The 230686-nt window shown below is 38.7% G+C and carries 205 protein-coding genes, 1 tRNA gene and 1 rRNA gene (1 of these 207 cut by a window edge); 107 read left to right on the forward strand and 100 right to left on the reverse strand.

The window, feature by feature from the left end:
- Positions 1-44: 44 nt before the first annotated feature.
- Positions 45-614, reverse strand: coding sequence for an OmpA family outer membrane lipoprotein Loa22 (gene loa22 / locus CH352_RS00005; RefSeq protein ID WP_100707988.1), 570 nt, complete (start codon positions 612-614; stop codon positions 45-47).
- A 137-nt stretch (positions 615-751) separates the two neighbouring features.
- On the opposite strand from loa22, the gene CH352_RS00010 reads away from it, so the two are divergent.
- The gene (locus CH352_RS00010) at positions 752-1690 is read left to right on the forward strand and encodes an RluA family pseudouridine synthase (RefSeq protein WP_100707989.1); all 939 of its coding nucleotides are present in this window, start codon (positions 752-754) and stop codon (positions 1688-1690) included.
- A 45-nt stretch (positions 1691-1735) separates the two neighbouring features.
- On the opposite strand, the gene CH352_RS00015 is transcribed toward CH352_RS00010, so the two are convergent.
- The gene (locus CH352_RS00015) at positions 1736-2299 is read right to left on the reverse strand and encodes a hypothetical protein (protein WP_100707990.1); all 564 of its coding nucleotides are present in this window, start codon (positions 2297-2299) and stop codon (positions 1736-1738) included.
- Between the two features lie 143 nt (positions 2300-2442).
- Between CH352_RS00015 and CH352_RS00020 the strand changes: the two genes are divergently transcribed.
- Both CH352_RS00020 and CH352_RS00025 read left to right on the forward strand, forming a co-directional pair.
- A complete protein-coding gene (locus CH352_RS00020; RefSeq protein ID WP_100707991.1) occupies positions 2443-2784 on the forward strand; it encodes a YkvA family protein in 342 nt (113 codons plus the stop codon).
- A gap of 12 nt (positions 2785-2796) precedes the next feature.
- Positions 2797-3612, forward strand: coding sequence for an inositol monophosphatase family protein (locus tag CH352_RS00025; protein ID WP_100707992.1), 816 nt, complete (start codon positions 2797-2799; stop codon positions 3610-3612).
- A gap of 17 nt (positions 3613-3629) precedes the next feature.
- Here CH352_RS00025 and CH352_RS00030 read toward each other — a convergent pair whose 3' ends face one another.
- Genes CH352_RS00030 through CH352_RS00045 form a run of 4 tightly spaced genes read right to left on the reverse strand, consistent with a single transcriptional unit; the run spans position 3630 to position 8080 of the window.
- Positions 3630-4925: a glycosyltransferase family 4 protein gene (locus tag CH352_RS00030; RefSeq protein ID WP_100707993.1), complete on the reverse strand. Its 1296-nt coding sequence runs from the start codon at positions 4923-4925 to the stop codon at positions 3630-3632.
- Positions 4909-5982 (reverse strand): glycosyltransferase family 4 protein, encoded by a 1074-nt coding sequence (locus tag CH352_RS00035; RefSeq protein WP_100707994.1) that lies wholly within the window; start codon positions 5980-5982, stop codon positions 4909-4911. The genes CH352_RS00030 and CH352_RS00035 overlap by 17 nt, the downstream gene beginning before the upstream one ends.
- On the reverse strand, positions 5979-7079 hold the full coding sequence (locus CH352_RS00040) for a glycosyltransferase (protein WP_100707995.1): 1101 nt from the start codon (positions 7077-7079) through the stop codon (positions 5979-5981). Before CH352_RS00040 ends, CH352_RS00035 begins: the two co-directional genes overlap by 4 nt.
- Positions 7076-8080, reverse strand: a complete 1005-nt coding sequence (locus CH352_RS00045; protein WP_100707996.1) for an LIC_10202 family protein — start codon at positions 8078-8080, stop codon at positions 7076-7078. The genes CH352_RS00040 and CH352_RS00045 overlap by 4 nt, the downstream gene beginning before the upstream one ends.
- Positions 8081-8160: 80 nt before the next feature.
- Here CH352_RS00045 and CH352_RS00050 point away from each other — a divergent pair, with 80 nt between their 5' ends.
- Complete coding sequence (locus tag CH352_RS00050) at positions 8161-9105, forward strand: GDP-mannose 4,6-dehydratase (protein WP_100707997.1); 945 nt, start codon at positions 8161-8163, stop codon at positions 9103-9105.
- On the opposite strand, the gene CH352_RS00055 is transcribed toward CH352_RS00050, so the two are convergent.
- Positions 9102-9764, reverse strand: a complete 663-nt coding sequence (locus CH352_RS00055; RefSeq protein ID WP_243396454.1) for a SanA/YdcF family protein — start codon at positions 9762-9764, stop codon at positions 9102-9104. The genes CH352_RS00050 and CH352_RS00055 overlap by 4 nt on opposite strands.
- 248 nt (positions 9765-10012) lie before the next feature.
- Between CH352_RS00055 and CH352_RS00060 the strand changes: the two genes are divergently transcribed.
- The 16 genes from CH352_RS00060 to CH352_RS00135 all read left to right on the forward strand — a co-directional run bounded on the left by CH352_RS00060 (position 10013) and on the right by CH352_RS00135 (position 25518).
- Positions 10013-10591: a Spy/CpxP family protein refolding chaperone gene (locus tag CH352_RS00060; RefSeq protein WP_100707999.1), complete on the forward strand. Its 579-nt coding sequence runs from the start codon at positions 10013-10015 to the stop codon at positions 10589-10591.
- Between the two features lie 10 nt (positions 10592-10601).
- On the forward strand, positions 10602-11138 hold the full coding sequence (locus tag CH352_RS00065) for an RNA polymerase sigma factor (protein WP_100708000.1): 537 nt from the start codon (positions 10602-10604) through the stop codon (positions 11136-11138).
- Entirely contained in the window at positions 11128-11511 is a 384-nt protein-coding gene (locus CH352_RS00070) for a hypothetical protein (RefSeq protein WP_100708001.1), read from the forward strand. The genes CH352_RS00065 and CH352_RS00070 overlap by 11 nt, the downstream gene beginning before the upstream one ends.
- A gap of 118 nt (positions 11512-11629) precedes the next feature.
- The gene (locus CH352_RS00075; protein WP_100708002.1) at positions 11630-13000 is read left to right on the forward strand and encodes a cytochrome P450; all 1371 of its coding nucleotides are present in this window, start codon (positions 11630-11632) and stop codon (positions 12998-13000) included.
- A 47-nt stretch (positions 13001-13047) separates the two neighbouring features.
- Entirely contained in the window at positions 13048-14025 is a 978-nt protein-coding gene (locus CH352_RS00080; protein WP_100708003.1) for a M23 family metallopeptidase, read from the forward strand.
- 16 nt (positions 14026-14041) lie between these two features.
- On the forward strand, positions 14042-16129 hold the full coding sequence (gene ligA, locus CH352_RS00085) for an NAD-dependent DNA ligase LigA (protein WP_100708004.1): 2088 nt from the start codon (positions 14042-14044) through the stop codon (positions 16127-16129).
- A gap of 114 nt (positions 16130-16243) precedes the next feature.
- The gene (locus CH352_RS19230; RefSeq protein WP_100708005.1) at positions 16244-16432 is read left to right on the forward strand and encodes a cysteine-rich CWC family protein; all 189 of its coding nucleotides are present in this window, start codon (positions 16244-16246) and stop codon (positions 16430-16432) included.
- 192 nt (positions 16433-16624) lie between these two features.
- Complete coding sequence (locus tag CH352_RS00095) at positions 16625-18517, forward strand: AMP-dependent synthetase/ligase (protein WP_100708006.1); 1893 nt, start codon at positions 16625-16627, stop codon at positions 18515-18517.
- 20 nt (positions 18518-18537) lie between these two features.
- Positions 18538-20154 (forward strand): acyl-CoA dehydrogenase family protein, encoded by a 1617-nt coding sequence (locus tag CH352_RS00100; RefSeq protein ID WP_100708007.1) that lies wholly within the window; start codon positions 18538-18540, stop codon positions 20152-20154.
- 26 nt (positions 20155-20180) lie between these two features.
- The gene (locus CH352_RS00105; RefSeq protein ID WP_100708008.1) at positions 20181-20612 is read left to right on the forward strand and encodes a MaoC family dehydratase; all 432 of its coding nucleotides are present in this window, start codon (positions 20181-20183) and stop codon (positions 20610-20612) included.
- A gap of 18 nt (positions 20613-20630) precedes the next feature.
- A complete protein-coding gene (locus tag CH352_RS00110) occupies positions 20631-22172 on the forward strand; it encodes a thiolase C-terminal domain-containing protein (protein WP_100708009.1) in 1542 nt (513 codons plus the stop codon).
- Positions 22173-22502: 330 nt separating this feature from the next.
- Complete coding sequence (locus tag CH352_RS00115) at positions 22503-22823, forward strand: hypothetical protein (RefSeq protein WP_100708128.1); 321 nt, start codon at positions 22503-22505, stop codon at positions 22821-22823.
- A gap of 60 nt (positions 22824-22883) precedes the next feature.
- Positions 22884-23129, forward strand: a complete 246-nt coding sequence (locus CH352_RS00120; RefSeq protein ID WP_100708010.1) for a hypothetical protein — start codon at positions 22884-22886, stop codon at positions 23127-23129.
- A 352-nt stretch (positions 23130-23481) separates the two neighbouring features.
- Positions 23482-23736 carry a hypothetical protein gene (locus CH352_RS00125; RefSeq protein WP_100708011.1) on the forward strand — a complete coding sequence of 85 codons (255 nt, stop codon included), beginning with the start codon at positions 23482-23484 and terminating at the stop codon, positions 23734-23736.
- A complete protein-coding gene (locus CH352_RS00130) occupies positions 23733-24851 on the forward strand; it encodes a suppressor of fused domain protein (RefSeq protein ID WP_100708012.1) in 1119 nt (372 codons plus the stop codon). The genes CH352_RS00125 and CH352_RS00130 overlap by 4 nt, the downstream gene beginning before the upstream one ends.
- 16 nt (positions 24852-24867) lie before the next feature.
- Positions 24868-25518 (forward strand): hypothetical protein, encoded by a 651-nt coding sequence (locus CH352_RS00135; protein WP_100708013.1) that lies wholly within the window; start codon positions 24868-24870, stop codon positions 25516-25518.
- A 417-nt stretch (positions 25519-25935) separates the two neighbouring features.
- On the opposite strand, the gene CH352_RS00140 is transcribed toward CH352_RS00135, so the two are convergent.
- The 12 genes from CH352_RS00140 to CH352_RS00200 form a co-directional block, all read right to left on the reverse strand.
- On the reverse strand, positions 25936-28290 hold the full coding sequence (locus CH352_RS00140) for a PP2C family protein-serine/threonine phosphatase (protein ID WP_100708014.1): 2355 nt from the start codon (positions 28288-28290) through the stop codon (positions 25936-25938).
- The gene (locus tag CH352_RS00145) at positions 28287-29537 is read right to left on the reverse strand and encodes a hypothetical protein (protein WP_100708015.1); all 1251 of its coding nucleotides are present in this window, start codon (positions 29535-29537) and stop codon (positions 28287-28289) included. Before CH352_RS00145 ends, CH352_RS00140 begins: the two co-directional genes overlap by 4 nt.
- A gap of 31 nt (positions 29538-29568) precedes the next feature.
- Positions 29569-30720: a bifunctional glutamate N-acetyltransferase/amino-acid acetyltransferase ArgJ gene (gene argJ / locus CH352_RS00150; protein ID WP_100708016.1), complete on the reverse strand. Its 1152-nt coding sequence runs from the start codon at positions 30718-30720 to the stop codon at positions 29569-29571.
- Between the two features lie 72 nt (positions 30721-30792).
- Positions 30793-32124 carry a HAMP domain-containing sensor histidine kinase gene (locus CH352_RS00155; RefSeq protein ID WP_100733498.1) on the reverse strand — a complete coding sequence of 444 codons (1332 nt, stop codon included), beginning with the start codon at positions 32122-32124 and terminating at the stop codon, positions 30793-30795.
- Between the two features lie 49 nt (positions 32125-32173).
- Positions 32174-32878: a response regulator gene (locus CH352_RS00160; RefSeq protein WP_008590830.1), complete on the reverse strand. Its 705-nt coding sequence runs from the start codon at positions 32876-32878 to the stop codon at positions 32174-32176.
- Between the two features lie 239 nt (positions 32879-33117).
- Positions 33118-33531 carry a hypothetical protein gene (locus tag CH352_RS00170; RefSeq protein ID WP_100708019.1) on the reverse strand — a complete coding sequence of 138 codons (414 nt, stop codon included), beginning with the start codon at positions 33529-33531 and terminating at the stop codon, positions 33118-33120.
- On the reverse strand, positions 33528-33896 hold the full coding sequence (locus CH352_RS00175; protein WP_100708020.1) for a hypothetical protein: 369 nt from the start codon (positions 33894-33896) through the stop codon (positions 33528-33530). The genes CH352_RS00170 and CH352_RS00175 overlap by 4 nt, the downstream gene beginning before the upstream one ends.
- The gene (locus CH352_RS00180) at positions 33877-34464 is read right to left on the reverse strand and encodes an RNA polymerase sigma factor (protein ID WP_100708021.1); all 588 of its coding nucleotides are present in this window, start codon (positions 34462-34464) and stop codon (positions 33877-33879) included. Before CH352_RS00180 ends, CH352_RS00175 begins: the two co-directional genes overlap by 20 nt.
- Before the next feature lie 51 nt (positions 34465-34515).
- Entirely contained in the window at positions 34516-34908 is a 393-nt protein-coding gene (locus CH352_RS00185; protein WP_100708022.1) for a hypothetical protein, read from the reverse strand.
- Complete coding sequence (locus tag CH352_RS18960; protein WP_086448547.1) at positions 34905-35081, reverse strand: LIMLP_16695 family PerRB-regulated protein; 177 nt, start codon at positions 35079-35081, stop codon at positions 34905-34907. The genes CH352_RS00185 and CH352_RS18960 overlap by 4 nt, the downstream gene beginning before the upstream one ends.
- A gap of 240 nt (positions 35082-35321) precedes the next feature.
- Positions 35322-35966 (reverse strand): NUDIX hydrolase, encoded by a 645-nt coding sequence (locus tag CH352_RS00195; RefSeq protein WP_100708024.1) that lies wholly within the window; start codon positions 35964-35966, stop codon positions 35322-35324.
- Positions 35959-37128: a ribonuclease D gene (locus tag CH352_RS00200; protein ID WP_100708025.1), complete on the reverse strand. Its 1170-nt coding sequence runs from the start codon at positions 37126-37128 to the stop codon at positions 35959-35961. The genes CH352_RS00195 and CH352_RS00200 overlap by 8 nt, the downstream gene beginning before the upstream one ends.
- Before the next feature lie 40 nt (positions 37129-37168).
- Between CH352_RS00200 and purF the strand changes: the two genes are divergently transcribed.
- The gene (gene purF, locus CH352_RS00205) at positions 37169-38635 is read left to right on the forward strand and encodes an amidophosphoribosyltransferase (protein WP_100708026.1); all 1467 of its coding nucleotides are present in this window, start codon (positions 37169-37171) and stop codon (positions 38633-38635) included.
- Positions 38636-38667: 32 nt separating this feature from the next.
- Here purF and CH352_RS00210 read toward each other — a convergent pair whose 3' ends face one another.
- Both CH352_RS00210 and CH352_RS00215 read right to left on the reverse strand, forming a co-directional pair.
- On the reverse strand, positions 38668-39696 hold the full coding sequence (locus CH352_RS00210; RefSeq protein ID WP_207766720.1) for a hypothetical protein: 1029 nt from the start codon (positions 39694-39696) through the stop codon (positions 38668-38670).
- The gene (locus CH352_RS00215) at positions 39656-40129 is read right to left on the reverse strand and encodes an LIC13259/LIC11441 family protein (protein ID WP_100708028.1); all 474 of its coding nucleotides are present in this window, start codon (positions 40127-40129) and stop codon (positions 39656-39658) included. The genes CH352_RS00210 and CH352_RS00215 overlap by 41 nt, the downstream gene beginning before the upstream one ends.
- Before the next feature lie 162 nt (positions 40130-40291).
- Between CH352_RS00215 and CH352_RS00220 the strand changes: the two genes are divergently transcribed.
- The 10 genes from CH352_RS00220 to CH352_RS00265 are packed head-to-tail and all read left to right on the forward strand — an operon-like array spanning position 40292 to position 52160.
- The gene (locus CH352_RS00220; RefSeq protein ID WP_100708029.1) at positions 40292-40612 is read left to right on the forward strand and encodes a (2Fe-2S) ferredoxin domain-containing protein; all 321 of its coding nucleotides are present in this window, start codon (positions 40292-40294) and stop codon (positions 40610-40612) included.
- A 12-nt stretch (positions 40613-40624) separates the two neighbouring features.
- On the forward strand, positions 40625-41653 hold the full coding sequence (locus CH352_RS00225; RefSeq protein WP_100708030.1) for a zinc-binding dehydrogenase: 1029 nt from the start codon (positions 40625-40627) through the stop codon (positions 41651-41653).
- Between the two features lie 26 nt (positions 41654-41679).
- The gene (locus CH352_RS00230) at positions 41680-42225 is read left to right on the forward strand and encodes an LEA/WHy family protein (protein WP_243396446.1); all 546 of its coding nucleotides are present in this window, start codon (positions 41680-41682) and stop codon (positions 42223-42225) included.
- Entirely contained in the window at positions 42215-42544 is a 330-nt protein-coding gene (locus CH352_RS00235; RefSeq protein ID WP_100708032.1) for an LIC13255 family lipoprotein, read from the forward strand. The genes CH352_RS00230 and CH352_RS00235 overlap by 11 nt, the downstream gene beginning before the upstream one ends.
- Positions 42544-43035: a hypothetical protein gene (locus CH352_RS00240; RefSeq protein WP_100708033.1), complete on the forward strand. Its 492-nt coding sequence runs from the start codon at positions 42544-42546 to the stop codon at positions 43033-43035. Before CH352_RS00235 ends, CH352_RS00240 begins: the two co-directional genes overlap by 1 nt.
- A gap of 3 nt (positions 43036-43038) precedes the next feature.
- Positions 43039-43980 carry a DUF1175 family protein gene (locus CH352_RS00245; RefSeq protein ID WP_100708034.1) on the forward strand — a complete coding sequence of 314 codons (942 nt, stop codon included), beginning with the start codon at positions 43039-43041 and terminating at the stop codon, positions 43978-43980.
- Positions 43981-43990: 10 nt separating this feature from the next.
- The gene (locus CH352_RS00250; protein WP_100708035.1) at positions 43991-48610 is read left to right on the forward strand and encodes an alpha-2-macroglobulin family protein; all 4620 of its coding nucleotides are present in this window, start codon (positions 43991-43993) and stop codon (positions 48608-48610) included.
- Positions 48588-49259, forward strand: a complete 672-nt coding sequence (locus CH352_RS00255; protein ID WP_100708036.1) for a YfaP family protein — start codon at positions 48588-48590, stop codon at positions 49257-49259. The genes CH352_RS00250 and CH352_RS00255 overlap by 23 nt, the downstream gene beginning before the upstream one ends.
- Positions 49260-49264: 5 nt before the next feature.
- Entirely contained in the window at positions 49265-50359 is a 1095-nt protein-coding gene (locus CH352_RS00260; RefSeq protein ID WP_100708037.1) for a penicillin-binding transpeptidase domain-containing protein, read from the forward strand.
- A gap of 1 nt (position 50360) precedes the next feature.
- Positions 50361-52160, forward strand: coding sequence for a hypothetical protein (locus tag CH352_RS00265; RefSeq protein WP_100708038.1), 1800 nt, complete (start codon positions 50361-50363; stop codon positions 52158-52160).
- On the opposite strand, the gene CH352_RS00270 is transcribed toward CH352_RS00265, so the two are convergent.
- From CH352_RS00270 to murA, 4 genes are read right to left on the reverse strand one after another with little or no spacing between them, the layout of a single operon-like run.
- Positions 52157-52876 carry a hypothetical protein gene (locus CH352_RS00270; protein WP_100708039.1) on the reverse strand — a complete coding sequence of 240 codons (720 nt, stop codon included), beginning with the start codon at positions 52874-52876 and terminating at the stop codon, positions 52157-52159. The genes CH352_RS00265 and CH352_RS00270 overlap by 4 nt on opposite strands.
- The gene (locus tag CH352_RS00275) at positions 52873-54054 is read right to left on the reverse strand and encodes a SpoIID/LytB domain-containing protein (RefSeq protein ID WP_100708040.1); all 1182 of its coding nucleotides are present in this window, start codon (positions 54052-54054) and stop codon (positions 52873-52875) included. The genes CH352_RS00270 and CH352_RS00275 overlap by 4 nt, the downstream gene beginning before the upstream one ends.
- The gene (locus CH352_RS00280; protein WP_100708041.1) at positions 54051-54704 is read right to left on the reverse strand and encodes a 4Fe-4S dicluster domain-containing protein; all 654 of its coding nucleotides are present in this window, start codon (positions 54702-54704) and stop codon (positions 54051-54053) included. Before CH352_RS00280 ends, CH352_RS00275 begins: the two co-directional genes overlap by 4 nt.
- Positions 54701-55999: a UDP-N-acetylglucosamine 1-carboxyvinyltransferase gene (gene murA / locus CH352_RS00285; protein WP_100708042.1), complete on the reverse strand. Its 1299-nt coding sequence runs from the start codon at positions 55997-55999 to the stop codon at positions 54701-54703. The genes CH352_RS00280 and murA overlap by 4 nt, the downstream gene beginning before the upstream one ends.
- 113 nt (positions 56000-56112) lie before the next feature.
- On the opposite strand from murA, the gene CH352_RS00290 reads away from it, so the two are divergent.
- Positions 56113-57894 carry an apolipoprotein N-acyltransferase gene (locus CH352_RS00290; RefSeq protein ID WP_100708043.1) on the forward strand — a complete coding sequence of 594 codons (1782 nt, stop codon included), beginning with the start codon at positions 56113-56115 and terminating at the stop codon, positions 57892-57894.
- Here CH352_RS00290 and CH352_RS00295 read toward each other — a convergent pair.
- Both CH352_RS00295 and CH352_RS00300 read right to left on the reverse strand, forming a co-directional pair.
- Entirely contained in the window at positions 57891-59042 is a 1152-nt protein-coding gene (locus CH352_RS00295; protein WP_100708044.1) for a hypothetical protein, read from the reverse strand. The genes CH352_RS00290 and CH352_RS00295 overlap by 4 nt on opposite strands.
- A gap of 51 nt (positions 59043-59093) precedes the next feature.
- A complete protein-coding gene (locus CH352_RS00300) occupies positions 59094-59528 on the reverse strand; it encodes an LIC_13246 family protein (RefSeq protein ID WP_100708045.1) in 435 nt (144 codons plus the stop codon).
- A gap of 283 nt (positions 59529-59811) precedes the next feature.
- Between CH352_RS00300 and CH352_RS00305 the strand changes: the two genes are divergently transcribed.
- From CH352_RS00305 to CH352_RS00330, 6 genes are all read left to right on the forward strand, one after another.
- Positions 59812-60345 carry an RNA polymerase sigma factor gene (locus tag CH352_RS00305; RefSeq protein WP_100708046.1) on the forward strand — a complete coding sequence of 178 codons (534 nt, stop codon included), beginning with the start codon at positions 59812-59814 and terminating at the stop codon, positions 60343-60345.
- 16 nt (positions 60346-60361) lie between these two features.
- Positions 60362-60694 carry a hypothetical protein gene (locus CH352_RS00310; protein WP_100708047.1) on the forward strand — a complete coding sequence of 111 codons (333 nt, stop codon included), beginning with the start codon at positions 60362-60364 and terminating at the stop codon, positions 60692-60694.
- Between the two features lie 10 nt (positions 60695-60704).
- Entirely contained in the window at positions 60705-61058 is a 354-nt protein-coding gene (locus tag CH352_RS00315; RefSeq protein WP_243396447.1) for a VOC family protein, read from the forward strand.
- Between the two features lie 134 nt (positions 61059-61192).
- Positions 61193-61768 carry a hypothetical protein gene (locus CH352_RS00320; RefSeq protein ID WP_100708129.1) on the forward strand — a complete coding sequence of 192 codons (576 nt, stop codon included), beginning with the start codon at positions 61193-61195 and terminating at the stop codon, positions 61766-61768.
- Between the two features lie 68 nt (positions 61769-61836).
- Positions 61837-63033, forward strand: coding sequence for an NADP-dependent isocitrate dehydrogenase (locus tag CH352_RS00325; RefSeq protein WP_100708049.1), 1197 nt, complete (start codon positions 61837-61839; stop codon positions 63031-63033).
- Between the two features lie 21 nt (positions 63034-63054).
- Positions 63055-63687, forward strand: coding sequence for a hypothetical protein (locus CH352_RS00330; RefSeq protein WP_100708130.1), 633 nt, complete (start codon positions 63055-63057; stop codon positions 63685-63687).
- Positions 63688-63691: 4 nt separating this feature from the next.
- On the opposite strand, the gene CH352_RS00335 is transcribed toward CH352_RS00330, so the two are convergent.
- Together CH352_RS00335 and mazG are read right to left on the reverse strand one after the other, a co-directional pair.
- On the reverse strand, positions 63692-64483 hold the full coding sequence (locus tag CH352_RS00335; protein WP_100708131.1) for a response regulator: 792 nt from the start codon (positions 64481-64483) through the stop codon (positions 63692-63694).
- A 107-nt stretch (positions 64484-64590) separates the two neighbouring features.
- Positions 64591-65772, reverse strand: a complete 1182-nt coding sequence (mazG, locus tag CH352_RS00340; protein WP_100708050.1) for a nucleoside triphosphate pyrophosphohydrolase — start codon at positions 65770-65772, stop codon at positions 64591-64593.
- A gap of 171 nt (positions 65773-65943) precedes the next feature.
- Here mazG and CH352_RS00345 point away from each other — a divergent pair, with 171 nt between their 5' ends.
- Positions 65944-66462, forward strand: coding sequence for a DUF6580 family putative transport protein (locus tag CH352_RS00345; protein ID WP_100708132.1), 519 nt, complete (start codon positions 65944-65946; stop codon positions 66460-66462).
- A 55-nt stretch (positions 66463-66517) separates the two neighbouring features.
- On the opposite strand, the gene CH352_RS00350 is transcribed toward CH352_RS00345, so the two are convergent.
- Entirely contained in the window at positions 66518-67771 is a 1254-nt protein-coding gene (locus CH352_RS00350) for an LA_2444/LA_4059 family outer membrane protein (protein ID WP_100708051.1), read from the reverse strand.
- Between the two features lie 135 nt (positions 67772-67906).
- Here CH352_RS00350 and CH352_RS00355 point away from each other — a divergent pair, with 135 nt between their 5' ends.
- Together CH352_RS00355 and CH352_RS00360 are read left to right on the forward strand one after the other, a co-directional pair.
- A complete protein-coding gene (locus tag CH352_RS00355) occupies positions 67907-68158 on the forward strand; it encodes a cation transporter dimerization domain-containing protein (RefSeq protein WP_100708052.1) in 252 nt (83 codons plus the stop codon).
- Between the two features lie 69 nt (positions 68159-68227).
- Positions 68228-68788 carry an LOG family protein gene (locus CH352_RS00360; RefSeq protein ID WP_207766723.1) on the forward strand — a complete coding sequence of 187 codons (561 nt, stop codon included), beginning with the start codon at positions 68228-68230 and terminating at the stop codon, positions 68786-68788.
- On the opposite strand, the gene CH352_RS00365 is transcribed toward CH352_RS00360, so the two are convergent.
- The 5 genes from CH352_RS00365 to CH352_RS00385 all read right to left on the reverse strand — a co-directional run bounded on the left by CH352_RS00365 (position 68789) and on the right by CH352_RS00385 (position 72843).
- The gene (locus tag CH352_RS00365) at positions 68789-69886 is read right to left on the reverse strand and encodes an ankyrin repeat domain-containing protein (protein ID WP_100708054.1); all 1098 of its coding nucleotides are present in this window, start codon (positions 69884-69886) and stop codon (positions 68789-68791) included.
- Complete coding sequence (locus CH352_RS00370; protein WP_100708055.1) at positions 69856-70878, reverse strand: AEC family transporter; 1023 nt, start codon at positions 70876-70878, stop codon at positions 69856-69858. Before CH352_RS00370 ends, CH352_RS00365 begins: the two co-directional genes overlap by 31 nt.
- 34 nt (positions 70879-70912) lie before the next feature.
- On the reverse strand, positions 70913-72100 hold the full coding sequence (locus CH352_RS00375) for a M23 family metallopeptidase (protein WP_207766722.1): 1188 nt from the start codon (positions 72098-72100) through the stop codon (positions 70913-70915).
- Positions 72101-72133: 33 nt separating this feature from the next.
- Positions 72134-72205, reverse strand: a tRNA-Thr gene (locus CH352_RS00380).
- 5 nt (positions 72206-72210) lie between these two features.
- A complete protein-coding gene (locus CH352_RS00385) occupies positions 72211-72843 on the reverse strand; it encodes a DUF2889 domain-containing protein (protein WP_100708056.1) in 633 nt (210 codons plus the stop codon).
- A gap of 116 nt (positions 72844-72959) precedes the next feature.
- Here CH352_RS00385 and CH352_RS00390 point away from each other — a divergent pair, with 116 nt between their 5' ends.
- On the forward strand, positions 72960-73757 hold the full coding sequence (locus tag CH352_RS00390; RefSeq protein WP_100708057.1) for an SDR family oxidoreductase: 798 nt from the start codon (positions 72960-72962) through the stop codon (positions 73755-73757).
- Here CH352_RS00390 and CH352_RS00395 read toward each other — a convergent pair.
- Complete coding sequence (locus tag CH352_RS00395; protein WP_100708058.1) at positions 73754-75070, reverse strand: formylglycine-generating enzyme family protein; 1317 nt, start codon at positions 75068-75070, stop codon at positions 73754-73756. The genes CH352_RS00390 and CH352_RS00395 overlap by 4 nt on opposite strands.
- A gap of 95 nt (positions 75071-75165) precedes the next feature.
- On the reverse strand, positions 75166-77760 hold the full coding sequence (locus CH352_RS00400; protein ID WP_100708059.1) for a response regulator: 2595 nt from the start codon (positions 77758-77760) through the stop codon (positions 75166-75168).
- Between the two features lie 224 nt (positions 77761-77984).
- Here CH352_RS00400 and CH352_RS00410 point away from each other — a divergent pair, with 224 nt between their 5' ends.
- The 5 genes from CH352_RS00410 to CH352_RS00430 all read left to right on the forward strand — a co-directional run bounded on the left by CH352_RS00410 (position 77985) and on the right by CH352_RS00430 (position 85878).
- Positions 77985-78689, forward strand: coding sequence for a 7-carboxy-7-deazaguanine synthase QueE (locus CH352_RS00410; RefSeq protein ID WP_100708061.1), 705 nt, complete (start codon positions 77985-77987; stop codon positions 78687-78689).
- Between the two features lie 2 nt (positions 78690-78691).
- On the forward strand, positions 78692-81529 hold the full coding sequence (locus tag CH352_RS00415; RefSeq protein ID WP_100708134.1) for a DEAD/DEAH box helicase: 2838 nt from the start codon (positions 78692-78694) through the stop codon (positions 81527-81529).
- A gap of 120 nt (positions 81530-81649) precedes the next feature.
- Positions 81650-84055 (forward strand): phenylalanine--tRNA ligase subunit beta, encoded by a 2406-nt coding sequence (gene pheT / locus CH352_RS00420; RefSeq protein ID WP_100708062.1) that lies wholly within the window; start codon positions 81650-81652, stop codon positions 84053-84055.
- A 3-nt stretch (positions 84056-84058) separates the two neighbouring features.
- Complete coding sequence (locus tag CH352_RS00425; protein ID WP_100708063.1) at positions 84059-84616, forward strand: gamma carbonic anhydrase family protein; 558 nt, start codon at positions 84059-84061, stop codon at positions 84614-84616.
- Between the two features lie 122 nt (positions 84617-84738).
- Positions 84739-85878, forward strand: a complete 1140-nt coding sequence (locus CH352_RS00430; RefSeq protein ID WP_100708064.1) for a bacteriohemerythrin — start codon at positions 84739-84741, stop codon at positions 85876-85878.
- Between the two features lie 17 nt (positions 85879-85895).
- On the opposite strand, the gene CH352_RS00435 is transcribed toward CH352_RS00430, so the two are convergent.
- The 3 genes from CH352_RS00435 to CH352_RS00445 all read right to left on the reverse strand — a co-directional run bounded on the left by CH352_RS00435 (position 85896) and on the right by CH352_RS00445 (position 88508).
- On the reverse strand, positions 85896-86528 hold the full coding sequence (locus CH352_RS00435) for an LIC_13215 family putative lipoprotein (protein ID WP_100708065.1): 633 nt from the start codon (positions 86526-86528) through the stop codon (positions 85896-85898).
- Between the two features lie 115 nt (positions 86529-86643).
- Positions 86644-87228 (reverse strand): cytochrome C oxidase subunit IV family protein, encoded by a 585-nt coding sequence (locus tag CH352_RS00440; RefSeq protein WP_100708066.1) that lies wholly within the window; start codon positions 87226-87228, stop codon positions 86644-86646.
- Positions 87229-87323: 95 nt separating this feature from the next.
- Complete coding sequence (locus tag CH352_RS00445; protein ID WP_100708067.1) at positions 87324-88508, reverse strand: hypothetical protein; 1185 nt, start codon at positions 88506-88508, stop codon at positions 87324-87326.
- Between the two features lie 84 nt (positions 88509-88592).
- Between CH352_RS00445 and CH352_RS00450 the strand changes: the two genes are divergently transcribed.
- The 3 genes from CH352_RS00450 (at position 88593) to CH352_RS00460 (ending at position 90928) form a co-directional block, all read left to right on the forward strand.
- Positions 88593-89387 (forward strand): LIC13212 family protein, encoded by a 795-nt coding sequence (locus CH352_RS00450; RefSeq protein WP_100708068.1) that lies wholly within the window; start codon positions 88593-88595, stop codon positions 89385-89387.
- Positions 89388-89659: 272 nt separating this feature from the next.
- Entirely contained in the window at positions 89660-90217 is a 558-nt protein-coding gene (locus tag CH352_RS00455) for a hypothetical protein (protein ID WP_100708069.1), read from the forward strand.
- A 138-nt stretch (positions 90218-90355) separates the two neighbouring features.
- A complete protein-coding gene (locus CH352_RS00460; RefSeq protein WP_100708070.1) occupies positions 90356-90928 on the forward strand; it encodes a hypothetical protein in 573 nt (190 codons plus the stop codon).
- Here the strand turns inward: CH352_RS00460 and CH352_RS00465 are convergent, their stop codons facing one another.
- Together CH352_RS00465 and CH352_RS00470 are read right to left on the reverse strand one after the other, a co-directional pair.
- Positions 90929-91159, reverse strand: a complete 231-nt coding sequence (locus CH352_RS00465) for a hypothetical protein (RefSeq protein WP_100708071.1) — start codon at positions 91157-91159, stop codon at positions 90929-90931.
- A gap of 58 nt (positions 91160-91217) precedes the next feature.
- A complete protein-coding gene (locus CH352_RS00470; RefSeq protein ID WP_100708072.1) occupies positions 91218-92570 on the reverse strand; it encodes an MFS transporter in 1353 nt (450 codons plus the stop codon).
- A gap of 180 nt (positions 92571-92750) precedes the next feature.
- Between CH352_RS00470 and CH352_RS00475 the strand changes: the two genes are divergently transcribed.
- The 5 genes from CH352_RS00475 to CH352_RS00495 all read left to right on the forward strand — a co-directional run bounded on the left by CH352_RS00475 (position 92751) and on the right by CH352_RS00495 (position 95689).
- Complete coding sequence (locus CH352_RS00475) at positions 92751-92978, forward strand: (2Fe-2S)-binding protein (protein ID WP_008589782.1); 228 nt, start codon at positions 92751-92753, stop codon at positions 92976-92978.
- Complete coding sequence (locus CH352_RS00480; protein ID WP_100708073.1) at positions 92975-93643, forward strand: RibD family protein; 669 nt, start codon at positions 92975-92977, stop codon at positions 93641-93643. The genes CH352_RS00475 and CH352_RS00480 overlap by 4 nt, the downstream gene beginning before the upstream one ends.
- Positions 93640-94284 (forward strand): biosynthetic peptidoglycan transglycosylase, encoded by a 645-nt coding sequence (locus tag CH352_RS00485; protein ID WP_100708074.1) that lies wholly within the window; start codon positions 93640-93642, stop codon positions 94282-94284. The genes CH352_RS00480 and CH352_RS00485 overlap by 4 nt, the downstream gene beginning before the upstream one ends.
- A 120-nt stretch (positions 94285-94404) precedes the next feature.
- Positions 94405-94521: ribosomal RNA gene (gene rrf, locus CH352_RS00490) — 5S ribosomal RNA — on the forward strand.
- Between the two features lie 619 nt (positions 94522-95140).
- Positions 95141-95689: a hypothetical protein gene (locus tag CH352_RS00495; RefSeq protein ID WP_100708075.1), complete on the forward strand. Its 549-nt coding sequence runs from the start codon at positions 95141-95143 to the stop codon at positions 95687-95689.
- 84 nt (positions 95690-95773) lie between these two features.
- Here the strand turns inward: CH352_RS00495 and gcvP are convergent, their stop codons facing one another.
- The 4 genes from gcvP to CH352_RS00515 form a co-directional block, all read right to left on the reverse strand.
- Complete coding sequence (gene gcvP, locus CH352_RS00500) at positions 95774-98650, reverse strand: aminomethyl-transferring glycine dehydrogenase (protein WP_100708076.1); 2877 nt, start codon at positions 98648-98650, stop codon at positions 95774-95776.
- 9 nt (positions 98651-98659) lie between these two features.
- Positions 98660-99052, reverse strand: a complete 393-nt coding sequence (gcvH, locus tag CH352_RS00505) for a glycine cleavage system protein GcvH (protein ID WP_100708077.1) — start codon at positions 99050-99052, stop codon at positions 98660-98662.
- Between the two features lie 15 nt (positions 99053-99067).
- Complete coding sequence (gcvT, locus tag CH352_RS00510) at positions 99068-100180, reverse strand: glycine cleavage system aminomethyltransferase GcvT (protein WP_100708078.1); 1113 nt, start codon at positions 100178-100180, stop codon at positions 99068-99070.
- 171 nt (positions 100181-100351) lie between these two features.
- Positions 100352-100819, reverse strand: coding sequence for a YiiD C-terminal domain-containing protein (locus tag CH352_RS00515; RefSeq protein ID WP_100708079.1), 468 nt, complete (start codon positions 100817-100819; stop codon positions 100352-100354).
- 193 nt (positions 100820-101012) lie between these two features.
- Here CH352_RS00515 and CH352_RS00520 point away from each other — a divergent pair, with 193 nt between their 5' ends.
- The 7 genes from CH352_RS00520 to CH352_RS00550 all read left to right on the forward strand — a co-directional run bounded on the left by CH352_RS00520 (position 101013) and on the right by CH352_RS00550 (position 108731).
- On the forward strand, positions 101013-103037 hold the full coding sequence (locus tag CH352_RS00520) for a neutral/alkaline non-lysosomal ceramidase N-terminal domain-containing protein (protein ID WP_100708080.1): 2025 nt from the start codon (positions 101013-101015) through the stop codon (positions 103035-103037).
- A gap of 221 nt (positions 103038-103258) precedes the next feature.
- On the forward strand, positions 103259-103771 hold the full coding sequence (locus CH352_RS00525; protein ID WP_100708081.1) for a GlcG/HbpS family heme-binding protein: 513 nt from the start codon (positions 103259-103261) through the stop codon (positions 103769-103771).
- Positions 103772-103826: 55 nt separating this feature from the next.
- Positions 103827-105050, forward strand: coding sequence for a hypothetical protein (locus CH352_RS00530; RefSeq protein WP_100708082.1), 1224 nt, complete (start codon positions 103827-103829; stop codon positions 105048-105050).
- 81 nt (positions 105051-105131) lie between these two features.
- Positions 105132-105917 carry a dienelactone hydrolase family protein gene (locus tag CH352_RS00535; protein ID WP_100708083.1) on the forward strand — a complete coding sequence of 262 codons (786 nt, stop codon included), beginning with the start codon at positions 105132-105134 and terminating at the stop codon, positions 105915-105917.
- A gap of 87 nt (positions 105918-106004) precedes the next feature.
- Entirely contained in the window at positions 106005-107033 is a 1029-nt protein-coding gene (locus tag CH352_RS00540) for a zinc-binding dehydrogenase (protein ID WP_100708084.1), read from the forward strand.
- Positions 107030-107968 (forward strand): polyprenyl synthetase family protein, encoded by a 939-nt coding sequence (locus tag CH352_RS00545; protein ID WP_100708085.1) that lies wholly within the window; start codon positions 107030-107032, stop codon positions 107966-107968. Before CH352_RS00540 ends, CH352_RS00545 begins: the two co-directional genes overlap by 4 nt.
- Entirely contained in the window at positions 107949-108731 is a 783-nt protein-coding gene (locus CH352_RS00550; RefSeq protein ID WP_100708086.1) for a TlyA family RNA methyltransferase, read from the forward strand. The genes CH352_RS00545 and CH352_RS00550 overlap by 20 nt, the downstream gene beginning before the upstream one ends.
- Position 108732: 1 nt before the next feature.
- On the opposite strand, the gene CH352_RS00555 is transcribed toward CH352_RS00550, so the two are convergent.
- A complete protein-coding gene (locus CH352_RS00555; protein ID WP_100708087.1) occupies positions 108733-110310 on the reverse strand; it encodes a flavin-containing monooxygenase in 1578 nt (525 codons plus the stop codon).
- Positions 110311-110605: 295 nt separating this feature from the next.
- Here CH352_RS00555 and CH352_RS00560 point away from each other — a divergent pair, with 295 nt between their 5' ends.
- Positions 110606-111040, forward strand: coding sequence for an LA_3696 family protein (locus CH352_RS00560; RefSeq protein ID WP_100708088.1), 435 nt, complete (start codon positions 110606-110608; stop codon positions 111038-111040).
- A gap of 82 nt (positions 111041-111122) precedes the next feature.
- Here CH352_RS00560 and fcpA read toward each other — a convergent pair whose 3' ends face one another.
- Positions 111123-112034: a flagellar coiling protein FcpA gene (fcpA, locus tag CH352_RS00565; protein ID WP_008589523.1), complete on the reverse strand. Its 912-nt coding sequence runs from the start codon at positions 112032-112034 to the stop codon at positions 111123-111125.
- Positions 112035-112385: 351 nt separating this feature from the next.
- On the opposite strand from fcpA, the gene zapE reads away from it, so the two are divergent.
- From zapE to CH352_RS00585, 4 genes are all read left to right on the forward strand, one after another.
- Positions 112386-113246 carry an AFG1/ZapE family ATPase gene (zapE, locus tag CH352_RS00570; protein ID WP_100708089.1) on the forward strand — a complete coding sequence of 287 codons (861 nt, stop codon included), beginning with the start codon at positions 112386-112388 and terminating at the stop codon, positions 113244-113246.
- Complete coding sequence (gene folK, locus CH352_RS00575; protein WP_100708090.1) at positions 113246-113698, forward strand: 2-amino-4-hydroxy-6-hydroxymethyldihydropteridine diphosphokinase; 453 nt, start codon at positions 113246-113248, stop codon at positions 113696-113698. The genes zapE and folK overlap by 1 nt, the downstream gene beginning before the upstream one ends.
- A gap of 1 nt (position 113699) precedes the next feature.
- Positions 113700-114500: a 3-methyl-2-oxobutanoate hydroxymethyltransferase gene (gene panB / locus CH352_RS00580; RefSeq protein WP_100708091.1), complete on the forward strand. Its 801-nt coding sequence runs from the start codon at positions 113700-113702 to the stop codon at positions 114498-114500.
- A gap of 103 nt (positions 114501-114603) precedes the next feature.
- Entirely contained in the window at positions 114604-115746 is a 1143-nt protein-coding gene (locus CH352_RS00585) for an N-acetylneuraminate synthase family protein (RefSeq protein WP_100708092.1), read from the forward strand.
- Between the two features lie 16 nt (positions 115747-115762).
- Here CH352_RS00585 and CH352_RS00590 read toward each other — a convergent pair whose 3' ends face one another.
- A complete protein-coding gene (locus tag CH352_RS00590; protein ID WP_100708093.1) occupies positions 115763-116110 on the reverse strand; it encodes an Hpt domain-containing protein in 348 nt (115 codons plus the stop codon).
- A 153-nt stretch (positions 116111-116263) separates the two neighbouring features.
- On the opposite strand from CH352_RS00590, the gene lpxA reads away from it, so the two are divergent.
- The gene (gene lpxA, locus CH352_RS00595) at positions 116264-117043 is read left to right on the forward strand and encodes an acyl-ACP--UDP-N-acetylglucosamine O-acyltransferase (RefSeq protein ID WP_100708094.1); all 780 of its coding nucleotides are present in this window, start codon (positions 116264-116266) and stop codon (positions 117041-117043) included.
- 48 nt (positions 117044-117091) lie between these two features.
- Here lpxA and CH352_RS00600 read toward each other — a convergent pair whose 3' ends face one another.
- Positions 117092-117856 carry a M15 family metallopeptidase gene (locus tag CH352_RS00600; RefSeq protein ID WP_100708095.1) on the reverse strand — a complete coding sequence of 255 codons (765 nt, stop codon included), beginning with the start codon at positions 117854-117856 and terminating at the stop codon, positions 117092-117094.
- 214 nt (positions 117857-118070) lie between these two features.
- Here CH352_RS00600 and CH352_RS00605 point away from each other — a divergent pair, with 214 nt between their 5' ends.
- Positions 118071-118409, forward strand: a complete 339-nt coding sequence (locus CH352_RS00605) for a TIGR04452 family lipoprotein (RefSeq protein WP_086448542.1) — start codon at positions 118071-118073, stop codon at positions 118407-118409.
- A gap of 65 nt (positions 118410-118474) precedes the next feature.
- Here CH352_RS00605 and recG read toward each other — a convergent pair whose 3' ends face one another.
- From recG to CH352_RS00630, 5 genes are all read right to left on the reverse strand, one after another.
- Positions 118475-120592 (reverse strand): ATP-dependent DNA helicase RecG, encoded by a 2118-nt coding sequence (gene recG / locus CH352_RS00610; protein WP_100708096.1) that lies wholly within the window; start codon positions 120590-120592, stop codon positions 118475-118477.
- Positions 120573-120968, reverse strand: a complete 396-nt coding sequence (locus CH352_RS00615) for a hypothetical protein (RefSeq protein WP_100708097.1) — start codon at positions 120966-120968, stop codon at positions 120573-120575. Before CH352_RS00615 ends, recG begins: the two co-directional genes overlap by 20 nt.
- Complete coding sequence (locus tag CH352_RS00620; RefSeq protein WP_100708098.1) at positions 120965-121642, reverse strand: hypothetical protein; 678 nt, start codon at positions 121640-121642, stop codon at positions 120965-120967. Before CH352_RS00620 ends, CH352_RS00615 begins: the two co-directional genes overlap by 4 nt.
- A gap of 4 nt (positions 121643-121646) precedes the next feature.
- The gene (locus CH352_RS00625; protein WP_100708099.1) at positions 121647-122645 is read right to left on the reverse strand and encodes a metallophosphoesterase family protein; all 999 of its coding nucleotides are present in this window, start codon (positions 122643-122645) and stop codon (positions 121647-121649) included.
- 93 nt (positions 122646-122738) lie between these two features.
- Entirely contained in the window at positions 122739-123431 is a 693-nt protein-coding gene (locus tag CH352_RS00630) for a hypothetical protein (protein WP_100708100.1), read from the reverse strand.
- Between the two features lie 168 nt (positions 123432-123599).
- On the opposite strand from CH352_RS00630, the gene CH352_RS00635 reads away from it, so the two are divergent.
- The 5 genes from CH352_RS00635 to CH352_RS00655 all read left to right on the forward strand — a co-directional run bounded on the left by CH352_RS00635 (position 123600) and on the right by CH352_RS00655 (position 130088).
- A complete protein-coding gene (locus CH352_RS00635; protein ID WP_100708101.1) occupies positions 123600-124601 on the forward strand; it encodes an NAD(P)H-dependent glycerol-3-phosphate dehydrogenase in 1002 nt (333 codons plus the stop codon).
- Positions 124602-124627: 26 nt separating this feature from the next.
- Positions 124628-127276, forward strand: a complete 2649-nt coding sequence (locus tag CH352_RS00640; RefSeq protein WP_100708102.1) for a tetratricopeptide repeat protein — start codon at positions 124628-124630, stop codon at positions 127274-127276.
- A gap of 208 nt (positions 127277-127484) precedes the next feature.
- Positions 127485-128813 (forward strand): hemolysin family protein, encoded by a 1329-nt coding sequence (locus CH352_RS00645; RefSeq protein WP_100708103.1) that lies wholly within the window; start codon positions 127485-127487, stop codon positions 128811-128813.
- Between the two features lie 36 nt (positions 128814-128849).
- Positions 128850-129389, forward strand: a complete 540-nt coding sequence (locus CH352_RS00650; RefSeq protein ID WP_100708104.1) for a phosphopantothenoylcysteine decarboxylase — start codon at positions 128850-128852, stop codon at positions 129387-129389.
- Positions 129390-129404: 15 nt separating this feature from the next.
- Positions 129405-130088: a phosphopantothenoylcysteine decarboxylase domain-containing protein gene (locus CH352_RS00655; RefSeq protein WP_100708105.1), complete on the forward strand. Its 684-nt coding sequence runs from the start codon at positions 129405-129407 to the stop codon at positions 130086-130088.
- A 2-nt stretch (positions 130089-130090) separates the two neighbouring features.
- Here CH352_RS00655 and CH352_RS00660 read toward each other — a convergent pair whose 3' ends face one another.
- Genes CH352_RS00660 through CH352_RS00670 form a run of 3 tightly spaced genes read right to left on the reverse strand, consistent with a single transcriptional unit; the run spans position 130091 to position 132101 of the window.
- A complete protein-coding gene (locus CH352_RS00660; RefSeq protein WP_008589531.1) occupies positions 130091-130462 on the reverse strand; it encodes an STAS domain-containing protein in 372 nt (123 codons plus the stop codon).
- A 16-nt stretch (positions 130463-130478) separates the two neighbouring features.
- The gene (locus CH352_RS00665; RefSeq protein WP_100708106.1) at positions 130479-130808 is read right to left on the reverse strand and encodes a hypothetical protein; all 330 of its coding nucleotides are present in this window, start codon (positions 130806-130808) and stop codon (positions 130479-130481) included.
- A gap of 3 nt (positions 130809-130811) precedes the next feature.
- Positions 130812-132101, reverse strand: a complete 1290-nt coding sequence (locus tag CH352_RS00670; RefSeq protein WP_100708107.1) for a homoserine dehydrogenase — start codon at positions 132099-132101, stop codon at positions 130812-130814.
- Between the two features lie 203 nt (positions 132102-132304).
- Between CH352_RS00670 and CH352_RS00675 the strand changes: the two genes are divergently transcribed.
- From CH352_RS00675 to CH352_RS00685, 3 genes are read left to right on the forward strand one after another with little or no spacing between them, the layout of a single operon-like run.
- The gene (locus tag CH352_RS00675) at positions 132305-132892 is read left to right on the forward strand and encodes an LIC_10572 family protein (RefSeq protein WP_100708108.1); all 588 of its coding nucleotides are present in this window, start codon (positions 132305-132307) and stop codon (positions 132890-132892) included.
- Positions 132893-132906: 14 nt separating this feature from the next.
- Positions 132907-135063, forward strand: a complete 2157-nt coding sequence (locus CH352_RS00680) for a tetratricopeptide repeat protein (RefSeq protein WP_100708109.1) — start codon at positions 132907-132909, stop codon at positions 135061-135063.
- Between the two features lie 14 nt (positions 135064-135077).
- Entirely contained in the window at positions 135078-136346 is a 1269-nt protein-coding gene (locus CH352_RS00685; RefSeq protein WP_100708110.1) for an amidohydrolase family protein, read from the forward strand.
- Here CH352_RS00685 and CH352_RS00690 read toward each other — a convergent pair.
- Positions 136318-136854, reverse strand: coding sequence for a methylated-DNA--[protein]-cysteine S-methyltransferase (locus CH352_RS00690; protein WP_100708135.1), 537 nt, complete (start codon positions 136852-136854; stop codon positions 136318-136320). The genes CH352_RS00685 and CH352_RS00690 overlap by 29 nt on opposite strands.
- Positions 136855-137053: 199 nt before the next feature.
- Here CH352_RS00690 and CH352_RS00695 point away from each other — a divergent pair, with 199 nt between their 5' ends.
- Positions 137054-138064, forward strand: a complete 1011-nt coding sequence (locus CH352_RS00695; RefSeq protein ID WP_100708111.1) for an LLM class flavin-dependent oxidoreductase — start codon at positions 137054-137056, stop codon at positions 138062-138064.
- 69 nt (positions 138065-138133) lie between these two features.
- Here the strand turns inward: CH352_RS00695 and CH352_RS00700 are convergent, their stop codons facing one another.
- The 3 genes from CH352_RS00700 to CH352_RS00710 form a co-directional block, all read right to left on the reverse strand.
- Positions 138134-139315, reverse strand: coding sequence for an acetyl-CoA C-acetyltransferase (locus tag CH352_RS00700; protein WP_100708112.1), 1182 nt, complete (start codon positions 139313-139315; stop codon positions 138134-138136).
- 94 nt (positions 139316-139409) lie between these two features.
- The gene (locus CH352_RS00705; RefSeq protein ID WP_100708113.1) at positions 139410-141437 is read right to left on the reverse strand and encodes a neutral/alkaline non-lysosomal ceramidase N-terminal domain-containing protein; all 2028 of its coding nucleotides are present in this window, start codon (positions 141435-141437) and stop codon (positions 139410-139412) included.
- A 57-nt stretch (positions 141438-141494) separates the two neighbouring features.
- Positions 141495-142247, reverse strand: coding sequence for an acetoacetate decarboxylase family protein (locus CH352_RS00710; protein WP_100708114.1), 753 nt, complete (start codon positions 142245-142247; stop codon positions 141495-141497).
- 160 nt (positions 142248-142407) lie between these two features.
- On the opposite strand from CH352_RS00710, the gene CH352_RS00715 reads away from it, so the two are divergent.
- Positions 142408-143028, forward strand: coding sequence for a TetR/AcrR family transcriptional regulator (locus CH352_RS00715; RefSeq protein ID WP_100708115.1), 621 nt, complete (start codon positions 142408-142410; stop codon positions 143026-143028).
- Positions 143025-143945, forward strand: a complete 921-nt coding sequence (locus CH352_RS00720) for an alpha/beta fold hydrolase (RefSeq protein WP_100708116.1) — start codon at positions 143025-143027, stop codon at positions 143943-143945. Before CH352_RS00715 ends, CH352_RS00720 begins: the two co-directional genes overlap by 4 nt.
- Positions 143946-143956: 11 nt before the next feature.
- Here CH352_RS00720 and CH352_RS00725 read toward each other — a convergent pair whose 3' ends face one another.
- From CH352_RS00725 to CH352_RS18965, 3 genes are all read right to left on the reverse strand, one after another.
- Positions 143957-144292, reverse strand: a complete 336-nt coding sequence (locus CH352_RS00725) for a rhodanese-like domain-containing protein (RefSeq protein ID WP_100708117.1) — start codon at positions 144290-144292, stop codon at positions 143957-143959.
- Positions 144293-144313: 21 nt separating this feature from the next.
- The gene (locus CH352_RS00730; RefSeq protein ID WP_100708118.1) at positions 144314-146254 is read right to left on the reverse strand and encodes an ABC-F family ATP-binding cassette domain-containing protein; all 1941 of its coding nucleotides are present in this window, start codon (positions 146252-146254) and stop codon (positions 144314-144316) included.
- A 69-nt stretch (positions 146255-146323) separates the two neighbouring features.
- Entirely contained in the window at positions 146324-146488 is a 165-nt protein-coding gene (locus tag CH352_RS18965; protein WP_165780203.1) for a hypothetical protein, read from the reverse strand.
- Between the two features lie 148 nt (positions 146489-146636).
- On the opposite strand from CH352_RS18965, the gene CH352_RS00735 reads away from it, so the two are divergent.
- Positions 146637-147083, forward strand: coding sequence for a DoxX family protein (locus CH352_RS00735; RefSeq protein ID WP_100708136.1), 447 nt, complete (start codon positions 146637-146639; stop codon positions 147081-147083).
- Positions 147084-147148: 65 nt separating this feature from the next.
- Here CH352_RS00735 and CH352_RS00740 read toward each other — a convergent pair whose 3' ends face one another.
- Both CH352_RS00740 and CH352_RS00745 read right to left on the reverse strand, forming a co-directional pair.
- Positions 147149-148204, reverse strand: coding sequence for a FecR family protein (locus CH352_RS00740; RefSeq protein ID WP_100708119.1), 1056 nt, complete (start codon positions 148202-148204; stop codon positions 147149-147151).
- 160 nt (positions 148205-148364) lie between these two features.
- Positions 148365-148919, reverse strand: a complete 555-nt coding sequence (locus CH352_RS00745; RefSeq protein ID WP_423789722.1) for an RNA polymerase sigma factor — start codon at positions 148917-148919, stop codon at positions 148365-148367.
- Between the two features lie 140 nt (positions 148920-149059).
- Here CH352_RS00745 and CH352_RS00750 point away from each other — a divergent pair, with 140 nt between their 5' ends.
- Positions 149060-149863 (forward strand): LA_0442/LA_0875 N-terminal domain-containing protein, encoded by an 804-nt coding sequence (locus tag CH352_RS00750; protein WP_100708120.1) that lies wholly within the window; start codon positions 149060-149062, stop codon positions 149861-149863.
- 113 nt (positions 149864-149976) lie between these two features.
- Here the strand turns inward: CH352_RS00750 and CH352_RS00755 are convergent, their stop codons facing one another.
- The 5 genes from CH352_RS00755 to CH352_RS00775 all read right to left on the reverse strand — a co-directional run bounded on the left by CH352_RS00755 (position 149977) and on the right by CH352_RS00775 (position 157456).
- Positions 149977-151629, reverse strand: coding sequence for a hypothetical protein (locus CH352_RS00755; protein ID WP_100708121.1), 1653 nt, complete (start codon positions 151627-151629; stop codon positions 149977-149979).
- 300 nt (positions 151630-151929) lie between these two features.
- Positions 151930-153063 carry a hypothetical protein gene (locus CH352_RS00760; RefSeq protein ID WP_100708122.1) on the reverse strand — a complete coding sequence of 378 codons (1134 nt, stop codon included), beginning with the start codon at positions 153061-153063 and terminating at the stop codon, positions 151930-151932.
- A gap of 88 nt (positions 153064-153151) precedes the next feature.
- On the reverse strand, positions 153152-154168 hold the full coding sequence (locus CH352_RS00765) for a DUF1554 domain-containing protein (protein WP_100708123.1): 1017 nt from the start codon (positions 154166-154168) through the stop codon (positions 153152-153154).
- A 67-nt stretch (positions 154169-154235) separates the two neighbouring features.
- Positions 154236-155291, reverse strand: coding sequence for a hypothetical protein (locus tag CH352_RS00770; RefSeq protein ID WP_125169487.1), 1056 nt, complete (start codon positions 155289-155291; stop codon positions 154236-154238).
- Between the two features lie 140 nt (positions 155292-155431).
- Entirely contained in the window at positions 155432-157456 is a 2025-nt protein-coding gene (locus CH352_RS00775; protein ID WP_100708125.1) for a hypothetical protein, read from the reverse strand.
- A gap of 242 nt (positions 157457-157698) precedes the next feature.
- Between CH352_RS00775 and gpmI the strand changes: the two genes are divergently transcribed.
- Positions 157699-159339, forward strand: coding sequence for a 2,3-bisphosphoglycerate-independent phosphoglycerate mutase (gene gpmI / locus CH352_RS00780; protein WP_100708126.1), 1641 nt, complete (start codon positions 157699-157701; stop codon positions 159337-159339).
- A 2-nt stretch (positions 159340-159341) separates the two neighbouring features.
- Here gpmI and CH352_RS00785 read toward each other — a convergent pair whose 3' ends face one another.
- Together CH352_RS00785 and CH352_RS00790 are read right to left on the reverse strand one after the other, a co-directional pair.
- Positions 159342-160880: an Lcl C-terminal domain-containing protein gene (locus tag CH352_RS00785; RefSeq protein WP_100708127.1), complete on the reverse strand. Its 1539-nt coding sequence runs from the start codon at positions 160878-160880 to the stop codon at positions 159342-159344.
- A gap of 145 nt (positions 160881-161025) precedes the next feature.
- Positions 161026-161484: a TetR family transcriptional regulator C-terminal domain-containing protein gene (locus CH352_RS00790; protein ID WP_244283355.1), complete on the reverse strand. Its 459-nt coding sequence runs from the start codon at positions 161482-161484 to the stop codon at positions 161026-161028.
- Between CH352_RS00790 and CH352_RS19215 the strand changes: the two genes are divergently transcribed.
- The 3 genes from CH352_RS19215 to CH352_RS00805 are packed head-to-tail and all read left to right on the forward strand — an operon-like array spanning position 161471 to position 164212.
- Positions 161471-163225, forward strand: a complete 1755-nt coding sequence (locus CH352_RS19215; protein ID WP_100733499.1) for a transposase — start codon at positions 161471-161473, stop codon at positions 163223-163225. The genes CH352_RS00790 and CH352_RS19215 overlap by 14 nt on opposite strands.
- Positions 163225-163521, forward strand: coding sequence for a hypothetical protein (locus tag CH352_RS00800; protein WP_100708296.1), 297 nt, complete (start codon positions 163225-163227; stop codon positions 163519-163521). Before CH352_RS19215 ends, CH352_RS00800 begins: the two co-directional genes overlap by 1 nt.
- A complete protein-coding gene (locus CH352_RS00805; RefSeq protein ID WP_100708295.1) occupies positions 163490-164212 on the forward strand; it encodes a hypothetical protein in 723 nt (240 codons plus the stop codon). Before CH352_RS00800 ends, CH352_RS00805 begins: the two co-directional genes overlap by 32 nt.
- 225 nt (positions 164213-164437) lie before the next feature.
- Here the strand turns inward: CH352_RS00805 and CH352_RS00810 are convergent, their stop codons facing one another.
- From CH352_RS00810 to CH352_RS00840, 7 genes are all read right to left on the reverse strand, one after another.
- A complete protein-coding gene (locus CH352_RS00810; RefSeq protein WP_100708294.1) occupies positions 164438-165076 on the reverse strand; it encodes a hypothetical protein in 639 nt (212 codons plus the stop codon).
- 57 nt (positions 165077-165133) lie between these two features.
- Entirely contained in the window at positions 165134-172303 is a 7170-nt protein-coding gene (locus CH352_RS00815) for an RHS repeat-associated core domain-containing protein (protein WP_100733500.1), read from the reverse strand.
- A 615-nt stretch (positions 172304-172918) separates the two neighbouring features.
- Positions 172919-173827 (reverse strand): reverse transcriptase family protein, encoded by a 909-nt coding sequence (locus tag CH352_RS00820; protein ID WP_100708232.1) that lies wholly within the window; start codon positions 173825-173827, stop codon positions 172919-172921.
- A gap of 84 nt (positions 173828-173911) precedes the next feature.
- Positions 173912-174625, reverse strand: coding sequence for a hypothetical protein (locus CH352_RS00825; protein WP_100708233.1), 714 nt, complete (start codon positions 174623-174625; stop codon positions 173912-173914).
- A 2-nt stretch (positions 174626-174627) separates the two neighbouring features.
- Positions 174628-175422, reverse strand: coding sequence for a hypothetical protein (locus CH352_RS19075; protein WP_207766725.1), 795 nt, complete (start codon positions 175420-175422; stop codon positions 174628-174630).
- 53 nt (positions 175423-175475) lie between these two features.
- Positions 175476-176513: an SIR2 family protein gene (locus CH352_RS00835; protein ID WP_100708234.1), complete on the reverse strand. Its 1038-nt coding sequence runs from the start codon at positions 176511-176513 to the stop codon at positions 175476-175478.
- A gap of 127 nt (positions 176514-176640) precedes the next feature.
- On the reverse strand, positions 176641-180324 hold the full coding sequence (locus CH352_RS00840; protein WP_100708235.1) for an NACHT domain-containing protein: 3684 nt from the start codon (positions 180322-180324) through the stop codon (positions 176641-176643).
- 244 nt (positions 180325-180568) lie between these two features.
- Here CH352_RS00840 and CH352_RS00845 point away from each other — a divergent pair, with 244 nt between their 5' ends.
- A complete protein-coding gene (locus CH352_RS00845; protein WP_100708236.1) occupies positions 180569-181228 on the forward strand; it encodes a tyrosine-type recombinase/integrase in 660 nt (219 codons plus the stop codon).
- Positions 181229-181246: 18 nt separating this feature from the next.
- Positions 181247-181672, forward strand: coding sequence for an LIC_13246 family protein (locus tag CH352_RS00850; protein WP_100708237.1), 426 nt, complete (start codon positions 181247-181249; stop codon positions 181670-181672).
- A 96-nt stretch (positions 181673-181768) separates the two neighbouring features.
- On the opposite strand, the gene CH352_RS00855 is transcribed toward CH352_RS00850, so the two are convergent.
- The 6 genes from CH352_RS00855 to CH352_RS00880 all read right to left on the reverse strand — a co-directional run bounded on the left by CH352_RS00855 (position 181769) and on the right by CH352_RS00880 (position 188506).
- Entirely contained in the window at positions 181769-182191 is a 423-nt protein-coding gene (locus CH352_RS00855) for a hypothetical protein (RefSeq protein WP_100708238.1), read from the reverse strand.
- 135 nt (positions 182192-182326) lie between these two features.
- Complete coding sequence (locus CH352_RS00860; RefSeq protein WP_100708239.1) at positions 182327-182629, reverse strand: hypothetical protein; 303 nt, start codon at positions 182627-182629, stop codon at positions 182327-182329.
- Positions 182629-184419 carry a DUF4209 domain-containing protein gene (locus tag CH352_RS00865; protein WP_100708240.1) on the reverse strand — a complete coding sequence of 597 codons (1791 nt, stop codon included), beginning with the start codon at positions 184417-184419 and terminating at the stop codon, positions 182629-182631. Before CH352_RS00865 ends, CH352_RS00860 begins: the two co-directional genes overlap by 1 nt.
- Positions 184420-184464: 45 nt before the next feature.
- Positions 184465-185721, reverse strand: a complete 1257-nt coding sequence (locus tag CH352_RS00870) for a hypothetical protein (RefSeq protein WP_100708241.1) — start codon at positions 185719-185721, stop codon at positions 184465-184467.
- Between the two features lie 136 nt (positions 185722-185857).
- Entirely contained in the window at positions 185858-186529 is a 672-nt protein-coding gene (locus CH352_RS00875; protein ID WP_100708242.1) for a hypothetical protein, read from the reverse strand.
- A 555-nt stretch (positions 186530-187084) separates the two neighbouring features.
- Positions 187085-188506, reverse strand: coding sequence for a reverse transcriptase domain-containing protein (locus CH352_RS00880; protein ID WP_100708243.1), 1422 nt, complete (start codon positions 188504-188506; stop codon positions 187085-187087).
- Between the two features lie 411 nt (positions 188507-188917).
- On the opposite strand from CH352_RS00880, the gene CH352_RS00885 reads away from it, so the two are divergent.
- Complete coding sequence (locus CH352_RS00885; RefSeq protein WP_100708244.1) at positions 188918-189547, forward strand: hypothetical protein; 630 nt, start codon at positions 188918-188920, stop codon at positions 189545-189547.
- Positions 189548-189621: 74 nt separating this feature from the next.
- Here CH352_RS00885 and CH352_RS00890 read toward each other — a convergent pair whose 3' ends face one another.
- Positions 189622-190140, reverse strand: a complete 519-nt coding sequence (locus CH352_RS00890; protein ID WP_100708245.1) for a hypothetical protein — start codon at positions 190138-190140, stop codon at positions 189622-189624.
- A gap of 187 nt (positions 190141-190327) precedes the next feature.
- Between CH352_RS00890 and CH352_RS00895 the strand changes: the two genes are divergently transcribed.
- From CH352_RS00895 to CH352_RS00905, 3 genes are read left to right on the forward strand one after another with little or no spacing between them, the layout of a single operon-like run.
- A complete protein-coding gene (locus tag CH352_RS00895; protein ID WP_100708246.1) occupies positions 190328-191041 on the forward strand; it encodes an SOS response-associated peptidase in 714 nt (237 codons plus the stop codon).
- Positions 191042-191082: 41 nt separating this feature from the next.
- Positions 191083-191502: a LexA family protein gene (locus CH352_RS00900; RefSeq protein ID WP_100708247.1), complete on the forward strand. Its 420-nt coding sequence runs from the start codon at positions 191083-191085 to the stop codon at positions 191500-191502.
- Positions 191483-192781: a Y-family DNA polymerase gene (locus CH352_RS00905; protein WP_100708248.1), complete on the forward strand. Its 1299-nt coding sequence runs from the start codon at positions 191483-191485 to the stop codon at positions 192779-192781. The genes CH352_RS00900 and CH352_RS00905 overlap by 20 nt, the downstream gene beginning before the upstream one ends.
- 4 nt (positions 192782-192785) lie before the next feature.
- Here CH352_RS00905 and CH352_RS00910 read toward each other — a convergent pair whose 3' ends face one another.
- The 3 genes from CH352_RS00910 to CH352_RS00925 form a co-directional block, all read right to left on the reverse strand.
- On the reverse strand, positions 192786-193247 hold the full coding sequence (locus CH352_RS00910; protein WP_100708249.1) for a hypothetical protein: 462 nt from the start codon (positions 193245-193247) through the stop codon (positions 192786-192788).
- Positions 193248-193268: 21 nt separating this feature from the next.
- Positions 193269-193823: a hypothetical protein gene (locus CH352_RS00915; protein WP_100708250.1), complete on the reverse strand. Its 555-nt coding sequence runs from the start codon at positions 193821-193823 to the stop codon at positions 193269-193271.
- A gap of 236 nt (positions 193824-194059) precedes the next feature.
- The gene (locus CH352_RS00925) at positions 194060-195055 is read right to left on the reverse strand and encodes a hypothetical protein (protein ID WP_100708252.1); all 996 of its coding nucleotides are present in this window, start codon (positions 195053-195055) and stop codon (positions 194060-194062) included.
- Between the two features lie 169 nt (positions 195056-195224).
- Between CH352_RS00925 and CH352_RS00930 the strand changes: the two genes are divergently transcribed.
- A complete protein-coding gene (locus CH352_RS00930; protein WP_100708253.1) occupies positions 195225-195644 on the forward strand; it encodes a helix-turn-helix transcriptional regulator in 420 nt (139 codons plus the stop codon).
- Here CH352_RS00930 and CH352_RS00935 read toward each other — a convergent pair.
- Positions 195641-196180, reverse strand: a complete 540-nt coding sequence (locus CH352_RS00935; protein WP_100708254.1) for a hypothetical protein — start codon at positions 196178-196180, stop codon at positions 195641-195643. The two genes, CH352_RS00930 and CH352_RS00935, sit on opposite strands and share 4 nt — an antisense overlap.
- A 141-nt stretch (positions 196181-196321) precedes the next feature.
- Here CH352_RS00935 and CH352_RS00940 point away from each other — a divergent pair, with 141 nt between their 5' ends.
- The 4 genes from CH352_RS00940 to CH352_RS00955 all read left to right on the forward strand — a co-directional run bounded on the left by CH352_RS00940 (position 196322) and on the right by CH352_RS00955 (position 199820).
- A complete protein-coding gene (locus CH352_RS00940) occupies positions 196322-197509 on the forward strand; it encodes a hypothetical protein (RefSeq protein WP_100708255.1) in 1188 nt (395 codons plus the stop codon).
- Complete coding sequence (locus CH352_RS00945; RefSeq protein WP_100708256.1) at positions 197497-197832, forward strand: STAS-like domain-containing protein; 336 nt, start codon at positions 197497-197499, stop codon at positions 197830-197832. Before CH352_RS00940 ends, CH352_RS00945 begins: the two co-directional genes overlap by 13 nt.
- The gene (locus CH352_RS00950; RefSeq protein WP_100708257.1) at positions 197829-198380 is read left to right on the forward strand and encodes a hypothetical protein; all 552 of its coding nucleotides are present in this window, start codon (positions 197829-197831) and stop codon (positions 198378-198380) included. Before CH352_RS00945 ends, CH352_RS00950 begins: the two co-directional genes overlap by 4 nt.
- A 120-nt stretch (positions 198381-198500) precedes the next feature.
- Complete coding sequence (locus CH352_RS00955) at positions 198501-199820, forward strand: transposase (RefSeq protein ID WP_100733501.1); 1320 nt, start codon at positions 198501-198503, stop codon at positions 199818-199820.
- Here CH352_RS00955 and CH352_RS00960 read toward each other — a convergent pair.
- Complete coding sequence (locus CH352_RS00960) at positions 199716-200111, reverse strand: TetR/AcrR family transcriptional regulator (RefSeq protein ID WP_244283356.1); 396 nt, start codon at positions 200109-200111, stop codon at positions 199716-199718. The genes CH352_RS00955 and CH352_RS00960 overlap by 105 nt on opposite strands.
- A 520-nt stretch (positions 200112-200631) precedes the next feature.
- On the opposite strand from CH352_RS00960, the gene CH352_RS19110 reads away from it, so the two are divergent.
- On the forward strand, positions 200632-201165 hold the full coding sequence (locus CH352_RS19110; protein ID WP_243396303.1) for a hypothetical protein: 534 nt from the start codon (positions 200632-200634) through the stop codon (positions 201163-201165).
- Between the two features lie 27 nt (positions 201166-201192).
- Here CH352_RS19110 and CH352_RS00970 read toward each other — a convergent pair whose 3' ends face one another.
- The 3 genes from CH352_RS00970 to murB form a co-directional block, all read right to left on the reverse strand.
- Positions 201193-202104: a histidine kinase N-terminal 7TM domain-containing protein gene (locus CH352_RS00970; RefSeq protein ID WP_100706572.1), complete on the reverse strand. Its 912-nt coding sequence runs from the start codon at positions 202102-202104 to the stop codon at positions 201193-201195.
- Between the two features lie 179 nt (positions 202105-202283).
- On the reverse strand, positions 202284-202865 hold the full coding sequence (locus CH352_RS00975; protein WP_100706571.1) for a TetR/AcrR family transcriptional regulator: 582 nt from the start codon (positions 202863-202865) through the stop codon (positions 202284-202286).
- A gap of 15 nt (positions 202866-202880) precedes the next feature.
- Positions 202881-203834 carry a UDP-N-acetylmuramate dehydrogenase gene (gene murB, locus CH352_RS00980; protein ID WP_100706613.1) on the reverse strand — a complete coding sequence of 318 codons (954 nt, stop codon included), beginning with the start codon at positions 203832-203834 and terminating at the stop codon, positions 202881-202883.
- Between the two features lie 112 nt (positions 203835-203946).
- On the opposite strand from murB, the gene CH352_RS19200 reads away from it, so the two are divergent.
- Positions 203947-204072, forward strand: a complete 126-nt coding sequence (locus CH352_RS19200) for a hypothetical protein (RefSeq protein ID WP_279305031.1) — start codon at positions 203947-203949, stop codon at positions 204070-204072.
- Between the two features lie 32 nt (positions 204073-204104).
- On the opposite strand, the gene hflX is transcribed toward CH352_RS19200, so the two are convergent.
- On the reverse strand, positions 204105-205775 hold the full coding sequence (gene hflX, locus CH352_RS00985) for a GTPase HflX (RefSeq protein ID WP_341476371.1): 1671 nt from the start codon (positions 205773-205775) through the stop codon (positions 204105-204107).
- Between the two features lie 336 nt (positions 205776-206111).
- Here hflX and CH352_RS00990 point away from each other — a divergent pair, with 336 nt between their 5' ends.
- The 7 genes from CH352_RS00990 to CH352_RS01020 all read left to right on the forward strand — a co-directional run bounded on the left by CH352_RS00990 (position 206112) and on the right by CH352_RS01020 (position 213755).
- Positions 206112-207425 carry a HEAT repeat domain-containing protein gene (locus CH352_RS00990; RefSeq protein ID WP_243396302.1) on the forward strand — a complete coding sequence of 438 codons (1314 nt, stop codon included), beginning with the start codon at positions 206112-206114 and terminating at the stop codon, positions 207423-207425.
- Positions 207426-207443: 18 nt separating this feature from the next.
- Positions 207444-208223 carry an inositol monophosphatase family protein gene (locus CH352_RS00995; RefSeq protein WP_100706569.1) on the forward strand — a complete coding sequence of 260 codons (780 nt, stop codon included), beginning with the start codon at positions 207444-207446 and terminating at the stop codon, positions 208221-208223.
- A 15-nt stretch (positions 208224-208238) separates the two neighbouring features.
- Positions 208239-208940 (forward strand): MgtC/SapB family protein, encoded by a 702-nt coding sequence (locus CH352_RS01000; RefSeq protein ID WP_100706568.1) that lies wholly within the window; start codon positions 208239-208241, stop codon positions 208938-208940.
- A gap of 138 nt (positions 208941-209078) precedes the next feature.
- Complete coding sequence (locus CH352_RS01005; protein ID WP_100706567.1) at positions 209079-210002, forward strand: hypothetical protein; 924 nt, start codon at positions 209079-209081, stop codon at positions 210000-210002.
- Entirely contained in the window at positions 210003-210344 is a 342-nt protein-coding gene (locus CH352_RS01010; protein WP_086447289.1) for an STAS domain-containing protein, read from the forward strand.
- Between the two features lie 8 nt (positions 210345-210352).
- Positions 210353-210772, forward strand: a complete 420-nt coding sequence (locus tag CH352_RS01015) for an ATP-binding protein (protein WP_100706611.1) — start codon at positions 210353-210355, stop codon at positions 210770-210772.
- A 4-nt stretch (positions 210773-210776) separates the two neighbouring features.
- Positions 210777-213755 (forward strand): PP2C family protein-serine/threonine phosphatase, encoded by a 2979-nt coding sequence (locus tag CH352_RS01020; RefSeq protein ID WP_100706566.1) that lies wholly within the window; start codon positions 210777-210779, stop codon positions 213753-213755.
- 105 nt (positions 213756-213860) lie between these two features.
- Here CH352_RS01020 and CH352_RS01025 read toward each other — a convergent pair whose 3' ends face one another.
- From CH352_RS01025 to CH352_RS01035, 3 genes are read right to left on the reverse strand one after another with little or no spacing between them, the layout of a single operon-like run.
- Positions 213861-219761: a carboxyl transferase domain-containing protein gene (locus CH352_RS01025; RefSeq protein ID WP_100706565.1), complete on the reverse strand. Its 5901-nt coding sequence runs from the start codon at positions 219759-219761 to the stop codon at positions 213861-213863.
- 10 nt (positions 219762-219771) lie between these two features.
- Positions 219772-220218: a holo-ACP synthase gene (locus tag CH352_RS01030; protein ID WP_100706564.1), complete on the reverse strand. Its 447-nt coding sequence runs from the start codon at positions 220216-220218 to the stop codon at positions 219772-219774.
- On the reverse strand, positions 220215-230123 hold the full coding sequence (locus CH352_RS01035) for a type I polyketide synthase (protein WP_100706563.1): 9909 nt from the start codon (positions 230121-230123) through the stop codon (positions 220215-220217). Before CH352_RS01035 ends, CH352_RS01030 begins: the two co-directional genes overlap by 4 nt.
- Before the next feature lie 372 nt (positions 230124-230495).
- On the opposite strand from CH352_RS01035, the gene CH352_RS01040 reads away from it, so the two are divergent.
- Positions 230496-230686, forward strand: the start of a protein-coding gene (locus CH352_RS01040) for a carbon-nitrogen hydrolase family protein (RefSeq protein WP_100706562.1). 940 nt of this gene lie beyond the right edge of the window; only the first 191 of its 1131 coding nucleotides appear in the window; it begins with the start codon at positions 230496-230498; its stop codon lies off the right edge, out of view.

A 230686-nucleotide genomic window follows, 5' to 3' on the forward strand; every position in this document is an offset into this window, starting at 1 on the left:
GTGTTTTCACACTGCCTTTTTAATTCGGATCGAAACCCTACAGATTATTGTTGCGGAGTTGCTTGAACAAACTTGAAGGTTACTCTACGGTTTTTAGGATCTTTTGCATCCAATCCGGAAACTGGAGAAGAAGAACCTAAACTCTTAGTAACGATACGATTTGCAGGAATTCCTTGTTTAACTAAGGATTGTTTAACCGCTTTTGCACGAATTTCTCCGTAGAAAACGTTTCCTTTTTTATCGCCTTCTGCTTCTTCAGGTCCTACTTGGTCGGTGTGACCAGTGATCTCTAATGCCCAAGAATCAGGAAGTTTAGAAATTCCATCTTTAAGAACGGAAATATTAACTTTTGCCCACTCGCTGAAATCTCCCGCGCTAACATCAGCTTTTTTGTAGCTGAATCCTGGGCGAGTGATCCCGTCTGGATAGCGGAAGTCTTTAATTTGATTATTGATAGCGTCTGCAGGAGAGTCTACGTTGACGTTACGTGATGCTGCGGAATTTTGTTCTCCAGGCTCAGGAGCCGCTTGGTCTTTGTTGTCTGCAGAAGAGCAAAGAGCTAAGGAAAAAACCGTTGCACCGATGAGCAGGATATTGAGAATTTTTTTTACCATGTTGTATTCCTTCCTTGATTAGGGTAGGGGTTTATTTCGATGAATTTATCCAAAATATACCTATTCTCGCAAAATGGGAAATCTTTTTTAGACCTCTGTGCGAAAGGGATGCTTATATATTTCTTAGGAGAACTATTATGAATCTGGAACTTCATGCCGAAGTTAACGCCGACTCTGAGGGATCCAGACTCGATCGTTTTTTAAAGGATTATCTGGGAGATGAGATCTCTAGAGCTTCCATTCAACATTGGATCGATTCAGGTTGGGTAAAAGATGGGTCTGGAAAAATAATCCTGAAATCATCCTACAAGGTAGCTCCGGGAGAAAACTTCCATATATCAGTTCCTCCTAAACCTCCATTGAATTTAAGTCCAGTAAAAATGGAGCTAGAAGTTCTAAAAGAAACTCCGCAGTATCTGATCATTCGTAAACCTGCAGGCATCGCATCACATAGCGGTCCTGGAGATAGATCTGCTACTTTGGTTAACGGACTTCTCTACAAATTTAAGGAGCTTTCGAGTATAGGAGGAGAATCAAGGCCGGGTATCGTTCATCGTTTGGATAAACCGACGGAAGGGATCATGATCGTAGCTAAGAACGATCATGCACATGCAAAACTTTCAGAGTTGTTTAGAAGAAGGAACATTACTAAGAAATATCTTGCCTGGGTCCAAGGGACACTTCCGGAAGGAGAAGGCACGATAGACAAACCCATCGGAAGACATCCAATTGAAAGGCTGAAGATGACTGTGACTCCTAAAGGTAGGGCCTCAGTCACTCATTATAGGATCTTAAAAACTGCAGTTTCCAAGAACGGTAGAAAGTTCTCTTTGATCGAAGCTGACTTAGAAACAGGAAGGACCCATCAAATTCGGGTCCATTTTCAGAGCTTAAGATGTCCTGTTGTTGGGGACCTTCTTTATTCCAGAAACGCCGCACTCTTTGAGAACTATGGACTTTTACTTCTTTCGTATTGGTTGGAATTCAAGGATCCTTTCACAGGAGAAGAAGTACAGATCGTTCTGGAACCTCCCCAAAGATTCGAAAATTTCGAAAATAATCTGGAGAATTTTTAATCCAAAGGCCTTTTGTGATAAAAGGTCTTTGGATTAAAAGATAGTTTATTGGAAAGAAACGGAAATTTTTCCATCGGCAACATAGCCGGCTTTTCGTAACTCTTGAAGATATGCGACTTCGTTTTTTAGATCGATGGTTATATCCAATTTTCCGGTCCCTTTTTCAGTTGCGGCTTGGAATCTAAACTCGTATTCACCCGGATCTAATTTAGCTTTCAGTCCGCTATAATCGAAGTCTTCATTAAAATATAAAATGATCTCTTTACGTGCAGCAGATAGCTCCGGTCTAAAAACTCCTGCTTGTTTTGCATTAGACCAAGAAGAGTATTTTCCTTCAGGATTCGAAGTTTGTTTTGCATATAGAACGACCCTGAATTTTTTACCGTTCGCTTCTTGAGGACCTACAGGATCTGCCAAACAAAGTAGGGCCCACATTTCTCCTGAAAAATTCCATTTGGAGACCTCTGCAGGTAAAGCAGAGTCCCTTGAAATTTCTTTATCAAAAAAATAAACCGTTCCTTTTTTCTTTCCTTCACAAAGATCCTTTGCCCAAGTTCCGGACGCCGCAAATAGAAGCGCTAAAACGGCTGCAATTCGAAAGAGTTTCATTCAAAGCTCCTGATTTAATTTACTAAGTCTAACGGTGGGACGAAATTTTAGATTAAATGCTACTTTTTTCAATATAAAATTGAGGAAATTTTTTGCGGGATAGTCCTAAGTTATATATTGGATACTTATACTTACTGAAGTTTATGGAAGAAGATAAGATAGAGAAGATCAAACAAGGTTTTTGGCCTAAAGTGAAGAAGGTCGCAGGAAAGGTTCCTTTTCTTGCGGATGCGATCGCTTTGTATTATGCGATGTTGGATCCTTCTACTCCCCTGAAAGCAAAACTTACGATTGCGGGCGCACTTGCTTATTTTCTTACACCTTTTGATGCAATCCCGGATATTTTATTTGGAGCAGGTTATATAGACGATGCGGGTGTAGTCGCTGCGGTTTTAGCGGCCGCCTCCATGTATGTAAAAGACGAACATAAGAAGAAGGCAGCGGATTTTTTAGATTCCAATCCTGAGGGTAACCTGGAGAATTGAAAAACATCTCCAATGAGCTATCAAAACGAAATCAAGATCAGATACCAACATTTCCTCAACTTCGTCCCAACTATCTCGGAGTTCCTGACAAAAACTCACGAAAGAGAAGATCTACAAATTTCTTTTAAAGGAAATATAGAATCGGACTTAATTACGATCGCAGACAAAGGTTCGGAAGAACTGATTGTTTCCGAGATTAGAAAGGCATTCCCTAACGATCATATCTTAGGGGAAGAAGGAAGCAACTATGAAGGAAATTCTCAGTTCAAATGGATTATCGATCCTTTGGATGGAACTGTAAATTATTCTCATCGCATTCCTCTCTATTGCTGCTGTATCGGATTAGAAGATATAGAAAATAGATCTGCAGTGATGGGTATCGTTCCAATGCCTGCATTAGGGCACGTATATCATGCAATGTTGGGAGAAGGTGCCTTCAAAGATAAGGCTCCAATCAAAGTCACTCAAACAAAAGAGATCAAAAAAGCGCTCTTATGCACCGGTTTTCCTTATGATAGAGAAGAGAGAATTGAACAACTCATGTTCAATCTGAAAAAATTTATCTTAAGATCCAGAGGGGTTAGAAGAACCGGATCCGCAGGTTTAGATATTTGCTGGGTAGCCGAAGGTAAGTTCGATGCATTCTGGGAAGAAGATCTGAAACCTTGGGATATGACTGCTGCGGCAGCTATTCTTCAGGAAGCCGGCGGAAAGTTGAGTACTTATGCGAATAATACGTTTCATCCGTATGTGACTAGCTTGATTGCGTCTAACGGAGTATTGCACGAAAAAATGGTCGAGACATTACAGGAATATTTAGATATATGAGTTGGGTATTAACAGGACTATTCTGAGTATCTTCTTCTGATACATCTCTCTACTATATGGGCGATCTTTTTTTCCACGATGTCCGGATTGAAGTTCGCCTGAACATATTTTTTACCATTAAGCCCCATTTCTTCCCTTTCTCTACTATGATTTACTAAATAATCCGCGACTGCGCAAAAGCTATCTAGATCGGAGTAATATAAACCGCCATTACTTCTCAAGCAATGTCCTCTTAGAACGTCTGATCTTCCGTTTACTAACACTGCTTTTTTGCGGATCCAAGCTTCCATAATAATAATGGAAAAACTTTCCATAGGGGAAGGATTGATTAGTATATCCGAAGAACGGATGACCTCATCCTTTGCTTCTTCACTTACGAAACCTAAAGGAGATACATGAGGAAATTTTGATATTCTTTGTAGAAGTTTGGAATCTCCTCTTCCTGCTAGAAGTAATTTGTCATTCCGGCCGCTTCTTTTCTGCCACTCGGAAAAGTATTGGGCCATTTCCAACACACCTTTTCCTTCGTCTATCCTTCCCACGTACAGGAACTGAAATGAATCCTGCGGGTTTTTTCTTTCGGAAATTTTTTTCTCAGTTTCTTCCGGGATCGCTAAATGCATTCCGATTACGTTTCCAAGACTTGGTTCGTATCCGTACAATTTATGAAAGAGTGCTTTTTCTTCCGGAGTATTGAAACAATAGGCTGAGTCGTCTTTGAAAAGATTAGAATATACGGATAATTTTGCAGGAGGTTCATCGTGTAATGTTGGAATTACGACAGACTTTTTTGCGACTAATGGAAGCCCGTAAACCATAGGATAATACAAATAAGAAACGAATACAAATACGTCGTAGTCTCTTTCGTTTGTCTCTATGTATTGGATAAGGTCAGGGCAATATGGACCTTGCATATCTACCCAGATCCTTTCCTTTTCTTCTTGGGATCCGATACTTTTTCCGGATTCGGAGTTTCTAAACAGTTTATCTGAAAATTTATTAAACTTGGAGATATTCCTTTCTTTATCTACAGAGAATCTTAAAACTCTGATCCGATTTCCCGGCTCGGGTTCTATCCATTCTCTACTTACCTTCTTCTCCAAATCTTTTCCAAGAAGTACAGGCTCTAGATCTTTTATCGGAACCTGGTTTTTCCATGTGATATAATCCAAGGAGCGGCTTGCGAGAACTGTCACTTCATAAAATTTGGATAATATTAGAGTATATTGATAGATAAGTTTTTCGGAACCACCTGAAATATGATCCGAAAAAATAGGAGTAACGACTGCTAATCTTCTACGAGAGTCTAGCAAGGACAGGCCTCAATACTGTTTCAGCGTTGATCTGAGAGAAGGAAGATAAGCGTCTTTGTTGGGTCTCAAGGATTAAATCTTTCCAGTTTCGATCCGTCACCATTTTGTGGGCAAGTTCCACGATTATATCCATTCTCTTTTCTTTGAATAAGATCCCTGCACCGGAAAGAGTTTCTCCTACTGCGCCACCGTCGAATGCAAGGATTGGAATATTATGCACCATTGCTTCCAATAATGGAACACAAAATCCTTCGTGCTCGCTCATAGAAAGGAAAAGATCACAGTTTAGATACATTGATTTTAATTCTTCATCGGATAAAAAATCAGTGATGATCACATTCTTTCTCAATTTATAAAAATCGAGCATACGTTCTAGTTCTTCTCTGTATAGATACAATTCTTTGGAGCTGAATCCTACCATAAAAAGTTGGAACTCAGGACCGTAAGCTTTTAGATAATGGAATGCGAATCGGATCAGGTCATCCTGTTTTTTATTCGGAGCAATTCTTCCTACAAATAAGAAGCGAGGAATATTGGGTCGATTCTTAGGAAAATTTTCCTTAAGAGTTTGTCTTCCTTGAGGAAGTTGATAAGTGATTGGAAGAACGTCGACATTTTCGAAACCTAGATCCAAAAGTTCCGATTTATTATATTCTGATACCGCGAAAACCTTATCGAATTTGTTTCTTAAAGATTCTAACTCTTCTCTTCCTTTGCGGAGAAGGTAAGTAAGTTTCAGATCGTATTTTTCGAAAAAATGGCCCGGTGTTACATTGTGATATATTAGAATTTTGGAATTCTTTGGTTTTAGTATACTTTCCAGCACGTCCGAATGGATCGAGTGATGATATACTAGTATATCTTTACTATTGGAAGAATATGCCTTGTACTTTTTTACGAAGGAATCCGTTCCGGGACCGGTATTCTCCGCATAAATTTCGGAAGAATATCCTATTTTCTTGAAAACAGATTTTAAGGAATTCATTTCGTTAGAAATTGCATCTCCCAAATTAAAGCCGGCGGCAAATTGATGAACTCCTCGTCTTTTGAAGATCATGAGGCCGCCGCTTCTTTAAATGTGAATATCTGTTTTAAAACTCTTCCGTAAGGCATGGAATCGTAATCCATACAAACTTCTCTCCTTTTGGAAGAAGCATGAGGACCATCTACAGGACGAGGAGAAGATTGTGATTCTAATATAAAATGGATCCATTCCGCTAATTTTTCTAGACTGCTTAGATCTTTTTTTCGGAAGAGATATCCTGCGTCTTTTAATGTTTCCGGAACAGCGGTGCAGGCATATGCAAAAACTGGAATATCGTAACTCAATGCTTCCACAAGAGGGATCCCGAAACCTTCATGTTCGCTCATGCTGATATAAGCGTCCATATCTTCCCAAAATCTTGGAAGCTCGGAGTCTTGGACCCCCATTCTGAATTGAACGTTTCCTCCGATGCCGAGTTCTCTTGCCATCTGTTTTAGGTTGGTAAAATAATCTTCGAAAATACTAGGAACATTTCCTATGAGTAAGATCCTATATTTGGGTTCTATTCTTTTCAGAAAATAAGAGAGAAAAAGAATATCTTCTATCTTTTTGCTTGGGACCAATCTTCCCACATAACCAAGAGTGTAGCCGTTTTTGCGATTTCGTTTTTCTCCCTTCCATCCGTATTTTCTTACGATTGGAAGAACGCTTGAGTTTACTATATTCAGATCTTCCAGATTGGAAGCGCTATATCTGGAACTAGGAATAAAACGTTCTGTATACCTTTTTAGTTTATGTAATTCTAATATGGATTTTTTATAATCCATTTCGAAACTTCTAAATATATCCTGAGAAACAAATGGCTTAAAAAACTTAGGAGGAGTGATATTCTGATAACGAACGAATTTTTTACCTGGAAAAGAAAGGAACGAATCTATAGGATAACCGGATCCACCATATTCTAAAATATGCATTGAATTAGAAGATAGATTATTTTCGCTACGGAGTTCTTCCGTTTGTAAGGTTTTGATAGAGCCATCGCTCAGATCGGTTTGACAGACGATCTCTGTTTTGATCCCGGAAGAATTTAAAACTTCTCTTAAACCTTTGATATCGTTGCCGATCCCGTCCTTATCCCTAAATTCGGAAATATGGAGATAGGCGTTCATTTTCTGAAACTAAACACCGAGAAGCCGTCTCCGGCCTTGGTATCCACTATATTCTTAAAACCTAATTTTTGTAAGAACTCTCTGAATGCAGACTCACTTATCTGAGTCAAAAGGATCGGTTGAAACGGGGAGACCATTCTGTTAGAATAGTTGGAATATCTGAAGATGAATTCTGTCCCACTGGAAGTTTTAGAAGCCAAGGATTTGAAAAGTTTTTCTAAAACCCAATTCGGCAAAAGACATAGATTTGTATTAGAAATAATTTTAGAAGGGAGAGGAGACTCTGGGAGAACTTCTTCAAAGGATAGAAGAGACACTGAATTTGTGATATGTTCTTTGATGTAAGAATATTGGGACTTATTCCAAGTGACTGCTTTGAATTCTATCTGTGCTTTCAAAAGTTGTTTGAGGAATTTTCCCCATTCAGGATTGATCGCGAGAACTGAATCTCCAGGATTCAGTCTGGAAAGAATAAGAGTTTCACTTTCCTCTAAGGTTTCTTCTTCATAAAGAAACTCATTGGACCAAACGAATTCAGGATTGATCTCTTTTTTGAGAGTATAATTTAGTTCTACAAACTCGTTATAGAATTTCTCGAATTTACGTTTTAATTTTTCATGATCTCCTCTTAAGAGGATCAATTCATTTAAAACACTGTAGAATGCACGAGTTCTGTTTTCAGAAAGTTTTTTATCTAGAAAAGCATATAGCTCGATCAGCTTGATAAACAACCAACGGATCGGGCCGCGGATGTACTTAAATTTCGGATTGGTAAACTTAGGAGGGGATATCCCTTTTTCAAATAAGTGCGCTGTTTCTGCTGCGTCGAATTCTCTGTATCCTTCAGGGGATTGGGGAGAAAATTTCCAACGAGAAAGGCGTTCCAATTCTTCCTTGGAAACGGGTCTTCTCGCAAGCCTGGATTCTATTTCTTCCATGAGCTCGCGGACATTGACCGAGCTGTCCTTGATTTCTATAATATCTGAAGATCTTTCTTCCATGGGCGCCCGGATTTTATTCGATTGTTTTTTTCTTATTCAACAAAACAATCGTATTTTTACTTCGATTTACCTTAACAAACATGAAATACTTGGTCACAGGAGCGGAAGGTTTTGTAGGATCTTATCTGGTCCGAGAACTTACACAAAAATCCGGGTCCGAACTCTTGGGTCTGGGAATGAATCCCAAAAACACAGAGTTTCCTTTTCCTTATAAGGTTTGTGATATTCGAGATATCCAATCACTCCAACAAGTATTCGAGTCCTATTCACCAGATGTATTGTTCCATTTAGCAGGACAAACATTCGTTCCAAGATCAATCGAAAATCCGGAAGAAACTTTGCTCATTAATGTGGCCGGCACATTGAATATTTTAGAATGTTTTAAACGTTCCGGCAAGAAAGTAAAACTAGTATATGTATCTTCTTCAGAGGTATATGGAAATATAAAAGAAGAACAACTTCCAGTTTCAGAGAACCTTCTTCCTAGTCCTGTGAATCCGTATGCTTCTTCTAAGCTTGCAGCAGAAACTTATTGCCTACAATATTCTCGCTCTTATCAAAATATTGAAACTGTGGTCGCAAGACCTTTCAATCATATAGGCATCGGGCAAAATCCGAACTTTGTGGTCCCGAATTTCTGCAAGCAGGTTTTGGAAAATATTTCCAAAAACGTTTCTTCAGAAATTTTAGTAGGAGATTTGACTCCTACTCGTGACTTCTTGCATGTAACCGATGTGGTTAAAGCTTATCTTCTTTTAGCAGATAAAGGAATGAGTGGAGAAGTTTATAATATATGTTCCGGTGCTGAGACTTCGATCTCTCAAGTTTTGCAATGGGTTCTGGAATTTGCGGATTCTAAGTTAGTCTCCAAACAAGATCCTACAAGATTGAGACCAGCGGAAATGAAAAGATCTTTGGGAAATAATTCTAAATTAAAATCTTTAGGATGGACTCCTGGCACTTCAGTAAAGGAAGCCGTTCGAGAAATTTTCGAACATATTCGAAAAACAGAATATTCTTCTTAGATTACTGAGCCTTTCCAGGTTTTAACTCCACTTCCTTCTATCGGAAATGGTTTGCCTAAATATTTTGGCGCGGTGTTTGTAAGATTCATATCGATCCAAGCCAATGTCCTTGCAAAAAATTCTCTGAACCTGCTTGTTGGTCCGCTGATATAGATCCTTCTATCCGATTCATAAGATTGTAGTTCCAATCCTATTTTTTTAGAAATGAATGCAGCTCTGGGCTGATGAAATCTTTGGCTTACAAAGATTGCGTCCTTCACTTGGAAAATTTCTTTTGCCCTTACTAAAGTGTCCAAGGTTCGAAAGCCTGCGTGATCTACGAATACATCCTTTTCGTTCACTCCTCTTTCTAAAACATATAACAGCATCGGCTTCACTTCGTTGTAGTAACTGGTTCCGTTATCGCCTGAAAGAAGAATTTTCCGAACCTTCTCCTGTTTATAAAGTTCTATCGCACAATCTAGACGGTCTTGTAAAACTGGAGAAGGAATTCCTTTGTAGACGGAAGCACCCGGAACGATTGCCACAGTTGCGGGTTTGAGAGAACGATAATTTCCTGCGTGGATGCTTCTATTTTCGTAATCCCATTCGATAGAAAGATCTATGGAAGCGGGGATCCCAATGCAGATTGCAGCGGCGAGCAAAACTGCAAGTCTCATCCTTCCCCTGAAATAGGCTCCGGGAGTTTTCTGGATTTCCTGGTTTTTTAGTCCAAAGTCCATATTACTTTAAGGGAGAATACGCCAAAGAAGCGGTTCTGGAAAAGAAATTTTCCCCATAATTTGGGTTTTATCCCAAATTATGTTCTCTTTAAAGGAGACCGGATTTCTTTTTTTCTAGGACCAAAAATTTAAGTCGATATTTGGAAACATGGCGGCTACCTTGGGGTCTTAGGATACACTAGGTTATGAACCGAGTAAGACTCATGAATCTCCTGAATTCATTCGTCAGAGTTGCTCTGGCCGGTGTGTTCCTCACGCCGGCGTATCTTTTCCCCCAAGATACCAAGACTAGTTTTCATACCGCACGACCTATTCGAACTATCTCCTTTTATCGTAATGAAAGAGCTGCCGGAGTAGTTTTCGGTGACCTAGATTCATTTAAAAATCGTTATATTCTTACAGACACCCAACTCGAACGTATCGCTGAGCTGAACCGGAGATATAAAAACGAGCATGAAAGATGGCTTCGTAGACTTTCTCCGAAACAAGTCGAACTAGAACTGGTATTAATGGATGAAAATCCGGATCTAGTAAAAGTTCGTCTTATTGTTAACGCGATTGCAAGATATACATCCGAAATCCGGATGAATCAAATCGCGCACCGGCTCGCGATCGAAAGGGTTTTAACCTCAGAGCAAAAAAAGAGGGGAAAGGAAAGGGATATAGTTTCCCTACCAGAGGAGCATAGGGAAGCTCCTGGGTTCCCCTTGAATCTGTTTGTTCCCGAGAGAATAATTTTGCCTGTGCCGGGCATCCTGAGATAAGGAAACTAAAATGGACCAAAGAGAATTTGCCGGATTGATAGATAGTACGAAACATATCGTACTATCCGCGATTAAAAAGAATTTATACGAAGAGTTTTACGATACCATCGATGATGTTGTTCAAGAGACTTATATCCGTGCTTATAAAAGTTTAGCTGCCAATAAGTTCAGGGGAGAATCTTCCCACAGTACTTGGTTGTATACTATCGCAAGGAACGAATCTTTGAGAATGAATCAGAAGCGTATGCGCCAGGCAAACCTTGCGATGAAGCTGAAGGAAAAAGCTACTCAAGATTCCATCTTAAACCCAAGAGACGAATATAACGACTCTGGAATGGACATTGAACTGCAAGATCTGATCTCCAATCTTCCTTGGAAATATAAGTCTGTGCTTGCATTAGTTTCCGAAGGATACAAAGAGCAACAGATTGCGCAGAAGTTGGGAATTCCGGAAGGAACAGTTAAATCTCGATCTTTCCGAGGCAAACAAATGTTAAAGAAACTTTTTTTTTCAAGAGACCTAGAGATAATCCGAAATGGAAGATAGAAACAGAGAAAAGTTAGACCAAGAGATTTTCCGTCGTTTAGAAAGTTACGAATGGAGCGATAATATCTCTGCTAAGATCATGAAAAGGCGTAAGATCGCTAGCTTTAAGCGATTTTTCATCTTTTCCTTTAGCGGACTTGTCATTGTAGGTCTCGGTCTATCTTCTTTTTATTTTCAGCCTGAAGGAGAATCCGAGTCGGGAGACTGGCAGGTCTTGATAGAAGAACAGATCGAAGGAACCTTCGAGGAAGCGGAGACTAGTATGCAAACTCCTGATTTGAATCAGGAAGATACTAGTTCTTCTTCTACAGTACCTTCTTCTTCTTTAATGGATATGGATGCGTTGATCGAAACTTCTTTCGAGCGTAGATAGGTTTTTATAAATAAATATAAACTCGGCTTGCTAATATAGCGCTTGTTACATAGGATTGCGGCAAGGATTGGTTGGGTGAAACTAATCCACACGTCCTTCTTGGACTAGGAGTACACTCTTGTTTTCCTTGCATGAACCGACTTCGAGTCGCACCAAAAAAAATAAACCGAATCTTCCTCCTGGAGTTTTCGGGATCCGGGCACTTCCTTACGTTTCCAAATTGGCGAAAGATCCCATTGGATTTTTCCAATTGATGCATTCCAAATTCGGAAATTCAGCGCGATTCGGTTTGAGACAGATTACGTTTCATTTAATTACTCAGCCTGAAGATATCAAAAGAGTCCTTCAAGAGAACAATCAAAACTATCATAAGGGAGTTTTTTATAAGGAACTCGGAAGAATTTTAGGTAAAGGGTTATTGAATAGCGAAGGAGAATTTTGGAAAAAGCAAAGAAAGCTCATCCAACCCTCCTTCCATAAACAAAGGATCTCAGAGTTTGTAGAGATCATGGCCCAGGAAACTCAAAAGACTTCCGAAAGTTGGAAGAAGGTCTCAAGTCTAGACATTTCCAAAGAGATGATGCGACTAACGTTTGCGATCGTGGGCAGGACCTTATTCAGGACCGAAGTAGAAAGTTACGCCGCAAGGATAGAACATTCTTTAAAAATCGCTTTAGAGCTAGTCACTAAACGGATCACTCGTATTTTTCCATTTCCTTTCAGTTGGCCTACCCCTGAAAACTTAAAACTCAAACGTGCGTTAAAGGATATGCATTCCGTAGTTGATGAGTTGATTGCAGAACGTAAAAAAAATCCCTCTAACGATTTGATCTCCATGCTTCTGGAAGTTCGAGACGAGGAAACTGGCGAGACTATGAGTGAAAGTCAGGTAAGAGATGAAGCAATCACACTTCTTCTTGCAGGACATGAAACAACTGCAAACGCATTATCTTGGGGATTTTATCTTTTGTCTAAACATCCTGAGATTTGTGAAAAAGTCAGAGAAGAAGCAAATAGAGTTTTAGGAGATAAGACTCCTACACTGGAAGATGTTCAAAAATTGACATACACTCGCAAAGTATTGGATGAAGTTTTGAGATTGTATCCTCCTGCTTGGGTGATCGAAAGGACTGCAATGGGTCCGGATCAAGTAGGAGGCTATGATGTGGAGACTGGAACCAATATCTCCATTTGCATTTTTAATATTCATCGAAATCCTGATTTTTGGGAAAATCCTGACAAGTTTGATCCGGATCGTTTTGATGAAGAAAGATCTGCGGATAGACCTAAATATGCATATCTTCCTTTTGGAGGGGGGCCAAGGATCTGTATCGGTAATATTTTTGCATTAACGGAAGCTACACTGATACTAGCAATGTTGGTCAAAAACTACAAATTCCAAACGGACCCAAATCATCCTGTCGTTATGGAACCTTTAGTCACATTAAGACCAAAGTATGGAATTTTATTAAATATAGTTTCCACTTGACTTAGGTCTTTCCTGGCCGGAATCCTTCTACCAGAGGGATTTCGACCATGGAAAAGATGATAAAAAAACGCATCGACCAGGTAAAAGAAAAAGGCCACCAAAGGCTGACAGTTCTTTTGATCCCCCATGGATTCGATAAGTCCTTTCACTTCCAAATTTCCATATTCACCATCTTCTTCTTAGTAGGATTATTGTTTGCGATCGTTGGGATCGCAGTTTTAGGAATTGTTCGTTATAATAATACGAGGATCCAGATTAACGCACTTGCTTCCGTATACGGAAAATATTTCGACGAGTATATCGAATACAGTGAAAAGTTAGGAGATATCCGAGACGACTTCGCAAGTCTGAACGAAAACTTACAAGAAGTTCATTCTTTAGTCGATGGGGAGTCGGATGAGTTACTTAAACTTCCGGATGAGTCTGATTCAGAAGATTTAGCTGCTACCGAATTGAAGGTAGAAGAAGCAGTAGATAAGGATCTAATGCTCGGAAGATCTTATCTTTCTGAAATTTATGGATATCGTTCTGTAAAAGTTTCCATGGAGAAGAACAAGGCTCTTGTAGATTCCGTATTTAACTTTTTGGATTCCAGATATGGTATCATGAATTCTCTTCCATTCGGAGAACCATTATTATCTTATAATTTAACTTCTTATTATGGAATGAGAAGGTCGCCTACTTTCGGATATATGGAGTTCCATGACGGAGTCGATATGGCAAATGTTCCAGGGACGGACATTACTGCGACAGGAGATGGAAGAGTTTATCGTGCAATCTACTCCAATAGAGGATATGGAAACCATATAGTGATCGCTCATGCAAACGGATATTACAGTTTGTATGGCCACTGCACTTCTTTAAAAGTAAGAGAAGGTGAATATGTTCATAAAGGACAGAGGATCGCAACCGTGGGAGCCACGGGAAACGTAACCGGTCCTCACCTTCATTATGAAGTATGGATCGGAGAATCGAATCGCACCGATCCTATGGATTATATGAAAGTAGGTTTCGGCCAATATTAATTTTATATAATCGAATATGCCTAAAAAAGCCCCGGCTAAAAAGACCTCCTCTAAAAAAGCGGAGCCAACCGAAGTATCTAAAAAATTTTCCATAGATCTGCCAAAGGATCTAAAGCAAGCTCAAAAAGAAATGCGCTTGCTGGAAGAGCAAATTCGTCATCATCAATATCTTTACTATGTTAAAAATACTCATAAGATATCCGATTATGAGTTTGATCAGTTGTTCAAGAGACTCCAAGCTTTCGAAGAGACATTCCCGAAATTAGCAGATCCTGCCAGTCCTACTTTAAGTGTTGGTTCCGATTTGGACAAAGATTTCGAGAAGTTTACTCATAAACTTCCGGTTCTTTCTTTGGAAAATACATACAACGAAGAAGAGCTCATGGAATGGGTCCGGAAAACGGGGCCGGATGAGCTGTATTCCGTCGAATGGAAAATCGACGGAGCTTCTCTTATGTTATATTATGAAAATGGAATTCTTGTAAACGGTGTGACTAGAGGTACGGGAGGAATAGGGGACGATGTTACCGAGAATATCCGTACCATTCGTTCTATCCCGCTAAGATTATCCGAGGCTGTCTCCATTTATTTAAGAGGAGAAGTCTATATGAATTTCCTCGATTTTGATGAATTTAACGAAGCCGCCGAAGGGAAATACGCGAATCCTCGGAACCTATCCTCTGGGTCATTGAAACAGAAAAATTCCTCAGAAGTAGCAAAACGACCTCTTAGAATATTTACTTACGATGCTTTTTTCCCGGGTTCCAAGATAAAATTCAAGACCCACCAAGAAGTAATGAAGAAGGCGGAAGATCTCAAGTTTCCCCTTCCACCGGATACTAAATTACTGAAAGGCACGGATATACCTGCTGCAATTAAAGACTTTAAGAAGAAAAAAGAAAAAGTCGGATTTCCTACAGACGGATTAGTGATCAAACTAAACGATCTCGTTAAGAGGGAATCCCTAGGTTATACATCTCATTCTCCTCGTTGGGCTCGTGCTTATAAGTTCGATGCTTTAATGAAAGAAAGTAAGATCGTAGGTATCGATTACGCTGTCGGGAGAACAGGGAAGATCACACCAAGAGCACAAATCGAACCGATCAGCTTAGCGGGAACCACAGTTACATTTGCAACATTACATAACCAAGATTATATCGACGAGTTGGGAGTAGGGATCGGTGCTATAGTACGGATTTCCAAAAGAGGGGAGATCATTCCTGCAGTAGAAGAAGTAGTCACCCCGGGAAAGGAAGTTTTTAAGATCCCGCTTCGTTGTCCTTCCTGCGGCACTAAGACGGAAAAGAAACAGGACTCAGTAGATTATTTTTGCCCGAATCCGGAATGCCCTGACCGAGTCAAGAATGGGATCATATTCTATTGTTCTCGCAAACAAATGGATATAGAAGGTCTCGGTGAGAAACAGGTAGAATTTTTATACGATCAAAAGTATATAAAAGATATCGCGGACCTTTATTCTTTAAAGAACTATAAAGAAAAATTAATGGAAGAAGAAGGATATGGAGAGAAAAGCGTATCCATCATCTTGAACGGGATCGAAGAATCTAAGAAGAAGGATTTTAGATTTGTACTTTCTTCTTTGGGGTTGAGAGAAATAGGGCCAAAGGTTGCGGAACTTCTAACAGAAAATGGATATGATACGATCGACTCTATCATCTCAGCAGCTAAAAATCCGGATACCTTGGAAAATGTCTTAGAAATTCCAGGCATAGGACCTTCTACAATAGAAGCAATCCAAGAGAGTTTTACCGATAAACGAATTCTCTCTCTTATTGATCGTTTGAAAAAGGCCGGACTTAGAATGAAAGCCGATCCGATCGAAAAATCGGACAATCAGCCTTTTGCAGGTCAGCGCTGGTGTGTGTCAGGTTCCTTTGAAAATTTCCAGCCTAGAGATAAAGCAATGGATCTGGTTGTTTATTATGGCGGCAAAAAAGTAGGATCTATCTCTTCTAAAACAACTCATCTTTTGGCAGGACCCGGGGCCGGTTCTAAATTGGACAAAGCACAAGAGTTAGGAGTACAAGTTGTCTCTGAGGATGAGTTTTTAAAAATTCTAAAACAAAACGGGATCAAGATTTAAATCTACTAGATCTCTTATAAAATTATACGTCGCGTATAGTTTTATTATCTTCTCTCTTTTTATATTCTGATCGCTAAAGGATTGAAAATTCACCACTTTCATTACTATAGAACTATGATTCAAAGGAAATGTCCTCAATGTTCCAACATTTTAGAATGCGGAGCGGAGCAAGGAACATGTTGGTGTTTCGATATTCAATTAGATCGGGAAGTTTTAAAGAATATAAGAGAGATGTATGATGACTGCTTATGTAAAAATTGTTTAGCTCGTTTTGAAACGAACGTAGTTAATCAAAATAATTGAATAACTGCCGTACAATTAGTGAACGATAGTTCACTATATTTCAGTTTTTTGGATCTAAATAAAAATCGATTGAAGCATAGATCCTTCAACGTAGAGTTTCCGCCGTAAGGAAAATATCCTAGTTTATAAGAGCCTATCCTAATTGGTCCAGGCTCTTGAAGCTGGGAGTATGAGTGTTCTCAGGGGGAGTTTTTGAAAACTGATCAAAAGTATTTTTACGATATGCTGGAAAGGACGGCATCTAAATTTCCGAATAAGGAAAGTTTTTCCCGCAGAACCAAAGATGGAATTAAAGGAAGGACATTTTCAGAGATAAAGTCCTTAACAGATTCTTTAATTGCAGGTCTGATCGAAGAGGGAGTGCAAAAAGACGATAAGATCGTATATCTTTGCGACTCTAGTCAAAACTGGATCATAGCTGACATCGCGATCATATCTGCAGGAGCTGTTTCTGTCCCAAGAGGAACGGACGTAGTGGATGAAGATATATTATATATTGTTAATCATTCCGAAAGCAAATACGCAATTGTCCAAAAAGAAAAAGACAGACAAAGATTGATCAATCTAGGTCCTAAACTTCCGAGTCTGAAAAAAGTTTTTGTGATCGAGGATGATATAGGTGACCTGAAATCTGGAACCGATACTATTCAAAGCCTGATCGAAAAAGGAAAAGCAAATCTTTCTAAAGATCCTGGCATTATTCGCAAAAGACTCCAAGAAAAATCTCCAAACGAACTCGCCACTTTGATCTATACATCCGGGACCACTGGGGCTCCAAAGGGAGTGATGCTTACTCAAACTGGTTGGATATCAGCCGTAGAAAAAGTAATTGGGTTCGTTCAACTGACTTCTGCGGATTCCGGTGTAAGTCTTCTTCCTCCTTGGCACGCGTTCGAAAGAGCGATCGAATATTGTATCTTAGAATTAGGTGCCGGGTTTCTCGTTTCTAATATCAGCAACTTAAAAGAAGATTTGAAGGAATTCCAACCTACATTATTCCCTTCTGTTCCAAGGATCTGGGAATCATTATATAATGGAATTATGAATAAGGTTTCTAAAGAATCCGGTTTAAAGAGAGCAGTATTCAATTTCTGCTTGAAGATCGGAAACCTCTGGGCCGTTCAAAAAGGAGTTCTATTCGGTTACGATTTTAGGATAGAAAAGCCGAATTTTATCGTTTGGACCTTTTCTAAATTATCCTCTTTGGTCCTTCTCACTTTATTATCTCCTCTCAAGTTACTTGCACTTTTGGTTTTCAAACCGATTCACAATGCTCTGGGTGGAAAGCTGAGGGTTTCCGTTTCTGCGGGAAGTGCCCTTCCTTCTGTGGTGGATAAATTTTTATCTTCTATTGGGCTAATCGTTTTGGAAGGATATGGAATGACTGAAACTTCTGCGGTACTTTCCATTCGTAAACCTAAACAACCTTCTCCTGGAACTGTTGGAACTCCTATACAAGGATATGAATGTATTCTGAAAGATGAGCATGGTAAATTAGTTCCCCAAGGTGGAAAAGGAAGTCTTTGGGTGAAGTCCAAACAAGTTCTTATGGGATACTATAAACGTCCTGAGTTGAACGATGTTGTTTTTGATAAAAATGGATTCTTTGATACCGGGGATATCATGCGCTTCAATTATAGAGGAGAATTGGTATTTGCGGGGAGAGCCAAGGATACGATAGTGCTTGCCGGAGGAGAGAACGTGGAGCCTGTTCCCATCGAGGACCAACTTTTAAATTCTCCATACGTTAACCAAGTGATGGTTACCGGTCATGAGGCAAAACATTTGGTAGTTCTGATTGTTCCGGATTTCGAAAGATTGAAGGCAGAGTATCCGGATTTACCTGAGGATGCGAATGTTTGGAATTCTCATCCTAAAGTACGGGAAATCTTTAAGAAAGAAGTTTCAGAAAGAATATCCCGTAAAACAGGATTCAAAGCTTTCGAACTCGTCCCTCAAAATGCGTTCTATGTTATTCCAAGGCCGTTTGATCCGGACAAGGAAATGACTAGAACCTTAAAGATAAAAAGAAACGAAATATTAGAAAGTTTTAAAAAAGAAGTTTCCGATCTAACCAAAAATTAGGATCGAATTGGAGAAAAATTATGTTTTTAAATCCGTATTTAACATCGTCCGATCTGGAATTTTACGAAACCGTAAAGGACTTTGCGAAAGAAAGAGTATTACCTTCCGTAGAAGATCGAGATGAGCATGGTGAATGGGGAGACGATATTTGGAAGGAAATGGGTAATATGGGCTTACTAGGCATTCCTGTTCCGGAAGAATTCGGAGGCCAAGGCGGGACTTGCCTTCAATGTTGTATTGCTCAAGAAGCGTTTAACGCAGGTTCCCTAGACGGAGGATTTGGGCTTTCTTGGGGAGCCCATATGATCATAGGGACTCTTCCTATTCTTTTCCAAGGAACAGAAGCCCAGAAGAAAAAATACCTTCCTAAACTTGCTTCCGGAGAATGGATAGCGGGTCTTGCATTAACAGAACCTGATTCAGGTTCAGATGCAGCTGCAATGAATACATTCGCAACGAAGGTGGATGGAGGTTTTATTCTTAATGGAAGCAAACTATTCATCACCAATGGACCGAACGGACAAGTATTTATAGTGATGGCGAGAACAACGAAGTCCAGAGGACCAATGGGAGTTTCCGCATTCATAGTAGAATCCAATATGAAAGGATTTCATGTAAGTAAAGTCCTTAAGAAGTTAGGACATAACACCTCCATGACCGCCGAACTTTCTTTCCAAGATATGTTTGTGCCTGACGAAAATCTTTTGGGCCCTTTAAATTCTGGTTTCGTTCGTATCGGAAAAGGAACTTTAGAATGGGAGAGAACAGTTTTAGTCGCAGCAGTTCCGGGTGGAATGGAATTCGGATTGGAGCTTTGTTTGGATTACGCTTGGAAGCGTCACCAATTTGGAAAACCGATCTTATCATTCTTCGGCGTGCAAGAGAAGATTGCACGTAATTGGGCTTATCTTTGTGCTTCCAGAAGATTGATCTATTTCGTAGCGAATAAAAAGGACCAAGATCCTACTGCGAGCCTTCCATTCGAAAGTTCTGCATTAAAAGTTTTTGTTACCGAAACTGCGGAAGAGTTAGCAAGCGATGCAGTACAGATCCACGGTGGAATGGGTTATATGAGAGAATGTCATGTAAGCCGCCAATATAGAGACGTAAGACTTGGCACAATCGGTGGGGGAACTACTGAAGTTCAAAAAAGTATTATATCTTCTACCTACAAAGGTTTCGAAAAGTTGATGGATGTACTACAGCAGTCACAGCCGGAAGAAACCAGAACTAAGGCGGAAAAAATCTTAGCTAACACTCCGGAAGAAAAAGTCCTTACTGCAGCAAAAGAACTTTTAAAAGCAGCAGGAGAACATTCCGACAGAAAGAAAAAACAAGCTCTGGAATTCGGATTTGCTGATCTTGCAGTATTCGTTACCACAGTTCAGTTAGGATTCTGGGATACTGCAAATTCTACCTCTGAATATAAATCGGAAGATAGACTTAGAGATCTTAAAATACTTACCTTCTATGCCGGATGTAGATTTTTCAAAAGTGTACATTTCTTGAAAGAACTGGATTCAGAAAAAACTAAAAACCTGATGAGGCTTTTCTCCGAACTTCCTTCTGTGGAAAAAGAAGTGGCTGATTGTGTAGAGTTCCTGAAAAACGGAGTCTTAGGCGCGCAACTCGCTTAATCCGCAAAATATATAAGGAAATCGGAATGTACGAAAGAGGAAAGACTTACGACGAAATACAAATAGGGGATAAAGGAAGTTTCACAAAAACGATTACTGAAACTGATATCTATCTGTTCGCAGGGATTAGTGGAGATTTTAATCCTCTTCATGTGGACGAAGAATATGCAAAGACCACAGCGTTTGGGACAAGGATCGCTCACGGTGGACTTGCTGCTTCTCTATTAGCTCCTGTGCTCGGGATGAAACTTCCCGGGTTAGGAACAGTCGCTTTAGAAACATTAACAAAATTCCGCAAACCTGTGTATCCTGGAGACACGATTACTTGTACAGTAACGGTGAAAGAAAAAATCCCAAGACTGAAAGCTGTCTCTATGAACATAGAGTGGACCAATCAAAAAAAAGAAATCATCGGCAAGGGAGAATGTAAAGTTCTGCCTCCTTCTGCCCAAGCTTAGAAATTTCAGGAGTTATACATGAGTTTTCCCGTTCTATTAGGAGTCGCTGACAGTACGACCAAAGATTTTTCGGAAGAAGAATACAAATCGTGGAGCGGGTCTCAAAAAGTTTTTCAACATTATCAAAAATCCATAACTACACTTTTGGATTTTCTTGGAATGAAAAATGAAACATTGGCTTCTGAGATCACCGACTTTGTAAGTATAGAAGCTGCCTCTTTGGGAAAAGGAGGTTACGGACATACAGTTCGTATCGCTAACGAGCTCGGATATACTGGAATGAAAGCTCATGTGATCGACTTGGGGGGTGCGAGTGTTACTGGAGCAATCGGACAAGCAAGAACCATCTTAGTAGATAATCCCGACGCAGTTGTGCTTGTGGCGGCAGCAGACATTCCTAAATCAGCATTTCGTCAAGTATCCGATCTGAAGATGGTAAACGAAACAGTATGTCATCCTGAATTTGAATTGGATAACGGTGCAACCCTTATCGCAATGTATGGACTCCTGATGAAAAGGATGATGTTTGAAGATGGGATCAGCTTGGATGATCTAAAAGAGATCACTCAAAAATTCAGATCCAATGCGATCGGAAATCCGAGAGCTTTCTATTATGGACAAGAGATCACGGAAAAACAAATGTCTCGTCCTATTTCCGATCCTTATCCTACTCCGATGATCGCTATAGTAACTGATCATGGATTTGCTACTATCTTAGTTTCCGAAAAAAAAGCGGAAGAATGGAAATCCAAGGGCCTGATACGAAAAGATCTGATACCTTTGCATCTAGTCGGAGCTTCTCACACAGCGCACAGTGAATATTTCATTTTGAAAGGTGGATTCGATTCTCCTTCCGGGAATTCCGCCGAAAAACTTTTTGCTCAATCGGGTTACCAAAGAGAAGAAGTGGACTACGCATGGATTTACGATTGTTTCCCCGGACAAGTTATCCAACAATCAGCTCAGTATTTTAAATTGGGCAAAAAAGACGTTGTTAAAGCCCTCAAAACTTCTTCATTAAAACTTTCTAATGGAAAGCAGATCCCAATCAACCAGATGGGTGGAATTCTTAATTATCAAGCTGCAATGTCAATCTCTGCTGCCACTGGGCTTGTGGATATCGCTGTTCAATATGGGTTATATGCACAGGCAGGCGATATAGGAAAAGTCCCAGCACATTCTCCGAAGTTATCACTTTTGGGAGGGAATGGTGGAATAGACAGTATCAATTCGATCGCGTTATTCTCATCGGAACGTCCTTCGAGCGATAGAAAATCCGGAACTCCTAAACTTTCTCCTCTTACTTTAAACAAACCGGGAGCGGATATCGGAGAAGAAGGTGTCGTTTGGTCTTCTACAACCGTTAACATGAATCCAGGCTTCTCTTGGAAGCCTCCTTATTCATTAGCTTTGATCAAGTTGGCAGAAAATCGTTTCGTTCTTGCTAACGTCCATGAGAAGGATGGGACGATCCGAAAGTCCGGGGATGAATTGCAATACGACAGAACTCGGGTAAAGATCGAAAAAGAAGGCCGAAGATGGAAGGCTATACTTTTATAAACCGATCGTTCGTCTTGCAAAACTAAATAGATTTTTTCTAATATTCTTCACAGAAATGTGAAAAAAAATTGATTAGAATTGTTTTAAGAAGAAATACTTTTGCTTTGTTTTTGGAAAAAAATTTCCGAACTTGAAGTACGCTATGATTCCATTCCGTCAGATTTTTTCTCGGAAAGCGAAAGCGGCTTCAGATACGAGTAACCCGAAAACAAGGCAGACAAAATTTCAGTCTAATAACTGAGGTTGCCTAACCCCGGCTGCACGGGATATCTGAAAAGAAAATGCGAGAACCGTTTCCGTGATTTGATCTTTGTGAAGGGGACGATATTCTTGTTTATTACTGCGGAGAACATTCGAACTGGAGAAGTTAGGACCTTTCTTGGAAAAGAAAGGATCTTAGTGCCAGATTCCAAACATACTGAGGTAACTCGTTCCCTTTTTGCACATTGGGAAACGGTAGAAGAGTGTTTGGACTTACGTAAATATTCCAAATTTTTCTATGTCTCTGAATCGGAAGGTAAATGGCAAAGGGGAGAAGAAGTTTTAATCTCCACCGAAAGACCTATTTCAGACAGACCTGGAAGTAAAAGTCTCTCTATGGATCATGTAGATAGTTATAGGGTACTCGGAATTTTTTTAGAAAAGGAATAAAATCCGAGTAGAATACGAATCGGGAGAAGGTAAGGTACGGACCCTAAGCACTCAGTAACAATGGTCCAAAAAAAGAAAAAGAAACCCACACCTAAAAAGAAGGTAGTTAAACGGACAAAATCCTCTTCTGCCGGGGCGAAGAACGTTCATATCCCCAGAGATAATGACGTTAAAATGAGCGAAATGGTGGATTTGGCTGCCGAGATATTCGTTCAAACCTTAGAGATCTCCACCAAAATTCCGGACAGGCTCAGAACCAAACTGATCAAACAACTCAAGGACGCTGCAAAACAAGCGTTATCCTGAACATATTCTACCCTGCATATAGGGATAAATTTTCGATTTTTCAGAAATTTTTTTCCAAAAACCTATCTCGAACGAGGTGGGATTCCGTATTTATGTCCGTCGAAATTAATATGGAAACGATGTTTTTAGCAACAGCCCTTTTCTTGATTCTTTTCGAACAATATAAGGAAAGAAAAACCAGAGAAAAGGTTTTTGTAGAACCTTTACGTAACTTCCTTCACCGTTAACCTACGGTCCAAGTGCCGGGCGAAAGGATGCCCCGGCCTTCGTTTTTCTCGCCTCGTTAATGTTGGAACCGACTTGAATCCTTCCGGATACCAGGGATAATGGCCTTGGGCGGATTTCAACTTCTATGAAGAACAAATTACTCACACCTATCAAAGCGATAGATACCTTCGTTAAATGTAAGAAAGAAGGGGAGCGTATTCCCGTTCTGGTCTGGGACAGCTTAAGGACCTACCAAAAATGGAATCAGGTTGAGTTAACAGGACTTCTAAATGCCAGCGCCTATTTTCCTGATATTCTTTTCGAAAAGGATATGGAGAAGAAGATCCAGCATCGTCTGGACGAATTCAATTCCAGGATAGTGGACATTCCTATTAAATGAATCAAACCGCAGAACCTAATATTTTATACCAAGAAGCAAATCCTTACGGATCCTTAACCGCGTATTTAGAAGACGACGGAAGAACCGTTTATCTTTATTTACAAGCAGAAGAAAGCCCCGACTTTGCGATCAAGTCCGTATGGGTATGTAATCGAATCGACGCACCTAAAGCAAGAACAGATGCAGATCTAAGATCGGGTCTCGCGCCATTCTTAATAGAAGAAGAAGTTACAGATCCTAAGGGGCTACCTGAATTCGATCCTAAAGAGATCCATTTCATTTGGTCAGAAGAAGGAAACGGAGTTTCTTTATTTTATAAAGAGGAACTGATTGCATATCTTCCTCCTTGGTCCGGTATCAAAGGATTTCACGGATATTCTAAGTTTGCAAAAATGGATACGATTACTGCTTATCCATTAGGTAACACCGAATACGGAGTAATCCCAGATCGTATCAACCAAGACAGAAATTTTTGGGAATATAGGTCTACCAAAGGGATTTGGAAGAATATACAAGAATCCAGACTTGCGTATCTAGAATATGTATTTGGTAAACACGATAAGTATTGGTCCGCCGATGGTGGAAAATATCCACAACTAGGAATAGTAAGATTTGCTCCTAAGAATATGCCAGGTGTTTACGTATATTCTACAGTAGGTATGAGCGCACAAAATCTTCCATCTGTCGAACTATACAGAAAAGATTACGAAAACTATGCGAGAATAGAGTTAGTCTGCGCAGTAAAAGTTTCAGACGAAGATAGATCCGAAAGTTGGGTCCCTCACCAAATCGGAGAGATCATTCGTTATCCTTGGGTCATTGGAAAATGGTTTGGTCATGGACATTCTGTCGCGATGAGTAGAAGAGATCCGGAAGCTTTGTACTTAAGTTTTAGCTCTCTTGTTATCAGAGAGATAGGAAAAGAAGAAGGATTCCCTGAATTAACTGATTTGAAGTCTGAAAGAGGAAATCCGATTAAATTTCTAGCATTAATCCCTGTTTCAGAGGAAGAAAGGGTCTTTATAGAAGAAAAAGGTGCTGAAGAGTTCTTTTCTTTATTAGATTCCACTCAATCTAAGTGGATCCATAACTCTGAGAGACAATCCACGATCTGATTGAACAAATTTTTGAATGAATGCTTTTATCTCTAAACAATTTGTGATCCTTTTCGGCTTATTCCTAGCGTTTAACTTTTTAAATGTAAGTTTAAACGCTCAAGATAAGACTTCTGCAGCTGCGATAGAAAAAATTTGGGACAATATATATTCTCAGGACTTCGTCTCCGCTAAAAAACTAGTCCAAAAAGAACTTCAATCATCTAATTCGGAGTCATTGCAGCTTCTTTCTTTGATGGAAATCTGTTTGAATGGTCTAGAAAGATATAAACAAGCGGATGAAAGTCGTAAAAAGATCCTAAGTGTTTGGGAAAAGAACCATAAAAAGGCTTATCTAGAAGAGAATTATCCCTTAAATCTTGCTACTTGGACTAGAATGGCAGTGGTTACACCGAATATTTTAGTATTAGGAGCTGAATATTACCTTCCTTACCCGGTAAATTCTAAGAAAGAAGGCTTCTATTATCATAAATTCACTGCATATAACCGCTATAGCAAGCATGCTATTAAGTTTTTTAAGCTAGAGAACTCTCCTAAAACTGAAAAAGAGTATAGATTATTCGAAATTTCAGAAGAAGGAGAGGCGAAACTAGTTAAAAGCTACGGAAATACACTGCCGGATTTCAGAGATGAGATGAAAGACGTGATGAAATATCTAAATCTTTAAGTGATCACACCTAAAGTGTTGTATTTTTACAACAGTATCCGTTAGAAAATCGGAAAATACTAATAAAGAAGGGCTATAAAATAAAAAACCCGCCTCAAAGAAGCGGGTTTAAGCTTCATTTCTTCCGTATCAAGTACGGAAGAGATGTTGTTGAAGTTAGTTATTTCTTTTTCGCAACTTTCTTCTTAGCAGCTTTTTTCTTAGCTACTTTTTTCTTAGCTGCTTTCTTGACTGCTTTCTTTTTTGCAACCATTGACGTCCTCCATGTATTAGAACTTTATTGCCCTTCATAGAATATGAAAGATCAAGAAAGGTCTTGGATAGTGACATAATTAAGCAATTTACTTTTCATTGTAAAGTATTTTAATTAATTTTAGGAAAAAAATTTTAAGAAGTTGATTTCACACTAAGTGATACTTATTCGGAAACTTCTAGACAAACAAAAGAGATATCATCGCTAGGTTCTTTGTAATTTCTAAACTCTTCTAGCGTTTTTTTGATAAGATCAGCTAGTGATTGAGCATCTTTATCATGATTTAAGGATAATATTCGTAAAAGATTCTCTTCTCCGAAGATTTCTTCGTTATCATCGAACGTTTCAGTCACTCCATCGGTGAACAAAACTAATTTATCACCTGGATTCAAATGAATAGTTAAGATTCTATAATCAGTTGGTAGAACACCTAATACTCTTTGAGTTTCATTTCTAAGTTCTATTCTTCCACCTTTTCGAATACAAATTGGTGGTGTATGACCTGCATTTACGAATGAAAACGCTCCATCACTAGCGTTATATATGCCTGCGATAGAAGTCATGAACTCACTTCCTCTATATCTCTCGATCAAAAACAAATTAATCGCTCTAAAAATATCAGGAAGAGAAGAAGAATTGCCCAATTGACGGCGAATAATTCCTCTTACTGCAGAAACTAGATAGCCTGACCCAAGTCCATGTCCGGATACATCCCCTAAGAACAATAATTGCTTTTTAGGAGAAAGTTTGAGAATATCTAGATAATCTCCTGAAATTCCTACTGCAGGAAGAGTAAAATAGCCTAATCGAACCGATTTTATGGTCTCTAACTCAGGTAAATGAAGAGTTTTATCTAAGACCGCTGCCATATTTAGGTCTCTAACGATCCTTTTTTTCTCTACTTCATCTACTAGTAGAGAGTAGTTGCGGATGAGTAAGGATGCTAATCTAGTACATTCTTTTAAAAATCTAAGCTCACCTAGTGTGAAATTCTTACGATTGATCTTCTCTCCGACCAAGAATACCGCGATCACCTCTTTTCCTTTTTCAAAATTGAATAAAGGATAAGCTAATTGAACTTCCATCTGATTTAAAAATTTAAACACAGACTCTCTAATCCCTAATCCATACGCGAGGTGAGAAGTAATCGTAACTTCAGTATGATCTTCGAAATAGGTCCAAATCTCAGATCCGTAAGGAATTCGGATGAAGTTGAGATTCCTAAGGTCTGTTCCAGAAAATTTATCCGCAGGGATCAATATCTGGAGTTTTTTCACTTCCAAAGCGTCTACAAGCCTGCGTATCAAGCTATTGATCGTAGCTCTCATAGAGATTGGAGCGCCGATCATTACTGATAATTCTTCTAATGCAGTGTGGAGTTTAGGATTATTTCTAAAACTCCAATAATCTATCCACTTATACAATTTATTGTTCAATGAGCCAAGGAAGTAAGCTGCAGCCACTACATAGAATAAATTCCATTCTCTTTGGTGTTTTCCCAAAAATCCGGGATTCCATCTTACAAAAAATTCCAGACCGAATAAATATCCAAAGGTTAAGATCAAGATAGAATAAATAGAAGTTAAGGAAGAGCTAAAAGCAATCTGGACTGGAACTAACGAATAAGTGTAGGTCCCGAATACGATCAGAACAGGAAATAAGATCAGGGCCGCCATCAGATAAGGACGGATCATGAAAAAACTTTTGGTGGATCCTAATTCCGCCATTAAGAATGGAACAATCGTAATTAAGAAGAATGCTAAAACGATGCTTAACTTCTTAGAAACTTCCTGAAAAGTCCCTTTATTCCTGAATGTGTGGAATACCAACTGCAAGATACAAATACCAGCAGAGAATACATTGAAGTACATTCCATTTACGGATAAGAACTGGAATAGATCCGGATTTCCTTTTTGAGAAAGTCCTACGAATCCTGCTACCAAAGAAAAAATTACCTGAGGTGCAAACCATCTGGACGGTATTTCTTTCCCTCTTAATCTAAAGGAAACATCTAAGATCAAAAATCCTGTGAAGTATAAGAAGAAGAAAAATGGAAAAAGGAAATCGTGAAACGCTAATAAGAAGAAGTTAAATAGGAATAAAGAGGATAAGGACCCGAATAATAAGAAAATGTATAAGTCTCTAGTGTAAAAGAAGAACCAAATCGCCACTAAGAAATATAATAAAGATAAAAATATATCAGGTAAGAAATCCTTCAACACTTCGAAAGAGGATCTCATGTCTAAAGAAAGACTTTTGACTACACTTCCTTCTTTTGCAAAAAAATGAAACGAGGATAATCCGTAATCTGCTCCAAGTTTGCGAACGATCTCATATTCGATTAGATCGATCCTCATTCCGACTAGATCAGCATGAGATTCGCTGGACACTGCAATCTTTCCGTTAGGATAAAAGTAAAAAGGAAGTCTCGCTTCTTTGGAATAAGAATTTAATAATCCCGAAAATAGGATCAAACTGAAGAGGATTACTGAAAGAAATACGATCAGGATATTTCTCACGGCTGTATCCCCAAATGTTGGAAAGAAATAATATTGCGATCATTCCAAGTTAAGAAGAGTGCATCTTTGCCCGGAGTTTCTATATTCTCCCAGCCGATGGATGCTAAGTTTCTGTCCGGTTTAGAAGCATCGAACAATTTGAAATTTTTTCCCACGAATCTAAGAGATATCTTACCTGTTTCCTTCTCTACCATTCCTACTGCGAGATCGTATCTTTCAGTCCAAGAGATCTCTTTTAAGTTATCTTCTACTAAAGATTTGATCTGAAGAATATTCTTTAATTCTCCGCTTATTCTAGAAGAATATAAGGTTCCCAATATATAACAAAGAGCTAAAACAGAAACTGCATTTGTTACGCTCAAGCGTAGGAATACGAAATAAAAATCTCCGGAAGGACTTTGGAAAAATTCCAAAAGTTCGCCGGGTTCTCTGGATAATAGATCTATTTTAATATCCCCAACCATAGGAGGTTCCGGAGATTCCAAAAACTTGCGGATCTTGCCCGCATTCTCCAATTCCTTTCTGTATTTTTTATTTTCCGCTATCTGAGAAGATAAGATCTGATTATGGACTGCTAACGCGCATTTTCCCGCTAAGAAACCAAGTTCATGTCTTACATTGTCCTTTGGAATATTAGAAACCGCTAAGAAACCGAAAAGTTTTTCTCTAAACACAAAAGGAAGAATGAAGTTTGCTCTTAAGCTTACGAAATCTTCGTTGATAATTTTATTTTGATCCGGTTCTCCTATCATTGCTCCGGATCTTTTATTCAATATATAAGTAAGAAGCGCTGCTCTAGGGTTGATCCCTTCGAACGTGTTTACTCTTCTTTGTTTTTTGTGGGCGTATGTATATAATTCGTAATGGACCAGATCATTCTTTAAGATCGCTAATTTTCCGAAATTACTATTAGTTAATCTTACTAATTCAGGAAATACGTTTTTGATCAATCCTTCCGAATCGAATCTTCTGTGAGCTAATCTAGAAGAACCAGGGTCATCACTCAGATATTCAGAAACGAATGTAGATTTTAAGAATCCTGAAATTTTTTCTTGAATTGGCAATATTGCAAAAACTCCAAAAACTAAACAAGTTAGGACTGCAATCTCGCTTACGAATTCTATTTCTTTAGGAAGAAGGTAAATACTGAGTTCATATAAACCTAGGACTACGAATACTGAAAGTAATCGTACGGCTACAGTAATAGCCGAAGAGATAAGTCGTAGATCGGAAAAATAGGTCTTCACGTTTCAGGAATTCGATACGGATTCGACAAACTTAGGTTGTGTAGTATGCGTTTTCCTTCACGTAACCTTCGGTCAGGTCGCATCCCCAGAACACCATCTCTTTGTTTCCGGTATTCAATACCACATCGACGAAGATCTCGGAATTCTTTTTTAGATACTCAGATAATTTTTTGAGAGTTTCCGGATCTGCACCTTTGACCGGAAGTCCTCCGAAATAAATTTCCAATGAGTCAAAAGGGATAGGTTCATCGAAAACTTTACCTACTGCCATGACCAGTCTTCCCCAATTCGGGTCCCCGCCGTAAATTGCAGTTTTGATTAGAGGGGAATTCAGGATGGATTTACCTATTTTTCTAGCTTGGGACTCGTCTCTGGATTTTTTGATACGGACTTCGATTAATTTGGTTGCACCTTCTCCATCTCTAGCCACTTCTTTGGCAAGATCAGTACATATTTCTAAAAGTGCTGATTTGAATTCCTTAGGATCGACTGAACCTGCAAGACCATTACTAAGTAAGGCAACAGTATCGGAAGTAGAAGTATCCGAATCTATTGTGATACAATTGAAGCTTAAATCCACGCAGTCTTTTAAGATTGGATAAACTTCTCCTTCTATTTGAGCGTCAGTGAGAATATAGGAAAGCATAGTCGCCATGTTCGGCTCTATCATCCCAGCACCTTTCGCCATACCAAAGATAACAGCTTCTCCGTTAGAAGATTTAATCTTTCTCACGGAAATTTTTCTGCGAGTATCCGTAGTCATGATAGCTTCTGCTACTTCTTCTAGATTGCCCGGTTTTAAATTTGATTTTGCTTGGGCACATGCAGGAAGAATTACCTGCATAGGAAGTGGTACTCCGATCACTCCTGTGGAAGAAGGTAGTACGGAAGTTTCTGCGATACCAAGAGACTTTGCGATCTCGGAACAGATCTGTCTGGAGTTCGAGATCCCTTTTTCTCCAGTAGCAACATTTGAGTTTTTAGAATTGATAACTACCGCTTGCAAAACCCCATCTCGTAAATGTTCTTTTCCTACGATGACTGGCGCGCCTGGAAAATTATTTTTAGTAAATACCGCAGCCGCCTTGCAGGGTTTTTCGGAATAGATCACTCCGAAATCTTTGGTTTTGTCTTTAATACCTATATTTATTCCAAATGAAAAAAAGCCCTTAGGATAATCCATGTTCTAACCTTTATATATAGAATCTCTATATTCGTGTTAGGGCCGTTTTAGGAAAAGCGTATTACTTGGATTTCAAACTTCTGAAATTTCAGAATACACTAACGGAAGGGTTACGGAGAAGATAGTCCCGCCTTCCGGATTATCGAAAACTTTGACAGAGCCGTGATGTAATCTAACAATATGTTTTACGATAGAAAGTCCGAGGCCTGTTCCGCCTTCTTTTCTGGATCTGTTTTTATCCACTCGGAAGAATCTTTCAAAAATTCTTTCCTTATCTTCGTCCTTGATCCCGATCCCCTGGTCTATGACCTGAAAATTTACAGAGTCAGGTTCGACCTTGGCGATCTTCAAAGTGATTGTTTTATCATCTGGAGAATAAGAAGAAGCGTTCGAGATCAAATTTAAGAGCATATGTTCCAAAAGAACCCAATCCGCAGAAATAGTTAGCGGAGAAGGCATATCTATTACAAGTTTTTGTCCTTTTGGAGAAATAACGCCATCCACAGTGAAAGAAAGATTTTCTACTAAAGATTTTAAAGTGAATTCCTCAGGTTGGGCGATTGCACTTTGATTCTCTATTCTGGTGATCGTTAGCATGTCTTCTACGATACGAACCATTCTGTCTGTATTTCGAGAGATCGCGTCTAAGAATCTTTTTTCGTGGCTTTCTTCCAAAAGTTTTAAACGGCCTAACAAGGTTTCCGTATAGCCTTTGATAGAAGTGATAGGTGTTTTTAATTCGTGAGAAGCGTTTTGAACGAACTGTTCTCTTATCAGATAGGATTGTTTTTCTTCTGTGATGTTTCGGATCACACCAATGAACATCAGGATGTTCCCGTTCGTTCTAAGAGGATACATTTTGATGGCGTAAAAATTTTGGCTTAGGTCCAATTCCGTTTTAGGTTCACCCTTTCCGGAAAGATTCCTTTTGATAAAATCGAGCAATCTTGGATCTTTGACGGCGTCTTCTACCTTTCTGGAACCTGAATTAGGTTCGATCAAGGAGCCAGGAATACTTCTGTTCTGGAAAACAATGGAACCTTCCAGATCGACGGAGAATACACCTTCTTTCAAGTTTTGTAATACTGAGTCGAACTTTTCCTTTTCGATGGTCAGATCCACGAATTGGTGTTTCAAACGTCCCGACATCAGATTGATGGAGACTGCAAGATCAGCTAACTCTTGGATCTCAGGAAGACTCAACTCGGAGCCGAAATCCCCGGCGTTGATCTCTCCGGTTTTCATTTCGATCTGGTTGAGTGTTTGGGTTACACTTCTGGCAATGGAGAAGGACATATAAAAAGTCCCGAACATTGCCAGTAGGATGTAAGCGGAGAATAAAAGTATTTTTAGGTCAGGGTTGATCAGGTCCTCTAAAAAGAAGACGATCCCCGCGACAGCCATGAGGAAAACGAGTAGAAGCCAGTTACTTTAGAGTAGTTTCGAAAATAAGCTACGCCTCATTGAATCTGTAACCGATCCCGCGGATGGTTTCCAACCTCTCCTTCTCTTCTCCTAGTTTGTCCCGGAGTCTTTTAATATTAACATCCACAGCGCGATCCGTCACGTAAATATCTTTACCCCAAACTTTATCTAAAAGCTTGTCTCTGGTAAACGCTACGCCTGTATTCGTCATAAACAGATAGAGAATTTTATACTCGATCAATGTAAGATCGATTTCTTCGTTATTGATGAATACTTTATGAGCTTTTGGATTCAGGAAAATTTTGCCGACCGTGATATTTCCTTCTTGGTCTTGCTCATCTTCTCCTTCTCCAGACCTTCTCAATACGGAGCGAACTCTCGCGATGAGTTCTCTTGTCGAGAATGGCTTTCTAACATAATCGTCTGCGCCAAGTTCAAGTCCTAAGACTGCGTCAGTCTCTCCGGATTTTGCGGTAACCATGATGATTGGCAGAGAATATTTTTCTTTGATCCTTTTACAAAGATCCATTCCGCCGATACCTGGGAGCATTAGGTCTAATACTACTAAGTCGGGCAGATTTTTTTCGATCCTAGGAAGCACCTCTAAACCGTTTTGACAGGTGTCTACTTGGTAACCGTTCTCTTCTAAATGAAATTTGATCAGTTCTGCGATATCCTCTTCATCATCTACTACGAGGATTTTTTGGCCTGGGCTGCCGGAAGCATTTTTCATAAATTCGCTGAAGCTCTTTCTCCTACGCCTCGGAGGATTTTTATCGTTAATCGGCGGGTTGGAGGATCCTTGGATTTGGATAGGTTCCATCCCTTCAGATTGTCAGAAAACCGTTACAAAAGGTTTACACAAACATTACAATCGCCGGAAAAAGAATATTCCGAGCTCATTCTTATGACAACCAGTAAACAAAAAGGAATATGTTCCTTTTTGAATTTTAAATTAAACGGAGCTTTCGCTCAGTCTTTGTCCTTAATAATTTCGTTTAACTCGTTGATTAGCTTTCTCTGACGGAAAAGGACATAAAGAACGAATCCAGAAAATAAAGCCAGACCCAAAATATAAACCCAAAGTAAACCTTTTAATCTGCTCTGTTCTTCTTCGATTGCTTTGATTGTAGTGAGGTGTTCGACTAAGAAAAAATAATTATCCGATTGGGCCCAGGATTTTCTGGCTTCTTCCCTGATCTGGGTGATTAGAACATCCGCTTCTTTTTTGCTCATATTTTGGATGAGCGGAAAGACAGAGTCTAACTTCATTTCTAAGAATTCTTTTGCAGTTAATTTGGTCTCAGGCTGTTTCTCTTGCGCGGAGATTTGGTTTCCGAAGGTAAGCAATAAAGATAAGGCGATCCCAAAACTGAAATATTTCATTCGTCGAATCCTAACTTGTTTTTCCATTCCTTGGTATAGGGACTCTTATTTTGCACAAGATAAATCCCTATCAGGACCGTAAAAAGCAGGAACAAAAAGCCGCTAGTTGCTAGAATAGCATGCAAAATCCCCGTTTGGAAGAGAAAGTTCCAATCCGTAAAGAGAAGAACTGTAAGAGGAGAAAATGCCAAGATCAGGATGGTGATCAGAATAAGCCGGATATGCTTCAGATGTACCAAATGAAGCATTACTTTTTTCTTAATTATGGGTGGTACGTTATCATTCAACCTGCCTTCCGGAGGTTTTACAAAAAAATCCAATTGCTCCCGCAACTCGTCGGGAAGTTTATCTTTTTCCGTGCTCATCGTCTTTTTTCAGCCAATCGCGTAAGATTTCTTTCCCTCGAAAAATATAACTCTTTAAAGTGTTCATTTTCAAGTTTAAATTTTCGGAGATATCTTTATAGGACATATTCTCGAAGTAGTGTAACGATATAGGTTTCCGATATAGTTCGGGTAACTTTTCCACCAGGGATCGGATCTTTTCCGTAGTTTCCTTTTCTAATACTTCGGATTCTTGAGATGAGAAATTATCTCCCAACTTTTCGCTGGGCAATGTATCAATAGGGGCATCTATCTCCGGGTGTTCTTTGCGATATCTACGGATGATCTCGTTTCTTGCAATGGAGAATACCCAAGTGGAGAATTTGGATTTTCCTCTAAATGTAGATAACCCTTCGAATGCTTTTAGAAAAACATCCTGGGTAAAGTCCTCTGCCTCTGCTTCATTACGAAATGCTTTTTTTGCCTGGGAATAAACCATTGCCTCGTACTTCAATACGAGTTGCTCGAATGATTCGAAATCTCCGGCTAGAACTTTTTGAATATTGGCCCAATCCTCCGGATCGCATAGGATGGGTTCTTCCGGTTTCATGGGAGTGATAATAAACCTATTATGAAAGGATCGGATTCGGGAAGGACCGATTCACTTCCTAGGAGACCATTTATAATAACAGAGAAGACCTAAGCCGGTGCCGAGAGGGATCAATCCTCCGAGCATTGCTAAAGATTTTCCTAATACAATAATAAAAGTGCCGGAGAGAGCTACACCAACGAAGGTAAGTATTAGCCCTAAGAAGAAGGAATAAAGACGCAGATCGAATTTTTCTTTTTGATAAAGACCTGCTTTGATGATCGCCATTCTTTGACGATACCACCAAAAGAATAGGAAGAATAATAATAACCATCCGAAGATGATCCCCACTATCGGAATGCTATATAGGATTGCTTTGTATTCTCCACCAGGCTGACTTGCTTGGATGGCGAATCTGATCTCATCTAGACTACGAAAGAGGGCTTCCTTTTCTTCTGGAGTCATCTGCTCAGAACCGCCACCTTCAATGAAGAAGTTTCACCTTTTTTAAAGTATGGGATTTTTTGTTCAATGCCAGGTCTGCCAGCGAGAGACTCATACCAGTCCTCTTCTTTCCAGCTTTCTTTTAGATAACTAGTGCGGATGTCTGAATTAAATAGATCCTTAATTTTGCTCATTGGAATGCTCCTATGTAAAATGCCTTTCGAAGTTCGAATACGAACTTTAAAACTCCCGGAAAAGGGTTTTAAATTATGTCGTATATAATTTCGGTCCACTTTTGGAATCCCTGAAGTGGAAAACCTCGTAGGACTACATTTTTTAGAGACGTAATGGTTAGAAGAAAAATTGAAAGGTGCGATAAAAAAATAGAAAGAAAGAAAAATCAAAAACCTTGGATCTTCCGTTTTATGTTGAAACTATTCGGGCTTTTTCACGTCCAAGAAAGGCGCAGAACTCAGGTTAGGAGTTCTTAGAATGGGAGAACGATCAAAGCCTGCATGTTCTCTTAAGAAGTCCACTATGATCCTGGCCGTGGCTCCCCATAAAAGTCCTTCGACGATATCGAAGTAAAATACCTCTAATAAAGGTGAGTCAGGTTTCCTTCTTCTCTTAATACTATAGAAAGGAGCTTCCCAAAGTCTATCTAACTCCAATATGATAATTTTTTCTACTTCTTCCGGATTGAATTCGAACTTAAAATCTCCGGAGTATTTAGCTAAGAAGGGAGTGATGTGAAATCCAGTGTGAGTGAGTTGTCCTCTGTAATTTCCGATCACGGATAGCTCTTTGTCGGGGGCTCCCATCTCTTCTTCCCACTCTCTGAGAGCAGTATGTAATAGATCCTTATCTTCTAGATCTTTGACTCCACCTGGAAATGAGATCTGTCCCGGATGGGAAGCAAGGTTTGGATTTCTTTTTTGAAGAAGAAAACCATCTTGTCCATTCTTTTGGAACACGGGCATGACCACGGAAGAATGTGCAACATCTTCCGGCAAATTTGGTTCTCCTTCCGGTAAAAATGGAAGTTCCTTTTTTAGTTTATCTAATTCTAATCTAATCAAATTTCTTTTTGATCGGGATCAAACCGGACAAGGTAGTCTCGTAAGGTTTGGATTGCATTGCTGCTATAATAGAAGGTCCATAATTTTCCACCTTCCAATTGGAAAAGATCCCTAACTCTTTTAACTCTTCGATAGTCTTAGGATTTCTTTTTGCAATCTCCGCGATATTCTTATTAGACGGCATCAGGTTGTGACCCATTCGGCGAATGGACATGATTGTTTCTCTCCATTGCCTTAATCTTTTAAATCTGTCTGCTTCTTCTCCTGCCAAATCTTCAGTAGATCTTTTGAATAGATCGTTTTTTTGGATCGGAGGCCCACTTGGATTTTTATAAACCTGGTATAAATTTTCGGCGTCTTTTTTGCCTAATATGTCTATGAGCTTATTCAATTCTCCGCGAGACTTGACTAATTCCAAAACTTTGTCGTTGTTCCAAACTCTGAAAGGAGCCTTATTCAGTTTCTTTGCTTTTTCGTCTCGGAATCCTAAAGTATCATGAAGTGCTCTTCTTTCGTCGGACCCTAATTCCAGAACATTGGGGAATTTTTCTAGATTGATGGAAAATCCTTCGAAAGGTTCAGGCTCTTCTTCCGCGATTTTCGCGAACTCTGAAACTGCTTCGTCTAACAATTTACGTTTTCCGAGTTCCTCACTCATTTTAGTCCAAATGGATTCCAGATAAACTGTATCTAGAGCCGCATATTGGAGCTGACTTTTTTCTAGAGGACGCTTTTCCCAGTTGGATTTTTGCTCCTTCTTCGAAAGTTTGACCTTGTGGTAATGTTCCACAAGATACAACAAAGAGTTCTGTTCTAAGTCTAATAAACGAGAGCTGAACATCGTATCTGCGATGTTGATAAACTTGAAACCGAAGTCTCTTTTCAGGGCTTTGATATCGTCCGAAGCGGAATGAAATATTTTTAAGATCCTCGGATTCTCAAATAGAGGTCCTAACCCGGTGAGATCGTCCAAACGAATAGGGTCAAAGATATAATTTTTACCCTTAGAGGATATTTGGATGAGACAAACTTTGGAATAGTAGGTGTAATAACCGCTGGATTCCGTATCAATAGAGAGGCAATCGGATTGAGAGAGAGTAATCAATGCCAACTGTAGGCTTCGAACGTTGTCTACGACAATATAATCGGATTGTATTTGCATCTAAAAGGCGACCTGGGAGACTAGCGTCGGAAGGGGGACCATGAGTTCGATTCCCAATACGTCCAGTCTACGGACCCTAGTCCGAGATGACAAACCAAAAGAAGAATGTGCTATCTTTGGGATTTTTAATTCTCCCGAAGCAGCCAATTTCACTTACCTTGGCCTGTACTCCATGCAGCATAGGGGCCAAGAATCGAGCGGGATCGTTTCCTCCGACGGAGAACATCTCTACCGCTACGCCGGGATGGGACTCGTAGCCAATATTTTTACCGAAGGCAAGATCCGTGAACTAACCGGAAGTTCGGCCATCGGGCATAATCGTTATTCTACCACTGGTGCGAGCTTCTTAAGGAACGCTCAACCTCTCAGAGTTGAGTCCCATTTAGGGCCAATCGCTCTGGCTCATAACGGAAACCTGGTAAATTCCTGGGAAGTTCGTTCCCAATTGGAAAAAGAAGGTTCTATTTTTCAGACCACAATCGATTCAGAAGTCATTGTCCACCTTATGGCGCGTTCCGGAGAGACTGATCTGCTTTCTGCACTTTCATCTGCTCTGAAAAAAGTGAGAGGGGCATATTCTCTTGTAGTTCTCACTAAAAACCAATTGATCGCGGTTCGTGACCCGAACGGTTTCCGTCCTTTGGTTATGGGAAGAAGGGATGACGGATCTATCGTATTCGCGTCCGAGACCTGCGCATTCGATATCACCGACACCACTTACGAAAGAGACGTGGAGCCGGGTGAGATGATCGTTGTGGATAGAACAGGAACCCGTTCCTTCTATCCTTTCCCTCCTGCAAAACCTGCTCTTTGCATTTTCGAATACATTTATTTCGCGAGACCTGATTCCAATATTTTTGGCGAGTCTGTTTATAAAGTCCGTAAGGCACTCGGAAACCAACTCGCACAAGAACTTCCAGTCGAAGCGGATGTTGTGATCCCTGTTCCAGATTCTGCAAATATCGCTGCTCTTGGATATTCGGAAGCTTCCGGAATTCCTTTCCAATCTGGACTGATCCGTTCTCACTATGTGGGTAGGACTTTCATCGAGCCGGATCAAAAGATCCGAGATTTCGGTGCTAAGATCAAATACAACGTAGTGAAGAATGTAGTGGATGGAAAACGTGTTGTGATCGTGGACGATTCCATCATGAGAGGGACCACCAGCCGTAAGATTATTAAGATGATCCGAAACGCAGGCGCTACCGAGATCCACTTAAGAGTTTCCGCTCCTCCTACTGTTTCTCCTTGTTATTATGGGATAGACATTCCGACACATAAAGAATTGATCGCTGCTACTCATACCATCGAAGAGATCCGAAAGTATTTGAGAGTGGACTCCATTGCTTATCTTTCAGTGGATTCTATGCACAAAGCGGTGAGCGAACATAGGGGAGGGGGGTTCTGCAATGCTTGTTTTACCTCGGATTACCCTGTGGAATTCCAAAGCGATATGGGAAATCAAAAGAGTTTATTCAAAGAATACGAGGTAGAAGAAAGGGTCTAAAAGTTTCCGCTGGATTGCGGGGCTTTAGATCTTTATTTCACTCTAAAAACTTGTGGCCTTTTTCCGAAGGTGATAAAGTCGGACTCTTCTCCTTTGATATAAGCGGATAATAGGCTTTTTTCGGAAAAGCCTATATGGTTTTGCTCTTCTAACATCCCTAAAATTTCTAAAGCAGCGTCCTTATCCAAAGTATTCAGATAATTTAATACTTCTTGGTGAGAGTTCTTTTTGTGAGCTTCTTCTATAATTTTTAATACTTCTTCCCTTGCTCTTAATAGGGATTCTTTTCTTTCTACAAGCCCTTCCATTGTGGAAAGTATAATATTGATCTCAGGATCTTCGGAGAATAATTCGAGAAGATGGGGATAGATCGCTGGGAATCGGATCGGGAATTCGTAAAGAGAGTCTTCTAGTCCTCTGTAGAGTTCTATTTCTTCTTCTCTTTTTAAGCCTAAGGATTCTCCAAGCATGAGAAGAGTTTCGATCGGCATCAGTCCTAAAAATCTGGCTGCGAATATATTATCTTTTTTGGTCCTAAGGCAGAATAATATAAATTTGGAAATTCTTTCCGGAGGAAGTCCGTTCCAGAATTGAGCGGCTTTTGAATCTAAAAAATTAGTTTCAGTTCCGAAGACCTTCTTCTCTTTTCTAAGTTTTTGGAATATTTTAAAGTCTTCTTTTACGATCCTATAAAGTAAAGAATCATCCATTTCTAGGATTGTGGACATGACTTGGTCCGGAGAAGAAATAGAAAGAAAGTATCTGACCAGATCGAAACCGATTTCGGATCTTGTGGAAAAGTTTTCTAAGATATCTGCGGGTGCTTGTTGGAATGCAGTGGCTCCAACTGAGAATGAGCTAACTCCTTCTAAAAATTTTTCTAATTTTTCGAAGGCAAAACAAGCTTGTTCACCGGAATCATTCCAATTCGATTCCCTGTAAAAATCCCTACAATTGCCGGGACAGGGTTTGGACTCGGAGACTCCCGCTAGACAGGTTCTTTCTTGTTGTCTTTTATTTTCAGGGAATAAGATCACCGCAATCACGCATATCCGGGGCATATGGATTCAGGATTTTCATACCGAAAAATACCCATGTCTTTTTGACCATTGGACAATAGAAACGGTTTCTTCCAGACTGTAGTCCATGGGTTTTCATACTGCTCGCTAAAATTTCACTAAACTTAGAGTAGGCCTCAAAGGATATTCTTACATCCGAAGATTTTGCCCCTTCCAATACATTCTTCATTTCTAGTGCGGAAGATTCCAAGCCGCCTTTTGCTTCTTCCAAAGAATTTAAGGAGGAAATTAAACCACTTACATCCGGAGAAACACTCTCCGTTGTTAAGAGAAATTGAATTATCTTATCGTTTTCCGACAAAACCTTTTCGAATAGAGGTTTTTCTGTCTCTAACACAGGCTTCTCTTCCTTTTTGCAGAAGGATAAAGAAAGCAATAATGAGGATAATAAAATTAGTATTACGGATCGTTTCATCTTATTCTCCAAATATGAGTAAATACTCGGGAATCGAGCCTCTTAGACCATAAAAAAATCTTTTTTCGGTTCTGGCAACCGTTAGAGCTTCAAACTAATCTCTGAAAAAATGGGTTCAAAGCTTTTGCCTATATAGGAAAATAGGAGGAAAGGCAAGGCCCAATGTATTTTGATAAGCATGTTTTTGTCTGCGAGAATGTCAGAGCAGAAGGAGAAAGGCCTTCTTGCGGTCCGAAAGGATCTCCTCAATTGCTCGCTTATATGAAAAAGAGAATACAAGAGTTAGGATTAAAAGGTAAGATCCGAATCCAAAAATCAGGATGTTTGGATCGTTGTGAGTTGGGTCCTGTGCAGGTTTCTTATCCGAAGGGCCATTGGTTTTCTATCAAAACACAAGAAGATGCAGAAGCATTTATACAAAATCATATACTAGAAAATAAACCGGAAGCGATCCAGCATCTGATGTTAAAGGACGAAGAGTGAGAGGGTAATCAAATGGCAAAAAAATTCGAAATACCAAAATCGTATCTTGCATACGAATTGAAAGAATATAGTAACGAACCTGGAAGAGCCAAGATAGTTGAAAAAGAACTTAAACCTTTAAAGAAGGGAGAGGTTTTACTTAAAGTTCATTCAGGTTCTATTAATCCGTCCGACCTAATGTTCATGAGAGGACTTTACGGAATTAAGAAAAAGCTTCCTGTCGTTCCTGGTTTTGAAGGAAGCGGTTTGGTGATTGCAAGCGGCGGAGGTTGGAGAGCGAATTCTCTAGTAGGTAAACCGGTTGCATGTGTTGCTCCAAATAAAGGCGACGGACCTTATGCAGAATACATGATCACTGATGCATATTCTTGTTTTACTTTAGGAAAAGATGTTAGCCTGGAACAAGGCGCTTGTTTATTCGTAAACCCAATCACCGCTTGGGCATTGCTCGACCAAGTCATCCGAGAAAAACATAAAGCCTACGTTCAGACGGCTGCTGCTTCTGCTTTAGGAAAAATGTTATTAAGACTTTCTAATAAGAAAGGAATTCCTGGAATCCATGTAGTAAGAAGAAAAGAACAGGTAGATCTTCTCAAATCTTTAGGGGCGGAGCATGTATTGGATTCCAGCTCTCCAAATTTCGATAGGGAACTTAGAGTTCTTTCCAATAAACTAAATGCTACTATTATGTTGGATGCGGTTGCAGGAGATATCACTGGAAGAGCATTGGCCGCTATGCCTTACGGAAGTAAATGTGTGGTTTACGGTGCATTATCAGAAGAGCCTATTTCTTATCATGCAGGACTTGGTATTTTTCAGGACAAAAAGATAGAAGGTTACTGGCTTTCTTCTTGGATGCCTCGGCAAAGTCCTTTGAAAATCTGGAAGATTACTTCGGAAATCCGTTCCCTTTTAGGAAAAGAATTTCAAACTCAGATTGCCGCTAAATATCCACTTAAAGAAGCGGATAAAGCAATCCAGGAGTATGCAAATAATATGACCAGAGGAAAAGTTCTTATTTCCAATGGTTGGGAGCTTTGATGGGGATTCCATCCAGTCAGTTTAAAATGTTTCGAATTTTGGTTTTCCTTATAGGAGCTGGTTTCCTTTTCAGCTCCTGTTTGTTGGACTTAAGGGAGAATGTTAAAAAACTACAAGCTTGTAAATTTCGGATCTTAGAAACCAAAACGGAAAGGGTAGAAATTTTGCCTTTTCCACCTTCTCCTAAGATTTCGATGATCTCTAAGCTGGAAATAGAGAACCCGAACGATTCTTCCGTTAAAATTTATAAATTCGATCTTGGAGTGATTACCTCCGGCACAGATGGAAAAGACGCAGAATTAGCTCGGGTAATTTCGGAAGTAGAAACAGAAGTTCCTGCTTTTTCCAAAACCGTTGTTCAACTCAGGATAGAAACAAGCTTTGAAAAGAGAGAGAACCAAGATAAACTATTACTTGGAATTTTAGTAGTCACGAACCTAGTCGCTGGAAAAGATCCGAATTTGAGAATGAAAGGAAGTGTTAGATACAACACCGTTTTAGGAGACGTAGATCTTCCTTTGGATGAAAAAATACGATTATTACCACCTAAGAAGCCGGAGCATGAAATTTAACTCTTTAAGTTTTAGAACTGCCTGTAAAAGCCTAATTCTTATTACGATCTTCCTATCCGGCTTGTTGAATTGTTCCAATGTGGACGATGATTTTTATACATTCGGAGAAGCAGGTACTAAGATCATGGTAGCTTACGCCGCGAAAGACGCAGAATGCGGATCGAGTAGGCAAATTACCTCCTTAGTTCCGGGAAAACAAAGAAAGAAGGACGTTGATAACTGTGTTGCCTCAGTCGCTTTTGAAAAATGTAGCTTTTGGATCCAGGCGGGAGATCCTGTTCCGTTTGCATGCAAGGCGATCGAGTATAGATTGAAGTGATGGGATGGATAGCCAGACATTTTGATTATCTGATTTTTGCTGCGCTGGCTTTGTCCGGCCTTTCCTATCTTTATATACTTCTTACTCGAAATAGAAGACACGATTCTAAATCAGTGGTTCATTATAATATTCCCTCGGATGAACCTGTGAGTTTCGATCCGAATGAAAAACCCAAAAAGAAAGAACCTAAAGTAAATGTTCTAGAAGTTTTCGATTATAACGGGATCAAGATCATGCATGAGAACGGAATGTATACCGTGAATCATGCGGGAGAGATCCAAGTTTACGGTTCTTGGCAAGAACTTCCTTCCAGATACCAGGCAATGGTCAAGGAAATGGACAAATCTTCTATAGGGCAAAAGAAGAAGGGAAACTATTATATGGAAGTCCTAAATGGAACTTACTATGTGATCTTTCCGGATGGCAAAAAGCATAAGTATCCCAAGTTTGAAGATATTCCGGAAAAGATCAGAAAGGCATTGGGTTACTGATCTGTGCGGTTTCGGATTTCTTATCTACTAACATTCTTTCTATTTCAATGTAATTCTTATTTCGAATCCGTTTTGGATCCGACCGAATTAAGAATGCCTGCAGACGGTAAATCAGTTGCTGTTCTAAAAATTTCGAATCCACTCTTGGGTGCAAAAGATCATTTCCTATGGGAAAATATAGATCCTGAATTACTTAAACTTCTCTCGAACGAAAAAAATGAAAGAGAAGACGTCTTACGTGTGCAAGTAGGGAAGGTCCCCGTAAATATTACGATCCGAACTGAAAAAGGCAAAACGGTCCAGATTTCCCTGTTCAGTAGAGATGGGGATTTTGATCAGGATGGATTTCCTGATTCTGCGGAGCTTAGAACAGAATCGGATCGTCAGGCGTTTCGGGAATGGTTTGTAAGGATCTCTTTATCTCAATATTTAAAGGAGAATTCCTCTTGGAACCTGAAGGAAAGGGATTGCAGCGGATTGATCCGTTTCGCATATAAGGAGTCTTTAAAGGCTCATACCCAGGAGTGGCAAACTAGGACAGGGATCTTATTGGATAAAAATTTACCCGATGTCCGGGAATTTAATTACCCGGATATACCCTATATTGGTAAAAATTTATTTCGGACCGGTGAAGGAAAATTCGGAGAATTTGCAGACGCAGAAAGTTTGGAAAAGTTCCATACTTCCTTTGTTTCCAAAGAGCTGGAGTCCGGACGAGCGGGAGATATTCTCTTTTTTAGATCGGATCGTGGAGTCGGAACAAATTTCCATTCTATGATCCTACTTGAGGGAGAAGGCATGAATCCTCAGCTTTTATATCATACAGGTTCGGATCGAGGTATCAAATTGATCCGAGCAAAAGAATTGGAAAGAAGTGTGTTGTTTTCCCCGGAAAAGAATAATCGAAATTTTCTTGGGGTTTATAGATTTCGGATTTTAGAATAGGAATTTCAGAATGAGAACTCGTGTATCGGATCGTAAAAAGATAATATTCTCTTTTCTCGCAATTTTGATCTCTGTATTAGGTTTATTTTATGTGAAACCGAATTTGTTCGGTTCCGCTGCATTTTATCTGGGAACGGATAGAAGTTTCGGTTCTGGTGAAAACGCTTATGTGAATCTGGAGGGGAATGGAACGGTAAATTACGAATTTAGAGTATATAAGATCGCAGATCCTCAAGCGTTCCTGACCAAAAAAGTAAAAGAAAGATTGGTCCAAGAGAATAATGACGGAGCATTCGGAAATCCGATCGCTTTATTTACAAGAACTGTTGATAAATTCAGAAACGATTTCCGCAAAGTCGCCAGAAAAGAATTCAATTCCAAGACAAGGTCCGAGCTTAAAAAAACATTAGGAATTGATTATGAAAAGCCTAATGAAGAAAAGACTCTCGCAATCCCTGCTATTTTGAAAGACCAGGAATTGGTCGCTACATTCTCCGTTCCAACAGTTACTTCTTTTTGGGCATATCGTAGGATCCCTGTTCCGATCCGAGATAATGGTGTTTACCTTGTAGAAGGTGTTTCCGGATCTCAATTGGCTTATACAATTCTGATCAAATCAGGTTTGAATTTTTTAGTTAAACAATCGGATGCAGAGACGTTCGTTTATGTGGGCCGCAAAGATAGTGGAGATCCGGTTTCCGATGTGGATCTCACTCTTTTTAATTTGGAGAGTGGCCAATCATTTCAAACAGGAAAAACAGGTTCTGATGGAACTTATTTTTATAAAGGAAGAAGTCCTGTAAAAGGTTTGGTTCTTGCTCATAAGAATGGAGAATATTCAGTTTCCGATCCTGAATTTTATTCCAGTTCTTTTTACGGAGAAGGTGGGCCAAGAGCTTACATCTATACGGATCGTCCTGTGTATAGACCTGGAGATACTGTTTATTTTAAGGGAATTGTTAGAAACTTCTCTCAAGATGATTATAAAACTATTTCAGGCGCAGGTGTGATCGCAGTTGCAAGCGAGCAGGGAGAAACTTCTATCCCAAGTGTTCCTATCAATATCTCAGGAGACAACGGAACTTTTTCAGGAGAATTTGTAGTCCCTGAATCTGAAAGTACAACTCTTGGAAATTATTCTCTTATATTAAATTTCCATGATAAAACATTCCAAACTGAATTTGCTGTGGAGGCTTATAAAAAACCTACCTTTTTGGTTTCAGTATCCGTTCCTAAATCCAATTATTTACAAAGGGAAGAAGTAAACGCTCTTGTAAAGGCAAGATATTATTACGGCCAACCAGTTGCAGGGCAAGAAGTTGCTTATAGAGTGTTTCGTAGACCTAAATTCGATTATTCTCCTGTTGGAACGATCAACTTTGACGCTTCTTCCGATTATTTGGAACAGTCCGGTCAAAGTGATAAACAAGAATTGGTTTTGGATGGAAAAGGAAAGTTAGATTCTAAAGGGCAATATTCTATCAGCTTCAAACCTGATAAATCGGATGCAGATTCCGTTTATACGGTAATTGCTTCCGTTCAAGCTGAGGATATGACCTTGGATGGATCAGCTTCCTTCTCCGTGAATCGAAGCGCATTCTTTGTTAGGATCTCCAAAGATAATTCAGTCTACGAGCCAGGCAAAGAAGCAAAGTTAACGGTAAGTTTGATTGCTTATGATAAAACTTTGAGTGAAGTAGAACGCCAGAAAATGGTGGGAAACCGAAATGTGGATCTCATACTTTATAATAGAGATATTCAATTTGTAAAAGAAGCAAATCGTTCTAAAATTTCTTCTTTGTCTGTGATGACTTCTGCTTCTGGTGTAGGGACGGCTTCTTTCACAATTCCTAAAAGAGGTCAATTTGTTTTGGTCGCTGAGACCAAAGATCCGAGTGGTAATCTTACTAAGTCAGAGACATTCTTCTGGGCTTCTTCTGTTTCTGATTCCATTGAAATTCCTTTCAAAGATATTACTCTAAAACCAGGTAAGGATATTTATTCTGTAGGAGACACTGCTGAGATCCTTGTTTTAAGTCCTGTTTCCAACGGACATATGATCTTAACTTTAGAAGGAAATCGGATCTTCAAAAAAGAAGTGGTTAAGATGAAAGGGAATGCTTTGAAATACGCGGTCCCGATCACTGCGGAGATGAGCCCGAATTTCACATTATCAGCAGTTCAATTTTCAGGAAATGACGTTTATAAAAGCCAAGTAAGAGTGGTTGCTCCTCCTGAGCAGAAATTTTTGAAAGTGGCCCTGGAACCGGGACGTAAGGTATATCGTCCCGGCGATAAAGCGGAGATCCGCTTGAAAACTACAGGCCTGGGTGGTAATGGAGTTTCTGCAGAAGTTTCTCTCGCAATTGTTGACGAGGCTATTTATCAGATCAAAGAGGAGAAGACCCCGAATATAGGAACATTCTTCTACCATCCAAGAAGGAATAACGTGCAGACTACTTTGGCATCCGCTTATAAGTTTTTCGGTTATTCCGAGAATAAAAGATTAAAATTGGCCTTGGGTAAAAAGGGAGACTCCGTTTATTCTGCAATGAAAAACGAGGACCAGGCCCGAGATCGTTTTAAAGACACAAGTTATTGGAATGCAAAAGTAAAAACAGGACCCGATGGAACTGCAACAGTTAGTTTTAATCTTCCGGATAATTTGACTTCTTGGAGAGTGACTGCGATTGCAATCACTCCTGATACCAAAGTAGGAAGAGGACAAACAAGTTTTGTTACTAAAAAAGACCTGATGATCTTAGGTGGAATGCCTAGATTTATCATAAAAGGAGAAACGCAAAAAGTTTCCGCTACGATTTCGAATCAATCTCCAACCAAACTTCCTATCAAAGTTACGGTAAAAGCAGAAGGCGCAAAAGTTTTAGGAAACTCTGAAACTACGATCAATTTAGAGCCTGGTCAAAACCAATCTCTTCATTTCGATGTGCAAACAGTTGCGGATCCTAAGATCAAATCTGCAAAGATCAGTATTCTTGCTGCAGGTTCCGGCTACCAAGATCTATTAAAAACAGAAATTCCACTCAAGACATGGGGATTACCTAAAACTATTTCGGATAGTTTAGGAATGGAAGAAGGAGAACATTCAGGAGTTCTAAACTTAGAAGCGCCTAAAGAATTAGGAGATCCTCGTTTGGAAGTCCGACTGAGCCCAGCTTCTTTACCTGCTCTAAGACAATCTTTGGATTATCTTGCGGATTATCCTTATGGCTGTGTGGAACAAACTATGAGCAGATTCTATCCTCTTTTATCCGCTCAGAAGGCCGGCTTCATCAATGAAAGACTTAGGAAAGAACTTCCTAAAATGATAGATGTTGGACTAAAAAGAGTGTCGGAACTCCAACGAACAGATGGCGGATTTGGCTGGTTCGAGGGTGGAGTAGAAAGTGATGTTCTAATGTCCGCTTATGTTTATAGAGGTTTGGCGGTTAGTCAGAAAAACGGAGCTAAAGTTTCTGCTCCGGTATTGAATAGAGCAAGAGCCTATCTCTATGATGTTTTAGGAAAAGGAGATCTTACTCCTAATGCAAAAGCGTATATTATATTCTCCTTAAGTGAAGGTGGAAATGTAGAAGATTCTATTGTAGATGGCCTGGTAAAATCTTCTACAAAACTAAATCAATACGGACAGGCGCTTCTTGCATTAACTTTGGCTAATAAAGGAAAGAAGGCAGAAGCTTCTACCTGGTTTAAAAAAGGAGTCGAGAGTAGCGGATTTGGCAAAAAGCCTTTCTTCAAACTTACTTCTTACGGTAAAAATCCTCGTTGGGAAGAAGATAGGATCGAAACGATTTCCGCACTTTTGAGCGCAGGCGTTCGATTAGGAGAAGATAAAGTAATTCTTGCAAATCTTGCTTCTTCCCTTTTATCCAATCGTATTGAATTAGCTTGGAATAATTCGAGAGATACTTCCGCAGCGGTATTGGCATTATCCGAGTTTTTAGTTTCCGTTCGTGAATCCGAAACTCCTGCAAATGTAGAGATTGTATTAAATGGAACCAGCTTAAAAACCGTGACTCTTCCTCCTAAGTCGGAGCAAGGAGAATTGTATAAGATCCCGATCCCTTCTGAGCTGATCCGATCCGGGCCAAATAAGGTAGAAGTGAAGAAGAAGGACGGGCCTGTACTTTATGCAACTGCTTCCCTGTATTACACGGATCGAAGTAAAAAGATACAAGCATACTCCAATGGTATTAAAGTAAAACGAACTTACTATAAGTTGAAAGTGGATTCGAATAATATCACTCCTGTAGAATCTAAAACTTTCCAACCGGGAGATTTGGTAATGGTCGAAGTCTCCGTTCAGAAAGAGGGCGATGCAGATTCATATTACCAAATAGAAGACTCTCTATTACCTGGATTCTCTTTCTTACAAAGAGATGCAGAGTATTATGCAGGCGATCTAAAGATGGAATATTTAAGCCGTCAGATCTATGATGATAGAGCTATCTTCTTTGTTGGAGGTCCTACAAAAGAATTTAAGGTTAGATATTTCATTCGAGCGGAAGTAGGTGGGAAGTATAAGGTAATCCCTGCCAGAGCTTCCTTAATGTATTATTCAGAAGTAACAGGAGCAAGTTCAGACGATGAAATCAACGTGGGTCAATAATTTACTCCTAAGTTTACTTTTACTTTTTGGGTCTGCTTCGTTCGCACAGACGGTAACTATCGATTCTCCTCATGGCGGATTTACCACGGAAAGGATCCAAACTGTTTCCGGCTCAGTTAGTGGAAACTTGGAAAAAGCGACTATCGTAATCAATGGAATCCCGCAGATGATCCGCTTACAGGGTGGAAAATTTTCTTTGAGCACTGTAGTTGCTCCTGGAACAAATCTGATAGAAGTCAAAGCGGGTAACGCAAGCGATCGAGTTTCCTTTTTCGCTGCTGTTCCACCTCGAGATATCAAAGTAGTTTTAACCTGGGACACTGCGACAGATGTGGATCTTTGGGTTTTGGATCCTACCGGGGAAAAATGTTTTTATTCAAATCGCTCTACTAAGTCTGGAGGGAATTTGGATGTGGACATAACAGATGGATATGGTCCGGAAACTTTTACCATGTCCAAGGCACTACCCGGGAATTATTCCATACAAGTGCAGTATTACGGATCTTATGATAAACCGATCACCAGAGTGAATGTATATGTGGTCTTGAATGAAGGAAAACCGAACGAAAAAAGAAAACAATTTCAGTTCGTGATGACCCGTTCCCAACAAGTATACCATATCGCGAATTTTGAGATAGATCCTGACTGATCAGAATGAATTCCAAAATATATTATAAAATCGGAATTTTATCTGCTGCTATCCTTCTTTGCACAGCCGAGGTACAAGCAGCTCCTAAATTTTCCTATTCCTATCTGGATGAAGCCGTAAAAGAATTCGAATCTAAAAATTCATTATCTTCTGTAGTTTTAATGGAGATGGGTTCCGGAAAAGTAGAATACATCTACAGGCCGGAGATGGCTGTTTCGAAAAAACTGCCTCCAGGTTCTTTGGTAAAAACCTTCTCCGCTTTAACTTTATTGAAATACAAAGATAAGTTCGGATTTTCTCCGGAAAAGAAAGTTTTATGCAAAGGAAGATTTTATCCCTCGGAAAATTTAACTCCTACTAAATCTGATCTAAACACTTTACATTTACCTCAAGATGAAAAAGGAAAAGAATACTTAAGATGTTCCTTGGCAAAAGGTCATGGAGAAATGGATCTCAGATCTGCTTTAGTTCAGTCTTGTAATGTATATTTTCTAACGAGTGCTTCTTCCGATCCTGATCTATTCTATTCTAAGCTGTATGAAGATTGGAGTTTAGGAAAATCCACAAAGTCCAGATTGGATTCTTATATTGAACCTTCCGACTCAAATTTTACTTCTATCAGCCTACTTCGCAAAGTAGTTGCTTCTATTGGGGAAGGTGGACTTCTTCTGAGCCCTTTGAAAATTTCGCAATTGTATTCATCAATTTGGAAAGAAGGCCCAAGACTTTCTCCTTATTGGGGAGCAAGTCAAGAGCCAATCAGATCGGAAGAAAATCCTTATTCTGGAAAAGACTTAAGATGGATCTCTTCTGTTCTTTCTGAAGTTCCAAAAACCGGAACATTAAAGGACTTACATATTTCTGAAAAAGGAAACTTAGAAATTCTGGGCGGTAAAACCGGGACCGGAACTAAATTTATGCATAAATATGAAACGCATGGATGGACAGTATTATCTTTTCGTAAAGATCAGAAATCATATGTGCTGACCGTTTTTGTGGAGAATGGCTCCGGGGGAAATCAGGCTAAATCATTAGCTGCGGTTCTTTTGGATAAGATCGATTCTAAAAGTAAAGATTCTGCAATAAAATCGGGTAAATAAAATGAGAACTTGCATCCAAATTTTCAAAACAAAAATACTTCCTAAGATTAAATCTTCTTTCTCAAAAGAATCTTTGGAAAATTTAAAGACCGGATTTAAGGAAAACATATTAAAAGATCCTAAAGTTGGAGTTCCGACCGGCGCAGGAATCGTTTTCCTCGCGATTGGATTTTATCTTTCTTTTAAAGGATATTCCATAGATTCGTCCATAAAAGATCCTGCTCTTCTAATTCCTAAAAAAGCAAGCGTACTTGTAGAAGTATATCGTCCTGAAGAGTTTGTAGAAGATCTTGAAAAAACGAATTTAGGAAGAGAACTTTCCGAAGATGGCACTTTCCAAAAAATCCTAACCTTACCTGAACTCAGAAAGATCAGCTCCGTTCTTTATTTATTAGAAGCAAAAGCAGGAGTCATGACCAAACCATCCAGGCTCGCAGCTTTATTCGATGGACCAGTTGCCGCCGCCACCTTTCCTAAATCTAATTTTTTACTTGTAGGAAAGGCGAGTGCAAGCTCCAAGTTGGGAGTGAGTTTGATCACCGCATTCAAGGGAGAAAAGATAGTAATTAAAGAAACTCCTAAAGAAGAAAAGCCCCAAACACCTCCACAAACAGAAGAAGGATATGATACTCCTACGGGCTCACAGACCACACATTCTGCGGATGATTTTGCAGATCAATTTGCAGCGGGCTCTGAAAAATTCGGAAACTTGGAGGCGTTTAAATACGAATTCGGTTCCGGAAAAATTTTAGCGATCGTATTAGGAGATTTTATTATTCTCACTGATTCAGAAGATCTATTAGAAAAATCTTTAGATCTGGCTTCTTCCGCTAATAATGATTCTTTAGGTAACCAAAGTGGTTTTGATATTCTAAGAAAAGAAGCTTCTAAAAAAGAAAATAAGGTCCTGTTCTATGCTGGAACCGATTCTTTGATCGCACCATTTCTTAAACCTTCATTCGGGAATTCGGGAGCTGCTTTACTTTTAGGTTGGGAAACTGCAAAAAATCTGGAAGGAAAAGTTTATAAGATTGGCGGAGATAAAAACCAAGTAGTTAGTTCCGGTCCTGTTCTTTCGAAGGTCATACCTCGAGAAACGAATTTAGTATTTTATTCGGAAGAATTAAAACCATCCGAAGTTTGGAAATCTTTAGAATCAATAAGCGGAGAATGGGAGGAGTTCGGAGAGGGTTTAAATGCATTCGGCAAAAATGCAGGGATCCATGAACAATACTTCGGTTCTGAAAAAGGGATCGCTCTAAGCTTTAACGGATTAGAATATAAATCCGGAATGGTCTATCCAAGATTTGGGATCTCTTTGCCGGCTTCCGTTCCAGATGATAAACTTTTAAAAGCAATTTTCAAAGTTGGAAATCCTATCAAAGTTTCTTATCAAAATACGAACTTAGAATCTTATCCTCTGAGGAAAGGCGGCTTCTATACTCCTGCTTCTTTGAAAGTGGGAAATTGGAAATACTTAGCCTCCGATAGAAAAAGTGCAGAAGAAACAGTTTCTTCAGGAAATGGAAATCGACCGAACCAAGCGGATCTATTCTCTTCCGGTCCTGCAAAAGAATTAGCGTATTACCCTCATCATTTAGTGGTTCGTGTTCCAGGAATTCTGGAAGATCTCAAAAGTTTCTATTTATACGGAGCGGAAGGTTCTCCCGAATATACCTCCAAAACAATCGATCGAGATGTGCAACCAATCCTGGATAAACTCAAAGTTTTTGAAAGATTAGTGATCTCTTTTGGTTCTGGAAAAGAAGGAGAAGATTGGGGTAAACTAAAGGTTTTTTAATATCTCGACTTTACAAATTGTGAATATATATTTTGGATTTCAGGATTTGGAATTTCTAGGAAGGCTCTAAATCTTGCTTCTCCTTTTGTTTTTAAAAGCCAAGAGCCCCATAGAAAAAGTCTTTGGTATAAGATCTTTTTTTTAGATCCACTTTTTGTGTGGATCTCCTTTATACATTCGTCATCAAATTTTTCCCAACTCCAAGGAAATTTCAAATCTGAAGATATAGGCTTTGGATTTGTAGGATACAAGGACTCACAATAGGATTCCTGCATCCAAAAAGAAGTTTCTGATTTGGATTCCGGTGCTAAAAAATGACAGATCTCATGTTTGATCACTGTATCTAAAATTCCTCTTTTAGCTAGGCTTTCCGGATTCTGAAAAAAGAATTTATTACTTACTGGAGAATAAAATGCGGCTGTGGTTCCTGATTGGCCCGAGTATTTTCTGAATGCTTCTGAGTTTTCTGATACAAAAATTTGGGCGTCCCAGGGAATTCTTCTTTCTAATCTTTCCGATTCGGATCGGGTCTCTGTTAAGAATTTTTCTGCAAAAGTTTCGAGTAACTTTTCAGGATTTTTCTGTTTGTTCCAATCATCTAAAAAGTAAAATTCGAATCCTTCTACTTTTCTTTTTGCTGTTTGGGCATTCGGAGTTTCAAAGAATAATATTATAAAAAGTAAATATATTGCAGATAGGGTAAAAATAGATCTCAAGGGACTTGCCTCAGTTCCGCACCTGGAAAGTAAAATTGAAGTATCTCTTCCGATTTTGCCCCTCTAAATGCCATTTCTCTCGCTCCGTATTGGCAAAGACCGATCCCATGTCCGAATCCTTTTCCTTTAAAATAAAATCCTCGAGCACTTGTTTCTATCTTAAAATCGTTACTCTTGGTTTTATTCCAGCCTAACTTTTTACCGATTTTAGATAAGAATTCGGAGGCTTGGATATTTTTTTTTCCGGAATAATCTTTATATTCTAAAGAAGTGATTCTGGATTCCGAATACTTAGCTTCTAATTCGGTTATCTGCTTTGCTTCCAAACTAGATTCCAATTCTTCTCTCGAAATAAAAGTTTCCCAAGAGATATAGGGGGAATTTTTGCATTGAACTTCTCCTCCGTATGTATCGGGGCCGGATCTATAGTATTGCGGATTTTTAAAATTTTTCCAAAGAACGGAAGGAGAAGATAAATTTCCTCCACAGGTAGAATGAAAGAATGTCTCTAAAATTTTTCCATTTCTGTCTTGTAGAAGTATTTTCTTAGAAGGGGAGAGGAGTATGTTCTCCTTTTTTAATTTTCCTGAAAATTGGAGGCAGTGAGTTAGATCGCAAAGATCGTGTCCTTCTTTAGAATGTCTTCCTATATTTGCAAGTGCATAAGAACGGATCATTGAAGATGCAACGATCAAATATTCCTTCTTCCAGTTTGGATTTGTTTTTTTTTCTTCCTTAGGATAAAATAGATCCCCGAATTCCGAGGTCATTCCAATCAGCACATATTCTTCTAATGGAATAGTAAGTATGAATTTTAGTTTTCCTTTGGAAGAGGTTATTTCCAGATCTCCGGAATATCTTTTAGAGCTGTGATCTTTTGGAACTTCGAGTTCGTATTCTCCTCCTGAAAATAGAATATGTTCAGATTTTGAATTTTTAGCTCCGTCTATAATTCTGATTTTGTCTTCTTCAGCTCGGACCAAAATCGTTTTATCTTTTTCTAAACTATTTTTACCTGAATATTGTATTCTAAAGCCTTTTGCAATGATTCTGACTGTATCCGGGGAATATTTAGACAAAATTCCGATCTTGATCTTATTTGGAATTGGATCCGCAATTAATGAATTAGAGAATAAAAATAGAAAAACCAAACCTGATAGTTTGGAAAGATTACTCATTGTACTTGGATTGCCTTAGGAAATGTAGGACAAGAAGAAACGCATAAACCACAGCCTACACAATCATTCGAAAAACTTGGTTTATTTCCTTTGAATTTGACTACATTAGGAATTGGGCAAGTGATTGCACAAGTCTCGCAAGTTTTCTCTCCAGTTCTTGAATTGATACAATGTTGGAAGAAACCTTTTGCCTTTCCGAATTTTGGAGATTCATTTTTTTTATACGGTAAAAGTGCGCCAGTCTCGCAAGCGGAAATACATGGATAATCTTTGCATAACATGCACGCGTTCAGATTCACATCCATATGAGGAAAATGTTTGCCAGTCTTATCGTCAGGAACTGGAAATAGAACCGAATAGGGGCAAGCGTAGATACAATCACTACAAGCAGTACATTTAGAGAAGAATCGTTTTCCTTTTGTGTCAGCTCCGGGAGGAAATTGTAAATTTCTAAAACCTTTAAATTTACTTTTTACAGTTTTAGGTTTTGGGACCTTGATTTGATTTTTTTTAGGCGAGGACTTTTCCGGTTCTGCTTTTTTTTCTTCCTCTACAGCAGTTTTCCAGGTTTCCGAAATTTCATTAACGCCTTCTTCCATTACGGAAAAAGCTTTTGCTAAGCCTTTCCGGAAGAAGTCTTTTCGGTTCATTCTTCACCTATCCTCTCAATATGAGCACCGAGAGATCTAAGTCGAGTATCTATGTCTTGGAATCCTCTATCTATTTGACCGATATTATGGATATAACTTGTACCTTCTGCACAAAGTGCCGCTATGATCATTGCCATTCCAGCTCTGATATCAGGGCTTGCTACTTTTTGTCCATAAAGACGATTTGGTCCGATCACGATTGCTCTATGCGGATCACAAAGAATAATTTGAGCACCCATCGAGATTATATTATCTACGAAAAATAATCTGGACTCGAACATTTTTTCGTGAATAAGAACAGTCCCTTTACATTGTGTAGCAGTGACTAACGCAACAGAAGTCATATCCGCAGGAAAGCCAGGCCATGGAGAATCATCTATTTTAGGAGTGGCTCCATGATAATCAGGAATGATTTCCATTTTCTGGTCAGAAGGAACTAAGATCCCTCCGTCTTGAGGACGAACTTCTATCCCCAAACGAGAATATACCATGCGGATCATCCGGATATCTTCCAGGTCCACATCTCCGATAAAAATTTCTCCACCGGTTACGGCAGCTAAACTGATAAAACTTCCGATCTCTAAATAGTCGGATCCGATCCTATGAGGTTTGTCCGGAGTTTTTAAGGAGCTTACACCTTCGATCGTGAGAATATTAGAACCAATCCCTGAAATTTTTGCTCCGGCAGAAACTAAAAATTTACAAAGCCTTTGCACATGTGGTTCGCTCGCTGCATGACGCAAAATAGTAATGCCTTCAGAAAGAACCGCTGCCATGACTGCGTTTTCAGTTGCAGTAACGGAAGCCTCGTCCATGAGAAGGTCCGTGCCTCTGAGTCTATCTCCCTTGATTTCGTAACCGTCCGGAAATACTTCGATTTGAGCGCCAAGTGCTTGGAGTGCGAGAAGATGAGTGTCCATTCTTCTTCGCCCAATCTTGTCTCCACCTGGTCTTGGTAAAAACACTCGTCCGGTTTTGGCAAGAATTGGACCAGCGAGTGTAACTGCACCTCTGATCTTGGAACATAGTTCTGCAGGAAGATCCGACTTTAGATCTCCATTATTACGAAATAAAAACGTACCTTCTCCCTTATCTTCTACTTCCATTCCTAAATGGCGTAAGACATCCATGAGCATGAGTACATCTGAGATCTGGGGAATATTTTCGATAATCACTTCGCCAGGAACTAAACAGACAGCGCCTAAAATAGGTAAGGCCTCGTTTTTATTACCTTGGGGCATTACAGTTCCGTGAAGAGGATTTTTACCGATAATTTTGAAGTATGGAGAGCTCATGATTCGACCAGTGTTATTGGTATACTCATGCCTCCTTCTCCTACGGCAAGCACTTCACTGAGACCTAAATAGATTGACTCAAAAGGTTTTTTTTCCGATCAACGTTGGTATCCATGGATTCTTTTTTACATCGTTTTAGAGAGTTTCAAAAAACACTGTTTTTTGACTTCTTCTGTTTTCTCTGGACGGGGGCATTTGCATTCTTAGCCTTCGCTCCTTTTTATCTCAGCCATTTAGTTTGGATCGCACCCTTCGGTCTGTTCTGGATCACTCATAAATATTCCGGAAGATACTGGAGATTAGTAGGTTATGGTTTCCTATTTGGGGTATTCTTCTATGCGATTGCATTCCATTGGATCCATCATATGGCGATGGTCTTTGGGAATTTCCCTTGGGCTGTTGCGTTTATTATTCTTCTCTTAGCGGGAGTTTTATTCGGAGCTAAGTTTCCAATCTTCTTAGTTTCTTATTCTTTTCTTTCAAGAAGAGCCGGTAAACACAGCGTTTGGGTAGCCGGGGTCTGCGGAATGGCAGCGGATATGATCGGTTATCAATTGTTTCCTTGGTACTGGGGAAATCTCGCAGCAGGAAATATCATACTCGCCCAAACTGTGGAGATTACAGGAGTTTACGGACTTTCATTTTTAGTATTCGTAATCTCTTATACACTTTTTGAAACGAATCCATTACATCTTCTTGAGATATTAAAATCCAAAGATAAAAGATCCCATTTTATAAAATTCTGGACCTTACCATTTGCGTTACTTCTTCTTTTTGTGGTCGTTGGTTCCACATTGTATTTGAAATGGAAGAATGTGACTCCAACCAAAACATTAGAAGTCCTCGTGGTCCAGCCGGACGCTCCGATGAGTATTCGTGACGAGAGGGGAAGATCTCCTAGAGAAGTAATCGAAGACCTAATGGATAGAATGGACAAGATGGTGGAGAATGCCGTCCAAAAAGCCGGCAAAAACCCGGACTTGATCGTTCTACCTGAAGCAGGAATTCCTTATTTTTCTGCGAACAGAGAATTGCTAAAGATCAGAATGGGAGATCGTATCTATTGGCCTAGGTTCGATTCCTTAATGGTTTCCTTTGCAAATAGATACAAGGCGACTGTATTTTTTAATGAAATAGATGCAGCTTATAAGATCAAAAGTTCAGGAAGAGAATATCTCCGGTACTTTAATAATAACGTTGTATACGATCCGAATGGTGTTAGAAGGCAAGCTTACCAAAAACAATATTTGGTAATGTTCGGAGAGACAATGCCTTTCGAGTTCATGTATGATCTGAGCCCTCAGACCGGGAGGTTCGATCCGGGAGAATCTTTCGATCTTCTGCATTATTATTCCGATATCCCTAAAGAAAATCCTCAGACTGTTTTGCCGGTTACTTGGGAAAAAACGGAAGGGTTGGATGCCGAATTTGTAAGAAATTATTATTCTCCGACTCATACCGAATTGAAGGACGAGGGTTCGTTTCTTCCTTTGATCTGTTATGAAGTGATCGTTCCGGAATTCGTAAGAAAGTTTAAGGACTCAGGAAATCCTCAGTTCATCGCAAATCTTACCAATGACAAATGGTATGGAACCACTACAGAAAGTGACCAGCATTTCGAGTTAGGAAGATTGAGAGCGATAGAATGGAGAAGATGGCTAGTCCGTTCTACCAACTCAGGGATTTCCGGTTATGTAGACCATCTGGGAAATTTTATAGAAGGTAAATCCACTTCTCTTATGAAAGCGGAAACCAGTTGGCAACAGATCCAAGTGATCGATTCTCCTCCCGGATTTTATATTCTCTATGGAAACCTGATACCTTGGATCATGATCATTCTGACCGCAATATATTACGGAAATCTACTACTCCGTAATAAGAAATCTGAAGCCTAAGGATTGATCAAATAATAGGAAAAAATCCCCCGGAAGTTTTTATCTTTCGGGAGATTTCCTTCCGGTAATTGGGCGCAATCTAATTTGGAATCGGTGATATAATAAAGCTGGTACGGTTTCGTAAAAAACAAACGAACAAAGAATCGAAGTACCGCGGATATATTGGAAAGAACATAAATCTGCCCGACAGTATGCTTTCGAGAGACAGTTAAACTGCAAGAACCGCTCTCATCTAAATAAAACTTCTCTTTGATAGGCAAATGATATCCCGAAAAAGGTTCTGTCTCAGATTCTAAAACTTCAGACTTCAAAACTTTCGCGGAGAATAACATTTTTCCGGAAGGATCTAATGCACTTACAGTTCTGACCTCTTCTCCCGGAAAGTTTTCGTTCCCGATAAAACCGCCTGCGAATAATCTTTCTCCGGCGCCATTGATGGACCGGTATAATTCCCAGCGTCTGCTGTATTTGTACACTTCGTAGTTGGTAAGAAGATGTTCCATTCCACCTCTACCATTTAGCTCCATTCTATTTCCGTTTAATATCAGATATCCTTTTGCAGGAGCGGAAGAGAATGCCATGTCTGCTTGTACGAAACTGTCTTTCTCAGGTAGATGTATTTTTCCTCCGGAAAGGGAAACCGCTTTGGACCAGCCGGTTTTATAGCTAATAACAAGTTCAGCTGAGTCGGTAATCATCTTGATCTCCGGCCCGCCTTCTCCCTTATAAACGGAACTATCATAAATTTCTAATTCTAGATTTCCACTCTCTGCTTTGAGTTCGTCTTTGGAATATTCTCTGGTGGAAAATTGGGTCCCGTTTTGTTTGTCGTAAACTACAAGACTTACTCCGCAGTTTTTGGTTCCAGGGCCTAGGTTACTTACTATGAACGTGGCAAAGATCCAGGTCTGGTCATCCGTAAAGGAATAGTTCCAAGCTTGGAAATAACCTTCCTGAGTATAAGGGTGGAATCCCATTTCGTGTTTGCTAGTTTTTCTGGCCTGGATTTTTGTTTCGTCCGCGGAAAGTTTCCATTCTCCTAAAGCACAAAATAGGACTAAAAAGATCAAAATGGATTTGGAAAGAATGGTTTTAGATCGTTTAAAAGAACAATCGTTCGCCGAAGAATTTTCGGATGTCAAAAACATGGGGATCAATTCCTAACCCTGGTTTTATTCTCCGGCAAGCAATTTTTAAACTTAACTGCAATCCGAATCTATTTTGTCCTCTTCCGATCTGGATGCTGGAACACAGGAGGATTCGAAAATATCGCTAAGACATCTGATCTCATAAGACGGGTGATCCTTTACACCTTTTGCTTTCATTTCGTCCCTTTCCATTCTGATCCCATCTATATGTATCCAAGAATCAGATTCCGATTTTCCCTTAGTTTCGATGCGAGCATAGATCAGATATTCATAATCTCCGAACTTCTTCATAAAAATTTTAGAATATCTAAAATCTGTTCTTACCAATTTTCTTCGGAAGTAACGTAGTTCTTTGGACTGAGAACCTTGTAGAGAATCATAGAATCTATTAATGGAATGTATAATTCCTAAAAAGCCCAATTGATCCGTTTTCAATTTCATCCAACCGAAATGTTCCTCTACTTCTTTGTTTCTCCTAGCCTTCATAAAATCCTCCGGGGAAACGTGTTTTGGCCGAAGGAAATGGCAGAAAAAAATTTAGAATTTGGGAAAAAAATGGGACCTAAGGAATAAACTTACCTTTCTCACATGGGACCTTTGTATCGAACTTCAGGAGTTTTTATGCAGAGCATTTTAAATTCGAATGGGTTCTGGTCCGGAATTTTTCCTTTTTGGATCATTTTTTTTCCGTTTCAAACCAATTCTTATTAAAAAAAATCCAAGGAAAATCCCACTGCTACAACTACCTCTCTAAGGAAAGAGAAACACATTGGGATCCTTGGACACGATATACAGACGGGAAAGAGATAGAATTCTTGCATGGGTTCGTTCCAGGGTTACGGATCCTGAAGAAGCAGAAGATCTTCTTCAGGAATCTTTTTTAACCGCTGTAACTGAACTGGATTCCGCTGGGTCTATCGAATATCTTTTAGCTTATGTGTATGCGGTTCTTCGCAATAAAGTCGGGGACTGGTACAGATTTAAAAAAGCTGGGAAGTATTCTAACTCTCGTTTAGAGCAGGAGTTTTTCTTAGAGGATGCGTTACCGGATAAAGCAGCAGGACCTGAAAAGGAATTTTACAGAAGTCTTGTGCTCCAGGAATTAGCGATCGCTTTAGAAGAGCTACCTGAAGAACAAAAATCCGCGTTTGTGGAAAACGTGTTCGAAGGAAAATCCTTTAGAGAAATTTCGGAAGCCACCGGAATTCCGGAAGGAACTCTCTCAGCACGAAAATCTTACGCTAAGGATTTTTTAGCAAAACGTTTGAAGGACCTTAAGGTTTTCTTTCTGGAAGAGTTTTGAGTTTTGGAGGAAAACCATGCACGGTTCAGGCGAGTTTAGACATAGATTAGGGAAATTTTTTCTGATCATCTTCTTTATGCCGTTGTTCTTCTTCGGTTTGGCTTATGCGGTTTGGCAACTTTGGAACTGGTTGCTTCCTGATATTTTCGGGATTAAGCAGATCAGTTACTGGCAAGCTTTAGGTTTGTTCGTTCTTTCACATATATTGTTTAAAGGCGGACATTGGTTTGGCCCAGGCCACCATCATGGTCATAGAGAAAGAGCACACTGGAAACGTAGGATGAAAGAAAAGATGAGACACAAACTTCAACAGAAGTTAGATCAAATCGATCGCGAATTAAGGGAGTAAAATTATGTTTATGGAAGTAAATCATATCGGTATCACCTCCCGTGATCCGGAAGTAAGTGCGAATTTTTATCGTGAAATTTTCGGTCTCCCCCAAAAGGAGGAGACCGAAAAGGCTGCGAAAGTCCTTGGCATTGGAAAATCGAATATAGCGATCTACGGAGAGAAGGACGATCCTGCTTCTCCTGTATTCGGATCCGGATGTGATTTTGCTATTAGAGTAGATCCGAAAAGTTTCCGTGAGATTGAACAAAGATTATTCTCTCAAAGATTAGAATACGGTGTTCGTAAATCTTCTAAGACACTTTTTCTGAATTTTCACGATCCGGATGGATACTTGGTTGAACTAATGTGCGAAGAAGAATAGATCCAGCCTTCGTAGGACGGTCTTATTCCTTGGGTGCCAAACATTTCCCTATAAGCGGTATATAAGAACGGAATTTGAATCTCAAGATAGAGATTGCCAAAAAAGGCCGAGCAAAAAATGTACTCTTTACCCACATGGAAACGGAATTACTGGGCCTGTTCTGGACGGAAAAGATCAAGCTCAGCCAGTACACTATCCAAACCGTAAAGGATCTAAGCGATTCACAGCTGGATCATACCGACGCGTTGGGCGAAACAATTCGAAGATATTTGAATTCTATAGTCGCTTCCGACTTTTTGTTCCGTCTTTCACTTCCGGTTTCCTTAGGGATCAGTTCCATTCTTCCTATTCCGAGACAAACAGAGTCCGAAGTCGAAAAAGACTTGGTCAAAGTAAGAGATCTATTCGGTTCTCCGGCTCTTCCCAGTAATTTAAAAGATGTAATTGTTAGCTCCGCAGAAGGTCTGTATTTCGAAGGATGTAATCCTTCTCTTCTTCCCACCTTACAACGCTGGAAAAAGATACTTTTGCGTATAGAAAAGTCCATCGTGGGTCTTGATGGAAAAGATCCTTTAAAATATCGTTATTTTTCAGTACTTGGGATCGTTTCCCTTCCGGTCGCCATTAATTATTTCTCCACCCAAAACCTATACTACCTCCGAAGCGGAATCTTGAAAATAAAGGAGAATCCTTCTTTCCCGAAGTCCTGAGTCCTTAGAAGATGGAAAAACCTAAGGTTTAAACCTGCAATCCATCTGACATTCTAAGGAGAATTCCAATGGCTAAAATTAAGGTGAAAACTCCTCTCGTCGAACTCGACGGGGACGAGATGACACGTATAATTTGGAAAGAAATTAAGGATCGTTTCATTCATCCTTATCTTGATATAGAATTAGATTATTATGATCTAGGCGTAGAATACCGCGACAAAACCGACGACAAAGTCACAGTCGATTCTGCTAATGCTATTCTAAAATACGGTGTAGGAGTTAAATGTGCTACCATCACTCCAAACCAAGATCGAGTTGTAGAATACAAACTCAAAAAAGAATGGAAGTCTCCTAACGGGACCATTCGTTCCATTCTGGACGGAACCGTTTTCCGTAAACCGATCATCGTAAATAATATTCCTTCCGGAGTTAGATCCTGGCAAAAACCGATCGTTGTAGGTCGTCACGCATTCGGTGACCTTTACAAAGACACTGAACTTTATATTCCGGAAGCTGGAAAAGTTGAGATCGTTTTCACAACAAAAGACGGAAAAGAAAAAGAAAGAGTTACAATCAACGATTTCGACGGACCTGGTGTTGTTATGGGACAGTTCAACTTGGACAAGTCCATCTATAGCTTCGCAGAAGCTTGTTTCAACTATGCGATCTCCGAAAAGATCAATGTATGGTTTGCAACTAAAGATACCATCTCCAAAAAATACCATGCTCGTTTCCGTGCGATCTTCGAAGAAGTTTCCACTAAAAGAGCAGCAGAACTAAAAGCTGCAGGAATCGAATACTGGTACTATCTAATTGACGACGCGGTTGCTCAGATCGTTAAGAACCCAGGTGGAATGCTTTGGGCTCTAATGAACTATGATGGAGACGTGATGTCCGATATGGTTGCTTCTGGATTCGGATCATTAGGACTAATGACTTCTGTTCTTGTTTCTCCAGACGGAAAATTCGAATATGAAGCTGCTCACGGAACTGTGACTCGTCACTACCGTCAGTATCAAAAAGGAGAAACCACTTCTACCAACTCTGTAGCTTCTATCTTTGCATGGACCGGAGCTCTTGCTAAGAGGGGAGAATTGGATGGGACTCCTGATGTTGTTTCTTTCGCTCAAAAATTGGAGAAGGCGGTAATCGACACGATCCAAGCGGGAGAGATGACCAAGGATTTGGTCCTACTTACTACAACCAAAGGCCCGAAACAATTGGATACCTTCCAGTTTATGGAGGCGATCCAAAAACGCCTTTAGTGGACGATGGGAATCTCATCCTTGAAATCTAAAGACACAAACAGAAGAGGGAGCCATTTGCGGCTCCTTCTTTTTTTCTTCTTGGCCATACCTATTTTCGGCCAAAAACTTAGTCTACCTAAGGATCCAACTCTTCCGAATGAACCAAGTTTGGATGCAAGAGGGGACTCTACTAATTCTTCCAATTCTTCGAATAATCAAAACTCAGGACCAAATGTAAAAGCATTCTTTTGTGATGGCAGAACAATTACTGGAGCTTGGAAAGCTGCGCCTAAGGAATTTTCATTCAAACATACAAGAGAGAATGTACAATATTCAAAAACCTTAAAGTCTGAAGAAGTATCTAGGATTCTTCTTAAGGCCTGGAAGTTGGTCCCAGGTAAACCGAATTCTCAAGGAGTTCCTTATAAAGCGGAACCTTGGGAGATCCACTATAAAACTAAAAATGGAGAAACATTCGAAAGAATAGGAGAGATCAAAAAGGATTTCGGTGAACTCAAGATACAAAACGAATTGGGAGAAGCGAATTTATTTTTCTACTGGATCGATCTATTATTCGAAAACAAAACCTGGTTCTCTAAATTGCCTAAGATAGAAGGCGATATCAGAAGAGAATGTCATCCGGACGTGATCGTTGGGATTGAGTTTCTCTAGTTGTTTATTTCAAAAATTTGCAGATCTCTTGCATATCATATGGTTTAGAAAATAATTCCACACCACTTGGGATCTTGTCCCGAGTAAAAGAAGATTCCTCAGCGGCAGAAGTGATTCCCAATCGAATTTTGGAGAAGGCAGGATTCTTTTGAACGATGCTACAGAGTTCATTCCCGTTCATTCCAGGCATGTACATATCAGTAAAGATCGCCTCGAAATTCTTTGGATTTCCTTCCAAAATTTGGAGAGCATGTTTTCCGGAAATTGCGGTTTGCACTTCTGCGCCTTTCGATTCTAATAATCTTCTGAACAACACCAGGTTTAGTTCAGAATCATCTATGATGAGTACTTTCCTTTTTGCTAAACTAGGGTTTTTCTGAGAAGGCTCCTTTTTCTCTTCGATCAAATCCTTTATGATCTCATCTATCGTAGACTGAAATGAACTTAATTCTTGCGTTTTTTCAATAAAACCGTCTGCGCCTGCGTTATGAGCGATCATTCTATTTTCTTCCGTAAAATCAGAGGTTACGAATATGATCCTGGCTCCTGAAGAAGCGAATTTTTCTTTCTGACCTTTGCTTCTGATTTCTCTGCATAGATCGAATCCGGTTCCTCCTTCTAAATGGATCCCTAAAGTGATTAGATCGAATTTGTTCTCTCTCGAAAGTTGTATTGCTTCTTCCATATGAGATACTTTTTGGACTTCGAATAAGGATGAGGAGAACTCGGAGGAGATAATTTCAAGGATGACCTTGCTCGTATCTACAATTAGTATTTTAAGTTTTTCTGAAGGCAAACCGGCACCTTCCTTGAGGCCGTCTTTGTAGGGTATTTCCTTACTTGCATTCATGTTAATGGAGACGAATGGAACTTTCGATCTAGATTGGAAAAATCGTGTCTTTATTAAGGAAATTTATAATTGTTGATCGATCCTTGGATTGCCTCATAAATATCTTCCTGAGTTTTATAAGAATTTCCAGACAAATCTTCCCAGGTTCCAGGATTCTTTTCGGATAGATTTAGGTAGAAGATTGGTTGCGCTTTTCTGCCCCAAGGATCTGCACTCGGTAATACTGTCATAGATCCGAATGCAGAAAATACTAACGAATACTCGTTTGATTTATAGGAAAAACTATATGTTTTGGGCCAATCTGTTTCAGGATTTTGTTTCCAGATTATAAAAGAAGAAAGTCCACGGATCAGTTCTGATACATTTGCCTGCTTTTCTTCCAATGGATTTTGGGTTCGTTTTTGGATCCCAGTCTTTGCTTGGTTCCAAAGTTCTTCCAGTTCGTCCAGAGGAGTTTCTGAAAATTTACGATCGGATTCTCCAAGTCGTGCTTCTATATATTCTATTCTATGTTTAAACTTTGCATTGGTTCTCGTAAGAGAAGATTCTGCAGAGACACCTAACTTTCTTGCTAGATTGACTATCGTAAAAAGTAGATCACCTAATTCTTCTTCTATCCTGATTTGATTGGAAGAAGGATCTGAAATTCCTCTGATCTCCTCTAGGAATTCCTGCAATTCTTCATTCAGTTTTTCTTCTACACCTTTTATGTCTTCCCAATCGAAACCTGCTTTGGCGGCCTTCTTCTGGAATTTTTCTGCCTTTAATAGAGAAGGGAATGTTTCGGGGACTTCTGATAAAATAGATTTAAGCGTGGAAGTTTTTTGTCTGAGTTGTTTTTCTTTTTCTTTGAATAGATCCCAGTTGGCGACTACTTCATCAGCAGAAGAGATATCTTTTGTTCCCGGATCGAATACATGAGGGTGTCGTAGCACAAGTTTTTCCGCTACGTCCTTTGCCACTTCTTCCAAACCGAATGCACCTCTTTCGGATGCGATTTGAGAATGAAGAACCACTTGGAATAATAGATCTCCCAATTCTTCCTTAGTGTGTTCGTCGTTGCCTTTGAGTATTGCCTCTACTACCTCTTGGGATTCTTCTATTAGATAAGGCACTAGGGTAGAATGTGTCTGCTCTCTATCCCAAGGACAACCTTCCGGACTTCTAAGTTTAGAAGTTATGTCTTGGAGAAATGCCATCGAGTTCGGATAGTCTTTCGGGTCGGGAGCTTTCATTAAGTACTAGGCTTGATTTTCGATTCCGAATTCCCAGCCTTTTTCCCGGAAATGAAGATTGACTGGGGGATTTATCCTCTCATCCTATCCGAAAATCCCTGTTTAAACCTAAGTACTTTTCAATTAAGAGTGCTTATGCTAAAATCGGGTAAAAAGGATACCAGAAAGAACATGTCACTATCTAAAAATTTGGTAGCTTTCGCATTACTCGTACTTGCGGTTCTCAGTCGTTTTCTTCCTCACTTACCGAACTTTACTCCGGTATTGGCGATTTCCATTTTCGGCGGAGTGTATCTCTCTAACCGTTGGTTAGCGATCGCTCTTCCTCTCGGAATTATGCTGATCAGCGACCTGGTGATCGGTCTTCACGATATGATCCCGGTAGTTTACGGGTTATTTGTTGTGTATGCAATCGTAGGAATGAAGATCAAAGATCGTTTAGGCCTTGGATCTCTGGCGATTGCTGGTCTTGCAGGTTCTGTTTCATTCTTCGTGATCACAAACTTTTTCGTTTGGTTGACTTCCGGAATGTATACTTTCAACGCACAAGGATTAGTAGAATGTTATATTGCCGCGATTCCTTTTTTCAAATATAGCTTGCTCGGAGATTTCGCTTATATTTCCGTTCTGTTCGGTTCCTATTATCTATTGGAAAAGAACGGATTTGTTGCTTCTACCCAAGCAGCTTAATTTCCTTTAATTGAAGCGCCGCACTTCAGGCGGCGCTTTCTATTCTTCTATCTTCTTAAATAGTCAAAGTTAAACTTAGATAAATTCCATAGAATTTATCATGTACTTCTTTTTGTAAGGCCGAGCCTGTAGAGATTTGATCTAAAGGTTTGGAAACCTGATTTAGAAATAGTGCATCACCCGGTGCTCCAGGAAAAACATTTCCATTATAATTATAACCGGAAACTTTAGAGATCAATTCCGTATATTGGAATCCTAAAGTATATTTTAACCAACGACTTCTGAGTAAGGAGAGACCAAAATCGATCTCATAACCGGTTCTACTGAGCACGTTTTCTTTTAGTCCGCCTGGAGGAGCAGTGTCTAAAATATAAGGTCCGGTGATCCCGTTCAGAACACCTTGTGTGTTTCTATTATAATGTCCTAATGTTCTGAAATAATCTGCCTTAAAGTGTCCTAATAAGAATGCGTTGAAATTTTTGAAGATCCGAACTCCGATTTGAGGGCCTAAGCCTCCCGCTTTTTCTTCCGATTTTCCGAATCCATAATTCCCAGGAATCACTCCATATTCGCTGGAGATAATATCTAAATTTCTTGCTCCTACTGCGACGCCGATCCTTCCGGTTGCGGTTTGCATATACCAAGCAAAGTTTAAAGAATAATCTAATCTTCTGTATTGAACTGAATGGTATTGGACCGGAGCAAGTGCGGACAATATGGAAGCGGTATCCACAGTTGTATAAGAAGGTCTGATCTTTAGATCTAAATAATTGAATTCTATCCCGAAAGTTTTGGCAGTATTCAAATAAGACAGTTTGATTGGAAATGCAGTCTTAGTATTTCCTTGGGGACTAGAATAACTAGTGATACTGTCATTTAACAAGTTCGGATTTACACCTGCACCTGCAGCAGTAGTTTGCGCGTTTTGATAAGCTCCTGATGCTGATAGGATCGTGTTGTAGTTATTCACTCCAATATTCTTTTGCCTGGCTAAAACCTCGGATTCCCAAGTGGATTGTAATGCTGCAAATTGGATATCAAAGGTAGGTCGGTTATAAGGTTTGGACAATTCTTGATCGTGAAGTTCGTTTCGAACATCAGCTGCTTGTTTTCTCTTTTCTGCGGCTAGTAATGCGAGCCTTCTTCTTTCTGCTTGGACCTGGGATTTGCCGGCTTGGTATTCCAGTTCGTCTGCTTCTTTTTCCAAGGCTTCCGGATCCGGTAATTTGCCCTGAGAATATACTGGGTTGGAAACGAATAGAAAGATGCCAATAAATATGGATGCGGAAAGTTTCAGGAAAGTCTGCAAGGTATGCCTCTAAGTATTTCTCGTAGCTTTGTAAACGGAAAGACTAAGTATCTTGGACGCAAGACTCCAATTCTTTTTTATAGGAAGAATGAAAAAAGGGAGGAAGTATTTTCCTAAAATCGAAAGTTTTGAGGTATGGTTTTCGACTTTTCGGACGAATACAAAGAGACCATCCAAAATATTCTTTCGGAACGGTTCTCCCAAGTTTCTAAAATCTATGAACTAAAGGCCAGATCCAAGGGAGAACGGAAATTTCTTGAGTTCAGATTGGAATTCAATAAGGACATTCATCCTTTAGAATATCCAAAGATCTTGGAATCTTTACTAGACGATCTAAAACAAGAATTCCCTTATACGGAAATTATCATTTATCCAAACCAAAGATAGATCCAAAATCTTTCCTTAGATCTGGTTCTTCTTCCAAATCAGGTTGCCAAACCTAATTCAAAATCGATCCTGACTCAGATGAAACCAGCCATTTGCGTATTCTGCGGTTCCAGACCTGGTAAGGAACCTCGTTATCTCCAAGCCGCAGTATTCTTAGGTCACTTAATGGCCTCAGAAGGAGTAGGGCTGGTGTACGGAGGCGCTACCTCCGGTTTGATGGGAGCGGTTGCCGATTCCGTTTTAGAAAAAGGCGGGTCTGTGATCGGGGTTCTTCCTGAATTCCTTTCCAGTAAAGAAATTGCTCATAAAGAAATTACGGAACTGATATTAGTTCCAACTATGCATGAAAGAAAACTCCTAATGTACGAAAAGTCCATCGCGTTCATTGCATTACCGGGAGGGATCGGAACTTTAGAGGAATTAGTGGAAGTAACTTCTTGGAATCAGCTTGGAGTTCTTTCCAAACCGATCGGAATACTGAATGTAAACGGATTCTTCGATCCTCTTTTACAACAATTGGATCATATGGTAGAGGAAGGTTTCTTGGATTCTCAAACCAGAGAATGGATAGAAGTTAGCGCAGATCCGGAAGAACTTTTCGAAAAGATCATCAAAAGAAGTAGGATCTAATTATTTTCCTTCTTCCGGATTCAGGAATTGTTTAAATATCTGATGGAGTGCAGGACTTTCAGAAGCTTCTGCAAGAGCTAAAGGAGAATTTCCTTCCTTATCCGTAGAATAAGGAGAAGCTCCATTCTTCACTAATAGTTCGATCAGATCTGTTTTTCCGGATTTTACTGCGAGAAGCAATGGAGTGCGGCCGAGCATGTCGCGGACTTCTGCCTCGTAACCATTACTTAGTATTTTTTCCACTGTATCTGTTTTCCCTTCGGAAGAAGCTCTGAACAATAAAGTGATCGTGGCCTTATTGATTACTTTGAGAGTATGATGGAATTTCATTCTGTCAGCTTCTTCTTTGGCTGTTTTACCGCTTAGGTTTCTGGCCAAGGGATCTGCGCCAAGATTTAGTAATCTTTCCAAACACTCTACGCTATCGTATAACGCGGAAAGAAGAAGAGGTGTATTTCCGTCTTGGTCCTTATTCTCCATTAAAGAACGAACTTCTTTGTTCTCTGAGAATAGATCTAATATTTCATAATCATTATGTAATGCTGTGAGATGAAGAATTGTCCGGCCTTCGGAGTTTTTCTTTTTAGGATCTGCACCTTTTGAAACCAGATATTCCGCTATCTCTAAATGGCCCATGTCCACTGCGAGTAGAAGAGGGGAGTAACCTTCTCCATTTCTGGATTCTATATCCGGAGGATGATTTGGTAGATCGAATAGGATCTCTACTAATTCTAATGTTCCGGAACTAATCGCTCTTGTTAATGGAGTATTTCCATCCATGTCCCTGAGTTCAGGATCTGCACCGTAATCCAAAAGTATGGTAGTAAGTTCTGCATTTTCGGATTCCAATGCGAGAAGTAGAGCAGTCTCTCCTCTGGAGCTTGTCTCATTCGGGTCGGAGCCGTATTCTACTAATAGATTTGTGGCTTCTTTATTTCCTTCTTTGATGGCCCAGTACAAAAGTCCGCAGCCGTACGAATCTCTGAGTTCAGGAAATTCTTCTGCGAAACCATCTCTTGTTGCAGCCTCAGATAATAAGGCGCGAAGGGTTCCGTTGTTTCCTGTTTTTACTGCCCGAAAAAGATCGTTCCAGTCCACGCCTGATTCTCCAGGAGGTAATACAATCCCAAGGTCGTTAGAAAAGAAAGCGGTATTCCAATTCCGACTAGGGAAACGGCGAGCCTAGGTGCAAGTCCCCATTCTGCTGCAAGAAGACTTCCTGTAATCATGGGAGCCATTGCGGATTCCAAAACCAGTATCTTAAAGTTTCTGAAAAAATCTGCGCTTACATTCTTCTCTGAATAATGGAAGAATGTTCCGAAACATAGCCAAACCAAGATGGGGCCGATGATAAGTTTAAATATTAAGCCGAATAACAAAGGAATTCTGATCCTAAAAGAATTATCTGATTCTCTTTTGGGATTTTCGGCATTTGGTTCTTCAGAATTGATTCGAATGGTTCCAGGAAGTTGGTATCCGACTGAAAAAAGAGCCAACGGGATCAGCGTGTCTCCAATCCTTGCGATTGCGGATTCAAGTTCCGGAGGAACTGAAATTGGACGAGAGGCCATAGATACCAATAACGCGATAAAGGGAGGGAATGTGAATAATGTCTTCCAAAGTGAGGACTTGGTTTCCGAAGATCGGAGAGCATGCTTTGCTTTGGTTCCTAAATAAGTTCCAGGAATGGCAAGAGTGAGAAATGTTCCGAGTTGGTCTATGATCAAAACCGTAGGAAGTCCCTCTTTTGAATAATAGGATTCTATCAGAGGAATTCCCAGAAAGGAAGTGTTTCCGAGTCCTGCAGAAAGGCAAAGACATACGATCGTGCTTTCTTTCCAGTTCAGTAGTTTTCCAAAAAAGCTGAAAAATAAAAATCCGAATCCGAATAACACCCAAGGCATGGATGCGAATGCTAAGAAGTTCCCATCCAGAGAGGCATGACGCAGCGGTCCGAACTCCATACAAGGAAGGGAAACAGAAATGATAAATGAATTGATAACCTTATGTGAATCGGAAGGAAACTTTCCTTTGGTCCGGATCAGTATCCCGAACAGAAAGCAAAGTCCGATTACTATAAAATTAGACATGGATCGATCCTTTTCACCCGAGATCGAATTTAGGTCAAGGAAGGATTTGCAGGGATCTTTCTCCGATCTCTTTTTCTTCTATATAAAATTTGATCTTATACATTCCTGCGCTTAGAACCGGCTGAATTTCCCAGGCTTCGAAATTGATCCCGCCAGGGATTTTTTCCTGAAAAGTAAAACTTGCCTTTTTAGTTTTTAAGGAGATGAATTCCGCCTTAAAAGTGTAAGGCCCGGATTTATAGATCGGAATGGAAAGATAGAATTTCTTTTTAGTTTGTAGCTTGCCAGGACAAGAAGCCACCTTATCCGGATCTGGAATAGAATGACTGATACAGAATTCTTCTAGATTTGTGATCGGAAAGCCGGGGGGAGCTTTTCCGTCCGGGGTCCAGTAAGCATTTTCCTCGCTTAAATATTCTTTTTCTTCCGATTCTGTTTTGAATAAGGTAGCGAAACTTTTTTTCTTACGATTCTCTTCGGGTTTATATACTTCGAAATGTAGATGAGGTCCTGTGCTGAATCCTGTGTCCCCTGAGAGTCCTATTTTTTGTCCTGCGATTACTTTTTCTCCAGGTTTTACGAATACGCCTTTAGATTTTAAATGTCCATAAATTGCGACTGTTCCATCCGAATGTTCTATCACGATCCGGTTTGCTTTATCTATGAGTTTAGGGTCTCTTCTTCCTTCCGTAAATTTATCTTCTGTTTCTACTACGATCCCGTCTCTGGCTGCTAAAAGTGGAGTTCCTTCCGGAAGAACAAAATCCAGAGAATATGCGCCTCCTCCTTTGTGTTCTTCTCCACTATTATAACCTACTGAGATCCAAGATTTTCCTTCATAAGGAAGAGTGTATACATACGTTTCGTCATGCTTTGCGGATAAGTCTCCGTAATACGCCACTGCCAACACTGCTATGGAAGTAGGAGCTTCCATATTCTCTTTCTTTTTAAAGGTCAGTACCTTCTTCTTTTCCGAATCGTTTAATACGAAAGAGATCGGGCTTTGAGGTTCAGTTTCTATATTAGAACCTTCGATTGAGGTATATACAGTGATATGAGTTCCTGGAATTAGGTTTTTGGCTTGAAGATAAACAGAAGTTTCTTCGTTTTCCGTTTCTATAAAAGAACAGATATTTTTTTTATCACAGTTTTGGGTGATATCTGCAAATATAGGGCAGAACGAAATGGATAAAATAAATGCCGTAAAACTTCGGATCACCATATTATAAGATCGGATTTTTTTGGAAAATAAGACAGCCCGCTGCCGGAATTGAACCGGCGACCTTTTCATTACGAGGGAAATGCTCTACCCCTGAGCTAAGCGGGCAAACTTTAACGATCTCCTCTGGCACTGCGGAATTCTTTTACCATCAAAGATGTGATGCTGTCAAGAGGTTTCACCTGCTGCTTCAATTCGGGAGTTTCATGTCTATCAGAGAAACTATAACAAGAGTTTCGGACACCTTTGTCTTTCATCCACCAATGCCTTCCGATCTCTCTCCTGGATTTAGGATCTAAGTCACCTTGGTACATTCTATACTCGTCCCATTCAGGTGGAAAATTTCTTTCCTTTAAGAAGAATGCGTATGCAGAAGAAAAACTTTGGGCTGCATTTTGTAAAAGTTCGTTTATATGAAGACATCCTATCGTTTTATCCTCAGGGAATTTTCTCATAATTTTATTATAAGAAATATCTTCTCCGATAAGATAGGAATATGTTTTGATCGCGTGAGGACAAGTTTCGTAAGGAACTCGATCTTCCTCTACATCCAAGTCCATAATTTTCATCGTGGCTAAGTTCACTAACATGTACAAAGTCATATCATGATAAGGATCTCTTTGGCTGACTTCTATCAGGCAGCTTGGTGGACTTTCTTCCGGAAACCAATAGTATCTACTCTCGTATCTGCGCTGGAAACCACAGTCTTTATATCTGATCTTTTGTTTTAATTGGGAAAGTGCCATACATTCTCCTGGTTCCTTTTTTTCCCTAAGAGATAGACCTGAAAGGATTTTACAGTGTTTTGATTTGCTTTTTTACCATTCTTACCTATCCTTCTACCTACTTTACGGATTTTGGGATGGCATCGTTTTTTCAGGATAAGGTTTTTTTAGTCACAGGAGCAAGCTCCGGGATAGGTAGGGCTTTGGCTTCAGAGTTGGAGAAGGAAGGTGCCTTTGTAGGAGTGATTGCAAGAAGGAAAGAGGCCCTCAAGGAGTTAAAGCTTTCCGCTTCTCATCCGGATAGAATTTTCGTTTTTCAAGCGGATGTAATGTCCGAATCGGAATTGAAAAAAGTAGTCGAAGAATTTAGAAAAAAATTCAAGAGAGTAGACGGCTTCATTCATAACGCAGGTATTTCTATGAGAGGGACTGCTGCGGAGACGGAAGTGAAAATTTTTAGGTCTATTATGGATACGAATTATTTTCCTTTAGTACTATTGTATCGTCTTCTGGAATCTGATCTTCGCCAAAGTGAAGGACATGTGATCGCGATCTCTTCTATACAAGGAAAGTTTGCAACGCAATTGAGATCCGGGTATGCAGCAAGCAAACATGCGATGCAAGGATTTATGGATAGTATCCGATTGGAAAATGCCAAAACAGGCATCCATGTTATGACTGTATGTCCAGGTTTTGTAAAGACTGAGATTTCGGTAAAAGCGTTAGAAGGGGACGGAACCCCTCACGGAATTATGGACGAAGGACAGAAGAACGGATTAGAACCTGAGTTGGTCGCTAAAAAGATCTTAAAAGGGATCGAGAAAAGAAAAAGAGAAATCATTCCTTCCAAATTGAAGGAAAAATTCGGTTATTTCTTAAGCAGGGTCTCACCTAAAACTTTGGATAAAATTCTAGTAAAGGTAAGGATTTCCTAGTTTTTCACTTCTGTGATGAGCCTGAGACCTGCTTTTCTATCATTCAATAGATTCGGGATGCCTCCGAAGTCTCTTGCATAAGCTTTAGCTTCTTCTTTGGTTCCTGAATATGAACCGCCTCGGATCACTTTCAGATGTTTTCCATATCTTCCGGAGTTCGGTCTATGTCCCGGATAGGGGATATAAGCGGAGCTAGTCCATTCTGCCACGTTGCCGCACATCCCGATCGCGCCATATGGGCTTTGACCTTTGGAAGGAAGTTCAAACACAGAGATAGTTCCTCTGCTTCCACTTTCTCTTGTATTACAAAGTGCTGAATCGAATTCATTTCCGAAAGGATAGTCTTGTGGTTGGGAGATAAATTCGTAACTCTCGTCTTTCAATAATCTCCAGATAAGTCCTGTTCCTCTGGCTGCCTTCTCCCACTGCCATTCGCTTGGGATCTTTTTTCCGGCCCATTTGGAATAAGCTTCCGCTTCTCTATAAGTTAAGTTGGTAACAGGATGATATTCTTTTCCCCTAGGAAAATTCCCATTTTCCCAATGGGGTGGAGGAGGAGTTCCTGTTTCCTTTAAGAATTTATTATATTCTTTATTTGTGACTTCGTATTTGTCTATATAAAAGGAAGAAATTTCCTCGAGGCTGCTTCTGTCCGGAGTTCCGAATTTAGGATTATAGCTATCGTCTCCAGGATCGGAACCTTGTCCGTACAGGAAATATCCCATATGCTCATACAGGATCCTCCCGTTGGATTCGTAGCCTGTATGAACGAGCACCATTTCTTTTCCGTCTTTAGGGTGGAGAATGGTCTTAACTAAATGATTTCGTACTATATCCGTCGCATCAAATTTAGAAGGATCTTGGTAGAATGTTTCTTCTCCGTAAGCTCCTATTAAAAGTCCCACACTGATCAATTTGGCGGGTTTACCTTCCGCTACGGAAAAACTTCCTCTAAGTTCTATGGAAACAGGTTTGGTAAGTTTTCCTACTTTTCCAAATTCTACTTCTATATTCTCTATTTGGAAGGAACCTATTTCTTCCATTTTAGGTTTTCTGAATAAAGGTAAATTCGATTTTTCGCTCAGTATACCTCTGATCTCTTCTTCAGAGCGTTCCGAAAAGTAGGAGTTCCTACCTATTTTGATCTTTGCCTTTCCTTTGTTTCTATAAACGGAAAGAACTTCACCTGTCCAAAGTATTGCCTTTCTCGTGTCGGACGAGGAGGTTTCTTTTTCTTCTTGGCTTGTTCCGGTTTCCGAAAATAGAAAAAGAAAACAGAATGAGATGAATATAATAGCTCTGGTCCTGGACATAGAAGAGTGAGGTTCCTCTAAACTTAAAGATCGGCAGAAACAAGGTTTTTTGGAAGGTTTTTTATGGCCCTGAACACGACCTCACGATCTGTGCTTTAAGCCTTAGACTTAGGAAATAGGGTATTCCCCGCTTTTCTCATCACATGTACCAGCTCTTCGAATACGATCGGTTTGGAGATATAATCGTTCATTCCGGCACGCAAACATAGATCTCTATCCCCTTGCATTGCGGCGGCAGTCATCGCAATGATATAAGGTTGGGATTCCACAGCCCATGTATTTCGGATGACCTGGGTAGCTTGGAGTCCATCCATTTCCGGCATATGAACGTCCATAAAGATCAGATTGATCTTCTTTTCCCTAAGAGCGATTAATGCTTCCTTTCCATTCGGAACGATCAACGGTTCGTATCCTAATTTTTGAATAATTCTTTTGGCAAGAGTTTGGTTGATCTCATTGTCCTCAGCGACCATGATCTTGAAAGGGAACTGAGAACTTAACATTTCTCTTTGGCTAGCTAGATAAGAGGATCTTGTATTTGCTTTTGCCTTAGTTCCGCCCTCCGCTAAAATTTCGGTCACGATCCTTTCTATATCTTTTTTCTTAACCGGCTTACTCAATTCTCCTGCGAATAATTCTCCCGCGACCTCTTTGTCTTTAGGGTCTAGGAAAGAAGAAGATAAAAGTACCAATGGAAAATGAAAATTCCTTTTGCGCATCTCTTGGGCGATCTCTATTCCGGTGTTTCCGGGAAGATTATAATCTAGGATTCCGAGGTCAGGCATGATGTCTAGATCGAGTAGGTTCAATGCTTCTTCTTTTGATTTAGCGGAGAAGGTTATAAGTCCTAAAATCTGCAGTTGATACGCTAAGATCCGCAGGTTGGTAGGATTGTCATCGAGTATAAGAACTTTCTTATTTTCTAATTCTGAGTTTGCCGCTTTTTCTTTTATCTTTGCTTGGTTGCTTCCTTCTACTTGAATATAAAAGGAGAAGGTTGTGCCGATATTTAGTTCACTCTCTACCCAGATGACTCCACCCATCATTTCTATCAAACGAGAAGAAATGGAAAGTCCAAGTCCAGTTCCTCCGTATCTTCTGGTGGATGACGTATCTACTTGGTAAAATGGTTGGAATAGTTCCTTTTGTTTTTCAGCAGGAATTCCGATCCCAGTGTCTCTGATCGCAAATAGGATCGTATATAGATTCCCTTCAAATTTAGAAACTTCTGCGGATAAGAAAATCTCGCCTTTTTCCGTGAATTTTAACGCGTTTCCGATGAGATTGATGAAGATCTGTTTTAGGCGTAGACTATCACATAAGATCCTTTCAGGTACGTTCGGATCCAGATAATAGACCAGATCGATCTGTTTCTGGGCTGCACGAGATCTGAATAGATCCAAAACTTCTTCGATAGTTTCGACGACGGAAAATTCTCTGATTTCCAGAGATAGAGTCCCGGATTCAATTTTAGAATAATCTAAAATATCATTTATGATATTGAGTAGGCTTTCTCCACTTTTTTGAATGATCTCAGCGTATTCTTTTTGTTCAGTATTCAGATTGGAATCGATCAAAAGTTCGGTCATTCCGATCACTCCGTTCATAGGAGTTCGGATCTCATGACTCATCATTGCTAAAAATTCAGACTTGGCACGGTTTGCCTTTTCTGCTTCTTCCTTAGCTTTTTTGAGATCATATTCGTAGTTTTTACGAACGGAAATATCCGTGAATAATCCGCAGACCGAGTAAACTTCTCCTTCTAAGTCTACCAGAGGAACGATCACACAATAGAAAGTTTTTTCTTCATCTGAAACGACTAGATCCAATTCGAAATCCAAAGGACCTTGTTTTTCTAGGGATTTCGCAATAATGGTAGAAATGAATTGGGCCTTCTCGCTTCCGAAAAGATTTTCCAATCCCATGTCCTTTCTTTTGTCTTTACTTTCTAAAAATCGATTTGCGAATACTTGGTTATGGAACAGGGTCCTTCCATCCAGGTCCATCATACAAAATGCTGAAGGTAGATTGTCCAAAATGGAAAGAAGCCTGGACTCACTTTCGATCAATCTATCAGTGATCCTTCTCTTCTCTTTGATATCTTTTCGAACCGCAAGGGAACCGTAACCTACGACTAAAAAAGAAACTATAACTAAAGTAAGTAGTGAATAAGCAACTCTGGTTCCCCTTAAAGAATTGGTTGCATTCCTTTTATTCAGAAGTTTCAGTTCTTCTTCCTGCATATTGTTCAGAAGTTCCGCTATTTCTATCAGTATGATCCCTTTCTTGGATTCGAAAGAGCCTGGCCGTTTTTCTGCGGCCCCAATCAGGTTGGCAATCGCCAGGATCCTCACTTGTTGAATCTGGTTGTCCTTGGTCAGATTTTGTAGGATCTTAATTTCTCTCTTTAAGTCGGAGAATAATGTCTTTGTATTTTCAGACACAACATCTGCAGTATAAGCTTGGGCGATCCCGATCTCCCTCGTGATACTTTTACATTGGTCGATCTCTTCGATGACTGTAAATGTATGTTCTATTAAAACGCCTGAGTCCTTCAGCTTTATCATTCCATACAAACTGATTAAACTTGCGATGATCAATAGTAGGGTAAGAGAGAAAAAACCTATGAGTACTTTCCATTGTAAGAATTGGGATTTTTCTTTGATTTTTTCTAAAAAGGAAAATTTCATGAAGGACGTTCTGGTATTTTCGAAATGTTAGAATGATTTCAAAAAGGCTTCCAAATTTATTACACGTACATAGGTCTTTCAACAAGCTTTTTTCGGGATTTTGATCGCCCCATCTTGACTGGATCGGGCCAAAAATCATTCTGGTATTCTAATAAACGGTTTTTTCTGGATTCTTGCAAAGAAAGCCGGTAAAAATCTTGTACCTTGGAGAGCCATTCCTTAGTATGAAATCCGTCGTTCACGAAATTTATCTCTCTGTTTCTGGAGAAGGAATTTCAACAGGTTTGCCTACAATTTTTGTCCGGTTCGCGGGATGTTCTCTCAGATGTGGAATGGATGGAAATCGCAAACTCTGGTGTGACACTCCGTACGCTCTTTCTCCGAATGCGGGGAAACAAATGGAGTTAGAAGATGTGATCTCTGAGATTGGATCCATTTCTTCTTCTCCTACACAAATACTTCTGACGGGCGGAGAACCATTAGAAAATTCGAATAGGATTTTCAGCCAAACAATGGCGGAAAAATTGAAACAGTCCAGACAAGTTTCGGGGCTTTATACGAGGGTGAGGGTGGAGACAAATGGGGCAGAGCCGATCTCCAATTTGGAAAATATGGTTTTTACCCTGGATTACAAACTCCCCGGCTCAGGAATGGAAAACAAAATGATCACGGAGAATTTAGAATTTGTCCGGGATAGAAACGATAATTTGGATGAGATCAAATTCGTAATTAGAGATAGAAAGGATTTCGATAGAACTTTGGAAGTGATAGACGGTTTTAAATTAAAGGGAAATCTTCTGGCTTCTCCCGTATTCGGTGAGCTTGCTCCCGAAATCCTTGTAGATTGGATGAAAGAAAATAATAGAACGGATCTGCGTCTTTCTTTGCAGACCCATAAATATATTTGGGGAGAAAAAAGGGGAGTTTGATCTTGGACTCTACTTTGCAACTCAGTCTAGATTTCGAATCCGATTCTTCCAGCGGATTCAGGGGGGATTCCTGTTATCTCAAGGACGAACCAGAACTAGGTATTGGAAGGATAGAAAGTTCCGACTCAGGAAAATTCCATATCTATTTTCCATCTTCAGATACTAGAAAAACTGTTTCTGAAAATTCGAACAGACTGAAAATTATAGGTTCTTATCCGACAGCATTTACTGAATCATTTGCAGATCCTGAATTATTGGATCTAAGTCTCCAGGCATTCGAGTTAAAACTCACTCATGCGTATGACAAACTTTCCGCATTGTCCAATTCGAGAACCAGACTTCTTCCTCACCAGATTGAATCTACTTTTGTGGTGGTCAATTCTCTTCGACCTAGATTCATTTTGGCTGACGAGGTGGGGCTTGGCAAAACGATAGAAGCGGCTCTCGTTATGAAAGAGCTGATCTTTCGAAGAGGATACAAAAAGGTTTTGGTTGTCGCGCCTTCTCCGCTTCTTGTTCAATGGAAGCAGGAATTAAAAAATAAATTTAACGAAGACTTTGAGATCGTTAAACGTAGGAACTTCTTGGCTAGCGGAGAGAAGAACTGGAAGAATTTCAAACATGTAATCACTTCCGTAGACTTTATTAAAAATCCAAAATACGCCGAAGAGATCCTAAAAACAAAATGGGACATCGTAGTTTTTGACGAGGCGCATCGTTTAAGAAGGGACTATCATAAAGTTACAAGAGCTTATTTATTTGCTGAGAAGATCGCTAAAAAATGTGAATGTCTACTTCTTCTTACTGCAACGCCTTTTAGAGGAAAATTAGAAGAGCTGTATTATTTGGTTCACTTAGTCGATCCGAATTTGCTCGGACCATATCATACTTTTATAAATGATTATGTTCTCGGAAACAAGAGCGGATTAAAGGAGAAGATCTCCAAGGTTCTTTTAAGAAGAAGAAAAGTAGAAGTAGGTGGATTTACCAAAAGATTCGCCAAAACCGTAAAGATAGAGTTGTCCGATGTAGAGAGACAATTTTACAATGAAACCACTGAGTATGTCCGTAGGGAATATAATCTCGCAATGAGAACCCAAAATAGGGCCATCGGATTCGTGATGATCGTATTCCAAAAATTGTTGGATTCTTCCGTATTTGCACTTCTTTCTGCGTTGTCCAAGCGTAAATTTATGTTGGAGAACAGACTTCATCGTTTGCAAGCAGTCGGTAATAAATTAGAAGAATGGGATCTGGACGAAACAGAAGGTGTGGAAGACTTCGTTTCCGATTTGGACGAATCTGCTCCTTCCGATCTTGCAAATCTTAGAAGAGAGTTATTATCCTTAAATAGATTGATCCTTTTAGGAAAAAAGATCAAAGAAGATCGCAAAAGCCAGAAACTGAAAGAAACAATCGCGAAGCTCAAAAAAGAAGGGCATCCTAAATTTATAATATTCACTCAGTTCAGAAGCACCCAGGATTTTCTAGCCTCTACTTTGTCCGAGTATAAAGTCACATTATTCCATGGATCTTTAAGTGCGGACGCGAAAGAAGATGCTATTTCCGAATTTAGAAAAACTTCCGAAATATTGATCTGTACGGAAGCAGGCGGAGAAGGTCGTAATCTTCAGTTCGCAAACGTTTTATTTAATTATGATTTACCTTGGAGTCCTTTGAAAATTGAACAAAGGATCGGAAGAATTCACAGATTCGGTCAAAAGGATAACGTATTTATTTTTAACTTTGCTTCTAAGGACACAGTTGCAGAGAGGATTTTAGAGGTTCTATCCAATAAGATCAGGCTTTTTGAAGAATCTATCGGAGGTTCCGACGAGTTACTAGGAGCGATCGAAGATGAATTGGATTTTCATTCTAGCTTCATGAGATTTGTTACTGGAAATAAGAAGTTAAAAGAAGTAGAAGAGGAAATTGATCAAAGGATCAAGATCGCCAAAAAAGGTTTCGAAAAACTGGGCTCCTTGGTGACTCCTAAATTATTGGATTTTAATTTAGAAGATTATTATAAAACCACTCTGCAAGAAAGATCTTTCACCAACCAACACTTGGAGTCATTTTTCGTTAGATATGCTAAGAAATATTCAGATCGACTGAACTTTAAACTTAAGACATTAAAACCACAGGTGTATGAATTGGATGGGATCAATTACAAAGGTAAGAAAGCCACATTTAATTCTGAACTTGCTCTTGCAGATGATGGATTGGAATTTTTGGCATTCGGTCATCCTTTGATAGAAGAAGCAGTCCAATCCTTTCTAAGAGATAGATCCGGTTGGAAAGTAGGGTTTTACAGAACATCCGGTAATTTCTTATACTTTGTATTTATAGTAGAATTCAAATTTTCCTTAGACAGAAAAGAATTATTTGTGGTGGAAGTGAACCGACGAAGCGGAAGTTCTAAGTTATTAGAAAATCTGCCCGATACCGTAAGAGAGAACAGATTCAAATCTTCCGAAACAGAATTGCCCGGAGATACCGAAAAATATTTTGTGATGGCATGTGAGACCTTAGAACTCGCGTTAGAAGATAGAAAAAAAGAATTATACGAACAAACAAAAGATCTTTTCCAGAAAGAAGAATATAAGATCAGGAACAGCAACCAAAATACACTCCGCCAATTAGAAGAAAAACTAATGAGGCAAGAGGCTGCCTTCAAATGGGAAGGAAGACCCGAAAAAAAATCCGCGATGAATCGAACTAAAAACGAGATCCAAAAAGTAAAAGAGGATTTTGAGGTAGAATTGAGAAAGGTAAAGGTAGGAAAAGAGATCCACCATCGTTTCGAACTTTTCCAAGCCTATCTTCCAGGTTCAAACTGATCTAAAGGAAGAGTCGCTTCAAACATTCTATATCTCTGTTTTTACTGCTGGACATAGGCTGCCTCTATCCGCTTTTGTTAAACTACTCCGCCAAATATTCGGCCTTAGGAGACAGTTTACGTGAAATTATCCCTGGATTGGATTAACGATTTTACCCCTATTAAGGATGTGTCCCTCGAGGATATCCTGAAAAAAATTGCGGCTTCTATATGTGAAGTAGATGGGGTCGAAGATTATTTTTCTCATTTGGAGAAGGTCGTTTTAGTTAAGATCGAATCCTTAGAAAAACATCCTCAAGCAGACAAACTCCAAGTCGCCCAAGTCTCCGACGGCAAAAATAAGATCCAAATCGTTTCGGGTGCCCCTAATTTAAAAGTAGGGGACTTGGTCCCATTGGCTATTCCAGGTGCAGAGTTAGGAGATAAAAAAATCATAGAGTCCGAGCTTCGTGGAGTAAAAAGTTCCGGAATGCTTTGTTCCGAGAAAGAACTTGGTCTCTCGGAAGAAGATGCAGGTGTTATGGTCCTGGACGATCTTGAAGCAAAACCTGGCCAGAACTTACGAGATTACTTTGGATTTAGAGATACTATTTTAGATATTGATAATAAATCCATTACACATCGTCCGGATTTATGGAGCCATTTTGGATTCGCAAGAGAACTTGCGGCTCAATTAAATTTACCGATCAAATTTAATCCTTTTGAGACAAATTGGGATTTTTCCAAAGACGTTGTTTCTCCGAATGTAAAAGAAACGGATTACGCACATTCTTATTATTCTTCTTCCATCGAAGGAATTCAGATCAAACCTTCTAACAAAACTATTCGTTCCCGTTTGAAAAAATGCGGAGTGAGAGTGATAAATAACGTAGTGGATGTTTCAAATTATTTACTATTGGAAGCGGGACAACCTACACATTTCTTCGATTCGGATAAATTGTCTGCTCAAGGCGGGATCGAATTAGAAGTAGATTATGCAAAGAAGGACGAAAGTTTTCCTCTTCTAGACGAAACTTCTCCTAAGCTTGATCCTGAAATATTGATTATTCGGAACTCTAAAAAAGGAGTGGCGATCGCAGGTGTGATGGGTGGTGCGGATACTGCAGTAGATTCTAATTCCAAAAAAATAATTTTAGAATCTGCAGTTTTTCCAAGAGAGTTTGTTCGTAAATCCATTCGAAAAACAGGAATTCGCTCCGAGTCTTCTGTTCGTTACGAGAAGGGTCTGGAAGCGACAACTACACTTCCGATCGTGAAAAGAGCATTAAATCTTTTAAAGGAAAATGGATGTCCCGATCTGAAAGCGAGCCTTCCCTCCGGATACATTCATACTGCTGATAAAAAAGTAGAGATCGAGGTCAGTCTAAGTTTCTTGAATAAAAAACTCGGAACAGAGATTGATCAATCTACTTCGGATAAAATCTTAAAACAACTTTCCTTCTCCACAGAATGGAAAGGGGAAACTGTTAAGGTTCTTGTTCCTAAATACAGACATAATTACGATATCACCATTCCGGAAGATATAGTAGAAGAGATCGGTCGCACTTTGGGATATGCATCTATTCCAGTTCGCCCATTAGCTTCGGATGTAAAACCTCCTACCCGTAATTTCTCCAGAGAGCTGGAGAAACATCTAAAAAGGGCGTTCTCTCAAAATCTGGGATACAACGAAGTATTCAATTATTCTTATGCTTCCTCCAAGGATAATTCTTTCGAAGAAGAAGTAAAAGATTCTATCAAGATTTTAAATGCGATGCCCGATGAGCAGGCGTATTTAAGGACTTCTTTATATCCTTCTCTTTTGAAAAATATCAGACTCAATGGTGATCGTTTTGAAAAACTAAGAATTTTCGAATTCGGGCGCACTTATAAAAAAGCAGAAGAACCTTTCAACGAATCTAAATGGTTTGTTTGGGCGGTTTCTTTCGGTAGGAAGTCCAACGAGAAGGATCTAAACGTTTTAGAGTCCGATTTCCTGGAAGTTAGGACCGGTGTCGAAAAAGTATTAAGACATTTAAATTTACGAGAGATCGAATGGAAGATAGATGAAAAAAGCTATTTCCATCCTAAGGCTTCCCTATCCTTATTTGTTTCCGATAAAAAAGTCGGGGAGTTAGGATACGCCCATCCTGCTGCTTTGGATACTGCCGATATCAAAAAGAGAGTTATTTTAGGAAGATTCGAATTTGCTTCTTTACTGGAAGTTTGGACCCAAGATCGAAACAAAAATTATTTTGCTGCTCCTTCTCATTTCCCTCAAACTGAGATAGATCTTTCTTTAGTTATGGATTTGAATGAATCTTCTTCTAAATTTAGCGATGCTGCATTGAAGGAAAAATTCCCTGAGCTCCAGGATATAAAAGTTACCGTCGTCTTTACCGGCGGAAATCTCCCGGAAAACAAAAAGTCCGTTTCTTATAGATTTAAACTTTTGAGCCAGGATAAGAACTTAACTCAAGAAAGGATCAAAGAGATTACTGATCGTTTGATCCAGATAGCGAATTCTTCCGGTTATCCTCTTCGCTAAACTATGAAAATTCACGAGACGGCATTTATCCATCCTGCTGCAACTGCATTCGGCATGTTAGAGATGGGACCACTATCCTCTCTCTGGCCGAGTGCTGTAGTTCGTGCGGATCTGAACGAGATCAAATTGGGTGAGGGAGTAAACATACAAGATAATAGTACTCTCCATACGGACTCTACTGGTAGTTTATTCATAGATGATTATACATTAGTGGGTCATAATACGATGCTTCACGGTTGTAAGATCGGGAAGGGTTGTCTGATAGGGATCGGCACTATCATTTTAGATGAGGCAGTGATCGGAGACGGTGCAATGATACTCGCAGGTTGTATGATCCGCGGTGGTAAAAAAATCCCTCCTAGATCAATGGTGATCCCTAAGAATGGGGATATAGTCATCTACGAAAAAAAAGCAAAGCCTGAGATAAGTATCGCAGGTTGTTTGGAATACATACAATTAGCGAAAAGATTTCAAGAGAATGTATTCAAACCTTTCACAAAAGAAGAAGAAAACCTATTCGTAGAAGAAGCAAAATCCATCATCAAAAGATATGGCATCTAATTTCCATCTCTTCCTTTGATTTGATATAAATCAATTCCTTTCGTTCGATTTCTGATTCATCTTGGATCCGCTCATCTAATCCTTGTATTAGCTTTCCGCAAAACAGCTATGAGGACGATCTCATGTATGACGAAAGGGTTATAGAAAAAATCAGAGGCATTTGGAAGACGTTCGATCTTTCTTTAGGAATTCCTGAAATAGATAAACAACATCTTTGGTTGATCGGAATTCTTGCTGATCTAGAAGATAAACTCGAGTCGGGAAGCAGATCGGAATTAGAGGCAACCTTTACGACTGCGCTTTCTAAAACATTGGATTATGCATCCGAACATTTTGCTCTGGAGGAAGAACTTTTAGAGAGCATCGGTTATACAAAACTAGGGCAACATAGATTGCAACATATGCGGTTCCTTACCGCTTTAAAGAATCGAGTCCGAAAGAATTTTGAGGGAAATTTCGAACATGCAGTAATGGAACTGCTAAAAAATCTGAAAAAGTGGTTATTCAGACATATTCTCAGCGAAGACAGACAATACGTGGATCTTGCAGACGTTAATATCACTCAGGAAGTCTCTTCTTCACTAAATCAACGCTTGAGGTCTTCACCTCACTCCAGAGAAATCGAGGAATTGTATGCTTCGGTGGTATACTCGACTAAACAAACTGTCTCGAAAGAATTTAACGTTATAGGAGAGGACAATTTAAAACTGATCTCGGACCTTTGGTATCGCTATAAACTCAAAACAGGGATTGCCATTGTGGATATCCAACATCTCTGGCTTTTGCAACTATTGGTGAAAACTGATAAATTATATAAACAGAAGTTAAAACAAGAGATCGGCGGTGAGTATTTAAGTCTCGAACTGAAAAACGCGATCCAAGAAACCATAGAATATATTCGGGAACATTTCAGTACCGAAGAAGCAATCATGCATAATTTTCGCTACATAGGAGAAAGAGGTCATCAGAAACAGCACGAGAACTTTAATATACTTATTAACGATATGATAGACAGAAGCGAAAAGGAGGAACTGGAATCATTGGCAATTTTGATCCAGGATCTAAAAGATTGGTTGGTAAGTCATATCGCGATAGAAGATAAAAAATTATTCTATTTTTTCAGATCTAGGCTTCCTGAAGTGAATGAGTATGTCAGAAATTTGAATCGAGAAGGAAAGATCCATATTTGGAAAGAAGCAGTAATGATCTATAAACTGCTGGTAGAATATGAGGATATTACTAAGGAAAAAACACGCGTTTAGGAAATAGATAGGCGTTTTTAATTCTCTTTCTTTTCGATAAGTGTTTGGATCGTGTTAAGGATTTTTTTATTCTTCTCCGAAAACTCTGATTCAGGTATTGTTCCCGTAAAAATATATACATAACCTTCTTTAAAAAAAATCCATTGCAGAGTTCGGATTTGCTTCTTTTCCGCAGTGTTTGGAAGAACAAATTTAGATTCAAAAAAGATACATTTCTCTTTTCCGAAACTGCATTTTTGAGGAACAGAAAGTATTTCGTATTCTTTATATATATTTGAATATAATCCGCTGATGGAAGCAACGTAATCCTCTAAAGTTGCCTTGGAATATTTTGCAGGAATAGGCTCTGAAACAAAATTGATATTGGTCCTGATCTCAGAAGTTTTACTTTGCTCCGGTTCAAAAAGATAAAACATTACCTTAACTTGTTTATCGTTTTGTGATTCTCTTTTGTTTTTAGAACGACTGGATTCGGAATTGTCTCGGTTTGGATCATATTCTTCGTAAATCCAACCTTCATAATTTAATACTAAGCCTAACTCAGGGATCTCGATTGTCTTTTTGATTTCCGGAACTTTTTCAATACAGGCAGAAAATAAAATGATCCCTGGCAATAAAAGACCTAGACTATAACGCTCTAATAGGATCATGTTCAAGTTTCCTCTATTCGATTCGGATACGAAAGCTGGTAAGAAAACCTGAGGCTACAAAAAAACCGGCGTTAAAGCCGGTTCTTTTGAAATACTTGAAAGTATTGTATTCTTCTTAGTAAGGGAAGCCGGCGAAAATTTTCGCTCTTGTGTAGATGTCCGCTACGGAGAATCCAAAAAGAAGAAGTAAGAACAGGAAGCCGGATCCGAAGATCACTCTGTTCATTACGTTATCATACTTAAGGTGCATGAAATACGCTAATACTAAGGAAGCTTTGATAGTCGCTACAAGCATAGCGATTACAGTGTTCATTGCTCCGAAGTCAACTTGTGCAACTAATACGGTAATAATGGTTCCAAGGATCAATGCAGCAAACACGAGAGAGTAAGTTTGAACGGAGATCAGATGATGTCCGTCATGACCATGCTCTTCTGCGTGAGAAGCAACTGAACCTGGTTGCAATTTAGTTTTACCAGCCTCGATTGCTTTTAATAAAGCCTGACCGATCATAGTGGACTTATTCTTTTCGAGATAACCTTTAAGCCTATCCTCTTCTACGATTTGAGCCAACAAGTTAACGGCAAATCCAGCAACGGTAGCATTTACAATTGCTCCCGCTCCGACAACAAATCCAGTGAAGGGAATCAAGAATCCGATACTTACGATAATATACAGCGAGTAATTGAGAAACAGTTCCATCTCTTTTCCTGAAACCTGAGTAATATCTGCAGGCTATAGTTCCCCGAAGGGATTGGAACCAGTCTCGGAGGCAGGTAAAGAATCACAAGTACATTTCAAGGGCCTAGAACTCGGGTACCGCTTTCCGAAACGATTTTGGCAGTTTCCCAAGGATCCTGGGTTTTATGAGCCGGGAGGCGCACCCAAATTAGGTTTTTCTGGTTCGGTCTTCTGTAAGGGGAGAAGAATGTAGAAAGCGGAAGAATTTCCCAGCCAGTTTCTTTCTCCCAAGTTTTTAGCCTAGAATAAGGATCTGAGTTTTGGACTTTAGGGAGAAAAAGAAGAAGGTCGTTTCCCTTCTTAGGAAATCTCCGTCGGAGTTCCAATAACAAACAGCCCATGGTCCATCTAAAATTGACCTCTGAAATTTTACGTAAAACTTCGTTCCCTTTAGATCTGTAAAAGAAAGAATCTACCGAACCATACCCTTCATAATTCGGATGGAATTCGGAGATCTTAGAAAAACTTTCTGGCATTTCGGAAAGGTAACTTTCGATTTCTGAAAATTCTCCCATCCAAGTCCCGGAATATTTTCCTTTATGATCGTTGAGTAGAATGGTACCTTCTTCAATTTTAAATTTTCCGTTTTTTGCGGAGAATAATAAGCTAAAATCTTTGGTTCTATCTACCCAGGTCTCTATTAGAAAAGGTTCTCTTTTTACCTTTAAGAATAGATCAGCCAGATCATTTAGTCCGGAAACGTCTCTAAATTTTTGAGAACCGGCAAATCCGAACTCGGTTTTAAAAACGAACCTTTGATCGGGAGAGAAATTGTCTTTTTCCTTTTCTAGGAATTTCTCCCAGTCTCCTCTATTACGTATTGAATATGCGAAAAAATCGGGATTGGATTCTCGGTTCCAATCGTTTTGGTTCAATTTAGATCCGTATTTTTTTGCGGAGTCTGAAAGTATTGGATCTATTTCTAATTCGTTATTGTTGGAATTCCAGCGGGAGATTTTTCCCCATTCTTCCAATTGGATCTCTTTTTCTTTTTGCAAAGATTGTTTTAAGTTTCTGAGAAGAATAGGTTTTGGGATCTGTACTCCCTTCTCCCTCCAATATTTGATCCAGTTTTCCTCCGGTGGAGAATGAACTAAAATTTTTGCCGAGTCGGGAAAAGAGCCGAGAACAGAAAAAGAGGACTCTAATACGGAATTCCTTGCCTCCAACTCCCGCGGAAATAATTTTCCAAGTCGGAGTTCTTCTTCGAAATAGGCGTTCGGGCGGAAGATTCGAGGCATAATCAGGAAAGAACCCTTGAAAAAATCCTTTTTAGGATCAAGAATGGGGTATAGTCTTTTCGATATTTAGAAGGAAGGCATCTAATGAAAACTCTTATCTTTCTCATAATTTCTCTTTTGGCCGTATTCATACAAATAGACGCGGCTCCTAAAATTCTGACCATGGAAGAAAGAGAAATAGAGCGTCAGATCGAAGCTATTCGTAAGGCGGGGTTTTCCGATATCGAGATAGATAATTTACACGCTTCTATCTCTCAAAATATTCATCAGATCAATAAGATCCTTCAAATGGATACCACCAAAAAAGCGTTACGATATATCGGCGACGAGCCTCAGGAATTACCTCAGTTTTTAAAAACAGACAGGGATAATAAACCTTATTTAGAATTGGACATGGGTTCCGGTGAATCCTTTTGGGACTTCCCTAAAACTTATCTTTATAATGCGCGTATTTTTATCTATCCGGGCAGCAATCCTGAAAAATTAGAAAAGATCATTATGCAATTCAAACGTACGAACTCTAATGGAGAAATTTTCGTAAGAGAAATGCGTAGGGTGATCAACATAGATCCCAAGGGCCCTCAGATCGGAAGCGAAGGAAAGAGAACTCCTAACAATAATAAAGAAATAAAATTAGAATATTATTCCAGTTATGATACTGAATTGATCTGGCCGGATACTCCAGTTCAATCTATAGCACCTAGTGTGGAGACCAAACTACATGAGGAGACTAATCCTCTTCCTTATAATAAACAAAAACAGATTATCGTAACATATAAAAAATACCTACGAAAGGTAGACAAGAATGTTCGCCATAAGCTGAGAGATCTTGAACTCAACCAAAAGAGATTAGTCTCTAAAATGTTGGAATTCCAATAAGAGAATTTTATAACATTAGAATAAGGGAAAAAGGTATACCTTTTTGTTATTGAGATATATCATAGTATACTGTGGTTTTTGATAGATCTAGAAAAAGGAAAATCTGTGGCAAAACTATCCGGATCTCTTGTCTGATAAACTTCTTACTTGATTATCCTTTGGCGCATGACGTTGGTTCCAAGTCATTGAATAACGACTGTTATCCACATATGTAAAAAAATGTTTTCGTTTTCTCGCTTGCCTTTTCTTGGCGAAAAGGATTCTATTTACCGATGGCTATCCATTCCGTGTTCGGTAAATTACAATTCAAACCTGGCGAAGGGGAGATTTGTGTTTTATCTTCTCCTTACGAATTCGAACCCGCACTTTCCAGTTTAGGGGCTCCGGTAGATCGAGCGCTAAGGTCCGGAAAAAGATATAGACTCATACTTGCATTCGTCCAAACCGAAGTCGAGATCCGCAATATTGCTTCTATGGTGCCTACCACCTTGATAGACGACGGACTCTTATGGTTGGCCTATCCTAAAAAGACCTCCCGTAAATATAACGTATCCATTCATAGAGATGCAGGTTGGGATCCCCTCGGAAAAATCAGTTTCGAAGGGGTAAGATTGATCTCTATCGATGATGATTGGTCCGCGCTTAGATTCAGACATACTTCTCATATTAAAAATACGGAAAGAGACCCAAGCCTTACTGCAAGTGAAGAAGGTAAAAAAAGGGTAGTAGCTAAGAAAAAACCTGCCAAGAAGAAGACCGTTCCTAAAAAATCTTCTCCCAAGAAAAAAGCAGCCGTTAAGACTCCGAAGAAAAAGGCCAAAAAGAAATAAGAAGGATTTGATCTTTTCAAATCCAGGAATTTTTCTTAAATTCCTTTTCTTCTTTTTGCAAAAAGGAGTCTTTCCTGATGTCTATCAGGATAGGTTTCCAAAGATATATTCCTTTGGAAAATAAAGCGGTATACTCGCATGTTAGAGAAGTTTTCGGGCCTTCTACTCAAATTTAATTTTTATAATATACTTGTTATATTGCTGGCCCTTGCCTGCACACCCTCGATCGATAAGTCACCTTATAAAGAATTAAGAGAACTCGCATTCGAAACAGAATACGATGATATAGGTGTCCAAAACACAAATGACAAAACTGTCGTGTACGGGATCATCATGGACTGGCCTACCCAAAGAGAAATAGTCACTTTAGCCACATTTCTTTCCGGAGACGCGAGCTTATTCTTAACTTCAGGCGCTTCTTTTATAGGAGGTGGAGGAAGAGAAAGTATCCAAAAAAGTTCGATACGTTTTATTCATAAATACGCATATCTTTGGAAACAAGGGAAGAAGGTTCGTTGGACTCCGAATCCAGACTTGGAACAGGTGAGATTCTTTTTTTTAACAACACAGGGCACTTATTATCTGGAAGATACAGTCGGCGAGATAGATGCGGATACTTCTACCCTGACCCCGATCTTTGACGAGGCCCAAGCAGTGATCTCTGAAATAAGGATAGAAGCTGAAAAAGAAAAGGACGATGAAGACGAGTAATTAACTCGCAGAATCTCTTCTTACGATCAGATCGCTGATCACTTTTTCTTCGGTGAGATATTTACGGTTCAAATAAGAGATGGCGTAGTTTAGAAATTTAGGAATTTCTTTACCAGCATCTAAGAGATCCAATTTGGTTTGAGTCAATTCGTCCATAGTCGCCAAAGCCAATTTTCTTTGGCTCTGGTGGGACTCGAACTCATCTTCCGTATTGAACTCTGTGCCAGCCACGATCTAACTATAAACGACTAGCTTCAGATTTTCAAGCAAAAGCTTGGAAGAAGTAGGACTAATGCCCTCCGTTTCTTTCCCAATCCTTCGCTTTTTCGACCCCTCTTTTTTCATTCACGAATGTATTGATGATCAAAGAGATAAAGAAGAATACGGCAACCACTAAGAACGCATTTCTTAAATCGAAAATTTTCTGTAATATGCCTATCGCAAAAACTCCGATGGCTGCCGCCAGTTTTCCGGAAAGACCCCAGAGACCGAAAAATTCTCCAGACTTAGATTCTGGGGAGAAGATCCCGACAATCGCTCTACTTGCCGATTGGGTAGAACCAACTCCCGAACCTGCGAGAGTTCCGAAGATCACGAACACCCATTGTACCGAGATATCCACTCCTAGTCCGTTTACAAAACTAGTGATCTCTCTTACGAAATAAATTCCGATGAGGCAGAAGATCCAAAAGACCAAAGTTATATTGAAAGTTTTTTTGGCTCCGATCCTATCTTGAACGAATCCGAAGAATATTGCACCTATCATCGCGAAAAATTGGAGCAAAATGAATAATGCTTTTTCTTGATCCGGAGTGATCTTAATCTCTTGGTTTCCGTACAAGAAAGCAAATGCGATAACAATCGCAAGCGCCGCCATAGAGAAGAATAGAGAGATCAAATAAATGACAAGATCTTTGAAATACCTTACGGATTTAATACTCTGTGATAATTGTTTAAAACCGATAGTAAAATAGCTTTCTCCTTCCGGTATCTTCGCAGCCGGTTGGTATTCCTTCAAAAGTAAGAATGTTGGAATACCGGCGAGTAAAAAGAATAATGCAGTAAGAGGTCCTACAAATCTAAGAGAACTATAGATCGCAGGATCGATCGAAGGTGCCACGAAAGTTTGGACCAAGAATACGGAAAGAAGTCCTCCCATATACCCAACCCCCCAAGCATAACCTGAAATTTTTCCTAATTCTTCCTTTGGTCCCAAATGAGGTAGGAAGGAAGAAGCAAAGTTTTCTCCGGAAGCAAAGAAGAAGTTGGAAAGAATGATTAAAGCAAAACCTAAATGCCAAGAACCTGGAGTCGAAACTAACCAAAAAGCTGCGGTACTAATTACGCAGCTGATATAACTCCAGAAAAGGAAAGTTTTCTTCTTAGCGGAGAAGTCGGAGATGGCCCCGAATAACGGACCGGTCACTACTACTAATAGATAAGAGAAAAATAAAGCTAGTCCAAATAAAAAATTCCCATCTTCATAGGGATTTGCCGGATTGGAGGATGTTGGAACGATTACTTCGGCGAAAACTCTGCAGTAGATGACTGTTATAATTACAGTGGTATAACTAGAATTGGCGAAATCGAACATGCACCATCCGAAAATTTCCCTTAAGGGAGCGCGTTTGGTTACTTGCATTCTGTAGGTTTCCTTTATGGAATTTTCCGAATGAGGATGAGCTTGAAAGTCCAGTTGTCAACGAGAAATATCCCTTCTGGAATCCGTTATAATATTAGAAAAAATTCTCTTGATCCTGGCCTTCTTATGTTTAGCCTGAGTGATGGTTTTGCTTTCGGCGTCCAATAATTAGAAGGCCTGATGAATTCTTCCGACTTTAGTCAAATAGACCTGAACGCCCTGATGCGACCTAGAAAGGTTTGCGTATGCAACCAAGTATCCGAAGAGGATATTACAAATTCTATCCGCAGAGGGAATGACACTTTGGGTAAATTGATGAGAGACACAAGTTGCTGTACTGGTTGCGGTACCTGCAGAGGAAGAGTTCTCAAATTGCTTTCCGAAACCCTCGCTTCCAAACCTCAATGAGTCGTCCTTTTTTAGCGGTCAACATGGCAATGACCTTGGACGGAAAGGTATGTCGCCCCGACGGAAAATGGTATGGTCTATCTTCCAGAAACGATAAGAGAAGAATGGACCAGATCCGTTCCGAAGCTGATGCGCTTATCCTAGGAAAAAACAGCTTACTCAACGATGATCCGGTCACTCATTTAAGATATGTGGAATCCGAGAAGGAGCCAAGGGCTATTATCCTTGTTAGAACAGGGACATTACCTTCTGATAGAAAAGTATTCCATTTTTCTAAAGTAAAACCACTTCTATTCTGTACTTCTAAAAATGAATCCCAAGTAAGATCCGAATTATCCGAGTTTGCGGAGATAGTTCCATTACAAGGAGAAGATCTGGATCCGGAGATCATTCTGAAAGAATTGGAAAAAAGAGGACATTCCAAAATACTTTTAGAAGGCGGTCCCAGACTGAATGATTCCTTTTTTAGAAAGGGACTTGTGGATAGACTCTATCTCACTATCGTTCCATTCTTTATTGGACAGATTGGTTTGCCTTCGATCACCGGTGGAGAGTCTGCATATCATAACTTTGACAAAGCAGATTGGAAACTTGTATCTTCCGAACAGATAGAGCAGGAAGTATTTTTGATATACGACAAACAAAACCATCCTGAAGTCCAATGAGAGAAGGAAATCATTTTTTACATAGATGGTTTTTCTTTGAGATCAGGAGTCTTCTGGTATTAGTATTCCTTCTTCTTATTTATTACCAAACGTTTCCTGAAAAAAGGATCTTATTCAGAGAGAACAAATTAGTTTATCTACCGGAAAACTTAGAGTCGGTCCCACTCGAAAACGATTGGGTGAGATTAGAAGAATTGCCCCCTGGAAGTTTAGAATACTTGGTTGAAGTAGAAGATTATAGATTCTACAGACATAGAGGATATTCTTTAGCAGATATACAATCTTCTATCATACAAGCTGTCTTTATGTTCAGAAGATTAAGGGGAGCCAGTACTCTGGATCAACAACTTGCTAGAACATTATTTTTATCCAGAGATAAAACATTAACACGCAAACTAAAAGAGATCCGAATTGCACAAGCTCTTGATGAAGAATTAGGTAAGGAGGGAGTTTTAGAATACTATTTGAATCTTGTATATTGGGGCCGGGGTTTAAATGGGATCTACAGATCTTCCAAATATTATTTTAATAAACATCCAGGAAGACTTCTTCCAAGAGAATTCAAAGCATTGGTCCAAATATTAAAAAAACCGGATGCATATTCCAGGGAAGAAGTCAGAGCGCTTTCTTTGGAATACTAAAATTCCGATCTGAGTTCACACTCGGGGAAATTTCGGGGGCTTCTTCTTTCAAAAAACTTCTTCTTTTTCTACGAAAAAAAGTAGACTTCCGAGGTCGGCAGGGAATACTGGTTATAGATTCTCGGTGGTTATAGAGAGAGGGTCACACCCGTTCCCATCCCGAACACGGAAGTTAAGCCTCTCATCGCTGATGGTACTGCATGGTTCGCTGTGTGGGAGAGTAGGACGTTGCCGGGTTTCTACCGCAATCATATAAGGCCGGATTTAACTCCGGCCTTTTTTATTTCTTCTAACATTTCCCACTTAAACTTCCAATTCCGAACTTGGATCATATATAACTTATTGATTTCAAGTTAAGATCCGGGACCAAAATGTATCCGTCCTGTTTATTCTGTATCTATAGAAATTTTGAACAGCCGGTATAAAGTTTGGAATACGGCCGATCTAGTCAGAGACTATTACAAATAGTGAATATATTCTGCGTAATATGGCTGATGGAATATCGAGTGTTCGAAAAAAGATATTTCCAAATGAAATTTTTTTCCAAAATTTGTGCCGGATTTATTTTGTGAGCTTGACGATTCGAAGACTCGATAGTAGAATGCGGACCGCTCTGAAGGTATGGACCCGGGGAGTTAATGTTAGATTAGATGGGCATTTTATATCCTTTATACGGGTTCCAGTTGATGTACTATGGCGGTTGATTCCTGACTGTGTTTGGTCGGGAGGAATTCCCCTCCCGACCCACCTTTTTAAAACGATTCTAATATAATTTTTCGGTTAGGAATATTTCAGGATCGCAAATTCTTTTTCTATATAGATCCTTGTCGAACCATTCGATTTAGGAGTCGATAGAATGTATCGTAAACCGATATATCTTTTAAAATTCATAACTAGTATTCTCTTCGCAGGTCTGCTTATTTTAAGTGGGACTTCTCTTTCTGCGGAATCTCAATGCCAAGGTTTATCCAAAGGTCAATGTGAATCCGATTCGGATTGTACATGGGTTTCCGGTTATAGCAAACAAGACGGAACTAATGTAGATGCTTATTGTAGGGCTAAACCTGGAAAAGCTTCTGATTCAGGAGATTCAGTAAAAAAGTCTAAGGCTAAAAAGTCCAAAGATAAGGACGAAGACGACGACCAAGACGAGCCTAAGAAAAAGAAAAAGGCTAAGAAAGAGAAGGATGAGGATGACGATAAGGATTCCAAGAAATCTAAAAAAGATAAAGATGACGATGATTCCGATTCTAAAAAGTCCAAAAAATCCAAGAAGGATAAGGACGATGGCGATGATGGAGATTCCAAAAAATCTAAAAAGTCAAAGAAGTCTAAAAAAGACAAAGATGATGACGACGACTCCAAGAAGTCTAAAAAATCCAAAAAGAAAAAGAAAGACGATTAATTTCTAATCTTCATTCTTTTTAAAACAAAAAGACCGAGGTGTTTTGCCCCGGTCTTTTTATTATACTCCGACTTTTAGAAAAAATTAAAGATAAGATTCTAAAGGAAGGCAGGAACAAACTAGGTTCCTATCTCCATATACGTTATCTATTCTTCCTACATAAGGCCAGAATTTATGCTCTTTGGTCCAAGGCGCAGGATAAGCGGCTTTTTCTCTGGAATAAGCATGATCCCAGTTATCAGAGATGACCATCGCAGAAGTATGAGGTGCATTCTTTAATGGGTTATCCTTAGCATCCGCTTTGCCTTGCTCGATTTCTTGGATCTCTGAGTGGATGGAGATCATCGCCTCACAGAAACGATCCAATTCTTCTTGGGATTCCGATTCGGTAGGTTCTATCATCAAAGTTCCAGGAACAGGGAAGGACATTGTAGGTGCGTGGAATCCATAGTCCATCAGACGTTTTGCAATATCTTCTACTTCTATTCCGCTAGTCTTTTTGAAAGGTCTTACATCTAAGATACATTCGTGGGCAACAAATCCGTTTTTACCTTTGTAAAGTACCGGGAAATAGTTTTCTAAACGTTTTGCTATATAGTTCGCATTTAGAATTGCAGCTTTGGTTGCTTCTTCCAATCCTTCCGTTCCTAAAAGTGCAATGTACACCCAAGAGATCAGAACGATACTCGCGCTTCCCCAAGGAGCAGCAGAGACGGCGCCATGTTCATTTCCGGTTCCGTTATCTACAAGAGGGTGACCAGGTAAGAATGGTTTCAGATGTTTTGCAACTCCGATAGGCCCGACTCCAGGTCCTCCTCCACCGTGAGGAATGCAGAAAGTTTTGTGTAAGTTTAAATGGCAAACGTCTGCGCCGATATTTGCAGGTCTTGTAAGTCCTACTTGAGCGTTCATATTCGCTCCATCCATATAAACCTGCCCCCCATTCTCATGAATGATCGAACAGATTTCTTTGATAGGCTCTTCGTACACTCCATGTGTAGAAGGGTAGGTGATCATCAGTGCGGCTAGGTCTTTAGAATGTTCTTGTGCTTTTGCTTTTAGATCTTCTAAGTCTACGTTTCCTTCCGAATCACAAGCAACTACAACCACTTTGAATCCAACCATCGCAGCAGAGGCAGGATTGGTTCCATGTGCAGAGATTGGGATCAAACAGATATTTCTGTCCTTATCTCCTCTGCTAATATGATAGTTTCGGATTGCGAGAAGTCCTGCATATTCTCCTTGAGATCCTGCATTTGGTTGCAGAGAAATCCCAGGGAATCCGGTCACTTGAGAAAGCCAAGATTCCAATTGAGAGAATACGGTTCTGTATCCTTCTGTTTGGCTTGCCGGTGCGAATGGATGTATATCAGAGAACTCAGGCCAAGTTATAGGGAACATTTCCACAGTAGCGTTGAGTTTCATTGTGCAAGAACCAAGAGGGATCATGGAAGTAGTAAGAGAAAGGTCTCTGGATTCCAATTTTCTAATATATCTTAACATCTTTGTTTCAGTGTGATGAGAGTTGAAGACAGGATGTGTAAGATATTCGGAAGTTCGGACAAATTCATTCGGGATGGAAATTCCTTCTAAGGAAAGATCGATCTTAGAGATCCCGAATACGGAAAGAATATCTTCCAGATCGGAAACTTCTACGGTTTCGTCTAGGGCGATTGAAATTTTGCCGTTTCCTAAACTTCTGAAATTGATCTCTTTTTTAGAAGCCGTATCTATATAAGTTTGAGCCTTGGATCCTAAATCTAAAACGATCGTATCGAAGAAAGTTTTGTTTTGGATGGCAAAGCCTGCCTTCTCCAAATTTTTTGCCAATGTTTCAGTAAGTCTATGAACTCTAAGAGCGATGTCTTTTAATCCTTTAGGCCCATGATAGATTGCATACATAGAAGAAAGAACAGCTAACAAGACTTGCGCAGTGCAGATGTTAGAAGTCGCCTTATCTCTTCTGATATGTTGCTCTCTCGTCTGTAGAGAAAGTCTGAGTCCAGGATTTCCTTGGCTGTCCTTAGAAACTCCTACAAGTCTTCCAGGCATATTTCTTTTGAATTCGTCTTTTGTTGCGAAATAACCGGCATGAGGTCCGCCGAATCCATAAGGTAATCCGAATCTTTGAGTGCTTCCAACTGCGATATCCGCTCCGAATTCCCCAGGAGCCTTTAGAACTGTGAGTGAAAGTAGATCTGCAGCACAGATTGTTAGAGCTCCAATATTATGAGCGAGTTGGAAGAAACTTTCGTAATTATAAACGGTTCCTTCTGTTCCTGGATATTGGACTAATACCGCAAAGTAATCTTCGTTTAATTCTGCGTTTAAATGGTTTCCAATATTTACTTCGATCCCAAGAGGAAGCGCTCTTGTGCGAACTACATCAATTGTTTGAGGATGGCATAACTCGGAGATAAAAAGTAATTTGGAGGTTTCGTTTTTACGAATTCCATAAGCTAAGAATACTGCTTCTGCGGCAGCGGTAGCTTCATCTAAAAGAGAAGCATTTGAAATTTCCAAACCTGTTAGATCCATGATCATAGTTTGGAAATTTAGAAGTGCCTCTAATCTTCCTTGGGAAATTTCCGCTTGGTAAGGAGTGTAAGCCGTGTACCAACCTGGGTTTTCCAAAATATTTCTTTGGATAACTCCAGGCATTACGCTTGCTTGGTAGCCGGAACCGATATAAGAACGATACAACTTGTTTTTAGAAGCGATCTTTTTTAGATCGTTTAAGATCTTTCTTTCGGTAGAAGCCTTAGGAAGATCCAAGGCTTTTTCCAAACGAATTCCTTCTGGAATTGCTTTTGCTACCAACTCCTCCAACCCGGATAATCCGAGTGTGGACAACATTTCTTTGATCTGTTCTGCATCAGGACCTATATGCCTTCTGGAAAAAGTATCCAAAGGGTCCATTTCAGTTTGTTTACCGGATTCGTTCCAAGTTGCCGTATTCATTCTATTTTCCTAATCCAGTTTGCTTACTAATTCTCTGTAAGATTCGGGATCTAATAATTTCTCTAGCTCGGAAGAATTGACCACTTTGACTCGGATCATCCAAGAGCCGAAAGGATCCGAATTTACTGCAGCCGGGTTTTTGGAAAGGTTTCCATTAACTTCGACTACTTCTCCGCTGATAGGAGCGTATAAATCTTCGGCTGCCTTTACGGATTCTATTGTTCCGAATGTATCGAATTGTTTGATCGATTTTCCAGCTTTAGGAAGGTCCACAAAAACGATATCTCCGAGTGCCGCCTGAGCATAGTCGGAGATCCCGATCAATGCGGTATCTCCTTCTACTTTTACCCATTCGTGTTTTTCTGTGAACTTGTAGCCCGGAGGTGCGTTAGTTACTGCCATTTGAAAATCCTTAGTTTAATTTTTCCGAATGCTTCCCGGAATGAAAGATTGGGTGAATATAATTGCGGACTTTGCCTGTCCTCTGATCTCGATTTGGATAGATTCTCCATGTTGAGTCTTTTCAGAGTCAACGAGCGCAAGTCCTATTCCTTTTCTTAAAGAAGGGGAGAAAGTACCGGAAGTTGTGATCCCGATATTTTTGCCGTTCGAATCCAATACAGGCATATTCTCTCTAGGGACGCCGGCTTCTTGCAGCTCGAATGCCACGATCTTTCTTTTTGGCCCTTCTTTTTTTTCGGAGATGATCTGTTCGTATTTAGGATACTGTGTTTTCTTTTCTTTTACGATCCAGCCTATCCCGGATTGGTTCGGGCTTCTGTTCTCGTCCAACTCATGACCGTAAAGAGGATATTTTGCTTCAATGCGAAGTGTGTCTCTTGCTCCTAAGCCTACAGGAAGAAGCCCGTCTTTTTTTCCGAACTCCAGAAGTTCTTTCCAGATTTTGACACCTGTAGGGTTGGAAGTATAAATTTCGAATCCGTCTTCTCCAGTATAACCTGTTCTGGAAAGAATGATCTCTTCTCCTGAAAAAGGGAATAACACGAATTTATAATATCCAATATGACTTAGATCCGTCTTAAAGTAAGAAGAAAGAATGGAATCCGCTTTAGGACCTTGGATCGCTATCTGATGCCAAGAAGCGCTTTGGTTCTCTAACTTTGCGGAACTTGGCACATACTTTTCCAGATATTCGTAAACGGAATCTACATTAGATGCGTTTGCGCAGATCATATATTTTTGATCGTTGAACTTGTAGAGGGTGATGTCGTCTACTAGTCCGCCATTCTCATTGATGATTGCATTGTACTGAACTTGCCCGTTAACTAAAGAAGAAACAGAATTGCAAGTAACTGATTCCAAGAAGCCGAGTATGATATCGGGCTGGCCTTCGATAAAAATTTCTCCCATATGAGAAACATCGAATAAACCAGCGGCTTCTCTAGTCGCCGTGTGCTCGGCGATGATTCCGGAATATTGAACTGGCATGTCCCAACCGCCGAAAGGGATCATCTTAGCGCCTAAAAGTTTATGCTCCTCATGCAGAGGTGTGGTTTTCCATTGGGACATAAGCGTATGGGGCCATCATTTCATTATGGGCCCTATGGAAAAACAATTTTAGGCCTCTTTAAAAAAGATTTGAAGGTCTTTCTTTAGAATCGTTCGAGAAGAAGGTCCCGGATCATGTACTAACTCCAAGAAGATCCTTCTGACGAAATTTGGGCGGTAGAGTTTAAGATCTTACTCTTTCAATTTTTTTCTGACATAGATAACTTTGTCTACTTCTGCCACAAGCTTACCGGTTTTCACATCGACGATCTGTGCAGTAAAGGTAACGTCCATTTTTCTTTTACGATCTGTTTCTTCTTTGATCTCTTGGATTTTTTCCTTCGGGATATGGAACTCTGCTCTTACGGTACCTTCTCCAGGTTTGACGAATCTTATAGTTGCCGCTTTGTCCCAGACCAAATATCCGGATCCTAAATGTTCCATTAGGATTAACATATAAAAAGGATCACACATAGAGTAGAGAGATCCGCCGAATTGTGTTCCCACATAGTTTTTATTAAAAGGTGTGAGTTTCATTGTTGTGGAGAATAAGGTCCTATCTTTGTTTAAGGCTTTCACCTTGATCCCTGCACCGAAGTACGGGGGATAGAAATTGAAAAATTGAAATTTAAGTCTTTGTAAAAAGCCCGGTTGGGACATAGAAGATTCCTGATCTATATTTCTTATTTTGTCTCAAACTAATAAGAGGCTCAAAAATCCGAGCTATTTTTGGGGAATATAATTGGTTTGTAAGACGGATCGATACTATACTCTTATCCGAAAATTCTTGCTAAGAACTTACACTTCTGATAGCAAGTAGAGGCTAAAAAACCACAGAATTCCCGGAGGGGGAATGAACCCGAATCAAATTGTGAAGAAAATACAACCGTACCTAGTTTCGATCCTTCTGATCTTTTCTGCTATTTCTTGCGGAACCGTCGCTGAATACAAGATTGCATATAAAAAACCGGAAGTTACATCCAAGACCAGAGGTCTGGTCGCAGGAATTTCCAAGGTGGACTTGACTCCTCCTCCCGGTTTACCTTTGGCAGGTTATTCCAAAATGGCCGAGACCGAGAAAGGTTTCCGCACTCGTCTTTATGCTAGGATTTTCTATATTAGAAAAGATGCAAATGAACCAGTCGTTCTGATCCAAAGTGATCTTTTATCCGGATCTCTTTTGATCCACCACTTGCTTGCAGAACGTTTGGCTTCTAAGACTGATATTTCCTTTGGCGGGATCGTATTTGCCGGAACTCATACTCACTCTGCTCCTGCTAACTTCTACGATAATAATTTTTATAACGAGTTTGCTTCTAATCAGCCTGGATTTGATAAGGGCTGGACCGATTTTGTATTAGATCGTTTGACTAACGGAGTCGAAGAAGCTTACAAATCCGCAAAACCTGCTAAGATCGCTTCCGGAAAAACCGCTATTTGGGGATTGACCAGAAACAGATCCTTGGATGCATACCGTGCTAATAAAAATTCTGGATTCGAAGATCTAAAACCTGAGATCCAATACCAAGCGATCAATCCTGATCTAGTGATGATCCGAATCGATGCACAAGACAAAGACGGAAGATACAAACCTCTTGGTGCATTTTCCACATTCTCGGTTCACGGAACTACGGTGCCTGATTCTAACGATGTTGCGAATGCTGACGTGTTTGCTTATCCAGCTCGAATTTTAGAGAAGAAGATCCGTAAAGATTTTAAACCAACCTGGGATCCGATCCATGCTCTGAACAATTCAACTCATGGAGATAATTCTCCTGATTATCGCGAAGACATGCAAGGTTTTATAGAATCCAGAAGGATAGGAGAAGCAATCGGAGAAGAAGCAGCAAAACTTTTTAACTCATTGCAAAACTCCTTAAGCACAGATGTGAATCTTTCTTTTAATACAAGAGAAGTGGATCTCTACGAAAACCAAAAGATAGGTGATGCAGAAGTTTGCGATCGCCCTTATGTAGGAACAGCATTAACAGGTGGAGCAGAAGATGGACTCACTCCAGTTCTAAATTGGCTTCCATTCTTTGCAGAAGGTTGGCCTCGTTGGTTTTTGACAGGCGGATGCCAAGGCCATAAAAGAATCGTAGGTTTCAAATATCTGCAGCCTATCGTTCTTCCTAAATCTAAATTTCCTCACAAACTTCTTTTACAGTCTGTGAAAATTGCAGACACACTTCTTCTTCCCGTTCCTTTCGAAGTTACTAAAGAATCCGGAAAAAGATTCGTAGACGAAGCGTTGAAGTCCAGCTCTCAACCGATCAAGAATGCATCTGTGATCAGCTGTGCAAACGGATATTTCGGTTACGTAACTACTCCGGAAGAATACACACGCCAACATTATGAAGGTGGTCATACTCTTTACGGACCGGGAACCCAACCGTTCTTACAGGCTCATCTTGCCGATCTGACCAAAAATCTTCCGGCGGCTGGTGGAAAAGAAGCGTTCCCTACTTCTTGGAATTACGAATTGGATCGATCTGATCGTTATCCTGAAACTGAGAAATCAGAAGGCATAAGAGAATTAGTGGATTCTCCCGAGCTGATCTTAGCAGAAGAAAACCTGGAAAAACATTGGGTCTTCCGTTATAAGGATGTGGGTCGTTCTGAAATTTCCTTACATGAATCTTTGGTCTCTATCGAATACAAAGAAGGCACTTCTGATTGGAAGGAATTAACTCAGGAAGGAGAAGCTGTAGATGATAAAGGAGTTGATATCGAAGTGAGAAAGACTTCCAACTCAGGAAAAGGAATGGCAGTTTACCAAGTTCGTTGGTACAATCCGGAACAAATCGCAAAACGTAAATATAGATTTGTGATCCGTCCTCGTGCAGGCCAAGCCAAGTTCGTTTCCCCAGAATTCTAAATTTATAAAAGTGGAAAGATCTTCTTTTTAATTGACAGATAGATTTTTCCACGTCACACTTCAAGAAGTTACCGGAGTCTTTCGGTAGCTTCTTCTTACAAGTCCTACCTTCGCTTTAGTCTTGCATTCACCGGATCGGCCCAAGACAAAAATCCAAAATCTACCCCCTATATCCCTTTTTGAGAGAAGAGATATGCGTTTTGCGTTTAAGGAGAATTCTTTTGAAAAAAAAACATTCAATATTTGTAAATCTTTTCCCTAAGTTTTGGGCATTCTGCTTTTTATTCTTCGGGATCGTTTTACCTTTCCAAGCTCAACCATTAAGTTATGGACCCAATATTAGTTTGGAACAGGCCAAAAAGGTAATTGCTGCCGCAGAAGCTGAAGCAAAGAAAAACCAATGGAATATGGCGATCGCAGTCGTTGATACAGGAGGAAATTTGGTGTTATTCCAAAGAATGGATAATACCCAAATAGGTTCCATTGATATCGCTAAGGGCAAAGCTTCGACCGCCAATAATTTCAAAAGACCAAGCCGTGCCTTGGAGGAAGCGATCGAAAAAGGAGGAATTGGTCTTCGTCTTTTGGCAGTTCCGGGAGTATTTCCTTTAGAAGGCGGAGAACTGATCCTTCTGGACGGAAAAATTATAGGAGCGATCGGAGTTTCAGGAGCCCAATCTACTCAGGATGGGCAGGTCGCCAGAGCAGGTGTCTCCTCTTTAAGTTCTAAGTAAGAAGGATCTAGGACTTTTTCCTTTCCTGGAGAATCGATTTTAAAAGGATATCTCTATGGATTGGAAAATCTCCAAGTTTAAATCTGGCAAACCATTTAGGTGGGAATTCCTAATTCCTCCAGGTTCTGCCAGAGAAACGGAAACTTTACTTTCTCAAATTGTTTCCGATCCATTTCTTCCTAGAAATCATACTCCGGAGTTTAAGGTTTTTCCGGAGAAGTTTGTATTAGAGAAAACGAATTTTCGTCAGGCATTAGAGGTGTTGGTGAGAATTCCTTGGATCCGAGATTTTCGTTTGAATCTGGGCAAATTTCCTTTGGACGAAAAATTTAACTTCTCCGGTTTGATAGAATCTTTAAAAGAGAATGAGATCTTACCGAAAGGTTGGGGGATAAACTTCCATCCACAAGTGCGGGGAAGAAAAGAAATTTCCAGAGAAGAATTATATTCTTTTTGGGAAGAATCTTATTCCTCATTTGGCGATTCCGAATATAAAAATACGGAGCTGAACGCACTTGCTTTAGGAGATAGTATCATTCTCTCTCTGAGTTTGGCTGGCGCTCCTATTTTTCAACGGGGAAATTTTAAACCTCTATCCAAATCGGCACCGGTCAGGGAAGATACCGCCGCTTTTCTTTTACATTTATTAAAGAAGAATATGCCGGAACCGGATGCAGTCTTTGTGCCATTCGCTGGTTCAGGTACATTTTTATGGGAATCCGCTTCTTCACTTTTTAAATTAGGATTTCCTCATTTAGATCGAAGCTATATGTTCCAAGAGATAAAGGAATTTCCTGCACCTAGTTGGGAATTCTTAAAACGTAAGACCGGACCGGAAGAAGAAAGTAAAAAATTTACATTTTGGTATAATGATTCCGAGCCGGAAATTTTCTCCTATCTAAATGAAAGAGAAGAAGAATATCAAAAATTCATAAAACAATTTCCTTTAAGTTCAGAAAATCGGTTTATTGGAAAAGAAGGGGACTTCTTCTCTTTATCTCCTAAGGAGGTCTGGGAATCCGCTGGCAAACCCAAAAAGATCTGGATGCCTCTTAATCCACCTTACGGTTTACGGATCCAAAAAGGTTCCGATCTGGGATTGTACAGACGCATCGCAGAAACTTTAAAAACTTGGTGGGAACTTCCAGGAGAAGTTTCCGGATTTGTTCTTTGTCCCGATGAAGAAACCTGGTCTTCTTTTCTAAAAGGGATACATTCTAAATTACAAACTGTTCACATCACCCATGGCGGCTTGGATCTCCGTGTAGTTTATTTTTGATCCTAAGTTTTTCGCTTTAAATTTCACATCAGTCTAATATCAAATTTACTTTTTTTACGGGAATTCCCGAGGAAGATAATAATGAAAAAGATCATTTGGTTCAGTATAACGTTTCTTTTAGCGACGAATGTTTTATCTGCAAAAGTTAAATCCGAATTCGTAGAATACAAACAAGGTGACACTGTCTTAGAAGGTTTTGTTGCTTATCCGGAAGGAGCGAAAAAAGCTCCCGGTATCGTACTTGTCCATGACTGGATGGGTTTGGGAGAAAATACAAAGGCGAGAGCGGAACAACTTGCCGAGTTAGGATATGTAGCTTTTGCTGCAGACATTTACGGAAAAGGTGTACGTCCTAAATCCATGGAAGAAGCTTCAAAATTGGCCGCTACTTTCAGAGAAGGGGACCGTAAACTTTTAAGGGCCAGAGGGCAGGCTGCGTTAGACGCATTGAAATCTCAAGCCGGTGTGGATCAGAAAAGTTTAGCGATCCTCGGATATTGTTTCGGTGGAACTGCTGCATTAGAATTGGCAAGAAGCGGAGCTCCTTTAAAAGGAACCATTAGCTTCCATGGTGGACTATCTACTCCTAAGTCGGACGACGCTAAAAATATTAAGGGAAAAGTTTTAGCTCTTCATGGAGCGGACGATCCCTTTGTAAAACCGGATGAAGTGTCAGCTTTTCAAGAAGAAATGAGAAATGCTGGTGTGGACTGGCAGTTCGTTTCTTATGGAGGCGCGGTCCATTCTTTCACGATCAAGGAAGCAGGAAACGATAACTCTAAAGGAGCGGCTTATAATGAAAAAGGAGATAAACGTTCCTGGTTGGAGTTGAAAAACTTCCTAAAAGAAATTTTCCCTTCTAAGTAATTTTATCCAATAAACGGAGGAGATTTTTCCTCCGTTTCGATCTGTTTTTTCCTTTTAGGATAGGAATTAAAAAGGCAGAATGCCCTCATGATTCGCTCCGTTTATAGAGTCGATACCAAGGGTTCTTTAGATTCTCTGGAAAGAAGAGAAGAGGAACTTCCTCCCCCAGGAGACAATGAAGTCACGGTTGAGATCCGTGCAATCGGTCTGAATTTTGCGGATATTTTCGCAATCCAAGGATTGTATAGCGCGGCACCTAAAGGATCTTTTATTCCAGGTTTGGAATATTCCGGTAAGGTAGTGGCCGTTGGTAAGAAGGTTAAAAATTTCAAAAAGAACGATAAGGTCATGGGAGTGACCCGCTTCGGAGCGTATGCGGATTATATAAACATAGACTCTCGATATATTTTTTCTCTTCCGTCAAAATGGAGTTTCGAGCAGGGAGCTGGATTTTTAGTCCAAGGACTTACTGCTTATTATGCTCTTCTTCCTTTAGGAGATTTAAGAAAAGGTCAAAATGTACTGATCCATAGCGCCGCGGGAGGAGTAGGGATCTACGCCAATCGTATCGCTAAAAAATTCGGAGCTTGGACAGTAGGCTCTGTAGGAAATCATTCTAAAATTTCTCTCTTAGAAAAAGAAGGTTATGATGCTTGGATCATTCGATCTTCTCGCTTTCCGGAAGAATTAAAAACAGCACTCGGCGGAAGAGAATTAGATTTGGTCTTAGAATGTATTGGCGGTAAAATTTTCAAAGCAAGCTACGAGGCTCTTTCTCCTATGGGCCGGATGGTTGTTTATGGTTCCGCTTCCTTTATGAGCCAAGGAGATAAGGTTAATTGGCTGACTTTGGCTTGGAGATATTTGACCAGGCCTAAAGTGGATACTTTAGAGATTGTTTCTGATAATAAAGCAGTGATGGGATTTAATCTGATCTGGTTGTACGAAAAGATCGATGAACTAACAATCCATCTGAAAGCACTTTTGAAATTAAATCTGGAACCGCCTCATATAGATTCCGTATATCCTTTTGTGGATCTTCCAGAAGCAGTTCGGCATTTCCAAACCGGAAATACTACCGGCAAAGTGGTGATTACTGTCGAATCCGGAAAATGACAAATCGAACGGAAACAAGCGAACTTTCTCAACTACTAAAACGTTCTAAAGATCGTTTCGAAAATTATTTAGAAAACGAAGTATATCCATTTTTTAAAAAAGAATCTGCTCCGGAACTTGCGGCCGCTATGGAATACAGCCTGAGGGCTGGAGGAAAAAGGTTACGACCAATTCTAACATTTGCTTCCTTTGGAAAGATTAATCCCGATTCTCTTTCGATCGGAGCTGCATTAGAGTTTGTTCATACATATAGTCTGATCCATGACGATCTTCCTAGTATGGACGATGACGATTTCAGAAGAGGAAAACCTTCTCTCCATAAACAATTTTCAGAAGCGACTGCAATACTTGCGGGAGATGCTTTGCAGGCGTATGCGTTTGATTGGTTGACCCAGATCGATTCTTCTGATAAAAACCTGCATAAGGATTTGGTCAGAGTTTTGGCAAAAGGGGCAGGGGCCGCAGGAATGGTTTCCGGGCAAATGTATGATTTGTTATTAGAAAGGAATCCTTCTTCTTTAACCGGAACAAAAGAAGAATTACTTTCTAAAACTCATAGATTGAAGACGGGAGCATTGATCCAAGCTTCATTTCTGATGGGAAATCGTTTAAGAGAAGATTATCAAGAGAGAGAAGAAACCATCTCCGAATATGGCGCCAAACTTGGTTTATTATTTCAGATCACGGACGATATTTTAGATATCGAAGGCACTCAGGAAGATTTGGGAAAAACTCCAGGTAAGGATGGAAAATCCGGAAAGATCACTTATCCTTCTTTGTATGGAATGGAAACTTGTAAACAGATGGTCTCAGATCTAGTTTCAGAGTTGGAAGAATTAGGATCCGATCTGGATACTTCTTCTAAATTGGAAGCTTCCGAGTTTCCAGAATTCTTTCGATCCTTACCTTCTAACATTGGCAAAAGAAAAAATTAGGCTAGATGACTTACTCTTGAAAAAGGGTTTGGCCGAGGATATTTCCAAGGCTAGAAGTCTAATCTTATCCGGTTCGGTTCTCGTGAACGATAGGATGTCCGATAAGGTGGGCACATTATTCTATGAGTCGGTTGAGATCCGGATTAGAGAGATTATTCCTAAATATGTGAGTAGAGGAGCTTATAAACTCAAAGCTGCATTCGAAAAATGGAATATTTCCGTCAAAGGTAAACTCTGTATGGATTGGGGAGCATCTACAGGCGGATTCACCCAAGTCCTTTTGGAAGAAGGCGCGGACTTAGTATTCGCTTTCGATGTCGGTTACGGACAGATGGCTTCCAAGGTCGCGATGAACCCAAAGGTTACCGTAAGAGATCGATTTCATATCAGGGATACTAGCTGGAAATTATTGTCTTCTTTATGGTCGGAAAAAACGGAGCAAAAGTTTCCAGATGAGATATTTCTGGTGATGGACTTAAGTTTTATTTCTCTTCGTATTGTTCTTCCTGTTCTTTCCGAACTCAAAAACAAAAATCCAAACGTTCGTTGGAATATAGTTAGTTTATTCAAGCCTCAGTTTGAGACAGAGTCTATAAATTTGGACAAAGGAGTCCTGAGAGATCCTTGGATCCGTTGGAAAACGATCCGTTCTTTTCTGCAATTTTTGAAAAATGAAATTAAGGGGAAAAGGATAGGTTTAGAAGATTCCCCGATTACCGGGAGAGATGGTAACCGGGAAATCTTAGTGTATTGGACTCTTTAGTTTAACCGAATGTCGCGTCTAAGGCCATAGAGAATCTAGATCCGATCCCTGGTTTTTTTGCCTTTCCATCTACACGAACAAATTCGTAGTCATTAGGACGAAGGAAGAATGTCCTGGCCTTAAATTCGAAAGTGAATCCCGGCCAAAGAGTTGTATTTCTACCGGAACTAGTATTGTACCAGCTTACGCATCCTCCGGTCAACCAAACGGATTTGCTAAGACGTCTTTGGATCTCTTCGTTATAACGGTCTTGGACATCTTTACGGACATCGATAAACTTTATGTTTTTATTAAGTAGATAGCGAATTCCTTGAAGAGCATATTGCACTTGGGATTCTATCATTAGGATCATCGAACTATGGCCTAATCCAGTATTCGGACCTACAATCATAAACATATTCGGAAAACCCGAAATCGTGGTTCCTAAATATGCTTCTGCGCCATCTTCCCAAACATCTGCCAAAAGTTTTCCATTTCTTCCTCTGATCTCAAAAGGAGAAACCGCCTCTGCCGCTTGGAAGCCGGTGGCAAAAACGATTGCATCAACCTTATGTTCTACTCCATCCTTTGTTTTAACTCCGGAAGCAGTGATCTCTTCGATACCTTCGGTAACCAATTCAACATTCTCTCTGTTCAAGGCTGGATAGTAGTCGTTGGAAAGAAGGATACGTTTACATCCGATCGTATAATTCGGGGTCAGCTTTCGTCTGAGTTCTTCGCTATGAATACTTTTATTGATAAAACTTTTTGCAAATTTCTCAAAAATTTTCATTAGCTTGGGATTGATTGCAAATGCTATTACTCCGATTTCGTTCAACCAATAGATGGCTTTTCTAAACAACCATCTTAATGGAGGAATAAATTTGAAAACCCCTTTGACGGAACCAGATATATTGCTATCCGGTTTTGGGATGATCCAAGCTGGAGTTCTTTGGAAAAGTTTTAATGTTCCCACGATTGGAGCGATAGTGGGAACGATTTGGATCGCACTTGCTCCCGTTCCGATCACCGCTACCTTCTTTCCTTGGAGATTGTAGTTATGATCCCACTTTGCGGAGTGAAATTTTGCTCCTTTAAATGTATCTATTCCTTTGATATTCGGAAGAACAGGTCTACTTAAACCACCTGTGCCGCTAACAACGGATTTCGTTTTGTAGGACTTCCCACCGGTGGTGTTGATTTCCCAGAGACCCGTTTTTTCGTCAAAAAAGGCTCCACTCACTTCCGAGTTAGTGCGTATATAAGAACGAATTCCGAAACGGTCTGTACATTGGTTCATATAATTTAGGATTTCTTCTTGAGGTCCGAAAAGTCTGGACCAATCCGATTTGGGCGCGAATGAAAAAGAATATAAATGGGACTGAACGTCACAGGCGGCCCCAGGATAATTATTATCTCTCCAGGTTCCTCCGATCCCATTTCCTTTTTCTAAAATAACAAAAGATTCTATTCCCGCTTGTTTCAAACGGATCCCCATACATAGTCCTGCGAATCCGGTTCCTATGATAACGACATCATATACTTTTTCCGCTTGGGAGTTTTGGCTGAGGCTTGGTCTTTCCAATGTCTGAGCTACCATTCTTCTTCTCTCCTCTAAACATTCTCTCCGGAGTTCCCCGGTGTTTTGTTGAGAATATAGAATACAATCTTTCTCGGAAAGGATCGTCCGATCTTAGAATTTACTACCGGGAAATACTAATAAATTCCGAAATCAGTAAGGATCTTCATTCTATTTACATTTCTATTTTTCCTACGGAATGAATATTCCGGCGTTGATCCATCAAATCTTGCAAAAAGTGTGAACCACTTTTCCTCTTTGAGACCTGTTCTTTCAAAGCAACTCGCTTGAAAATCAAATCAAGGATGTATAAAGTATGACTGAACCAATACTGTTAGTTCCCAAAGCGCTCAGGAACAGTTTAGGCGAAGAAGGTTCTGAGGCTCTTGTTAGTCTTTTAAATCAAGCCAATTCCGGAGGAAGAAAATTTATGGAAGAATTCGTTTCAGAAAGATTTGAAAAAAGACTGATGGAAGAGACCGGCAAGCTTCGTTTAGAATTTAAAGAAGAAACCGGTAAACTCAGAATGGAATTTAAGGAAGAAACCGCAAAACTTTGGATCGCAATTGCGGAACTAAGAGCGGAGATGCATGCAGGTTTCGCCGGCATCCAAGAACAATTCAAAGAAGTGTATAAAGAGATCGCAAGTATTCATAAGACTATTGCTTCTCAAACGAGATGGATGGTTGCAGTGATTATCGCTTCCGTTCTTCCTATTTATATTGGTTTAGCAAAACTCATTTTCCAATAATCTCTCACAATCCTTTTAGGCATAAAAAAACCCCAGTTTTTCCAACCGGGGTTTTTTCCTACATTGAAATGAAAAGAGAGGATTATGGACGAACCGAAATCACTTCGTCTTTGTTGATCAAAGCAACGATGTGTTTGTATTCCGGAGAATCCTTTCCATATTTCAGCTCGGTAGCGCGGAGAAGGTGGATGTTTTTCTTGTGACGGAATTTGAACATCTGGTCTTCGCTTGCTCCACCGTATTTCTTGATCATGTTTTCCTCGAAAGCGTAGCAGCTTGCAAGATACTTGTGAGCTGGGTATTCTTTCTCGTTTTCATTAACCTCGATGTAGAGTTCCAGTATAGGAATACACTGAGGTAAGTTTTGTAGATCGTATTCAGTAACAATCCAAGATCTGTATACATCTGAAAGAAGTCTTTTGAACTCGGCACGTTCGCGTAAATCCGGGTTCTTGATCTCATCCAAATGGTTAATTGCCTTGGTGAAATAATTCAATGCTTGTTGTTTTGCTTCCAACTTTTGGCGGGAAACGACACGATCCTCGCGAGCTTTGCGGTCGACCTTTTGCCAGTACCATTTCTCGTCTAGACGTTTCTTCTCCGCTTCCTCTTTGCGATACTGTTCAACAGCTTCCCGCATCTTGAGGACGGTATTCACTCCGGATTGATAGCTAGTTAGGGCCAGGCGGAACTTATTGTTCGCGAAAGCCTTAGAAAGCTGATGGAGTTCTTGGAAGTTCTTGTCGTAACCTTTGAAGTCAGGGTTCTTCCAGATCGCTTCCTGCTCCTGGATTTCTTTTTTACGTTTCTTAGCTTCTTCCGTTAGATTCTTGTCGTCGTCTTCCGGAACGAGCTCGCCTTTTAGCAGTTCGTCGATCTTATCAGCTGCCGCCTTGGCATCTGTAGTATCCTGCCCCCCTTGGTTCTGTGCGAACAAGGAGAGGTTGAGTCCGACCACGGCCAGAAGAACGAATATAGTCTTCATCACCTTCATAGTGCTCACACCTGTGCCTTCTCTTTCAAAGATAGGATTTAGAAAAAGGACGGCAAAGTCCTTTTCTTCTGTTTATCTATCGGTCAGGGACCTTTAGATATAAACCTGGATTAAAAAAAATTTCCCATTTTTCCTATACAAGGGACATAAACGAGAATCTTTTTACAGTATCCATTAGCGAATTTCTATCATTTTTCGCTAATTTTGTACCCTGAATCCGTTCAGAGACTCCTCCAGGATCTCGCTTAAAGCAGAACTTGTCAGCAGATTTTTAGGAATTCCTAGGAAATGATTGGTTCTTAGATTTCTTTCTTTCTATTACTTCCCTTTCTTCCAGTCTGGATCTAGGCCATGAATTTAAAGAATTTAACCCCGATCCGAGAAGGTTCTCCCAGCTGTAAATTCTGCGCGGGAGTCGGATTTCTTTTGGAAGAGAACGTAAAGAATTCCACCTCTGGAGTTCTGTTACTTTGCTCCTGCGTAGGAGAGTCCTGCCCTTGTGGTGGCAAAGCTCCTTATATGGTCTATGACGAAAGTCAAAATAGGATGTTACCTTGTGTCTGTCATAACGCTAGAATGGAGTTAGGCAAGGTAGAATATTTGGTGAAGAAGGCGGGCATCCCTTCCAGATACAGATACAGAACTCTGGATAGAATGGAATTGAATGTAGATGCTCCCGGGAAAGGCGGATTTATTATCGCACACAACTGGGCTCATGATTTGATTAAAGATTGGGGCAAGGAGAATAAAAAATTAGAAGGTCTGTATCTCTGGGGAGGAACAGGTTCCGGCAAAACATTACTAGCCTGTGCAATCTTAAACGAACTTATTTTTAATTACGGGACCGAATGCAAATACGCAAAGATCAATCGGGACTTTCTTTCTACCATTCGTGATAGTTATCAAAAAGAAAGTGAACTCCATGGAATGGAACAGACTATTAAAAAACAATTCACCGATGTGGAAGTTTTGGTCTTAGACGATTTCGGAGCGAACAAAGAATCCGATTGGGCTAACTCCCAATTATACGACTTAATAGATACTAGATACGAAGAAGAAAAATTAACCATTCTTACTTCTAATATTCCTCCTACAGACTGGAAAGATAAAGCGGAAGGAAGGATTTTTTCTAGATTAATGGAAATGGCGCATCCTCTTCATTTAGATTGTCCGGATTATCGTCTAAGTCATAGCGCTTTCGGAACTCATTGATGGATAAAAATAATCACATCGCATTTTTATGCTTGGGAACCAATTTAGGAGATCGTGAATTATATCTTTCGGAAGCGATCCAAAAGATAAGCGCTCACCCTGAGATACAGATCCTAAAAAAAGGAACTGCTTTAAACACAGTAGCCTTAGAAGTTACGGATCAACCCGACTTTTTGAATCAACTTCTTCAGATATCTACTCATCTTTCTCCTAGAGAACTTTTGGGTTTTTTATTGGGCATTGAAAATGAAATGGGAAGGGTTCGCACAAGAGATAAAGGCCCTCGAGTAATTGATATAGATATTCTTTCCATCGATGATATGAAAATCCATGAGAAGGGTTTACATCTTCCTCATCATAGTCTGTTTACCCGTCCTTTTATATTAGAACTTTTAAATGAACTCGGAGAAGGTTCCCTGATCCAAGCTTTCGGGAATCCTTCGGAGGGATGACATGAGAGATGTTAGCAAAGTATTTCCAAGAGGACCAAAACCTGTAGATAAAAAGATCACAGTATTGACCTGCTATGATTTTATGTTCGCAAGGATCTTAGAAGAATCGGGTGTAGATTGTATTCTAGTCGGGGACACTCTGGGTGTAGTTTACCAAGGCCAACCTACAACCTTGCCGGTCACCTTGGATGAAATGATCTATCATGCAAAGGCCGTTAGAAGGGGTGCCCCCAATACTTTCGTAGTCGTGGACCTTCCGTTTCTAAGCTATCAGGTTTCTTTGGAAGAAGGCATCCGCTCTGCAGGAAAAGTAATGAAAGAAAGCGGATGTGATGCGGTAAAATTCGAAGGTGGCAGTCCCGAGATCCTAGAACTTATATATAAATTAGAACGGATCGGCATCCCCGTTATGGGACATATAGGTCTTACTCCTCAATCGGTGAACGTTTTCGGAGGACATAAAATCCAAGGAAAAGCGGAAGAAGATAAGGCCAGATTGATAAGCGAAGCAAAAGGTATCTCCGACGCTGGAGCCTTCTCCATTGTTTTCGAACTGATCCCTTCTGCTCTTGCTAAGGAAATTTCCGAATCTGTCCCAATTCCTACGATCGGGATAGGAGCTGGAGCAGCGACCGATGGACAGGTGCTGGTAATTTACGATTTTCTTGGATTGAACAAGGGCTTTAAGCCTAAGTTCTTAAAAACTTTCCTGAATGGATACGATGACGTCTCTGGCGCAGTCAAAAATTATATTCAGGAAGTGAGAAATGGAAGTTTTCCAGGGCCGGAACATTCTCATTAATTTCTTTTCTCTGCGGATTTCTTGACGTTCCATGTATGAAGTAAAGGCTGGAGAGAGAATCAATCCCGATTGCAAAATCGAACAAAGATAGGACGGAAGATACGTGGACATAGTCGAACTGGAGAAGGGATATCCGGAAACCGAAGCAAAAATAAAGGCTTTGGCATCCGAATGTGGGAACGCCACCGAGATCATTCGCGGAGCGGTTGTATCCGATACCATTCATTTTATCGGGGATACCCGTAAGATCTCCGACAAGGAAGGTTATGTAAAAGAACTTCCTGGTGTGACTAGAATTTGGAACGTATCATTGCCTTATAAAAATATTGCCCGTACTGCTGCCGGTAAAAACGGAGAAGTAGTCCATCGTGAAAACCGAATTGTAGAAGTTCATGGAAAAGACGGATTAGTTCGTAAGTTCGGAACAGGAAAACATATTTTCCTCGTCGGTCCGGATTCTCCTCAGACTTACGAGCAAACTGTCACTATCGCAAAACAAGCCGTGGAGATTGGAAAAAAATTCGGGATCTTAGATCGTATCATCTTTAGAGGTGGAGCATTCAAACCTAGGACTCGTCCGACTGATTGGAGAGGAATGGGTTGGGACGGTATCAAATTACTCGATAGAGTAAAAGAAGAGACCGGACTTCCTTACGTAACGGAAGTTATGGACCACACCATGGCGGAAGAAGTTTCCAAGCATGCTGACATGATCCAGATCGGAACAAGAAACGCTCAAGACTTCGAACTTTTAGAAGCGGTTGGTCGCACTGGCAAACCTGTGATCTTAAAAAGAGGTTTCGGTAACGAGGCTATCGAGTGGTTCTCTGCTGCAGAATATATTGCTAATCAAGGAAATTTGAATATTGTTCTTTGTGAAAGAGGAGTGAAAACTCTTTTCATTAAAGAAGGATATTGCCGTAACACTCCGGATTTAAACGTGATCACTCACGCTAAGAATCAGACAATTCTTCCTGTGATCTTTGATCCAAGCCACGTTGCCGGTGACGATAAGATTGTAGTTTCGAATTTGTTGGCTTCTCTTCCGTTCAATCCTGACGGATCTATTACTGAAACCTTACATGTAGAAGAATTCCGTAAAGAGCAGATGTGTGATGCGGCTCAGGCGCTTCTAATGTCTCTCTATGAAAAAACGGTAGAAGCTATTTTAACTTATGAGGAAAAAATCAAACCTCTAACGGATAAGGTAGATTCTTATTTTTTGGAACGTAAGGGAAAAAAGTAAGTCCGAGACTTCGGGCTTATTCCGGAAATTTGGGGGCTAATTCTTTTTTGGTTTGCTCCCAAAGACTCGGAAGTTCCTGACAAAGAGCTAGACAAGCTTCTAAGTTTCCTTCCTTCAATTTTAGTTCAGCCTCAGTAACATTCTTCTGAACCGCCGCGAGTCCGAAATTCGCTGCAACACCTTTTGTCTGGTGTAATTCTGCTTGGAGTTCTACACTTTTCTTTTCGTCAGTGAAACTTTTGATATTTTCTAAACGGCTGTTCATATTCTTACGCAAAGAACGTACCATTTCTTCCAGCCAAATAATATCATCCTCATCATCGCCTTGTTTTAGGGAATCTAGACGAGACCAATCCACTAACATAGAATTCTCCTTCCCGAACCGCGTTTGGCAATTTGATCCGGCTTCCAAAATTCGACGAAGCCTTGGACCCTTTACCGACCCCAATTATTTATAGCTTGAATAAAAAATCCACGTCGATTTTCGTATTATGGAAGATTTAAGAGGCGAAACTTAATGAAAATTCACCCAACAGCCATCGTCGATTCGAAAGCGGAACTACACGAGTCCGTCGAAGTCGGTGCGTATACAATTATAGAAAAAGATGTGGTAATCGGCGAAGGAACCGTAATCGAAACCGGAGCCCGAATTTTCGCAGGTACTAAATTCGGCAAATTTAACAAAGTCCATCATGGAGCGGTTATCGGAGTAGGTCCTCAGGATCTAGGCTTTGATCCGAGCACTCCGAGCAAAACGATCATCGGAGATAATAATACGTTTAAGGAATATTCCAATATTCACAAGGGAACCAAGGTGGATTCTCCGACTATTATTGGAAATAGGAATTACGTGATGGGAAATGCTCACGTAGGTCACGACTGTATTTTAGGAGATGATAATATTCTAACGCATGGTCTTGTTTTAGCGGGACACGTTACCGTCGGTAATAAGGCATTCATTTCCGGTTTAGTGGCAGTTCACCAATTTTGTTTTGTGGGCGATTATGCAATGATAGCCGGTTGTTCCAAAGTTGTACAAGACGTTCCTCCTTTTGCTACTGCGGACGGAAATCCCTGCACGATCATCGGTTTAAATACTGTAGGTCTGAAAAGGGGAGGATTTTCTCCCGAGACCAGATCTGCGATCAAGAACGCATACAAAGTAATTTATCATTCCGGTATGAATTATAGAGCAGCTTTGGATCAATTAGAGAAGGAGTCAGGTCATCCACCTGAAGTTCTGCAGATCATCAAGTTCTTTAGAGATAGTGATCGTGGAGTAATGAATCACAGATAACTAAAAGTCCTACGTGTTGGAATTTCAACACGTGTTCTTTTTTTACTCTCAATCTATCCTGGCGCAATCCGGATTGATAGAAGTTACGTATTCCAGGGGTAAGTCTCCTAAAAAGTCGGATCCCTGGAATTTCCCTTTAAAATTCAATTTTCCCTTTTTATAAGCATCCACCCATGCTCTTTGAAATTTATTAGAGAGAGGAGCATAAGACCAATGCCATTTCTCTTCATTATAACCTTTTCCGCCTCTTTCTGATTTGGAAGAATAAGGCTGGCAGAATCCGAACCTATGAGCATTTTTCTTCATCCAATTATAGAATGTTTCTCCTCTTCCTCCATTTTCGAAATAGGAGTTTTCCAAGGCATTGATATCAATGTCAGTCCCCCAGTGATGGCGGGAAGTGCCAGGGGCGCTGGAAAATTCTAAAATTAAGGAGATGATTTGAGAAGGAGTTTTGTCTTTTACGGATTCTCTCATCTTCTTCTTTCCGGAATACTTATCTTCCCAGATGGATTTTTGATCCGAAAAAGATCTATGAGCGGAGACTATAAATGGCTCTTGCCTTTCTTGCGGGTGGTCTTTTTTATATTCTTCTTTTAATTTTATAAATGCAGCCTTGGTTTCTTTTCTTAGGAAAAACTGTCTTGGATCTCCAGGATTTGTAAAAGATACAAGTGCTTTCTCCTTAGGAAAGTCTCCGATCAGGTAAGAAATTTCCGAAACACCTTGATAGGTTTCGTCTGTCGTTTGGGAAATTAAGGAGAAGGTACCGAAAATCAGAACAAGTACTAAACATCGGAATAGGAACGGCATAATTCCATATTCTTCTTTGGCGACTTGGGGAAAAAGAATTTTCTAACGTGCCCGATTTGTTTAAGACACAAATGCTACTACAGAAATTTCCGGGTCTTTATGACAAACTCCGGCCTTGAAATCCGGAAATTTGTATTGCATTACTTGTGAAATTCGGTTGAAGTTAAGCTCTAATTGGAAATTTCTTGTAAAAAACAAATTGGGAGAACCCTGGATGAAAAAAATCATCACTCTTCTTCTGCCCCTGTTCTTAACGTTTAATTGTGTTCTATTTGATGCAATCGGTCTTTCCTATCCGGATACCGTAGACGGAACGGAAGCAAAAAGTATCATTCTGACAAGTGCAGTTATTGGATCCGCAGTAAGCGGCTTTGAAGTTCTTTCTATTCTTGCTCCTCAATTAGCAAAAGTAGAAGAAGATAAATACTATAACAAAGCTGATGTTGACGATTGTGCAAACGAAGCATTGATTATCAACTTACTCACAGTGGATTTAGGCGGTTTTACTTGCGACCTAAACCCTAGGCCGACGATCATTCCTTTTATCTACTGATCCGTTTCACGGACTGTTCATTTTTCGGCCGGCTGAAAGTATAGGTCGGCCGAAAACTCTTCCTTTTAATTCGAAAACAATAAAGCACCTTCTGAAAATCGAGAAACGATTTCCGATTTTTCCAGATCTCCCAAATTTCCGAATTGGTTCGCATCCTCTCTAGAGATCTCAATCCATTTGCTATCTTCTCTTAGATCAGCGATCTTAAAGTCTGGCAGTCCACTTTGTCTTACGCCTAAAAGTTCTCCAGGGCCTCGCAATTTCAAGTCCGCTTCAGATAAGAAGAAGCCATCATCAGAATCTACTAAAGCCTGGATGCGATATCTTGCTTCTTCCGTAATTTTGGAGTCTGAAATTAAGATACAAAAACTCTCGTGTTTTCCCCGACCCACTCTTCCTCTCAACTGATGTAATTGAGAGATCCCAAATCTATCTGAATGTTCTATTACCATTACGGAAGCATTTGGAACGTCCACGCCTACTTCTATCACTGTGGTGCTGACTAAGATTTGGATCTCGTTTTGTTGGAACAATTTCATGATCCTATCTTTTTCAGAAGTTTCCATTTTTCCATGGAGAAGTCCCACTTTGAATTCCGGAAAAACATCTTTTCTTAATGTTTCGTATGCTTCTATACAGGACTTAAGGTCCGATTTTTCGGATTCTTCTACCAATGGATAGACTATATAACATTGTCTTCCTTGGGAGACATACTTTTGGATGGATTTATAAACTCCGGATCTTTTGCTTTCAGTAAACCATAGTGTTTTGATAGGGATCCTACCGGCAGGACGATTTTTTAAAGTCACTAATTCCAAGTCACCATATAGAGTAAGACAAAGTGTTCTTGGAATAGGAGTGGCGGTCATTGCGAGAATGTCCGGATTTTTTCCTTTGGCTCTTAATGTTTCTCTTTGTTCTACTCCGAATTTATGTTGTTCGTCTATTATTGCAAGTCCCAAGTCTTTGAAGGTTACATCTTCTTGGAAAACACTATGAGTCCCTATGATAAATAGAGATTCTCCAGTCTTGATCCTGAATATTTTTTCTGCCCTGGTTTTTTTAGGTTCTTTTCCTACTAAAATTTCTATTCTTAGGAAAGGCATGTTTCCTAAGAAGTTCATTACAGTTTGATAATGTTGTCTTGCTAAAATTTCGGTAGGAGCCACCATGCAGACTTGGACTTGATTATCCGTGTATCTAAGTGCAGTGAGAAGCGCTACCAAGGTTTTTCCAGAACCAACATCTCCTTGTAACAGGATTGCGGCAGGACTATCCGACTTGGTCCATTCTGAAATTTTTGCCAGGCTTTCTTTCTGATCTGGAGTCAACTCGAAAGGTAGATTTTTGATCAGATCCTTTGCCGTTTTAGATTCAGGAAGAGGCCATAAAATCCTGGGGACTTTTGCTCTCCTAGAACGTTTGTATTCTATAAGTAGATTAAAATAATATAATTCTTCGTATTTGAATCTGGTTCTTGCTCTTTCTAATTGTTCATCTTCTGTGGGAAAATGGATCTCATTATAAGCCTGGGCCCGATCCATCAGATTTCTTTTTTTGACTATTTGGGCCGGCAGGATTTCCTGAATTTTGCCTTCCAAAAGTTTCAACGCAAAGTGGATTATCTTACGAAGCTCTCTGGAATTGAGGTGTTCGTCCCTCATTGCCTCTGTCGTAGGATAAAGTGGAATGATTCGGCCAGTGTGAATACTCTCAGGAAGATCGTCTTCAGAAATGTCGGAATTCCCACCATAAGATAGAACTTCGTAATCCGGATGCATGAGTTGGAATCCTCTGAAATATTCCAGTTTGCCTGTGACAGCTACGAGAATTCCGGGTTGAAAGACCCTGCGAAAAAATTGGATACCCCTGAAGAAAACTAAACTGATTGGTTCGTTGTTTTTTGTTTTTGCAGAAACTACTAGTCTAGATTTTTTTCCATGGGCCAAATAAGAATCGATTACTTCTACAATTAACGTAACTGATTCTCCCTGTTTGAGTAGAATGTTTTCGGTTAAGTTCCGATCTAAATATCTGCGCGGGAACCATCCTAAAAGATCTTGGATAGTTTTGATCCCTACGGATTCCAAAACTTCCTGCTTTTTCGGGCCAACACCTTTGACGACTCCGATGGAGCTAACTAGGGAAACGGTAGTTTTTTTATCAGAGACCGAGTTCTTCATCCTGGACTGGTTTCGGTTGAGGAGAATTTTGTAAACTTTCCTCGGGAGCCGAACTCGAATCATCCAATCCTAGGTAACAATAACGGCAACCATAAATCCGTGCTTGTCGTTTTGCTCCGGGAATCGCGGGTTCAAAAAGAACTGCATATAAATATTCGTTCTTATCCAAGAACCTCCCGCATACAGGACAAAGTCTAGGGCGGGGAATATTTGGATCCCAATTTCCACCATATACTTTTCTTGGATTTCCATAATCGTTGTCTTTGGGTCGTTTGGAATCTTTTTTATCCAGACGTTTTGTATCTACAGTATATAAAACATGGAAGAAGATCGCGGCGGCGGCCAAACAAGCAACCAAAGTGAGAAAGGTGATCATTGTTTTAGATAATCCTTTATTTTCTCCGCCATAGAGCCGGGCAATTTAATTCCCTTATCAGCCAGTCTTCCTGCGTATTTATGAAAAGAGTAAGTATGTTGAGAAGACTTGATGATTCCTTCGAAACATTCCTCTAATGATTCGGAAATTTTCTCCCAAAGAGGAAGATTCTCGGAGATCATGTTTTCGTATTTGTGTAGGAGTCTACGATTCACCCCTCTACAAATGGATCTATAAAAACAAAAACGGATGAGTAAGGCTGACTCAGCATTCTTATCTTTTATATCTTTTTCTAATTGGTTCAGATTGATACAATCTACGATTTCCAATTTATAAGCCTGAGAATTGTGTTCGAAAGTGACCAGATTCAGGAACATATGTTTGAAAAGGGAAATTTTATAACAATTTTCCAGTCCACATTCTCCCATTCTGCTTTCTTCACATCTAGTATACATTACTATGTCCGTGTCTGAGTCGGTGGTGGCTTGGCCGAAATTTAAGGAACCTAAGATATCGAATGCTACCTCGTCTCCTCCATAGTTGATGAGTTTATTGAATTTTTTGAAATCTTCTATTCTCTCTCTGGATACTCCAGTCTCGTGAGATCTGAAAAACTTTTTCAGACCTACGAATTTTACAATATTGGAGTTTGAACTAAGTTTTGGAAGAGTCATAAACCTATCGGATAAAGTCTTCCGCCGAAACTTCAGAGTCACTGCTTGCATGGACAAGTTCCAGCTTGTCTCCTGAGCAATCGATTTCTAAAAGATGGCGAATTGAGTGATCCGATAGTCTATTCAGTTTTACATTTTTTACAAGATTGTTTTCTAATTCTATTTCAGAGAAGAAACCTCCGGGTTGAAATCCGAAGACTGAATCAACCGGTCCAAAATTAGAAGGATTCAAAAACACTGTTTTTCCCTTTTTTACGATCCCTTGGTCTTCATGAACATGACCCGAGACAACTAAGGCTGGAGCATAATCGTCCAAATATCTTCTGATCCCCTGGGAACCTACATGTCCGAAACTTGGGATCTTATCTAAAAATCCGTAAGCAGGATTATGGATCACAACTACATCTGGATTTTCTTCCTTAAAGAAATCTTCGGGTTCGCTATAATTTTTTCCGTTACGATTGTATTCGTGGAATTTTACCGCTAACTTTTCGGGAATACCTGAAGTGATCACAGGGGCTCCACCATAACCCGCAAATTTTAGCCCTCCCATATCGAAGGTTTTTCTATGAAGGTCTCTTTCGTATAACGCGGAATATTGAAGATCTATATCATAATTTCCTGGTAATAACCAGACAGGTGCTTTTGCATATTTTTGGATGATGATCTCGATGAGTTCATATTTTTCCTTCATCGTCTTTGCGGCTTGGTGGAATAATCTTCTGTAATCGTGGGATTTTTCTACCACGTTAGGCTGGTACTTCTCCGGGAAACGTACTGCTCTTGTCGCATAATCGTAAGGATTGATGTCTTCCTTGATATCATCCATGATACGATACATGTCTTCTTGGAGTGTTACAAATTCGATGATACGTTCGGGATTAAAAAAAGCTTTGTAGATGATATCGCCGGAGAAAAGGTACAAGTCGCATTCGGTTCCTAAAAGGACTTCTTTCAATCCTCTGAGTCCGTCGTGGATATCGGTGAGGTAAATGATCCTCATTTGGACTTATCCTAATTTTATGTTAAACGACTTACAGTCGTTTGACCCTTTCTATACTGATTCTCGAAAAACCCGTGATAATGTCCAATCTTTCTAATCCCTCCACAGCATGAGCATGCTGTCTTCATTCTCCGAAATCGGCTCTATTCTCAAATAGTCCGGACCAAAGAAATCCAATAACGGTTTTAAGATCGTATTGGAACGCACGAATAAGAATACGTTTCCTTTTTCAGGAATTACTCTTTGGACAGTTACAGCTCCTGCTACTTCCGGAATTTCCGCTAAAAAATAATTTAGATCGACTCGGATCTCGTTTCCAACTTCCGTAAGGGATAATATTTCCGGAATTTCTTCGACGATCTCTTCTAATATTAACTTTCGATGGAATTTGAAAACTTTGGAAAAAATCCGTATTGGATCTATTGACCTTGGGTTATGATCATAGAGTCTAAACGCTTCTATTCTAAATACCACTCTATTTCCATCTACCTTCACGGGTCGTAAAGAGAGTTTGTATCTAATATGATTTGTTCTTAAAATTTTGGACCAAGCTAATCCTTGGATGGAATAATGCCCTGAAAGGTATAAAACACCCCGACCGGAATCCATCACTAGGGACTCCAGATCTTCCGTACCCTCTACCACTTTTTTTTGCAGAACTTTATTCAAAGAATGAAGTAAAACGGCGATCCTGTAATTGCTCTTTAAGGCTTTTTCTTCAAAGGAATTTTTTCCCGTCAGAAAATCTAAAAGATTGAATCCCGAAAGTTTCCGCAAATCGAGCATGGAAGAACAAAATTAATCCCTCTGATTCGGTCGGTAAACTTCATTTCTGTTTTAAATCAAAATAAGAATCGAAAGGCATTCGTAAATCCCCGCTTTTTTTTCTTGCCGTTTAGGCTTTCCTGGTCAGGATCATCACTCCTTAGGGTTAGTTCGGGGAAAGGGTATCTCATGCAAATCGGCGTTATCGGATCTGGAAGTTTTGGCTCTTCTTTAGGTGTGCTGCTGGCGGACAAAGGTTATGATGTTACCATTTGGGGAAGGAACGCCGGCCTTATCCAAGAGATTAATGAGAACCATCGGAACGAAAAATATCTGCCAGGCATAGATCTTCCTAAAAATTTAAAAGGAAGTACTAGTTTAGAAGAAGCTGTTCGAGACAAAGATATGATTGTTTCTGCTCCTCCTTCTCATGCAATTACTGATATTCTAAAAGAAATTAAAACTTTTCTTCCTGAAAAGGCCCCTATCGTTTCTGCAAGTAAAGGGATAGAGAACGGAAGTCTTCGATTAGTTTCTGAAATTTTTGAAGCAGAACTTCCAGGCAAATTTCATAGCAGATTGTCCTATCTTTCCGGACCTAGTTTTGCGAAAGAATTGGTCAAACGTGTACCTACGATAGTGAGTATTGCATCTAAGAATGAAGCAACTGCAAGAAAGGTACAGGAAATATTCAGTTTCACTTATTTCAGGACCTATTGGACTCCTGATGTGGTCGGAGTAGAAGTCGGCGGCTCCTTAAAAAATGTGATCGCGATCGCCGCAGGAGTTTCCGACGGATTAGGATTCGGGCAGAATACTAGGGCAGCTTTGATCACCAGAGGGCTTACGGAAATTTCCAGACTAGGAGTTAAATTGGGAGCAGATCCTCTTACATTTTTAGGACCTTCCGGAATGGGAGATTTGATCTTAACATGCTGTGGAGATGCTTCCAGAAACAGGACTGTCGGTTTTAGATTGGGAAAAGGAGAAAGCCTGGATTCCATTTTAGGCGGTATGGTAGAAGTTGCAGAAGGGGTAAAAACCGCAAAAAGTGGATTCGAATTATCCCAGAAATTAGGCATTGAAATGGCCATCACCACCGAGGTGTATAAAATGCTTTACGAGCATAAGAATCCGAAGGAGGTTGTTAGAGATTTAATGGGCCGGGACTTAAAAAGAGAAGGTCTATAAACCGGACTTAAATCGCGTCGATTCCCTTGCAAAATGCAATTTTAAATATTCGTAAAGTAGGCGGCGTTAGCCTAATTTTCAAGTATATTCCATTTTTATTAATTTCATTCTGTTCTTTTTGCACATCTTTGTCCGCCCAAAGTCGCAACGACTACGGTTGGACAGGGTCTCCGGGCAATTTTTACCTATTGATGGATGGAAAAAATGTTCTGACAAAGGAAACCGATTTTAATTCCTTTCCAGAAGGTCTAAACGGTGTCCAAAAATCGGAGTTTGCTCTTTTAGCGGGAGAATATCTACTTCTTAACAAAGATTCCGGAAAATTCTCCAACCTGATCAATACTATCCGAAAGGAAAAAGATCTAGGTTTTGCGGAAGTTCTTTTGCTTTATTTCCAAGATATCTACTTCTCCAAAAAGTCCAACGGGGAGAATTTTCTAAAAGTTTGGAATCCACCTGCAGGAGATACTTATCAAAAGGAATTAGTTGAATCTACGCGTAACGTTCTTCTTCATAAAAAATCGGCAGATAAGATCAAATGTTCTCCTAAGAAACAATATTATTCTCTTTGTAGGATGCTTCGTCTCGGAAGTTATATGGCGGATTTTAAACTTTCAGATCCGAATCACGATAGAGAATATACAAATCTACAAAGAATACTTTCGCCTTTTCCCGGAGTTACCGATCCGGAGGAGAAAGAGCTAAAACATATTCCTTTCTTGTCCAATTTTCTTCCCAATATTGCAGATTATCTTTCCGAGTTGGGATTTGCCAGAGATGCGATCCAATTTTCTAAAATAGGGATTGTTTCTGAAAATTTGGGTGGCAGAATGCTTTCTCATTCTTACGAGAAATTAGCTTACTACTACTTGGTGGATGGAGATCCCAATTCCGCGGAAAAAGTTTTAAAATACATTATAGAAAGACAAGGGGAGATGGCTCCCGCCTATAAGAATTCATTGTATCTGAAGTTAGGAACTCTTGCTTATTTGCAAGGTGAACCTTCAAGAGCGCTCGAATATTATTTGAATTTAGATTTTTTGCATTGGTCCACTAAGATACTTCATCCGTTTTTAGGCGAGCCCATCCCGATCAATAGCGCTCGTGACTTAATGTCTGTAGCTATTTGGAAATCCAAAAATTCTCATAAGGCAGTGGATGCTCTGCAATCAGTCAGCACTCCTAAAAATCTGACGGAAGACGATCTATTTACTAAATTAAGAATTATTCAAATACTATCGGAAGATGAACCTGAAGTAGCTTCCAAACTTGCGATGGATTTGAGCTTTCTCGCGCAAAGTAAGGGATGGAGAAGGGTTGAATATTCCGCCACATTACTTCATGGCTTCTTACAGTTGAAAACGAATAATCTCAGAAAAGCGATTATAGAATTTACCAAGGCAGGAGGGATTTTAAAAGAAGATCCTTCTTACAAAGAAGAATGGATCCGCTTGAACGGATTATTCCTTTCTCATAAAGAATCCTCTAATCTTAGAGGAGTAAAAAGTTTCTTAGACCAGGCTCTTAAAATTTCCGCTTCCGGTATTGTGGATGATAAAACTTTTGAGATCAAAAACTATCTTCCTCCTTCCTTCGGAAGCAAAAGTTTAGAGAATTCCGCGATTGATTTTTATACTAGACATGGCTATGTAAACGATTTGCTTTCTTTTATGATCCATTATGAGGAAAATTCCGAACTTCAAGAAGAGGATTCTCCTCCTGATCTTGCAATCCTCAAAACGCATATTAGAATTTCTAGATATAAAGGATTTTATCCTCCGGGACGAGAGCCTTGGAAATCCGCTTGGTCTGAAATGAGAACCAAAGAATCCGCACGTGTTAGAGAAGAATCGGATCCTCTCAGAAATGCAAATTTCAAAAAGTTAACTCACCCGCTAATTGCAGTTTTTGTGAAGGATAAGAGAGTATTTCTATTTCACAAAGATGGGGATTCTTCCGAGTTGGAAGCAAGAGAGTTGAATACGGACAATCCTACGAGTTATACTGCTCAATCAGCTTTTAGAAGTGCGATGGATTCCTTTTCTAAAAAGGACAAGATCCAGATATACTTGAATTCTCCGGGAGTGGAAGCAGCAGAATATTTAAGAAAAGAATTCCCCGATTCTGAGATTAAGCTATTCCTTCGTTTCGATAAAAGAGACGAATCTGATTCAGCTAAAAAAGTATTTGGCCCTGCTTGTGAGAACCTGTTCCCTAAAAATCTTCCGGAAGGAGACGGGCATTTGGGCTGGCAATCTTTTCCATTACAATATTATGATGGATCTAAATTGCTCCAAGGAAAGTCGGCTCTTCTTGTTTGGAACATGAAGGTGACTTCTAAATCCCCTAACGGTCTTAGGGATTACGAATGGTCCTGCGGATCTGATTCTATTTCTTTCAGAAAGGCAAAACGTAGATTGGATTTTAGGAATTTGCCGGATAGGATTGCCTTCACAAAAGACTCGCTTAGCGGTTCCGGCTGGGGGGATAAATCTGAGGATTTTTTAGACTGGGCCAGGTTCTGGTTATCCGCAGGAACTTCTCGCCTTTACTTCGTTAAATACTGGAATCCTGAGTCGGAATCCGACATAAATTTATTAGAGAGACTCGCAAATGAAAACGGGGACCCGAATTTGAATTCAAGAGTCCTCAAAATGGTCCGAAATGCGGAATAACCCTTCAAAGCCAAGTTCGGTAAAAGGGTAAAATTTCATTTTTTCGTCTCCAAAACACTCGACAACGCACCGTTTTTCAGGGATGGTATCACAGATAGATGGACCCCGACAGTAGAAGCCGGATTTTTCCGGACCAAAGCGATATTTTTCCCACCTTGTTTTATTCTTTCGATCTAGCAATCTGCCTATTTGGAAGATCTTGCCGTTAATGGACGTGATTGGATTTTTCGTAATACTACTTCTTATATTCGCCAACGGATTTTTTGTGTCCGCAGAATTTGCCTTGGTCTCGATCAGACCTTCTCGCCTGGAAGAATTGATCAGGGACGGCATACCTATGGCAATGCTTACCAAAAAAGCGGCTAGCATGTTGAATGATATGCTCTCTGTCTGTCAGGTGGGGATCACAATTGCAAGCTTACTCTTAGGTTGGGTGGGAGAAGGTTATCTCTCCAGTTGGATAGAACCTATTTTTCATTACGCAGGCTATCCTGATTCCGATTTAACGGTCCATGGAGTTGCAGTTGCGATCTCATTTGCATTGATCACATTTTTGCATATTCTTTTGGGTGAACTTCTTCCTAAAACAGTAGCGATCCAAAAAACTGAAACCTTGGCCTTGGTGACAAGTGCGCCTATATTCTTCTTTTATTATCTGTTTTTCCCTATTACGTTTTTCTTAAATGGAATGACTTCTTTTCTTTTGAAGATGATCGGATTTAAGGAAGATTCGCATCGTATCATACATTCTCCTGAAGAATTGATGATCCTGATCCAGGAACAAAACAAACAGGGAAATATTGACCAGGAAGAATTCCAGATCATCCAAAATACTTTCCAATTCTCTGAGCATTTGGCAAAAGACGTGATGACACATCGTTTGAGCATTGTAGGAATTCCTGCGGACAGTCAAATGGATGGAGTTCTTTCGGTCATTGCAGAACATCATTTTTCCAGATATCCTGTGTATGAAGGAACTACTGATAATATAGTAGGTATCGTCCACGTTCAGGCTTTCTTAGCTTGGCTTTCCGAATCTAAAAGGAATAAGAAGGCAAAAGTTACCACGATCATGCAACCTCCAATCGTGGTCCCGGAAGGTATGTCGATTGAGAAGGTGCTTCAAAAGTTGCGGGTCGCAAAACAACATATGGCGATCGTCATCGATGAGTATGGCGGAGTTTCCGGACTACTTACTATGGAAGATATAGTGGAAGAAGTTTTCGGTGAGATCCGGGACGAGACTGACGATCATGAAACGGATGCTGTTCCATCACATTCTCCCGATGCATTTGATATAGACGGTGAAACCGAGCTGGACGAACTAAAAGAGATCTTAACCGGAATCGAAGAAGAAGAGTTAAACGATATCCGCACTATCGCAGGTTTTATTTTAGAGAAGTTAGAGGATATGCCTAAGGAAGGAACCGTAGTTGCGATCCCCGAAGGTAAGCTGACCGTGGAAAAAATGGATGGAAACAAAATTATGACAGTCCGTTTTACTAGACTTTCTGCTCCTTCTTCTTTTGCGATTTAAGTTGTAAATCTACGAGATCGGTTTTGGATCTGCACTATGGACAAAAAGGACATTCTGATTGCAGTCAGCGGAAGTATCGCAGCCTTTAGGGCTTGTGAGCTAGTACGTAATCTTACCAAAGAAGGTTATCCTGTTTCAGTGATCATGACCCAGAATGCCACTAAGTTTATAGGTCCAATCACATTCGAGGCCCTCACCGGTAAAAAAGTCCAGGTAGATGAGTATGAGCAGGGAATGGCTCATATAGATGCGAGGAATCGTGCTGCGGTGATTGCTGTGGTTCCCGCTACCGCAAATATTATCGCTAAAATGGCGAACGGAATTGCGGACGATCTTGTAACTTCTACCTATCTTGCCGCGAAATGTCCTGTATTGGTTGCTCCTGCAATGAATCCGAATATGTTCACTCATCCTGCCACACAAAGGAACCTTGCGCGTCTGAAAGAAGACGGAGTGATTATCTTGGATCCTCAGGAAGGGGTTGTGGTTTGCGGTGACGAAGGTTACGGTAAACTAGCTGATGTTCCGGTAATGCAAAAAAAGATACTGGAATTGTATCTAAAAACTTCTAAATAAGATGTTCTTCAATTGGTGAAATATTCAAAAATTATAATAAGTTCGGGACCCACTAGAGAGTGGATCGATCCTGTGCGTTTTATTTCCAATGCCTCCTCCGGAAAAATGGGGTATTGTTTAGCCCAGGAAGCCGCCAATTTAGTAAAAGAAGTCGTTTATATCCGGGGATTGACAGAACCGAAATATTCCGAACCTAAAGATGCAAGAATTGTTAAGGTAGAAACCACTCTTGAAATGAGAGATGCAATTTTGAATGAAGTGACTTCTTCTTCTATTCTTATTATGGCTGCTGCCCCTGCGGACTTTCGTCCTAAGAATGCAAATGAATCCAAGATCAAAAAAGAAGAAGGTAGCGATACCTTAGTTCTGGAATTGATCAAAAACCCTGATATACTTGTTTCCGTTAATGAAAAGATCCATGCACAAAATCTGAAAGATGTGCTTCGTATTGGTTTCTCCGCTGAGACGGATCTTTTGGACCAAAATGCACTTGGCAAACTCGAAAGAAAAAATCTTGATTTTATCGTAGGAAATTACGTGGGCAAGGACTCCAAAGGTTTTGGAGACTTGGATACAAGCGTGATCATTTACGGAAAAGAAGGTTCCAAAAAGGAAATCGGTCCTGCGTCTAAGGAAATGATTGCCAAAGGTATTTTAGAATATTTGGATATTCTTTCTAAGCAAGAAAGTATTAGATAAAATTATTTAAAGACCGCTTTCGCCTCGTCCAGAGTATGATAGATCGCCACTTTTTTAGGTAATTCCATCAATCGGATCACATTCTCTAAAAAGTGATTTAACCCTCCGATTACAATCTTTCCGTTATGCTGATCTACTGTTTTGATCAACGTTAAAAGTGTCGCGACCCCAACACTATTAATATATTCCAAGGAAGAAAGGTCCAAGATGATCTCGTAGATCCCTTCGTCGAAAACGAAATTGATCTTTCTGGAAATTTCGAAAGCGTTCGTATTCGTCACTTTTCCGTTCATGATGACGATTAGAACTTCTTTGTCTCCGACGGAGTCTTTTTTAGTTTCTATGTATAGGCCTTCGAATTCCGTTTTTGCCATTTTATCCCGATCCGCGTTAAAGCATCATTGTTCCATCTTTGATGGTGGCTGTCAATTCCGTCCATCCGGAGACTTCTTCCGGTTTTGAATCCGTTTTGGCAGATCCGCGGTAGAGTATCCTAAGTCGTCCCTTCTCTTCGATTTCGCCTTCTAAGTCCAGATAGATCCTTCTATGATCACTCTTTCTTTGAAAAGTTATTTTCGATCCACTCTGGAGCGAGTCCCAATAGGAAGCGACTGTTCCGAAGGTGATTAGACGAGAATTTCCGTCAATATCCAAAAATAAATCCAAATGTGAATCCCCGAATCCTTCATGTAAGGATAATGTGCAGGGAAATTCGTTCATAATTTACAATTTGTCTTCCAAGCGGATTGCGACCGAAGGCTCTAAGACCACTTCGGAAGCATCTATCCTTCCTAAAGACGCAGAAATCGAAGCCTCCACACATGGATGTGTGACCACCACTACTTCTGCAGGTTCTTTTTCAGATTCATTTTGGCGAACAGAAGAAATAGAGACTCCGTTTGTTCCCAAATCTTTTGCAATTTCTGCCAGAACCCCCGGTTGGTCCAGGGTATTAAATCTCAGATAATATCTAGCTTCTGTTTGGTTCGCTTCAGATATGGATGCTTTTGGAAATCTGTTCTTTTCCATCGGAAGATTTTTGCCTCGCCTTGAGCCGTAATAGATCAGATCCGAGACCACTGCAGAGGCAGTCGGCAAAGCACCTGCTCCTTTTCCTACGATCAAACCAGGACCTGCAAATGCAGTCTTGTAATATACCGCATTCGTCTCATTCATAACACTCGCAAATGCATGGTGTTTGGGGATCATTACCGGTTGGACTCTGGCTTCTACCTTGCCGTCTAATTTTCTTACAAGGCCGAGTAACTTTATTCTGTACCCCAGGTCGGAAGCGAACGAAATATCCAGTCGTGTAATCTTTGTTATACCTTCGACTACTATGTTTTGTAAAGGTATCTTTTCTCCGAAGGCCAAAGATCCTAAAATGCTGATCTTATGAGCGGTATCAATACCTTCTACGTCGAAGCTTGGATCTGCTTCTGCAAATCCCTTTTCCTGAGCGAGTTTTAAAGCTTCTTTATAATCTAAACCTTCTGTCTCCATTTTAGAAAGAATGAAGTTAGTTGTTCCGTTTAAGATCCCGTAAAGTCCAAGGATTCTATCTCCTGCCAAACAATTTCGTATGGCTCGGATGATCGGAATGGAACCTCCTACAGAAGCTTCGAATCCAATTTCGGTATGGTTCTCTTCTGCAGTTTTATAAATAATCTCTCCTTTTTCGGAAAGGAGCGCTTTGTTAGCTGTGATTACGGTCTGTTTGGATTGTAAGGCAGCTAATACGATCTCTTCGGAGATTGTTGTACCTCCTACAAGTTCGATGATTGTATCGATTTCGGGGTTTCCCACCACTTGTTTGTAATCGTCTGTTATTTTTACTTTGGAAAATAATTTCGAAATAGGGGCGATTTTAGAGGGAGTTCGGGTACAAATTGTATGTACATTTAGGGAGATACCGTATTCTTTTTCGAATCTTACGGATTCTTCCGAAAGAATTTTAAGAACTCCTGAGCCGACCGTGCCTGCGCCAATTAATCCGATTCGAATCGTCTGCATTCTGGGACAATCCTTTCGGCTATACTGGAAACATTCGACCTTTTTTAAGTATGTGTAGGGGCTTTCCTTTCGGCCTGGCGGTTTTTTCTTTACTAAATGAGCTAGTCTTGGTAGAGATTCTTTTACGGACGATTTTATAATTCGTTTAGGGCCTTTTAAGAGAAGAAGGTCCAAATCCATCGACTGAAAGGATAATCCACTTTATGGCGAACCGTCGTAAGCCTCCCCGCAAAACTTCCGGGAATAAAAAACAAGAATCTTCCCACAAACACCCAGGCGGAGGAAACCGCGGCCATCAGCAGAAAAAAAGACCGGATCACGGTCGTTCGAATCGCCACCAACAACATACTGTAGCTACTAAAATTTCAGAAACTATGAAGGAACTTCCGATGAAGGCTCCTCATCAATCCGGAGGAAGTTCCGGCACTCTTGTAAAAGTGATCGGATTTCTCGCAGTCGCATTGATCGTTTTTTTCGGATACTTTATCGTTCAAGAATATTTGGATAAAACTCCTGTTTATGGAAAACATGGTTGGGACGAAGAAGCCGGATCTCCAGTAGCTTGGGAAGACGCAGTTCGTTATTGTTCCTCCAGAAGAAAGAGACTCCCGGATAAGGAAGAGCTTAAGACATTCTCTAAAAGAGCAGATAAAAAAATCAAAACCATCGGATTATTTTGGTCTACAAGCGCTGCCGGAGACAAAGGTGATTATATGACCGTAAACTTAGGCAGCGGAGATTTTTCTCCAAGTCCTAGCACGAACAAATTCGCAGTTATCTGTGTAAAATGATGCTTTGACCTGTCATGGCTGTTTTAACTTTTTCCAGCGTTAGTTATCTTGCCGGATTTGTTCTTTCCGGGCTCTGCGCTTTTTTTCTTTTAATTAGAAAGGAAAAGTACGAAACAACCTTACATTTAGGGTGGGTATTCTTATATTGCGCCTTACTTGAGCTTTCATTTTTGCTCGGGACTTCCTTTTTTCATCCTCTTTCTTTTTTGCATAGGTGGGTTTCGCTTCCTTCCGCGTTTTTGCTCTGTGCCCATCTTTGTTTGTATTTTTTTCTGCTAAACCCACAAGCCTCCGAAAAAACAGGAAGGATCTTATTAGGGGCTGGATACTTTCTGGCCTCAAGTATTTTGGTCCTACATATCGTCGGGACAATATTTTCCAAACCAGTTTATGATTTTGGTGGAGGAGTCTATGACGTAATCCATAGGGCCGACGAAAGAGTGATCTTTTGGTTTGGCATACTTTATGTTTCTGTAATATTGCTCTTTGGAGTTTGGAGAGGTTTTCAAGCTTATAGATCAGATATACAGTTGATGGCACTTTCTCTTTGGGTGCCTTTTTTACTTCTTCTTGGGACTACTATACTTTTTCATTTTAAAGAGATCGCTTATCCGATAGACAGAGCCATCGGACTTTCGTTTTGGAATCCAATTTTTCTAACTGCATTATTTTTAGCATGGTTGATCCATCTGAGAGCCTCCGGAGAAGCTTTTAGTCTCAGATCTCCTGTTTTACTCGGCATCATATTGTTATTATTGTTTGTATTCCAAGGAAGCAGTTGGTTATTTTTACAACCTGGATTGGAATCTTTTAACGAAACAGTTAAGGAAAGGTTGAAGGCGCAGGATCTTTCTCCGGATTCATATTCACTTTCGGTGCAAGACAATGATGGGTTTGTATTGACTACTTCCGGAGGATTGGAGACTTCTTTTTTTGCAGAATCCAAAAGAGATTTGATCCTTTCTTTTATTTGGAATAATCCTTCTGCTTTGAATAAAGATTTTCCTTCCTATGCAAAGGTTGCAGAGTCTTTAAAGGGTTCCGAGAAATATTCTGAAAATCTAATAATCTTCTCTAAAGGTTTGGAGAAGATCCGTAAAAAAATCAGAAATCTTCCTCCTAAAGATATCCGAGATGGAATTTTGGAACAGATCTCTCCTGACGGTAAGGAGGAGAAGTTTGCATTATTCTTAAAAATACTTTCCGGTTCCGTTAAGAATTCCTCTGCAGAGGGAGAATCTTTGCGCAATTTTACGTTGGATCAGATGAGGGAGCTCATTCCTGAAGGGGAGCCTCGTTTCAGGAGGATCCAAGGGCTTGCGATGGGAGAATATTATTATTCCATAATTCAAAAATCTCCAGGTAAAACTCAGATGAAAGAAATCGGTATTCCTTATCAGGAATTCCTTGCTTTCGAGACTGGGTTACTGAAAAAGCCGGTTCTCGCGTTTTTAATTTGTCTTCTTCTTTTTTCCATAGCAATCAACTCGTTTTTCTCCTTCTTCGTAATCTATCCTTTGGATAGATTGTATTCCGCACTGGAGCTTGCTACTGAGGGAGACTTACAAAGAGAATTGCATCCGGAAGCCTGGGATGAGATCGGAAGTTTAGCGGATCAATTTAATAGGATGATACATTCTATTCGAACGGAAGAAGTTTCCGAACATTCTTCTTTGGGTCGGATTGAAACTTCGCCCAGACAGAGCGGAGGAATTTCTTCTTGGAAAGAGATCTCAGATCGGATCAAAAGAACTAGTTCAGTTTCCGAATTGAGAAAATTTCTTTCTGATCTGCAAGGAAGCCAAGAGTCGCATCCGGTCCGTTCTAAGTTAATTTTGAAGCTTGGATTGAAGATCAAGGATTATCAAACCGCTTATCTGGCTGCCCGGGAATTAAGAGAGATGGGGATTGTGAAAGATCCTGAGATGCTTTTTATTCTTTCTTATTGTGCTAAAAAAACGGGAGATATCCAAGAGGCAATCCGCTTGTCGGAAGAGTTGAGATCTATTTCGGAAAGTCATACCCAAAACAATCTTCATCTTGCGGATATGTATTATCATACAAATCGTTTGGATGAGGCCAGAGATCTCGCGATCCAAATTCGTAAAGAGCAAGGACCTTCTGCGGCAGTTACGAAACTTTTGAATGCGATAGAAAAAAAAAGCGCCTGAGATAAACTGGGCTTATGGCTCCTCAGATTCGAAAAATTTCGGGAAAATTCCAAAACTCTAAAGGATCTTTTATAGGCACAGTGGAGCTGGACCCGAAAACAGGGCTCATACTCTCCGTCCAGAAAGACAGAGTATTAAAATCTTCTAATGCAGAAGAACTTGTATTCGATCCAAACAAGTTTGTGATCTTTTCCGGATTCGGCGATATTCATGTTCACGCGAGAGAGGACGAATCCGGAAAACATAAATACAAAGAGGATTTTTTATCCGCAGGAAATGCTGCGATCAACGGAGGTGTGATCCATATTGCAGACATGCCCAATAATCCGATCCCTCCTACTGACGATATAACCTATTCTAAAAAGAGGGAACTTGCAGATCATTCTCCTATTCGGATTACTTTATATGCCGGTATAGGTCCTCATACAAAACCTCTTAAAGCTCACGTTCCGTATAAAGCGTTCATGGGTCCTTCGATCGGTGAATTATTTTTTTATTCAAACGAGCAGTTAGAAGAGACAATCCGCCATTACAAAGGTTGCAATGTTAGTTTTCATTGCGAAGATCCTGAAATTTTAGAGAAGAACCAAAACGAAACATATCATGAAGATAGAAGGCCTGCTATTGCGGAAACTTTGGCTACCGACTTCGCACTCTATTTGATCGAAAAATATGAGCTGGTCGGAAAGTTATGCCATTATTCAACGGAAGAAGGTTTAAAGAAGATCATAGACGCTAGAAAGAGGGGAGTCAAAGTAAAATGTGAGGTAACTCCTACTCATTTATATTTTGATCGAACCATGCTCACTGACGAAAACCGTCATTGGTTCCAGATGAATCCACCAGTAAGAGGACCGGAAGACAAAGAGGCCTTACTCCACGGAGTCAAAGAAGGTTGGATCGACTACTTAGCCACTGATCATGCTCCACATTCTATAGAAGAAAAATTAAAGGGCACATCCGGTATTTCCCAACTGGATACTTATTCTTTATTCGTAACCTGGCTACACAAGAAAGCAGGAGTCTCTTTGGAAAAAATTTCTGAAATTTGTGCAGAGAATCCTGGAGATTTCGTGGCAGAGTTTTTGCCAGAAGAATATGGAAAAGGTTTTGGAAAGATAGAAGAAGGTTATTGTGGAAGTTTTACCGTTCTGGATTTTCAAACTCCAACTACATTCAAAAAAGAAGATATAAAAAGTAAAAGTGGTTGGTCTCCTTTCGAAGGTGTTACTTTTCCTGGAAGTATCGCTGCTGTTATTCACCTCGGAAAAAAGGTAAAATAGGAGAATCGGAAAATTTTTGCTCTAATTCGAGTAGGAATTTTTTTCTCCAAAGGCCTCCACCGTAACCGGTAAGATCTCCACTTTTGCCTACGATCCTATGACATGGGATCAATATAGCGATCCGATTTTCTCCATTCGCCTTTGCAACTGCGCGAACTGCGTTTTTGTCACCGATCCTGATTGCCTGGGCCTCGTAAGAATTTGTCTTTCCATAAACTACTGAATGCAGAGCTTCCCATGCTTTTTTCTGAAAGTCAGTGCCTAAAACTATGAGAGGGACATCGAATTCTTTTCTTTTACCTTCGAAATATTCTTGGAGTTGTTCCTCTAAAAGAGAGAAAAACTTACTTTCTCCTGGTTGGATATCCTCTCCAAAAACTTTTTTGAGCCGAGTGAGTTGGAGCTCCAATCTCTCTTTTTCAGTGAATTCTAAAAGACAGATACCTTCTTCCACGGCACCCGCGAGAAGCATTCCTAGAGGGGATTGGATTTCTTTGCTGAGGATCATTTCTGTGTCTAAGTATAGAAGATTTTTTGAATTTAGCACAACCTGAAAATTGCTGTAAAATATCTTACTCCGGATCTTAAAATTTAATTAGAAGCCGACCTAAGGTCAAATACCCGATCAAGCGTTTTTGCCTAGATCTGCGTTAGCTTCGTCTAAGTAATGGAAAACAATACATGGGTGGTCAAGTCTGCATTCTAATATGATCCGATTAAGTGTTTTAGATCAGTCTCCAATTCGTAAAGGAGGGACCGCATTTCAAGCGGTCCAGGAAACGATCGAACTTGCTAAACTTACCGATAGACTGGGTTATCATAGATATTGGGTTTCAGAACATCATAATATTCTAGGACTAGCCGGATCTTCTCCTGAAGTTTTGATTTCTCATCTTGCAGGTGAAACGAAAGGTATCCGCATGGGTTCCGGTGGGATCATGCTTCCAAATCATAGTTCTCTTAAGGTGGCCGAAAATTTTAGAATGCTCGAGACTTTATTTCCGGGAAGGATAGATTTGGGACTCGGCAGGGCGCCAGGGGGAGATCGACTAACAGCCGCTATATTGAATCCTTCTAATAGTTTTGTTCAAAATGATTTTATCCAACAACTGATGGATTTACGGGATTTCTTGACGGACAATGCGGAACCTGATTCAATCCAGGAGAAGGTAAAAGCGATTCCCGTTGCGGAAACTTGTCCTGAACTTTGGATCTTAACTTCCAGCGGAGAAAGCGCTTTGATCGCCGCTCATTTTGGAATGGCTCTGTCTTTCGCACAATTTATCAATCCAACAGGAGGATATGCAAGTATCCGGGCTTACAAAGAAAGATTCCAACCTTCAGATGCGCTTCCAACACCTCGGGCAAGTGTAGGAATTTTTGTTTTATGTGCGGAAACAAAAGAGAAGGCGGAAGAACTACAGGCTGTAATGGATAGGCAACTTTTAAACATTGAAAAAGGAATTAGCGAGGGTATACTTTCTTACGAAGAAATCAAGCCTTACGTGTATTCGGATATGGAAAGGGTCAGGTTATTGCATAATCGAGGCCGAATGATCGCAGGAACCCCCGATACAGTAAAAAAAAGGATCGTGGATCTGACCGGGGAATATGGAATAGATGAAGTAGTGGTCTCTACGATTACATATGATTTTAAAGATAGGGTTCGTTCTTACGAACTTTTGGCAGAAGCTTTCGAATTGGAAAATAGATTATAAAAGCGTAAACTAGGGAAGTGAGAACTGGACTAGGTCCTGCAAATCAAGCGGGACCTAGTCTTTTTTTTATTATGCTTCCGGGTTTTCCAGAACAATAGCGATTCCTTGACCGCCGCCGATACATAGAGAAGCGACTCCGTATTTCGCCTTTCTTCTTCTAAGTTCGTAAGCTAAAGTGATGGTTACTCGTGCGCCACTTGCTCCAAGCGGATGTCCGATTGCAACTGCTCCACCGTTTACGTTTGTGATCTCAGGATTTAGGCCTAATTCTTTTTGGACTGCAAGATACTGAGCTGCAAACGCTTCGTTTACTTCTACAAGACTCATGTCTGAAAGTTTTAAGCCCGCTTTTTTAAGAGCGATCGGAATTGCTAATGCAGGTCCGATTCCCATTTTAGCAGGATCACATCCTGCATGTCCGTACCCTCTGATAATCGCCAAAGGTTTTTTACCGATCTTTTTAGCGTAAGAAGCGGAAGTAATGATAGTCGCTGCTGCTCCGTCGTTCAGACCGGATGCGTTTCCAGCGGTAACTGTTCCACCTTCTCTAAAAGCAGGTCTTAATCCTGAAAGTTTTTCGATAGAAGCTGCACCTTTAACAAATTCATCTTTTTCTAATGTAACCGGTTTTTTTCCGCCGACAGTTACGGGAAGGATCTCTTCTTTTAGTCTACCTTCGACCGTAGCTTTTTCAGCTCTGGTTTGGGAGATGCCAGCCCATTCATCTTGTTCCGCTCTGCTAATTTTGTATTGGTCTGCAAGATTTTCCGCAGTCGCACCCATGATGAGTCCAACGTATTGGTCAGTTAAACCTTGCTCTAATGAATCTTCGAATTCGGCGGAACCGTATTTAACTCCCCATCTCGCGTTACGCACAACATAAGGTGCATTGCTCATGGATTCTGATCCGCCTGCAAGAACTGCTTCCGATTCTCCCAAGTAGATTTTTTTAGCCGCTTGTATGATTGCTTCCATTCCGGAACCGCAAAGTCTGTTTAAAGTCAAAGCTGGAACTGTAATTGGTAATCCGGTTTTGAGTCCTATATGTCTCGCTAAATAAATAGCTTCTTTTCCTGTAGGGACTACGTTTCCGAAAATAGACTCACCTATATCGGAAGGATTGACTCCTGTTCTTTCCAGCAAAGACTTAGAAACTAAAACTCCTAAGTCTACTGCGCTTACATCTTTTAATGTCCCGCCGAAATTTCCGAAAGGGGTGCGGATCCCGTCCAACAAAACTGCTTCTTCCATTTTTCCAGTCCTAAAAATATTAACATTACGCAGTTACTAACTGCAGATCAATACGGTGTACTACCATTCCATTTTACGTCGTTTTCGAGTCATACTATTTTAATTCGAATTCGGGGCAATCAATGGAGAATGGGACTTCTTTTCCTTCATTATCAATATAGGAAGAAGAATGCCTCAGCCTATAAACTCCAGCAGCATCATTCTTATCTGTTTCCCAAACCAATTTGATCTTATCATCAAACAAAGGTAAGAAAGATTTTTTATAATAGAATTTAGTAGGCCAACTGGAATCCATATAAACAGTAACCCACTTATCTGCTTCTTTCTTTTCCACATCGAAATAGGATCTTTGTTTCGGATAAGAGATATTCGGATTTACGGAACTCACTTCGCAAGAAACTGATTCACCGATTCTCGCAATACTTTCGTTTGGAGTTTTGACCTTAGGAGTAAAAGAAGAGATCTTATCTCTATTAGGAATATCAGTGCCGATAACTGTTGCACTTAGATCCTTAGGAAAAGGTCCTTGGTTACTTGTTTTGTTTTGCAAAAGATCATTTGCGAGTCTATCATATTCCTGTCTGAAAAGATCTAAGCTAAATGGACCATGTAGAGTATGACCACCCTCGTATTGTTGGGTAGAATATTCTTCCTTAGTAGTGATGTATCCCGCAAAATCGTTGGTTAATCCTGAAAGAGCAATATCTTTGATCTTAGATCCTAAGACTTTTTTAACTGTTTCTTTCATTCTTCTGCTGGACATTGTTGTGACTTCGTTAGGTGAAACGATCAAAGCGAAGTCACCGATTGTAGCAAGCCCTAAAGGTAGAATTTGAGAAAGAGAAGGGTCCGGTTTTGTTTCTCCCATTGGGAACAGGATCGCTTTAGGTTTTTGGCATACTCTTAATTCTTCGCTTGGTGCTTGTAATAATCTTGCCGCCAACCAATCAATATAGAATTTTCTATCCTCGTCCTTCATCCCTTCGTGGAAAAGCCAATGTCCTCCGCCTTCTTCCGTAGAGCCTGCAGCCAAAGCATATCCGTATGCGGATAAACAGGTCCTTTCGTCTTTTCCAGTTTCTGAAAACTCCTTACGAACAATTGAGTTTGGCATATCTATAAAAGATTGTGTATAACTAAGACCGGAAGGTAAGATTCTAAGTTTATCATCATTTAGAATTTTAGAACTCGCAAGATATTGTCTTTCTCCAATAATTTTGGTGCTCTCGAACATATCTTTTCCAGGACCGGTATTGTTCAGATTTAGGTTTGGAGTAACATCTCCTTCGTTTGCTTGTGCAAAGATCGCGATAAAATCTTTTTGTCCTCTTTTCGAAGCTTCAAATTCTGAAAGATAAGATGCATATCCCTTATTGTCCGTAGACACCAAATGATTGTCGAAGGTCATACTTGTTGTATGCACTCCGAACCAGTTTACGATCCCGATTACACCTCTTCTTGTGTTCACCGAGATTTGGATCATAGTTTTATCCGTATCCGAGTTATACTTATCTCTTTCTTCTTTAGGATTTGCTTGGTAGGCCACTAAGGAACGGTTCACTCCTGCGCCTTCTACAGTTGTGCTTCCAATTAACAACTGAGCTATTTCCCTTTTAGAATAAGCCTCTTTGATCGCTTGAAAGATACCGTTTACGATTACCGAATAATATTCAGGGAAAAACTTAGTAGTATATATTGAATTTTGAATATAATGAAAGAACCCGGCAGGAGCGCTATGAGTATGTGATGCGTTCAGAAGTACATTCGCTAAATTAAAATTAGGATCTACTTCCTTTTTCAGTCTAGCAACTACATCCCTTTGCACTTCATGAGGAACTCCGCCTAACTCTGCAGTTACGTATGCCAATACTTTTCCGGTTTTAGGATCTTTGATGACCAAGGCCCTGGCGAATTGTCGGAGATGTATACCTTCTCCTTTCTGCCCTTCTTGTGCATAACCCCAGAACATGATCCCTGTTGGGGGTCCTGTTATATCTACTTTGGACATTCCCGCCTCGAAATTAAAATCTTTAATCTGAGGCTTGGCGGTTCCGGAAAATGTAGGACCGGAAAGAAACAAAAACAAGAACGGAAGAATAATCGCTAAATGGAACTTCTTCATTACAGGACTCCTGTCGGATTTTTATAGAAAGTATTTTATTAAATTCGAATGTTCAGCTTATTCAACATGTTCTGCAATAGGGAAGGTGAGATGAAAAGGAGAAGCTCCGATTCCTGTTCTCATTCCTCCGCCTTTTATAAAGTCCGGAAAGATAGTTTCATCCGACCAAACGGATTCTATCCTTGCGAATTTTCCCTTACCTGTGCCAATAAATGCAGTACTTAGTTTGGATCCATCTTCCGCTTTTTGTAAAAGAACATAAGGAAGAATAGAAGTGCTCACGGGAAAATTAAAACCTAACGTTCGGATCTTGATCTTGAAAAACGTTTTTCCGTCTCTGGAAACTTCTATCTTAGTTACCGAGCCTTCTTTTTTCCAAATAAAGTCTGCTCTTTCTTTCGGGATTGCCCAGTTACGAATTCCTTCTTCTACTGAAGTTTGGCTAGACACAAAAATACGAGTGATCCTTTTGTAATTTGTATCTTTGTGTTCGAAATTTCCCGGAATGTATAAAAGTTCGTAATAAGGTCCTACATCGGATCTTTCATAATTCACTAACATCAATGAACCAAGTCCTCCTTTGAAAGACTTGCGATCTTCTTCGTCCAAAAATGCCATTTCCGAATTGTAGGACTTCCTACCGAACAGTGGGAATAGGAATCCTTCTCCCGTTAATGTCCAAGGAGCCGGAAAATGTCTCTTAGGGGATTGGGCTTTGCTCTTCGTATTTGTGGCTTTTTTAAGGGAATGTTGTGTAGTTTTTGAGACTTTGGTCTTTGGTTTAACCTTGGAAGATGCGGTTGCTTTCATTCTAGGGGTCCATTTCTATCTTTTTTGTATCCTATACTAGGAAAATCCCCAATTTTGAAAAGGAAACTCTTGAACATCCTGCCCATTTTTGGGATAACTGGACAATGGGGACGATATTCGAGCCGTTCTCGGCTTTCGATTGTCCTGAAGGCAAAAAATTATGACTGCAGTAGCTGCTCCGCGCCCTAGAAGGCGCACTAGAAATAGTTTAAATAAAGAATCCATCGTCCAAGCGGCTTTGGACATACTGAACGAAGAGGGAATCGATGGGCTTTCCATGAGAAGGATCGCCGAAAAGTTGGATTGTAGCGTAGCAAGTCCCTATTCTCACTTTAAAAGCCAACAAGATATCATTAAAATTATTATTTCCCAGGGAGAAGCTCAGTTAACAGAAACTCTGAGAGCTTCTAGACTGAACGGAAAAAACTCTTACGAAAAATTAACCCTGATCGCAAGGGCATACTACGATTTTTCTGGGAATAACCAAGAATTACATAAGGTAATGTTCAACACGGTTCATGGCCATATGCACAGAAAAGCTTTCCCAAAACTTCCGACCAGTTACCGCGTATTTTTGGAAACTATCCGAGCGGGCGTTAGATCGGGAGAATTCAAGATCAGAGAGGAAGATTATCCTTCTCTCGCGAGAACAATGTATTCTTGGATGTACGGTCTTATAGTGCTGGATATGACTGGAATGTTGAAGAAAAGGGGGGTTTCCGGCGATCCTCTTGACGAAGGCTTTTTATTTTTCCGTAAAATTCTTTTAGACAAAGAATGAGAAAGAAATATCTCCTCGCTTTAGCGGCACTTGTACTCATAATACTTGCCGCTTTACCATTCGTACGTTCTACGGAAAAAATCGAGTTAAACGAATCGATCCGTTCCGGAGTCTCCGGACAATTTGCAGAACTTCCTTTGGGCTGGACTCATTACGAATTGTCCGGACCTGAAAAAGGAAATCTTGTAGTACTAGTTCACGGATTTTCCACTCCATATTTTATCTGGGATCCTGTTCAAAAATCACTGACGGATGCAGGTTATAAGGTTTTACGTTTCGATCTTTATGGTAGAGGATATTCTGACAGACCGGATACAGTTTATGATCTGGACCTATTTACTACTCAGATATCTGATCTATTAAATTTTCTGCATATAAGCGGATCATTCGATATAATGGGACTTTCTATGGGAGGTCCTATAGTTGCTCATTATGTTTCTAAACATCCTGACCAGATCAAAAAAGTGGTTTTGGTAGATCCGTTTACTTCAAAGACAAATACGTTTCCTCTGACCGTTCCCTTGATCGGAGAATATTTGAGCTCCGTTGTTTATATTCCTTCTTTACCGAAAGGTATCTCTGCCGATTTTGTGGATCCTTCTAAAGTTCCGAGTGGCTGGGTGGAGAAGTATGAGACTCAACTTAGCTTTAAAGGTTTTGGAAGAGCTATCCTTTCCACAATCCGGAATATTATTTCTTTCGATCCTAAGCCTGAATTTGAAAAGTTGGCCATAACTAAAAAGCAAGTACTGGTTTTTTGGGGAGATCAGGACCATACTACTCCTTTAGAGAAGGGAGAGTATGTTAAGGAACTTTTGAATGCTGAATTTGTTTTGGTGAAGGATGCAGGGCATCTACCTCATATAGAAAAGCCGGAAGTAGTTCTTCCGGCCATCTCTAAGTTTTTGTCCAAATAAATTATAAATTCTTAATATTTCGCTAGAGAAGGATCCACTTCGTCAGAATACAAAAGGATCCCGCCATCTAGATTAAATACTTTGGAAAACCCTGTGGATTTTAAAACCCCGCAGGCATTTGCGGATCTCGCTCCTGAACGGCAATATACTATAATTTCTTTTCCAGAAGATTTCCAAGAGTCCAATTCTCCTATACGAGAAGGTAATTCGGAAACAGGTATTAAAAGATCCGTTCCATCGATAGTGCAGATCTCTTGTTCGTTCGGGTTACGCACGTCCAGAAGGTAAAAATCGTCGCTTCCTGATTTTCTAGCATCTAATCTGTTTTTTAATTCTTTCGGATTCATTCAGTCTCCTTATTATCAACTCTATACTACGGAAGAAAGTTCTTCCATTTCGATTTGCAGTTTTTCCCAGGTTTCGGTCAACTTAGAGATCTCTTTTTTGGTCTCATTATAAGTGTCTAATTCCATTTGATAACTGCGCTTTTTATAAAACTCCGGATCTGCAAGAAGTTCCTCGGAGTTCGATTTATTCTTTTCTAATAGAGCGATCTTAGCTTCGATTTGTTCTATTTCTTTTTGTAATTTTTTAACACGATTTTTGTCAGCGTTCTTTTGCGATCTGCTTTTGTTTTCACTGCCTGCATTTTCGACCGGGGCTTTAACTGTAAAACCGCCTTCCGCTTCCAATTCTTCAGGAGGAAATTTTAGATAATCCGAAAAGCTTGTATTCAGGTCTTTTACTTTTCCATTCGAAACGGAAACAGTCCTCGTGCATAGATCCTTCAAAAAATCAGGATCGTGAGAGATCACTAAAACTGCTCCAGGATATTCTTGAAGCGCTCGTTTTAAATTGTCTCTTACTACCAAGTCTAAGTGGTTAGTAGGCTCGTCCAAAAATAAAGTATTCGAAGGGAATCTTACTAAAAGAGCCAGTCTCAATCTGCTTTGTTCTCCTCCGGAGAGAAGTCCCACTTTTTTGAAAACCCGATCGTCGCTGAAAGAAAAATAACCCAATAGTTTTCGAGCTTCCACATCGGGAAGGTCAGGATACACTGAAAGAATCGTTTCTAAAAGATTTTTTTCAGGATCCAAGTGTTCATGGTGGTTTTGGGAGAAGTAGCCGATCTTTGTTTTAGGTCCGAAAGTGACTGAGCCTTCTGTTAATTTATGAATACCTAATATGTTTCTTAAAAATGTGGATTTCCCTGCACCATTCGGGCCGATGATCGCGATCTTGTCTCCATTAGAAACATGAAGTTCCGCATTTGAGAAAATATTCTTCCCGCCTTTTTCATAAGCAAAGGAAGCATTCTCAATTCTAAAGGAAAGATTTCCACAAGGAGTATAATTGAACCTGTATTCTGTTTTAGAATTCCAGAAGGAATCTTCAGGTTCTTCTACCTTATCCCTTTTTTCCAATCGTTTGATAACACTTTGGACTGCTTTTGCTTTTGTGGCCTTGGAGCGGAATCGTTCTATCCACTCGGTCCTTTTCTTTAAGTAAGCTTCTTCTTTTTTGAATTGAAGTCTTAACTTATCTAAAAGTTCGTTTTTATGTTCGAAGTAATCTTCTAAAGTCCCTTTAAATTCAAGAACACCGGAAGGATTCAATTCAGCGATTGTATCAGTGGTTACATTCAAAAACTCGGGATCATGAGTTACTAAAACAAAAGAACGATTAGTGTTGACCAGATATTCGGCGAGCCAGGTTTTAGAGGCATGATCTAAGTGATTAGTAGGTTCATCCAAAAGAAGAAGGTTCCCTGGATTCAAAATTGCGATCGCGAGCCCAAGCCTGTGCTGGTAGCCGGGAGAAAATTCTTTTACCTTCTTCTCCATTTGATCATTAGAAAAACCTAAACCACCAATGATCTTTTTTGCCTGAGCTTCCAATTCATGAACGCCATAAGTAAATGCGTATTCTTCTAATTGGCTTTGTTCTTCTAATAAGGATGTAAACTCGGGAGAATCATGATCCGTGCGGTCCATTCTTGCGTGAATGTCCTCGGCACGTTTTATATATTCATTATAATGTTTATGTTTAGAAAGTGCAGTATCGATCACCCTTGCTTCGAAATTGAAATCAGGGATCTGTTGGAATAAGGAGATCTCAGTATGTTTGGAGCGACTGACTAAACCTTCCTCTGGATTTAGTTCTCCAACTGCCATTTTGAATAGAGTGGATTTACCTGAGCCGTTAGGTCCTACTAAGGCAATCTTGGAGCCTGGTTTTATATGCCAGGAGAAGTTTTCGAAAAGTGTGGAGCTACCGAACCGGTGCTTGATATCGATGAATTGTAGCATGGTTCCTGAGAATATGAGATCCCTCCGCACGAGTCCGCGGAGGGCTTTTGTGGGTTTTGAAAGTAGTGCTTACTTCTTATTCGCGAGTTCTTCTTTTCTCGCTTTAAGATGTTGTACGTACTTGCTCGTTTCCCCGTTCATCTTCTCGACTGCGTCTTTCAGAGCTTGATCAAGCTCCCCGGCGCTCATCTTGTTGATTTTTTTGTTCTTCTTTTCGGCTGTCTCTTCAGACATAGGTACCTTCCGTGCGTTCGTATTGCCAAAATTTACGGAAATACCCCTTTCGACAACCTATTTTGGTCTCTAAGCCTGTTGCGAAACCTGGAGAATGTAAATTAGAATGGAAATCTGTTCTGATTTGGGTTTAGGATGCAGATTCGGCATGTTATATAATTTATTTCAAACGAAAGAAGGTTTAGGGCCTGTATTTCTAAGATTGGGCCTTGCGATTTGTATCTTCCCTCATGGAGCCCAAAAGGCATTGGGTTGGTTCGAAGGTTCCGGGTTTTATACCGCCATGGATTATTTTACTGAGACACTTGGTGTTCCTTATGTCCTTGGAGTTTTAGTGATCGGTTTTGAATTCATTGGAACGATCTGTTTTATATTCGGATTTTTGACCAGGTTCTGGGCCTTGGGACTTGCGATCACTTTAACAGTCGCAGGTTTCACTCACAGAGATTACGGTTTTTTTATGAATTGGTTCGGAGACAAAGGCGGAGAAGGTTTCGAATACCATATTTTAGCAGTGTCTGCGGCGCTCTCCCTTTTATTCAGAGGAGCCGGGTCCTTCTCCTTTGATAAAAAATTAGGTGAATGGTCCGTTTAAGCAGACATAAAAAAACCCGGGATAAGTCCCGGGTTTACACTTTAGGAGCTATCTATTAATTTTTCTTAATAGATGATCTTTTCGACCGAATTCTCATCCAGGATATAAGATCCTTTCAGGGTTTGAACGATCAGCTTTCCTTTTTTCTGAGAAACCACTACACCTCTGATATCGCGGCCGTCTTTCATGATAATGTGTTCGATACTCTTATCGTAAAGTTCTTCCAGCTCTTGCTCGGTCTTAGCAGTCTTTAAGTTTTGAGTAGAAGCTAAAACCTCTTTGTCAAGACCGCTCAAGTTTTTGCGCATGTCGCCGTATTCAGGACCTTCTGCTTTAGCACGTTTTGTATCTTCGATCACTATGACTTTTTCGTCTGTGACAATGATCAATCCGCCGGTGATTAAAGCTTTTTCAGTCTTGTCATGGATCAAAGGAGTTACTTCGACAGCACCTTCGACAACAAAGACAGAAGATTCTTTATCAGAAGCATTAACTTCGAATGAAGTTCCTCGGACCGCAGCCACCACAGTAGGAGTATCTACGAAGTAGTTTGCGTTTTTCTTTTCCTTCTCGACTAAGTTCAGGATCTTACCTGACATTAAGGAAATCCTGATTTGAGAAGCGTCCGTTTGTCTTAAACTTTTGAGAACTAACTCAGAGTTTTCTTTTAGACGGATCACACTGGAATCAGTCAGACCGATATCGATCGATCCACCTTTGCCTGTTACGATCTTATCGCCTTCGCTAAGTATATCACCTAAATGTAATGCGACAGGAGCCTCTTTTACATTCTTCGCTTCGCCTTTAACGAATACGACTGCCGCTTTAAGCAGCGTGCCTTCGGCTACAGGGGCGGCTTCTTTTTTGAAAATAGTGAAATAAGTTCCGGCTCCAATCCCTACGAATAAGATTGCTGCCGCAGCTAAGAACCATACTTTATTTTTGGAGCCGCTCAGTTGAACTACATTGTCCTTAGTAGGAGATTGCATGATATTTGCCTCCACAGAGAAGCGAGGAGACATGCCGATCCATTTTGGATCGAAGTCCGGTGCCTTAGAATTCGGTAGAGACTTTTTGAGGAGCTCTGCGAATGTTTGGAATTCAGGGTTCATTCTTTCCATCCTCTTTACCGTATCCTTAGTTCCGGGCCTGTTGACATTGTCCTGCCCGCTCAGTTGGATCAACAAACTGAGCACTGGTACCTTGCTCATTTTTTTGAGTGGAGATGGCTTTTTTGACGAAATGAATCAATTGTTCGAAATACATATTTTGGCGAAAATCCTAGGATTTTAGAAAAGAAGAAGGTTGGATACCTCTCTTCTTTCCCTCTTGTAAAAGCTGCTTTTCTGCTCTTTCCAGAAGCCTGGAAACTCCGGATACGGATAAGTCCAATACGGAGGCTATCTCTTCCAATTTGCAGCCTTGAGAATAACGTAGCTCTATAGCGGTCTTTTGTTCTTCCGGTAAGGTGCTCAATAATTCGCTTATGATTTTTCCGAGATTTTGGGCTTCCATCTCGTCCAGGACCTGGCTCTCAGGACCTTGGCCTTTGGAGCCGAATAAAGAAGAAGTTTCCTCACCAACGAGAGCAACGTTCTTTTGATAATAGGACTTGCCGTGGTTGATCATTAGATTCCTGGAGATCCTAAATAAGATCATCCTCGAAACCTGCTCATCCGGTAATTCCTTGCCGGAATAATGTTTAAAGAAGTTCAAAAAAGTGTCTTGTAATAGGTCCAAGGCTGTGGATTCATCTTGGACAGAGCGCCGAATAAATGAAAACAAGTGGTCCTTGTTTTTATTGTATAGTTTTTCGAAAAACAAGGTTTCAGACACGGTAGAATAGAAATTTTTTTCTATTGGTCTTTTTTCAAGTAAATTCGGTTTTTTCTTGTAGAAAGCAATCCGTTTTAAAACGGTATAGGCAGACAATTTTAGTGTCTGTAATCCTAAATCAAAGGGATTTAAGATAGATTATGCCTTATCGTTGGCTTTTTGCAATTTGTTTCCTAACTGTTTCCCATTCCCTTTTTGGTTCTAGTCTAACCTTGAAAAACGGAAAGGTGCTGCAAGGGAAAGTGGTAAACCAAACCCGCTCGGAAGTTCAGATCGAAGTGGATGGAAAGGTCCTAACCATTCCAAAAACAGAGATTGCTGAATTGAATTTAAAAGATGCTCCAAAACAGGAAGTGAAAAAGGATCCTGTTAAACCTAAAGACGAACCGAAAAAGACCGAGGAAGAAGTAGCCGTCCAGAGATGGTACCAAAAGCCTCGCTGGGATTATTCACTCAGATCGGCAGTTGTTCCTGGTTGGGGAATTTGGAAGGCAGACAAAAAATACAGGGCTTCTGCGGCATTTGTAGCTACTTTAGGGGCGGTTTATTTGGCTGTTAAGGCGCAGAATGATTTTGGAGATGCTAAAGGCGCTTACGAGGAGAATGCAAGAAATTATTTCATATTTGCATTGAACGATCCTGTCCTTTCTTTACCTGCAAATACTACCCAACGTTTGATCGGAGCCTTCTTGGTGAATAAGGGTGCATTCAATCATTACCAAGGCCTTGCGGAAGAATCTAATAATTACCAATATTTGTTTGGGATTGCTTATGGATTACAGCTCTTCTATTCCTATTATTTAGGAGTAAAAGCGGAGCAAGGGGTCGCAGAAGGACCTAGCTCAGGTATTAGATTCAGCTTTGCTCCTTCCTACCAACCTATGACTGTTGGGGGGAATGGTTTAGGTTGGAATGGGGAACTCAAATACGAGATCCGTTACTAGAAGCTTATTGGAAATAAGTTATTTTAGTTCAAAAGATCACTTCTACCTAAAATAAAAAACTCGGATCCCAGTAAAAGTGGCCCGAGTTTTTTTATTTTTAAGAAGTTTATTGATTATTGAATTACTGTTACAGGATTTTGGATACCGCTTGCATCAGTAGGATAAATCTGTGAAGTTCCTCCGACAATATTGCCGCTAAAATCCGGATCGAATAGATAGATCGCGTCGTAAGATTCGTTTCCTACACTGATAAAGCAAGCGTTCGTTCTGCATGTAATGGAAGATCCCATGGTTTGGCTAGGGCTAGGACCGCCTCCACCAGCGCCTATTTCAGAATCAGAATAATCCGTTGCACTTCCTGCTGCTCCAGAAGAGATCGTAACAGGGAGATCGGAAACCTCGTTGTAAGTTCCTCCGACATCTGCACATACTGAGTCATAAGAAATTAAAAGATTTGTGATACTTGCTATTGCTGCTGAGGAAATCATGTATTGATCTCCTCCTCCTTCTGGGCCACATCCGTAAGGATTTATTTCGGTTCTCATAACAGCAGGAGTAGTTTGGAAATTTTTAGAATTTTTTAAAGTGGAACCACTGATATTTCCGGAACCGTCCGTATTTGTTTGGCTATAAAATAGCCAAACATTAGAACCTTGGGTCAGTATAGAAGGATAATCCAAAGGCAGAGAATCGGAGCCAGTTGTTGCAGTATAAGTTTTGACAGAAGTAGCAGTTCCGGTTGTAAAACTATAGATTGTCAATGAGTTATTGGTAAAATTACCGGTGCTTTGACGGAATACTGCATAATAAAGGCTACCATTCCAAATAACATCTGCATTATAAAAGTTTGTGACCGTTGAAGAAACAATGGTAGTCGCACTTCCAACAAGAGCACCGGTAGTAGAATTAATCCTTTGGTATTTTGTAGCTCTTGTAGAAGCGGCCTCAGTCCAAACCACTGCAAATTCTCCGCTTGGATTATAAGTGGCGGAAACTTTCCCGATAGTCACTCCAGTCCCAGTATAAATCGTAAAAGCTGTGCCAACTGCCGTAAGTCTTATATCGTAATATTGCCCTTTGATGGTCGTATCGGCAGATTTCCAAACAAGTAGATAATTTGTTCCGTTCCAAACCAGTTCCGGATCAACAGAGCTTGGTGATCCTCCAACCGTAAGCGAAAGATTCTGAGTTACTGAATATGGAGAAGCAGAATGATCTACTCCGAATAATTTTAGGACTGGAGTTCCGGAGCTTGTTTTCCATCCGGCAGCGATCGCTAATTGTCTTTCGCAAACAATTGTAGCAGTTCCGGTCGTACCTGCGGTTCCACTTGCATTTGTGGAGATACTACAAGACTGTCCTTGAGTGTAGGAATCTAGTGAGATCGAATAGGAATCCCCACTGGTAAGTTCTGTAGAAAAAGAAAAAGAACCATTTGCAGTTAATGCCAAAGTTTGCGTTGTACTGTCCGTTGAATCGGATAAAGTAAGACTTAAATCGTTGGAGGTAACATTTACATAACCGCTTAGAGAAACGTTTACTGGAGAAGTGGCAGCAGGAGAAGTTCCACCCGCATCTCCAAAATTACCGAATACACCAAAGTTACCGTCAGAGAGCAAGGCGCCTATGGCGGAAGAGCTTGCATCTATGCTGATCGCCTTGGCATTATTACAGCCTTGCACCAATAAGAATGAGAGTAGAAAACATCCGTGAATTAATAGGTAAAATCCATTTATGATCTTGTTTGAATTCAGGAATCTTTTCATTTGTATTCTCCATTTCGAAGAGGGGAAATTTGGATAGTTTTCCCCATAACAAAGGCAACAATCGGCTTTAAGCTGTTTGATTCTTTTTTTTCTGGGTGATAATTTTTTTACTAAAATGAATGGGAATAGTATATAAATCGTAGGTATGTTCGAAAATAGAAGGTCCCTTATTGAGGGACCCTTTATAGACTCTGTCAGATTGGCTCTATTCGTTTAATAAGCAATAGCGCTCGGAAAATAACCTAGTTTACAGAGGAAGAATGTAATTCTTCCTCTGTAAAACCTCTGGCACCATCCAGCTTATTGCCCTACGCAGACAATATTACGTTTCTGAGAACATAGAGTTGGGATCACCACTGCCGGATCAGTAGTCGTCATTTCTGCAATAGAGTTTCCATTTACTGCAGTAAGAAGTCCTTGGGTTCCGGTTGCTGTGGAAGAATACCAAGAAGAATAAGGTGCTCCTGAAGGAGCCAATCCTCCACATTGAGTTGTTGTAGGAGAACCGGCTGTCCAATCTATAGAACTGAAGCCTGTCCATATTCTGCCTGAAGTTCCGAGAGCATTCGCCCACTGATCCGCATTTGCAAATCCGATCGTAGTAGAAGAAATGAAACTATATGCTAACTTCTTACCACCCTGGCTATAATATTTAGTATAGGTGTTAAACACCCGATCAGCGGTACTGGTGTTTCTGAGGTTGCCGCTCGGACTATAACTTACCACTAGCATAGCTTTATAAGCAACGTCTTTATTAACTCCATCAGGAACATTTGAGTTACAAATATCATCCGCAACCTCTACCGGGCCTGCAAAAGTTGAATTATCGATTGCCTTTTTAGCAAAGTTTCCCGCGTAACCTGCTCCGTTATTCGTAGCTACAAAGATACATTTATCAATATCATTTACTTTGACTTTCAATGTTTGAGAAATTCCGGAATCTACATCTACTGCGACAAGATTATATACTGTGCTTAAACAATTCTCGTCTTGCGCTCCGTTGATATTCATGGTGGTCTTATAATCGAAGTTTGAGTTTTGAGGATTTGGGGCGAAACTTATAGTTAAATAACCTAGGGATGCGTCAGTATTCGGATCTAGATCCGTTCCGAAATAGATATTGTCATTAGGGTAAAATCTATATTGGATCGTGCTTCCGTCTGTAGGCGGGTTTTCAATACCGATTGTAATATCTGCTTCGCCATTTTCCTCTACAGAGAAAGTGGTTTCTCCTTCGTTATAATAACCAATTAAAGGATACGGGGGAAGGATGTTGAATAAATTCCAGAAAATAGAAGGATCGATTGTGATCGCACCGGCTAAGCTTGGCTTACTTCCATCTAAGGCAGTGGATTCCGCATTATTACACTTGGAAATCCATAAAGTAAGACATAATAGGATGAAAGCAGCCTTTAATGATTTAGAACCTTTCATATTCGCACCCGCCCGATCTCTCAGAGGAAAATACCCCTTAAAGTAAGAAAACAGCCAAGCAGGATAAAAATTGAACGATTTTTTTGGTTTAATTCGGGGAATAAACGCAAATAAACGGCAGCGCCAGAGGAGAATCACAACTGGAAAGCGTCATATAAGCCGCGTCTCCTGTAACTACACTCGAGGTACCTAAATTTCCGCTAGAAGAACTGCTCGCATTTGTCCAGCTTTCAGTGCCGTTGAGACAGGTATTATTGTCCATTCTTCCCCAACCCGAATGCATTCCAGTCCAATATTCTCCTGAATCAATCAATGGATTATCAAAGTCTGAACTTAAGGGCCAGGTCCCGCCGATGGAAAAGACTTTTACCCAAGTTCCATTCCCTTGTTTGCGAACGTATCTTTTATTGGCTCGGAAGAAGGAGGTAGAAGACAAAGTTTCTCCAGGATTTCTATCTCCATAGGTAGTGGAAAGAGCGCCAACCATTGCTTTATAATATGCAGAATTTCGAGGCAGACCTTTTGCACTCGCTAAGTTTTTACAATGATTGTCCATTGCTCCGAGCCCACCTAATTGAGCCAGGGTCTTGGCGGAAGATCCGAAAATACAATAATCTCCATCCTTTACGGTTACATCATATACGAAAGTATCTCCAGTAGAATCTTTCGTAATTCTGAAACTGAACTTGTCTCCTGAACGATCTAAACAATTATCATCGTCCGCATTTAACGCAAAACCGACAGAATGAGTCCCTGTGTTTGCAGGAAGAGTAAATGTATTATAACCCACGAAGCTAGGCGAGGACACGGTGGTATAACTTTCAATCTGCATCGTAAAGTTCTCGTCCACAGAGTTTTGTTCGGAAAATGTAAGATCTATATATGTATTCCCCGCATCGTACATTACGTTAGAGGAAAGTTGCGGAAGACCTTCCGGAACTATCTCTGTTCCGATAATACTTGGTAAAACAACATTCAAAAGAACGCCGGCAGCACTGCTGCTGCCGTCCAAATTGATCGGGTTTGCTTGATTGCAAAAAGAGAATAAGGAGAATAACGATACGATCGGGATAAATCTGAAAAGGATCTTTGGATTCGAATTCATAGTTCCTGGTCGGTTAATTTCTTTTTAAAGATCACAAATCAAATTGCGAGTTTTTGCTCACTTTTTCCTACTTCACTGTTTGGACGCAAATTAAATTTGCCGGGGTAGAGCAGTCCCCATTGATCCCGTAAATCGCACCAGAATTGGTAGTAGTTTGGCCTCTGCTACCAGAGACTCCAGGATCAGAATTTTCCCAACTTTTTCCGGTGTTAGAATCGCAGGTATTCGTATCCATATAATGCCAGTTGGATAACATACCGGTCCAGATCTGATAACCTATATCCGAGACTGAATTTGTGAAACTTCCTCCAGAAAAATCTTTGGGAGGAAGAGAGGTCCCTGTTCCAAAAACGGTTCTCCAGGTGCCTGAAAATTCCGCTTTGGAAACATATCTTCTACTTGGGCCGAAAGGAGTCCAACTCCAACCACTTGCCATACTTCTGATAGGAGAATGACTGGCGAGCATTGCCTTATAAGAAGCTGCGGTTCCAGGATATTCAGAAAATTTAAAATTCTTTTCTGTTGCACATTCGAGATCCGCCGCGCTGAGCCCGTCCGTAGCCTCCGAATATAATGCTTTAAAATTCCCATTATAACCGGGAGGGTTAGAAGCCGCAGGATCTTTTCTGGACCAGTTTCTTGCCACGAACATACAATAATCATCGTCCGTGGTTTTCAAAATGATCTCTTGGGTGATGGAGTCACTTTGTCTTACCGCCTGAACTTTGATCTCTTCTTCTAAACAGTCCTCGTCAGGTTCTCTTTCTATCGAAAGGATCTTAGTAGAAGTATTAGAAAAACTGATACTACTAGTTTGTAGAACGGCTGAAGAAGGTCCGCTAATGATAGAAAAATTGTAAATTACCGGATCTGATCCGTAAAACGCAGAAAGATTCAGGGAAATATCGCTTACGATACTTTCTCCAACGGTTTGAGTGGAATCATATTCTATTTCCATGGTTCCGGAACCTCCATTGGTTCCTGCTAAAATTTCGGAGAAGTTCAGATCCAATACCATTCCGATGGGTTTACTAGAATCCATAGAGATTTCTTTGGCTTGGTTGCATGCGAAAATGGAAAATGATAAAAATACAAATAAGGATTTGACGGAGATAAACTTCATTCTTTGGAAATAGCCTTCGGATAAAGCTACAAAACAGAATGCGAGTTTTTGCTCACTTTTTTAGAAAAAAATATCTAAACGTATCTGTTTAGATTTTAGATTTATGGACCGAACGGAGTTTGTTATTGAAAAAACATCCCTTAGGTTGTATCTACTTTTCTTAATTTATCAATTTCCTTTCGGAAAGATTCGTAAGGATCGTCGGAATCTGCTCTTCCTTTTTGAAGAGTTACTTTATCTGAAGAAGATTTATGAGAGGCAAACCAGTCGTCTACATGTTTGATCACTTTTGTTATCCTGCTCCTACTATCTTCTTCCTCGGCGGTCCTAACTTTGTTTTGTATAACTTCCATCCTTTCGGCTAAGATCCTGTGTAATTCTCTAGCCTTGTTTCTGAAGGATTCGTTTGCAGGATAACAAAGGATCTGGTCCATTCTTTCCTTTCCTTTTTCCCAAGGGATAAAAACGAACTTTTCGCGATCCAGAATTTGATAATATAGATCCGCGGGGAATTCTCCAATGTTTCCTTGGATCTCGGACGCAGTAGGTGGAACACTGCGTCTAAAATAAAATTCGTCCATTGCGGAAGAAATTTTGGACTTCTGTTCTGCAGAGCGAATTTTTTCTTCTTCTTTGATCTTTTCCTGGATCTTTACCTGTTCCTCTTTTTTAGAAGTTTCGTGATTTCTGATCTTGAGCTGGTTCTGCTGTCCTTTGATCTTTTCTTTTGCTTGGGCAAAGAATATATCTTGGAAGATCCTCCCGATTCCGAGAAGATCCAGAATGGTATAATACCATGGGAAATAATCTAAATAACCTTTTCTTAATACTTTTCCATAAGCCTTAACCAGATCTGGTTCTCTGAATATCGATTTGATTTGCGGCTCATTTGATTCTACAAGTTGTCTGATACAGAGAATTTTCCAAGTTTCGACGTTTGTGGCCGCTCCTAAACTTAGAATAATCTGTCTGACGCTATTTGCGTTTTTGTGAAAGAATGCATGAATGGTAGTGGTTTTAGTTTCCCAGGTGGAATAACCGATTTCCAAATCATCTATCAGCATTCGTTTTAATTCTTCCGGATAGGATTTAAATTCTTTATCCGGGGCTAAAAGGACCTTCTTTTCCCAAGAACCTGATTCGGAGAGAAGATTCCTTTTGATATCATGGAATCTGTTTCGATCTCTTTCAGCGGATTGTTTGTGAAGTTCTTTTTCTGCGAGTTCGGAAAGGCTACGAACTAAAACCACACTCAACATTCCTGGAGTTCCCGGGCTTAGAGTGCCGGGTAAGGCTCTTGCAAAAGCTTCGGCTCTTTCTGCCTTGAATTTTGTGGTCTCCGGGTTGGAAGTATTAGAATAATATAATTTTTCTTCCATGGCGATCTTTTGGAATTCATCAATCAGAACGTGGCGTAACTGTTTTGTTCCTTTAGATTGGATAAAATCATCCACATAATCCATGATCTCGACCGCTTCTTTGGAATTTTTGATCCCAAAAAGTCCATACCCCGGAACATCTATGACTCTTCCTTTTTTATGAAGATCGTCTTCTAATTCGAATAAAAAATCCTTAATGAACTCCGGATTTGCGGGAATTCTGAAATGTTCGTTCTGGAAAGTTTGTCTTAAATATAAAAATAACTGTGGGAAAGCTGCTTCCTTCCTCGCGCCCCATTCTAGATCCGATTCCAAATTTTCCCAAAGCAGGGTTTTACTTGTTTCTGCTTTTCTATCCAGATAATTCAAGAGAGAAGAAACGGAATAATCCAGAAGCTCTAAATAGATCCTACTCAAATCCAAAGATTCTGCTTCCGGAAAAGAAGCGTAACAAGGAAGTGCTTCCGGTTGTTTTTCGGCGCTGTCGCTGATTAAGTATGCAAGTTGGGAAACAGTGCCATCTTCTAATAGACGTTTTAAGTGAAGATCAATATCCTTTGGGCCTAACTCTCCGACTTCCGGAACTTTATGATGAGGTTCGAATAATTGTCTTTTTTTTACATTCTTAAAAGATGTCGCTGCAGAAATGGCTTTGTAGACAGAGTGAGTTATCTTGTCGTTCATATAGTAACTCACTACTTCGTTTAACTTCTTAACTCTTAAGAAGCTGGGAACGGCTACGTTGCCTGTATTTGGATCTAAGGGTTTGGGACCTTTTGCGTTCATCTTCGTCTATAAATAAGTAATATTAATAATTTAGCATATAGTTGCAGTGGGATATTCGCATGAATATGTGAGTATCCCTAAGAATATTCAAAACCATCATATAATGCATTCTAAACGCTTCCACCGAAAAACCTAAATCTTCCTTCTTTTTCTATAAAACCTGCATAAACCGAAGGACGTATGCCGAAGTCGTTATGTGAATCCTCTTGACGAAGCATAGGGACGGGCTTTCCTGGAATAGAATGCAACTGAAGAAAAAGAGTCCCTTCTCTCCCAAAAAGCTATTATTCGTAATTTTAGACGGCGTAGGTTATACTCCTAAAGGCCCCGAATTCGGGAACGCGATTGCAGGCGCCAATCTTCCTTTTCTCAATAAACTTTGGAAAGAATCCCCCACTATACTTTTAAAAGCACACGGAACTGCAGTTGGTATGCCTTCTGACGAGGACATGGGAAACTCCGAAGTAGGCCATAATGTATTGGGTTGCGGGCGTATTTTCGATCAAGGCGCTAAGCTAGTCAATAACTCTATCGCCAAAGGATTGTTATTCGAAGGAAAAGCTTGGAAAGAAATTGTAGAAAATACTAAAACAAAAAATTCCACATTACATTTGATCGGTCTTTTTTCCGACGGAAATGTTCACGCACATATCGATCACACAAAATCTTTGATCCAAGCAGCAATAGAGGAGAAGGTCCCAAGGATCAGATTACATGTTCTTCTAGACGGAAGGGACGTGCCCGAAAAGTCTGCTTTAGATTACTTGATCCCTTTTGAAGAATGGCTGACCACACTCAGGTCCAAAGGTGCTGATGTAAAGATTGCATCCGGCGGAGGAAGAATGACGATCACCATGGACCGTTACGAAGCGGATTGGTCCATGGTAGAAAGAGGTTGGAAGATCCATGTTCATGGAGAAGGTAGAACTTTTCCTGATGCGAAAACCGCCATCGAAACTTTTAGAAAAGAAGATCCGGCGGTAATCGATCAGTATCTTCCAAGTTTTGTTATAGAAGAATCCGGAAAGCCTGTCGGAAAAATTCTCAACGGAGACTCTGTAGTATTTACAAATTTCAGAGGGGACAGAGCGATTGAGATCTCGCAAGCATTCACTCAGAAAAAATTCGATAAATTCGATAGAGGGAATTTTCCAGAAGTATGTTATGCAGGAATGATGCAGTACGACGGGGATTTACAATTACCTGAGCGATTTTTAGTAAGTCCGCCTGCAATTGATCGTACCTTGGGTGAGTATATGGCCAAGTCGGGGATCAACCAATACGCGTTATCCGAAACGCAGAAATACGGACACGTAACATTCTTTTGGAATGGGAATCGTTCCGGAAAGTTCGATTCCAAGAGCGAAGAATATAAGGAAATTCCTTCCGACGTAATTCCATTCGACCAAACTCCTGAGATGAAAGCACAGGCAATCACTGCTGAACTTGAAAAGGTTTTAGGAGAAAATCATTCCGATTTCTATAGGATCAATTTTCCGAACGGAGATATGGTCGGTCATACAGGAAATTACAAAGCAACTGTTGAAGCCATGGAATTCCTGGATGGATGTATGAGCCGTCTCGCAGAAGCATGCAAAAAAAATAATGTGGTTCTGCTAGTGAGTGCAGACCACGGAAATGCTGATGAGATGTACCAGCTTGACAAAAAAGGAAATGTGGAGAAGGACAAAGAAGGAAAACCGGTCCCTAAAACTTCTCATACCTTAAATCCTGTTCCCTTCAGTGTTTTGGACCCTGAAAACAAGATTAAATTAAGAACAGATCTAAAAGACCCAGGACTTGCGAATGTTGCGGCTACGATCTTAGATATTATGGGATACGAAACCCCGGAAGGATATCATCCTAGTTTACTAGCAAAATAAGATCAGTCGCTTACACAATGAACTGCGTAGATTAGCCCTTTATCGAATTCATTTGCAATTCCGTACAAGAATACGACCGTTTTTGCATATTTTTCGAAAGGAGTTGTAGCATCCCCTCTGGTCGCGGTCCAAGTAGCGGTAGTGACCGGATTTGGAAATGCAGTTGTATTGATATAAGGAGCGCTACTTCCTTCCATCAAAGTGGACAATTCTTGGACTGTAGGCAGTCTCCAGTTTTCTCTATCTGCGTATCCAATTCCTGCCCCATTGGAGCTATTCAAGTAAGCGCAGCCGTCTAACGCGTTTGCCCAGGTCATTTCGTTTGGTGTTCCAGTACAGCCAACTCCTGTTCTTCCTTCCCAACAAGTTTTCCAAACAAGTCCGGTAGAAGTATCTGTAGTTGTAATATCGGAAGTATATGTTCCGTGAGCAGTAGGACCAGTATAGGTTTGACCACCTGCGATAGTTGTCCCGCTTGTTGTAGTAAATGTCGACTGATGACTAATAGCATTGCCCGCTTCGTCTTTCAGAGAACTTGCAGGAATGGTCCAACGAATTTGGGAATCTGCAGGAAAATAAGTCCAACTAACAGTGATGACCAGAGTTTGAGAATCCTGCCAATCGAATAATGTATTGGTGTTCGGAGAGGACACCCATGAAGTTCCATTATAAATTTCTAATGTCATATTCATGGTTAGGCTGGTGTTCATTGGCTCGGCAAAATTCATAGTAAGAGATCCGGGCAAAAGGTTGATCCCTGTGCTGCCGTTGTTTGGAGTAAATGCGGAAACTGTAGGGCTAACAGTATCAACTGTAATATCAGCATTATCAACGGAGGACACATTCCCCGCCTTATCTCTTGCTACATACTTAAATGAAGTGGTAGAATTTGCGGTAACATTGATAGGGATAGAGTACTGAGTTCCTACATTTATAGTTCCAGTTGTTCCATCAATATCCGGAGTAGAAGTGTCCGTAACATAAGAGATCTTATCGCAGCCAGCACCACCAGTATCCGAACAAATAATAGAAACATTTTGAGAAGAATTATAAGCGCCGGCTACAGGATTTGTGCTTACAGTAGGATACGTATCATCCCGAACGATCTTGAAAATTCCGGATCCGGTTACATCTTCTGTCGGATCAGTAACACAAACTCTGATATAGCTTGCACCCAAAGGAAGAAGGCTCGCGTTGATAGTAGTCACATTGTCCGTGTTTGCGGTCGCAGTTCCTATGGTTAAACTTGTTCCACTTGTACAAGAACTGGCATCGATTCGAACGTCATAAGGTCCGTCGGTATCCGATTTCCAAGTAAGATCAGAAGAAACAACTGCTCCTGGATTATTGCTTACGAATTTTGCGCTAAGGTTTCCGCTGATTGCAGGTCCTGGAAGACAAACATCTAATTCTCCCAAAATGCAACGGACAAAGGTGGTTTCCCACCAGGCATCCGAAAATGGGATAGCCGGGTTATGCACTTCTATTGGTTTGCATAAGATTCCGAATCCGACTAAAAATATTAGAAAGCGAGTCCGCATATTGTTGTCTTTGTTGAGTGCTTAATAAGAAAAGGACGATTTTATCCTTAGTTCTATTTCCACCCAGTAAATAAGTTTTTAACTCTTATTTTACTATCTTATCGGGGATAAACCTCCGACAAAAAAACTCATCCCATCCCAGGATTCAGGCTTTTTTTATATGTTTTTCTTTCTTTTTAGGAGCGGGAAATTGGCGAACTTTCGAAAACCCTTCCCATAACATTTCTGCAGATTGTTCCAAAAGAGAAGGGTCTATGTTATTTTCGTGAATCCTATGGAAGCGTAAGATCCCGGTAAAAGAACCCAAGATGAGAGAAGGATAAAGTAGTCTTAGATTTTGATCATTCTGAGTGGGAGCAAAGTATTCTGAAATTTTTTGTTTTAAAACAGCAGCTTCTTTTGTGCTTTCTTCATCTAGTATATAGGAAGATAGATTTCTTTCTATCATGATCAATTGGTCGAATTTACCTTGAGAGAATAATCCAAGTCCTTTCCAAAAATCAAAAAACTGTTCTTTCGGAGATAAGTTCTTAAAGAGAGATCTATCTAAAAACTCTGAAAATTCTTGGACGGAGATCCGATCTCTAAGGTTGAATCCTAACAAACCTTCAAAATATTTAACTTTAGTAACTGAAGAGAGTAGGGTAGAAGGTAAAAAGAATACAGAGCGCAATCCTAAGAATTTAAGAAAACATCTCTCCTCTATTAGACTGTCTAGAAAGCTTCAATCAGGTATTGACACAGACTTCTATGAAAAAATAACTAAAAAGTTCTTAGATGATTTCTATCCAAAGAAATGTAATAACCCTTCTTGCGAAGAAAGAATATTAGATAAAGAAATCTCTACTAGACCAGATATAATTCGCTGTAGTAAATGCCACCGACAACAGTCTCGTCTTAGTTATACACCTTTAATGGGATTGAAACTACCTCTATATATGTTCGGAGTAGTATTCCATGAATCTTTTTTACAGTTTCCTAAAGTTATTACAGCTACAGAGATTTCTAAAAGACTTGGAATAGAATATAAGAGTGCATTAAAACTAAAGAGAAGATTCCAGTTATTCTGTTCTGATCATTTACCAAAATATAAAGTTCTTACTTATAGAGCTTTAGAAGAGGAATACAAGGGTTTTAAACTTAATCCTGATACAGAAACAGATGTAGCTCCTAAAATGGGCTTAAAACCCTATGTATCGGCTGATGCTTGCGTTTTATACAGTGCTAGTCAGAGAGCTAATAAAGGTAGATCTAGATACAGATATGGTGGATTAACTAGTTCTATATTTCTTAGTCCTAAGCTTGGTGGTAAGCAAGTCGGAACATTGGTTCATGGTATTTGTATACAAAATGGTCCAGCTTTCTTTGAGAGTGTTTCAGATACTAAAGCTAATACAATAGGACCACTGTTAGTAGAACAAATTCCTTATAGTGTACCGCTTTTTACAGATTCTGGTTATCCTTGGCTTTATAATATTTATAAGAATCATAGATCTGTAAACCACTCAGCAAAAAGTAGTGAAGCGAGATACAAACTAGCTAGGAATCGATTCTGTAAACTATCAGTTCATAATCAGGTAATCGAAGGAAGTTTTAGATTATTAAAGTCATCCTTTAGTAGTTACTGTTATATAAAACCTGAATATAGTAAGTTATACTTGGATGAATTTAGTTTTATTAAGACTTCTAAGTTTTTTGGATTAGATTGTATTACTGAGAGGTGTTTCGGATCTCAATTTTCCTGGGAGGGACGATCTACCGGAGCAAGGGAAGCGACGGTGGTGAGGATAGGACAGGAAAAATATCCCCATAGAAGAAGCTCCAAAGAGACTAAAAAATGGCTAATCCAAGCTATCAAAGATAGGAAATACCAGGAGCCTGAAAGAGAAGAAAGATTAAGGAGAAATAAAGAACAAAATAAATATGATCTTAATAGTGCTGAAGCGATAAGTCGAAGCAGAAAAGCTTTAGCAGGAGAAATGAAGCGTTTTAATGATTTTTGGTCAGATAGTCAAAAATCTAAACACAAAAGAAAGAGAGAGATTAAATATGAAAATCTTTCATTCAAAATATGGAACTCTATCCAGTATTATAAGGAATCTTCGGAAGAAAACCCTACAGTGCAATTTATTGCAGATAAGTTTAAGTTAGATAAAAGAACTCTCATGATCATCTTAAGAAAATGGCTTAAGTATGGTTTAATTCAAAAGAGAAAGCTCTTCAATAAAGAATCTCATGACAAGAGAGTTGATTTTAGTATAGTTCTGAAATCAGATTCATTACCTCATTTATTATACACTCAGCTTCCTAAGAATAAGAAAATCTTTAGGAGGATGGATCAGTAATGGAAACTGAAAATTATAAATTTGATCCTCCAGAATTTTATAAGAAACTCGGTGCTCAAGATGAGATTTGTTATTTAACTGGAAGAGAGTTAAGTCCGGATAATGCGAGAGCGGAGCATTTGAAACCTTTGCGATTAGGGGGAAGACATGAATATCAAAATATTTGTATTGTATTAGGACCTCTTTCTAAACTGAAGAGATACCACACTGAAAAGGAAATTGTGGAAATAGCATTCGATATTGTAAAACATAAAGGTAAGGAATATGGATTCGCGGCAAGAAGAAAGACTTCGTAAGAAATTCCCACATCAATTCGCTGGACAAATAGCGAATAATTTGGAATTAAAATATGCAAATTATCTAAAGGAAAAAGATAAACCACCTGAATTCTATACTTGGAGTAAATGCGCTCAAAAGTCAGTGGCGAATTTAAATACTTATTTGCGACAATATTTACTACCGAAAGCGAAAGATCCACTGCACGAAAAATGGAATGTTTGTGCAAGGGTGAGCACAAATAGATTAAACGCTTTTTACAGGAAACCACGGGAGAAGATCAGTTTAGAATGGCAGCTACAAGAATTTAACAGTTATGCGAGCTTACCCCCTGATACATTAAAATATGAATATCGATATAAATTTTCTGCAAAAATCGAAACTTACAAACTTAATAATTTAAAAGGGACTGCTGAGGATGTTGGAAGAAACATTGAGAATTATGATTGGAATTATAGTGCTAGGAGGAATTGTATCAACTTGAATTCTTTCAGTAAAAAGAGTGTAGATCCGCGTGAATTTAAATGGAAGAGGGCTTATGTTATGAATGAGAAAGAATTATTTGGTTTTAAAAATCCAGAATGGGATGAAAAGGTAATTAGTATATGTGCTAATTTAAATAGAATAGCTTCCGAATTTAATAGTCTTGAGACTATTTCGGAAAATGGAAATAAATCGCTCAATCTTGAAATGGGTGAAGAAGAAGATTGACAAATCTCTTTTAGAGTAAATAGAAATAGTTTTTAAATTAATATCATTCTTTGCAAACGACAACTAAAAATTATAACTAAGCCATTCATTAATGGTGAATAGTCAGTTAATGAAAATTGCAAAATTGTTATTATTATTTAATGAAAAAAAATAAGATTAATAGGTATTAATAATTTCATATCTTATAAATGGAAAGATTAGGATTACTAATCACCTACCAACTTATTATAATATTTTCGTTTTGATAGGTTTGCTGCTGCAATCAGCTTTGAGTTTCTGGCTTGCCGAAGATAATAAAGACTCTAAAGATGAATTAATAATTTCCTTTTGCTTTACTTCAACTTTATCTCCCCAGAAATTTAATCCAAATATTGAGAATGATGCAGACCATTTTGCTTCGATGGTTTGACTGAATAGCACTTTCTTTCTTTCAACTATTTCCAAAGAAACTTTTGACTCGCGATCTATAGTTATCGGTATTATTCCACTGGTTATTATGCCAATGAATCTGAAGAACGTATTTGAACTATCCGATATTTCAGAGTATTTAAAAACGGCAGTCGAATCATACAGGTCATCGGTTCTGAAATGATTTGTAATGAAATCTTTGAATTCTGTTTTTAAACCGGCTTCATTAAAGTTATCTTGAAAACCAAACCTTTCTGAATTACTATCATCTGGATCTTTTTTTTCGTGATGAATTTTTATAATTACGGATGCAACAGGTAAGCATTTCGAAGGATTGATATTTGTGACGATCAAATTATTGTATTCCAATCCACTTGCTCGAACACAATTTATGTTTGTCGAAAACCAAATCACTACTATAATTAATTTGATAAAAATAACTTTAGCTAAATTCATTTATATTATTCCTATATTAGATCGCATCTAAGCAACTTTTCAGAGAATACCAATTTATCATATACCATCAAAACAAGCTTCTCTATAATAATTAATCATTGTTGGAGACTGATTTACATTTGAAGGTAATGTACCTTTTTGCGATTCGAATAAATAGTAACAATACATTGGAACACGCTCATGTCTTGGATTAAAATATTGATTTCCAACTGTACGAATGGCATTACCAAAACTTGCGCCTCTTGAAGCCCATGTGAGAATACCTACTTCTGGAAAGACAAATATTCCAACAGCTAAAATTGCTATATCCAGAATTCCAGATACTAAATCATATGCTTTACGTTGTCTTGAAATATGATTAGCATCAATCGCATCACCAATAATATACCCTTCAATTGCTCCTTCAATTGTTCCAGTTATCATATAACCTAAAAAAGCCATTTTAGTTGATTCACGCATTCCTCTAACACGGTTCGGATTGTGAATCAAGAAAGCTCTACTCAATCCACTACCTATGCGATCACCGAATATTCTGCGTATAGAGCTTCCGAATTTTCCGCTTTCGCTACCTTTTCGACCTTTTCCACCACCATCCCAAAGGTTCCTTAATCCATGGTCGACTCTTCTAAAATGTTCTCTCCAGCTATGATCTACACTACGAAAAACTTTTCGATAAGAATGATCTATAGCTTGAAAAACGGGTCTCCACATATGGTCAACAGATCTTGCTGCATTACGCAAAATCTTATTAAACATATGTATCGCTTGGCTCAAATTGAGGTGACCATCGGGATCTATGTTTCCAACAGGATTTCCGCTCACATACATATAGCGATTTAATCCATTTATGCCTTGATCAGTTCTATCGTCTGCTTGAGCAAATCTTCCTAAAAATGCATCATAATAACGCGATTTATAGTAATATAATCCAGTTTCTGAATCAGAAATTTGTCCTGTAAACTTGTAACGAAAAATATCTGGTCCAGTTGAAGTAGCATAATTAACTTCACCATAAGGCTTATAACTAATAAAGCTTACTCCAGATTGTCCAGGCCCGGCCACCTGGTTTCCATAACCATCAGTAAGCATAATAGTTGAACCTAAATGATCTGTTTGATAGAAATATGCTCCTAATATTGGCATTCCATCCGTACTTGTCGGGCTACTTACTCCCGTAGAGTTAGATGTTATAAAATTTACATCTGGGTTGGTTGACGTAGACGGTAATAGAAACCATGGTGCGTTTCTTCTTCTTTCACTCAGAATTCCGTTACAATCTTCTAAAATAAATACACTAAAAATAGAAATTAATAGTATTGGACTTCCTAACCCAATAAATTTCATTCTTTCCAGTATTTCATTTCCCTTGAGTAAATATGGATATAGTAAATATAAAAATCCTATTATAAATACTATATATATAACTCTGGTGTAAATAGTAGGAATTCCTTTCTGAAAATAATCGGAATATGTAAAGAATCCTTTGATTGGAGAATATAACCTATTCTTTAGATAAGTTCCACAGTCGATTGTAGTAGCCGAACATAAATTGAGATTATCAAACCATTTACTTGAGCTTTCAGCGATTAATGTGTCGGTGTTTTCTGATATAAGAACTGCATCTTCTCTTGTAATTTGAGTCAGCATCTCTCCTTGAGATCCTTTTATATAAACCGTATGCTTAGAAGATACTCCGGGTGCATTTGTTATTTCATATAAATCATCAATATAATAAGTGAAAGTATTCGTTGTTTGATTAAATGCTCGAACCCGATTCCCTGCATAATTGTATGTATAATCGATCTCTCCACCGTTACCAAAAATCACGGCAGACATTTTTCCAGACGCATTATATGAAAGGATATCTCCATTCCTGGAAATCATATTGCCAGAAGCGTCATACGCGTATGTCAAACTTCCTGAATTCTGATTATTAGCAATTGTAACTGCATTAACATGAGATGCATCACCATAAGTAAAAGTGTAGTCACCTTTTTGTATCAGATTTCCATCATCCCCATAAACATAACCTTCCGATCCGTAACTTCCTACCGCAATCGCAATCCTATCAAATATATCATATGTGTATGTTTGGCTGTTCGCTGGCTTATAATTATCCGTTATCGAAGTGATATTGCCCGAACCGTCATAGACATAGCTTAAGTTTGAAAGAGTAGAGCCATCTCCTTTTTTCGAAGTTAGTTGGGATGTCCTGAAATTAATAGTATTAATAAAAGTATCTGTAACTATTCCATTTCCAGCTGTTTTTCTAAAAACTGGATTACCATCGATAAAGATTGGACCTTCATAATTCGCAACAATTTCTCCAGAACTAGTGCCATCTGCTGAATCCATTGTAACTTCCTGTAAATTACCGTTTATTGAATAAGATTGGTAAACTTTGGTTCCGTCAGGATATGTTAAACTAACTCCTCTACCAAGAGAATCATACTCTGCTTCAAAAATTAAAGTTAGTCCATCTATTATTTTTTTTTGTAAAGTCGGTTTTCCTTGAATATTATATGAAAATTCTGTCGTTCCTGAAGCATCGATAATTTTCGTTACATTTCCTAGTGAATAGGGAATAGAAGTATCATCGTAGGTATAAATTGTAACTGCTTCCCCTCCACTTGGAGTAGTCGTTAATATCCTTCCAATGGCATCATAACTGAAACTTAGGTTTTTGCCTCGTGCATCAGTTTGCTGAATAACTCTTCCAAGAATATCATACGTAAATGAGACCGTTCCCGTATTTTGATCTGATATACTTGTTCTCTTACCGGCGATATTATAAGTAGTAGTTGTCGTTCTACCTGCGGGATCTGTAATTGTAGCTGGTTGTCCATTTGGAGCATATGTTGTTGAAATTGATTTCCCATTTTGTGACTTAGAAATCACTTGTCCAAGTTCATTCTTAGTTTCTATTAAGTTCTTTGAATTTCCGTCTGGATAATCGATGTGTGTGGTAGTCGCAAGTCCGGAATAAGAAATTGAAGAGATAATATTTCCACCTACATCGGGGCTAATATTTCCAGTTGGTCTAAAATCTGCATCTTCATACTTATATGTAATCCAAACGGGATTTGAATTACTAAAATATGGTTTTGTTTTTTGCAAAATGACCCCTTTCGTATAATCGTAAATTGAATCTTCGATCAGACTTATTCCGCTTGTAGCTGTATCCGAAACTGATCTAATTACCTGCTCTAATGGATCTGTGTATTGAGTTGCACTAGTTTCAATTCCGCTTATATTATCTCGAATGACTTTAGTCAGCGATTCATTATTAGAAAGATTTATTAGATCATATTTACCCGTATTTCCATATTCATATGATTCATTCCAAACTGTATTTCCAGGATACGTTATAGTGAGTAATCTTCCGAATACATCGTAAGTTTTTGAAGTCACTCCTCCATTTGGATCTGTTTTCGAAATTTCTAAACCGAGCGTTGAATCGTATTGGGCGGAAGTTATATGACCTAGTGGATTAACAGTTTGTACCGGATATGCATGAATAGTATTATCATAACTTATCGAAGTAGTAAATCCAAGGGTATTTGTAATTGTAATCGGATTACCATAGGTATCATATGTGAAGGAAGAAATCTGTTCCACATTCGTTCCAGGAAATTGGGTCAGTGTCTCTAATAAGTTACCATTATATGAAAATAATTGATCCTGAACTAAACCCCCATCAACTAACTTTCTATTCCTAATCGTCCGTCCGAATATCCAGTTAGTCGTATCATTCGAATATGAGTTAGTTGTTACAATAGAATGGCTACCAGCATTTTCAGAGTCTATTAATGCAAAACCATAAGAATCATAACTTATGGTTTCATTCGTGGTTAGCTCTAAAACTCCATTATGAAATGAGTTTTTAGAAATATTTGTCGGGACAGCGATTTCTGTTCCGAACGGATTTGGAAACTGAAAACCGCTTTGAATTGTCTCATTAATTAAATTTCCGGAAGAATTATACATTCGTTCCGTACTTACAACACCTGCTAATCTATAATCGTTCTGAAAATATTCTGTTATGGTATAAAAATTCGTATCGGAATCTTTTTCCGTAAAATTAGAAAATCCAAGACCTCTTGCTTTCTCTTGCACACCGTTATAAAGCCTTGCATTTGAATATGAATAGGCTTCAGTCTTCGAAATTCCACTTCCCATTTCAGTATGTAGACTAGTAACTAAAAAACCGTTAGAAGTATCAGGTAAATTCGGATAGTCTCCACTACCGGGTAGTATTGCTCCGGGATGTAGTTGTTTCGTAGTATATCCTACGGTAGAAGTTTGAGTACCATTTGTGACAGAAAGTAAATCGTCTTCATTCGAAGCTTTAGGATTTGTACTTCTTACAAAAACATGTCCTTGTGTTTTATCCTGCCAAAGCTTGATAAGTAATGCATCTTTTGACCCGTCGCCATTAATATCTTGTATGATAAATTGGCCTTGGTCTGCTTTATAAACACCACCGCTTGTCTGCTCGTTCAAGTCAAACTGACCAAAACCAAAGTTGGAATTATAGGTTAAAGATCCAGCTCCGTTTGAGATATAACTTTCAACATTTTTATTTTCTTTATTATAAAGAACTAAATCGTCCAATCCATCTGAATTTACGTCTGAAAAATTAAACTGAGTCGTTTTTGAAACATCAGTTGCATTTAATACACTTGAAACCTGAGCTGAAAAGCCGTGATTTGTATTTAAAGAAACTTTGATTTGATTTCCTACAATCGTAATGAAGTCAGGTAGACCATCTGAGTTTACATCGCCAAAAAAGCTTCGCAAACGATCTGCACTTGTTCCCAAATCATATTGGGTTACAGTAGCGGTTTGGGAAGCAAGATCAAAAGAAGTAACATCCAATCTAAAACGTATAGTCCCATTTGTACTGGCATTTAATGAGTTTAATTGGTTTTGAAGACTAGTGATAGATGTATTTACAGGACCAATCGTACTTGCAAAAACTAATTGTAGGTCATTTAAAAGCGTATTTGTAGAAGGGATCGGAGTACCAGTTTTCGCCGATTGTAATTGAGTGATATCTATATAATTCGGGTCGGTTTGAATACAATTGACGTTCGCCCCTGAACTATTAGGCACAGAAATTACTACTCCTCCCGAGCCTGAATTTGCGATATAGTAACTACAACCTTTCAAATAATAATCGATCAAAGAATTAAAATCGGAATTAGAAACACTATTAGCACCAGCTGATAGAATAGAATTTAGAATATCTTCTTTTGTGTGAAAATCATTTGTTAATGTCTCAGCTTGCTCATTTGCTACTTGAAGTTGATTGCTAACGTTTGTGTATTGCGGATTTTGGCTATACTGAACTAAACGTACATGTTCAGCTTTTCCATCTGAATCTAAATCTATGAATTCATTTATAAAATAATTGGAAGTTCCTGTAACTTGTATCGCATTTGAAAAACTTCCCTTCTGGTTCAAGTAAATATTGAACTTTGTTCCATCATAATGAATGAAATCCGCAAGATTATCCGAGTTCATATCTGCGAACCAATCAATCTGAGCTTTGTCTGCGATCATTCGTTTCGGATTCAAACTCGAATTTTCATAATAATATGAATATGGTCTGAAAGCCTGCATATTCTGACTTGCGACAGGTAAGGCTACATTCGAAAAACTTACTGGATTACTAAAACTATTCGATTGAGAGTATATAACGCTTAGCTTACCTCCGCTTTCGAAAGCGAAATCAGTTCTCCCGTCTCCGTCTAAATCTGCCGTTTGAAAAAAGGTATTATAATGAAGAGGAAGTACGGGACTTAAAAAACTACCGTTTGGATCAATAGTTCCATTTTGAACTTTCCATGCTCTCAAACGAATACTATTCGAACTCTCAGTTCCGACTATACTTACGAAATCAAGAATGCCATTTCCATCCAAATCCATTGGAGTCCAAGAGGTAAGGCCAGATGTAATACCGGACGCACAATAATTTGGGCCGCCCCAATTATTATAATCTAAACATAGGGAAGCTAATATTGCAAAAAAGTTTGGATTACCTCCCCAACAAGGAGCATATGCTGCGCATAGGCAAGCAGAGGCACCATTATTACATGCATCCCGATCTGGTACAGGATATTTCATTGAATATTGCAAGTAAGTTGCTAATCTTTTTTCAGTTGCTGTAGGCTGAGTAGGTAAAGGATTTCCGAAATAAAGATTCGCATACATCAGTAAGGCACTTGGAACAAACAAATTTACTGTAGAGGTCGGTGTGTTTAAATTTGTATCTACTAAGGGTTCAGTTAATAAAAACCCATTACTACCATAAGTAAAATTCAGATCATTGTAACTTTCTGACCCGAAAATATTTGACTCACTTCTTTTTAAAGAAGAAAGGATTTGTCTTCCAGTAGTAGGACTACTTGAATATTCTAATTCATAATTTCTAAGTAAGTTTCCGTCAGTATAGATCTCGATTTCCTCTAATCTTTTAGTGGTTTTTACAAAAGATCCGAAAATATATGAAGGAGATGTATCGGTCCGATTATCGGTATATTCGAATTTTATACTACGATTCTGATAGATAATTTCATTCGTATAAAATTCTCCACTAATTGAATCCTCAATGTAAGAAATATCATATCCGTTTCCAAATACATCTCTTACTTGGTTTAAAGCCCAAGTTCGAACTGCACCATTCTTTCCAAGAGCTTCGATTCTTGAGTCGTTCGTTTTTCCATAACTGTAGATTGTTCCATCCCTATCTGTAGCTGCCCAAGAGCATGGTCCTCCGCCACATACTCCACTTGGAACAAATTTAATAAATGATTCTTTTCGACTCTGGTATTTCGTTTTATTCCCAGATACATCCAACAACGGTCCTACTTGATCTGATACGTATTTATCATTAGAATCAAAGTTAATTCCAAAACTCGAATCTCTTGAAATGGAATAAATTCCGGAAAGACTCCAGCCCATTCCCAAAATTCCATTTCTTCCACCTGAAGAATAAATAAGAGATAAACTCGGAATAATCCCTTTTGTACCAGGAGGGATTATAATATTTATATCGGATGTTAAATTACCAGTTGGCGAAGCAACAAGCTGAGGCAATTCCTGTGGAACCAAAGTACCAGTAAGATTTAAGAAAAACGATTTGATGGAAAAACCGCTAAATGTGATCAATAAGAGTAAAGGGAGGAAAATTAAAACAGTGACTTTTCTGAATTTTTCTTTCATATTTTTCTCAAAAATTATCCAGACCTATGAATTCATGGGTCTATTTATAATTTATATATGAAAAATATAGTAAAACTGAGTCAATGGATTTCAAAATAAAAAGAAAAAAAAGTAAACGTTATTAGTTTTTATATTAGTTCGACAAAAATCAAACTCACTCTTCCTTAGAATAAGGTCTGGAAAATATTTATTATTTAAAAAGATTTGAGAACAATTTGCTCGTTATACAAATAAGATATAAAACGTAAACATATGTTAAAGAATTATTAAGTAATAAATTATAAATCAATGTCTTTAAGCTATCTAATAAATCTCAGATATAGTACAACTTAATAGTATTAGCTGATCCTGAAGTAATAGAATTAACAAATCAACTTAAAGATGGACTGAAGTCTCGGATTACTGAGTTAGAACAAAGAACTATTGGACCAGAAACAAAAACGGAGTTCTTAAATGTTCCTAAAAATGGATTCTATCTTTACTGGGAATCTCACTTTTAACTAATTTATTTTTACTTATTTTACTTTATAGAAAAAGATAGAATGAAATACTCGCGTCTATTTTTCGAATGTTGAAATACTTTAGAAAACACATAATTTATTTCGAATTATCCATTTATATTAATCTATTCAGCCTTACTAAATATTTTTTGGCAAAAATCGGTTCGATGTGCATAGCAAATACTAACTGACCTTTTAAAGTAAATAAATTTCTTGAATTTAGATTTTCGTGATATTCCTTTACTCCAAGTTTTTCTGCTAAATGTACTAATAACCGAATATTTCTTTTAAAATTTCTTGGTAGTCGTGGAACTCTTTTGTCCGAAATGGAGAGACCTGTTACATATTGTCTTTGTCCTGGACTCGAGTAGCGAGTTTTTCTTTCTTGTAGTTTAAAATTGTAATTCTCCAATAATTCAGATATGTCTTTAAGGTTAGGGAGGGTTTGGTTGCTAGAAAAAGTTAGATCATCTGCATATCTAGTATAAACTCCCTGGTGTGAGGTCATTAAAATACTTAATTTTTCATCCATTTTTTCACAATAGAGATTCGCCAAAGTAGGACTTGTATTTAAGCCCGGAAATAATATTCCCTCAAAGGTACATAACTTTGCTAATAAATTAGCGATTTCATCTGAAGCTTTAAAATATTTAAATATATTAGAAATGTCACTCTCCTTAATTGAATAATAAAAATCCTTTATATCGCAAACCAGTAATTGTCGATTTTTTAGATGAAAATAAGAATTACTTTTTATGCCTCTTCCTGGTATAAAGCCCTGTACGCAATTTGGAAATGTATATAGTTGATGTAGCGAGAAATTAATTTGCTTTAAAAATCGTTTCCAATCTTCATTAGTTAGCTTAATAACTTCTCTATTTCCGCCTTTTTTTTTCGGAATATTAATAACATGTGCGAATTTATTTTTTGAAACTAAAACGGAATCAAAAGTTTCAGTGTTTGTTTGGAAATATTTTATAAGGTCACCCTTATGTCTGATGTTAGGAAAATCTAATAATAGCAAAACGCCCCTCCATGCAAGGAATCATAATCATATTTTTAATCGTATACGGAATCATACACGGGAATATTGCATGGAAGGGCAATGCTATTGTATTCCATTAATAATCCCAAAGTCAATCGGAAATAGATTTGATCTATCGTAGAATTCTTTATTTGTTAAATCGTAAACCCATCTTAATTTATTAATAATTCTCAAATAGTCCCTGCACTGTACATTATTATTGGCGCCATAAGTTATTAGCTCTCGAAGTATACCCAGCATATAGTCTGAGACTGACAATAATGGATTTAACTTCGTATCCATTTTTATATTTGTAAGATGTTTATTTTTAACTTGAAATGATTTAGGCTGTGTTATTTTGCGAATAATTTCAGTTGCAATTTTTTCATCAATATCCCCACCAGATTCTATAATAACGTCCTCAATGTTATATTTATACAAAATAATCTTCATTAAATAGTAAAAAAGTATTTCATATTGTTTATCTTTTTCTAAAATGAATTCACCATATGCGAAGGTTATAAAACAGTCAAAATTTAACTGTTCTATTATTTCTATATAAATATTTTTGATTTCACGATGATCATTGCAGAAATGAAACCCTTTAGACTTTAGTGATTTTATATTAAGTCTTTTTAAATAAGGGTTATGAAGTATATCTTGAATATTTCCAGTTATTAATGATGAGTAGTCATTCACATAATTAGAATCTATAATGGTGGCACAAAGTAGTTTTATTCCAATACCTTTTGACTTTATCCTTTCGAATGACTCATCGATAAAAGCAACCAGCGGCATTTTTATTTTTCCCTATCAAAAAACTTAGCGACTGAAAGATTGCTGTTACCGCTTATTTTAACTAAATTATCTTTTTTCTGTATAAAGTGTTCTCCCTCATCCCGACTTTTCACTAAACTTCCATTATCAGATATATGATATCCACCATCCTCTGTAATTCGTATTAGAGATGAATCAGAAATTGTTCCTTTATTAAGTATAAGGGCAGTATTGCCATTTATTACAGTTAACACAACACCGAGAAGTTTTGAATCCCATACAGTTGCTGGATAGATTTTCCTTTTGTTACTATCATACTTTACCCAAGTAGCCTCAGTCATTCCTGGTTCGCAGGGAAATAAATAGATAATTGAGTCATCACCTATATTTCGAAGAATACTTCTTAAACTAGGAATTTCTATTAAATCTATTACAGAGGCAAGTTTTGAATTTAATAAATTAATTTTCCTTTGGTATATTTCCTCTTCCTCTTTTGATACCCAATTCTCTCTTATTCGATCAATATAGGCTCCAAACCATCTGTAACCTGCGTCTATTACTGGTAAAATTGCCGCGATTACAAATCCCAGGAACCAAGGAAGTAAAATCCTTAAACAGAATTCTTCTTCTATAGTGTTAACTACATTCTTAACTTCATCCATTTGTTCATAATATTTCGGATAAATAGTCGCCATCAAAAGTGGATAAATAACATCAAAATTAAATGTAAAAAATAGAAAGGAAGCGTGTTTAATTACTGGATGCTTAAATCGGTCGAAGAAAGGTAATATTTTTTCAGGGATATCATTAATGCTCATTGAATTCCATTTCTCCTTTAAAAAGATATAATTCTAAAAAATAAGTTTTACATCTATACTCTTAAAACTGGATGAATACAGTCTGCTAGGTCTTTCAGGGAATTAAAGCTATAAAAATTAGTATTTTCTGAAATTGAATTAGAGCCAAGTAAAGTGTTGCTTCGTTGAGAGGCGGCGTTGTCAGGGTTAACAACTATCAAATTGGATAGCGGTTTTTTCCGTTCTGATGCGGATACTTTTAAGAGGGATTGCGAAAATAGATCCGTTTCAGGCACTGAATATCCGATTAAAATAATAGATTGGCATTCTTTGATCGCCAGTCTCGATTGTTTCCATAATTGGAGAATTAAATCATCTTCAGAAATTCTTTTATTCCAAACAGGAGCTATCAGTTCTTTTCTATTTCTGACAAGTTTAGCGTAAGGATCTTCTCTCAATGAAATCAAAGAACCTTTTCGCTCCCAATTTAAACTTCCATGAACTTTTAACAATCGAATTCCCGTTGAAGAAATCCTTCCATTTCCCGAATGATCTTTCCAAAACTCCGTACCGGCGGTTATCGGAGTTCCGTAACCTTTCCCAGGATTCCATTTTTTCTTTCCTGCCTTCTTTAAGGCTTCATCCATTATGCAATCATAATTAAAAGAGATTATAATATCGTCACTCGAAAGGCTCTGGACAATAATTTCATGATATATACAAGAAAGTTTCTTGTCCCAAGTGAGTGACTGAAGATACTGAAAGATTGTCGCTATATAATTAGGAAAATTAGATAGAACTTTCTGATATCTTTTAACCTGAGGTCCGGCTTTTATCTTCGTTGCATGATAAAATTCGTCCAAAGATTCAATATTTGAGAAAAATTTCTCCATTCGAACGTTTAATGTAGAAGAGAACTCCCTTCGGACAAATTTCAAAAGCTCATTCAGAGAAGGGTCGAATGCAGCGACTCGCTGGCAAATGTGAAAAAAATCATTATCCAATGGCGCCGGTATCGTTGAACCATTGAAACAATCTGCACCTCGGGTAGCACCAGCCCCTAAAATAATAAGGGTCTTACTGTCTTTTATTTTAAGAGTTGGTATATTCATTTTTATAATTGTGCCTTTTGTTTACATAATGATAGATATGTAAACAAAAGATTTCCCTAATGTAACCCCAAACTCGCTTGACCAAAGTACCCTCATCGGTATATTATAAATTTAGAAGTTATTATAATCAGAAATAAGTCTTATCCTTAGCAATACCGTTCCAAAAAATGAAAATGTTTTGTAACTTCATATTTGAGTCAGCATCAATTACAATCGGAAACATTTCTGCAATCAGGTTGTCAATAACTTCTTTTGACAATCTAGAAATAATGAAATTGTTAATCTTATCGAAGAACATTGTTTCAAACTTCTCATTGAAATTATTTCTAAACTCTTTTTCAAATAACCTCAATTCATCTATGATTAAATTAAATAACGTATGTGACCATTGGTGTTTTACAATATCTATTAAATCATCTATCCTACCAATTTTTAAATAACTTTTCAAAAAGTTCTTAAGAAGATTTAATCTAAATTCATTCATACCTCGTAATTGAATTATTAATTCGAATATAAATAATTTATCAGGAAGCCCAAACATTGAATTTCTAATTAGCTCATCAATTTTATCATCGCTAATCTTTTCAAACAATATTCTTAAAGATTCTTTTTGTTCCAGCTTATTGAAATGAGGTAGTTCGATTATTTTAAATAAAGTGACTAAAGTTTCATAAATATCAGATACTTGACAGGTATATTGGAGACTTATTATATAATTGTATATTTTCTTTTCTTGTTTATATTTTTCTTTAATATCATTTTCAGATTTTAGGATATCCAAAGATTCGTTTGCCAAAACGTTATAATTTTTAATATCAATCTCAAGTCTTTTCAAGAAGTCTACGTAATCGAAATTTATTAAATTATCTCGAGAAATTAATAATGCAAATTCTGGAAAACAAATTGAATCAATATTGTGCTTATAGTTTTCATAATTTTCCGTTATTAGGCTCTCATACTGCTCCCTCATTTCACTTGGAGGATCATTCTCTACAAAATGTCGTAATATTAAATATAGTTCATATTCATTTTCTATTTGTATTTCTTTTTTTAATATTTTATATGAAAATTCAGAAATTTTATAATGAGTTAATAATTGATATAAAGAACTTTTATTAACTTCCTTCTGATTTAGCTTATCTAATAAATATTTACGCTGGTTAGAGTCTAAGTCGGTTAAAAATAAAGTTTTCTTTGCTTTATTCAGAAGATGAGGATCATTCTGTAAATTTGTAGATAATATAAGATTTATTAGAGCTTCGGTTCTGGCGGGAAGACCATGCTGAAATCTTATCATTAACAGAGATAAAAAAAGATCGTAATTATTAACTGTTTCTTCTAAATAATAATCGATCTTTTTTATAAATTCATTCTTACTTAGAAAATAGAGATAATACAATCCCCTTAAAACTGTGAGACGGTCTTCGCTTTTATCAATCGCACTGGAGACAAGTTCAATATCTGTTTCAGAACCAAAAAAGCAAAGTGTACTTATGGAAGCTAAGCTCATAATCTCAGAATTTTTAAGACGCAATCGAGAAATTTCGATCTTTTTTCGCCGATTTCCAACTTGCCACAGATAGGTTGACCCGCCAGAAATTGTCCCTGGGAATAATGCATCTCTTTCTACTTCATTTATTATGTAATTTAATGTATCACTGTCTCCAATTATACAGAGATATTTCTGAGCTTGAAAAACTAGAAAACTATTATTAGCAATTTCTTTCTTAAATGAAAATGCGATATTTTTTAAGAAGCTTATAAGCTCTGGCGTGGCTAAAATGCTCATTGCATGGAAATAAGTAATAACAGAATATTCAATTTCTTCATTAAAATTATTTAAGAGATATTTGCTAAAATATTCCTCAGATTCTTTTCCCATATTCAATGCACAGCGAGCTGCCAGTTCAATTGAAAGAGAAATTACTTTTTCTAAATAGAAAATTTTATTTATGTAAAATGACCCAAAATATATTAATTCTTTCGAATATCCTTTCAGTTCAAAAGGAGTTTCTTTCCATTTATCTGAAAAGATTTTTGCTGCAAAATAATCAGCAATTATATCATGTTGAAAGTAATAATATTTATTGTCCTCTTTAAGGGTCTCATTCTTTAGTAAAATTAATAAAATATCCATTTCACTAACTTCAGAGAAACCAAATAAAAACTTTTCTTTAACAAATTTTAAAGCCTCTGTAATGATTTCAAATGCTTCCGGTTCAATTATATACCGACGCTTATACTTTATTCTCCATAAATATGCTAAGGTTTCATTGAATTTTACAACTGACGAAAAAGGTAAATTTTCAATATTTTTCTTTAGAAGACTTAAATACTCCCGATTCCTTTCAAATCTCTCTTCAAAATATCTATTAAGAAGCTGAGGAATTGTGTCGGGAATACTTTGAAATTCTTTGAAATAGCTAATTAACAATTGTAAACTAAATGGTTGCTCTAAATAAAACCTAATATTTACATTTTTATAATTATATAATTCGTTTAAAAATACTTGCTTTTCAGATAAACTAAAATTCAATTCTATTAGTTTTTCTATACGACTGTCGTCTAACTTTAGAATTTTAAATATCGATCCCGATTTAATAATCGGAATTTCAACCGGAGTATCAATATTAGATAGTTTCCTTGATGCAAAGCAAATTTTGATCCTATCTGAGAAGCTTTTCTGAATCTCAATAATTTCATTAATTAGTTTTTTTCTCGTAACCGAATCAACTTCATTTAAACCATCGAATATTAAAAGAAAATTCGCTGGAACAGATTGCCAGACTCCATGTAATATTTTCAATTCATTAGTGATCGCAGAATGTATACTTTCACCACATCGATCAAATGAAATATAAATCGGAATCTCTTGCGTATTATATAGCTTCTTTAAAAAGACGTAGTAATTAATAAGTTGTTTGCAAGATGTCGTTTTACCGGCACCTCCTTCTCCTAGTAGCAAAACGATCGTTCTTCCATTGGAAAAAAATTCCCGAAAAGAAATTTCTATTGGGTTATCAATTGTTGTCGATTCTTGAGTATTATTATGAAAATTATCAGCTCTTGTTCTACTATAGAATGAAGATGGTAAATTTTCTGGTGCATAAACTAAATCAATGTATTCCCGTGTATCCTGTATACTTTCAAGATATTGTTTCTCATTAAAATCTGGTCGAGGGTATTCACGCAATACATTCTGTACGCCAAAATATTTATCTAATAAATCATTTAACTTTGAATAAATTGAACCAATTTCAGAATCTAATTGAACCCCGTTCCATATATGAATTGTTTTCAATTTCAGAATGTAATTTTCTATTATAGATTCTAAATTTTTGTTTGGTTCAGCTTTAACTATTGCGTTCTTGTCGTTTATGTAGTTTTGCTGATTACTTAATTCTCTTAAGGCTATGCTTATAACATTTCTTCTATCCAAACTTCTTCGAGCAGAATCAACTTCAGTTTTTACTTTTCCTGAGCTAATAATATAATGCTCAACAACGTTAGACTTTTCTAAATAACTTCTCAAAGCTACTTTAGCTAATTCATGAGCGACCTTTCTTAAATCTAAATCAGTTTCTGGATATCTCTTACATTGAATGCAAATAATTTCCGAATTGTTGTTCTTCGCATCAAAATCAAATCCTCCATCGCCTACTCCACCAGACTTTCCAACTACTTCCCATCCACGAGAAGAAAATAATATTTGAAAAGCACCATAAAGGAAATTTTCAAAATCATCAGGTGACAAATCATTTATCGGAATAATACGACCTTGATAAATTATAGGTTTTTTTAACTCGTTCATATTTTAAAAGCCATTAGTAGTAAACCTGATTGAAATATTCCAATCGGAATTATTTAATCGATATCGTAGATGAGTAACTTTGTAAACTAGCCGACTTGAATTCAACTGCATATAATAGACACAAAAGTGCAGTCAGAATCGCCGTCAAATCTACCCGTTAGACACTCATTGGCAAGGGAATTTCTTTCTTGACAAAATCCTTGTATACTATACAAATGTATTGTACATTGCATTTGGAGATTTTATGGGAATTACTTCAAAGATTATTCATTTAGATTCGGTTCGAAAGAAATCCAGAAAACCTCCAAGGTTTCCTGATCAGGAAGGATCTGCATTCGGGAAAGGATTAAGCGATCAAACGATGAAAGAACTCGCTAATAGGTTTTCAGTTCCTGAATCAGAATTAGATTACCGTAATAGAGCTATTTTTACTTTAATGTCTAAGACAGGAATGAGAGCCAAGGAGGTTATCTCATTAAAGTTTTCAAATATTCTTAAATCTCCTGATGAAGAGATTCTCATAAAATATAGAAAGAAGGGAGGAAAGATCGCATATTCTGTCCTGTCCGAAGATATTCTCTTCAGTATAAAAGAATATCACACTAAGTTTGGAATAATATCAGATTTCTTTTTTCATTCTCGACCAAGAAAAAACCAGACTATTAGAAAGCCTTTATCTAAAAGAGGTCTTCAGTTTATTATAGAGTCCTGGGGAGTTCATACCCTACAAGGGCGTAGAATTCACGCCCATGCAATTCGACATTCAGTTGGGCAAAGGTTAATGGAGAAAGCTGGTAGTATTGCAGTCCAGAAGGTTTTAAATCATTCAAGTCCCGTAATATCTTCTAAATATTATTTAAAGCCCTTCCTTTCTTCAGCTACTGACCTCTTAACTTGGGAATAATATATATAGGAATTTTGTATGAAGGTTAATATATGGAAAGAACTGGATTCCGTGGGTATCCAACATTTTAGAAAGATACTGCATACGCTAAACACCTTCTATAAAGAAGTCGGTTTTCAGCAAAATAATAATCTAATTTACAATAAAGAAAGATTAGTATCTGAGGAAAATATTAAAATTCTTATTAAAAAACTTGGAAGCTGTTCGAAAAATGATACGCACTATGAATACCTAATTTATGCACAATTGACTTTACGTGGTTTCAGAAAGGAAAATGAGAATTGGATTCATATTGATGGAATACAATTAGAGAGAGAAAGATTAAGCGGGATGGGGGTTGTTGATCATCCAGCTTTCGATATTATGTGTATGACTGACCTTTATTGTAAGTTTTCTAATGCAGTAAAAGAGGATGAAGTTCCAAATATAAGTGACTTAAAATAACTTTTGCTAATGACAACTTAGCCTCCACCTTTATTATTCTTTCCGAAGAAGATTAACTTAAACCAATGAAAAAACCATTCTTCACTTCGAAACATTCTACAACCCCTTACTCTTTTTTGTTTCTTTCTTTTTTTCTATTATTACCTTACTTTTGATTCCTTTTTTCTTAATTGGTTTTTTCCTAGTAACCTTTGTGAGAGCATTCTTCATCTGCGGGGTTATATCGCTAATCTTAGTAAATTCGTATAGTTCCATACTTTTTAGATATAAAACAAACTCAGGGCATTCTTCTCTTACAGCTTCTATTATTGAGGCTTTTAGATTCTCTTGATTCGAGTAATATTCAGTTCGATATAATGAACCCTGAATATGTTTAAAAAATCCTAACTCTATTAGGAATGCTTTTAAATCTCTTTGGTATGTTCCAGAGATTTTGGATTTATCGTATCCAGCAGCTTCCATTAGCTTTGTATCTAGATCAAAAGAAACTACGAATATCTTATTTTTACTATTTTTCATCTACTTTATTAGTAGATGCTTACTAACCTGATTTTCTCAGATTTAGCCAAAGACTGATAATTTCTCATAGAAAAACACTGTGTATTAAGTTGGTGAGTTTGCTTTTTTATCTATGGTAATCTGTGGCATCCTATTTTATTGCCAGAGTCTTTTTAAAGTAGAAACTTTAGGTATCAATCCTGCTAACACAAATCTCCTTATAATATCTTCATCGTTTGTTAGATCAATTTCCGAAACTGAAGAAAAATTAATTGTTATTTTGTTGAAATCAGTATCTTTTATTACCAGATATAAATCATCAATATCATAATCTGTTTCATACATACCGTATTTCACAATCCCTCCTGCCAATTTTACTTCTAAAGGTTTTTTCTTAACACCAGGGTAATTTGATTTCAATCGTTGAAGTTTATCTATTAAATCTCCCATTTTTTCCATTAACTCCGATCATCGATCTCTGGTTCAATAATCTGTTCTAATGCTTCTGTTTTTAAATAATTATTTAACTTATCAATTGAAGTAATTATGAAAAAAAGAAACAATAGGAAAAAATAATATGCATAGGGACTACTAGACAGCTTGTCACCTGAAAATCCATGAGCTACGTTATGCCGAAGCTGATAACCATTTTCATCGGTAAGTAGGGCTTTTAAATCCAAGATATAATCATACATTATGACTTTATCGATTTCGGGATGGCTTAATATTGAATCTAAGGTAATTTCCTTTTGTTTTTCTCCTCCTGGCTCTTGAGTAACCACGGGAATTCCTTTCAATTTCATTATGAACCGTAACATATTTTCGAAGATTGGAATGGCTAAAAAAGTAAATACATGCATTTTTAGGCTAAAACCAGCATCCAAGGCTTCTACAACTATTTCACGCTGATCAGTGGGTATGATCGGACATTTTGCTATTAGAGATCTTAAAAAATTAAGATCCATATGATGTTTCTTATTTATCTCTCTAAGACAAATAGGAATTAAATTTGCACCGTAAAAGCTTTGATAAAAAGAATACTCTTTAATTATTTCCGGAAATAACTCTTCATCAGAAAACTCAGTTTGATTTCCAATTGGATCATCCGATGTTCTGACTTTTGCTCGGTCGTCGAGAATTGTAGTACCGAAAAGGACCTGTAAGGGATCATCTATCAATTTTTCTTTAACAGATTTAGCAGACTCTTCATGTTTCGGTGGTTGATAAAGTTTTATCAAACCCTTTATTGCTAAAAGTTTATCATCCGATTTAACTAGTGATCTTGCATAAGCGATTAAGTCAGGAGCGTCTTCAGTGTGAGAAATTGTAACAAATTCGCTAAGACCTTCTTCCTGATACCTCATCATATGGTTATAGTAAAAACCCCTAATTTTACTTTTTAGCTTTATTTGATTTAGATAATCAACAGCATCTCTCATAAATCGTGATGCGGTCAGTGCAGATTTCGTTACTTTGAATGTTTGATCAGCTAGCTTTTTGCAGGTCCTTGCTCGAAGGAGGATACTCACTTTCTTTAATACTGGATTTGTAATTTTTTGAGAATATTTTTCCAAAAGTTCAAGATATTTTAACTCCTTATCTAGTTCCTTTTCTTTTGCGGCTTTGCGAATATTTATCTTTATCAGGTCTAGGACTTCTGGCTCTTCTTTCTTCATAAATAATAGAAAAACATAAATATGCCTAAATAGAAAATATGATCCAGGCTCCTCTATTAATGAGCTAGTTCTTTCCTTCAATATCGTTAATACTTCAGAGTGCTGCTGCATATCACCGATACTTAGAGATAAAATCAAAGTTCTATGGAAATATTCATCGGGGAACCGGACAATCTTATTGTTGGAGGTCGCAATAGATAAGTATGACTTTATAGCCGACCTGGCACCTAAATGGTTTCTATTAAAAATCCAATTTAAGTCATTCACCCGTGCGTTAAGAAATGTATCATGAATTATTGTAGCTTCACCTGTTAAATAGGAAAATTCTTCATTTGTCCTTATAAATTCTGCATTTTCTCCATATGGTTTTTCAGAATTTAGAGGTTGGAAATATAAATAATAAATGGAAGCAACAAGATTAGTTAATTTTTCTTTGAATACCTCATTCTTACCATGAAATATTTTAGCTAAAGCAAATAGTTCGATGGCTATCTCGTGATTATTATCTGAAAATTCTTTTGAGACTTCCAGTTGAAAGACTTCATCATTAATCTTAGTAGAAAGTATACGCATACAGGATTCCAATTTATTATAAAAATATTGATTAGAGGATACCGATTAAAATTTAAACCGTTTTCTAACTGCTGTGACGAACAAACCTAAAAACGTTAGTAACGCTAAACACCAAATGGAGTAGATTATAGAATGATTGAATGATATAGGATGCAGTGATCCGATACGATAAAAAGGGAATAGAACCGGTTTCATAGTTAAAAGAAAGGACTTCCAAACGGGTGAACTTGAGCAAGCGTCTCTTTCCCAATTAGGTGTTAAGATATCTATTTTGCATTCTACATCTGAATTGAGAGTAAATAAGAAATGAATCACTCCAAAGAAGATGAGCATAAAGATCGGGCGAATTAGGCTCCAACCATAGTAAGAAGTAAGATAATACAATCCTTTTATAGAAAGCATAGCCTTCATTCTATAGAAAAGGTTCCCAAATAATGTCTTTATATGAGTAAAATCTTTTGGAATAAAAAGTTTCCGACGAGATACATAACCCAATCGATTATTTTCAAGGTCCAAGACATGAAACCAATTTGCCATTACTAGATTTGCACTGTCAGTCATTACTTTCTTCATGTGCCGAAAGAATAATCCTGCTTGTGGGGAATGGAATTCCTTTATAATAAATTTGCATTCATTGAAGTCTATCCCATTAGAGAAATCTACTCCCACAGTTCTTGGGTGGTGTTTAAATATAACTTTTCTAAAAAGTAATTCTCGTTTTAGCATTGCATTTCTGAAATCGATCGGTTGCTCGAATTCGCAAAATTCAAAATTAAGAGATCCTGAAAAGTTTGAATTTTCACAGATTAAAGCTGGAGAAAGTGAATTTTTTACAACCTTTAGACCTATAAATTTACATCCGAACGCGGAAACAGAAGAAAGAATAGAGTTATGCGTAAATAAGGAATTACTAAAATCAATTTGATTATAGAAAGAATTCCAGGCTAATACCAGAGGAAGATTAAAGAGGGAATCTGATAAATCAACAGTGTTTTCAAATATGCATCTATCAATTGTTAAACCATCATGAAATAGAGATTTCGTTATAGAAAACTCTTTCATAAATTTTACTGAATCAAATTTTATAAATGTATTAAATACGGTATTTTCTATCAGAACTTCATTTTCGAATATACAGTTACGAATATCGACAATCCGACTATTTTGGATAATTCGAGAGCTATATTTCGGAGGCTTTGCTTTAAAAATAACTGGTTCGGAAACTAAGACTGAGTGAATTGATTTCCCTTGGCTAAAAGACCGAAGAAACTCTTTAGCAGACATTTTTAATAACGATTTCATTTTGAAGACCTGCACTTTCTATACTCGTTCTACAATCCAACAGACTTATTTACTTTTGATAATTGAAGGCGGATCGCAAGAAATCCAGTAGCAAGAATTCCCTGCGTCTACTCGAAATATTCTATTGTAGAGATCTTTAAATAGATATCTGGGAATGACCAAATTCTCTATGGGATAATGCCCAACCACAATCAACTAAGGCTCGAACTAGTTCTCTAATTTCCTTTTCTGGTTCATTAAAATACTCAAGACTTTGGTGAGTTGCCTTTTGTAGTCGTCGGAACTTTCTAGTAAAATCAAAATTACCTCGTATTACTTGGTAATTCTCGGCAATACCAGATAATCCAGCAACTCTCCAGGTATAAACTGCTTCTGATAATAGAGAACTTCTAACTATCCAAGGATCTATATTTCTTGAGAGTAATATATCGGCAATTTTATCAGATAATTTTTTTAGAATACAATTAGCCTTTTTTGGCTCTCTTGCATCAGCTCTAGCAATGTATTTGTTTAATTCTGAAAGTAGCTCTAATGAAGTTTTAAATACATTATTAATATTGCTAATTCCTGCATTAGAGAGGCTTGCTATGAGTCCTTGGTTATAATTAGAGTAAGTTACTGACAAACATTCCCAGGAATAACTATATATATACCAAATAGCATCTATAGCTTTTCTTTGATTTGGGGAATTATTAAATAACTTATCTATACCTGGTAATTCCTTCGAAAATTTAGGTAATACTTGTTTTTTGGTTATGGAACTTTTAGATCCATTTTTCTTTCTTCCATTAGAAGTTGCTTTTATCATTTCTTCATTTCCTTTTTAGTTTATTTTCGAGTTATTGTTTAGGGAGGACTCCACTCGAACAAAAGGCATCCCTATATTTTAAAGCTATCTTATCTTGAATTTCTTTTTTTCAAAGCCGTTCGGTCGATTCCGGGGTCAACAGTCAGGCTTCATTCATTTGATTGTTTATATGGTTTTTATTCTTATTTTACTTACTTTATTAATCTTTCTTATTATTATATTTTCTAAAACTTTTAATTTTAATCTTCAAAAAATTAGATTCTTGGCATAACCAAAGGCTCCAATTAGCCTACTCTTATTACAAATTCTGAGTTTTTATTTCCAACAAGGACCTTTCGAATCAGAGAAAGCATTGGTAGAATATTTTCTCCGCTACCATTTCGAAATTTAATTCATTATATCAGTTAGTTCAATATTCATCCATTAACATATGAATTTATTAATATAATGATTAATTATTTAATCCTAAGTATTAGACAGATCTTGCAAACAATACAACAACAACTGTCAAAAATATCAGTATTTCCTATCCATCACTTTAACTGTTTCAGTATATCAGGTAATTACTACCTGCTTTTCCTCCCTTTTACTAGTACCTAATCCCATTCTATTTTCGTAATAGTGAATAACATCCCAGATTCTTTTTCTATCTGTTATATTGTTAAATAGTAATGTTTTAAGTTCTAGTTTTACCTCTTCTAGTTTATTAGTTAGTATATTTGACTCATCTGAATATTGGTTTCGATATAGTTGAATAGAAGATTTAAACCTATCTATCAGATAGAATATGTTAATATTCCTAACTGATACCGGTATTTCTTCTTGTTTATATTCTCTTAAATCTATTACTGAATCATCTTTATAAGTTGAGATTGTTTCATAGAATATATTAAGATACTTCTCACATCTTTCTATAATCCTCATTTCATTAGGAGTAATTTGTATTCCTTTATCTGTTTTACTGATTGTGTAACCTAAGAAATGAATCTCATCTTTCTCTAAATCAAATAATAACTTCCTGATCTTATCAGAGATACCTAAGTTATACTTTTTTAAGTTTACAGTTACGAATCTAAGGAGCTTAAATGTTTCCTCTTTTGATTTACTAAAGAAAATAATATCATCAGCGAATCGTACAAAAAGGATCTCTGGAAAATTATCTTTTACTGGTTTATCTAAAATTTCATGTAAGTAGATATTGGAGAGTAATGGTCCTAATACAGACCCTTGTGGTGTGCCTCGGGAGTTTTCTATAAACTGGTATTTTTCTAACTTAGAAGATTTTAAAAACTCTTCTATATAGCTGAGAATCTCAGGACTCTTTACTTTTTCTTCTAGGATTCTAAGAAGTGGTTCATGATCAATTGAGTCGAAATACTTCTTAATATCGATTTTAATACAGTATTTGTAGTCCCCTGATTTTAAACCCTCTGAGAGCCATTCAAAAGCTTTCTGAGGCGATTTTCCAGGGCGATAGGCAAAACTATTAGAAAGGAATTCTGGCTCGTAAATTGGCTCCAGAATGCATTTGAGAAGGGTCTGGATAACCTTCTCTGTTGTAGAGAATATCCCTATTTTACGAGTCCTTGAAGGATCTGAAGGGTCTTTAACAAACTCAATTATCTTATAGGGAGAAGGAGAATATTTACCATTTTGAACCCTTTTGGAAATAGCCCTACAAACTCGAATACCTTTTTTCATTCGATGGTATATATCTATTTCATCAAGTCCTCTGGAGGAATTTCTATTAAGTCGAATGAGTGCTTCCCCAATCATATAAGGGGACACGAATTTTGATATTTCTAGATTAATATAGCCCTGAGTAGATAGCAGGGACTTAATTATAGATTGAACAGATTTTATACACTTTTCAGGATCATAGATATTTCTTATCTGATCTCTGAAAGTTGTAACTATTTTCGTTTTTTCTTCTATTGAATATTTTTTCAGCTTACGCTGTTTTATTTCATTAGCCATTTACCCCCGGAAATATACTGAGAACAACCTTCCACCGATTCATTACACATTTATCTGTTTCATTTCCTTCACTATACTCTGATAAAATTCTTGAAATATGAAAAATTCTGTCAAGCACTTTTGTAAATTTTGTTCAATGCACTTTATGAATACATTTATTATGTTTTTAGATTATTATATCACACTTTTTATAAACAGGACTCCGAGATGAAGCAGAAGCAAGTAGAACAATCGTTCTTATTGTCAAAAAATAAGCCTCAACGTTTGTGAGAGAATGGAATAACAAAAATGTCAACTTTTAGAAATTATTAAGAAAAGATTCAACTTTTCTGACGGTTTATGGATATAATACCTGCGTGGGGATAGGAATTTATCTTCATATATCTATAACATAATATTAATGGATAAAAAATGTTTGAATTGAATAATGTAATCGATGGTGTAACGGCAATTGCTACTTGTATTGGTGTAGGAATAGCTGGTATTGGATTAAAAACTTGGAAACAGCAGATTTTAGGGAACAAAAAATATGAAGTCTCTATAGAGACTTTAATAAAGCTAAAAATATTTATCAATACTGTAGGAAGATTTCGAGCACCTTTTATACCTGTTTCTGAAGCCATCGATTCTTATAAAACTAAGAAGGGTGAATCGCTCGATTTAATGGACAATAAAGAATTAAAATTAGCAAACAATTACGCAATGGAATCGCGGTGGTTGAAAGTTATAGGAGCTTATGCTGATTTTGAAAGTTCATTTATAAAATTAGAAGTGATTTTTAACGAAGAAAGATTTAAAGAATCAATTGGTTTAGAAAAAATTACAAATATTCTATACAGGTTAACTGATGCCTGGCGGCAGCATGATTATTATCAAACTGAATTAGATAGAACTACATCCCCGGATAAAAGGAATGAATTAGACCAAAAAATCGAAAAGGTAGAAGGAATCTTATACTCGCATATAGGAACGGAAATAGGCGAGGAATTGGAAACCTACTATTCCAATGTTGCGAGAGAGTTTAAAGATCATATAAAATGATGTGAGATGATTTGTTAATTTGGGCAAGGGAAATAAGGATAGTCTGTGATTTCCCTTGCTTACTTGTTTTTACCCTATTTGTTTAGTATATAACTACTGAACTCAATAGCTTCTCTAAACAAATTCTCCTTCCAGCTTTCATCTTCTACTATAGGATTTTCTATCTGAAATACTTCAGTCCATGGTAACTCAAGTATATCTTTAAACTTTATTTCAGATTTTTCATAGGCATTTGAGAAAACTACACATATACAATTATAAAGATTCAACTTCGCCTCATTAATTAAAGCTAAGATATCTTGCAGTATAATATGAGAGGAAAGAATGGCTATTTCAGGTTTTACTCCAGCCTCAGTCCGGTTAAATATTTCTGATGCATTTTTGAATCTTTTATTTATCTCCTGCCAGCTTCGTCCAAGGACAAAAATATTTTCATAGTTTTTAAGACTAGATTTTAAGCTAATATCATGAATATAACCTGTTGACAACCTTTCGTAAGATTTACCTGCTATTATTTCTAAAAAATATTTCTGAAAAGTAGTTTTACCAACATCTCCGTTTCCTACTAAGATATAACAATATTTTCTTTTCATAATGTGATAACCTCCTTTTTATGATCTTTATCGAATAGTCGAATAATTCTTTCTTCTGGCAACTATTTGATAAGAATCTATTAGTCTGTTGATATTTAAAATTGGGACATAACGATTTTTAATTTTCACATTTATTTTATAAGATTTCGTTGATAGCATAATGGATTGAAAATAAATTATTCCACTAATGTGTTCCCGCGTTGCTCAGTCTAATCGATGGTCAAAAGCTCAACCCTTTCTTTTTGCTAAGCCAGGTAAGGATACTAAAAGCAGGTATAATATTACGCTTACTGATAAGGCCGATATTATTTTAAAACCGGGTATTGATTACACAGTCGAGGATGCTACATTCTGGCTTATAAATGAAGGTTCTAAAAGCTTTAAGTATGCTATGCAGTATTCTACCTTTAATGCTAAAAGTGAAACTATCTTCGAACTTAAATCCTTTAAGAGTAAAATCTATAATCAACGTTGTATAATTCCAGTTGATGCTTTTTACGAATCTAAGGGACCCTCGGGAAATAAACAACCTTACGTTTTTCGGTTAAAGGATAAGCAACCCTTTGGTTTTGCTGGTGTTTTTTCGAAATGGTTAAATCCTGATATCGGTTCTGAGATTGTTACCTTTGCTATTATTACCACGGAAGCTAATGAACTAGTAGCTAAGTATCACGAAAAAAAGCGTATGCCGGTTATTCTTCCTCCGGAAAGCTACGAATCCTGGTTAGATGAAAAATTATCCCATAAGGAAGATATCTCCCTATTTTTCCAGACATACCCTGCGTCTGAAATGGAAGTCTTTCCTGTTTCTAAGCAAGTTATTAGCACTAAAAACCGGATCTTTGATGAAGAATGCTTAAAAGAAGTATATCTAGAAGAAAATTCCCCTGAACTTTTCTGAAGTACTTGATCCAAACGGATATATGCTATATATCCGTTTACATGAGTCAAGCTCAAATTAAAATAGAAAGATCCACTGTTAAAATTCCTTTATTACGGACACGTTTAACAGCAGGTTTTCCAAAACCTTCTGATGATTATTTTCAGAAACGATTGGACCCAAAAGATTTGTTGGAAATAAACCCGGCTACTACGTTTTATATGCGAATTTCCGGAGATACGTGGAATGAATATGGGATATTCGACGGAGATCATGTAGTAATCGACCGCTCTATCCCTCCTAGTAACGGAAAGATAGCTGTAGTTACGTATGCAGGTAACTTTACTCTTCGTCGGATCGGTAAAATAGGAGACCGGTTTTGTTTCCTTGTTAAAGACCAGAATTCAAATCTAATTCCTATCGAACCAGACAGTGAAGTAGAGATATGGGGGATCATTTCCTTTGGAATCCACAGATTCTAAGAAGGACCGGATCTTTGCTTTAGTCGATGTAAACAACTTCTATGTATCTTGTGAGCGACTCTTTAGACCAGATTTGAAGGGGAAAGCTGTTGTAGTCATGTCCAACAATGATGGATGTGCTGTATCTAGAAGTGAGGAAGCTAAAGCCCTTGGAATAAGAATGGGGATGCCAGTCTTCCAAGCGAGAGATCTTTTAAACGGAAAAGAACTAATAACTCTTTCTAGTAACTATACGGTTTATGGAGATCTATCTTTGCGTTTCCAGGAAGTATTGGAAACATTTTGTCCGGATGTTGAGCCTTATTCGATCGATGAATCTTTTCTCGAATTAACTTCTATTACACGAGCGAAGGTTGATCTTATTGCATATGGAAAGGAAATAAAGTCTCGTGTAGAGCAATGGTTAGGTCTTCCTGTCTGCGTAGGTCTTGGTTCCACAAAGACATTAGCGAAGGTGGCTAATTATCTCGCTAAAGAAAATAAGGAAAGAGAAGGAGTCTTTTTCATTGGCACTGGAGAGAACACTAAGACTGTATTATCAAATGTTCCGGTGTCCGAAATTTGGGGAATAGGTCCTGCTTATCAAGGTTTACTTGCTTCAATTGGAGTAAGGAACGCTTGGGAATTTAGTCAGCTACGGAAAGATTGGATTCGAAAGAATATGACTGTAGTTGGACTCCGAACAGCATATGAACTAACTGGTTACGCTTGCTATGAAATAGAAAACCTTCCTCAAACTAAAAAAGAAATCGTTGTGGCAAGGGCTTATGGAGAAAGAATTCAAGATTTAGAATCTCTGATAGAGGCTACTTGCACCTACCTTACCCGAGCAGTCGAAAAGCTCTGGAAAGAAGACAGGTATGCGAGAACTCTAACAATATACATTCGCACAGATCCATTTAAGACCGATGAAAAACAATATTCTCAAGCCGTTAGAGTAGAAATCCCTGTTGCCACGAGGAGTCTCTTTGAGCTGCAAGATTATTGTATACAATCTTTAAAACAAATATATCGCCCAGATGTTTTGTATAAGAAATCAGGAGTAATGCTTTCTGATCTCGTAAGTGAAGATCAGATACAAAATGATTTATTTTATACCGAATCTAATGACCGGCTTACAGAAGCTGTTGTTGGCATTAACAAGCTATTCTATTCTGGGAAAATCAGAACAGCCATTACAGGCTTTGGAAAAAGAAATTGGCGAATGAGACGAGGGACAATTTCTCCTTATTTCACTTCAAACTGGAAAGACATACCTGTAATCTCTGTGAATTCGTAGAACTCTAATTAGTTTGAATTGAATTAGATTTTTCTGAAAGGTGAATCATTAGGCTATCTAATTGAAGTATCATACGATATACTCTCTCATTGTATGCAAAAGAGTATTTAGATATTTTATTTGGATTCTCGCTGACAGCTATTCTATTGTATGTAAACTCTCTATCAAAAGATCGTAATGGCAAAAGAAAACCTTCAGGGTTTCCTACACCGTCGTTTAAACTAAGACCAACGTTATACTGGTCCCCATCGCAAAGTTTTAGTCCATTAAAGGCTACCTTCATATGAATGTGTTCGTCATGTCTAATCGGATCAAGACTGTCATAGTATTTCTTTAAGAGTTCACCATGTTTCAAAGAAAGCATCAAAAATGAACATTCTTGACCGAGATCTGGGTCAATACTTATAAAGCATTGAGCTTCTCGGACAAAAATACCAGAATGATTATGATAGCCGAAGATTTTCATTTTGAGAATTTGATAAACCTGCTAAAGTAAATTTAGAAATTCTTTATACGCATTGTAGGAAAAAACGGATGTTTGTTCAAACAATGGATCTAATTGATTATAAGTTTCCCAGAATTCCTTACCAGTCATAAAAGAAACTATTTGTATTAAATCCCACTCTAAGTCTAAATCTCGAACTCCAGTCCAAATTCGATCAGCGATGGCAGCTATTAATTTCTCTATCGAATTGATTTCATCAGAAATACAGAAGTTAGCTATTTCTTCAGGCATTCCTATTAACAAAAGAAAATCACGCCCGGCAACTTCATGATATTTTCCTTCTATAGATAGCTCTTCTTGGAAAAATAATTTACCTATATCATGAACAAAAATGCCGGATAGGAGTACATTTGAATTTAAAACCGCTCGAATCTCTTTAGGGAGTCCATCAACAATTTTAATAGAAACTGAAAGGGTAATTTCATGATGTTTAAGTAATCTTTCTGGTACTCCTAACTCTTTCTGAAAATGGTATAGGTTCTCTAGGGCTTCTTTAATACCCTCATTTAGTAGATTGCCTTCGACAAGATCTAACACTAAGATTTAAATTTTCTATAAGGAGACTTATTCAACACAAAATCAAACTTCAGTTTCTGATATCAAGGTAACACTGTGATATCGGTCTCCGTATTCTTGCTTAATAGAATTGACAGCAGACATCCATGAATCGGCGATCACTTCTTTCTTATTTTGTCTTATAAGATGATGATCTTTAGAATCTCGAAGCCCTACGCTGACTAAGTATCTTTTATCGCTAAAAAATCCCATGCTATTTACTCCCTATTGTATTTATTGTTTTTGTTATCTATGTAACGAACTGAAGAAACACAGCTTTTGAAATCGTCTACACAATCATCAAAGGAATCTGTTCCTCTATAGTTGTAGCAGGCTCGGTTAATAATTACTTGAACTACGAGTTCATTTTCTCTGAGGAAGAGTCCAGAATCTTCAAAATACTTGTAGCCATCTCTGATATTGTCTAATGAAAACCTACGAGAGCATTTTGTATATTCGACTTGTTTGGCTTTATCAAAGGCTTTTGTAGCTATAGCTAAGAAGTTTTTATCATCTCTAAATTTAGGTCCGTTAAAAACTTCTTTCGGAAGAATCTCTTTCCCCGATAAATCGGTTACTGAGTAATAGTAGTGATAATTCTTGCTAACTGTTTCATCATTACTTCGCCAAAGTAAGTTTGCATCAATAGCTGAGTAAGGAATCTCAACCTTCCCATCTTTAAACGAATAGGTTTTATCAAACTTATCTCCTGAATTTACAAACCTTAGTTTAGCTTTAGGAGAAACTATTTCCTTCTTAGTAGAGGAAGGAATACTTTCCTCTACGACCTCTATCTTGGAATCACTGAAAGCAACATAGAAGGGGTAGGTAATCCAATCATAAAGCATGATAGGTATGGTTACTATAAAACCAATTCCGAAAGTCATTCCAGGAACTCCTAACATACACTGCCAATAGGAACCTTGAAAAGAACCTACACAAGTTTGAGGTTGATCAGTCTGAGCCTTACGATATATTTTAAAGGTCTTTTCTTTCTTAACTAAGTCGACATTCCTCTCTATCTCATTTAAATTAAAGATTATGCCAGTATTTGAAAGACTGTAATTGAGTTGGTATTCTGATTTAACTTTGTCTAATTTACGGTTAAGTTCCCTTTCCGAATCAAATTCAACCGATTTAATATACTGTAAGCAATTGAGCATCAGTAGCCCAAAGCTTAATAGAACTATTCTTAACTTTAAACACTTAAGCATTCGTTCCTCCGCTCTTAATATTGTAGTTTGGTCGCTATAAATAAGGATTTTTCTGCTTCACAGCTTGAAGCGATGCTAGAACCGTATTCGTTGGTTCAATTTAGCTTAACTACGATATTATGTTAATAACATAATTAGTAAAGCATTATTTTATTGACATTTTTCATAAATGGCTTCAAAAAACACAGAAATATTATTTGGTGCGAAGGCTAAGGCAATTATAGAGGCATCCGGTGATACGCAAGTAGTAGCCGCAAGCAAGTTGGGGTTATCAGTTCCCGGATTAGGGAGCATTACTCAAAACAGAGTTAAGACAACTTCTCACGAAGTTCTAATGGCATTGGTTAATGAATACCATGTCGATTTACTCTATTTAGTTGATAACGATATTCCGGTACTTCCGATTCGCTACAGTTCTTCAAAAGAAAGAATGAAGCCCGAAAACGATGAAAACAAAACCTTTTATGACTTAATCATAACAACTAGAGGTTTAAAAGAAATTGTTCATAATCTCTTGAAAATTTCTCCGAAAAAGAGAAAAGCTATTGGCGATATGATTGCGACTTTAACAGAAAAAGATGAAGATTAAAAATAAGCTTTTATCTTTTTCCCGAATGCCCATAAAGCCTTATCTGCATCTCTCCCATAATCTTTAAAATATTCTTCCCACCAGGGTAAATATTCACTTAAATAACTATTGATTTTTTCGTAATCGCTTTTGGGTATTTCTTCAATTTTTGAATACTTTATAAAATACATAGCTCTATATACATGTTGGTCATATACAGGATAGCGATCCGGCTGCCAGCAATGAAGAAAAAATATTCTCCAGATTACTCCTCCTTCAGAGAATTTCTCTAAAAATTTATCTGGAGACAAGTCTGCATCAAGCTTAGGTAATTCTTTCAATCTCTGAGAGAAATTTCTCTCTACAGTCTCATTTTTTAATTCAGACAATGCTCTTCCATTCTTCCATATAAACAGATTCTTTATTTTGTCTTTCGTCAATGGTCTCTGTAGATTTTTTTCATAATCTACATCGGAATCATAAAAGTATCTGAGCTTCCAGAAGTTTATAAACTCGTCTTTGGAGGAATCTCTTTCTTGGAATATTATAAATTTCATTTTATATCCCTCTCAACAAAAATTCCATAAAAAAGAAAATTTTATTAAATATTGATATATGTACGTTAGACACCTAATTAGCAATTGCATCGTAGATAATCAATTAAATCATTGTTATTAATATTCACTTTATAATCCCCAATGAAAAAACCCAACCCAAAAGAGCGAGGTCGAATTCGCAGAAAGAATGTAAAAGATCGGAGAAATGGAGTTAGAAGGAATAATATACGTAAACGAAAAAGCCATAAATTAACCGAATCTATACTGCGAAGAGATCTTCTTAATCTTTACCGCCGAGATAAGAGAAATTTACTAAATGAAATTTATAGCTCTGTCAATTATAAGACTGGTACAAATGAGATAATAATATCCGAACAGTTTGGACTTGAAGAAGGGAGCTTAGACAATTTTTTGGAAAAATCTGAATCTATTATTAATACCCCAAATTTGAACTTAAATATTAATATAAAGCAAGTAACTAGAATGTGGCCTAGTAGTATCACTATGCTCTGTTCATTAAAACAATGGGTGGATAATGGGGAAAATTTTTGTAAAACATTTAAAAAACCAAATATTGCGTCTACAGATTCTGAATCAGAAGAAGTTAATGGATACCTAAATGAATCTGGATTTTATAATTTTGTCGGACGTTCATTTTCTAGAAAAGATCTCATTAGTATCCCTGCAAAATCAATAGTCAAAATAAAAAGAGAAATGACAAATGATAACATAGAAGATCGAGAATATGAAATATTGGAACTCTTACGACAAAATAGTAATTTTTCTAAAGAAGAGATCGAATACTTCAATTCAATAATACTATCGGAAACTTTCTTAAATGTCACAGAGCATGGAACTGGAGCAATTGATAAAGGTTGGTGGGTCTTAGGACAAGCTCATAAGCTGCATGAGTTTATTTCGCTCAATATAGCAGATAACGGAATAGGTCTTAGAAATTCATTAATGATTGGTCCGCAGGGAGAACAAATTAAAAATACAATTCCAAATTTATCAGAAAATGAAGGTGAATTTCTAAAATTGGCAATGGAACAAAATGTAAGTGGCGCATTCGATGCAGCTACTAAAAGTGGCTTTATAGCTAAATCCTATGAACAAGGTTCTCGTAGAGGGAATGGATTAAAAAGAATTAAGTCAGCTTGTAAATCATTAGGAATAGAATTTACTATGCTTTCACATTTCGGCTATATAAGATATAAGAGTGATGGAGAATTAGACACGTTTGGTTCAAAAAAAAATCGGATTTTCGCTGGAACAATGTATCATTATTTAATACCTCTAAAAGGAAATAGAAATATATGGAAGCGATAGATGTAGGCAATACTTTCTATCATCGATTAGTCAATAGAGATAGACAGCAGGGCGATGGTAAACATACGGCTGTTGAATTTCGTGAAAAGTTTTTAACGAAATTTGATAATATAGAGAGCTGGAAGAATATATCTGCAACGATTACGTTTGATTTTAAAAATGTTCAAAAAATTGGACCTTCATTCGCAAATGAAGCTTTTGCATATTTTATGAAATATGCAAACCCATCAAATTTCGAGAAAGTTATAAAATTTATAAATATTTCAAAAGTAGCCGAAATGATTATAAAAGAAGAGCTTCAAACTGGCTATTCTAAAAAATGAAGATACCAAGCTGGCTTTTAATACCGTTGATTGCAGTTGGGTATTTGGTTATATTAGGATTCTATTTTTATTCAATTAATTGCTTCGGATTTGATTTTAATGACTTTAGCAAATTGATAACTAATTTGACAGGCTATTCAGTTCTAATTGTTGGGTATTATTATTATCAAAATAAAAAAGAAATCGATAACGAAAATAGAACGAAAGATTTACACGACAAAGCCTTACGGCATACAATTGAAAATTTCAGTGAATATGAAAAAGCAATAAACTCCATATTAGGAAAGTCGTTTAAAAACGAAAAAGAACTTATTAATTTAAGACATTCAATAATTTGCACATGGGATACAATTGAAGCATTATTAAATAAAGAGGATATTAAATTAGAGGACGGCAAAATAAAACTCATTATACAGTTGCATTCCTTTATAGAAAAGAGCGATACAATAATGCGGGCTAAACCAAGTAAATTAACTAAAAGCGAATTAAATGTATTAATAGAAGTCTATTTTGATAAACTACGTGCTGCCAAGAAAGCCCTATTCTAATAATAATTTCTTAAAGAATAATTATTAAATTTTATTCCATATAATCCATTCTACATTTAAGACTTGACAAAAGTCTCCACATATGTATATATTCTGCATCTAATTTTTGAGAGGTAACAGATGCAGCAGACTCTTTTAAAACCAGAAATTTATTTAGAAAATGAAGTTTCTAATAGTATATACAGAAAATCTGAAACTTGGTCGGAATTAGGCATATCTCTAAGGTTGAATCCTAACAAACCTTCAAAATATTTAACTTTAGTAACTGAAGAGAGTAGGGTAGAAGGTAAAAAGAATACAGAGCGCAATCCTAAGAATTTAAGAAAACATCTCTCCTCTATTAGACTGTCTAGAAAGCTTCAATCAGGTATTGACACAGACTTCTATGAAAAAATAACTAAAAAGTTCTTAGATGATTTCTATCCAAAGAAATGTAATAACCCTTCTTGCGAAGAAAGAATATTAGATAAAGAAATCTCTACTAGACCAGATATAATTCGCTGTAGTAAATGCCACCGACAACAGTCTCGTCTTAGTTATACACCTTTAATGGGATTGAAACTACCTCTATATATGTTCGGAGTAGTATTCCATGAATCTTTTTTACAGTTTCCTAAAGTTATTACAGCTACAGAGATTTCTAAAAGACTTGGAATAGAATATAAGAGTGCATTAAAACTAAAGAGAAGATTCCAGTTATTCTGTTCTGATCATTTACCAAAATATAAAGTTCTTACTTATAGAGCTTTAGAAGAGGAATACAAGGGTTTTAAACTTAATCCTGATACAGAAACAGATGTAGCTCCTAAAATGGGCTTAAAACCCTATGTATCGGCTGATGCTTGCGTTTTATACAGTGCTAGTCAGAGAGCTAATAAAGGTAGATCTAGATACAGATATGGTGGATTAACTAGTTCTATATTTCTTAGTCCTAAGCTTGGTGGTAAGCAAGTCGGAACATTGGTTCATGGTATTTGTATACAAAATGGTCCAGCTTTCTTTGAGAGTGTTTCAGATACTAAAGCTAATACAATAGGACCACTGTTAGTAGAACAAATTCCTTATAGTGTACCGCTTTTTACAGATTCTGGTTATCCTTGGCTTTATAATATTTATAAGAATCATAGATCTGTAAACCACTCAGCAAAAAGTAGTGAAGCGAGATACAAACTAGCTAGGAATCGATTCTGTAAACTATCAGTTCATAATCAGGTAATCGAAGGAAGTTTTAGATTATTAAAGTCATCCTTTAGTAGTTACTGTTATATAAAACCTGAATATAGTAAGTTATACTTGGATGAATTTAGTTTTATTAAGACTTCTAAGTTTTTTGGATTAGATTGTATTACTGAGAGGTGTTTCGGATCTCAATTTTCCTGGGAGGGACGATCTACCGGAGCAAGGGAAGCGACGGTGGTGAGGATAGGACAGGAAAAATGAGATCCGAAATGCTTCGTTGAAAAGATGATCCTTGTTCCGGAAGTGGCGATACATAGTCCCAACTCCAACTTTTGCATGAGCAGAAATTTCAGGGATCCTTGTTTCGAAAAACCCTCTTTCTGCAAATAACTTAAGAGCAGAACGTATGATTTTCTCTTTGGACTCATCCTGTTTCTTATTTAGCTTCTCTTCCTGAGGTTCTTTGTGTGATTCGTATATGGGATCCTGATCGGGCGTGAGCTCGGGATCTGTGGAAATATCTAGGGTTTCTATCACGGGACTATTTTCCATTCCGGTAACCTTTTCAAATTTTTCTTAACTGGTCCATTTGCTTTTAAGAGTTTACTGAGTTCAGCATTTAGAGTTTCTGTTTTTTCTCTTTAGCGCTGATCCATTTCTTTTTGAGGAACCAGAGGTGCGGATTTAACCATTAGAAAATTTGAATACTTAAATCAATAACGGGAAAATATATAATTTTCCTATTATTAGTATGCAGTACCGAATTAACAATATACCGGGTTTATATTCTTCGAAAAATAATAAATAATTCAATTTTGCAGATTGAATTATTTAGAACAAAGATTGTAATAATCCGAGGATTTATAACATTAGTTTTCCGGAACCGGCATTCTAAACCTATAGTAACAAATCAAAAAATAGATAACTAAACTGAAATTTGGCGACAGTAGTTATAAATATTGATAAGATTTGCTCGCACCAACAAGTTTCATCTCGGTTCTATAAAAGGTACAAAATACACGTAATCAAGTAAAAAAAAGTACAAAATGTACTTTTTATCTAAGGTTCAAAAATGAAGAAAGTTAAGGACCCTGAAACATTAAAATCCTCTCGGGCCCTAGGATCTGAAGGTAAACGGCTGTTATACGCAGTACAGCAATATGGGATACAGCGAGCTGTGGAAAAAGTAAAGATTACTCAGCACACGTTTCAAAGATGGGCCCGAAACGATGATAAAATAGAGGAATTAATTTTAAATGAGCTCTTAATTCAGCTAGGAATATCAAAAATCTACATAAAGACCGGCAAAGGGCTCTGGCAGGCTAGCACGGAAGAACAGATTTCAATTTTTGGCGACCAAGTGGCTGATCTTGTTAAGTCCCAAAAAGTAAAAGAAGACGTTCAAATGAGAAGGGTTATTGATTTAGCCTTGAAATTGGAGTTAACTGACAAAGAACTGATAATCAATTTGTGTCATAAGCTTCTGCAAGAAAAGAAAAATAAGGATTTACGATCGGCAATTTCGCTGACTATGAATTTACCTCGATCCTCTTATGAACTAGCATATAAACAATTATTGAGCTTAGAAAAAAAAGTATACGATTGATTAAAAGTACGGCTTTCTTTTGTAGATCTAATTAAAAAATAATTTTGTTATCTTTTCAGAAGCCTCCGCTAAATATTCAATTGGTGAAACTTTGCCCAATAAGAGGCGCTGAATGCCGGACATTTGAATATGTTTAAGTTCTTCCGCTTTTAATTTTTCGTATCTGTCGCAGATTTCTTTGTATCCGATTGGATCGATTTTATTTAACAGATATCGATTAATTGTTATAACAATTGAAGAAATTCTAGGACTTCTAAGATCTTTCCCGAAATCCTCTATGTCTACGTTAAACAATCTGTACTTTGTAACAGGTATCCAACTAAACCATAGGAAAAAAATTAATCCGATGGCCAAAATTGAATTATGGACCAATTCTTTTGAGGAGCTGAATAAGAGAAACCCGATGGAGAATAGACAGGAGAATAAAATTCCCGTAAAAAGATAAATAGAATGAAGTTTTTCGAAATAATTTCCTTTGAACATATTATAAATGATCCTGCCCATTCCCCAAACAAGTGCAGTATAAATATAAAATATAGAAAGATTATAGATTAAGCCACCTTGAAAATAAAATGAAGATCCATTGAATGAAAATGGGGATTCTATCTTCAGAACAAATAATATCGAAAATAGAATAATTGCAACGATATGGGCTATTGCAAAGCGATATGGGATCGGCGTTAAGTTATTTGGATTTGAATAGTTTCGAATAATATAGTTCACTAAATATGGAATGAAAAGAGGAGGAATTGGAATTAAATGCACTATGATTAATTTAAATTCAAGATTTAGTCCTGATTCTAAGCAGAATAACAATATTGACCATAAGGCCATTAAAGAAGCAATTGAAGTGAAGGCTAAAGAGAGCTTTCGTCTGTCAGATTTAATATAAAAAAATATCGCTGAGCAAAGAAGAGCTAAAGAAGGTGCTACGGACAAACGATTTCTCCCAGCTATCTATCATTTATATAAGCATATTAGAAAGAGATGTTATTTGAGAAATGATAAATTGGGATTTTAAGAATACATAATGTGGAATATTGTTTCCGCTTTCATTAAGAATCTGGCTTGGAAGGATTCTTATTTCTTAAGGAATAAATTTTAGAATAGCGGAGTGCTTATTTTGCCAATGCTTTCCAGAGAGTTAGGCCGGAAGCTTGTAATGTCTCAGCGGAAAGGCGGATATAACCACCCTTGGCCATCTTCACCATTCCTACAAAACTTCCATAACATAAGGAAACAAGCTCCATGGAACCAAGGTCAGATTTGATATCTCCTTTGGCTTTTGCTTGTTCTAAGAATGTACAAATGAACTCCATAGTTTGAGAAGTTGCCTTCTTGCTTGCCTGGTCCAAATAAGGAGAATGGTAGTGTAATTCTAAAAACTCAAAAGCTTCCGGGTAACGGTGATAGAAGGTTGCGAGTGCCTTCCATAAATGAACGAATAAGTCCTTGGATTTTGCTTTTTCAGGATAATTTTCTGCAAGAGTTTCTCTTAATTTGTTTTTCCAGAAACGATAGAGTTCGTTTACCAATTCTTCTTTATTCTTATAATATCTATATATAGTTCCGGCACCTATACCTGCATCTTTGGCTAGATCCGGTATAGGAGTTCCTTCAAAACCTTTTTCGGTGAATAACCTTAAGGCAGAGGTTAGTATTCTTTCTTTTTTATCTTCAGGATCTCGAACTACTGGCATTTGGTTTTCCTGGAATTAAGGAATGGAACCGAAGTATTCCACTTCTCTTTGTAATATGACACCGGTTTCTTTTTCCACTTTTTCTTGGACGGTATTTACAAGTCCATATACATCGGAGGCCTTTGCTCCTCCAGTATTCACTATAAAATTACAATGCTCCGGAGAGATTTGAGCCCCACCTATTTGTAAACCTCTCAGGCCTACCTTGTCTATAAATTGCCAAGCTTTGATCTCTTTTCCTTGTTCGTCGAATATCTTAGGGTTTTTGAACATGGAACCGGCACTTTTTTTGTTCTGAGGTTGAGAAGAATTTCGTTTATCTCTTTTTTCTTTGAGAGAAGCTTCAATTTCCTCTAAATTTCCCGGTTTCAATTTAATTAGAATGGAAAGAATAATAGAATCTTTCCTTTTTAAGAATTCGGTGAATCGATAGCCGTGTTCTATCTCGGAAGGTTTTCTTTTGAGAACTTCTCCGTTTCTTAAGAATTCCACTTCTTGGATGAGATCGAAAAGTTCTCCTCCATAACATCCTGCATTTTGGATGACTGCTCCGCCTGTCCAACCTGGGATCGTGCTTAAAAATTCTGCGCCTGTATATCCCTTCTGAGAGATTTGTCGGAACACTGGAGTTGTATTCGTTGCGGCTCCCACTTGGAAGAAACCTTCTTCCATTTCTTTGTATTCTTTAAATCCACCGGAAAGCTTTAAGATCACAAAATCATTCGGATGATCTGAGATTAAAATATTGGTGCCGCCTCCGAGTATCTTCCAAGGCAGGTCCAGCTTTTTGAATAAGGATAGAGTTTCCAGGATTTGTTCCTGGGTTTCAGGTTCGACCATTATGGGAGATATTCCTCCGATCTTAAAGGAGCAATGAACGCTCAAATCCTGATTTTCCCGGTAGGGTAGACCGGAATTTTCCAGGGAATTCTTTAGTTCTCGGATCTGTATTTCGGAAAGAATGGCCACTTTATTCAAGTTTCCCCGTTTGGATCTAGGAGCAAGAAAAAAGTCTAAGGCTTAAAAAAGGCTTATGAGAAGAGTAAGTCGGTCCGAACATTCTTGTAGGGGCCGAAAGAATATGTTTTATTTGCTCTTGCAATCCGTGTATCAAGATTATATCACCGGAAGATCGGACAGGGAAACTTATATCAATTCTGTGATCCGATTGGCTATGGACCAGGAAAAATTAGCCGGTCTTGTTTAACGCCAACCTAGTGTAAAACGTCCAAACCTGCGTTAAACATAGGTTTTTTCCGTTTCCTCTTCCAATTCTTCATCTTCTTCCCAAAGTTTAGTGCTAGAAAGTTTTGCCTCAGCTTGCGAGTATATTCTCTCTTCTATTCGATTTAACAGAGTGTTTAATCCAAATCCCTGGGTGGCGGATACATAGATCGTGTCCAGATCCGCTTCTCTTAGAAGTTCGTTTCTAACTTCTTCCGGTAGTCCATCTATTTTGTTGAATACTAAGATCCTAGGAATATCGGATAGATTCAAATCTTCTAATATAGTTTCGACTGCTTCCATTTGTTGTCTGAATTCAGGATTGGAAACATCCACCACATGGACTAAAAGATCGGAATCTCCCAATTCTTCCAGAGTCGCTTTAAATGCGTTAGAAAGTTCAGGGGGAAGATCGTGGATAAATCCCACAGTATCGGAAATGATGATCTCTCTTTCTTCCGGGAAACGTATCCTTCTGGATGTTGGATCTAATGTTGCAAATAACTTGTCTTCGGATAATACGGAAGAATTTGTCATCGCATTCAGTAGAGTGGACTTTCCTGCGTTTGTATAACCAACGATACCGCAAACAGGGATTTCGTTTTTCTTACGTCTTCTTCTTGCGATCTCTCTTCGTTTTTTCAAGGACTTAAGTTCTTGTTCTAGTCTGGAAATTCTTTCTTCTACCCTACGTTTTCCGATCTCGAGTTTTGTTTCTCCAGGTCCTCTTCCTCCGATTCCCCCGGTGAGCCTGGACATATTATCATCCAACTCGGAAAGTCTTCCTTTCAGATATTTTAATTGTGCAAGTTCTACTTGGAGTTTACCGTCTCTGCTTGTTGCATTTCTTGCAAAAATATCCAAGATCAATTGGGTCCTATCTAAAACTTTTAGATCCGCATAATCTGAGATCTTCTTTGCTTGAGAAGGAGACAATTCAAGATCGAATACTAACAGTTCTACTTGTTTCTGGATTGCTTTTAATACGATCTCTTCTAATTTACCTTTTCCTAATACAGTAGAAGGATCTAAACGATTTTTTCTTTGGATGAATGAATCAACGACGTGGACTCCTGCTGTTCTGCATAGTTCCTTTAATTCTTGGATGGATTGTGCAGGAGGGCGTATCCGATTGTTCTCCGGATATACACCTACTAAAAAGGCTCTGTTTTCTTTTTGAGCACCTTTTAGATTCTTACGATATCTGGTCATTCTTCCTTCGATTTCCAGAATATCGTCTAGGATACCTTCTTCTAATTGTCCCGGAACTTTTTTAGGAAGAATAACCCAAGGCTCTCCTTCTTCGTCTTCCGGATTTACATGTGCGGAATAATAAGACCTAGGAAGGCCCTTTTCGTCCATTGTAATTGCAGTTATATAATCTAAACGTAATAAAGCTAAGTCTGTAAGATCTTCCTGGTTCAGACTTTCCTCTTTGAGATGGCTATGTACTAGTCTTAAACCTCGCAACCTAGCTTCGGATGTCCTGATACGATCCAACCAAGGGATATCTATGGAACTATCCGATCCCACGATCACGTGAGTTACGTAACCATTTCTATCGATTAGGATCCCGATTTGTCTGCTGATTTCGAAGGAAAGTTCTGTGAGTGTTCTGGAAACTTCGGGTGTGATAATCACGTTTTCCCGAATTCTACGCTCGGAGAGTTTTTTGAGTCTTTGGATCTGATTGGACTTGAGTCCGGAAAGGTTTCCGCTGAGCTTACTGATAAATTTGCCTCTTCTCTAAGAATTAGACGGTACCATTTCTCAAAAGGAGAGTCAAGCAGTTCCGATCGTAAAAAAGCGTTAGAAGATCGAATTCTATAGATATAAAGGTATAGAAGACAAATCTATATCCTGTTCTGGAAAGAAATTATTACTTTTATGGTTACATTACTTGTAATCGAGGATTTCGGCCTAAAAAAAGGTAAACGCACGATAACGGATGGTCGAAAAAAAGAATAGAGGCTAGCACAAGGAAATGTTTCTTGGACACAGGCTTGCTTTTCGATTAAAAGAATGTTTTCCCTATTGAATTTCAGATTTTTATTTCCAGGCTTATTATTGATGGCCGCCCTTGCAGTCTGGTTTTCACCCGTTTTCGCTCAAACTCCTGAAGATACTAATAATACTTCCGATGTAGGAAATAGTTCTTCGGAGACCGAGGATCCTTCTTCTTCCGACGACCAAGAAACTAATAAGAAAAAACCTAAAAAGCCCGTCTTGGATCCTGAATCCAAACGTTATAATGATCTTTTAAAAACAGGTTTATTGAAGGTTTTTGAAGCTGAAGCTACATACAATTATGCCAGATTAAAGCATTTCGGACTGACCCATCCAATTCCAAGAGTTAGGGCAGCAGCAGCTTTGGCTTTGGGAAGATTGAAAAGCCCGGTAGGAGTTAAGATCCTTCATAAGATGATAGATCGTGATGGAGAATGGGTACGTCAGGCGGCATATAAGGGACTCGCAGACATAGGTTCCAGAAGTTCATTAGATTATTTTTATATAGGCGCTAAGTCATCGGACAGGGAGATCAGAGTAGCTTCTTTCCGGGGAATGGGTAAAACATTAGATCCTGGTGCAAGGGAAGTTCTATTAAAAAAAGGTCTTAAATCCGATGATAAGGAAATCGTAAAGGCAACTCTTTTAGGTCTCGGGTATTACCAAGTTCCTGAAGACCTTCGCATATTTATAGATTATCTGAATTCAGAAGACGAAGAATTCCAAAAAGCTGCAGTGGAAGCTCTGGGAAGGCATAAGACCAGGACTTCCATGAAAATTTTGGAGGATTCTTTCAAAGATAAGACGAATTTGAGAAATCAGATCCTAGATACTTTGACAGAACAGAAAAATTCGTTTGCGATCTTTGCATTATTAAGAATTTTGAATGCTAATGCTGATTCGGAAAGTATAGTAAACGAGATCAGCGCTAGACTGTATAAGCTAAAAGCTGTCGGAAAATATATGACTATTATTTCCGATAATACTCCTCTCTTAAGAGAGCCTTATGTAGGAGCACCTAAAATCCGTGATTTGGAAGCCGGGGAAGTAGGTAAGGTAATCAGTAAACACTCGGTAGCATATATTATTCCGATCGAAGGCCAGAGGATTGAAGACTTTTATTATAAGGTTTTGGTAAATACCAAATATAAGGACGCATTTACTGAAACAGTCCAAGGTTGGGTATTTGGAAAATATATCCAAATCAGAACTATTTCCATGCCTAAGGAAGAAAAAGAAAAGAAGAAGAAACCGAAAAGGCCTTCTATCCTGGATGATATGGAAACTTCCGAGCCGGCTCCTAATACACAAACAGAAAATCCGAATTAACGGCTTTCTGTTTTTAGAATGACCGATCTTTCTAAAATTTTATCCGTTTTCAAATTTGCATCTAAATCTGCCGGAATAGAGATCTTAAAATTATTCGGAAAAGAATCCGAATTCGATCTGAAAGATCCGATGCAGGTTTTAACCCAAGCAGACTTGGATTCCCATCGAGTTCTAGAGGAAATTCTCAAAAAAGAATTTCCCGGAGTTCCTTTAGTAATGGAAGAGCAGAATAATTCGGAACCTCTTCCTAAAACTTTTATCGTATGCGACGAGTTAGACGGAACGACTTTGTTTTCCAGAGGTATCAAAGAGTTCAGCGTAATTTTATCTTATGTGGAAAATGGATCTCCAAAAGTAGGATGTATTTATTTTCCAGCCTTGGATACTTATCTTACCTCGCAGAGAGGAGAAGGCACTTTTATCAATGATAGAAAGATCCTGCTGAAACAAGGAGGAAGTCTGGATCGTTCCGTTCTTTCGCTTGAGATCAATAATACTTTCCAAGACGAGGACTATCGTTGGATAACAAGCGCCAGTAAAAATACTTTAGCGACTCGTGCGCTAGCCGCCACCGGTGCAGGATTTTTAGAATTATTAGAAGGCAAGACGGATCTATTCATGAACTTAAGCGGAGCCAAGATCTGGGACTTTGCTGCCGGAGTTCTTGCGCTGGAAGAAGCAGGCGGGGTCGCTCTGGATAAAGCGGGAGATCCTTTAAAATGGGATAAGATCCACATGTCTGCCTTATTAAGTAGAGATCCGGATTTTCTAAAAGAAGTTTACCGACTGAAACCTTAGATCATTCCTTGGAATATGCAGGAATTTCTAACCATTTTGGATTCTAAAACGATCGATACCATCACGGTAAGCATTCGGGTGGCTTTGATCATTCTTTTTGCTGGCGCGGTAGGCTGGAACAGAGAAGGCAAAAATCACGGGGCCGGTTTTAGGACCCATATTTTGATCGGTCTTGCTTCTACTGTCTTGATGTTATTATCCATTTTTATTCCGGAATTTTATTCAGTAGTGGGCGGAGATCCTTCTAGGATTGCTGCTCAGGTGGTTTCCGGAGTCGGTTTTTTATGCGCGGGTGCAATCATGAAATTCGGACTGACTGTGAAAGGATTGAATACTGCCGCTTCTATCTGGATTGTATCTGCGATCGGTTTGCTTGTTGGTGCAGGTTTATACTATGCAGGATTTTTAACCACCGTTGCTACTTTGATCATTCTAGTCCTATTCGATTTGGTGGAAGAAAGGTATTTTGGAAAATACGAATATAAGGTTTTGATCCTGGACCTGAAACAGAAAAAATTTCATCGAAAAGGGTTTAAAGAATTATTATTAAGAAATAAGTTAAGATTGGTTTCAGAATCTTTTATGCAAGATTATCAAACTAAGAACGCCCAGATCAAACTTACGATCGCTATGCCTCGAGATTTTGAGATTCTAAAGATTGTGGACGAATTCAGAAATTTAGCGGATGTCATAAAAATCAGTATCGAATCGACTTAAATAGAATTTGTTACAATTCTGAAATCCATTTATAGTTCGTCGTAAAATTATGTCCTATTACTTTCTTCCGGAATCTATTCGAATTTCGGAATTTGCTATGCTTTTTAAGACCTTATAAAATGATTCTGACCTGGGAATATGGCCGAAAAAAGAACATCGATCCCCTCGGATCTCGCACAGGAACTTGTAAAAATCATCCGACTTCTTGCCATGTCCGGCAAAAAGAATTTTAAAAAGTATCTATACGATCCGTTTATCTATGCGGGTTGGGAGAAGGAAAAATCTCATTCTGCACTTGCAGCAAGTAAGATGATTGATAAGATCCAAGAAGATTCTAATAATCCTTCTTATCTGCATACGATCCCTCATCAATGCAAACGTTTGATCTCTCAAGCAATTATAGAAAGTCTCTCCGCTTTAGGTGACTCTTGTATTTTCTTTTTGGAAAGGATACAGGAGACGGGAAGTGTAGCTGTTTCTCCGGAAGCTTTGGAATTTATAGCCGTATTAGAAAAACCTCTAAAAGAGTTCGAAAAAGTCACTAGTAGTAATAACGAAAAACTCTTTGAAGATTCGATTAAGAATTTTTCTAAAGAAGAATTAAAGTCCGCATTTGAACCGGTAAAATTGGATGGAACCAGGCAAAAGGTATATCTAGATACTGAAGTGCATACTTTATATCAACAAATACTTTCCGCAGCAAAGGTAAATAACCTGGTTCGTTGCAAAAAACTACTTTCCAGATACATAATTAACTACAGCGACTCGGAAACATATAGCGAACAAGAGGTGGAAAATCTTTTAGATGCATTAGGAAAACGTGAAGTTGGATTTAAGGAAACTTTAAGAGATTCTCTCGCCATAGAACTTTACTTTTCAATAACAAAAGGTATATTAGAAGGAAACGCTAAGAAGGCGATCCAAGGTATTCGGAAATACGCTCATATTTTCGAAGGGGATCCGAATACTAAGTATTACTACGAAATAGACTCCTTAGAAAGAAAATTATACGGAATCATCCAAGCGAAGGATTTAATGAAAGAATTAAGGAAGGGTGTGTAAATGGCGAACCTGACATTTAACGAAAAAGTGGACGGAAGTAAATTGATCCTCACAGTCGCAGGAGAGATCGATGCTAAAACTGCTCCGGATCTAAAAATCAAATTGGAAGCGGCAGTAGGAAACGGGATCAAAACGATCATCTGCGATTGTTCCGCCCTTACTTATATCGCTTCTGCAGGGATAGGTGTTTTGAACTCCATCCAAAAATTTCTGAAGGAAAAATCGGGCGAGATCGTTTTTTGCAGCCTTAAAAAGGAAGTAAAGGATACGATGGAACTGATGTATTTCACCAAAAAGGTGAGAGTATTTCCTTCTTTAAATGACGCGTTAGGCGGGGTTTGAATCCTCTGATGGATTCCTCTCCGGAAAAAATCCTATATTACTCCGTCGATCTGGATGAACTTTCTAAAATTCGGGGAGAGGTCCGCGAATTTTTAGGAGAAGAATGTTCGGATATAGTAAAGGGCAGGATCGTATTCTGTCTAGATGAAGCTATGACTAATGTAATAGAACATGGGTTTACGGAACCGGACTCTTCTAAAATTGAATTAAGAATGAAAAAGAACAAAGGAAGCTGGAAGTTCTCCATCCTGGACCAAGGTATTCCTTTCGATCCCACCAAAGAAAAAAGCGAAACCTGGAAGGAATTATATGAAAGCGGGGCTGACGGAGGTTTCGGATTACGTTCCATTAAAAAGATAATGGTCGTACGTTACCAACGTCTCAAAAATCCTTCGCGCAACAAACTCACTCTGATCCATACGAGATAATAAGATGATTAAAAATAAATTCTTAAGAGCGGTTCTTCCTGGCATCCGGGCAAAACTTTCTTTTTTTACGGCCGCATTGGTCATCTCTATATTAGGTTTTACTTCTATAATACATTATTCCCAGCAGACAAAAGCTTTAGAAGAGAAGTTAGAGTCAGAGCTAAAGGCTCCTTTGGAATATGTGAACTCGGTCGTTTTGGATCTTGAGAATCTGAGCCGAAGTATGATCCTGATAGAAGAATTCAAGGTCAGAGTAAAAGAGAAGAAGAAACAACTCAGTAAGTTCAAAAGGACAGTTGTCCAAAAGGAAGGCGGGTTCTTCGGAGCATTAAAAGCTCTCGGCCAATCCATCGGTTTGAACGTTAAAAGGGGAAATGTTTATAAATCTGTAGATACTTATTTTACAAGATATCTTTCTGAAAAAGAGATCCAAGAATTCGAATCCAAGGTTCGTAACGAATTAAGAAAAGAGAATGGAGCTCCGATTGACGCTCCAGTTTATGAAAAGATCAGATCCATTGCGGAAAAAACAGCTCTTGCCAGGATCAGTGCAGAAACTTCTAAGATCAGAATAGAAGAAATTACGGAAGAAGTTAAATTTTTAGATGCGGAACTGGCAAAGCCTGATTTAGACCCTAAAAAGAAAAAAGCTTATCTTACAGATAAGGATAAATTGGAGAAGGAACGAAAGGCTGCAGAAAAAGCGATCCCGGATGGTGAGAAAAGGGCTGCATCAGGAGAGACTGCGTTAACAAAAGCGCTCCAGAATTTTTTCAGAGGATCTTTTAAAGATCGGATTTCTTCTTTGGGACTTCTTCCGGATAAAATTAGAATTTTAGCATATGATAGAGTCGGTAAAGAAACCTTGGATACGGGTTTACTATTCTCTCAAAGTTCGGAGACAGGAAAAAAATTACTTACCCAGACTGATTTTACTGAAAGCCGCAAGGGTCTTTTTGGAGACACGGATGTATTGGAAGTTATCCAAAACAAATCCGAACCGGAAAGTTATGAAGTAGGCGGAAGACAATACGAAGTAGTATATCGTCCTGTTTTCAGGAATCCAAGTACAGCGGAAAGATCCAGATCCATGGCAGAAGAGATCGCGGAAAATCCAAAAGATTGGGCAAAGTATATAGAGGAAGATCGGAAAATTTCCGCAGAGATTGCGGAGATCTCCCAGAGATTAAAAGCGCGAATGTCGGAACTCCGCAAGGACGGAAAGGCTAAACCTTCTTCAGATAAAGAATTTAAAAATCTCGCTCTGGCTTATAGACAGATGCTTAAAAAAAGAGACACTAAGTTAGAGCAACTTCAGCCTTACGGTTCTGTATTTGAGAAGAATGAGAAAAAATGGAATGATGACCATAAATCTCTAAAAGACAAGATCGCAAACACTTCTAAAGAAATTCTCGAATGGGAGAAGATGTTGAAATTCCCTCCTAAAGAAGGAGAGAATAAAACTTCTCCGGAAGAGATCCAAGAAAAGATCCGAGTCTTAGAATCTCAGGGAGAAGAATATAAGGATTCTTTAATCCGTTTAGAATCTACTAAAGGCGACTGGGGAAACTCCTATGAGCATAAAGCGGAAGACGCATTTTTCGGTTTGAGGGAAGCTGCACTTGAAGATTTCACTTTTATTCCTTTTAAAACGGGGCCTGCAGGTATCAGAAGATATTATAAGGACGAAAATGAAAGAAAGTCCGTTAAGATCAAATGGAGACTTTTGAGAGAATGGGTCCTTTCCGGAAATTCCGAAACGGAACTTCCCAAAACTCCTAAGGGCATTGCTTGGGATTCGGGAATTCTAGTCCGGAGCAGAAGCGAGGCAGAAGAAGTAATGTGGGCCTTGGATTCTACTCCTCTTGTGGCACCTGGAGAAGAAGAAGGTAAAGGACTCGTTTATGACCTTCTCCGCAAAGACTTATTAGGATATAATATTATTCTAATAGATAGGACCGAAGGTATTCGCCAAATGAAATCCAATCGAGAAGAGATGATCCGATACACCGGTATAATCGGGACCATCGCAATTCTTTTAGCTTACGGTTTGGCTTGGTTTGTAGTCCGCAGGATCAGGGTTATCAGTAAAAACGCTGAATCAATTGGAGAAGGTAATCTGAATGTGGAATTTCCTCCTGCAGGGTATGACGAGATCGGCGTCTTAAGCGAATCACTAAACGACATGGTTCATGGTTTGAAGGAAAGAGAAGAGATGAAGGGAGAACTTCTGGCCGCAGAAGAGATCCAAAAACGACTTCTTCCTGAAAAACTTCCTTCTAGCTTAAATGACTACGTAGAATTCGGAGCATTTTATAAGGCTATGACCGGGGTAGGCGGGGATTATTACGATTTTATTGAATTAGGTGGAGGAAAGATTGCGATCTGTATCGGCGATGTTTCCAACCACGGAGTAGGTCCCGCGATCGTGATGGCTCTTTTCAGGGCTCAGATCCGTGCAATTCTTCGAAAGGGAGAAAGAGATCTTAAGAAGATCTTACTCGAAGCAAATGGGTATTTATATGAAGATACTCCTGATCATATTTTTATCACATTCTTCTTAGCGATCTTTGATTCTAACACTTCCAGATTGGAATATATTTCTGCAGGCCATATGAAACCTTTATTCTTTGATGCTTCCGACGGAAAGATCAAAGAACTTCCTGCAGGTGGTCTGCCTATCGGTATGGATGAAAATTCTTTCTTTGAAACTACAATAGAAAGAAGGGCTTTAACCTTGGATTCTGGAGATGTTTTCTTTGAATATACAGATGGGTTAGACGAAGCAAGAAGTCCTAACTCTGACATGTATAGTCGAGAAAGACTTGCAAAACTTTTGCATGCGAATGGAGAAAAACGTCCGGAAGAGTTGATCAAGGTCATCGTTACGGATGTGGAATCTCATACGCAACAAGATTTAAGTGCAACGGGGTTTTCTAAACTTTCTGACGATATTGCGATGATCGCGATCCGAAAAAGATAGAAGATCCTGGATTTCAGTTGTAGGAAGACTTCGCCGCGAAGTGCGAAGTACCAACTTGCGATTTAATAGCGCGCTGTTGGAATTCCTACAGACTGATTTTTCAAACTAAGGTAGAATGAGATCTTTCCAATCTTCTCCCTGGTTTTGAGGGCAGAGATATACTTCTCCGTCGGAATATTTGTTTTTATTTTTTTTCCAAATAGAAAGCTTAAGATCCGCTTCTTCTAAGCCTTTTTTTAAAACGTCTCTTAGTTCGGAAATAGATCCGAAGGTTCCATCTAGGACCCCGGTATTCTTTGCATCAAAATCAGCTCTGGATTTTTTGGTAAAAGATTCGAAAAATTCTTTTTGAATAGATTCAATTTCTTGAATATTCCCTTCTTTTCTGAGAGTTGAGACTTTTGCTCCTTGGAATAGATCGAATGCAGAGTTTCCTCCCATCACTGCAAGAGTCGCTTCCGCTAAAGAATAGTATGCGATCCCAGGTCTTAAAAATCCACTGAATGCATGGATCTGTCTTCCCCCGTAATTCTGTCTTAATACAATGGAGACTACTGGAATTTCGGAGAGAACGTTTACATCCAAGGATTCTCCTCCGATTTGTTGTATTCTTGCTCTTTCTTGTTTCGTGCCCGGAACAAAACCTGGAGCATCAGAAATCATTAATATAGGAATGGAATGTTTGTTTGCAAACTCTGTAAATATTCTGAATTTTTCGGTTCCTGGTGCGTCAGGAGAACCTCCTCCTTTCGGCTGATCTGCGATGATCGCAACGGTTCTTCCTTGTATTCTTCCTAGTCCGGTGATCAGGCTGGATCCAGGGTCCCATTCTCCGAATTCTAAGAAAGTATTCTCGTCCAAAATTTTCCGAACGATTTCTTCTTTCATATCGTATGAAACCGTAATCTCTTTAGGAAGTTTGATCTCGCCTTTACCTGCTGGAGAATTGTCGATCTTTCTATGATTTAACAAATGGAAGAATTCTCTAATGATCTCATAAGCTTCCGATTCGCTTTTAGAAGTGAATGTTGCCCATCTCTTTTTATTCGAAAATTCTTTGCGGGCAGAGGGTTTACTTTTTTCATTCGGCTCTAAAAGTAGCCAGACATCTGCGCTCGAAGCGAGTTCTGAAACCCTAAGTCCTTCCGGATTTTTTACGAAATGTAAGCAAGCTCCTTTAAAGTTTTGTAATTCTTTTTGAAAGTCTCTTCTCGGCCTTAAGGAATCATAGTCATCTAAATGTGAACTTCTGAACCATTTACTTCCGTAGACCAAAAGTAAACTTGCGCCCGTCTTTTCTGCGATCCGAATTGATTCTTTCGCTTTTATGATACATGGTAGAGAGTGAAATCCATCGTTGGTCCTTGGGCCCATGGATAGCACAGAAGTTTCTCCCAATCGAATGAATCCGGAAACTAAGGATCCTGAACCGGAATAGTTTTCTTTGATTGGTAAAAAGAATCCACTTTCAGAGTGATGAATTAGCTCGTTTTCATCTAAAACATTCCAATTTTCTGATATGACTCTTTGATTTTTTTCTATCGAGGGAAGTTTACATCCCAACAAAGAGTCTTGTATCCTTCTGATGATCCAGATGAGCTGGATCTTATCGTTAGCTACAAAATCCACAGTACCTGTGGCTTGGCCCATAATTTTAGCGCCACCAATCTCGTAATTTGTGAATTTCTCACCGGTTACTGATTCGATCACTGAGGATCCTGTTAAGACTCGATATGATTCATCTTCATTTAAGAGGACTTGCAAGGATGCTTGGGAAGAACCATAAACATCAAGTCCTGTAGATGAACCTGTTCCGACTGCGACTGTAAAACAAAAGTTAGGTTTATCTTCGGAATTATATTTTCTGAATTCTGATCCGTATTTTTTTTCAGTTTCGGAACAAACTTCTTTTAACACAAGATCTGAATGTGATTCGATTGCAGCTCTGAATTCGGATGCTTTCAAGCCAGTACTTAAAAGTGAATTCATGAAAAAACCTTCTGCGGCTCTGTTTAAAGAAACCATTCCTTCTTTGATATTGGCTCCTGCTCCGTCGTTCCAGATATATAAAGGAATATCTTTTCGGTAGGCGTAGTAAGCTGCTGCTATATATTTTCTTCCTTCTAAATCTCCCGTTGCTCCGCCAGCCACTCTGGAATCTTTAAAAAAACATAATGCAGGTTTTCCACCGATTTTTCCCTCGAATATTTTTGCTCCTGGAATATAGATCTCTTCTTTGCCCGTCTTAGGATTTTTTCTGAGAAGTCCGTCTGTTCCAGGGATTGTGATCTCTTTTGTTGAGTCCGTATCGAATACTTTCGAAACCCAGCATTCCAAAGGCCATTTTCCCTTTTGGAAAACTGTCAGATCTTTTGGATCTGTTCCAGTGCAGTAAGGAAATCTTGGATCGTTCGGATGGGCAATGTCCATTCTAAGCTTTCCATCTTTAAAGAAAAAGGAAAGTGTAACTGTTTTTTCAGTATTTTCGGGAAGGAAATCCATTGTGAATTGGCTGTATAATCCGTGTAAGAAGAATCGCAGAACAGAACCTGCTGATTCCATTATATTATTATAATTGAATACTTCTTCTTCGTTGGAGCCCGGATCGAATTTTACTTTGAATCCGGAGACAAGTACCTCTAATCTGAAAAAATCCGCTTTTTTGAATATTTGGGAACCTTGTAAAATACAGGCTCCTATTTTCGCAGTTGTTTCTAAATCGAATCTGGACGTTTCTTTTTCCGGTTTGGCACTTAAGGTGGAGAAGAGTATGTATTGTTTTTCTTTTTCTGTCTCCAGGAAATACAAAAAATGTCCGTGACTAGGGGAGAATAATCTTTTGATATTTCCTTGGGTTTGCCAATATTCTAGTTTTTTTCTAATTTGAGAAGTTAGAGACTCATCAAAGTTCTCCGGAACTAACTGTAAGTTTTCCGAGAAAGATCTTTTGAATTTTTCTTCTAAGACTTCGGGTCTTTCTTCAGATACGGAGGACCAAGGAGATTTTAGAAAACGTACATAATCGAATACATGTTTTCTGGAAATGGTGGCGTCTCCCCCTTTAAATTTTTGCGGACGATTTCCTCTGGAATTTAATATTCTTCTAACCGTTTTTTCGAGTGAACTTTCCTTCTCCCTTTCCTCTAAATACAAGATCCCGTTTAATGCAAGATCTATGGACGGGGTAGGTGGAGCGTAAATGGAAAGTATCTCCAAAAGTTTTGCGACTAGTTCTTTTCCTTCTCTAAGATTTGCATAAGCTTTTACTAAAAATATAAACGCATCTTTTTGGCTCTTCGTTCTTCTAAGAGGACTCCAGGGTTTTATTCCATAGTAATGAAATGCATTCGATAAAAGTTTCTTTGTGGTCTTAGGTGGATTATATCCTTCTGTATCCCATTCAGAAAGCGCTCTTTGTATCTCTCCATAGTGGGAAAATTTTGTTCCAGGATCGGATGAAAATATTCTTCTCACTAACACGTGGAATTTCAAAATTTCTATGTAAAAGTTTCCCCAAAGGCGATTTTCCGAATCGGATAACTTTACAAATTCGAAATTGGAAAGTAGAGAATTTATTTTCTCTACAGCATCTTGTTCTCTAAAGGTTCCGAGTATCCAAGATTTTAATAAAATTCGAAGATCGGAACTTGAAATTTTTTCTAAAGGAGGAAACTTAAATTTGGTATCCGTTTCAATAGAAGGCCAGACTTCCCATATGGATCCGCTTAAAATATTAATATTTTCTAATTCTTTTTTGGATTCTGTTTTTTGTTCTGTTTCTACTTTCGCGAGTATTTCCCCTTCGCTGAGCCCTTTTCCTAAAACCATCCCGGAAGCGGTTATCCCACGAACTAATTTGCTCTTATCTCCATGTTCTAATAGGTAGGAAAGTTTTCCTCCGACAGGTGTAGTTAGAACTGTTTCCATTTTCATTGCGGAAATGATTAAGATTGGATCTCCTTCTTGGATAATTTCTCCCTCTTTCCAAATCTCGTTCGTTCGAGGATTATTGCAGATCTTAACGAATGTTCCTTGGAAGGGAGAACGTAATATTCCTTCGTTGGATATATTATTCTTATTATCTTTGGAAAGAATGGAGAATCGGAGGTATCTGAGTTTTCCTTGTTTGTCCGGAAATCTCACTAAATGGAAAGAAGGCCTGCGATCTACTCGAACAGGGATTGTCCTGCCTGCAAATTCTACTAAAAATTCTTCTCCTAATTCTCCTCGGACGGAAACTCCGATAGTTCCGAAATCTTTTCCATTCAGTAAAATTCGGTAACCGGCAATTGAAGTGCGGAATAAACGTGTCTTGTACGTTTTGGTTTCCGATCTTAATTCAAATTCATAAAGAGAATATTCCGATTCTTGGGAATGAAGTAATTTTGGGAGGTCTCTATCTCTAAAGGATCGTTTGAGGTCATTCTCGGTTATAAAAACGCATTCAGCAAGAGAACAGATGATCGCTCCTTCTTCTTCAGATTCTTTTTCCGTTTTTGTTAGCTCCTCATTATTAGATAAAATTAAATTATCATATTCCCCTGAACGAAAAAGATCATGTCTTATCAGTTTGAGCAATTGTTCAATATTTGTTGTGATCCCACGGATATATAGATCCGATAGTGCCCTTTCCATTCTGAGTAGGGCCTCTTCTCTCGTGGTTCCGGTAGTGATCAATTTTCCGATCATAGGATCATAATCGCCTAATACTCTATCACCTTTTCTGAATCCGAAATCACAACGCACTCCATTAAATGTAGGCAGCTCTAGATCTTTTATTTTTCCCGGAGAAGGCGAGTAATTTTGAAATGGATCTTCTGCGTAGATCCTGCATTGGATAGAATGATTTCTGTCAGAGAACCTTCTTTTGATCACCGAGTCGTAAGGGATCTCTTCCTCTCTTCTATCGAAAAATAAAATTTGCCATTTGGCCAGATCGATCCCGAGAGATTGATCCGTCACAGGATATTCTACCTGCAATCTGGTATTCATTTCTAAAAATCCGAAATTTCCCGTTTCGCAATCTAGTAGGAACTCCACGGTCCCGGCAGCGCATCCTTCTGAGTAACCCGAGATATGAGCGATCTTTTCCGCAGAGGATAATAATTGTAATAAGGTTCTATCGTCTAAAAAAGTTTCTCCGCTTTCTTCCACTACTTTTTGGTTTCTTCTTTGGACTGCACATTTTCGAATTCCAACGGCAGTAGAGTTGAAAATTTGAACTTCGAAGTGAGCAGGTCTCTCTACATATTTTTCAAAGAAGAAGGTCCCGTTTCCGTAGGATTGGATGCCGATCCGAACAGTGCTCTCTATTGCGGGAATTAGTTCTTCGGAATTTCTAACAATGACCATTCCTTTACCGCCACCGCCGCTATCCAATTTGATCATGAGTGGATAGCCGACCTTCTCAGCTTCTTGGATTGCGATCTTTGTTTCGCCGGTGATCGGTCCGCTTCCTAATAAAAGAGGGATCCCATTCTCTAACGCTAATTTTCTAGCGTCCAGTTTGTTCCCCACCTTTCTCATAACGGAAGCCTTTGGTCCCATGAATATTATATTTTTTTTATATATTAGGGAGACTTCTTCCAAAGATTCTACAAATTTGAAGTCTTCGGACAAAAACCCGTATCCTGGATACACTGCATTTGAATCTGAAAGTAGCGCTGCGGCTATTATTGTCTGAGAATTCGTATATTTTTCTGAACTTCCAATGTATATGATCTCGTCTGCGGATTCATACCACGATTGTTCTTTGTCAGGGTCTGTTACTACTGCAACTGAGCGGATACCTTCTTCTCTTAAGGCTAAAAAGAATCTTTTAGCGATTTCTCCTCTGTTTGCGATCAATACCTTTTTTAGGATCCCCTTTCTTTCCGGCAAAATTTCCTTTTTTTCGGAACGCCCAGGGTTTAGAATTTTTAATTCTCTTATAACGGAATCAATTTCAGGAATACTTAATATACCTTTTGTAAATGAGTCTGGCTCTGGTTTTCTTGTGGGTATCATTCGCTTTCTCCTAAAATATCAGGAGGACTTCGGAAAATGCATAATCCCCCGTATGACTAATGCTCAACCGGATCGAATTCGGTTTTAAGTTGTTTAGATAAGTTTCAAAGTTTCCGTAAAAACGAAAATAGGGACGGCCATAATCGTCGTTACGTATCTCTATTTCTGAATAATTTACATTTAGATCAGGTTTTTGAAATAAACGATATCCGTCCAGGGCCTTGATCAATGCCTCTTTCGCTGCGTATCTTCCTGCAAAAAAACTTGCTCTTTGGTTTTCGGGTTTTGACTGGGCCTTCTTTCTTTCCCAATCCGTAAAAGTGATCTTAAAGAAGAAGGTCGCCTTATCCTGTAAACTTTCCTGGAACTCAGGAATGAAAGTAAGATCCACTCCAACGGAAGCAGAAGGGCTGGTAATGGATTCAAAACTAGGGAGAGGTTGTGATTCTAATTTCATTCTTTCTCTCCTTGTTTTGATCTGTATCCTGCATCCAATAAGATACCGGTTTCTTCTTCCTGGAAGTAGGACTTAGTATGTCTTTCATACAAAGGTTTTCCTAAGCCCATTCTGATCTCATGGTATCTGTTTCGATTTCTGATCTCTCTTTTTCTTCTTAACTTGAGATAGGTCTCTCTTTGCGCCGGAGTGAGTGCGGCCAAAAAATAATCGGAATGAACGAAAAGGCAAAGTGCTCCTACATGTCCGAAGCCTAAGGTGGTTAACATTCCTGCTTTTATATTATGTTTACCGAATGGAATACTTTCATCGGTAAACGTGATGAACTGATAATCGTTCATATCAGGATCAACTTCTTCGAGGTTTCTATTTCCGGTTACGACACCTTCTTCTAAAGTCTGTAATATCCCAATAGTTTGCCAGGCGGCGGCTCCTCCTTTGGAATGTCCTGTAAGCGATTTTTGAGAAACTACAGGCAGTAGATTTCCCGGACTTCTTCCTAATTTAGATAGTAAATTATACAATAATTTGTTTTCATTCTTATCGTTTGCTTTTGTAGAAGTGTCGTGTTTGTAGGCTACTCCTATATCATCTGCGGTAAGTCCGAATGCAGATAACGCGTTTCTTAATGGAGATTTTTCTTTTTCGGATTCAGCTCCTAAGGATAAAAGTCCGAGTCCAGGTGCAGGAATAGAAGCTTGGATCCCATCTGTTTTAGAACCTGCGTAAGCTAAAATTCCATAAACAGGAAGTCCGGCTTCGAGCGCTATGTCTGCTCTTGCAAGTAAAACGACTCCTCCACCTTGTGCCTCTACGAATCCGCCTCTTCGGATATCGTTGGGGCGGCACATTCCTTTTGGATCGATTCCTTGTTCCAACATTTCCACACTACTTGCAGTAGCTTGCATGTCTCCGAATCCAACTAAACTTTCCATCGCGAAATCGTCGAAGGCACCAGCCAACATAAAGCCTGCTTTTCCTTCTTTGATCAAACTCGCAGCCATTTCTAGGGATATTCCCGCAGTGGCGCAAGCTGCGACTGGAGTTTGGACGGGACCGTAACCTCCTACATAAGAGGTGAGTGCCCAAGCTGTCGTAACGTTGATGAGAGATTCTTGGAGTGCGTCATGTTGTCTTTCCTTTCCAAGTAAGAAGTCATGAAACATTCTTTTGAGTTTTCCCATTCCCCCCATGCCTGAGCCGACTGTGGAGCCGACGAGTCCCGGATGTAGGAACTTATACAATTCCATAGGTTCCATTCCGGAGCGTAAGAATGCTTCGCATGTGCAGTAAAGATTATATACTGTGATTGGGTCTACTTGAGCAGTCAGATCTTTGGTCAGTCCGTATTTAGCCGGATCCCAGCCTTTAGGAATTTGTCCTGCGACTTTCCTATTGAAGTCGGAAGCTTTTCTTGCTTTGATGGTGCTTCCTTTTTTTCTTCTCACGAACCATTTATCTTTTTCGACATCGTGGTAGACCTCGGTAGCTTCCGGTTCTGCTTTCTTAAATTCTTCCGCTTCTTTTGAGTTGGAAACAGGTATGAAGAAGTCCTCTTCCAATACTACGTCCACAAAGGAGAATAACGTGGATGGATCGAAACCCACGCATTCTTTATCTATTATACGGATCCCAGTATGAGTTAAGATTTTTTCTTCGTATTTGGATTTGATTTCCCATTCCGCGACGGCTTCTCCTGTTTCGGAATCAGTCCAACTTCTTCCTTTATCCGCAGCTTGGTATTTAATGAATCCCATCATCCAAGCAAGCTCCAGTGCGGCTTCTAAGGAGAGTGTCCCGGATTTTTCCAACTCCCACCTGGTCATTGAACTGCCTGCAGGTCCGACTTCCGCGAAACCGACTACACATATTGTTTTAGATAAATCTAATTCTTTTAAATGCCCTATCTCATTCAGTTTAGCTTGAGAAGGAATAGAAGGATACTTATACACTTCCTTAGGTAAAAATTCTCGTGTATGAGTTTCTCGTTTTTCTAAAAAGATTTTGTTCTTTAGCGCGAAGGTTTCCTTTTTGATCTTTGCTTCTGAGAGAATATCTGCGCGGATCTTTCCTAAAGTTTTTCCTAGATCGGTTTGAGAATCTAAACCACCTGTGAAATTTGCCTTAGTGATTTGTTCGGAAGAATGGAATACACAACTATGGATCAGATTTCCTAAAAGAAGTCCCATCTCTCTTCTGGAAAATGTAATCACTCCTGATTTTTCTTCCAATGCTTGGGCGACAAGATCGTTCGCCTCCATGAGACCTGTTCCTCTTACCCAACCGATCACACACCCGTGGATCCTTGTATGTTTTCCCCAATCGTTTTCTTCCGAGAATTTTTTGCGGAATAAAGTCTCAAGACCTAATTTAGTTTCCGCATACATTCCATCTCTTCCGAAGATACCATGGTTCGGTGAAAGAGGTAATATTACATGAAGTGGAGAAGTTTCCGTAGGTGTATTCTTTACTTTTCCAAGCGTGCCTATCAGTTTTTCTACACCGAGCAACATGACTCTCAAAGATGTCAAAGAAGAATCATCTAATTGTGATCCCGTATTTTCTTCTCCGACCGCACCGAATGGAATTAAAACATCCGGCTCCCAATCTTTTTGGATTAACCATTCGGACAAAGATCGTATGTCTTCAAAAGACCCTTGAGAGAAAGGAACTAGGGAGAGAGAAGCACCTTTGGCTCCGTACTTTTGGAAGATTCTTTTATAAAACTTAACTTTTTCAGAAGAATAAGAAGTGGTTGTTAGGATAATATCCGCTCCGCCTGCGAGCAGAACGAATACTGTCTCTAACGCGATGGAATTTGGACCTCCACCTGTTACTAAAACTTTCAAACCTGAGAAAGAGATTCCTTCCTCGGAAGAATTCGTAATAGAGTTTAGAATGGACTCTGTCTCTTTTTGGTCGTTACTCCAGCTTCCTCCCTGGTCTTTGCTTGTTCCGATGGAAATTTTACCTTGGAAGAAATCCTTTAATTTAGTAGAATATTCTACTTCTTTAAAGTTTAAATTACCTTCGTTCGAGATTTCTAATTTAGGACGTAATACAGAGTCTTCTGCTTGGAAGATTGGTTTTCTGTTTTGATCCCATTTAGAAGAGAGAGATCTTAAATATTCTCTTTTAAATTCTAGATTCTTCTTTTCTTCCGGGAATTGGATTTTGTCTTTTTCCAGAATTTGGTCCCAATATTCTAAAATCTGAGATATTAGGGGAGAGGCATGATTCGCAAAATACTTTTCTTCGTCCGAACTGAAACTGTTTGCGGCTCCAATTCTAAGTTTAGTTAATCCTTGCAAAAGTTTTTTCTTTGCCCATTGTTCAGAATTAGAAAAACGAACAATTTTCTTTTCTTCAAATAATGAAGAAGGTGCAGCCTCTGCTTGGATCTTTTGTCTAGCTTCTTGTAGGACATTCAGATCTTTAATTAAGAATTCTGCAAATGGATCTTCTCCTATAAGTCTGGACTGAAAGTTTTTGAGCGCTTTTCCGAAAATCCCTTCCGCTCCAAAATACTTTCTTTCCAATTCTTCCAAAGCGGCTGCGTCTACTTTTGCACCTCCGCTTGATCCTGAATTTTTCGAAGAAAGTTTTCCGATCCGTATTCCTTTAGATTGAGCAAACAGATCGACTGCTTTATCCAACCATTTGGATGCGTCTTTTGAATTTCCTATCCGTGCGTTTAATGGGATGGAACTCAAAGCGCCTTTTCGTAATGACTCTCCTTCTCTTACATACAAAGGAAGAAAAATACTAACTGCGAAAATTCCGGAAGTACTTAAACCTCTTTCTTCTTTCAAATATTTAAAGACTTCCGTTCTACCAAAATCAGGAGGAAAAAATTTCTTCAAAGTTTCTTCGAAAGAAGTTCTGAGATATGGCCCCGGTTGTGTGTATGCAGATTGATCTTCTAGAGATTTTACCAGATCTTTTAAGGATTTTTCATGAGCCCCTTCCAAACTTGTGGTCTTGAATTCAGCGCCTAAATCCGCCATCACTTGATTTCGTTTGGAAGAATTTCCTCCGAATAGAGTATCAATGTTTTCATCTTCCGAAATTTCTTCCGATCTAATCCCCGCTTTTAAAGAAAGTAATACGAATAATGCATCTTTCTTCGTAAGATTGACGGATGCTTCTTCTCCGCCAAATTGCTGGGATTCTTGAACGGCTTCTTGGATTTGAGTTGGTGCAGTTTTAACTTCTAGTTTTTCAATCGGAGTATCTATTGAAGCAGATTCTGGGATTTCTCGAAGTTTGGAAAATTCTGCAGATTCACAATCTTCTAATTCTGAAAAGACTACATTTCGATTTTCTTCTATATGCAGAATATCGAATGAAGAAGGATCCGAAACTTCTCTCAGAGTCTGCCTTGCCATACCTGCAAGATCCCCTCTGGCTCCAAGGTCGATCAATTTTCGGACTTTAAGGTCTTGGAAAAATTGGTTCTGGGTTTTGATCCATTGCACAGGCATTGCAAACTGATATGCAAGTAATTCGATCAGAAGGATCCTTCTAAGTTCTTGGTTAGAAATTTTTCGATCTTCTTTTAGGATTTTTTCTAAGATTGGACTTCCGGAAACTTCCCAGACATACTTTATAAATTCTTTATCGATAGAGAATGGTTTGGCAACAAGGTTAGGAATATATTTGCCATCTAATTCTTCAAAACCGGATATCTCAGGAACATTTGCCTCTAAAGTTTTTCTGAATTCAGCAACCCCGTTTACTAGAACTCTGGAATGGAAAGGTACATCTATTCCTTCCAAGCGAATTGTAGTTTTTTTGCCTCTTACGATTTCCTTAAACCGATTTTCCATTTCGGTAAGGGCCTTGAGATCTCCTGTTACGGAATATTGTTTGTCTCGGATGTTTAAGTTGACGACTTCTAAAGGAAGACCTGTTTCTTCCTTTATTTGGGCAACAACTTTTAAAATCGTCTCTTCATCTAAACCTACATGACGATTTCCTAATACTACACTCATCCCGAAAGGACTTCTTCCTTCCTTATCCCTCGGAACAAGGCTTTGCATGGTAAGCCCTCTTCCATACACGATACGGATAACGTTTTCTAACCCTAAAAATCCTCTTGCGGATAGAGCGGAGAATTCTCCGAGAGAATGTCCTGCAAACGGAGCTTCTTGATCTAAGAATCCTCTCTCTTTCAGGATTTCCCAATCCGCTATAGATTTAGTGACTAAAGCCACTTGTGTAAATTGAGTAAGATGAAGAACGCCCTTAGGATGATTCCAAATTTTCTTTCCTACTTTTAATACTGTCGGATTGTCTTGTACAATTTTTAAAAGAGAGAAGCCTAACTCATCTATAGTAGTATTTTCAGCTCTTTGCCAAACATTTCTGGCTTCCGGAAATTCATCTCTGAGTTTCATTCCCATTCCTTGGGATTGGGAACCTTGGCCTGTAAATACGTAGCCGGTTTTTTTAGGAGAAACGATCGCTTTCGCACTTAACTTTCTTTCTCCATTTCGATTTTCCAAACTGACCGAAAAAATTTGAGATCCTTTCTTTTGTGAAATATGAACTGCTTCTAAAAGTAGTTCTTCTCCTAAATATACAGGAGCTTCGAATGTTTCCTCAAAAGACGATAATCTGGATGGATCTCCTAGGCAGACATCCATTACGATTTGTTTAATCACTCTGGAAGAAGTCCATAATCCGTGAACTATCCTGTCCTTCCAGCCGGCGTATTTTGCAAAATCGATATCTGTATGGATCGGATTCGTATCTCCGGAAGCCGCAGAATATTCGCTCATGTCAGACGGAGCATAGAATATTTCGGAAATAATCTTGTAAGGTTTCGTAATTGGGGTTTCCGAATCTGCTTCCGTAAGACTGGAGAAGAATCGATCCAAGGATGTAGGAATTCCTACTTGAACTTCTTCTTCTAATTTGAATTTTCCCCATTCTTCAAAATGTGAGCCTGAAACTTTTTCGATCTTTCCTTCAATTGTATGAAGTTCTTGGTTTGTTCCCAAATGTAGAACGAGACGGTTGGCAGAAGTGAATTTTAATTTAGATCCGATTGAGTTTGATTCTTGCTCTTCTTTTTTGTAAATCCATGGGATAGAATTTAGGAGATTAGATTCAGCTTCAGATTTTATCAGAATACTTTTTTCGAAAGGTAAAGAATCGAATTCTTCGAATTTAGAATAAACATCTCGGATCAAAAATCCGGTTTGGAAAGAACAGATCTTCTTTCCTTCTTTTGAGATCTCACCCAAGATCTGGATCTCTTGTCCGGAACCTAATTTGCGGACTTTTGCAAGTCTTGCCTTGGATCTTAGTTTATCTCCTGGGACCAATTCATTTGTTTCTTTTTCCCATTGGAAATTTTGTGAAAAGTGAAGAAGCCTAAAGAGATCCTTATTTTCTAATGTAAATAATGGTGAGAGAAGAACCTTCCAAGCAAAGGCTGTACTCATCCCGAGAGGTGGATTGGGATCCGATTTAAGATCTGTCCTTCTTAGTTCTCCGATTGCTTTACGGAAACTTAAAATAGATTCTTTATCGATTATGATCTCGGATTCTAATTCTTGTGAAATATTTTTGGAAGATTTTAGATCTATATTTTGGTCCAGTCCCCATGTTTTTAGATATAGGTCTAAGCCGGATTTTTCTCTGAATAGGAGATCTTCTTCTATGAATACTCCTAATTTTTTTCCAGCGCTAAACTTTCTCTGGAAAGGGATCGCAGTCCCATCCTTAGGATCGTAGAAATAAAGTTTTAATTCTGCAGAGTCTTTTTCCGAAAGTTTTAACTCTACTTTTAATTTGCTTTCTTCCCAAACTTGGATCAGTAGCAATTCTTCCGAATCGCTTGTTTCCCAGATGAATTTTCTGCCGATCCTTGGCTCAAAGAATAGTTTTAGATCGGATGCAGTTTGTCCGATTTTAGGTGATTTTAGAACGGCATTTAGAAAACCTTTGCCTAATTCCGCTAAACGGACGATCCAATCATTCGGAGTTATATCAAGGTGTTCAAAAATATAGATCGAGTTGTTTCTGATTTGCTCCTCAGGGAATAAATCTAAAATATTTTTTCCTTGAGTATCCTGATCAAATAGATCTTCCCAATTGATCTTTTTAGGTTTAGAATTTTCTAAACTTACGTGTAAAAAGTTTTGAAAGATAGAAGAGATTGGCTCGTTCGCCATATGAATTCCTTTGATCGCTTTTGGCCCAGGGATCCACGCGCAGGAATCAGGCTCTATGTTTACACAATGAGAATACCAAAGAGAATCGGAACGTATCCACTTTACTAAGTCTTCATCTATAACCGGGATAAAGTTTACCGGTTTACCTGGTCTTTTACAAACATCGAAGAAGAATATAATATCTTCAGGTAAGATAAGAATTGTATCTGCGTTTTTATATCTGGTCTTCCATTCAAGTATAAAAACATTTGGATCAAATTCAGATCCTATTTTCTCTATTATAGAATTTTGATCTGTTGGATCCGAGATCCGTGATTCAAACCTCTGAACTAATTCAGTAAATCTGTTTCTAAAACTTTTATCTATAAAAGGATGATCCGGCCAATTCCCCTCCGGAGGAATTAATCTTTGTCCAGGACAGGTTAGCTCTAAATATCTAGAAAGAATTTGAGTATAACTCATCTCTTCTAAATCACCGAAGAAAGGTTTTACAGTGGAGTTAATAAGTGAGACTAATTCTTTCTTTTTGGATAGAACTGCTTTTTTGGCTTCTTCGGTTTCCTTCCCTTTCGTAAGTTCTTCCGCAAGGGAAGAAAGTTTAGTCCAAGTATTTTCTGCGTAATAAATATCAGCGCCTAATCCCGATTTACCTGAGATCACTCCGCCTGCGTTCTTTCCTTCTTGAGTGGTTTTCCAATTCTCGGATCCTGATACCTCGACTAACGCTTGTTTAATTTTTTCTGATGTAGCACATTCTTTGGCTGCCATGAGTCTTGTGCCTAGGAACACCGCGTCTACAGGCATCGGATTTTTCCCTGCCCAGTTTCCGAACAACCAAGACTTGGAATCTTGAGCCTCAGCAATTCCTCCGCCGACTGCCAATGCAATGTTTTTGCAATCTCTGATCTCGCTATAAGTAGAGCGGACCAATTCTTCTAAATCCTCCCAGCTATGGTGACCTCCTGCCGCGCCACCTTCTATCTGCATTAAGATTTTTGAATTTGGTATTTGTTTTGCAATGGAGATAACTTGTCGGATCTGTTTTTTTGTTCCGGGTTTGAAAGAGTTCAGCCATATTCCATGAGATTCGAAATCTTTTAGTATTCGAATTGCTTCTTCAGTTTCTGGAATACCTGCGGAGATAGTAACTCCTTCGATAGGAGCTCCCTCACTTTTGAGTTTTTTTACTAATGGAACTTGCATATTCCATAAATAAGCATCTAGGTATAACAGATTGATGACTATGCCTAGTCCTGGAGGTAATTCTTTTCGAAATACTTCCATTCTTTTTCGCAATAATTCTTCAGTTACTTGTCCACCACCTGCCCATTCTACCAAGTATCCATCTTTAGCCGCAGCGATGACTATTCCAGGTTCAACCGTAGAAGGAGTCATGCCTCCTCCAAAGATCGGAGCTCTTCCTGTCCAAACAGAATAATCGTTTTTTAAAAAAACTTTTCCGTTCGGAAGTTCTACTGTTTCCGGTTGGAATTCTTTCCATGATTTAGGAAATTCTAAATTAGCTTCTTTCGTAAAAGATCTATAGGATTCTGATTTGCTTAAATTCCGAGTAAGATAGGATTTACCTTTAAGGATAGGAGAGCATAATTTTTCTGCATCGACTCCTGGCCCGAATGAGATGAGTAAAATTTTAGCTTCTTCCTTTTCTAAGGATCCTAAACAGATTTCCCAATCTAAAGGTTCCGCCACCGTCATTCTAGATAATGCAAGTGCAAGATCCGACTCTGTTCTGAGATCTCTTCCGTCTCTGGTATCGTATAAAGGAATTCTTAGATCGGATTGTTTTGGATTGAATCCGATTCTTTTGACATCTTCTTCTAAAAGTATAGGAACTCTCCTCAATAGAGGGCTATGAAATGGAGCGGAAATTTTGAGAAATGTCCAAGATTCGAGATTTGGGAAGCTATTATTAATAAGGAAACTTCTGAACTCTAACAAAGACTCAGGAGATCCGCAGACGACTCGAGCCTTCGGTCCATTCTTCAAACCTAGATATACAGTATCTTCTGCACTTCGGCTTGAATTAAATTTTTCTAATTCTTCCACTAATAACGTATCGTTTTCCGATTTTAAGGCTGCCATCGGGGATGCGATCTCATCCGGTTTCAAAAACCTTTTCGCGGAAATATCTAATTCTAAAATTGGAAATTCTTCTTGGACTCGAATTCCTAAGCTAATTAGGTTTCTGAGTATTAATGATAAATTTTTTAAGAATGTAGTTTTATCAGGAGAAGAAGATAATAAGAATCCTGCATATACTCCTTGGGAATGACCGAATATACCTGAAGTTTCGTTAAATAGTGCCTCCCAATTCGATTCGTCTTGGAGAACTCTGTATAATGCGGAAGCTTGAGCTAAGAAGATAAGTGGAATACTATAAGAACAATTCTTTAAGATAGAATGATCCGGAGTCAATTCAGGTTGATCCAACCAATCCTTTAAATGAAAGCCTAAAGGCAACGATCCTATAAGTCTATCCTTATGGATTGCTTTACATTCTTCCTCGATAGAAGTGAAGACGGTTTGCCAAAATTCTGAATGAGCATGGCCTTCTTCATAGAAAGAGCGTAGTTCAGGAATAGGATCTATACCTTGCCCAGCGAAGGTTACAAATGTCTTAGCAGATTGAGTGGAAAGATTTTTAAAGATAGTTGATACTTGCTCAGAAGATAAAGCTCCGCTTGAATAATTCGTTTTCATATATTAGCCCTTCCATTTTTATTTTTTTCATTTACTAAGATTTCATTTGAAATGGAAAAGTTTACGTTTTGATTTCAAGAAAAAAATTTTTTACGCTTAATAAAATGAAAATCATAATTTGCGAACGCTGTTTTGTGATATGTAACAAATGCTATATGTATCTATTTTCCTATTTTATAATATGAATGTATAAATATTATGCTGATGAACATTCGTTAGTTAAATAAGTTAGTTAACATTCGTTCGTTAATTATGTTTGATCATTGTTTAAGATTGTTTACAATAGTGTTTGAAATGTTAAAATAAATAAACGTTTGTTTATTATATATTAATAAAATATAAAGTAATTTTAGTATATAAAAAAGAGGTTGTATGAAGAGATATTCGATTTATGCCATTCTGTTATTAGTTTGTGCATATTTGATCTGGGCTTATTCTTTTTTAGGGAATTCTTCTGAGGAGAAGGCTCTTGAGATAAGTTCTTACTCTTTTGGAAACGATTCTGGCAAAGGGAACTTGATAGGAGTGGAGCCTTTTATGATTCCTGGTGATTATTCGAATCA

Origin of the sequence: Leptospira hartskeerlii (genome assembly GCF_002811475.1) — a bacterium.
GTDB lineage: Bacteria > Spirochaetota > Leptospiria > Leptospirales > Leptospiraceae > Leptospira_B > Leptospira_B hartskeerlii.

Bases quoted from the DNA above. Each gene is read 5' to 3' on its own strand.
- loa22 (WP_100707988.1), bottom strand. From the start codon at position 614: ATGGTAAAAAAAATTCTCAATATCCTGCTCATCGGTGCAACGGTTTTT.
- CH352_RS00010 (WP_100707989.1), top strand. From the start codon at position 752: ATGAATCTGGAACTTCATGCCGAAGTTAACGCCGACTCTGAGGGATCC.
- CH352_RS00015 (WP_100707990.1), bottom strand. From the start codon at position 2,299: ATGAAACTCTTTCGAATTGCAGCCGTTTTAGCGCTTCTATTTGCGGCG.
- CH352_RS00020 (WP_100707991.1), top strand. From the start codon at position 2,443: ATGGAAGAAGATAAGATAGAGAAGATCAAACAAGGTTTTTGGCCTAAA.
- CH352_RS00025 (WP_100707992.1), top strand. From the start codon at position 2,797: ATGAGCTATCAAAACGAAATCAAGATCAGATACCAACATTTCCTCAAC.
- CH352_RS00035 (WP_100707994.1), bottom strand. From the start codon at position 5,982: ATGATCTTCAAAAGACGAGGAGTTCATCAATTTGCCGCCGGCTTTAAT.
- CH352_RS00040 (WP_100707995.1), bottom strand. From the start codon at position 7,079: ATGAACGCCTATCTCCATATTTCCGAATTTAGGGATAAGGACGGGATC.
- CH352_RS00045 (WP_100707996.1), bottom strand. From the start codon at position 8,080: ATGGAAGAAAGATCTTCAGATATTATAGAAATCAAGGACAGCTCGGTC.
- CH352_RS00050 (WP_100707997.1), top strand. From the start codon at position 8,161: ATGAAATACTTGGTCACAGGAGCGGAAGGTTTTGTAGGATCTTATCTG.
- CH352_RS00055 (WP_243396454.1), bottom strand. From the start codon at position 9,764: ATGAGACTTGCAGTTTTGCTCGCCGCTGCAATCTGCATTGGGATCCCC.
- CH352_RS00060 (WP_100707999.1), top strand. From the start codon at position 10,013: ATGAACCGAGTAAGACTCATGAATCTCCTGAATTCATTCGTCAGAGTT.
- CH352_RS00065 (WP_100708000.1), top strand. From the start codon at position 10,602: ATGGACCAAAGAGAATTTGCCGGATTGATAGATAGTACGAAACATATC.
- CH352_RS00070 (WP_100708001.1), top strand. From the start codon at position 11,128: ATGGAAGATAGAAACAGAGAAAAGTTAGACCAAGAGATTTTCCGTCGT.
- CH352_RS00080 (WP_100708003.1), top strand. From the start codon at position 13,048: ATGGAAAAGATGATAAAAAAACGCATCGACCAGGTAAAAGAAAAAGGC.
- ligA (WP_100708004.1), top strand. From the start codon at position 14,042: ATGCCTAAAAAAGCCCCGGCTAAAAAGACCTCCTCTAAAAAAGCGGAG.
- CH352_RS19230 (WP_100708005.1), top strand. From the start codon at position 16,244: ATGATTCAAAGGAAATGTCCTCAATGTTCCAACATTTTAGAATGCGGA.
- CH352_RS00100 (WP_100708007.1), top strand. From the start codon at position 18,538: ATGTTTTTAAATCCGTATTTAACATCGTCCGATCTGGAATTTTACGAA.
- CH352_RS00105 (WP_100708008.1), top strand. From the start codon at position 20,181: ATGTACGAAAGAGGAAAGACTTACGACGAAATACAAATAGGGGATAAA.
- CH352_RS00110 (WP_100708009.1), top strand. From the start codon at position 20,631: ATGAGTTTTCCCGTTCTATTAGGAGTCGCTGACAGTACGACCAAAGAT.
- CH352_RS00120 (WP_100708010.1), top strand. From the start codon at position 22,884: ATGGTCCAAAAAAAGAAAAAGAAACCCACACCTAAAAAGAAGGTAGTT.
- CH352_RS00125 (WP_100708011.1), top strand. From the start codon at position 23,482: ATGAAGAACAAATTACTCACACCTATCAAAGCGATAGATACCTTCGTT.
- CH352_RS00130 (WP_100708012.1), top strand. From the start codon at position 23,733: ATGAATCAAACCGCAGAACCTAATATTTTATACCAAGAAGCAAATCCT.
- CH352_RS00135 (WP_100708013.1), top strand. From the start codon at position 24,868: ATGAATGCTTTTATCTCTAAACAATTTGTGATCCTTTTCGGCTTATTC.
- argJ (WP_100708016.1), bottom strand. From the start codon at position 30,720: ATGGATTATCCTAAGGGCTTTTTTTCATTTGGAATAAATATAGGTATT.
- CH352_RS00155 (WP_100733498.1), bottom strand. From the start codon at position 32,124: ATGGCTGTCGCGGGGATCGTCTTCTTTTTAGAGGACCTGATCAACCCT.
- CH352_RS00160 (WP_008590830.1), bottom strand. From the start codon at position 32,878: ATGAAAAATGCTTCCGGCAGCCCAGGCCAAAAAATCCTCGTAGTAGAT.
- CH352_RS00170 (WP_100708019.1), bottom strand. From the start codon at position 33,531: ATGAAATATTTCAGTTTTGGGATCGCCTTATCTTTATTGCTTACCTTC.
- CH352_RS00175 (WP_100708020.1), bottom strand. From the start codon at position 33,896: ATGAGCACGGAAAAAGATAAACTTCCCGACGAGTTGCGGGAGCAATTG.
- CH352_RS00180 (WP_100708021.1), bottom strand. From the start codon at position 34,464: ATGAAACCGGAAGAACCCATCCTATGCGATCCGGAGGATTGGGCCAAT.
- CH352_RS00185 (WP_100708022.1), bottom strand. From the start codon at position 34,908: ATGACTCCAGAAGAAAAGGAAGCCCTCTTTCGTAGTCTAGATGAGATC.
- CH352_RS18960 (WP_086448547.1), bottom strand. From the start codon at position 35,081: ATGAGCAAAATTAAGGATCTATTTAATTCAGACATCCGCACTAGTTAT.
- CH352_RS00200 (WP_100708025.1), bottom strand. From the start codon at position 37,128: ATGCAAATACAATCCGATTATATTGTCGTAGACAACGTTCGAAGCCTA.
- purF (WP_100708026.1), top strand. From the start codon at position 37,169: ATGAGTTCGATTCCCAATACGTCCAGTCTACGGACCCTAGTCCGAGAT.
- CH352_RS00210 (WP_207766720.1), bottom strand. From the start codon at position 39,696: ATGCCCCGGATATGCGTGATTGCGGTGATCTTATTCCCTGAAAATAAA.
- CH352_RS00215 (WP_100708028.1), bottom strand. From the start codon at position 40,129: ATGAAACGATCCGTAATACTAATTTTATTATCCTCATTATTGCTTTCT.
- CH352_RS00220 (WP_100708029.1), top strand. From the start codon at position 40,292: ATGTATTTTGATAAGCATGTTTTTGTCTGCGAGAATGTCAGAGCAGAA.
- CH352_RS00225 (WP_100708030.1), top strand. From the start codon at position 40,625: ATGGCAAAAAAATTCGAAATACCAAAATCGTATCTTGCATACGAATTG.
- CH352_RS00230 (WP_243396446.1), top strand. From the start codon at position 41,680: ATGTTTCGAATTTTGGTTTTCCTTATAGGAGCTGGTTTCCTTTTCAGC.
- CH352_RS00235 (WP_100708032.1), top strand. From the start codon at position 42,215: ATGAAATTTAACTCTTTAAGTTTTAGAACTGCCTGTAAAAGCCTAATT.
- CH352_RS00240 (WP_100708033.1), top strand. From the start codon at position 42,544: ATGGGATGGATAGCCAGACATTTTGATTATCTGATTTTTGCTGCGCTG.
- CH352_RS00250 (WP_100708035.1), top strand. From the start codon at position 43,991: ATGAGAACTCGTGTATCGGATCGTAAAAAGATAATATTCTCTTTTCTC.
- CH352_RS00255 (WP_100708036.1), top strand. From the start codon at position 48,588: ATGAAATCAACGTGGGTCAATAATTTACTCCTAAGTTTACTTTTACTT.
- CH352_RS00260 (WP_100708037.1), top strand. From the start codon at position 49,265: ATGAATTCCAAAATATATTATAAAATCGGAATTTTATCTGCTGCTATC.
- CH352_RS00265 (WP_100708038.1), top strand. From the start codon at position 50,361: ATGAGAACTTGCATCCAAATTTTCAAAACAAAAATACTTCCTAAGATT.
- CH352_RS00275 (WP_100708040.1), bottom strand. From the start codon at position 54,054: ATGAGTAATCTTTCCAAACTATCAGGTTTGGTTTTTCTATTTTTATTC.
- CH352_RS00280 (WP_100708041.1), bottom strand. From the start codon at position 54,704: ATGAACCGAAAAGACTTCTTCCGGAAAGGCTTAGCAAAAGCTTTTTCC.
- murA (WP_100708042.1), bottom strand. From the start codon at position 55,999: ATGAGCTCTCCATACTTCAAAATTATCGGTAAAAATCCTCTTCACGGA.
- CH352_RS00290 (WP_100708043.1), top strand. From the start codon at position 56,113: ATGGATTCTTTTTTACATCGTTTTAGAGAGTTTCAAAAAACACTGTTT.
- CH352_RS00295 (WP_100708044.1), bottom strand. From the start codon at position 59,042: ATGTTTTTGACATCCGAAAATTCTTCGGCGAACGATTGTTCTTTTAAA.
- CH352_RS00300 (WP_100708045.1), bottom strand. From the start codon at position 59,528: ATGAAGGCTAGGAGAAACAAAGAAGTAGAGGAACATTTCGGTTGGATG.
- CH352_RS00310 (WP_100708047.1), top strand. From the start codon at position 60,362: ATGCACGGTTCAGGCGAGTTTAGACATAGATTAGGGAAATTTTTTCTG.
- CH352_RS00315 (WP_243396447.1), top strand. From the start codon at position 60,705: ATGGAAGTAAATCATATCGGTATCACCTCCCGTGATCCGGAAGTAAGT.
- CH352_RS00320 (WP_100708129.1), top strand. From the start codon at position 61,193: ATGGAAACGGAATTACTGGGCCTGTTCTGGACGGAAAAGATCAAGCTC.
- CH352_RS00325 (WP_100708049.1), top strand. From the start codon at position 61,837: ATGGCTAAAATTAAGGTGAAAACTCCTCTCGTCGAACTCGACGGGGAC.
- mazG (WP_100708050.1), bottom strand. From the start codon at position 65,772: ATGAAAGCTCCCGACCCGAAAGACTATCCGAACTCGATGGCATTTCTC.
- CH352_RS00345 (WP_100708132.1), top strand. From the start codon at position 65,944: ATGTCACTATCTAAAAATTTGGTAGCTTTCGCATTACTCGTACTTGCG.
- CH352_RS00355 (WP_100708052.1), top strand. From the start codon at position 67,907: ATGGTTTTCGACTTTTCGGACGAATACAAAGAGACCATCCAAAATATT.
- CH352_RS00370 (WP_100708055.1), bottom strand. From the start codon at position 70,878: ATGTCTAATTTTATAGTAATCGGACTTTGCTTTCTGTTCGGGATACTG.
- CH352_RS00375 (WP_207766722.1), bottom strand. From the start codon at position 72,100: ATGGTGATCCGAAGTTTTACGGCATTTATTTTATCCATTTCGTTCTGC.
- CH352_RS00385 (WP_100708056.1), bottom strand. From the start codon at position 72,843: ATGGCACTTTCCCAATTAAAACAAAAGATCAGATATAAAGACTGTGGT.
- CH352_RS00390 (WP_100708057.1), top strand. From the start codon at position 72,960: ATGGCATCGTTTTTTCAGGATAAGGTTTTTTTAGTCACAGGAGCAAGC.
- CH352_RS00395 (WP_100708058.1), bottom strand. From the start codon at position 75,070: ATGTCCAGGACCAGAGCTATTATATTCATCTCATTCTGTTTTCTTTTT.
- CH352_RS00400 (WP_100708059.1), bottom strand. From the start codon at position 77,760: ATGAAATTTTCCTTTTTAGAAAAAATCAAAGAAAAATCCCAATTCTTA.
- CH352_RS00410 (WP_100708061.1), top strand. From the start codon at position 77,985: ATGAAATCCGTCGTTCACGAAATTTATCTCTCTGTTTCTGGAGAAGGA.
- CH352_RS00425 (WP_100708063.1), top strand. From the start codon at position 84,059: ATGAAAATTCACGAGACGGCATTTATCCATCCTGCTGCAACTGCATTC.
- CH352_RS00430 (WP_100708064.1), top strand. From the start codon at position 84,739: ATGTATGACGAAAGGGTTATAGAAAAAATCAGAGGCATTTGGAAGACG.
- CH352_RS00435 (WP_100708065.1), bottom strand. From the start codon at position 86,528: ATGATCCTATTAGAGCGTTATAGTCTAGGTCTTTTATTGCCAGGGATC.
- CH352_RS00440 (WP_100708066.1), bottom strand. From the start codon at position 87,228: ATGGAACTGTTTCTCAATTACTCGCTGTATATTATCGTAAGTATCGGA.
- CH352_RS00445 (WP_100708067.1), bottom strand. From the start codon at position 88,508: ATGCCTCGAATCTTCCGCCCGAACGCCTATTTCGAAGAAGAACTCCGA.
- CH352_RS00450 (WP_100708068.1), top strand. From the start codon at position 88,593: ATGAAAACTCTTATCTTTCTCATAATTTCTCTTTTGGCCGTATTCATA.
- CH352_RS00455 (WP_100708069.1), top strand. From the start codon at position 89,660: ATGGCTATCCATTCCGTGTTCGGTAAATTACAATTCAAACCTGGCGAA.
- CH352_RS00460 (WP_100708070.1), top strand. From the start codon at position 90,356: ATGTTAGAGAAGTTTTCGGGCCTTCTACTCAAATTTAATTTTTATAAT.
- CH352_RS00470 (WP_100708072.1), bottom strand. From the start codon at position 92,570: ATGCAAGTAACCAAACGCGCTCCCTTAAGGGAAATTTTCGGATGGTGC.
- CH352_RS00475 (WP_008589782.1), top strand. From the start codon at position 92,751: ATGAATTCTTCCGACTTTAGTCAAATAGACCTGAACGCCCTGATGCGA.
- CH352_RS00480 (WP_100708073.1), top strand. From the start codon at position 92,975: ATGAGTCGTCCTTTTTTAGCGGTCAACATGGCAATGACCTTGGACGGA.
- CH352_RS00485 (WP_100708074.1), top strand. From the start codon at position 93,640: ATGAGAGAAGGAAATCATTTTTTACATAGATGGTTTTTCTTTGAGATC.
- CH352_RS00495 (WP_100708075.1), top strand. From the start codon at position 95,141: ATGTATCGTAAACCGATATATCTTTTAAAATTCATAACTAGTATTCTC.
- gcvP (WP_100708076.1), bottom strand. From the start codon at position 98,650: ATGAATACGGCAACTTGGAACGAATCCGGTAAACAAACTGAAATGGAC.
- gcvH (WP_100708077.1), bottom strand. From the start codon at position 99,052: ATGGCAGTAACTAACGCACCTCCGGGCTACAAGTTCACAGAAAAACAC.
- gcvT (WP_100708078.1), bottom strand. From the start codon at position 100,180: ATGTCCCAATGGAAAACCACACCTCTGCATGAGGAGCATAAACTTTTA.
- CH352_RS00515 (WP_100708079.1), bottom strand. From the start codon at position 100,819: ATGTCCCAACCGGGCTTTTTACAAAGACTTAAATTTCAATTTTTCAAT.
- CH352_RS00520 (WP_100708080.1), top strand. From the start codon at position 101,013: ATGAACCCGAATCAAATTGTGAAGAAAATACAACCGTACCTAGTTTCG.
- CH352_RS00530 (WP_100708082.1), top strand. From the start codon at position 103,827: ATGGATTGGAAAATCTCCAAGTTTAAATCTGGCAAACCATTTAGGTGG.
- CH352_RS00535 (WP_100708083.1), top strand. From the start codon at position 105,132: ATGAAAAAGATCATTTGGTTCAGTATAACGTTTCTTTTAGCGACGAAT.
- CH352_RS00540 (WP_100708084.1), top strand. From the start codon at position 106,005: ATGATTCGCTCCGTTTATAGAGTCGATACCAAGGGTTCTTTAGATTCT.
- CH352_RS00545 (WP_100708085.1), top strand. From the start codon at position 107,030: ATGACAAATCGAACGGAAACAAGCGAACTTTCTCAACTACTAAAACGT.
- CH352_RS00555 (WP_100708087.1), bottom strand. From the start codon at position 110,310: ATGGTAGCTCAGACATTGGAAAGACCAAGCCTCAGCCAAAACTCCCAA.
- CH352_RS00560 (WP_100708088.1), top strand. From the start codon at position 110,606: ATGACTGAACCAATACTGTTAGTTCCCAAAGCGCTCAGGAACAGTTTA.
- fcpA (WP_008589523.1), bottom strand. From the start codon at position 112,034: ATGAAGGTGATGAAGACTATATTCGTTCTTCTGGCCGTGGTCGGACTC.
- zapE (WP_100708089.1), top strand. From the start codon at position 112,386: ATGAATTTAAAGAATTTAACCCCGATCCGAGAAGGTTCTCCCAGCTGT.
- folK (WP_100708090.1), top strand. From the start codon at position 113,246: ATGGATAAAAATAATCACATCGCATTTTTATGCTTGGGAACCAATTTA.
- panB (WP_100708091.1), top strand. From the start codon at position 113,700: ATGAGAGATGTTAGCAAAGTATTTCCAAGAGGACCAAAACCTGTAGAT.
- CH352_RS00590 (WP_100708093.1), bottom strand. From the start codon at position 116,110: ATGTTAGTGGATTGGTCTCGTCTAGATTCCCTAAAACAAGGCGATGAT.
- lpxA (WP_100708094.1), top strand. From the start codon at position 116,264: ATGAAAATTCACCCAACAGCCATCGTCGATTCGAAAGCGGAACTACAC.
- CH352_RS00600 (WP_100708095.1), bottom strand. From the start codon at position 117,856: ATGCCGTTCCTATTCCGATGTTTAGTACTTGTTCTGATTTTCGGTACC.
- CH352_RS00605 (WP_086448542.1), top strand. From the start codon at position 118,071: ATGAAAAAAATCATCACTCTTCTTCTGCCCCTGTTCTTAACGTTTAAT.
- recG (WP_100708096.1), bottom strand. From the start codon at position 120,592: ATGAAGAACTCGGTCTCTGATAAAAAAACTACCGTTTCCCTAGTTAGC.
- CH352_RS00615 (WP_100708097.1), bottom strand. From the start codon at position 120,968: ATGATCACCTTTCTCACTTTGGTTGCTTGTTTGGCCGCCGCCGCGATC.
- CH352_RS00620 (WP_100708098.1), bottom strand. From the start codon at position 121,642: ATGACTCTTCCAAAACTTAGTTCAAACTCCAATATTGTAAAATTCGTA.
- CH352_RS00625 (WP_100708099.1), bottom strand. From the start codon at position 122,645: ATGAGGATCATTTACCTCACCGATATCCACGACGGACTCAGAGGATTG.
- CH352_RS00630 (WP_100708100.1), bottom strand. From the start codon at position 123,431: ATGCTCGATTTGCGGAAACTTTCGGGATTCAATCTTTTAGATTTTCTG.
- CH352_RS00635 (WP_100708101.1), top strand. From the start codon at position 123,600: ATGCAAATCGGCGTTATCGGATCTGGAAGTTTTGGCTCTTCTTTAGGT.
- CH352_RS00645 (WP_100708103.1), top strand. From the start codon at position 127,485: ATGGACGTGATTGGATTTTTCGTAATACTACTTCTTATATTCGCCAAC.
- CH352_RS00650 (WP_100708104.1), top strand. From the start codon at position 128,850: ATGGACAAAAAGGACATTCTGATTGCAGTCAGCGGAAGTATCGCAGCC.
- CH352_RS00660 (WP_008589531.1), bottom strand. From the start codon at position 130,462: ATGGCAAAAACGGAATTCGAAGGCCTATACATAGAAACTAAAAAAGAC.
- CH352_RS00665 (WP_100708106.1), bottom strand. From the start codon at position 130,808: ATGAACGAATTTCCCTGCACATTATCCTTACATGAAGGATTCGGGGAT.
- CH352_RS00670 (WP_100708107.1), bottom strand. From the start codon at position 132,101: ATGCAGACGATTCGAATCGGATTAATTGGCGCAGGCACGGTCGGCTCA.
- CH352_RS00675 (WP_100708108.1), top strand. From the start codon at position 132,305: ATGGCGAACCGTCGTAAGCCTCCCCGCAAAACTTCCGGGAATAAAAAA.
- CH352_RS00680 (WP_100708109.1), top strand. From the start codon at position 132,907: ATGGCTGTTTTAACTTTTTCCAGCGTTAGTTATCTTGCCGGATTTGTT.
- CH352_RS00685 (WP_100708110.1), top strand. From the start codon at position 135,078: ATGGCTCCTCAGATTCGAAAAATTTCGGGAAAATTCCAAAACTCTAAA.
- CH352_RS00690 (WP_100708135.1), bottom strand. From the start codon at position 136,854: ATGATCCTCAGCAAAGAAATCCAATCCCCTCTAGGAATGCTTCTCGCG.
- CH352_RS00695 (WP_100708111.1), top strand. From the start codon at position 137,054: ATGATCCGATTAAGTGTTTTAGATCAGTCTCCAATTCGTAAAGGAGGG.
- CH352_RS00700 (WP_100708112.1), bottom strand. From the start codon at position 139,315: ATGGAAGAAGCAGTTTTGTTGGACGGGATCCGCACCCCTTTCGGAAAT.
- CH352_RS00705 (WP_100708113.1), bottom strand. From the start codon at position 141,437: ATGAAGAAGTTCCATTTAGCGATTATTCTTCCGTTCTTGTTTTTGTTT.
- CH352_RS00710 (WP_100708114.1), bottom strand. From the start codon at position 142,247: ATGAAAGCAACCGCATCTTCCAAGGTTAAACCAAAGACCAAAGTCTCA.
- CH352_RS00715 (WP_100708115.1), top strand. From the start codon at position 142,408: ATGACTGCAGTAGCTGCTCCGCGCCCTAGAAGGCGCACTAGAAATAGT.
- CH352_RS00720 (WP_100708116.1), top strand. From the start codon at position 143,025: ATGAGAAAGAAATATCTCCTCGCTTTAGCGGCACTTGTACTCATAATA.
- CH352_RS00725 (WP_100708117.1), bottom strand. From the start codon at position 144,292: ATGAATCCGAAAGAATTAAAAAACAGATTAGATGCTAGAAAATCAGGA.
- CH352_RS00730 (WP_100708118.1), bottom strand. From the start codon at position 146,254: ATGCTACAATTCATCGATATCAAGCACCGGTTCGGTAGCTCCACACTT.
- CH352_RS18965 (WP_165780203.1), bottom strand. From the start codon at position 146,488: ATGTCTGAAGAGACAGCCGAAAAGAAGAACAAAAAAATCAACAAGATG.
- CH352_RS00735 (WP_100708136.1), top strand. From the start codon at position 146,637: ATGTTATATAATTTATTTCAAACGAAAGAAGGTTTAGGGCCTGTATTT.
- CH352_RS00740 (WP_100708119.1), bottom strand. From the start codon at position 148,204: ATGGAAAGAATGAACCCTGAATTCCAAACATTCGCAGAGCTCCTCAAA.
- CH352_RS00750 (WP_100708120.1), top strand. From the start codon at position 149,060: ATGCCTTATCGTTGGCTTTTTGCAATTTGTTTCCTAACTGTTTCCCAT.
- CH352_RS00755 (WP_100708121.1), bottom strand. From the start codon at position 151,629: ATGAAAAGATTCCTGAATTCAAACAAGATCATAAATGGATTTTACCTA.
- CH352_RS00760 (WP_100708122.1), bottom strand. From the start codon at position 153,063: ATGAAAGGTTCTAAATCATTAAAGGCTGCTTTCATCCTATTATGTCTT.
- CH352_RS00765 (WP_100708123.1), bottom strand. From the start codon at position 154,168: ATGAATTCGAATCCAAAGATCCTTTTCAGATTTATCCCGATCGTATCG.
- CH352_RS00770 (WP_125169487.1), bottom strand. From the start codon at position 155,291: ATGAAGTTTATCTCCGTCAAATCCTTATTTGTATTTTTATCATTTTCC.
- CH352_RS00775 (WP_100708125.1), bottom strand. From the start codon at position 157,456: ATGAACGCAAAAGGTCCCAAACCCTTAGATCCAAATACAGGCAACGTA.
- gpmI (WP_100708126.1), top strand. From the start codon at position 157,699: ATGCAACTGAAGAAAAAGAGTCCCTTCTCTCCCAAAAAGCTATTATTC.
- CH352_RS00785 (WP_100708127.1), bottom strand. From the start codon at position 160,880: ATGCGGACTCGCTTTCTAATATTTTTAGTCGGATTCGGAATCTTATGC.
- CH352_RS00800 (WP_100708296.1), top strand. From the start codon at position 163,225: ATGGAAACTGAAAATTATAAATTTGATCCTCCAGAATTTTATAAGAAA.
- CH352_RS00805 (WP_100708295.1), top strand. From the start codon at position 163,490: ATGGATTCGCGGCAAGAAGAAAGACTTCGTAAGAAATTCCCACATCAA.
- CH352_RS00810 (WP_100708294.1), bottom strand. From the start codon at position 165,076: ATGAATTTAGCTAAAGTTATTTTTATCAAATTAATTATAGTAGTGATT.
- CH352_RS00815 (WP_100733500.1), bottom strand. From the start codon at position 172,303: ATGAAAGAAAAATTCAGAAAAGTCACTGTTTTAATTTTCCTCCCTTTA.
- CH352_RS00825 (WP_100708233.1), bottom strand. From the start codon at position 174,625: ATGCCGCTGGTTGCTTTTATCGATGAGTCATTCGAAAGGATAAAGTCA.
- CH352_RS19075 (WP_207766725.1), bottom strand. From the start codon at position 175,422: ATGAGCATTAATGATATCCCTGAAAAAATATTACCTTTCTTCGACCGA.
- CH352_RS00835 (WP_100708234.1), bottom strand. From the start codon at position 176,513: ATGAATATACCAACTCTTAAAATAAAAGACAGTAAGACCCTTATTATT.
- CH352_RS00840 (WP_100708235.1), bottom strand. From the start codon at position 180,324: ATGAACGAGTTAAAAAAACCTATAATTTATCAAGGTCGTATTATTCCG.
- CH352_RS00845 (WP_100708236.1), top strand. From the start codon at position 180,569: ATGGGAATTACTTCAAAGATTATTCATTTAGATTCGGTTCGAAAGAAA.
- CH352_RS00850 (WP_100708237.1), top strand. From the start codon at position 181,247: ATGAAGGTTAATATATGGAAAGAACTGGATTCCGTGGGTATCCAACAT.
- CH352_RS00855 (WP_100708238.1), bottom strand. From the start codon at position 182,191: ATGAAAAATAGTAAAAATAAGATATTCGTAGTTTCTTTTGATCTAGAT.
- CH352_RS00860 (WP_100708239.1), bottom strand. From the start codon at position 182,629: ATGGAAAAAATGGGAGATTTAATAGATAAACTTCAACGATTGAAATCA.
- CH352_RS00865 (WP_100708240.1), bottom strand. From the start codon at position 184,419: ATGCGTATACTTTCTACTAAGATTAATGATGAAGTCTTTCAACTGGAA.
- CH352_RS00870 (WP_100708241.1), bottom strand. From the start codon at position 185,721: ATGAAATCGTTATTAAAAATGTCTGCTAAAGAGTTTCTTCGGTCTTTT.
- CH352_RS00875 (WP_100708242.1), bottom strand. From the start codon at position 186,529: ATGATAAAAGCAACTTCTAATGGAAGAAAGAAAAATGGATCTAAAAGT.
- CH352_RS00880 (WP_100708243.1), bottom strand. From the start codon at position 188,506: ATGGCTAATGAAATAAAACAGCGTAAGCTGAAAAAATATTCAATAGAA.
- CH352_RS00885 (WP_100708244.1), top strand. From the start codon at position 188,918: ATGTTTGAATTGAATAATGTAATCGATGGTGTAACGGCAATTGCTACT.
- CH352_RS00890 (WP_100708245.1), bottom strand. From the start codon at position 190,140: ATGAAAAGAAAATATTGTTATATCTTAGTAGGAAACGGAGATGTTGGT.
- CH352_RS00895 (WP_100708246.1), top strand. From the start codon at position 190,328: ATGTGTTCCCGCGTTGCTCAGTCTAATCGATGGTCAAAAGCTCAACCC.
- CH352_RS00900 (WP_100708247.1), top strand. From the start codon at position 191,083: ATGAGTCAAGCTCAAATTAAAATAGAAAGATCCACTGTTAAAATTCCT.
- CH352_RS00910 (WP_100708249.1), bottom strand. From the start codon at position 193,247: ATGAAAATCTTCGGCTATCATAATCATTCTGGTATTTTTGTCCGAGAA.
- CH352_RS00925 (WP_100708252.1), bottom strand. From the start codon at position 195,055: ATGCTTAAGTGTTTAAAGTTAAGAATAGTTCTATTAAGCTTTGGGCTA.
- CH352_RS00930 (WP_100708253.1), top strand. From the start codon at position 195,225: ATGGCTTCAAAAAACACAGAAATATTATTTGGTGCGAAGGCTAAGGCA.
- CH352_RS00935 (WP_100708254.1), bottom strand. From the start codon at position 196,180: ATGAAATTTATAATATTCCAAGAAAGAGATTCCTCCAAAGACGAGTTT.
- CH352_RS00940 (WP_100708255.1), top strand. From the start codon at position 196,322: ATGAAAAAACCCAACCCAAAAGAGCGAGGTCGAATTCGCAGAAAGAAT.
- CH352_RS00945 (WP_100708256.1), top strand. From the start codon at position 197,497: ATGGAAGCGATAGATGTAGGCAATACTTTCTATCATCGATTAGTCAAT.
- CH352_RS00950 (WP_100708257.1), top strand. From the start codon at position 197,829: ATGAAGATACCAAGCTGGCTTTTAATACCGTTGATTGCAGTTGGGTAT.
- CH352_RS00955 (WP_100733501.1), top strand. From the start codon at position 198,501: ATGCAGCAGACTCTTTTAAAACCAGAAATTTATTTAGAAAATGAAGTT.
- CH352_RS00960 (WP_244283356.1), bottom strand. From the start codon at position 200,111: ATGGAAAATAGTCCCGTGATAGAAACCCTAGATATTTCCACAGATCCC.
- CH352_RS19110 (WP_243396303.1), top strand. From the start codon at position 200,632: ATGAAGAAAGTTAAGGACCCTGAAACATTAAAATCCTCTCGGGCCCTA.
- CH352_RS00975 (WP_100706571.1), bottom strand. From the start codon at position 202,865: ATGCCAGTAGTTCGAGATCCTGAAGATAAAAAAGAAAGAATACTAACC.
- CH352_RS19200 (WP_279305031.1), top strand. From the start codon at position 203,947: ATGTTTTATTTGCTCTTGCAATCCGTGTATCAAGATTATATCACCGGA.
- CH352_RS00990 (WP_243396302.1), top strand. From the start codon at position 206,112: ATGTTTTCCCTATTGAATTTCAGATTTTTATTTCCAGGCTTATTATTG.
- CH352_RS00995 (WP_100706569.1), top strand. From the start codon at position 207,444: ATGACCGATCTTTCTAAAATTTTATCCGTTTTCAAATTTGCATCTAAA.
- CH352_RS01000 (WP_100706568.1), top strand. From the start codon at position 208,239: ATGCAGGAATTTCTAACCATTTTGGATTCTAAAACGATCGATACCATC.
- CH352_RS01005 (WP_100706567.1), top strand. From the start codon at position 209,079: ATGGCCGAAAAAAGAACATCGATCCCCTCGGATCTCGCACAGGAACTT.
- CH352_RS01010 (WP_086447289.1), top strand. From the start codon at position 210,003: ATGGCGAACCTGACATTTAACGAAAAAGTGGACGGAAGTAAATTGATC.
- CH352_RS01015 (WP_100706611.1), top strand. From the start codon at position 210,353: ATGGATTCCTCTCCGGAAAAAATCCTATATTACTCCGTCGATCTGGAT.
- CH352_RS01020 (WP_100706566.1), top strand. From the start codon at position 210,777: ATGATTAAAAATAAATTCTTAAGAGCGGTTCTTCCTGGCATCCGGGCA.
- CH352_RS01025 (WP_100706565.1), bottom strand. From the start codon at position 219,761: ATGATACCCACAAGAAAACCAGAGCCAGACTCATTTACAAAAGGTATA.
- CH352_RS01030 (WP_100706564.1), bottom strand. From the start codon at position 220,218: ATGAAATTAGAATCACAACCTCTCCCTAGTTTTGAATCCATTACCAGC.
- CH352_RS01035 (WP_100706563.1), bottom strand. From the start codon at position 230,123: ATGAAAACGAATTATTCAAGCGGAGCTTTATCTTCTGAGCAAGTATCA.